This window comes from Zavarzinia compransoris (assembly GCF_003173055.1).
GTDB classification, from domain to species: domain Bacteria; phylum Pseudomonadota; class Alphaproteobacteria; order Zavarziniales; family Zavarziniaceae; genus Zavarzinia; species Zavarzinia compransoris.
Genome location: NZ_QGLF01000004.1, coordinates 386,115 through 589,574, shown reverse-complemented (window position 1 = coordinate 589,574; position 203,460 = coordinate 386,115). Strand labels below are relative to the sequence as shown.

The window sequence follows — 203,460 nt, the reverse complement described above, 5'->3', positions numbered from 1 at the left end:
CGTGGGGGTCGGCGTCGGCGTGGGGGTCGGCGTCGGCGTGGGGGTCGGCGTCGGCGTGGGGGTCGGCGTCGGCGTGGGGGTCGGCGTCGGCGTGGGGGTCGGCGTCGGCGTGGGGGTCGGCGTTGCCTTTTTCCCGTTGTTGTTTTCAGCAACGATGATCGCGGTGGTGACGGCGGCGGCGATGCCGACGCCGGCACCGATCAGGACGGCGGGGCTGACGGTCGCCGCTTCCGTTGCGCCCGAGGCGGTGCCGGAACCGGGGGACAGGTCCAGCCGCTGAGCCGCAGCGACATTCTGCAGGGCCCGCACGACCGAGATCAGTTCGCCCCCCTGAACCGCATCGGCGACCGCCGCGATATAGGCCTCGAGGTCGGCCGCATCGGGCGCGATGCCCAGCGTCGAGAGATTGCCCCGGATCAGCGACTTCACCTGGCCGGGATCGGTCAGCATCTGGCGCGCCAGCGAGGTCACGGCCGAAGGCGCCGCAACCGTCTCGAGCTGCGCGGCGCCGGCATTGGCGAAGGCCTGGCCCGTCATCGCGGTGATGATCGATGTCACCAGCGCAACCCGCACGGGGAGAAGGGACGTCGAGTTCAGCAGGGCATTTCTGCATTTCCGACGCTGCATGGGGTTTACCTCCGGCCGGGATTGCGGCGCACAAAAAATGGAGCGACGCCTGATGCCGCCCCTTTGCCTATATATTGATCACTGTTCCCGCCCTTGAATCCATCGCCGCATCACATTTCGGACATAGTTTTGCTGCCGATTTAGGCATTGTCTGCCCAAATTGGGTAAGCGGCCCAGGGCCAGACAGATGATTCAAATAGAAGATTCCCGGCAAGCGGGATCTCCGGCGCTTCGCCGGCCACCCATCGGGGCGGGGACTCAAGGCCGGTGTGCCGAAATCCTGGATCGAGGAGAAGTGGTGAGCCGGGCGGGAATCGAACCCGCGACCACATGATTAAAAGTCACGTGCTCTACCGACTGAGCTACCGGCTCACACTGCAAAGGCCTGCGTGAGTCGGTGGCTCACGCGGGGGGGCACCATAGAGGGGGGCTGGCCGAAAGGTCAATAGTCAGCGCCGCCGCCCTCGAAGGCTTCGACGAAGGCGTCGAGGCGGCCGCGGCGGATCGCCGTGCGCAGGCCCGCCGTCAAGTCCTGATAATGGCGCAGATTATGCGCGGTCATGAGCATGGCGCCCAGGATTTCCTCGGCCTTCACCAGATGGTGAAGATAGGCGCGGCTATAGGCGCGGCAGGCCGGGCAATGGCAGCGCTCGTCCAGCGGGCGCTTGTCCTCGGCGAATTTGGCGTTGCGGATATTGAGCGCGCCGCTGCGCGTGAAGGCCTGGCCGTTCCGGCCGGAACGGGTCGGGATCACGCAGTCGAACATGTCGATGCCGCGCGCCACGGCGCCGACGATATCGGCGGGCTTGCCCACGCCCATCAGGTAGCGCGGCTTGTCCCCGGGCAGATGGGGCGTGGTCGCGGCGATGGTCGCGAACATCTCCGCCTGCGGCTCGCCCACCGCAAGGCCGCCCAGGGCATAGCCCGGAAAGCCGATCTCGACCAGCCCTTCGGCCGAGGCCCGGCGCAGGTCCGCATCGGTGCCGCCCTGCACGATGCCGAAGATCGCCCGGCCCGGGGGCGGCTCGCTGGCGTAGAAGGCCGTCTTCGAGCGCCGGGCCCAGCGGAGCGAAAGCTCCATGGCCCGGGCCGCCTCGTCCCGCGTTGCCGGCAGGGCGACGCATTCGTCGAGCTGCATGGCAATATCGCTGTCGAGCAGGCGCTGGATCTCGATCGAACGCTCGGGCGACATGGCGTGCTTGCTGCCGTCGATATGGGACTGGAAGGTGACCCCCTCCTCCGTGATCTTGCGCAGCGACGACAGCGACATGACCTGGAAGCCGCCGCTGTCGGTCAGGATCGGGTGCGGCCAGTTCATGAAGGCATGCAGGCCGCCCAGCCGCGCCACCCGTTCCGCCCCCGGCCGCAGCATCAGGTGATAGGTATTGCCGAGAATGATGTCGGCCCCCGCCGCGCGCACGGTTTCGGGCATGCAGGCCTTCACCGTTGCCGCCGTGCCCACCGGCATGAAGGCGGGGGTACGGATCACGCCGCGGGCAGTGCGCACATGGCCGGCCCGGGCCATGCCGTCCCGCGCCTCCACCGTGAAGCCGAAATCAAGGGCGGTCATGCCGGAACCTCCAGGCGGTCGATCAGGCTGGCATCGCCATAGGAATAGAAGCGGTAGCCCGCCTCGACCGCATGGGCATAGGCGGCCTTCATGCGCTCCGTGCCGGCCAGCGCCGAAACCAGCATGAACAGCGTCGATTTCGGCAGGTGGAAATTGGTCATCAGGACATCGACCGCCCGGAAGCGATAGCCGGGGGTGATGAAGATATCGGTCCAGCCCGCATAGGGCGACAGGGTGCCGTCCGGCGCCGCCGCACTTTCGATCAGGCGCAGCGCAGTGGTGCCGACCGCGATCACCCGCCGCCCCTCGCGCCGGGCGCGGCCGATCGCCTCGGCCGCCGCCGCCGTCACTTCGCCCCATTCGGCATGCATGCGGTGGTCGCGGGTATCCTCCACCTTCACCGGCAGGAACGTGCCGGCGCCGACATGAAGGGTGACCATGGTCCGCTCCACCCCCATGGCCTCCAGCCGGGCGAGGAGATCGGGCGTCAGGTGCAGGCTCGCGGTCGGCGCCGCCACCGCGCCCTCCCGTGCCGCGAAGACCGGCTGGTAATCCGCCCGGTCCTGCGCGTCGGGCGTCCGTTTCCGGGCGATATAGGGCGGCAGGGGCATGGTCCCGACCGCATCCAGCGCGGCCATCAGATCGGCGCCCGCCCGGTCGAATTCGAGGGTGATGGTGCCTTCCGGATCCTTGGCCCGCACCGTCGCCGCCAGCCGGTCGCCGAAGCGGACCACGGCGCCGGGGCGGAAGCGCTTGCCCGGCCGGGCCAGGCAATCCCAGGTGCGGCCGTCGACGGCGCGGATCAGGTTCAGTTCGACCCGCCCCGCGCCGATCAGGCCCTCGAGCCGGGCCGGAATCACCTTGGTGTCGTTGAGGACGAGAAGATCGCCCCGGCGCAGCAGGGCCGGCAGGTCGCCGACCGTGAAATCGGCAAGGCCGTCGGCGGTGACGCGCAGCAGCCGGGCCGCCTCGCGCGGCACCGCGGGGCGAACCGCGATCCGGTCGGCAGGCAGAGCGAAATCGAAATCGGCGACCTTCATGTCCCGTCACCCGATGGCCAAAAACAGGATGGCCCAAAAACACGATGGCCGGGAAATCCCGGCCATCGCAGCACGCCTTGAGGGCGGGATTACTTCACGTCGGCCTGGACCTTCAGCGAAATGATCTTGTCCTGCGGCGCCGGCACCGAGCCGGACTGGCCGAGGCCGCGCTTGATCTTGTCGACGAATTCCATGCCCGAGATGACGCGGCCGAGCACGGTATACTGGCCGTCGAGGAAACGAGCCGGCTGGAAGCAGATGAAGAACTGGCTGTCCGCCGAATCCGGGCTCTGGGCCCGGGCCATGCCGAGCGTGCCGCGCACGAACGGCTCGTTGGTGAATTCGGCCTTCAGCTTCTTGCCCGAGCCGCCCATGCCGGTGCCGGTCGGATCGCCGGTCTGGGCCATGAAGCCCTCGATCACGCGATGGAAGAGGATGCCGTCATAGAACCCCTGGCGGGTCAGTTCCTTGATCCGCGCGACATGGTTCGGCGCCAGGTCCGGGCGCAGCTCGATGACGACGGTGCCGTCCTTCAGTTCGAGCAGAAGGGTGTTTTCAGGATCGGCGGCAGCCGCAGCAGTGGTCATGGCAAACATCGCAAGTAGAATGGCAAACAGGCGCTTCATACCCCAACTCCTCCCGCAGGTCTTGGGTAAAGGCTCCGCATCACGCGGATTTGAGTTTTTCGAGCTTCAGGCGCAGGCGTTCGGCGACGACGGGCGGCACGAAAGCCGCGTAGGGCCCGCCCAGTTTCGCCACATCCTTGACCAGGCTGGACGCGATCGCCTGATGGGCGAGATCGGCCATCAGGAACACGGTCTCGACCTCGGGCGCCATGGTCGCGTTCATGCCCGTCATCTGGAACTCATAGTCGAAATCGGTGCCGGAGCGAAGCCCGCGGAGGAGCACGGTCGCCCGATGCTCGCGGGCGAAATGGACGACGAGGCCCTTGAAGGGCACCACCGCGATCTCCCCCACCCCCGGCTCGTCGGCAAGGCCGGCGACCAGTTCGCGCATCATTTCCAGCCGCTCCTCGAAATCGAACAGGGGCGCCTTGCTGGAATTGACGCCGATGCCCAGCACCAGCCGGTCGACCAGCTTGGCGCCGCGCCGGATGATGTCGAAATGGCCGAGGGTCGGCGGATCGAACGTGCCGGGATAGACCCCGATGCGGCTCATGCCCCGGTCCCCTCTTCGGCGCCGGCCTCGGTCTCGCCGTCGGCGTCGCTCTCGTCCATGGCATCTTCGAGGCGGGTGACCGAGACCACCCGCTCCCCCTCCGCGGTGCGGAACAGGGTGACGCCCTGGGTATTGCGGCCGGCGGTGCGGATGTCGTGCACCGGGCAGCGGATCACCTGGCCGCCGTCGGTCACCAGCATCACCTGGTCCCGGTCGGTGACCGGGAAGGCGGCGACCAGGTTGCCGTTCCGGGCGCTGGTGGTGATGGCGATGATGCCCTTGCCGCCGCGCCGGGTGAGCCGGTACTCGTAGGCCGAGGTGCGCTTGCCGTAGCCGTTCGCGGTCACGGTCAGCAGGTGCTGCTCCTTGGCCTGCAATTCGGCGAAGCGCTCGTCGGTCAGGGTCACCTCGGCGCCGTCCTCGCCCTCGTCCTCATCGGCGGGCGGGGCGATCTCCGCCCCCTCCTCGTCGCCGGCCTTGGCGGCCTTCAGATAGGCGCGGAGTTCGGCCGGCGTCGCCTCGACATGGCCGAGCAGGGCAAGGTCGACCACCCGGTCGCCCTCGTCCAGGCGGATGCCGCGGACACCGGTCGAATGGCGGCTGGCGAATTCGCGCACCTCGTCCACCGGGAAGCGGATCGCCCGGCCGCTTTCGATCGCGAGCAGGATATCCTCGCTCTCGGCGTCGCAGGGGCTGACGGCGATCAATTCGTCGTCCGCATCCTCGCCCTCGAACTTCATGGCGATCTTGCCGTTGGCGCGCACGTCGATGAAATCGGACAGCGCGTTGCGGCGGATATTGCCCTTCTTCGTCGCGAAGACGACATGCAGGCGGGCCCAGCTTTCCTCATCCTCCGGCATCGGCATCACCGTCGCGATGCGCTCGCCCTGATCGAGCGGCAGGAGGTTGATCAGGGCCTTGCCGCGCGATTGCGGCAGGCCTTCCGGCAGGCGCCAGACCTTCATCTGATAGGCGATGCCGCGGGACGAGAAGAACAGCACCGGCGTATGGGTATTGGCGACGAAGACGCGGGAGACGAAATCCTCGTCCCGCGTCGCCATGCCGGTCTTGCCCTTGCCGCCGCGGCGCTGGGCGCGATAGGCGGTCAGCGGCACGCGCTTGATATAGCCGCTGTGGGAGACGGTGACGACCATGTCCTCGCGGGCGATCAGGTCCTCGTCCTCCAGGTCGCCGGAATAGGCGACCACTTCGGTCCGGCGCGGGTTGGCGAACTCGGCCTTCACCGCCAGCAGTTCTTCGCGCATCACGCCGTAGAGGATCTCGCGGCTGCGCAGCACGGAAAGCAGGTATTTGATCTGCTCGCCAAGCTGCTTCAACTCTTCCTCGATCTCGTCGCGGCCGAGCGCGGTCAGGCGCTGAAGGCGGAGGTCGAGGATCGCCCTCGCCTGCACTTCGGTCAGGCGATAGGTGCCGTCGACGGCGCCGGCCTGGCCCGTCTCCTCGACCAGCCTCAGCAGCGCGTCGACCTCGGCCACCGGCCAGTCGCGGCTCATCAGGGCTTCGCGGGCGCTGGCCGGATCGGGCGAGGTGCGGATGACCCGGATCACCTCGTCGATATTAGCGACGGCGACCGCAAGGCCGGCCAGGATATGGGCGCGGTCGCGGGCCTTGTTCAGTTCGAAGCGGGTGCGCCGGGTGATGACCTCTTCGCGGAATTCGACGAAGGCGCCGATCAGCTGCTTCAGGGTCATCGTCTGCGGCCGGCCGTGGTCGATGGCCAGCATCTGGATGCCGAAGCTCTGCTGCAGGGGCGTGTGCTTGAACAATTGGTTCAGCACCACGTCCGCGATCGCGTCGCGCTTCAGCTCGACGACGACGCGGACGCCGTCGCGGTCGGATTCGTCGCGCAGTTCGGCGATACCCTCGATCCGCTTCGAGCGCATCTCCTCGCCGATCTTCTCCAGCAGGGTCGACTTGTTGACCTGATAGGGGATCTCGGTCGCGACGATCGCCCAGCGGTCCTTGCGGATTTCCTCGACATGGGTGCGGGCGCGCATCAGCACCGAGCCGCGCCCGGTGAGATAGGCCTGGCGCGCCCCGCCGCCGCCGATGATCAGGCCGCCGGTCGGGAAATCGGGCGCCTGCACGATGTCGATCAGGGTCTCGATCGGCAGGTGCGGGTTGTCCATATAGGCAAGGCAGGCGTCGATCACATCGCCGAGATTATGCGGCGGGATATTCGTCGCCATGCCGACGGCGATGCCGCCGGCGCCATTGACCAGGAGATTGGGAAAGCGCGCCGGCAGGACCACCGGCTCGCGGGCGCTGTCGTCGTAGTTCGGCTGGAAATCGACCGTGTCCTTGTCGATGTCTTCCAGCAGGGCATGGGCCGGCTTGCCCAAGCGGATTTCGGTGTAACGCATGGCGGCGGGCATGTCGCCGTCCATCGAACCGTAATTGCCCTGGCCGTCGAGCAGCGGCAGGCGCATGGAGAAGGGCTGCACCAGCCGCACCATGGCCATATAGATCGCGCTGTCGCCATGGGGGTGATATTTACCCATGACGTCGCCGACGATGCGCGCCGACTTGCGATAGGGCTTGTTCCAGACATAGCCGCTTTCGTTCATCGCATGCAGGATGCGGCGATGCACCGGCTTCAGACCGTCGCGGGCGTCAGGCAGCGCCCGCGCCACGATCACGCTCATCGCGTAATCGAGGTAGGAGCGGCGCATCTCGTCTTCGATCGAGATCGGCGCGATATCCTGGCGGGGCGGCACGCCCCCGCCGGTCGGGGTGCCCGCGTCCTGCGGCTCCGGCTGGTCTGCGGTATTGGGTTCGCTCAAGAGAAATGCTTGCTGTTTGCGCCGGTGGTCGGCGTCTGGGAAGGCCGGGAGCGGGCCTCATCCGTGGCCGGACTGTAGCAAGTCCGACACATCCCTGGCCAGCCCTATCTGGCGCCCCATAAGCCATTGGAAAATATAGATATTCTATCCGTTTTCGGCATGCCGCGGCGCATTCGCCCGGGCCGGGTGGAGAATCGGGGCGCGACAGCGGGAAAGTTTGGGGGTTAGACTTCCCCTTTGTGCCGGGGCGTCCATGATCGAAACCTTCCTGATCGCCTTCACCACCTTCTTCGCCACCATCGGTCCAGCCGATGTCGCCGTGCTGTTCGCGGCGCTGACCAACAACAATACGCCGGCCGAACGGCGCCGGATCGCCCTGAAGGGGACCCTGTTCGCCGGCGGCATCATGCTGGTGTTCGGCCTGGCCGGCGACCCCCTGCTCCGCCTGTTCGGGATCTCGCTGCCGGCGCTTCGGGTCGCGGGCGGCATCCTCCTCCTGCTCATCTCGCTCGACATGGTCTTCGTCCGGGAATCCGGCAGCACGACGACGACCGACGAGGAAGAGGCGGAGGCCCTGAACCGGCCGGATATTTCCGTGGTGCCCCTGGCGACGCCCCTTCTCGCCGGGCCGGGCGCCATCGGCTCGATCATCCTGCTGACCTCGGCCAACAGCGGCGATCCGCTGAAGGAAACCATGGTCTTCCTCGGCCTCGCCGGGGTGCTGCTGGTCGGCTACCTGCTGATGCTGGTGGCGACCGGGGTGCAGCGGGTGCTGGGCGTCACCGGCGTCCATGTCATCAGCCGCATTTTCGGCGTGCTGCTGGCGGCGCTGGCCGTGCAATTCGTCTTCGACGGGCTGAAGACCAGCGGCCTGTTCGGTTAGGCCGCCCGGGCGCCCACGTCCAGCGCGAAGCGGACCGCCGCCTCGGCGTGGATGGCGGTGGTGTCGTAGCCCGGCAGCGCCAGCCCGTCCGGGTCCAGCAGCAGCGAGATTTCGGTGCAGCCCAGGATCACGGCATCGGCGCCCTGCGCCCGGGCCGCCTCGATGACCGCGAAGAAGCGCTGCCGCGACCGGGGCTCGATCACGCCCTGGCACAATTCCCGGAAGATCACGTCATGGACCAGGGCGCGGTCGTCGGCGGCCGGCACCTGGACCGCGATGCCGTGGCGGGCCATGCGCTCGGCATAGAAACCGTGTTCCATCGTATAGCGCGTGGCCAGCAGCAGGGGCGCCCGGCGCCCGTCCGCCTTGAGGGCGGCCGCCGTCGCATCGATGATGTCGATCAGGGGGATGCCGGCCATGCGCGCCACCGGTTCGGCCACCAGATGCATCGTATTGGTGCAGATCAGCACGCAATCCGCCCCGGCCCGGGCCAGCCCGGCGCCGGCGGCGCCCAGCAATTTGCCCGCCTCGTCCCAGCGGTCGGCCTGTTGGAGGGCCGCGACGCGGGAAAAATCCAGGGAATGCAGGATCAGGTCGGCGGAGGCCAGCCCGCCGCGCCGCGCCCGCACCGCCTGATTGATCAGCCGGTAATAGGTCGCCGTCGATTCCCAGCTCATGCCGCCGATCAGGCCGATGGTCTTCATGTCGCGCTCCGCCGTTTCACCGGGACATTTATCGCGCGGATCACCGGCAATCGGCGCGCTTTCGACAGGATTTCCGGCCATTACAACGCATGCCCGAAGCGTATAGTGGAAGAAACGCGCATTTCCATTGCATCCATCGGAATCCCGCCATGCTCGACGACCGCGACCGCCGTATCCTGACCCTGTTGCAGACCGATGCCGAGACCCCGGTGACCGAGATCGCGGCGGCGGTCGCCCTTTCCCCTTCCGCCTGCTCGCGCCGGATCGCGCGCTTGCGGGACGACGGCTACCTGCTCGGCACCAGTGCCCGGCTGGACCGCCGCAAGCTGAACCTGCCGACCACGATCTTCCTCCTGGTCCGCACCGGGCGCCACGCGGAAGAGTGGCTGGACCAGTTCCACGCCGCCGTCACCGCCATTCCGGAAATCGTCGAGGTTCATCGCCTGACCGGCAATTTCGACTATGTGCTGAAGCTGGTGCTGCCCAATGTCGAATATTACGACACGGTCTATAAGCAGTTGCTGCGCCGGATCGAGCTTTACGACATGTCGGCCCATATCTCGATGGAGACGGTGAAACTCTCCGCCGCCCTGCCGACCCATCACCTGTGACGGCGCTTGACGTCGACCGGTTATACTAACATATTTGTCAATATGACATGGAGGCGGTCATGGCCAGCCTGACGACGATCACCCCGCGCAACATCATGTTCAAGGTCGACGGCCCGCGCGGCCTGTGGTGCGGCGGCGACCCGGCCCGCACCGCCTTCTTCGACGGCATGTCGCTGATGTTCCCCGAGGGCGAGCGCTTCTTCATGGACGCGGTGCGCGACAATGCGGGCGCCGTCAGCGATCCCCAGCTTCAGGCGGAGATCAAGGGCTTCACCACCCAGGAGGCGATCCACAGCCGGGAGCATCTGCGCTACAACCGCATGGTGACCGAACGCGCCGGGCCCGCCGTCACCCGGCTGGAAGACGGGGTGAAAAAGCGGATCGCCTTCGTCAACCGCATCTTCGGGCCGAAGCGGCGCCTGGCCATGACCGTGGCGCTCGAACATTTCACCGCCATCCTGGCCTCTTCCCTGCTGAAGCGGACCGACCTCCTTGCCGATGCCGACCCGGAGATGGCCCGCCTCTGGCGCTGGCACGCGATCGAAGAGAGCGAGCACAAGGCCGTCGCCTTCGATGTCTATCGCACGGTCGCGCCGGGCATCCTCGGCTATCTGCTGCGGGCACAGGTCATGCTGACGGTGACCTTGACCTTCAGCTTCTTCCTCTTCGTTCATGTCGCGACCATCCTGAAGGCGGACGGGCACAGCAACCTGCGCAACTGGCTGCGCCTGCTCGGCCTGTTCTGGGGGCCGAAGGGCGTGATCACGCGCACGGCCCTGCCCTGGCTCGACTTCTTCCGCCCGGGCTTCCACCCCTGGGACCACGACAACCGCGAGGACCTGGACAGCCACCGCGCCCGGCTGACGCCGGCAGCCTGAGCCGGTATCGCCGGCAGCCGCAGGGTCGTATCCCGGCTGGCCCGGTGCCGGGGCGCGTGGCATGGTTTCATTTCGATCGCGCGCATCTTCAGCCGCCCGCGAAGAAAAGAAGGCCAGCCGTGTTCCGTGTCACCCGCCTCGCCGTCCCTGTCCTGGCCCTGATCATGGCGGCCGATCCCGCCGTTGCCCAGGATCCGCCGCTCTGCGCGGCCTCGTCCGACACGGCGCGCACGGCCGCCGAGGTCATCGCCGCCGTCGCCGAGCATCAATGCCCGCCCGGCAGCCGCCTGCGCGCGGCCATGACCGTTGCGGGGCAGGCCGTCGTTCTTCAGCGCAGCGGCATCTGCGCGCCGGAGAGCGTCCGCACCATGACCATTCGGCCGACCCCCGATACCCGTGCCCTCGATACCCGTGCCCTCGGCTTCACCTGCATCCTCGCGACGCGGTGAAGGGCATATCGGCGGCGATCGGGCCCCGGCCGTTCAGCCCCCGCCCGCGGGGAGGCGGCCCTTACTGGCGAACCAGTTCGACCCTTCGGTTCCGGCCGCGGCCTTCCTCGGTGTCGTTGGGCGCGACCGGCGAGGTGGAGCCGAGCCCGGCCGAGGTCAGGCGCGCCGCCTCGATGCCATAGGTGCCGACCAGGGCCGCGACCACCGAGGCCGCCCGGTCGGCCGACAGTTTCATGTTGTGGGCGAAATCGCCCGTGCTGTCGGTATGGCCGGTGACCAGCAGCTTCAGGGCGGGATCGCTCTTGAGAAGGGCCGCGACCTGATCCAGCTGGTCCTTCGATTCCGGCTTCACCACCGCGCTGTCGACATCGAAATAGACGCCGTAAAGGGCGATCTTGCCGTCCGCCACCAGGGCCTTGGACAGGGCGGCGGCATCGACGGTGACGAGGCCCCGGTCCATCGGCTTGGTCTCGACCACGGTGATCAGGATGCCGGCGACATCGCGGAACTTCAGGTCGCCGGCGGCGATGCCGAGATAGACGTCGCCTTCCGGGCGGCGCAGGCGGGCGAGCGTATAGCGCGGCTTGTCGAGGTCGGGGATGCCCTGGCCCGCCTCCATGCTGCCGCCGGGCACCGGGTTCACATTGTTGTAGGCATAGCCGAAATTCTTGCCGCAGCCGTCGTCGGTGTCGCCCTTGCAGGAATAGAGGGTCTCGAAGCCGGCCTTGGCCAGGGCCTCCTGGTAGTTGGCATAGACTTCGAGGCCGCTGCGCCCCTTCGGCCCGTGGTAGAACAGCTTGTCCACCCTGCCTTCGAGATCCTGGGTCTTCGAAAAGACGCGCTTGAAGTCCGGCGTCTCGATGGTCGGGCCGGCGGGCAGGCTCACCTCGTCGAAGGCGCGCTGCTCCTGGCCGACCAGGAAGGACCCGGGATAGCGCGACAGCAAGGGGATATCCTTGCACTTGCCGCAATCCGTGGTCTCCGCCAGCGCCGCACCACCGGCCGTCGCCACGACCCCAAGCGCCAGCACCCCTGCAAACCTGATCAAGCGAGACATTCTACCCCCCGAACGATGAACCGCACCCCGCCCATCAAGCCACAGGTGCCCGCCCCCACGCTGTGACGGCGCGCACGGGAAAGCAACCGGGTAAACAGGTCAAAGCGCCGGGTGCGAGCCTGCCTTCTCAAGATCCAAAATAGGCATCGACATCGCGATTTCCGTGAAGAATGTTCACCACTTCGAGCACGTCGCCACGGTAGCGAAAGAAGATCACATAACCTTTGAAGGGAAAGCTGCGGATATCGGGGCGCAATTCCGGCCGAGGCCGCCCCAATTCACCGGGCAATTGCGCCAGCCGGGCACATTTCCGACGCAACGCGTCGACGACGCGCCTGCCCTGGTCCGTACTCGCGGCTTCCCGGGCGATAAACTCGAAAATGGCAAGAAGATCGTCGCGGGCCGCCGAGCGGTAAACCAGGCGACGCACCTCAAAGACCGTCGTCGGCCAGTTTCGCGGCCCTGGCATCCAGTGCCGCTGCGACATCGGCATCGCTATGGTCGCCGCCATCGGCGATCGACGCATCGAGCGTGTCCCGCAATGCCTTCAATCGGGCCTCGCGTTCCTCGACCAGCCGCAGCCCCTCGCGCACGACCTCGCTCGCCGAGCCATAACGGCCTTCGGCCACGATCATGGCGACGAAATGCTCCCATCGCTCACCCAAGGAGACATTCATGTGAACCTCCGCCCCGCGGGCGATCCGCCATCGATGTCAAAATATGCGCTAATTTTGATAGCGATGAAGCCGCTTGTCAAAGCGCCGGGTGCGGGATCTGGAATTGCTTCTCGGCGGCCAGGGCTTCGGGTTTCAGGTCGCCGGTCATCAGGCCGGCCATGATGTCGTCGACCGCGGCGCCGTTCAGGATCGCCTCGACCCCGAGGCAGATCGGCATGGCGATGCCGAGCCTGCGGGCGAGGGCGACCACGGCGGCGGCATTCACCGCCCCCTCGACCACCGGCCCGTCGTCGGTCAGGGCCGCGCGCCGCCCCTCGCCCAGCGCCTTGCCGAAGGAGAAGTTGCGCGACTGCTCGCTCGAACAGGTCAGCACCAGGTCGCCCACCCCGGCCAGGCCGCCCAGGGTTTCCGACCGGGCCCCGACCGCGACGCCGAGACGGGTGAGTTCGGCCAGCCCCCTGGTGATCAGGGCGGCGCGGGCATTGCTGCCCAGGCCCTTGCCGGCAGCGATGCCGCAGGCGATGGCGATGACATTCTTCACCGCGCCGCCGATCTCGACCCCGATCAGGTCGTCCGACAGATAGGGCCGGAAGTGGCGGGTGGCGAAAGTGACGGCGACGCGCGCCGCCAGGTGATCGGGCCCAAAGCCATGGTCGCCCCGGGCGGCGACGGTCACCGCCGTCGGCAGGTCCAGGGCGACTTCGGTCGCGAAGGTGGGGCCGGAGAGGACGGCCAGCGGCCGGCCGGGCAAGGCGGCCGCGCCCACCGCGCTCATCAGGGCGCCGGTTTCCCCCTCGACGCCCTTGGCGCAGATGACCACCGGAACGGCCGGCCCGAGCAGGGGCGCGACCTCGCCCAGCATGCGGCGCAGGTGCTGGGACGGCGTCACCATCAGGACGAGATCGGCCCCCGCGACCACCGCCGGCAGGTCGCCGGTGACGGCGATCGCCGCCGGCAGGTCGACCGGGGCCGGCAGGAAAGGATTGCGCCGGTCGCGCGCCACCGCTTCGACCACCGAGGCTTCCCGCGCCCAGAGCGCGACCCCGCGCCCGGCGCGATGGGCGGTGAGCGCCAGCGCCGTGCCCCAGGCCCCGGCGCCGACGATGGCGATGCGCTCGAACGGGCGCGGTTCAGCCCCTGTTCCCGACCCGGCGCTCATGCCCTGCCCTCCCTTGACGGGCGAGGATCAGAAGGGAATTTCGTCGTCGAGATCCGGGCCGCCGCCGAAGCCGCCGCCCGACCGGCCGCCGCCGCCGCCGCCACCGCCCGAGGACCGGCCGCCGCCGCCGCCAAAGCCGCCGCCGCCGCCCGACCGGCCGCCGCCCGAGCCGCCGCCGAAATCGCCGCCCATGTCGTCAGGCCCGCCCATGCCGCCGCCCTCGCCCTTGCCGTCGAGCAGGGTCAGTTCGCCGCGGAATTTCTGCAGCACGACTTCGGTCGAGAAACGCTCCTGGCCCTGCTGGTCGGTCCATTTCCGGGTCTGGAGCGCGCCTTCGACATAGACCTTGCTGCCCTTCCGCAGGTACTGCTGGGCGATGCGGGCCAGGTTCTCATTGAAGATGACGACGCGATGCCACTCCGTGCGCTCCTTGCGCTCGCCGGACATGCGGTCCTTCCAGGATTCCGAGGTGGCGACCGACAGGTTCACCACCGGGCTGCCGTCCTGCAGGTTGCGGGATTCCGGATCGCGGCCCAGGTTGCCGACCAGAATGACCTTGTTGACACTGCCCGCCATGGCTCTCCCCTTGGTGCTTGCGACACCGACAGACTAGAACATAATAAGAACGATGATGCCGACTCGATCAAGTGGCATGTTGCGACGTTTCTACTCATAATCCGCCGCCGAGGCATAGACTGCGATGAACCTTCAGACCATATCATGCCGTGGTTCGGTTTTCCGTCGCGTCCGCGTCGTGCCGCATTGCTGAGGCCCCATGTCGTCCAAGTTCATCTGCGTCCGCGGTGCCCGCGAACATAACCTCAAGAACGTCGACGTCGACATCCCGCGCGACAAGCTGGTGGTGATCACCGGCCTGTCCGGCTCGGGCAAGTCGTCCCTCGCCTTCGACACGATCTATGCCGAGGGCCAGCGCCGCTATGTCGAATCGCTGTCGGCCTATGCCCGCCAGTTCCTCGAACTGATGCAGAAGCCGGACGTCGACCAGATCGAGGGCCTGTCGCCCGCGATCTCGATCGAACAGAAGACGACCTCGCGCAACCCGCGCTCGACGGTCGGCACGGTCACCGAGATCTACGACTACCTGCGCCTGCTCTATGCCCGGATCGGCGTGCCCTATTCGCCGGCGACCGGCCTGCCGATCGAAAGCCAGACCATCAGCCAGATGGTCGACCGCATCCTGGCCCTGCCGGAGGGGACCCGCCTGCTCCTGATCGCGCCCTTCGTGCGCGGGCGGAAGGGCGAGTACCGCAAGGAACTGGCCGACCTGCAGAAGCGCGGCTTCCAGCGGGTGAAGGTGGACGGCACGCTCTACGACATTGCCGAGGTGCCGGCCCTCAACAAGAAGCTGAAGCACGATATCGACGTCGTGGTCGACCGGGTGGTGGTGAAGCCCGAGATCGCCTCGCGCCTGGCCGACAGCCTGGAAACCGCGCTCGAACTGGCCGACGGCATCGCCGTCGCCGAGAACGCGGCGACCGGCGAGACCACCCTGTTCTCGCAGAAATTCGCCTGCCCGGTCTCGGGCTTCACCATTCCCGAGATCGAGCCCCGGCTCTTTTCCTTCAACAATCCCTTCGGCGCCTGCCCGTCCTGCGACGGGCTGGGGGTGAGACTCTATTTCGATCCGGCCCTGATCGTGCCGGACGACAATCTCAGCCTCGGCCAGGGCGCGATCGCGCCCTGGGCCAAGACGATTTCCGCCTTCTTCACCCAGACCCTGGAAAGCCTGGCGCGGGCCTATAAGTTCAGCCTGCACAAGCCCTGGCGCGACCTGCCGGACAATGTCCGCGACCTGCTGCTGAACGGTTCGGGCAAGACCGCCGTCACCATGACCTATGAGGACGGCACCCGCCGCTTCGAGACCACCAAGCCGTTCGAGGGCGTGATCCCCAACCTGCAACGGCGCTGGAAGGAAACCGAAAGCGACTGGATGCGCGAGGAGCTTTCGGCCTATCAGTCCGCCTCGGAATGCGAGGCGTGCCACGGCCACCGCCTGAAGCCCGAGGCGCTGGCGGTGAAGATCGGCGGTCTTCATGTCGGCGAGGTGACGGAGAAATCGATCGCCGAGGCGGCGCGCTGGTTCCTGGACCTCACCGACCGGCTGACCCCGAAGCAGGCCGAGATCGCCGCCCGCATCCTCAAGGAAATCAACGAGCGCCTGGGCTTCCTGGTCAATGTCGGGCTCGACTACCTGACCATGGCGCGGGCCTCCGGCACCCTGTCCGGCGGGGAAAGCCAGCGCATCCGCCTCGCCTCGCAGATCGGCTCGGGCCTGACCGGCGTACTCTACGTCCTCGACGAACCCTCGATCGGCCTGCACCAGCGCGACAATGACCGGCTGATCGAAACCCTGAAGCGCCTGCGCAATCTCGGCAATACGGTGATCGTGGTCGAGCACGACGAGGATGCGATCCGCACCGCCGACCATGTCATCGACATGGGCCCCGCCGCCGGCATCCACGGCGGCCAGGTGATCGCCGCCGGCACCCCGGCCGAGATCATGGCCAATCCCGCCAGCCTGACCGGGCAATATCTCTCGGGCGCGCGGTCGGTGCCGATCCCGGCACTCCGCCGGCCCTTCGACAGGAAGCGCATGCTGTCCATCGTCGGGGCGCGCGGCAACAACCTGAAGGCCGTGACGGCCCGCATCCCGCTCGGCACCTTCACCTGCGTGACCGGCGTTTCCGGCGGCGGCAAGTCGACCCTGATCATCGAAACCCTGTTCAAGGGCCTGTCGCGGCGCCTGAGCGGCAGCCGGGACCTGGCCGCCCCCCATGATGCGATCGAGGGCGTCGACCTGTTGGACAAGGTGATCGACATCGACCAGTCGCCGATCGGGCGCACGCCGCGCTCCAACCCGGCGACCTATACCGGCGCCTTCACCCCGATCCGCGACTGGTTCGCCGGCCTGCCCGAGGCCCAGGCCCGCGGCTACAAGGCCGGGCGCTTCTCCTTCAACGTGAAGGGCGGGCGCTGCGAGGCGTGCCAGGGCGACGGCGTCATCAAGATCGAGATGCACTTCCTGCCCGACGTCTACGTCCAATGCGACGTCTGCAAGGGCAGGCGCTACAACCGCGAAACCCTGGACGTCACCTTCAAGGACCGCTCGATCGCCGACGTGCTGGACATGACGATCGAGGAGGCGGCTGAATTCTTCAAGGCCGTGCCCGCCGTGCGCGACAAGATGGAAACCCTGAAGCGGGTCGGCCTCGGTTACATCAAGGTCGGCCAGCAGGCGACGACGCTGTCGGGCGGCGAGGCCCAGCGCGTGAAGCTGGCCAAGGAACTGTCGAAGCGCGCCACCGGCCGCACCCTCTATATCCTCGACGAGCCGACCACCGGCCTTCATTTCGAGGATGTGCGGAAACTGATGGAAGTGCTCCAGGCCCTGGTCGAGACCGGCAACACGGTCCTCGTCATCGAGCATAATCTCGAAGTGATCAAGACCGCCGACTGGATCATCGACATGGGCCCCGAGGGCGGCAACGGCGGCGGCGAAGTAGTCGCCGAAGGCACCCCGGAAGAGGTCGCCGCCGTCGCCCGGAGCTATACCGGCCATTACCTCGCCAAGATCCTGGAGGCCCGGCCGAAACCCGCCCGCGGCGAGAGGCGCGGCCGGACCAAGGGGTAACGGCGATCTTCACCCACCCTCGCCGCGCTTGCAGGGCGAGGGTGGGTGAAGAGGCGATGTCGCCAGCGTCTGCGCGATCGTTTCCAGCACGCCCTCGATATTGTCCGTCACCTCATGGTTCCAGAAACGAAGCACGCGCCAGCCGGCAGCGCGGAGACGGCGATCCCGGTCCCGGTCCGTCTCCGACCCCGCGTGCTGGCCGCCATCGACCTCGATGACCAGACGCGCCAGCACAAAGGCGAAATCGGCGATATACCCCTCCACCGGGTGCTGGCGCCGCGCGCGCAGCGGTAACGCCGCAGTGCGCAGACGGCACCAGAGCAGGGCTTCGGCATCGGTCGCATCGCGGCGAAGACGGCGGGCGCGCTGGATGGTGGAATTGGCCATGGTGAATTTTCCACCATGGCGGGAATTTTGGGAAGGTTTTTGTCGAGGCCCTGCCGTCTTTCCCCCTCACCCCAGCCCTCTCCCCCAAGGGGGCGAGGGAGTCGATGCCGCGCGTCGGCGGGCCCCCTCGCCCCCTTGGGGGAGAGGGCCGGGGTGAGGGGGTGACGCCCGCAAAGATCAGGACGCGGCCTGAAGCCCCTGCCCCGGCTGCGGCCAGGGGGTGAAGATCTCGGCGCCGGTCCCGGTCACGCCGATCGAATGTTCGAACTGGGCGGAGAGCGAGCGGTCGCGGGTGACCACGGTCCAGCCGTCCGACAGGCGCTTCACCTCGGGCCGGCCGGCGTTCAGCATCGGCTCGATGGTGAAGATCATGCCGGGTTCGAGCACGACGCCGGTGCCCGGCCGGCCCCAGTGCAGCACGCTGGGCGCATCGTGGAACACCTGGCCGACGCCATGGCCGCAATAGTCGCGGACGATGCCGTAGCGCTCGCGCCGGGCAATCACTTCGATGGCATGGCCGATGTCGCCCAGCGTCGCGCCGGGGCGGACCACGGCGATCGCCGCCAGCAGGCTTTCGAGGGTGGTGTCGATCAGGCGCCGGGCGCGGAGATTGGCCTCGCCGGCGACGAACATGCGGCTGGTATCGCCGAACCAGCCGTCGACCACCGGGGTGACGTCGATGTTCAGGATGTCGCCCTCGGCCAGCACCTTGTCGGCCGAGGGAATGCCATGGGTCACCACATGGTTGACCGAGATGCAACTGGCGTGCTGGTAGCCGTGATAGCCGATCGTCCCCGGCACGCCGCCGTGGTCGCGCATATAGGTCTCGCACAGGCGGTCCAGGGTGGCGGTCGAAACCCCGGGCTTCACATAGGGCGCGATGAAGTCGAGGGTGGCGGCGGCCAGCCGCCCGGCGCGGCGCATGCCCTCGAAACCTTCCTCGTCGTGCAGGGAGATGCGACGGCCCCCTTCCATCTGTTCTGAATAACGGATCATGCCACTTGTCCAAGCTGCGGGCGGGCGTCATGCAGCCCCGCCACGAGGTCGTCGACGAATTCGGGAACCGGCCCCTGGGCCAGGAGATGCGGGCGCAGCGCCGCGATCGGCGCATCGAACACCAGGAAGCGCAGGCGCGCCGCCGCCGCCGCCGGTACCTCGCCGCCGAGGAGGGCGCGGAAGGCGGTGTCCAGCGCCTCCTCCTGGCGGGCGATGGCGGCGCGCCATTCGTCCGGCACCGGGGCGCCGTCGACCAGCAGGGCGAAATCGTTCAGCAGCAGGAAGCGGGCAAGGCGCGGCTTCGCCCGCGCCCATTGCACCAGGGTGAGTGCTGCGGCCCCTGCCCGCCCCTCGGCCAGCGGCGGCACCATGGCGCGGGTGAAATCGCCATGCACCTCGGCCCAGGCGGCGGCCAGCACCGCCGCCTTCGACGGGAAGCGATGATAGAGGGAGCCGGTGGGCGCACCCACGCGGCGGGCGATCGCCGGGATCGAGGCGGCCGTCGGGCCATCCTCGGCGACCAGGGCGATGGCCGCGCCGATGAAGGCGTCGGCCGAAAATTGGGCTATCCGAACCATGATGGTAATTAGAATAGCGATTCTAGAATGAGCCGACTATTGCAACGGCGTCATGGCGCCCTGCGCCGCGCGATACCGTCGATCTCGATCTTCGCGCCGCCGAGCAGGGCGGCGACGCTGACACAGGTGCGCGCCGGCTGCCGGCCGGCGGGGAAATAGCGGGCATAGACCGCGTTCATGCGCGCGAAATCGCCGAGGTCGGTCATGAACACGCCGACGCGGACGAGATCGCCCAGGCCGAAGCCGGCGGCGGCCAGCGCCCGGGCCATCAGGTCCAGGGCGGCCGCGGTCTCTTCCTCGATGGTGCCGTGCCGGCCGGCCCAGGCGGGATCGTCCTGGGCGATGAAGCCGGCCAGATGGACCATGTCGCCCTCGGCCACCGCATGGGCGTAAGGGGCATCCGCCGTCGCCAGTTCCGGCAGGAAGAGATGCCGGCGGCCGGTCATCAGGCCCGGACCCCGCCCGGCGCCTGCGGCCCCGCCGCCAGCAGGGCGCGCCAGGCGGACGGGGTAACCCGGGCCACATAGTCGCGCTGCATGTCCGGGGTCAGCACTTCGACCATATAGCGGTCCTCGAGCCAAAGCTCGACGACGTGGAAGATATCGCCGCGGTTCGCCTCCTGGGCGCGCCAGCCGGCCTCGGCGGCGATCGCCAGCACTTCCCCGACCGAAAGCGGCGAAGCGATCGCGACATGATCGCCGACATAGCCGTGCCGCCCCTCGCCCCGGCCGATGGCGACCCCGGCCGGCGACGGCTCCAGCGTCCGGTCGTCCGGATAGACTTCGAGGGTAGTCGCGCGCTCGTCGCCGGCGAAAACCACATGGGCGCCGGGCACCGGCGGGAAAGCCATGGCTTCGCCGCGCCAGACCTTGGCCAGGACATCGGCCACCTTGGCCGCATCGCGCGCGGGGATGGAGGCATGGAACAGCATGATCGTGCTCACTCGCTTTCGCTGGTTTCGGGAATGGGAGGGCAATCGCCGGCCTCGACCGCGGCCAGCAGCCGGTCGATGGCCCAGGCCACGGTCTCGCCCGCGGCCTTGCCGTCCAGCGGCCAGCAATCGCGGAGCGTGGCCCAGGCGGTGGCGCTGTACAGCAATTGGACGACGGCGCAGATCCGGGTCGCCGCCGCCGGGTCGAGGTCCTTCAGGCGCTCGGCCAGGATGGTACGATAGGCGGCCTGCCGTTCCCCGTTCACGGCCAGGCGGAACTGGCGGCCGGCCTCGGAAAAGACCAGGGCCCGCATCATCCCCGCCCGCTCGTCGAAACGGGCGAAGACGGCGGGGGGCAGCCGGCGAAGCGCGGCCTCGCTGTCGGGAAAGCCGGCGATGCCGGCCTGATCGTTCACCCAGGTCCAGAAGGCGGCCAGAAGCTCGCCCCGGGTCGGGAAATGGCGATAGACCGTGCGTTCCTGGACCCCGGCCCGCTCGGCGACGGCGGCGAAGGACAGGGCGTCCAGCCCCCGTTCCTCGACCAGCAGGCCGGCGGCTTCCAGGATGGCGTCCCGGGTCGCGGCCTGCTGGCGGCGGCGCAGGGGACTGTCGTATGTCTTGGGCGGTGTATTCATGTCAGTTTTAATGACATGAATATACCGACCCTGTCAACGCCCTATCCCTCGATCGACAGGTCGCGGAGATAGAGGGCCACCAGATGCTTGAATTCCCGCACCATGGCCTGGCCGGTTTCCGCCCCTTCGAGGCTGACCGACCGCACCAGCCCTTCCGACATATGGACCATGGTCTCGGCGGCCAGGGTGAGGCGTGCGGCCGAGAGATGGGGGAACAGGGGCCGCAGCGCCTCGACGATGATGGCGGCGGAACGCCGTGCGGCGGCATGGTTCAGTTGCTGCAGGTCGCGGTCGGCCAGCAGGCCGAACCAGACGTCGCGAAAGGCGGGATCGGCCCAGGTCATCTCGAACGACAGGTCGACGGCCAGCCACAGCTTCCGCTTCGCATCCTCGACCGTCTTGATGTTGCGCAGCGTGCTTTCCAGCATGCGGCGGTTCTGTTCCATATAGCGCTCGGCAAGCGCCCGCAGGATGGCGCCCCGGTCGGCGAAGAACTGGTAGATCGAGCCGATGGGCACCGCCGCCGCGCTGGCGATCTCGCTCATCTTCAGGGCGTCGACCCCGTGCTCGCGGATCAGCGCCTCGGCCGAGGCCAGGATCAGTTCGACCCGTTTCCGCCCGCGCGCCTGCACCGGCCGCCGCCGCGGTTCGCCCGCCGCCGGCAGGGGCGGCACCGTCGCCGCCTCCGCTTTGCCCTTCGCCCTTGCCATCATGCCACCCGACCTGACCCTGTGCGTTTTCGTCTCATTGCGATGCCCGCCCCCCGATCCTAAGACGGCCCCGAAGACCCACCGGGGATTGCCGCGTGCCGACTGTGGAAGAGAGGGGAAGCCATCGCCGGCACCGCCATGCGGCGCTGCTGGCCTGCCTTGCCCTGCTGCTCCAGCTGGTCGCCCCCCTGTCGCCCATGCCGATGCGGGGCGAACGTCCCGGCCCGATCACGACCCCCGGCCCGATCACGACTCTGGGCAGCCTGGTCACCGCGCTTGCCGACCTGTGCATAGCCGACGGCGCGGAAGCGGACCAGCGCGGCAAGCCCGCGACTCCGGACCATGGCTGCCAGATCTGCATCAGCATCGACCTGAACGGCCATTATGTCACGCCTGCCGCGGGTGCCGCCGCCGCGGCCAGCCTCGCCGTCGCCGCCGCTTTCGCGCCGCCGCCGCCCGCGGGCCTGCGGATCGCCCGCGACGCGCCGGTCCAGGCCCGGGGTCCGCCCGCCGCCGTCTGAAGCCCCGCACCCGGCGCCCCCTTGGCACCGCGCCTGCCCTTTTCAGACTGGATCGACAGATGACCCTTTCCCTGCGCCGCGCAACCTCGGCGGTTGCGCTGATGACTGCCGTTGCCCCCGCCCTCTTCGCCGCCCCGGCCCGGGCCGACGGCGCCGAAACCCTGCCCACCGTCGTCGTCGAAGGCACGCCCGACGATGGCGGCGCCGTGCTTTCCGGCCAGCCGCTGGCCAGCAAGGCGGCGAATACCGGCGATACCGCCGCCCTCCTGTCCGGCTTGCCGGGGGTGACGCTGGCGGCCGGCGGTGCCTTTTCCAGCCTGCCGGCGCTGAACGGCTTCGCCGACGACCGGGTGCGCCTGCTGGTCGACGGCATGACCGTGACCGCCGCCTGCCCGAACCACATGAACCCGCCGCTGGTCTATATGGCGCCCGGCCGCGTCGCCCGGATCGAGGCGATCGCCGGCATCACGCCGGTCAGCCTGGGCGGCGACAGTATCGGCGGCACCATCGTGGTCGAGCCGGAAGCCCCGGCCTTCGCCGACCCGGGCGGTGAACTGGTGACGGGCCGGGTCTCCACCTTCTACCGCTCCAACGGCGATGCCCTGTCGGTCTTCGGCACGGCGACGGCGGCGAAGGACGACCTCAGCCTCACCTATGCCGGGTCGTGGTCGCGCACCGGCGACTACGACGGCGGCGGCCCCGGCCGCACCGTCCGCGCCACCGAGGGCGAGGCTTACGACCACAACCTCACCCTCGGCATCCGCCGGGGCGGCGACCGCCTGACCCTGCGCGGGGGCCTTCGCTATTCGCCTTATGAAGCCTTTCCCAACCAGTACATGGATCTCACCGACAACCAGAGCCAATATCTGAACGGCCGCTACCAGGGCGAATTCGCCTGGGGCAGGCTGGACCTCCGCGCCTATTGGCAGCATGTCGAGCACGAGATGGACATGCTGGCGGACAAGGGCGGCGCCATGCCCATGAACACGCGGACCACCGATCTCGGTTACAGCGTGACGGCCGAAGTCCCCTTGAGCGATGCCGATACCCTGCGCTTCGGCACCGAATTGCACAGCCTGGCCATGGACGACTGGTGGCCGCCGGTCGCGGGCTCGATGATGATGGGGCCCGGCACTTTCGAGAATATCGACGACGGCACCCGCACCAGGATCGGCGCCTTCGCCGAATGGGAAGCGCAGTGGAACAGCCGGTGGAGCACCCTGCTCGGCCTGCGCGGCGATCTCGTGCTGATGGACACGGGCGACGTCCGTCCCTATGGCAGCGGCATGATGCAGGCGGCCGATGTCGCCGCCGCCAATGCCTTCAATGCCCTCGACCGGGGGCGCAGCGACGTGAATGTCGATGCGACCGCCCTCCTCCGCTTCGAGCCGTCGGAAACCGCCGCCTACAGCTTCGGCTATGCCCGCAAGACCCGCTCGCCCAGCCTTTACGAGCGCTATAGCTGGGGCCGGGGCGACATGGCCATGAGCATGATCAACTGGTTCGGCGACGGCAACGGCTATGTCGGCAATCCGGACCTCGAGCCCGAGGTTGCCCATACCCTGGGCCTCAGCGGCGACTGGCACGCCGCCGATGGCGCCTGGCGGGTGAAGGTCACGCCCTATCTCTCCTATGTCGAGGATTTCATCGACGCCGATCCGGCGGGCAGCTTTGCCATGGCCAGCCCCTTCGCCAAGCTGCGCTTCGCCAACCATGACGCCCTGCTTTACGGCGCCGATGTTTCGGTGGCCGCGGCCCTCGTCCGGGGCGGCGCATTCGGCGATCTCGACCTCGGCCTCGGGGCCGGCTTCGTCAAGGGCGAGAACCGCGACACCGGCGACGATCTCTATCGCCTGGCCCCGCTGCACGGCAGGATCACCCTGGATCACCGCCTGGGCGAGTGGTCGAATGCCCTGGAACTCATCGCCTCGGCCCGCAAATCCGATGTCAGCGGCACCCGGCGCGAGCTGGAAACCCCGGGCTATGCCCTGGTCAACCTGCGCACCGCCTACCAATGGGACGGGCTCCGCATCGATGCCGGGATCGACAACCTGCTGGACCAGCGCTGGTATGATCCGCTGGGCGGCGTCGACCTCGTCGAATGGGGCAACAATCAGAATCTGAAGGCCGTGGAAGGCGAAGGCCGCTCGTTCAACATCGGGCTGACCGTCGCCTTCTGACCGGGGCAGGCCGCCCTGCCCTGCGTCCGGGGCGGCCTTTCCGCGGCTTGACTTCGGGGACCGGCAACATGAAGCTCCCTCACAAACAAGGCGAAGGGGAGGATCATGCAGGTTTCCGAATATCTGGCCGAGGACGGTGTCGGCCTGGGCAGGCTGGTGGCCCGGGGCGAGGTGACGGCGCTCGAACTGGCCGAGATCGCCATCGGCCTGATCGAGAAGCACAACCCGGCCCTGAACGGCGTGGTGCAGAAAGCCTACGACATGGCCCGCAAGGCCGCCGCCGCCGGCCTGCCCGCCGGGCCCTTCGCCGGCGTTCCCCTGCTTTTGAAGGACATCAACGCGCTTTGCGTCGGCCTGTCCACCCGCCAGGCGTCGCGCCTGTTCGACGGCGCCATGGACGACCACGACAGCGAATTGACCACCCGCTTCAAGGCGGCGGGCTTCAATATCCTGGCCAAGACCAATGCGCCGGAATTCGGCATCCTGCCGACCACCGAGTCGCTTTACTACGGCCCGGCGCGCAACCCCTGGAACACGGCCCATTCGACCGGGGGCTCGTCCGGCGGTTCTGCGGCCATGGTCGCGGCGGGCTGCGTGCCCGTCGGCCACGCCAATGACGGCGGCGGTTCCATCCGCATTCCCGCCTCCGCCTGCGGCCTGGTCGGCTTGAAGCCGACGCGGGCGCGCACCCCCCTCGGCCCCGATCTCGGCGATGCGCTGGGCGGCCTCGTCTGCGACCATGTGGTCAGCCGGACCGTGCGCGATACCGCCGTCGCCCTGGACGCCCTGGCCGGGCCCGACATCGGCGATCCCTATTGGGCGCCGCCGCCGAAGCGGCCCTTCGCCCAGGCCCTGGAAGGCGTGAAGCGGCCCCTGCGCGTTGCGCTCGGGACCACGGATTTCCTTGGCAACCCCTTGCACCCCGAATGCCTCGAAGCGGTGCAGAAGACCGGCAAGGCCCTGGAAGCCCTGGGCCATCATGTCGAGGACGGCGTGCCGGCGGCACCGGCCGAACTGGTCTCCCAGGCGTTCATGACGCTGTGGACCGCCGGCATGGCGGCGCTCGCCCAGGTCGCGCCGATGCAGGGCGGCGGCATCGCCGGCCCCGACACGCTGGAGCCGATGACCTGGGCCCTGGTCGAGAAGGCCAGCCGGACCACGGCGGCCGAATATGTCATCGCCCAGGTGACGCTGCAGCGGATCAGCCGCTTCATCGCCCAGTTCTTTGAAGGCATCGACGTGCTGGTCACCACCACCCTCACCCGTCCGCCGGTCGAGATCGGCTTTTTCGACGTCACCTCGCCGGATTTCGAGGGCACGTTGCACAAGGCCGCGGAATATGTGAACACCCCGGTGTTCAATTTCACCGGCCAGCCCGCCATCAGCCTGCCCCTGCACCAGAGCGCGGACGGCTTGCCGGTCGGGGTGCAGATCGTCGGCCGCTTCGGCGACGAGGATACGCTGATCGCCCTCGGCGCCGATCTCGAACGCGCCCTGCCCTGGGCCGGGCGCAAGCCGCCGATCTGGGGCTGACGGCGCCCGCCGCAACCGGTATAGGGAAGGGCATCATGACCGATACCCCTTCCCTTGCTCCCGTTCACGTCGTCGGCGGCGGCCTTGCCGGTTCCGAGGCCGCGTGGCAGATCAGCCGCCGGGGCGTGCCCGTCGTCCTGCACGAGATGCGCCCGGTGCGGGCGACCGACGCCCATTCGACCGACGGGCTGGCCGAACTCGTCTGCTCCAATTCCTTCCGCTCGGACGATCCGGTTTCCAATGCGGTCGGCCTGCTGCACGAGGAGATGCGCCGGGCCGGCAGCCTGATCATGCGCGCGGCCGATGCCCACCGGGTGCCGGCGGGCGGCGCCCTGGCGGTCGACCGCCACGGCTTTTCCGCCGCCGTCGAGGCCGCGCTGACCGCCGAGCCGCTGGTCGCCATCGTCCGCGAGGAAGTGCCGGACCTGCCGCCCGCCGATTGGGCGAATGTGGTGATCGCCACCGGTCCCCTGACCTCGCCGCCGCTGGCCGAGGCGATCCGCGCCTTCACCGGCGAGGATAGCCTGTCCTTCTTCGACGCGATCGCCCCCATCGTGCACAAGGACAGTATCGACATGTCCCGCGCCTGGTTCCAGTCGCGCTACGACAAGGGCGATGGCGCCGATTACATCAACTGCGCCCTGGACCGCGAGCAATATTACGCCTTCATCGAGGCGCTGCTCGCGGGCGAGAAGACCGATTTCAAGGAATGGGAAAAGAACACGCCCTATTTCGAGGGCTGCCTGCCGATCGAGGTGATGGCGGAACGCGGGCCCGATACGCTCGCCTTCGGCCCGATGAAGCCGGTCGGCCTGACCGATCCCCATACCGCCAGGCGGCCCTTCGCCGTGGTCCAGCTGCGCCAGGACAATGCGCTGGGCACGCTCTACAACATGGTCGGCTTCCAGACCAAGCTGAAGCACGGCGAACAGACCCGTGTCTTCCGCACCATCCCGGGGCTGGAGAATGCCGCCTTCGCCCGGCTCGGCGGGCTGCACCGCAACACCTTCATCAACAGCCCCCGCCTGCTCGACGCCACCCTGCGCCTGAAGGCGCGGCCGGCCCTGCGCTTCGCCGGCCAGGTCACGGGCGTCGAAGGTTACGTCGAGAGCGCGGCCATGGGCCTGATCGCCGGGCGTTTCGCCGCCGCGGACGCGCTGGCCGAAGTCCTGTCGCCGCCGCCGCCGACCACGGCGCTGGGCGCCCTGCTCAACCATGTCACCGGCGGCGCGGACGCGAAATCGTTCCAGCCGATGAATGTGAATTTCGGCCTGTTCCCGCCGCCGGACACAAGGACCCGCAAAGGCGACCGCAAGGCCGCCCAGTCGGCCCGGGCGCTCGCCGATCTCGACCGCTGGCTCGGCCGGGTCGAAGCCGCCTGAATCGAAGCCGCCTGAATCTTCAAGGGAGGAACCTCCATGTCAAACGGCCTTTTCGACATTCCCGTGACCCGGATCGACGGTGCCGAGGGCACCCTCGCCCCCTTCGCGGGCAAGGTGCTGCTGATCGTCAATGTCGCCTCGAAATGCGGGCTGACGCCGCAATATGCGGGGCTCGAAGCGCTTTATCAGGCGAAGAAGGACGCAGGGCTCGAAATCCTGGGCTTCCCGGCCAATAATTTCCTCGGGCAGGAACCGGGCACCGATGCGGAAATTCAGGATTTCTGCAGCACCAGCTTCGACGTCCATTTTCCCCTGTTCTCCAAGATCTCGGTCCTTGGCGACGACCAGCACCCGCTTTACGGCTTCCTGACCGCCGCCCAGCCGGCGGCGACCGGCGACGGCCCGTTCCGCGAGCGCCTGAAGGGCTTCGGCATCGAGCGCGACGCCCCGCCCGCCGTGCTGTGGAATTTCGAGAAATTCCTGATCGGCCGCGACGGCAAGGTGGCGGGCCGCTTCGCCCCCGATATCGCCGCCGACGACCCGCGCCTGACCGCCGCCATCGACGCGGCCCTGGCCAAGGCGGCGTAACGCCTATTTCGGCGGCAGGGCCAGGACGAAGGCCAGGGCCGCATCGAGCAGGCGGGCGCGCAGATCGTCGTCGCCATAGGTGTCGGGCCCGGCGGCGACCCAGCCCGGCATCTTGCGCGCCCCCGCCGCCAGCGTTTCGACATCGTCGAGCGCCAGGGCCCAGGCATCATTGCCCTTGCCGAGGCGGACCATCATCATGTCCTCGCGCGCGCCGCACAGCAGATGCCCGTGCAGCATCCAGGCGAGACCGCCGAACATCGGCTTGGCCGACAGGCCCGGCCGGTCGCCCAGATGATCCCAGACCAATTCCTCCAGACCGCGGTCGCGCGCCATGGCCGCCTCCTCAATTCGCCTTTTCGCGCAGTGCCCGCCAGCGCCGGACATTGGCGTTGTGCTGGTCCAGCGTCTCGGCGAAGGCATGGCCTCCGGTGCCGTCGGCGACGAAATACAAATCCTTGTGCTTCAGCGGGTTGACCGCGGCGCGGATCGAGTCCCGGCCGGGGCTGGCGATCGGCCCGGGCGGCAGGCCCGGGATCGTATAGGTATTGTAATCGGTCGGCGTGTCCAGGTCGCTGCGGGTGATCGCCCTGCCCAGCGGCCCCTGCCCCTTCATGATGCCGTAGATCACGGTCGGATCCGATTGCAGGCGCATGCCCTTGCGCAGCCTGTTGACGAAGACCCCGGCGATGCGCCGCCGCTCGCTGTCGCGCGCGGTTTCCTTCTCGATGATCGAGGCAAGCACCAGCGCCTCCTCCTTGCTCGAAAAGGGCAGGTCGTCGGCCCGCGCGGCCCAGGCGTCGTCCAGCGCCTCGGTCATCGCCCGGCGCATGCGGTCGACCATGGCGGAACGGTTCTCGCCCCGGGTGAAATTATAGGTTTCGGGCAGCAGGCTGCCCTCCGGCGGCATAGGCGGCAGGCTGCCGGACAGGGCCGCGGTATCGCCGACCAGCTTCATGATCTCGGGCACGGCCAGGCCTTCCGGCACGGTCAGGCGATGGACCACCACCTTGCCGTCGCGCAGCAGGCGGACGATGGCCAGGGCGCTGGCGCCCGGCGGCACTTCGTATTCGCCGGCCTGGAGCGGGCGGGTGTCGCCGGGGGCAAGGCCGGCCGCGACCAGCCAATAGCCCGAGCGGACGGCGCCCGCCTGCTCGAAGGCGGCGCCCATGCCCTCGATCCCCGTGCCCCGCTCGATGACGACGGTGACGGGTTCGAGCGCGGGCCCGGCCCGCTGGATTTCGTAATAGACGTAGAGGACCCCGGCGCCGGCCAGGAAGACGAGCGTGAAGAGGCCGAGAAGGAGCGCGCGCAGCATCGGACTGCCCGCGCCCCTTGTCCTCAGTCGGCCTGGGTCAGGACCAGCGAGGCGTTGGTGCCGCCGAACCCGAAGGAATTCGACAGGACCGCGCGGATTTCACGCGGCTTCGCCTTGTGGGGAACCAGATCGATACCGGTCACGCTGTCCGAGGGATTGTCCAGGTTCAGGGTGGGCGGTGCCACCTGATCGCGGATCGCCAGGGCGCAGAAGATCGCCTCGACCGAGCCGGCAGCGCCGAGCAGGTGGCCGATGGACGACTTGGTCGACGACATGGAGACCGATGCCCCGGCATTGCCGAACAGGCGCTTGACCGCGCCGAATTCGATTTCGTCGCCCATCGGCGTCGAGGTGCCGTGAGCATTGACGTAATCGATGTCGGAGGGCGTAAGCCCGGCCCGCTTCAGGGCCGCCTGCATGGCGCGGAAGCCGCCGTCGCCGTCTTCCGCCGGCGAGGTGATGTGATAGGCATCGCCCGACAGGCCATAGCCCTTCACTTCGGCATAGATCTTCGCGCCGCGCGCCTTGGCGTGCTCGTATTCCTCGAGGATGACGACGCCCGCGCCCTCGCCCATGACGAAACCGTCACGGTCGCGGTCCCAGGGCCGGGAGGCCTTGGTCGGATCGTCGTTGAAGCCGGAGGACAGCGCCCGGGCGGCCGCGAAGCCGGCAATGCCGAGACGGCACAGCGCGCCCTCGGTCCCGCCCGCCACCATCACGTCGGCATCGTCGAGCGCGATCAGGCGCGCGGCGTCACCGATGGCATGGGCGCCGGTCGAACAGGCGGTAACCACCGCATGGTTCGGGCCCTTGTAGCCGTATTTGATGGAAACATGGCCGGAGGCGAGGTTGATCAGCCGCCCCGGGATGAAGAACGGGCTGATCCGGCGCGGACCCTTTTCCTTGAGGAGAAGGGCGGCTTCCGCGATGCCGTTGAGGCCGCCGATGCCGGAGCCGATCAGGACGCCGGTACGCAGCGCCTCCTCGGCCGAGGGGGCTTCCCAGCCGGCGTCGCGCACGGCCTGGGTGGCGGCGGCGATCGCATAGACGATGAAATCATCGACCTTGCGCTGTTCCTTCGGCTCCATCCAGTCGTCCGGATTGAAGCTGCCGCCGGTCCCGTCGCCGCGCGGCACATTGGCCGCGTATTTGGTGCCGAGATCGGAGGTATCGAAGGAGGTGATGGTCCGGATGCCTGACTGGCCGTCGAGAAGACGCGTCCACGTCTCCTCGACCCCGCTGGCGAGCGGGGTGACCAGGCCGAGGCCGGTGATGACGACGCGCCTCATGGCTGGGGTGCGCGCAATGGGGCCGGATACGTCGCCCGGATCAGGCGACGTTCTCCTTGATGAAGTCGATGGCGTCTTTGACCGTCAGGATCTTCTCCGCGGCCGAATCCGGGATCTCGACGCCGAATTCTTCTTCGAAGGCCATGACCAGCTCGACCTGGTCGAGGGAGTCGGCGCCCAGATCGTCGATGAAGGAGGCGGTCTCGACCACCTTTTCCTCATCGACGCCGAGGTGTTCGACCACGATCTTCTTCACGCGCTCGGCAATGTCGCTCATTCCATATCCCCTGCTCTAAACACGGCGCCTTAACGCCAGACTGTTGATGCCCCGAAGCAGCCGGCTTCACGATGCCACCAGCCGCGGCGGAAGCGGTGCATACCGCGACCGGCGGGCCCCGTTCGGCAACCGATGGCTGGCTTCGTAACATAATCGAAGGACCAACGCCAGCACCGGAACCGGGCGGAAAACCGCGCCTTTCGACGTTAAATCATAGCCATCCCGCCATTCACGTGCAGGGTCTGGCCGGTGACATAGCCCGCCTCGCCCGAAGCGAGGAAGGTCACGGCCGCCGCCACGTCTTCCGCCTTGCCGAATCGGCCGGCCGGAATCTTGGCGAGCGTCGCGTCCTTGATCTTCTCGTTCAGCACGTCGGTCATCGCGGTCGCGATGAAACCGGGCGCCACGCAATTGACCGTCACGTTGCGCGAGGCGATTTCCTGCGCCAGCGACTTGGTCATGCCGACGACGCCCGCCTTGGACGCCGCGTAATTGGCCTGGCCGGCATTGCCCATGGCGCCGACCACCGAGGTGATCGAGATGATGCGGCCATAGCGCCGGCGCATCATGCCCTTGGAAACCGCGCGGGTGAGGCGGAAGGTGCCGGTGAGATTGACCGCGATCACCTCGTCCCACATCTCGTCGGAGAGGCGCAGCATCAGCATGTCGCGGGTGAGCCCGGCATTGTTCACCAGGATGTCGACGGCGCCGAGCGCGGCCTCGGCCTTTTCGGCCAGGGCCTCGATCGCCGCGGCATCGCCGAGTTCGCCGGGCACGACGTGGACCCGCGTACCGCCGAGTTCGGCCGCCAGCGATTCGAGCGCCTCGACCTTGCGGCCGGACAGGGCGACGGTCGCGCCATTGGCATGGAGGGCGCGGGCGATGGCCGCCCCGATTCCGCCCGAGGCCCCGGTGACGAGCGCGCCCTTGCCGGTAAGGTCGAACATGGGTTTTTCCCTCAAAGAGTCTTCAGGAAGGCGTCGACATCGGCGGGCGTGTTCACCGTCGCCGAGGCCAATTCCTTGTCGATCCGCTTCACGAGGCCGGTCAGGACCTTGCCGGCGCCGACCTCGACCAGGGTTTCCACCCCCTCCGCCTTCAGGCGCAGCACGGATTCGCGCCAGCGCACCACGCCGGTCACCTGTTTCACCAGGAGGTCGCGGATGGTATCCGGGTCGCTGACCGGGGCTGCGGTCACATTGGCGATGACCGGCACCACCGGCGGCAGGATCTCGATCCGCGCCAGCGCCTCCGCCATGGCATCGGCGGCGGGCTGCATCAGGGGGCAATGGAAGGGCGCCGACACCGGCAGCGGCAGCGCCCGCTTGGCGCCCCTTTCGAGGGCCAGGGCCGAAGCGCGCTCGACCGCCGCCTTATTGCCGGAAATCACCACCTGGCCGCCGCCGTTGTCGTTGGCGGCGGCGACCACCTCGCCCCCGGCGGAGGCTTCGCGGGCGACCGCCTCGGCGACGTCGAGTTCGACGCCGAGCAGCGCCGCCATGGCGCCGACGCCGACCGGCACCGCCTTCTGCATGGCCTGGCCGCGGATGCGCAGGGCCCGCGCCGCATCGGCGACGGAGATCGCCCCGGCCGCCGCCAGGGCCGAATATTCGCCGAGCGAATGGCCGGCGACGAAATCCGCGATCGCCGACAGTTTCCGCCCGGATTCGGCTTCGATCACCCGGGCCGCGGCAACGCTGACCGCCATCAGGGCCGGCTGGGTGTTCTGGGTCAGGGTCAGGTCTTCGACCGGGCCGTTGAAGATCAGGGCCGACAGCTTCTCGCCCAGCGCATCGTCCACTTCCTCGAAGACATGGCGCGCGGCGGCAAAGGCATCGTAAAGTTCACGCCCCATGCCGACGGCTTGCGACCCCTGGCCAGGGAAAGTGAAGGCACGACGCATGGTGTGGATCCGTCATCCGTTGACTGCTGGCCGGGGTGTTTGCCTGTCGTCGCCCCCGCTGTCAAGGAACTGTGCGGATTCCGCCCGCCCGATCCAGCGAAACTGCCACCGTTCGACGGTGAAAAAGCGGTTTGTCTACTGGGGGATAAAGCGGCATTTCGAAAATCTTTTCGATTCCGCTCCTTTCTCCACGGCAGGCTTGCCGCCGCCTCGCGAATATGTATAGTGCCGCGCTTCCAACGCTCCTTGCCGGCATGGTGCCGGCTAGGTCCGACCGGTTGTCCCTGGAGGTCCAGCGGCAACTCCGGGCCGCGAAAAGCCATAAGGAGACAGCGTATGGCACTGTACGAGCATATTCTGATTGCTCGCCAGGACGTTTCGAGCGCGCAGGTCGAAACCCTGGTCGAGGATCTGACCAAGATCGTCGCCGACAACGGCGGCTCGATCGTGAAGACCGAGTATTGGGGTCTCCGCAACCTCGCCTACCGCATCCAGAAGAACCGCAAGGGCCACTATGTGCTGATGCACATCGACGCCCCGCACGCCGCGGTCGCGGAAATGGAGCGCAACCTGCGCCTCAACGAAGACATCATCCGCACCCTGACGCTGCGCAAGGATGAGCTGCCGGAAAGCCCGTCGATCATGATGCAGGTGAAGGCCGCCCGCGAGGAGCGCGCCCGCCGCGAAGTGACCGAAGGCCGCCGCCGCGACCGTGACGGCTATGGCGACCGCGACGAATTCGGAGCAGAAGCATGAGCGAGCGTAGCACCCAGGGCAATGCCGGCGGCGCCGCCCGCCGTCCGTTCTTCCGCCGTCGCAAGTCGTGCCCCTTCTCGGGCCCGAACGCGCCGAAGATCGACTATATGGACGTCAAGCTCCTGCAGCGCTTCATTTCCGAGCGCGGCAAGATCGTTCCGTCCCGCATCACCGCGGTTTCGGCCAAGAAGCAGCGCGAACTGGCCCAGGCGGTCAAGCGCGCCCGCCATCTGGCCCTGCTGCCCTACATCGTGAAGTAAGGAGAGGCGGTCATGGAAATCGTTCTCCTGCAGCGCATCGAAAAGCTGGGCCAGATGGGTGACGTCGTCCGCGTTCGCGACGGCTATGCCCGCAACTTCCTGCTGCCCCAGAAGAAGGCCCTGCGCGCGACCAAGGAAAACCTGGCCCGTTTCGAGAAGGAACGCGTCCACCTTGAAGCCCGCAACCTCGAACTCCGCAAGGAAGCCGAGGCCGTGGCCGTCAAGATGGACGGCCTGCTGGTCGTCGTCGTCCGCCAGGCGGGCGACACCGGCCAGCTCTACGGCTCGGTGAACAACCGCGACGTGGCGGCCGCCATCATCGAGGCCGGCTATTCGATCGACCGCCGTCAGGTCGAGCTCGGCCAGCCGATCAAGGTTCTGGGCGTGACCCCGGTCCGCGTGATCCTGCATCCGGAAGTCGCGGTCACCGTCAACATCAACATCGCCCGCTCGGCCGCCGACGCCGCCCAGCAGGCGGCGACCGGCGAAGCCGTCTTCGAAAGCGAAGAGGAAGCCGTGGTGAACGACGAAGACCTGCTGCCCGCGGTCGAAGACGACGAACTCTGATCCGGACGGCCCGCGCGGCCGTCCATGATCCAGCCCGGCGCAGGCGACTGCGCCGGGCTTTTTCGTGTTATGCTCGGGCCACCGGGTCAGGGCACCGCCATGCGCGCTTTGCACCGGGCCTTACGCAACATCGCATATTGCAAGGCGTTATCGCCTCTCCTTAAACTCGTTCCAGAAAAGGCCCGGAGAACGCAGCAGCCTTAGACAACAAGCCCCCCGGGCCCCGGCGCCCCGCCAAAGGTCGCCGGCCGATTGTGCAGCCTTCCACATGTGCAGGGGGTGTACGATGATGCTCGACGCGTTGTTGAAGACGGTGATCCGCCACGGCCGCCTGACCGTGATCGGCCCGGACGGCACCAGCCGAACCTATGGCGCCGGGGACGGCAGCGTCTCCCACCCCGCCATCCGCATTCACCACCGGTCGGTCCTGCTGCGCGCGGCGATCGACCCCAGCCTCGGCTTTGCCGAAGCCTATATGGACGGCCGGATCACCATCGAGCGGGGCGACGTCTACGACGTCTGCATGGTCGTCGTCCGCAATTTCGAACTGGTCGGCCTGTCCGGCCTCGCCCGGCTGAAATCGGCGCTGCGCGGCTGGCTGCGCCCGTTCGAGCAGCGGAACCTGGCCAGGGCGTCGCGCCGGAACGTCGCCCATCACTACGATCTTTCGGGCGCGCTCTACGACCTTTTCCTCGATGCCGACCGGCAATATTCCTGCGCCTATTTCACCCGGCCGGACATGACCCTCGAACAGGCCCAGGCCGCGAAGAAAGCCCATATCGCCAGGAAGCTCCGCCTGGAGCCGGGCATGCGCGTGCTCGACATCGGGTCCGGCTGGGGCGGCCTTGCCCTGACATTGGCGCGGGACTACGGCGCCGACGTCACCGGCATCACCCTGTCGACCGAGCAACTGGCCCTGGCCCGCCAGCGGGCGGCGCAGGCCGGCCTTGCCGACCGGGTGAAATTCGAACTGATGGATTACCGCCATGTCGGCCAATCCTTCGACCGCATCGTTTCGGTCGGCATGTTCGAACACGTCGGCATCGGCTTCTACGACACCTATTTCAACAAGCTCCGCACCCTGCTGAAGCCGGACGGGGTCGCCATGGTCCACACCATCGGCCGCGCCGGCCCGCCGGGCCCGACCAATAGTTTCATCGCCAAATACATCTTCCCCGGCGGCTATACGCCCGCCCTGTCGGAGATGATGGCCGCGGTCGAGCGCTCGGGCCTGATCGCGGCCGATGTCGAGATCCTGCGCCTGCATTACGCCGAGACCCTGAAGGAATGGCGCCGCCGCTTCCTTGCCAATCGGGACCGGGCCGAGGCGCTCTACGACCGCCGCTTCTGCCGCATGTGGGAGCTTTATCTCGCCGCCTGCGAAGCCTCGTTCCGGGTCGGGGGACAGGTGGTGTTCCAGGTGCAGCTGGGCCACGAACTGGCCAGCCTGCCGGTGACGCGACACTATCTCTATCCGCAACCAGTGGAAATGCCCCCCCGGATGGCGGCACAATAGGGAACAAGGCGCGTCCGGCCCGGGGGCCGGAGAGAACGAGGAGAGACGGCAAAGGCATGCCCCACGGATCCCCGCTGATCAGCACCATCGTCATCGGCCTCGGCCTTGCCTTCATCCTGGGCGCGCTAGCCAACCGCCTGCGCATCTCGCCGCTGGTGGGCTATCTGCTGGCGGGGGTGATGGTCGGGCCGGCGACCCCGGGCTTCGTCGCCGACCAGGATCTGGCGGCGCAGCTGGCGGAAATCGGCGTCATCCTGCTGATGTTCGGCGTCGGGCTGCATTTCTCGCTGAAGGAATTGCTGTCGGTCCGCACCATCGCGATTCCGGGGGCGGTGGCCCAGATCGCCATCGCCACCGTGCTCGGCCTCGGGCTTGGGGTGGCGCTCGGCTGGCCGGTGGGCAGTGCGGTCGTCTTCGGCCTCGCGCTGTCCTGCGCCTCGACCGTCGTGCTGCTGCGCGCCATGCAGGAACGCCGCCTGATCGAGACCGAGCGGGGGCGCATCGCCGTCGGCTGGCTGATCGTCGAGGACCTGGTGATGGTCCTCACCCTCGTCCTGCTGCCGCCCCTGGCCGGCCTGCTGAAGGGCGACCATGCGGGGGCCGACAGCGTGCAGGTCCTGGAAATCATCGGCATCACGCTGGGCAAGGTCGTCGCCTTCATCGTCCTGATGCTGGTGGTCGGGCGGCGGGTGATTCCGTGGCTCCTGCACACCATCGCCCATATGGGCTCGCGCGAATTGTTCCGGCTGTGCGTGCTGGCGGTGGCGCTGGGGGTTGCCTATGGCGCCGCCCATCTGTTCGGCGTCTCTTTCGCCCTCGGGGCTTTTTTCGCCGGCATGATCCTCAGCGAATCCGAACTCAGCCAGCGCGCGACGCAGGAAACCCTGCCGCTGCGCGATGCCTTCGCGGTGCTGTTCTTCGTTTCCGTCGGCATGCTGTTCGACCCCTGGAAACTGATGGACAATCCCGCCTCGCTGGCGGGGACCGTGTTCATCATCGTCATCGGCAAGTCGGTCGCCGCCTTCGCCATCGTCCGCCTGTTCGGCAAGCCGGCCCATACCGCGCTGACGATTTCGGCCAGCCTCGCCCAGATCGGCGAATTCTCCTTCATCCTGGCGGCTCTCGGCCTCAGCCTCGGCCTGATGTCGGAACAGGCGCGCGACCTGATCCTGGCCGGCGCCATCCTTTCGATCATGATCAACCCCCTGCTCTTCGGCCTGCTCGACCGCTTCAAGCCGAAGCCCGAGGCCGCCCCCGCCGTCGCCGGCGCCCCGCCCGCGGAAGCCCGGCCCGACGAGGCCGAACTCGTGCCCACCAGCCTTGCCGACCATGCGGTGCTGGTCGGCTACGGCCGGGTCGGCGCCCCGATCGGCGATGCCCTGACCGCCGCCGGCATTCCCTTCGTCGCCATCGAGGAACGGGTGCCCCGGCTGGAATTGCTGCGCCAGCAGGGGATCGAAGCCTTCAACGGCAATGCCGTGACGGGGGAAGTGCTGGAGGCGGCGAATATCGCCGGCGCCCGCTGGCTCTTCGTCGCCATTCCCGAATCCTTCGAGGCCGGGCAGATCATCAAGCGGGCGCGGACCCGCAATCCCGGCCTGACCATCATCGCCCGCGCCCATGAGGATGCGGAGATCGAGCACCTGACCGCGCAAGGGGCCAATGCGGTCGTGAACGGCGAGCGCGAGATCGCCAACGGCATGATCGACCAGGCCCGCCTGCCGGGGCCGGAGCTTCAGCCCCTGCCGGCCTGAAACCGCGCCCTCCCCCCAAACTGCCCCCGACGTTCACAGCCTGTGGATAGATCATCGCTCGAATTGCCGGCCGATCCGGCTAGACTGCGGCCATGGACACGCTTCGCCCCCTCGCCGCCCCGGCCGTCGCCTCGAACGATGCTGGGACGGGCCCGCATTACCGCACGCCGCCCCATAATCTCGAGGCGGAACAGGCCCTGCTCGGCGCCATCCTGGTCAACAACGAAGCGGTGTCCCGGGTCAACGAATTCCTGCTGGCGGACCATTTCTACGAACCGCTGCACCAGCGGATCTATACCAATTCGGTGAAGCTGATCGAGAAGCAGCAGATCGCCAACCCGGTCACGCTCCGCCCCTTCTTCGAGCAGGACCCGGCGATCGCCGAGATCGGCGGCCCGTCCTATCTCGCCCGCCTCGCCGCCAATGCGGTCACCGTGATCAATGCCGGCGACTATGGCCGGGCCATCTACGATCTCGCCCTCAAGCGCGAATTGATCCAGGTCGGCGAGGATATCGTCAACGGCGCCTATGAGCCCGACATCGACAATACCGCCGAAGACCTGATCCAGGCCGCCGAGGGCAAGCTGTTCACCCTGGCCGAATCCGGCAGCCGCGAGGGCGGGCTGATGCCCTTCGCCCACGGCCTGACCGCGGCGATCCAGGCCGCCGAACGCGCCTTCAAGTCGGACGGCAAGCTGACCGGGGTCACCACCGGCCTGATCGACCTCGACCAGAAGCTGGGCGGGCTGCACCGTTCCGACCTGCTGATCCTGGCCGGGCGCCCGTCCATGGGCAAGACCGCGCTCGCCACCAATATCGCCTTCAACGCCGCCCGCGCCGCCCGTTTCGAGCGCGACGCGCAAGGCCGGATGCAGACGGCCGAAGGCGCCGTCGTCGCCTTCTTCAGCCTTGAAATGTCGGCCGAGCAATTGGCCATGCGCATGCTGTCGGAACAGTCGCGCATCGTCTCGGAAAAGATCCGGCGCGGCCAGATGAACACGGACGAGTTCCACCACCTGGTCCAGGCGGCGCAGGAAGTGCAGCGCCTGCCGCTCTATATCGACGATACGCCGGGCATCACCATCTCGGCGCTGCGCACCCGCTGCCGGCGCCTGAAGCGGCAATCCGGCCTCGGCCTCGTCATCGTCGACTATCTCCAGCTCCTGAACCCGTCGGGCAAGTCGCGCACCGACAACCGGGTGGGCGAACTCTCCGAAATCACCCGCGGCCTGAAGATGCTGGCCAAGGAACTGGACGTGCCGGTGGTCGCCCTGTCCCAGCTGTCCCGCCAGGTCGAGAACCGCGAGGACAAGCGCCCGCAGCTCGCCGACCTGCGCGAATCGGGCACGATCGAGCAGGACGCGGACGTCGTCATGTTCGTGTTCCGCGAGGAATACTACCTGATGCGCCGCGAGCCCCGGGAAGGCACGCCTGAGCATGCTGCATGGCAAGATGAGATGGAAAAGGTGCATAATCTGGCCGAGGTGATCATCGGCAAGCAGCGCCACGGCTCCATCGGCATCGTGAAGCTGCGATTCGACCCGTCCCTCACCCTGTTCCAGAACCTGGCGCGTGAGGAATACCTGTCAAATGCCGACGACTATTGAGCCTGCCTGTTCCGAAGCTCCGATCGGCGCCACCACCCGCCTTACCATCGATCTCGACGCCATCGCCGCCAACTGGCGCTTTCTGGCCGAAACCGCCGCCCCCGCCCTTGCCGGCGCCGCGGTCAAGGCCGATGCCTATGGCCTGGGCGCCGCGCGCGTCGCGCCTGCGCTCTATGCCGCCGGCTGCCGCCATTTCTTCGTCGCCCACCTGGGCGAAGCCCTGTCGCTGCGCCCCCGGCTCGCCCCCGATGCCGTGGTCTATGTCCTGCACGGGGTGCCGCCGGGCACGGCGGGCGAATTCGCCGCCGCCGGCATCACGCCGATCCTGAACAGCCTCGGCGACATGGCGGCATGGTCGGCCGCCGGCAAGGCCGCGGACCGGCGCCTGCCCGCCGCCCTGCATATCGACACCGGCATGTGCCGGACCGGCCTTTCCGATGCGGAAGTGGCAACCCTGATCGCGGAACCGGAGCGCCTGGACGGGATCGAGCTTCGCCTCGTCATCAGCCACCTGTCCTGCGCCGACGATCCGGCCAACCCGATGACGGCGCGCCAGCGCCAGCGTTTCCTGGACATCACCGCCCGCCTGCCGACCACCGGGCAAAAGTTCCGCCGGGCGCTGGCCAATTCGGCCGGGGTGCTGTGGGGCGCCGACTATCATTTCGACCTGGTCCGGCCGGGCATCGCGCTTTACGGCGGCAACCCGATCCCGGGCCGAACCGCGCCGCTGACGCCGGTGGTGCGGCTGGAGACCGACATCCTTCAGGTGCGCGAGATTGACCCGCCCGAGGCCGTTGGCTACGGTGCCGTCCACAAGGTCACGCGGCACACGCGCGTCGCGACCGTGGCGGTCGGCTATGCCGACGGCTATCTCCGCGCGGCCGGCAACCGGGGCATGGCCCTTGTCGCCGGCCAAGACATTCCGATCCTGGGACGCATCTCCATGGACCTGATGACCATCGACGTGACCGACGTGCCGCCGGCCCTGAGCCGGCCCGGCATGCCCATCACCCTGATCGGCGACCGCCTGACCATCGACCGCGTGGCCGCCGCCATGGATACCGTGTCCTACGAATTGCTCACCCGCCTCGGCCGGCGCTTCGCCCGCCATTACCGGGGGAGTGCGGCATGACCAATCCCTTCGCCCTGGTCGGGCGCGCGACGCTGGCCTTCCTCGCCTCGTCCGGGCGCCTCGCGCTCTTTGCCGGCAACGGCATGCAGCATGTCGTCCGCCCGCCGTTCTATTTCGGCCTGATCGGCCGGCAGATGATCACGATCGGCTATTTCTCCCTGCCGGTGGTCGGCCTGACTGCCCTTTTCACCGGCATGGTGCTGGCCTTGCAGATCTATATCGGCTCGTCGCGCTTCAATGCGGAAAGTGCGGTCGCCACCATCGTCGTCATCGGCATCACCCGCGAACTCGGCCCGGTCCTGACCGGGCTGATGGTGGCGGGGCGGGTTTCCGCGGCCATGGCGGCCGAACTCGGCACCATGCGCGTCACCGAGCAGATCGACGCCTTGACCACGCTGTCGACCAACCCGTTCAAATATCTGGTGGCGCCGCGCCTGATCGCCGCCACCCTGACCATGCCCCTCCTGGTCCTCATCGCCGACATCATCGGCGTCATGGGCGGCTATCTGGTGGGAACGGCCAAGCTCGGCTTCAATTACGGTTCCTACCTGAAATCGACCGTCGATTTCCTCGAACCGATCGACGTCATCTCGGGCCTCGTCAAGGCGGGGGCCTTCGGCTTCCTCCTCGCGCTGATGGGCTGCTACCATGGCTATCACAGCCGGGGCGGCGCCCAGGGCGTGGGGGCCGCCACCACCAATGCGGTGGTCTCCGCCTCGGTCCTGATCCTGGCCGCCAATTACCTCATCACCGAATTGTTCTTCGCCTCATGACGACGCCGAAACTGCAACTCCGGGGTGTCGCCAAGCACTTCGGCCCGAAGAAGGTGCTGGACGGCATCGACCTTGAGATCGGCCGGGGCGAGTCCCTCGTCGTCATCGGCGGCTCGGGCACCGGCAAGTCCGTGATGCTGAAATGCGTGCTGGGCCTGATCCGGCCCGACCGCGGCGAGATCCTGATCGACGGGCAGAATGTCGTCGGCCTGCGCGGCTCGGCCAAGGAAGACTATCTGTCCAAATTCGGCATGCTGTTCCAGGGCGGCGCCCTGTTCGACAGCCTGAAGGTCTGGCAGAACGTCGCCTTCGGCCTGATCCAGGGCCGCGGCATGAAGAAGGCCGCGGCGAAGGAGATCGCGATCGAGAAGCTGGGCCGGGTCGGCCTCAAGGCGGATGTGGGCGAGCTTTACCCCTCCGAACTCTCCGGCGGCATGCAGAAGCGCGTGGCGCTGGCCCGCGCCATCGCGACCGAGCCCGAGATCATCTTCTTCGACGAGCCGACCACCGGCCTCGACCCGATCATGGCCGACGTCATCAACGACCTGATCGTCGAATGCGTGAAGGACCTGGGCGCCTCCACCCTCACCATCACCCATGACATGGCGTCCGCCCGCAAGATCGCGGACAAGCTGGCCATGATCTACAAGGGCCATATCATCTGGTGCGGCCCGAAGAGCGAGATCGACCATTCCGGCAACCCCTATGTCGACCAGTTCATCCATGGCCGGGCCGACGGCCCGATCAGCATGGATGTCCTGAAGCCCTGATGGCGCGGGCCGGCGAGTCCTGGGTCTGCCAGGCCTGCGGCACCGCCGCGCGGAAATGGTCCGGGCGCTGCGAAGCCTGCGGCGCCTGGAATTCCATGGTCGAGGAAGCGGCCCCCGCCGCCCTGCCCGGCGGCCTGGACGCCAAATCCCGGAAGAAGGGCCGCGCCGCCGATTTCGCCGATCTCCGCGGCGGCGAGGCGCCGGCGCCGCGCCTGCCCTCAGGGATCGACGAATTCGACCGGGTCGCCGGCGGCGGGCTGGTGCCCGGCTCGGCGCTTCTGGTCGGCGGCGATCCGGGCATCGGCAAATCCACCATCCTGCTCCAGGTGGTCGCGGCGCTGGCGCTGGCCGGGCGCACTTGCGCCTATATCTCGGGCGAGGAGGCGGTCGATCAGGTGCGCCTGCGCGCCGGGCGCCTCGGCCTTGGCGCCGCGCCGGTGAAGCTCCTGGCCGAGACCAGCCTGGCCGATATCCTTTCCGCCCTCGACGGCGCGGGGCGGGTCGATGTCGTCGTCATCGATTCGATCCAGACCATGTTCGCCGACAATATCGAAAGCGCGCCGGGCACCGTCTCCCAGGTCCGCGCGGTCGCGGGCGAGTTGGTGCGCTATGCCAAGCGCCGGGGCGTCACCATGGTCCTGGTCGGCCATGTCACCAAAGACGGGCAGATCGCCGGCCCCCGGGTGGTCGAGCATATGGTCGACAGCGTGCTCTATTTCGAGGGCGAGCGCAGCCACCAGTTCCGCATCCTGCGCGCGGTGAAGAACCGCTTCGGCCCGACCGACGAGATCGGCGTCTTCGAGATGACCGACCGCGGCCTGGCCGAGGTGCCCAACCCTTCCGCCGTCTTCCTGGGCGAGCGGCGCGACGATGTCTCGGGCACCGTCGTCTATGCCGGGATCGAGGGTACCCGCCCCCTGCTGGTCGAGATCCAGGCCCTGGTCGCCCCGTCGGCCCTGGGCACGCCGCGCCGGGCGGTGATCGGCTGGGACAGCGGCCGCCTCGCCATGGTCATGGCGGTGCTGGAGGCGCGCTGCGGCATTGCCTTCGGGCCGCGCGACGTCTATCTCAACGTCGCCGGGGGCTTGCGCATCAACGAGCCGGGCGCCGATCTTGCGGTCGCCGCAGCGCTGGTATCCGCCATGGTCGATATTGCATTGCCGCAAAGCATGGTAGTCTTCGGCGAGATCGGCCTGACGGGTGAAGTCCGGCCGGTGACCCAGACCGAGGCCAGACTGAAGGAAGCCGCCAAATTGGGCTTCGATCGGGCGCTAGTGCCGGCCGGTGGGGCAAAACGTTCGACGTCCGCCGGTATTACGGAGATCTCCCGGCTTGCGGACATGGTCCATCGCCTAGTAGGAGATGGGGTGGGAACCGATGGTGGCCACCCTCCGAGGAATCGCTGATCATGTCCGATCTGCCCTTCAACATTGTCGACGGGGTGGTTATCGCGCTCGTCGTGCTTTCGGCGCTGTTCGCCTTTTTCCGCGGCTTCACCCGCGAAGTCCTGTCGATCGCCGCCTGGGTCGGCGCGGCCTTCACCGCGCTCTACCTCTATGACCAGATCCGGCCCTATGCCCTGCAGGCGACGGGGAGCGAGACCTTGGCGCTGGCGATCGCCGTGGGCGCGCCCTTCATCGTCTCGCTGCTGGTCTATTCGATCCTGACCCATATCATCGCCAGCCGCGTGCAGCAGAGCGCGGTCGGCCCCCTCGACCGCACGCTCGGCTTCGTCTTCGGCGTGGCGCGGGCCCTGGTCGTCGTCTCGGTGCTCTATCTCGCCGTCATCAACCTCGTGCAGGAACCGGAAGACCCGGCCTGGATGCGCGAGGCGAAGACCCTGCCGATCATCCGCGCCGGCGCCGAGATCGTCTTCGACCTGCTGCCACAGGACCTGCGCAGCGAGGAAGCCATGGGCCGGCTCCAGGCCCAGGGCGATGCGCTCCGCGACGGCGTCCGCGCCCTCGATACGCTGGCGCCCGCCGTCGTCCCCTCGCTCTCGCCCGGGACCACCGTGCCGGCCCCGGCCGCGCCGACGCTGGCCCCGCCGCCGCCCGCCGCCCCGCCGAAGCCCCAGGGCGCGCTGCCGGGAACAAGGCGCGAGACCAGCTATTCGACCGATCAGGTCAATGACATCAATCGCCTCATCGACCAGGTGGGTGCGACGACCTCGAACTGAAGGAGGAGGGTTCGTTGACGACCCCTTTCGACGACGATCATCTTCGTGAGGAATGCGGCGTTTTCGGCATCTACGGCCATGCCGAAGCCGCCCGCCACGTCGCCCTCGGCCTGCATGCGCTTCAGCATCGCGGCCAGGAAGCGGCGGGGATCGTCGCCTTCGACGGCGCCCGTTTCCAGGCCCACCGCGCCATGGGCCATGTCTCGGAAACCTTCGAATCCGACCGGGTGATGGCGGAACTGTCGGGCTATGCCGCCATCGGCCATGTCCGCTACGCCACTTTCGGCGCCACCATCCTGCGCAATGTCCAGCCGCTGTTCGCCGACCTGTCCTTCGGCGGCTTCGGCATCGCCCATAACGGCAACCTGACCAATGCCATGACCCTGCGGCGCAAGCTGGTGAAGCAGGGCTGCATCTTCCAGTCGACGTCGGACACGGAAACCATCCTGCACCTGGTCGCCACCTCGACCAAAAACAGCGAGATCGACCGCCTGATCGACGCCCTGCACCAGATCGAAGGCGCCTACAGCCTGGTCGCCCTGACCAGCAGCATGATGCTGGGCATGCGCGATCCCCTGGGGGTCCGGCCCCTGGTGCTCGGCAAGCTCGACGACGGCTCGATGGTCTTCGCCTCCGAGACCTGCGCCCTCGACATCATCGGCGCCGATTTCGTGCGCGACGTCGAACCGGGCGAGATCGTCATCATCAGCGACGACGGCATCCAGAGCCTGAAACCGTTCCAGTCCCCGCGCCCGCGCTTCTGCATCTTCGAGCACATCTATTTCGCCCGTCCCGACAGCGTGGTCGAGGGCCGCAGCGTCTATGACGTGCGCAAGCAGATCGGCGCCGAACTGGCGCGGGAAAGCGGCGTCGACGCGGATGTGGTCATCCCGGTGCCGGATTCGGGCGTGCCCGCCTCGATCGGCTATGCCGCCGAAGCCAGGATCCCGTTCGAACTGGGCATCATCCGCAACCACTACGTCGGCCGCACTTTCATCGAGCCGACCCAGCAGATCCGCAATCTCGGCGTCAAGCTGAAGCACAATGCCAACCGGCCGCAGATCGCCGGCCGGCGCGTGGTCCTGGTCGACGATTCGATCGTGCGCGGCACCACCTCCCTCAAGATCGTGCAGATGGTGCGCGACGCCGGCGCCCGCGAGGTGCACATGCGCATCGCCAGCCCGCCGACCACCCATTCCTGCTTCTACGGCGTCGACACGCCGGAACGCAGCCAGTTGCTGGCCGCGACCCACGATATCGAGGGCATGCGCAAGTTCATCCAGGCCGACAGCCTCGCCTTCATCTCGATGGACGGGCTTTACCGCGCCATGGGCGAAGCCGGCCGCAACCCGGCCGCGCCGCAATTCTGCGACGCCTGTTTCACCGGCGATTATCCGGTGTCGCTGACCGACCATTGGGGCGGCGACGAGGACCAGTCCCGCCGCTCGCGGGTGAAGATTGCAGGCTGAGAGATCTTGAGCACCGAACGACCGCTTGAAGGGCGCCTGGCCCTGATCACCGGGGCGTCGCGCGGCATCGGCTGGGCCGTCGCCCGCGCCTATGCCGAGGCCGGCGCCGACCTGATCCTGATCGCCCGCACCGTCGGCGCGCTCGAGGAACTGGACGACACCATCCGCGCCCACGGCGGCCGGCCCTCGACCCTGGTGCCCCTGGACCTCAAGGATTACGACGGCATCGACCGGTTGGGCGGCGCCATCGCCGAACGCTGGGGCAAGCTCGATATCCTGGTTTCCAATGCCGGCGTGCTGGGCACGCTGTCGCCGCTCGGCCACCTGAAGGTGAAGGACTGGGAGGCGCTGATGGCGATCAACGTCACCGCCAACTGGCGCCTGATCCGCTCGCTCGATCCCTTGCTGCGGGCCTCCGACGGCGGGCGCGCGATCTTCGTCACCTCGGGCGCCGCCGACAAGGGCGAAGCCTATTGGGGCGGCTATGCCACCTCCAAGGCGGCGCTGAACGCCCTGGTCAAGGCCTATGCCGCGGAAACCGCGACCACCGGCCTCCGGGTCAACCTGCTTTCGCCCGGGCCGGTCAATACCGGCATGCGGGCCAAGGCGTTCCCGGGCGAGGAGCGCGACCTGCTGCCGCGGCCGGCCGATGTCGCCCCCCTCTTCGTCGATCTGGCGCGCAAGGAAGAAACCCGCCACGGCCAGATTGTGCGCTATCATCGGAACTGATCGTTCACGGTGAGGGCCGGCCCATGCCCCAGCGTCAAACCCTGCCGACCCCGGTAACGGTCCTTTCGCGGGACCGGGGGCCGGGTGCGCCCGCCGATGTCTGGGCGGCGCTGGTCGACCATGCCGGGCGCATCGCCCGGGGCGAACCCCTGCTCGCCCCCCTCGCCCGGCGCTGGGTGCTGGGCAAGCCGGATTTCGCCGCAGCCCTCGGCGCCATGCTGGCGGACAAGGTCTCGGGCGATATGGCCCCGCGCGATACGGTCGCCGAGGTGATCGCGGAAACCCTGCTGGCCGATCCGGTCATCACCGCCGCCACCCTGACCGACCTCGCCGCCATCCTGGACCGCGACCCGGCGGTCAAGGGCGCCGCCCATCCCTTCCTGTTCTTCAAGGGCTTCCAGGCGCTTCAGGTGCACCGGATCGCCCATCACCTGTGGCAGGCCGGGCGCCACGACGCCGCCCTCTTCTTCCAGAGCCGCGCGGCCGAGGTTTTCGCCGTCGACATCCACCCGGCCGCGCCGCTCGGCACCGGGGTCATGCTCGACCATGGCACCGGCCTCGTCGTGGGCGAGACCGCCTCGATCGGCAACAATGTCTCGATCCTGCAGAAGGTGACCCTGGGCGGCACCGGCAAGACCGGCGGCGACCGCCACCCCAAGGTGCGCGACGGCGTGCTGCTCAGCGCCGGGGCCACCATCCTCGGCAATATCGAGATCGGCCGCAACGCCAAGGTCGGCGCCGGCAGCGTGGTGCTGCACGACGTCCCGGCCTATGCCACCGTTGCCGGCGTGCCGGCCAAGGTGGTCGGCTGGTGCAAGCAGGGCGCGCCCGCCCTCAGCATGGACCACGACCTGCCGGAAGAGTGACCCCGGCTTTTACTGGCTTTTACTCGTCGTCATAGGGGTTTTCGTTCTTCCGCAGCATGACCCGGACCGGCGAGCCTTCCATGTCGAAGACATCGCGGAGGCCGTTCACCAGATAGCGGATATAGGACTCGGGCAATTCGCCCGGCCGGTTCATGAACAGGGCGAAGGTCGGCGGCCGCGCCTTCACCTGGGTCATGTAGCGCGGGCGGAGACGCCGCCCGCCCACCGCCGGGGCGGGATGCCGTTCCGTCGCCTCGGCCAGCCAGCGGTTCAGCTTGGCGGTGGGCACGCGCCGGTTCCACTTGGCATAGGCCGTCAGCACCGCGGGCATCAGCTTGTCGACGCCCCGGCCGGTCCGCGCCGACAGGGTCACCACCGGCAGGCCGCGCACCTGCGGCAGGTGGATCTCCAGCTTTTCCTTAAGGTCGACCAGGGTCTTGTTGTGATCCTCGACCGCATCCCATTTGTTCAGTGCAACGATCAGGGCGCGGCCCTCGTAGATCACCCGGTCGGCGATGACGAGATCCTGGCGCTCGATGCCCTGGACGGCATCGATCAGCAGGATCACCACCTCGGCGAATTTCACCGCCCGGATGGTATCGCCGGCGGACAGTTTTTCGAGCTTGGTCTCGACCCGCGCCTTCTTGCGCAGGCCCGCGGTGTCGAACAATTTGATCTCGCGCCCCTGCCAGGTCCAGACCACCGAGATCGAATCGCGGGTCAGGCCCGCTTCCGGCCCGGTGATCAGCCGGTCCTCGCCGAGGATGCGGTTGACCAGGCTGGACTTGCCGACATTGGGCCGCCCGACCACGGCGACGCGCAGCGGCTTCAGGGGGTCCTCAATGACCTCGACATCCGGGTCGAAGGCTTCGCCGGCGTCATCCTCCGCGCCCTCGTCCTCATGGGCGAAGGGATCGATGCCGCGCGCTTCCAGGCGGTCGACGATGGTCTCATAGAGGTCGAGCATGCCCTCGCCGTGCTCGGCCGAGAGCAGCACCGCATCGCCGAGGCCGATTTCCCAGGCCCCGGCGGCGCCGATCTGGCCCTCCTTGCCCTCGGCCTTATTGGCGCAGAGGACGACGGGAACGTCGGATTTCCGCAGCAGGCGGGCGAAGGCGAGGTCGAGCGGGGTTACCCCGGCCCTGGCATCGAACAGGAACAGCACGAGGTCGGAATCGGTGATCGCACGCTCGGTCTGGCGGCGCATGCGGCCTTCCATCGAATCGTCGACCACGTCCTCGAAGCCCGCGGTATCGAAGACCGAGAACTGAAGCGACGCCAGCCGTCCCTCGCCCTCGCGGCGGTCGCGCGTGACGCCCGGGGTGTCATCGACCAGGGCCAGCTTCTTGCCGACCAGGCGGTTGAACAGGGTCGACTTGCCGACATTGGGGCGGCCGACGATGGCGAACCGCAATTTATGGTGTTCCGAGACCATGGGGCCTCCTCATCTCAAATGCAAAACGGCACGCGACGAGACGTCGGCGTGCCGTCCGGCAGAATGCGTATCCTCAGCGGATGGCGACGAGCGTACCGTTCGTCGTCAGGACATAGACCGTGGCATTGGCGACCACGGGGGCGATCACCGTCTTGCCCGGCAGTTCGATCGAGCCGAGGACATCGCCGGAATAGGGCGAGATCGCCGTCATCACGCCGGTGTTGGAGGCGAGCAGCAGCCGGTCGCCCGCGAGCACGGGGCCCGACCAGACGATGGCGCCGGTGGCCGAGCGGTCGTCCTGGTAGCGCGGCAGGGGGGTGACCCAGCGCACCTTGCCGTCGTTGCGGGTCAGGCAGATGACCTCGTTCTCGTCCGAGATCATGTAGATGAAATCGCCGCCGGCCCAGGGCGTATTGCTGGAGCCGATGGCGCGGTCCCACAGCCGGCTGCCGGTGCGCAGCTCGATGCCGACCGTGCTGCCGGCATGGCTGGAGGCGAAGACGTCGCCGCGATCGATCACGACCTGGCCGCGGATATCGTTGAGGGCGGCGATCGGCGTCGTCGCCCCGGTGCGGATCAGGTTGTCCGACCAGATGACGCGGCCGTTCTCGACCCGGAGGGCGAAGATTTCGCCCGAGGAGAAGGGCACGACCACCGCTTCGCCCGCCACCGCCGGGCTGGCGGCGCCGAGGAAGCCGGCGCTTTCCGAAATGCCGACATGGTTCCACAGCACTTCGCCGTCCTCGGTCGAGAGGGCGAAAAGCTGGTTGTCCTGGGTCACGCCGAAGACGCGGCCGCCGTTGACCGTCGGGCCGGAGCGGAAGGGAATGCCGATCGACTTCCGCCACACCACATTGCCGGTGGCGGCCTCGAGCACCACGACCTCGCCGTAACCGGTGGTGACATAGACCCGGCCGCCGTCGACCGCGACGCCGCCGAAGAAGCCGGTCGGCGAATCCTCGTCCTCGGGCTGAAGGCTGATGGTCCAGCGCGCCTTGCCGTCCGTCGACAGGGCATGGACGCGGGCGACGGTGTCAAGGATATAGACCGAATCTTCCGACACCACGGGCTGGGCGACCAGGCGGGTATCGGCACTGTCGCCGGCGCCGGCGGACGCGGTCCAGACCACGCGAAGCTCGGGCCCGGTCTGGAGGTGATACATGGCATGGGCGGGGAAGCCGCCCGGCTGCGGCCACTGGGTGTTCAGATAGGGCGGCGGCAGCTGCACGGAGAGACCCGCCACCGAGGCGTCGGGCGTCACCGTCAGGGCCTGGGTGCCGAGCACCGAGATACGCTCGCCCTCGACCCGCTGGGCGGGTTCGGAGGAAAACGGATTGAGCGACGAGCAGGCGCCGAGAAAGGCGGTCAGCAGCACCGCCGACAGCGGCTTCAAGGGGCGGCTGGTCGCGCCGGGGCGCAGGGAGGCACTTGCGATCATGGGCGTTGCCCCTCGCTCTCGGACGGTTGATCGGACGGCGGCGTGACCGGGGCAGCCGGCAGGCGGCCGCCCAGGGCATCCAGAACTTCCTTGGCGCGGCCCTTCACGCGGCCGGGGGCGGCGGCATCGTCCACCACCTCGGCCAGTAGCCTGCGCGCGTCGTCGGTCGCGCCGGCCTTGAGGCGGACATAGGCACGCAATTCGCGGACCGCGGGGACAAAGCCGGGCTGTGCCCCGACCGCATCGAGGCGGGCATCGAGATCGGCCACCGGCGCCGTGTCGAGCAGCACCTGGACGGCCAGGACCCGCGCCAGCGCCGCCAGCGACGGATCGGCCGAACCGGCGGCGACGCGGTCGTAGAGTGCGACGGCAGCGGCGGCATCGCCGGCGTCATAGGTGGCGGCGGCAGCATCGAGCAGGGCGATGTCGCCATAGGCGCCGCCGGCATCCGCGCCGAGATCGGCGAAGGCCTTCGCCGCCTCGGCATGCTTGCCCTCGCCGATCAGCTGAGCGGCGGCGGCAAGCGCATGGGCATTGTCGTTCAGCTTCGATTCGGAATAATTGCGCCAGCCGATGAAGGCGCCGACACCGACGACGAGCCCGATCCCCAGGGCAACAATGGCGGTCCCGTAACGGCGCCAGATGCCCATCAGTCGTTCGCGCCGCAGGTCCTCGTCGATTTCCTGAAAGATGTCGGACACTTCTACCCCACCGAAGGCAACGCAGGCCAAAAAAGGCGACGCCAAAAAAGGCGTCGAACGATAGCCAAAGCCCGGCGCCTTGGCAAACCCCGGTCGCGGCGGCGCAGGGCTGTTATCGCCATCTGACGGCGGCTCAGGGCTTCCGGTCGCCGTCCGACGGCCGATTGTCGCCCTTGAGCCTGTAGGTATATTGCTCGCTCGGGAACTGCCGGCTGCGCACCTCTTCGGCATAGCGGCCGGCGGCCTCGCCGATGGCGACGCCCAGCTCGGCATAACGCTTGACGAATTTGGGCGTGCGGCTGGACATGCCCAGCATGTCGTCGATGACCAGGACCTGGCCGTCGCAGGACGCCGAGGCCCCGATGCCGATCGTCGGCACGGCGATGCTTTCGGTGATGCGGACGGCCAGGGGCTCGCTCACCGCCTCGACCACGATCAGGAAGGCGCCGGCCTCCGCCACCGCCACCGCATCGGCGATGATCCGGTCCCAGCCCGAGGTATCGGCGGTGCCGAGCGCGGCATAGCCGCCGCTGGCATTGACCGACTGCGGCAGCAGGCCGACATGGCCCATCACCGGAATGCCGCGGCTGGTCAGGAAGGCGATGGTCTCGGCCATCACGGCCCCGCCCTCGAGCTTCACCGCCGAGGCGCCGCTCTCGCGCAGCACGCGGACCGCATTGCGATAGGCCTGCTGCGGGCTTTCCTCATAGGTGCCGAAGGGCATGTCGACGACGACCAGCGCCCTGGTCGCACCGCGGGCCACCGCAGCGCCATGGGCGATCATCATGTCGAGGGTGACCGGCACCGTGCTGGGCAGGCCGTAAAGCACCATGCCGAGAGAATCGCCGACCAGCAGCAGGTCCGCATGCGGATCGAGCAGCTGGGCCATGGGCGCCGTATAGGCCGTCAGACACACGATCGGCTCCGCGCCCTTGCGGGCACGGAGCTTCGGGACCGTATTCGGCCTGATGACGGTCGATTGGGCGGACATGATGCGCGAACCTCGATCGACCGCCAGGGGTCTATGACGTCAGGAGCCTGAAGCCGCTTACGCCACGCCGTCGCGCTGGGCGCGCTTGCGCGCCAGCTTGCGGGCGCGGCGGACAGCTTCGGCCTTTTCGCGGGCACGCTTCTCGGAGGGCTTCTCGTAGTGGCCGCGCAGGCGCATCTCGCGGAAAATGCCCTCGCGCTGCATGCGCTTCTTCAACGCGCGCAGCGCCTGGTCGATGTTGTTGTCCCGCACCAAAACCTGCATTCGACTGACCTCTTCCAGCCCCCCAAGGATCCGACTCGGAACCATGCGGAGGAGCACGATCAAAAACAAAATCCCGTTCGGTGAAGAATGGGCGCTTCACCGGAGGAGCGCTGTATATCACGCACCTACCGCCTTGGGAAGCGTCCCCGCAAACTAAACGAGTTTCGCCGCGATGGCGGAAAATCCTGGCGCAATTGGCGCAAGCCGCCACTTTCTTTCCGCAATTCGCATGATAGTGTGCCGCGCCAAGGGGGCCACGACGGTACCCCATTCTCGGGCGGGTGGCCGTGAACAAGGCACGCGAGCATTTCAGCGAACAGCAGCATTTCCGCACGCCATCGATGCTGATCAAATGGCTGCGGGCACCGTTCCGGATCGGCGCCGTGGCGCCGTCGAGCCGGCATCTGGCGGAGGAAATGGTGGCCCAGGCCGACCTGTCGCGCCCGGGCCCGGTGATCGAGCTTGGCGGCGGCACCGGGGCGATCACCCGCGTGCTGGCGGAAAAGGCCGGCTACGACCGCCTGATCACCATCGAATACGACCGCGAGATGGCGCAGACCCTGCGCCACCGCTTTCCCCGGCTGAACCTGATCGAGGGCGATGCCGGCGAATTGGTCGACCTGCTGGCCGCGCGCGGCATCGACCGGGCGGCGACCGTGGTCTCGGGCCTGCCCCTGCTCGGCATGCCGCCGGCGGTGCAGCGCCGGATCGCCGGGGCGGCGTTCGAAATGCTCGGGCCGGGCGGCCGGATGGTGCAGTTCACCTATGGCCCGGCCTCGCCGCTGCGGCCGTCCCTGATGGCGGAACTGGGCGTCACCGGGCGCCGCGCCGGCCATGTGTGGATCAATCTGCCCCCGGCGCGCGTTTGGTGCTACGAGAAGGCCGAGACCCGCTGACGCGCGCCGGTCGGCGCGCCCCGGTCGGGACATCGAGTTGAGAGGATTGGGCCGGCCCCCGCGGGCCGCCCGGCAAGGTTCGGAGACTACTATGCATAAGATCGTGAAAGGCCTGGCCCTCGGTGTCGGGCTTGCCTTTGCCGCGGGGGCCGTTGTCCTGCCGCAGGCGCCGGCCCGCGCCGCCGAGGCCGAGGCGGCCACCATCGCGTTCGTCGACGTGCCGCGCATCATGCGCGACAGCGCCGCCGCCAAGAGCGTGCGCACCCAGCTCGACCGCCAGGAAAAGGCTTACGAAGCCGAAATCAAGGCGCAGACCGAAAAGCTCCGCGCCGAGGAAGACCAGCTGAAGAAGCAGCGCGCCTCCATCGCCGCCGATGCCTTCGCGACCAAGCAGCGCGAATTCCAGGCCAAGGTCGACAGCCTGCGCCAGCAGGTCGAGCGCCGCCGCCAGCAGATGGCTTTCGCGCAGGACGACGCGATGAAGAAGCTGGAACCGGTGTTCAACCAGATCGTCGCCGAAGTGGCGAAGGAAGTGGGCGCCACCATCGTTCTCGACACGGCCCGCGTCCTCGTTTCGTCAAATAACCTTAACATTACCGACACGGTGATGCAGCGCCTGGACGCCAAACTCCCGTCGATCTCGGTGAACTTCAATGCCCCGGCGACGCCGGTCGGCGGCGGCAGCGGTGCCGGCGCCCCGCCCCCGCCGCCCGGGCGCAACAAGTAATCGCCGGAATTCGGGATTCGGCCGATAAAAACACGGGGCCGGTCGCCGCACAGCGACCGGCCCCGTTTCATTTTACCGGCGAAACCGTCATGCTTTTGCCCATATTCGGCGTGATCGTCGAGGCCCACGATGACCGTACCCGCTTATCCCCTTCCCCCCGCCGCAAGGCCGTGCGCCCGCCGCGCCCGGGCGCTGCCGTCCTCTATGCTCGCTTTGGCCCTGGTGCTCGGCCTCGGCAGTGCCGCCCTGGCTGCGGACGGCGACCGGCCGGTCGAAGTGGCGACGGCGGAAGCGGGCAGCCTGGGGCGCGCGGTCGAGGTCGTGGGCACCCTGCGCTCCAATGAATCGGTGGTGATCCGGCCCGAGGTCGCCGGCCGCGTCACCCGCATCCTGTTCGACGAGGGGCGCCCGGTCCAGGCGGGCAAGGCCCTGGTCGAACTCGATTCCTCGACCAACGAAGCGGAACTGGCGCTCGCCCGCGCCGAGCTGAAGCTGGCGGAGGCGGATGCGGAACGCGCCCGCACCCTGTTCGACCAGAAGGCGGGCACGGCCCGCGCCCGCGACGAGGCGGTGGCCCGCCTGGCCAGCGCCCGCGCCTCCCTGGCCCTGGCCGAGGCGCAATTCGCCAAGACCCGCATCATCGCCCCCTTCGCCGGTATCATCGGGCTGCGCCAGGTCAGCGTCGGCGATGTGGTACAGCCCGGCCAGGCGATCGTGAATCTCGAATCGATCGATCCCCTGAAGCTCGACTTCGCGGTGCCGGACCTCCTGCTGCCCCGGCTCCGCCCCGGCCAGAGGGTGACGGTGACCGTGGACGCCCTGCCCGGCCGCAGCTTCGAGGGCGAGGTCTATGCCATCAACCCCCTGATCGACGAGCGCGGCCGCTCGATCGCGCTGCGCGCCCTGGTGCCCAACGCCGACGGCGCCCTGATGCCCGGCCTCTTCGCCCGCGTCGGCCTCGGCCTCGGCAGCGGGTCGGCGGGCGTCGTCGTGCCCGAGCAGGCGGTGGTCACCCGCAACGGCCGCTTCTTCGTGTTCCGGGTGGCGGCGGGCACCGCCGAACAGGTTCCCGTGACGCTGGGCGAGCGCAGCGACGGCCGGGTCGAGATCACCGCGGGCATCGCCCCCGGGGAGACGATCGTGGTCGCCGGCCAGCAGCGCCTGAGCGCCAAGACCAAGGTCGAAATCGTCGGCCCGGACGGCGTTCCGGTCGGCACCCGCCCCAACGGCTGAGGCCCGGACATGAGCCTGCCCGAGATCTGCATCCGCCGGCCGGTCTTCGCGACGGTCCTGTCGCTGGTGATCTGCCTTGTCGGCCTCGTCGCCTATCAGCGCCTCGCGGTCCGCGAATATCCGAATATCGACGTCCCCGTGGTCAGCGTCCGCACCGACCTCGTCGGCGCCAGCGCCGCCGTGGTCGAGAATCAGATCACCCAGGTGCTGGAGGATTCGATCTCCGGCCTCGACGGGATCGACACGATCACCTCGAGCAGCCGCGACGGCCGCAGCGCGATCACCGTGCGCTTCGTGCTCGGCGTTTCGCCCGATGTCGCCGCCAGCGACGTCCGCGACCGGGTGTCGCGGGTGCGCCGGCAATTGCCGGACGAGGCGACCGAGCCCCAGATCTCCAAGGTCGAGGACGACGCCCAGCCGATCATCTATCTCTCGACCAATGCGGAAGGCGCCACCCGCCTCGAAGTGACCGAGGTCGCCGATACCTATGTCGTCGACCGCCTGCAGACGATCCCCGGCGTCTCGTCGGTCGAACTGCGGGGCGAACGGCGCTATTCGATGCGGGTGTGGCTGGACCGGGCGCGCATGGCCGCCTTCAACATCACCGCCCAGGATATCGAGGATGCGCTGCGGGCCCAGAACCTGACCGTGCCGGCCGGCCGGATCGAATCGAACCAGCGCGAATTCACCGTCGAATCCCGCACCAACCTGGCGACGCCGGAACAATTCTCGCAAGTGATCCTGCGCCAGGACGGCACCTATCTGGTCCGCCTCGGCGATGTCGCCAAGGTCGAGCTGGGCCCGGAAAACGAGCGCATCCTGGCGCGTTACAACAGCCGGGAATCGGTGACCGTCGCCATCGTGAAGCAGGCGACGGCCAATCCGCTCGACATTGCCGCCGAGTTGCGCAACCGCCTGCCCGAGATCCGCACCGCCCTGCCCGCCGGCTATGAGATCGAGATCAGCTACGACAGTTCGATCTTCATCGACCGCTCGATCCAGGCCGTCTACCACACCGTGGCCGAGGCGGTGGTGCTGGTCGTCATCGTCATCTTCCTGTTCCTGCGCAGCGGCCGCGCCACCCTGATCCCGCTGGTGACCATCCCGGTCTCGCTGGTCGGCGCCTGCGCCATCATGTTCGCGCTCGGCTTCACCTTGAACACGGTGACGCTGCTCGCCTTCGTGCTCGCCATCGGCCTCGTGGTCGACGATGCCATCGTCGTCCTCGAGAATATCTACCGCCATGTCGAGAACGGCATGCGGCCGCGGGAAGCGGCCATGCTGGGTGTCCGCGAGATCGCCTTCGCCGTCGTCGCCATGACCCTGACGCTGGCCGCGGTCTATGCCCCCGTCGCCTTCGCCGAGGGGCGGATCGGCCGGCTCTTCGCCGAATTCGCCCTGACGCTGGCGGGCGCCGTGCTCGTCTCCGGCTTCATCGCCCTGACGCTGACGCCCATGATGTGCGCCCAATTGCTGCACCATGGCGAGAACCACGGCCGCTTCTACCGCGCGATCGAAGCCGTGCTCGACCGCCTCGACCGGCTCTATGCCGGCGCGCTGGACGGGGCGCTACGGCGCTGGCCGGTGGTGGTGGTCGCGGGCCTTGCCGTCGGCATCGCCAACTGGTTCCTGTTCACCGGCCTGAAATCCGAACTGGCGCCGGTCGAGGACCGGGGCACCATCAATATCCGCGGCACCGCGCCCGAAGGGGCGACCCTGGATTTCACCGGCCGCTACGGCGCCATCGTCGAGAAGCTGGGCGCCGATCTTCCGGAAGTCGCGGGCATTCTCTTCATCGTCGGCTCGCCCGACGTGACCACGGTCACCGCCAGCCTCGTGCTCCGGAACTGGGAGGAGCGCGACCGCGCCCAGCAGGCGATCACCGCCGAAATCCAGCCGAAGCTGGCGCGCGTGCCCGGCATCAACATCTTCGCCAGCAATCCGCCCTCGCTCGGCCAGTCCGGGCGCGAGAAGACCGTGCAATTCGTGATCCAGTCGAGCGGCAGTTTCGACGAATTGGACCAGGCGGCGCAGAAGCTGATCGCCGCCATCGCCGGCAACCCGGGCCTCGTCAATGTCGAAAGCGACCTGACCTTGAACAAGCCGCAGCTCGAGGTCGCGATCGACCGCGAGAAGGCGGCCAGCCTCGGCATCGATGCCGCGGTCATCGCCCGCACCCTCGAAACCTTCTTCGGCGGGCGCAACGTCACCAAGTTCGAGCGGAACGACAAGCAATACGATGTGGTCGTGCAGGTCGCCGACAGCGACATGCGCCAGCCCTCGGACCTGACCTCGCTCTATGTCCGGGCGGCCTCGGGCGAGATGGTGCAGGTATCGAGCCTCGCCAGGGTGACCGAAAGGGTCGGGCCGAAGGAATTGCTGCGCTTCAACAAGGCGCGCTCGGCGACCATCGGCGCCAATCTGGCGCCGGGCTACAGTCTCGGCGAGGCGCTCCAGGCGATGGAGGCGGCGGCGCGCGAGACCCTGCCCCCCGGCTATCGCTACGACTATGCCGGCCAGAGCCGCGAGTTCCGCGAGGCGTCGGGCTCGCTCTACGTCACTTTCCTGCTTGCCGTCGCCTTCATCTTCCTGGTGCTGGCGGCGCAGTTCGAGAGTTTCGTCGCCCCCGTGGTCATCCTGCTGTCGGTGCCGCTGTCGATTGCCGGCGCGCTGGCCGCCCTGCTGCTGTCGGGGGGCACGCTCAACGTCTACAGCCAGATCGGCCTGATCACCCTGGTCGGCCTGATTTCCAAGCATGGCATCCTGATCGTCGAATTCGCCAACCAATTGCTCGAACAGGGGCGCAGCCGGCGCGATGCGGTGATCGAGGCGGCGCGCCTGCGCCTGCGCCCGATCCTGATGACCACCGGCGCCATGGTGCTGGGCGCCGTGCCGCTGGCGCTCGCCACCGGGCCGGGCGCGGAAAGCCGGCAGGATATCGGCTGGGTCATCGTCGGCGGCATGAGTTTCGGCACGCTGCTCACCCTTTTCGTCGTGCCGACGGTCTATCTCCTGGCCAACCGCCGGGGGCGGGGTGCCCCTGCAGATATAGCGCTTCCCGTGGCGACGGACCGGGGGTAGGGATAGCCCCCCTGCCCTGCGCCCGAAGGACTGCTCATGTCCGTCAGCCCCCGGCTGCTGTTCCTGCTGTCGCTGCCGCCCGCGCTTTGGGCCGGCAATGTCGTCTTTGCCCGGCTGGTGATCGGGGATATCGATCCCCTGTGGCTGAACGCCCTGCGCTGGGTCCTGGCCCTTGCCCTGCTGCTGCCGCTCGGCCACCGGGTGGTGCTGGACCGGGGGCGGCGGCAGGCCTGGCTTGCCCATTGGCGCTATTTCATCATCGTCGGCCCGCTCGGCATCGGCGCCTTCAACGGGCTGCAATATCTGGCGCTGCGCACCAGCACGCCGCTGAACGTCACCCTGATCGCCGCCAGCCTGCCGCTGTGGATGATGGCGGTCGGGGTGTTCCCGTTCCGCAGCCTGCCCCGCCGACCCGAGGTGGCGGGGGCCCTGCTGTCCCTGGTCGGGGTCGCGGTGGTGCTGTCGCGGGGCGATATCGGCGCCCTTGTCGCCATCCATTTCGTCGAGGGCGACCTCCTGATGATCCTGGCGGTGATCGGCTGGGCCTTCTACAGCTGGCTCCTGATCCGGCCGCCGGCGGCGCTGGCGCCCCAGGGCCGCCTGCCCTGGACCTGGGCCGAAAGCCTGCTGGTGCAATGCGTCTTCGGCGTTCCCCTGGCGCTCGCCGCCGCGACCGGGGCGAGCGCCGCCGGCCTGACGACGCCGCTGGTGCCCTCGGTCGGGCTCGCGCTCGTTCTCGTCTTCGTCGCGGTCGGGCCGTCGATCCTGGCCTATCGGGCCTGGGGCATGGCGGTCGCCACCGCCGGGCCGGGGCTGGCCGCCCTATTCTACAATTTCACGCCGCTGCTGGCCGGGGCCATGTCGGCCGTCCTGATCAACGAATGGCCGAAACCCTATCACGGTGTCGCCCTGGCCCTGCTGATCGGGGGCGTGCTGATCTCGATGCGGGGCCGGCGATAGCTGTTTAGTCCCGGCCGCGGCAGGCGGCGCAGGTGCCGGTCAGCTCGACCGAGACCGAATGCACGGTAAAACCCTGGGCACCGGCGTGGCGGACCAGGGTAGCGACGGTTTCCGGATCGCCCAGTTCCGCCACCTCGTGGCATTGGCTGCAGATCATGAACTGGCCGGCGTGGTCGACTTCCGGCCGGCTGCAACCGACGAAGGCATTGAGCGAGGCGATGCGGTGCACCAGCCCCTGCTCGATCAGGAAATCCAGCGCGCGATAGACGGTCTGGGGCGCCACCGGCTTGCCCCCCATCTCGCCCAGGCGGGCGACGAGATCATAGGCGCCGGCCGGGCGGTGACTGCCCAGCACGAGTTCGAAAACCTGGCGGCGCAGGTCGGTCAGGCGGGCGCCCCGTTCGGCGCACAGGCTCTCCGCCCGGCCGAGGGCATCGGCGATACAATGGCCGTGGTCGTGATCATGATCGTGCATCATCGATCACCACTATACCGACTTTGCGCCGGGATGCTAGAAACGGCGTGATATTATCACATCGGACCCGTTCGAAATGACTCCCGCCGCCATCGACGCCCTGCTCGCCACCGTGAAATTCGACCGGAACGGCCTCGTCCCCGCCATCGCCCAGGCCCGCACGGGCGGCGAGGTGCTGATGATGGCCTGGATGAACCGCGACTCGCTGGTCGAGACCCTGACCACCGGCCGGGTGACCTATTGGTCCCGCTCGCGCGGGGAACTATGGCGGAAGGGCGATACCTCGGGCCACGTCCAGGTCCTGCACGAATTGCGCGTCGATTGCGACGGCGACACCCTGCTCGCCATCGTCGACCAGACCGGCGCCGCCTGCCACACCGGCGCCCGCACCTGCTTCTACCGGAAAGCCGGCCCCGACGGCGTCGAGGAAGCGGCCACCTTCGCCCCCTGCGCCCACGATTGAAGGGGGCCGATCGGCAGCGCTGTCGGGCCCGCCGAATCCCAGCGGAATGAACGTTCATTCCGCTTGAGTATCTTCAGGCGAAAGGGAAACCGGTTCGTCGGTAGAAGATGCGTAAAATCAAAACAACAGAGCATGTTTGGAATGACGCTCATTCCGAGCATACCCTAACGTGGACCGAGGTGTTGGTTGGTGGGCCCGGCAGGACTCGAACCTGCAACCAGACCGTTATGAGCGGCCGGCTCTAACCATTGAGCTACAGGCCCCACCGGGATGCCGCGGCATGCGGGGCAAGACGTTTAGCAGGACCGGGCAGGCTTGCCAATCCATGGCACGCTGCCCGGCTGCACGCCGATATCGATCAGGACACGCGGTTGAACGCGCCCGCTGCCTTGTCCAGCCATTCCAGGCGGCCGTCGAAGACACGGAAGCGGGCGCCTTCGAGGGTCAGGCTGCCGGCCTCCACCGCCTTGGCGACGAAGGGGAAGGTCATCAGGCGTTCGAGCGACAGTTTGATCGATTCCTGTTCCAGCGCTTCCTTGGCCTCGGGCGTCTGGCGGTCGAGGTCGCCAAGGCGGGCCAGCGCCGGCTGGATCAGGCCGATCCAGTCGTCGAGATACTCGAAATCATCGAGCGGCATGCCGCGCAGCGCAGCGCCCACGCCGCCGCAATCGCCATGGCCGAGGACCAGGATCATGCCGACCTTGAGCACGCGCACGGCAAATTCGAGCGCGGCGGAAGTGCCGTGCTGCCCCTCGCCCTTCTCCGCCGGCGGGATCAGGTTGGCGACGTTGCGGACGACGAACATTTCGCCCGGCTGGGCATCGAAGATCACCGCCGGGTCGACCCGGCTGTCGGAACAGGCGATCACCAGGACCGGCGGCTTCTGCCCCTTCGACAGTTCCTTGTAGAGATCGCGATACTCCGGCCAATGTCCACCCCGGAAACGCCGGTAACCATCGATCAGCCGCTCCACCGCGCCCTCCTCAATCCCGTTCACAAACGGCGGGACGATGACGCGGCGCAGCAATCCTGTCCACCCTCCAATGATCGGTAGACGGGATTATGGACAAAATAAAAACCCCGGTGCCGGCAGCGGGCCGGCACCGGGGCTTGTCGGCCAGGCGCTGGTTCGCCCGGAATATCCGATCAATTGTCCAGGAAGCTGCGCAGCTTGCGGCTGCGGCTCGGGTGCTTCAGCTTGCGGAGCGCCTTCGCCTCGATCTGGCGGATGCGCTCGCGGGTGACCGAGAATTGCTGGCCGACCTCTTCGAGGGTGTGGTCGGTGTTCATGCCGATGCCGAAGCGCATGCGCAGCACGCGCTCCTCGCGCGGGGTCAGGCTGGCCAGCACCCGGGTGGTGGTCTCGCGCAGGTTCGACTGGATGGCGGCATCCAAGGGCAGGACCGCGTTCTTGTCCTCGATGAAGTCGCCGAGGTGGCTGTCCTCCTCGTCGCCGATCGGGGTTTCCAGGGAGATCGGCTCCTTGGCGATCTTGAGGACCTTGCGCACCTTCTCCAGCGGCATGCCCAGCTTTTCCGCCAGTTCTTCCGGCGTCGGCTCGCGGCCGATCTCGTGCAGCATCTGGCGCGAGGTGCGCACCAGCTTGTTGATCGTCTCGATCATATGCACCGGGATGCGGATGGTGCGTGCCTGGTCGGCGATCGAACGGGTGATCGCCTGGCGGATCCACCACGTCGCATAAGTCGAGAACTTGTAGCCGCGGCGGTACTCGAACTTGTCGACCGCCTTCATCAGGCCGATGTTGCCCTCCTGGATCAGGTCCAGGAATTGCAGGCCGCGGTTGGTGTATTTCTTGGCGATGGAGATGACGAGGCGGAGGTTGGCCTCGACCATTTCCTTCTTCGCCTGCCGGGCCTCGCGCTCGCCCTTCTGCACCGTGGTCACGATGCGGCGGAATTCCGGGATGGTCAGGCCCGCCTCGGTGGCGACATTGCCGATCTCGCCGCGCAGGCGCTCGATCTCCGGCACCTGGTCGCGGGCGAAATCCTTCCAGCCCCGGCCCGGCAGGCTGCCGACCTTGGCCAGCCAGTCCGGCACCAGTTCATGGGTGATGTAATGTTCGAGGAAGCTCTCGCGGCTGACCTTGTATTTCTCGGCAAGGCGCAGCAGCCGGCCCTCGAGCCCGATCAGGCGGCGGTTCATGCCGTAGAGCTGGTCGACCAGCGCCTCGATCCGGCCATTGTTCAGATGGACCGACTTCATCAGCTCGACGAGTTCGGCCTTCAGCTTCTGGAAGCGCTTCTCGGCGCCCGCGGCCTGGCTGTCCTCGGGCGCGCCCATGGCGACGGCAAGGCGGCTTTCCTGCAGCTTGGCGTATTTCTTGTGGGCGACGGCGATCTTGTCGAAGATTTCGAGCACGACCGGCTGCAGCGCCTGTTCCATCGCGGCCAGCGAAATGCCGCCCTCTTCGTCCTCGTCCTCCTCGCCGGGGGCGCCCATGCCCTCGGCGCCGGCTTCGCCGTCCTCCTCCTCGCCGGGGCCGGCCTCGCCGTTGCCCTCGGCGGCGGCAAGCTCGCCCTCCTCGGCCCCCGCCTCGCCGGGGCCGGCGCCATAGGTGGCGTCCAGATCGATGATGTCGCGCAGCAGGACCTTGCCGGCCAGCAGTTCATCGCGCCAGCCGATCATGGCCTGGAAGGTCAGCGGGCTTTCGCACAGCCCGTCGATCATGGTTTCGCGGCCGGCCTCGATCCGCTTGGCGATGGCGATTTCGCCCTCGCGCGAGAGCAGTTCGACCGAGCCCATCTCGCGCAGGTACATGCGCACCGGATCGTCGGTCCGATCCAGTTCCTCGGCGGCGGACGGGGTGAAGGTGCCGCCTTCGCCCTCCTCCTCGTCCTTGCCGGCGCCGGCGCGTTCCGGGTCCTCGCCCTCTTCGCCGTCGATGACGTTCACGCCCATTTCCGACAGCATGGCCATGATGTCCTCGATCTGTTCGGAGGACACCTGTTCCTGCGGCAGGACCGCGTTGATCTCGTCGTAGGTGACATAGCCGCGCTCCTTGGCGCGGGCGATCATGCGCTTGACCGCCTGCCCCGCGGTATCGAGCAGCGGGCCGTCGCCCGCTTCCTCGCGGGCCTCGTCGTTGCCGGTCGCTTCTGCGTTCTTGCTTGCCATGCCGTTAGCCCCTTGGGACGTCCTTGCTGCTCTCGGAAGTCCCCGTCAAGTCACGCCGAAAACCCGCCATCGGCCCCGGTGCCGGGCACCTGGGACTCAATGCGGGTCAATTCTTTCTCGATCGCCTGGATTCTTCGCAGACCGGCCTCCGTCGGCGAAGCCTCGTAATCCGCCTTCGCGTCGCTCAGATCCGCCCTCAATCCAGTTTGCCTGCTGTGGAAAGCCAAGACCTGCCGCCACTGTTCCTCGACCACATCCAGGGTCACGTCGTCCCTGGCTGCCTCGTGGAGCCGCAGGAACGCATCATTTTCGAGGCGGGCGATCGTCTCGGCCAAACCAACATCCGCTAAGTGGCCTTTGACCTTGTCACTGTCAAGGCCTTCAGCGTCGAAAGACATGCTTAAGAGTTCGGATCGCAGGCTGTCAAGGCCCGGCGCCGTGAATTCAAGCCTCGCCAGGTCATCTTCGACCCGGGGCAACAGACGCGGGTGACGGGCGAGAATCAGCAACAACAGCCCTTCGTTCGAGCCAGCGCCGGTATTCTGCCCCTGCGCCAGCGGATTTGCACGCAAGTGTTGCGAAGCCCCTTGGGGCGCGAAGGGCGGGAAACCGCGCCCCCCCGGCCCGCGGGGCGGCCGCGGGCTCCAGGCCGGGCGCTTGGGGCGCAACTCGTCCATCAGCAGGCGGACGCGGCCGCGGAATTCCTCGCGGTAGTGAAGTTGCAGGCGCTGGTCGGCGATCTCGCGCACCACGGCGCCAACCCTGGTCTCGAAGGCGGCGCGCCGTTCCGGGGTGGAGAAATCCGCTGCCGCGCGCTCGCGCTGCCACAGGAAATCGACCAGGGGCTGGGCCTTGTCGAGCTGGCCGCGCATGGCGGCGACGCCGTCGCGCCGGATCAGTTCGTCGGGATCGAGATTGTCCGGCAAGGTGAGGAAGCGGAGCGAATGGCCGGGCTTCAGCAGCGCCAAGGCGCGGTCCAGCGCCCGGCTGGCGGCGCGCTGCCCGGCCTTGTCGCCGTCGAAGCAGAGGATGGGCTCGGGGGCGAGGCGCCACAGCGCCTCCAATTGTCCCTCGGTCAGGGCGGTGCCGAGCGGCGCCACCGCCTCGGCGATGCCGGCCTGATCGAGGGCGATGACATCCATATAGCCTTCGCAGACCACGGCCCGGCCCTGGCGGTGCGCCGCCTCCCGCGCGAGGTTCAGGTTGAACAGGGTATCGCCCTTGTGAAACAGCGGGGTTTCCGGCGAGTTCAGGTATTTCGGTTCGGCATCGCCCATGGTGCGGGCGCCGAAGGCGATGACCCGGCCGCGGGCGTCGCGGATCGGGAAGGTCACCCGGTCGCGGAAATAATCGTAAGGCGCCCGGCCGTCGTCCGGCTGGCGCACGAGGCCGGCCTCGACCAGGAGATCGGGCGAAAACCCCCGGGCGATCATCGCATCCTTCAGTCCGGTGCTGCCCGCCGGCGCGAAGCCCAGGCGGAAGCGGGCGACGGTCTCGGCCGTCAGGCCCCGGCGGGTGAAATAGCCGCGGGCCGCCGCCCCTGCCCCGGTCCTCAGCTGCGCCTCGTACCAGGCGCACGCGGCCTCGAGGACATCGTGCAGGGTCTGGCGCCGCTCGGCCTGCTGCTTCGCCTCGGGGTTCGGGGCCGGCAGGGCGACGCCGGCTTCGGCCGCGAGTTTTTCCAAAGCCTCGCGGAAGCCCAGGTTCTCGGTCTTCTGGACGAAGGTGAAAATGTCGCCCTTCTCGCCGCAGCCGAAGCAATAATAGGCGCCCTTGTCGTCCATGACATGGAAGGACGGGGTCTTTTCGCCGTGGAACGGGCACAGCGCCATGAAATCCGCCCGCCCCTTGCGCATGATCTTGGTGCGGCGGCCCACGATGGTGGACAGCAAGAGGCGGGATTTGATCTCCTGAGTGACGTCGTCGGCCATCCGTGCCCCAAAAGCAACCCGGCGGCAGGCCGGGGACAAGGCGCGGCATCATGATAGCCCGCCCTGCCCCGATCAAGGATAGACCCGATCAAGGATAGAGGTGTTTACCCTTTCGGGCTGGCCGTCACCTCGAGGGTGATGGTGATCTCACGGCTGACCCATTCCGCCTTGGGATCGGACTTGGCGCCCAGGTTGAAGGCGAGACGGTCGAGGGTGAAGCTCGCCTTCGCCACCACCGGCGCCTGGCCGAGCGGGGTCAGGGTGAAGGGAAAGCTGATCTCCTTCGCCACGTCCCGGATGGTCAGGGTCCCGGTCGCGACATAGGCGCCGTCCGCCCCCGCCTCGATCCGGGTCGAGGTGAAGGTGGCGGCCGGGAATTCCTTGACGTTGAACCAGTCCGCCTGCGGCAGGGTGCCGTCATACATGGCATTGCCGGTCGAGGCGCTGGCCGGATCGAAGCTGACCTTCAGCGACGAGCCGGCGAGATCGGCGGGATCGAAGGCGATCTCCGCCTGCCAAGCGCCGAATGCCCCGGTGAAAGCCTCGCCCGCATGGGTGCCGGCGAAGGCGACCGTGCTTTTCGCCGGATCGACCGCATAGGTGGCGGCCGCAGCGGGCAGGACGAAGGCCGGCAGGGCGAGCGCAGCCAGCACGAGGCCGGCGAAAAACCTGTTTGTCATCGGGTCCACCATATCCGGGCCATGAAATTTTCCCGGTCGAACAGGTAATGCTTGATCACGGCAAGGACATGGCCGGCGATCGTCGCGGCGAACAGCAGGGCAAGCACGAGATGGGCGGTCTTGGCGCCGTCGCTCGCCCCCTCGTCGCCGGCAAGGCCGGGCAGATGAGGCCATTCGAACCAGCCGAAGACGATGGTCGGCAGGCCGTAGACCGAGGCCGAGACCATCACCCAGCCCGACAGCGGCAGCAGGATCATCAAGGCATAGAGGGCAAGATGGCCGCCCTTGGCCGCGGCCAGGGCCAGCCCCGTCACGCTGGCGGGAAAGGCCGGCGGGCGGTGGAACAGCCGCCAGCCCAGGCGCAGCACGAAGGCCAGCAGCAGCAGGACGCCCAGCGACTTGTGCCACTGGAACATCCGGAACTTCAGGCTCTGCGACAGGTCGCCATAGGCCATGACGAAACCGCTGGCCAGCATCAGCACGAAGGCCACCGCCATCACCCAGTGAAGGATGATGGCGACGCTCGAATAGCGCTCCGGACGAATGGCCATGACCGGCTCAGTTCGGCTTGGTGAATTCGGTTTCGATGAAGATCTGCACCTCGTCGCCGATCGCCGGGACGAAGGTGGTGAAGCCCCAATCGGACCGCTTAATCGTCGTCGTCGCCGAGAAGCCGAGCGCCGGAATGCCGGCCATCGGGTGCTTGGCATAGCCGGCGTTGAAAGTGACGTCGAGCACCACCGGCTTGGTGACGCCGAGCAGGGTGAGGTCGCCGGTGATCTTGCCGGTGTTCTCGCCCGTCACCTCGACCTTGGTCGACTTGAAGGTGATGGCCGGGAACTTGCCGGCATTGAGCCAGCGTGCATCGCTCGACAATTCCTTGTCGAAGTCCGTCTTGTCCGGGAAGGGATAGTCGGTCTTGATCGACAGCGGATCGATGGTCGCGGCGACCGTGCTCTTCGACGGGTCCTTGGGGTTGAAATCGAGGTCGATCTCGGCCTTGGCGAAACGGGCCGTATAGTTCGACAGGCCCATGTGCTTCACCTTGAAGGTGACGCTGGTGTGGGTCGGATCCAGCTTGTAGGCGCCGGCCGGCAGCTCGGCCACCGGGGTGGTCTGGGCCAGGGCCGCGATGGGTGTCGCCAGCGTGGTGAACAGCAGGGCGGCGGCAAGGCAGGCGGCTTTCTTCATCGATCTTCCCTTTGGTGACGCGGGGTCAGGCAGGAACAGGATGTCGACTTGTGCGCCGCGGAAAAACCCCAGGCCGGTGAAGAGATCGTTTCGATTTCGGAAACAGTGAGCCCGGCCACCCCGGCAGGACTCACAAAAAACGAAAATCTGATGGATTATTCAGGACAGCGCCGCCTTCACCAGGGGGCTGGCCTTGCCGAAATCGATGGTGCCGCCGTGGCGCTCGCGCAGCAGGGCGATCACCTTGCCCATGTCCTTCATGCCGGCGGCGCCCGTCTCGGCGATGGCGGCGGCGATCGCGGCCTTCACCGCGTCCTCGCCCAATTGCTGCGGCAGGTAGGAGTCGATGATGGCGATTTCCGCCTTTTCCTTGTCGGCGAGATCCTGGCGCCCGGCCTTCTCGTAAGCCTCGACCGAGTCCCGGCGCTGCTTGACCAGTTTCTGCAGGACGTTGACCAGGTCCGCCTCGCCGACGCCGGCATCGGGGCCGTCGGTGCGGGCGGCGATGTCGCGTTCCTTGAAGGCGGCCAGAATCAGGCGGATGGTGCTCACCTTGGCCGCTTCCTTGGCCTTCATGGCTTCCTTCAGCGCTTGGTTCAGCCGATCGCGCAGCATTTTTCTCGTCTCCAGGGTCAATCAGGCCGCGCAGATTAGCGCAACAGCCATGCACTGGCCATAAGCCGTTGACGAGCATGGCGAATTTCGCAAGCCCGCATGACTTGACTGTGAATACCCGCGCCTTTATGGTCCGCCCGATTTGACCGGCGGGTGCACCCGCCGCGGAGTTTCCCGATGACGACGCCAGATTCCGTGCCCCCGCTTCCCGTGCGGGGCAGCATTCCTGACGACGCGCGCCCAAATGCCGATCAGGCTGCGGGCGCCAAACCGACCGGCGTTCTCGTCCTTGCGGACGGGACGGTACTTTGGGGCCGAGGCCTGGGGGCCGAAGGCGACGCGGTCGGCGAGGTTTGCTTCAATACATCCATGACCGGCTACCAGGAGATCCTGACCGATCCCTCCTACAGCGGCCAGATCATCACCTTCACCTTCCCTCATGTCGGCAATGTCGGCACGAATTTCGAGGATATCGAATCGGTGGGCCCGGGCGCGTGCGGCCTGATCCTGCGCGCCGACATCACCGAGCCCTCGTCCTGGCGCGCCGCCAGCCACCTCGATGCCTGGGCGAAGCAGCGCGGCCTGATCGGCCTTGCCGGGGTCGACACCCGCCGCCTGACCCGGCTGATCCGCGCCGCCGGCGCGCCGAACGGCATCATCGCCCATAATGCCGCGGGCGTGTTCGACCTCGACGCCCTGAAGGCGAAGGCGAAGGCCTTCCCGGGCCTCGAGGGCCTCGATCTCGCCAAGCAGGTCTTCTGCCGCCAGACCTATACCTGGGACGAGACCCTGTGGTCCCTGGGCGGGGGCTATGGCCGCCAGGACAATGCCCAATTCCACATCGTCGCCATCGATTACGGCGTGAAGCGGAACATCCTGCGCTGCCTGGCGAATACCGGCGCCCGCGTCACCGTCGTTCCAGGCGATACCTCGGCCGAGGCGGTGCTGGCGCTCGGCCCCGACGGCGTGTTCCTGTCGAACGGCCCGGGCGATCCGGCCGCGACCGGCGAATATGCCGTGCCCGTGATCAAGGCGCTGATCGAGACCGGCAAGCCGGTGTTCGGCATCTGCCTCGGCCATCAGATGCTGGCCCTGGCCCTCGGCGCCAGGACTGTCAAGATGAAACAGGGCCACCGGGGCGCCAACCACCCGGTGAAGGACAAGACCACCGGCAAGGTGGAGATCACCAGCCAGAACCACGGCTTCGTCGTCCTGCCCGAAACCCTGCCGGCCAATGCGGAGGAGACCCATGTCTCCCTCTTCGACGGCACCAACGAGGGCCTGCGCATGCTCGACCGCCCGGTCTTCTCCGTCCAGTATCACCCGGAAGCCTCGCCCGGCCCGGAGGACAGCCATTATCTCTTCGACCGGTTCATCGCCCTGGTGAAGTCCCATGCCTAAGCGTACAGACATCACCTCGATCATGATCATCGGGGCCGGGCCGATCGTCATCGGCCAGGCCTGCGAATTCGACTATTCGGGCACCCAGGCCTGCAAGGCGCTGAAGGACGAGGGCTACCGGGTCGTCCTGGTCAATTCCAACCCCGCGACCATCATGACCGACCCCGGCCTGGCGGATGCGACCTATGTCGAGCCGATCACGCCCGAGATCGTCGCCAAGATCATCGAGAAGGAACGGCCGGACGCCCTGCTCCCCACCATGGGCGGGCAGACGGCGCTGAACACCGCCATGGCGCTGGCCGACGACGGCACGCTGGCGAAATTCAATGTCGAGCTGATCGGCGCCAATCGCGAGGCGATCGAAAAGGCCGAGGACCGGCTCCGCTTCCGCGACGCCATGGACAAGCTGGGCCTCGAGAGCCCGAAGTCCCGCGTGGCGCATTCGATGGCCGAGGCGCTGGACGCTTTCGCCGAGATTGGCCTGCCCGCCGTGATCCGCCCGTCCTTTACGCTTGGCGGCACCGGCGGCGGCATCGCCTACACGCGTGAGGAATTCGACCGCATCGTCACCTCGGGCCTCGACGCCTCGCCCACCACCGAAGTGCTGATCGAGGAATCGGTCGCCGGGTGGAAGGAGTATGAGATGGAGGTCGTCCGCGACAAGGCGGACAATGCCATCATCATCTGCTCGATCGAGAATATCGACCCGATGGGCATCCATACGGGCGACTCGATCACCGTCGCGCCGGCGCTGACGCTGACCGACAAGGAATATCAGATCATGCGCAACGCCTCGATCGCGGTGCTGCGCGAGATCGGGGTGGAGACCGGCGGTTCCAACGTCCAGTTCGCCATCAACCCGGCGGACGGCCGCATGGTCGTGATCGAGATGAACCCGCGCGTGTCGCGGTCCTCCGCGCTGGCCTCCAAGGCGACCGGCTTCCCGATCGCCAAGGTCGCGGCCAAGCTCGCCATCGGCTATACGCTGGACGAGCTGATGAACGACATCACCGGCGTGACGCCGGCCTCCTTCGAGCCGACCATCGATTATGTCGTCACGAAGATGCCGCGCTTCACCTTCGAGAAGTTCAAGGGCTCCGATCCCCTGCTCACCACCGCCATGAAGTCGGTGGGCGAAGCCATGTCGATCGGCCGCACCTTCCAGGAATCGGTGCAGAAGGCGCTGCGGTCGATGGAAACCGGGCTGACCGGCTTCGACCCGGTCGAGCGCCTGCACGGCGACCGCGACCTGATCGAGGTGGAACTGGGCAAGCCGGTCGCCGACCGCCTCGTCGTCGTCGCCGACGGTTTCCGTGTCGGGCTTTCGGTCGACGAGATCGCCGACATCACCAAGATGGACCCCTGGTTCCTGCGCCAGATCGAAGAGATCGTAACCGAGGAACAGCGGATCCTCGACAGCGGCCTGCCGGAAACCGCTGCCGGCTGGCGCCGCCTGAAGGCCATGGGCTTTTCCGACCAGCGCCTGGCAACCCTTGGCGACACCACGGAACAGGCGGTGCGCAAGGCCCGCCGGGCCCTTGGCGTCCGCCCGGTGTTCAAGCGGATCGACACTTGCGCGGCCGAATTCGACAGCCGCACGCCCTATATGTATTCGACCTATGAATCGCCCGATTTCGGCGCGCCCGACTGCGAGGCCCAGCCGACCGACGCGAAGAAGGTGGTGATTCTCGGCGGCGGCCCGAACCGGATCGGCCAGGGCATCGAATTCGACTATTGCTGCGTCCATGCCTGCTACGCCCTGACGGAAGCCGGCTATGAGACCATCATGGTCAACTGCAACCCGGAAACCGTCTCGACCGACTACGACACTTCGGACCGGCTCTATTTCGAGCCGCTGACCGCCGAGGACGTGCTCGAACTGATCGAGACCGAGAAGCAGAACGGCACGCTGCACGGCGTCATCGTGCAGTTCGGCGGCCAGACCCCGCTGAAACTGTCCAAGGCGCTGGAACAGGACGGCATTCCTATTCTCGGCACCTCGCCCGACGCCATCGACGTCGCCGAGGACCGCGAGCGGTTCCAGGCGCTGCTCCAGACGCTGGACCTGCGCCAGCCGAACAACGGCATCGCCACCTCGATCGAACAGGCCCGCGCGGTCGTCGAGCGCATCGGCTTTCCCGTGGTCATCCGCCCGTCCTATGTGCTGGGCGGCCGGGCCATGGAAATCGTCCGCGACGTCCCCGGTCTCAACCGCTATATGACCGAGGCGGTGGTGGTCTCGGGCGACAATCCGGTGCTGATCGACGGCTACCTGAACCAGGCGACCGAGGTCGACGTCGATGCGCTCGCCGACGGCGAGACCGTCTATGTCGCCGGCATCATGGAGCATATCGAGGAGGCGGGCATCCATTCGGGCGACAGCGCCTGTTCCCTGCCGCCCTATACGCTCTCGCCCGAGATCATCGAGGAATTGAAGCGCCAGACCGAGCTGATGGCCCGGGCGCTGGGCGTCGTCGGCCTGATGAACGTGCAGTTCGCCATCCAGGGCGACGATATCTATGTCCTCGAAGTGAACCCGCGCGCCTCGCGCACCGTGCCCTTCGTCGCCAAGGCGATCGGCGAGCCGGTGGCGAAGATCGCCTCCCGCGTCATGGCCGGCGAGAAGCTGGCGGGCTTTGGCCTCCGCTGGAAGAAGCTCGACCATGTCGCGGTGAAGGAATCGGTCTTCCCCTTCGCCCGCTTCCCCGGCGTCGACATCCTGCTCGGGCCCGAGATGAAGTCGACGGGCGAGGTCATGGGCCTCGACAAGACTTTCGAACTGGCCTTCGCCAAGTCGCAGCTCGCCTCCGGCACCCGCCTGCCGCAATCGGGCAAGGTGTTCATTTCGGTGCGCAAGGCCGACAAGGACGCGGTGCTGGAGCCGGCGCGCGAACTGGTCGCGCTGGGCTTCGAAATCGTCGCGACCAAGGGCACGGCCGATTTCCTCGGCGACAACGGCGTGCCGGCGAAGCGCGTGAACAAGGTGCTGGAAGGCCGTCCGCACATCGTCGATGCGATGAAGAACGGCGAGATCGCCCTGATGTTCAACACCACCGAGGGCTCGAAGTCGATCGCCGACAGCTTCGAGATCCGGCGCACCGCGCTGACCCTCAAGATTCCCTATTACACCACGACGGCGGGGATGGAGGCGGCGGTCAAGGCGATCGCGGCGCTTCGCCTCGGGCGCCTTGAAGTTGCCCCGCTGCAATCCTACACTTGATGTCCGCGCATGCCCGATCGGCTTTCCGGCCGGTCGGGCATTGCCAACTGTGGTGGTCTTCGCGTTCGGGCGGGCCTATTGATCGGGTAGAGGGGCGATGGAAAAAGTGCCCATGACGGCATCGGGGTACGAAGCCCTGGAAGCCGAATTGAAGCGGTTGAAGACGGTGGACCGGCCGGCGGTGATCCAGGCCATTTCCGCCGCGCGCGAGCATGGCGACCTGTCGGAAAACGCCGAGTACCATGCCGCCAAGGAAAAGCAGAGCTTCATCGAAACCCGCGTGATCGAGCTCGAGGACAAGATCTCCCGCGCCCAGGTGATCGACGTCTCGAAACTCAACGGCACCGTGATCAAGTTCGGCGCCACCATCACCCTGGTGGATGCGGATACGGACGAGGAAGTGGTCTATCAGATCGTCGGCGTCGACGAGGCGGACGTGAAGGCCGGCCGGCTTTCCGTCTCCTCCCCCGTCGCCCGCGCCCTGATCGGCAAGACGGTCGGCGACGAGATCGAGGTCACCGTCCCCGGCGGCCACAAATCCTATGAGATCCTGAAGGTCAAATTCGCCTGAGAGGCCGCCGCCTGCACGTTCGCGGCGCTTGCCACGGACGTGCAGGCCGTGGTCGGTCCCGGTCGGTAGGCCCCGGTCAGTGGGGCGATGTCGCCTGGGGCAGCGGGGCCGCCTGAAGCCAGTCCCTTATGATGATCAGAAAGTCCCGGTAGGGAACATTGTCATAGTGCCCGAGACGATCTCTGATCTTGGGGAAATCATCCGTGAATTTGCGATAGTGCTCGATCAGCATTCGGGCCCCGGGCAGGGACCTCCTCCCCAGTGCATTCGCCGCGAGCCAATCCCTTACTTTGATGGCGGCAATTTCCGGATCGTCCGCGTGATATTGAATATCGTTGCCTGCGAGATCCGAAGTCGTGTCGCGATGGCGGTCGCGCACGGTATCGAGAATCAGCGCGACCTTGGCCTTCTGGGCCCTGGCGCCGAATGCCTTGGCGCCAAGAAACAGCCCAAGCTCCAAAGGCATGTTGAAACGCGCGACCCCGGTATGGGGATCGAGCCCGACACGGCTGAGATCGTGGATTCCCAATGGCGCTTCCCGAATGATTTCGATGATCTTCGCCAAGCGGGACTGGCTGGAATCCTCGACTTCCTTGGCCACCCGTATCTGAAAACCAAGGGCCATGACCGTGAAGACGATCGCCTCGTACATCGGATGGTATTCAACGTCAAAAGGACAGTTCAGGAATACCTCGGGCCTGACCATCTGCTCATTTGAAATTGCGCCCCCTTCGATCCCTTTAGCCTTCTGACGCCGAACCATTCTCGACTACCACTTCCGGATCACCGTTCTCTTCTGCCAAGCGCTGCTCGATCACGGCCGCAACCGCCTCGGCGATCTTGAGCCTGCGTCTCCCGCGGACCGGCACTCTCGGCTCGACCACCAAGGGTTCGCGGCCCGTGAAGGCTGCGGCCTGCTCGAGAGAGACGACCTTGTAGCCGGCGCCCTTCCGCTTCCCCAGTTCATCGAGCCGCTCCACAGCCTTCTTGATGGCAAGGGCTTGCTCAGCGTTTCGCCGCCTCGAACCTGCGCCGAGTGCCCGCTTCTTCTTGTCGCGAGGGCCAGACCCCAACGACTCGGTCGTGGACTTATGCAGTCTGGAAGAGTTCCTAGACCGATCGAGCCTCATCATATCGCCTGTCCTGCCTCCTATCCGGCATCGATATGTGGTTGCCTGTACAAGCAAACAAGCCACATTTACGAGGGGTAGCATCGAACGCCGCAAGCGCAAACATAAATTGAAATCGATCAGCCGATTAAGCCGGCTCGACTCGGCGCCATGCGATGCAACGACAGTTTCTACACCCTCAGCGTGCGGATGATAGCGCTCCCGAAAGATTGCGCACCAGCGAGAAAATACTGAGCGGCCTTCTTCAGCAGAACAGGCGATTGGCCCGCATCAAGCCCCCCCCCCAGGGCCAGCATTCGATCGGCGACCGAGGCGCGAAGACTACTCCCGCACCCGGCCACGCACCAGATCGTCATAAGCCGTCATCAGGGTCTTGGTGATGGTGCCGACTTCGAAATTATAGGGGCCGATTTCGGACAGGGGGGTGACTTCCGCGGCCGTGCCGGTCAGGAAGGCCTGCTCGAAGCCCTCCAATTCGCCCGGCTGGATGGCGCGTTCGATGACGTCGATCCGGTGCTGGCGGGCGAGGTCGATCACCGTGCGGCGGGTGATGCCGTCGAGGAAGCAATCGGGCTTCGGGGTGTGAAGCTGGCCGTCCTTGACGAAGAAGATATTGGCGCCGGTCGCCTCGGCGACCTGGCCGCGGTAGTCGAACATCAGGGCGTCGTCATAGCCAGCCGCCTCGGCCTTGTGCTTCGACAGGGTGCAGATCATGTAGAGGCCGGCCGCCTTGGACGCCGTCGGCGCCGTGTCCGGGGCCGGGCGCTTCCAGTCGGCAATGGTCAGGCGCAGGCCCTTCAGCTTCGCTTCCGGCGAGAAATAGGACGGCCACAGCCAGCAGGCGATGGCGACATGGATCTTGTTGGCCTGGGCCGCCACGCCCATCATTTCCGAGCCGCGCCAGGCCAGCGGGCGGACATAGCCGTCGACGATGCCGTTGGCTTCCACCACCGCGCGGGTGGCGTCGTCGATCGCCTGCACGTCATAGGGCAGGTCGAAGCCGAGGATCTTGCCGGATTTTTCCAGCCGTTCCGAATGTTCGGTCAGCTTGAACACCGTGCCGCCATAGACGCGCTCGCCCTCGAACACGCAGGAGGCATAATGCAGGGCATGGGTCAGGACATGGACCCGTGCATCGCGCCAAGGCACCAACTGCCCGTCGAGCCAGATGAAACCGTCGCGATCGTCGAAAGGCGCGCCTGCCATGATCCTGTCCTGCCCGTCTGTTTCCTCGAAGGCCAGCAGGGTAACGCCAACCGGCGCCCCTTACTACGTCAATATTCCTGACATATTAAAGCCTGGCTCTTGCAGTTTGCCGGCGACAGGGCAGGATGCTGGGCGGGACCTTCGAGAAGAATATCGCCGATCATGAGCAGTTTGCCTCAGGGCGCACGCCCCAATCCCCTGTTCCTGCGTGACGAAGAGATTCGCCAGGGCATCGAACTGCTGTTCTTCGCCTATCGGGACTTCACGTCCGACGCCGACGCGGTTCTGGCCCGCCACGGCATGGGGCGGGCGCATCACCGGGTCATCCATTTCGTCGGCCGGCGCCCGGGCATGACGGTGAACGAACTGCTCGGCATCCTGAAGATCACCAAGCAGAGCCTGTCGCGCGTGCTGTCCCAATTGATCGGCGAAGGCCTGATCGCCCAGGTCCAGGGCACCCGCGACCGGCGCCAGCGCCTGCTGTCGCTGACCGACAAGGGGGTCGAACTGGAACGGCAATTGTCGGGCCTTCAGCGCAGCCGGGTGACCCGCGCCTACCGCGAGGCCGGGGCCGAGGCGGTGGCCGGTTTCCGCAGCGTGCTGATCGGCCTGATCAACGAGGCGGACCGGGATACGGTGCTCGCCGCCGTGGACAAGGATTGAGATGACCGACGCCCCCGCCCCCGCCCATCTGCTGGTGGTCGACGACGACGCCCGGCTGCGCGGCCTGCTGGCGAAATATCTGGGCGACCAGGGCTTCCGCGTCTCGACCGCCGGCGATGCCGCCGAGGCCGCCCGCCAATTGGAAGCGATCGCCTTCGATCTCGTCGTCCTCGACGTCATGATGCCGGGGGAGGACGGGGTGTCGTTCACCCGCCGCCTGCACGCCGGGGCCGGCCCGCCGGTCCTGCTGCTGACCGCGCGCGGCGGGCCGGACGACCGCATCGCCGGGCTCGAGGCCGGGGCCGAGGATTATCTGGCCAAGCCGTTCGAGCCGCGCGAACTGGTGCTGCGCATCCAGGGCATCCTGCGGCGGAAGACGGCCGAGCCCGCGCCCCCGGCGCCGGAGGGCGAGATCATCCACCTGGGCGCCTGGCGCCTGGACCTGCGGCGCGGCGAATTGCAGCGCGGGCCGGAAACGGTGCGGCTGACCTCCGGCGAACTCACCCTGATGCGCCTGCTGGCCGAACGCGCCGGCGAGCCGATCAGCCGCGAGGAACTGGCGGAGGCGACGGGCCAGGCCCAGGAACGCACCATCGACGTCCAGGTGACGCGGCTCCGGCGCAAGATCGAGGACGACCCCAAGGCCCCCCACCACCTCCAGACCGTGCGCGGCAAGGGCTATGTCCTGTGGCTGAACTGACCGGCAGCACGGCGCGGGGCGGCGCCCCGCTCGATCGCCTGGCGCTGGCGGTGAAGCGGGTGCTGCCCAAGAACCTCTTCGCCCGGGCGCTCATCATCATCGTCGCGCCGGTGCTGCTGTCCCAATCGATCCTGTCCTATATCTTCATCGACCGGCACTGGGAACTGGTGACCCGGCGCATCTGCTACATCGTCGCCGGCGACATCGCCTATATCGTCGCCGAACTGGACCTCAGCCCCGGCGGCGACAATTCGCGCATCTATCAGCTGGCGCGGAACGCGATGCAGCTGACCATCAGCTTCGAGCCCAAGGCCGACCTGCCGCCGCCGACCGAGATCCGCTTTCCGATCCTCGAACGGGTGCTGCGCACGGAATTGACCAAGGTGGTCGGCCTGCCCGTGGTCATCGACACGCTGTCCAGCCCCGACAATGTGCTGATGAGTTTCGACCTCGGCGACGGCGTGCTCCATGTCTCGGTGCCCTTGAAGCGGATCACGACCACCACCAACGAACTGCTGTTCTTCTGGATGGTCGGCCTGTCGGTCCTGCTGCTGACCGTCGCCATCCTGTTCCTGCGCAACCAGATCCGCCCCATCGTCCGCCTGACCGAGGCGGCGGAAGCCTTCGGCAAGGGCCAGAAGGCCGACGACTTCAAACCCTCCGGCGCGCGGGAGGTGCGGCGCGCCGCCGCCGCCTTCATCGCCATGCGCCAGCGCATCGAGCGCCACCTGCGCCAGCGCACGGAAATGCTGGCCGGCATCAGCCACGACCTGCGCACGCCGCTGACCCGGATGAAGCTGCGCCTCGCCATGATGGGCGACGGCGAGGACCAGGAGGAATTGACCCGCGACGTGGTCGAGGTCGAGCGGATGATCGAGGAATTCCTGGCCTTCGCCCGCGGCCAGGAAGGGGAACAGCCGGCCGAGACCGATATCGCCGCCCTGATCGCCGAAGTGGCCGAGGATGCCAATGCCGGCCACCGCACCACCCCGGTCGAGGCCCCGGCCCTCGCCCCTCTGGTGGTCACCCTGCGCCGGCAGGCGGTGAAGCGCTGCCTGGTCAACCTGATCGACAATGCCCAGCGCCATGCCGGCCATGTCCGGGTTTCGCTCGCCGCCTCGGCCCGCTGGGTCGAGATGATCGTCGACGACGACGGCCCCGGCATCCCGGACGACCGGCGCGAGGATGCCTTCCGCCCCTTCGTCCGCCTGGACGACGCGCGCAACCCGGTCGATGCCGGGGTCGGCCTCGGCCTTGCCATCGCCCGGGATGTCGCGCGCAGCCACGGCGGCGATATTTTCCTGGAGCAAAGCCCGCTGGGCGGGCTGCGCGCCCGCATCCGCCTGCCGGTCTGAGGGGGACGAGCGATGCGCGTCTGGCCCGTGCTGCTGTTCCTGTTCCTTGCCGCCGCCCCGGCCCAGGCCGAGGAGACGCTGGACGACTGGTTCGACAGCAAGCCGGTGGACGACAGCGCCCCGCCCTGGACGGTCGACTGCGCCGCCACCTCGGTGATCCGGGACGGCCGGGTGGTGCCGGGCGCGGCCTGCGCCGCCGTCTCGCCCCCCAGCCTGGAGGGCGGCGTGCTGCGCTTCTGGACCGAGGTGCGGGGCGCGGATCATGCCCCCTTGCGCGGCCCGGCGGTGGCACTCGAATTTCCCATCCCGGCCGAACGGCTGAACGAGCTTGCCGGCCGCTTCAGCGGCAATGCCGCCATCCTGGCCGCCGGGGCCAACTACCACCTGACCTTTCATCGGGCCGCACCGATGGCGGGACGCTGCGACCGCCTGGTCATGCCGGCCCGGCGCGGCCCGGCCGATGCCGCCGGCCCCAAGGCCCTGTCCTTCGACCGCATCGGCTGTCAGATCACCGATGCGGACGGCGCGCTTGGCCGTCTGTTGCTCGATGAAGGCGGGGTCGGCATCGCCCTGACCATCGGCGGCATCCGCCTTGCCGGCAGCATCGTCACCGGCCCCGGCGCCGAGGCCGGCATCGCCGCCGCCGAGGAACGCCTCCGGTCCCCCTCGCCCGCTGCCGGACCGGTGCCGGACGATCAAAGCCAAGAGGAGAGCGGCCCGTCCCGGACGTTCCGCTGAACGGCCTTCAGAACAGCCGGCCGCCGTCCGGCACGGCCTGGCCGGGGCCGATCAGCACGACCGCGCCCGTCTCGTCCGGCAGGCCGAGGACCAGGACTTCCGAGATGAAGGGGCCGATCTGGCGGGGCGGGAAATTGACGACGCCCAGGACCTGCCGGCCGACCAGCGCCTCGGGCGTGTAATGCACCGTGATCTGGGCCGAGGACCGGCGCAGCCCGATCTCGCCGCCGAAATCGACGGTCAGCTTGTAGGCAGGCTTCCGCGCTTTCGGGAACGGCTCGGCCGCGACGATCGTGCCGACGCGGATATCGAGCTTCAGGAAATCGTCGAATGTCGCCTGGGGCGCCGGCCCCGTGCCGTCCTCTGCCATCGCACCACCGCAAAAAAGACGGGCCGGCGACAGCCTGCCGCCGGCCCGCCCGGATTGGAGATTACTGGCCCTTGGCCTTGCCGGTCAGGGCCTTCAGTTCCTCGATCGAATCGGCGACGCGCTTCTGCACCACGTCGAAGGCGTCGGAATTGGCCTTGGAGGTCAGTTCGGCCAGTTCGCGCATGTTCGCGAGAGCCGCCTCGAACGCCTTCTTCAGCACTTCGGGCGCCACCTTCACGTCGCCCGGGTTGCCCGACATCACGCCGCGCAGCACGCTGGCCGCCTCGGTCATGGTTTCGCGCATGATTTCCACCTGGCGCCGGGCAACCGCCTGGAAGCCCTCGAAGGCGATCCGGTTCGCCTGGGTCAGGGCTTCGATGTTCTTCCGCGAGGAGGAAACGATCGAATCGAGATCGACATTGGGCATTTTCAGGTCACCGACGAATTTCTTCACGTCGAAATTGAAGAAGGGAAATTCAGGCTTATCGGAGGCCATAGCGAGTCCTTTCGGCAGGACGGCGCCCGCCCAGGCGCCAACGGGGGGAAGAGACATGCTCGCACACTGCCGTCGAATATGAACGGCGGTGCACAATATATCACCTACTCCTTCTTTCCGCGCATCCCCTTGAGTTCGGTCAAGGATGCCTTCATGCGGTCGTTGATCAGGGTCAGCGCCTCGCCGTTGGCCTTCGCCGCCGCCTCGGCCAGATCCTTCATGTTCTGGATCGCCATGTTCAGCGCCATGCGGGCGATCTCGGTCGAGGACGGGCCTTCGGCGCCTGCGTCCTCGCCGCCCTTCTTCGCCTCGCGCTTGGCCTTGATCGCGGCCTGGGCCATTTCCATGGTGTTCTGGAAGATCTCGACCTGGCGCTTGGCGAGGCCGGTGTAGCCGTCGGTGACCGAGCGCTGGGCGGCGATCAGGGCGTCCATGTTCTTGCGGTTGGTTTCGATGAGCTGGCCGACGTCGACCGCCGGCAGGCGGAAGCTGCCGAGAAGTTTGCCGACATCGAGACCGAGAAGATTGGGACCGGTTTTTTCGTCGCTCATCGGCGTTCATCCTCCAGCAGGCGTTCCCGTCGAATCGCGGGAACGGAGATCACTATATCGAAGGCTCAAGGCGCGTCGACGACCGAGCCGCCCCGGAACAGGCGCATCGGCAGGCGGCGCAGAATACGGTCGCCGCGGGTCAGCTGGCGGTCGAGGGCGGCCATGGTCCGGGCCAGATCCTCGCTCTCGTCGGCAAGGAAGACCGGCAGGACCGCAAGGAACACCGCCTCGGCGCCGCGCCGGTGGATGAAGCCGGCGATGCCGTCGCCGTCGAGCCCGGCGGCCGCCGTCATCCAGCGCATGGAGGCGAGGAAATCCGGCACCCGGCGCAGGGCTTCCAGGGGATCGCGCCGCTCCGCCGCCACGATCGAGCGCAGGCCCGCCCGCCAGGGCGCCAGCGCCTCGAAACGGCGCATCAGGACATCGAACAGGCGGTCGCGCGGCGGTTCCCGCAACAGGGACTCGTCTTCCCCGGCCAGCACCAGCCGGTCGATCCGGCGGGCGAAGGCGCGGAGAATCGCGGTCTTCGACTGAAGGTCGGGATAGAGGTCGACCAGCGGCAGGCCGGCGCGGGCGGCGATGGCGGCCAGGCCCACCCCGGACCACGGCTGTTCGGCGGCCAGGGCCAGGGCGGCCGCGATCACCGCCGCCGTCCGCGTATCCGTATCCGTGTCCCCCGTCGGCGCCATGGTCCCCTCCCTCGCCCGGGCTTCAGGATGCCGGTGAAGCCGCGGCTTGAAAAGCCTAACCGGCCAGTTCCCGCGAGCGGGCGGCGGCGGCGGCAATCGCCCGGTCGAACAGGGGCTGGAGCCCGTCCGCGGCCATCAGCACGTTCAGGGCGCGTTCGGTGGTGCCGGCGGGGCTGGTGACGTTGCGGCGCAATTGATCCGCCGGCTCGGGCGACAGGCGGGCCAGTTCGCCGGAGCCGATCACCGTCTCGCGGGCGAGGCGCATGGCGAGCGCCGGATCGAGGCCGGCCGCGGCCCCCGCCTTGGCCAGGGTTTCGATCAGCAGGAAGACATAGGCGGGCCCCCCGCCGGACAGGGCGGTGACGACATCGATCAGCCCTTCGTCGTCGACCCAGCCGGTGGCGCCGACCGCGGCGCACAGCCGCCCCGCGAGATCCCGCTCGGCGGGCCCGGCCGCAGCACCGGCGACGAGCACGGTCATGCCCCGGCCGACGGCGGCGGGCGTGTTCGGCATGGCGCGCACCACCGGCACGCCGGCGCCGAGCGCCGCCTCGAACAGGGCGATGCGCTTGCCGGCGGCGATCGACAGCACCAGGGTCCGCGCCCCCGCCAGGGGGGCGAGCGCGGGCAGGACCTTGTCCATGGTCTGGGGCTTCACGGCGACGATCACCGCCGCCGGGTCGAGATCGGCCGGAAGCTCGGCCAGGCCGGCGACGACATGGACGCCCCGGGCCGACAGGGCGGGCGCCCCCGCCGGCTCGACGACATAGGTCCGGGCCGGGACAAGGCCGCGTGCCAGCCAGCCGTCCAGCATGGCCCCGCCCATCTTGCCGCAACCGACCAGCAGCAGCGGCCGGTCCAGGGCCAGCGTCGTTTCACCCGTCATGTTCAAACCCCTGAGGATGGATGCCTGTCAGGCCTCGCCCACGGTTTCGAACATCGACGCGGCCAAGGCTTCGCCCGCGCTCTTACCGCCCCAGAGCACGAATTGGAAGGCCGGGTAGAAGCGCTCGCAGGTGCCGATGGCGATCTCGATCAATTCCTCGCATACCGAGACCGAGACGACGTCGCCCATCAGGGTCGCATGGCGGAACAGCACGACGCCGTCGTCCGACCAGAGATCGAAATGGCCGAGCCACAATTGCTCGTTGATCAGGCCGAGCAAGTGGTAGATCTCGGGGCGGCGCGCCGCCGGCACCCGCAGGTCGAAGGCCAGGGTCAGTTGCAGCGCCCGCTCCGCCTCGCGCCAGGAAAAGCCGAAGTGGTAGTCGCACCAGGACCCGGTCACGGCGACCGACAGTTCGCCATCGCTCGCCCGGTCGAAGGGCCAGTCATTGGCGGCGACGATCTGCTCGATCACGTCGATCGGATCGGCGATCGTGCTTTCCTGCTCGGTGTAAAGCGTAGCCATGACCCTACTCCTCGTGCTGGGCGGCCGGGCGGCGTGGCGTCCGGACACGCGGGAAAAACCAGATTGTGGGAGTGCCGGGACGCGAGCGCCGAAAACCCCGGGGGAACCGCCGCCTTGCCCGGCAGTGACCGTCATCGAGGGTCGGGGTGATCGCATCCACCATGTCTGGAACGGTGACAAAGCCGGCGATTCGCCGCAAGGCCGCATTCCCCGCCGCGGCGCGAAACCCGGCGCCGCACCGCCCGCACGCGGGGTCTTGCGGAAGCCGAGACAAGTCCATATGTTCCGCGCACCCGAACGACCGGCTAGGCAGCCGGTCCTGCTGGGGCGTCGCCAAGTGGTAAGGCAGCGGTTTTTGGTACCGCCATTCCCAGGTTCGAATCCTGGCGCCCCAGCCATTCTCCCCCTATCGCGGACCGGACATCGCGGATCAGGCCCGGGCGATCGCCTCGGACTCGACGACGGCGGCGCCGGGCCTTGCCGCCAGCACGGCCTCGATCAGGGCGGCGGCGATGGCGTCCGGGGTTACGGCGCGATAGCGGCGCGGGATCACCGGGGCCAGCAGGCGGAACACGGCGGCCCCCAGTTCCTCGCCCGGGCGCGGGCGCTCGCGCCGGCCGGCATCGATCATCGACGGGCGGACGATGGTGAGGGAGGGATAGGTCAAGGCGCGCAAGCCCGCCTCCACCGCCCCCTTGGTGCGCAGATAGAAGGACGGCGAGGCGGCGGACGCCCCGACCGAGGAAACGAAGCCCAATGCCGCCGCACCCCCGGCCCGGGCATGGCGGGCACTTTCCAGCACCAGATCGTGGTCGATGCGGTGAAAGGCGGCCCGGCCGCCGGCCTGTTTCTGGGTGGTGCCCAGCGCCGAGATCACAGCGTCGGCGGGCCAGAACGGCTCGGCCCCGGTGGCGGCGGTCAGTTCGATCAGCGGATTGGCCAGCCGGTCATGGGGCGGCAGGGCCCGGCGGGTGGGCGCCGTCACGATGGCGAAGCGGGGATCGGCCAGGGCCCTGGCCACCACCGCCCGGCCGACCGCCCCGGTCGCCCCGAGTACCAGCAAGCGAGTCATGCCCGGTCCCCCGTCGAAGAATATTTCGCCATTCCGGTTTTCTCTCCCCCCTCACCCCCGCCCTCTCCCCGCAAGCGGGGCGAGGGAGTCGATGCCGCCTCTCCCTCGCCCCTCCGGGGAGAGGGCCGGGGTGAGGGGGGGGATGCGCGAAAGAAAGCCCGCCGAGATTGCCGGCTCGGCGGGCTTAGTGTTCGAGTGGATGATGTCCTTGTCGAAACGGCAGGCCGGCATGTGATTGCTCCGGACCATCGGAGCGCCTTGAGGGCTGCCGACCCACAGGTTGAAATTAGTCGGGATTGCGGAGAGTCCGCAAGCCGGCTTGCTCCGAAACGGTGCAATTGCCGCCAAATTCAGCACCAGAATCGCGGACTCACGGGTGGCGTGGATCCGCGACGGCGCAGGCGGCCACCTTGCGTCGCAGCCGGTCGAGATAGCGATCCCGGATGCCGAGCATGTCGAGGGCGCGTATCGCTTCTTCGAGGTAGTCGCGGCAACTGCCGAGGTGGCCCTCGGCCCCGGCGATCGTGGCGGCGGTGCGCTCGTCGCACAGGCGCCCGGCATAGCGGGCGCCGTCCCGGTTGATGACGAAGGTGACGGCGCGAATCGGCCCCTCCGGGGTTTCGATCGACACCCAGCGCGGGCAATAGCCGCCGGTGAGCATTTCCCGGCGCCAGACCAGGCGCAGTTCCTCCTCCGCCCGGTCGCGCGCGATGCGGAAGGCGAGCCCGCGGCAGGCGCCGCCCCGCTCCAGGCCGAGGACGAGGCCCGGCGCCTCGATCGTGCCGCGCCCGAGATGGGTCCAGAGACAGAAGCGCCGGTGCCAGCCGCGCAGCAGGCCGGCGGCGCTGCCCTGGTGCTCGATCGCCGGCGCCCACATGAGGGAGCCATAGCCGAACAGCCACAGATCGCCCGGCGGGGCGGCGGCCAAAGTCGCCTGAAGCGATGCTTCCCGCGCTTCGGCGGGCACGAACTGGAAGCCGGCGCCGGGCTGGAGCTGGCGGAGAGCATCCTCGAAATCGTCGGCGGCCAGGTCGCCCCGGCGGAGCGACACGGCCGGCCTCAGCCCTGCGGGCCGAGCTTCGCCTCGAGGGCGGCCAGCCGTTCGGCCAGCGCCTCGTTCTCGGCCCGGGCCTTGGCGGCCATGGCTTTCACCGCCTCGAACTCCTCGCGCGGGACGAGCTGCATGTCGGCGACGAAGCGCTCGACCAGCTGGCGGACGACGCCGTCCGCCTCCTGCCGAACACCCTGGAGGGCGCCCATGGCACCGGTGGCCAGACGGGCGAGATCATCGAAGAAACGGTTGTCGGTCTGCATGGGGGCACTTTGCCCCGCCCGTGGCGCCAACGCAAGCGGCGCCGCGCCCGCTTGACACCGGAGGGACGGCGGCCGAAAACCGCCCTCGCCGACCCGCGGAGCCCGCCCATGCTGACCACGCTTCCCGCCATCGCCTTTCCGGCCATCGATCCCGTCGCCCTGCAGATCGGGCCGCTGGCCATCCGGTGGTATGCGCTTGCCTATGTCGCGGGCATCATTCTCGGCTGGCGGCTGGCGATGCGGATCGCGGCCCAGCCGAAGACGCCGGTCCAGCCCCGGGAAGTGGACGACCTGGTGGTCTGGCTGACCCTCGGCATCGTCCTGGGCGGGCGGGTCGGCTATGTCCTGTTCTATAATTTCCCGGTCTATATCGAGCATCCGCTGGCGGCCCTGCGCATCTGGGAGGGCGGCATGTCGTTCCACGGCGGCTTGCTCGGCGTCATTCTCGCCGTCGTCCTCTTCGCGCGGAACCGGGGCATTCCCCTGCTGGCGCTCGGCGATGTCGTCGCCGCGGTGGTGCCCATCGGCCTGTTCTTCGGGCGGGTGGCCAATTTCATCAACGGCGAACTCTGGGGCCGGGCGACCGACGTCTCCTGGGCCATGGTCTTCCCGGCCGATCCGAAGGGCCTGCTGCGCCACCCGAGCCAGCTTTACGAGGCGGCCCTCGAAGGCGTCGTTCTCTTCATCCTGCTGATGATCCTGAACGCCCGGGGCATCCGGCGGCACATGGGGGCGCTGACCGGGGTCTTCCTCATCGGCTACGGCGTGGCCCGGATCGTCGCCGAATTCTTCCGCGAGCCGGACGTCCAGCTCGGCTTCCTCGCCTTCGGCACCACCATGGGGCAGATCCTGTCCGTGCCCATGGTGCTGATCGGCCTCTGGCTGCTGGCGACGGCGAAGCGCCGCCCGGCCCCCGACCGCAGCGAGCCGGCGCCGGTGCCCGCCAAGGCATGACCCCGCTCGCGGCCAGTCTCGCCTCGCGCATCGCGCTGGACGGGCCCCTGCCCGTCTCGACCGTGATGGCGGAAGCCCTGTCGCACCCCCGCTTCGGCTATTACATGGTGCGCGAGCCTTTCGGCAGTGCCGGCGATTTCATCACGGCGCCCGAGATCAGCCAGATGTTCGGCGAATTGCTCGGCCTCTGGCTCGGCGCGGTGTGGATGGCCATGGGCGCGCCGGCCGCGGTCCATCTCGTCGAACTGGGGCCCGGGCGCGGCACCCTGATGGCGGATGCGCGGCGCAGCCTGGCCCGCGTGCCCGGCTTTCCCCTGGACCGGCCGGTGCATCTGGTCGAAACCTCGGCCCGGCTGCGGGCGATCCAGGCGGCGACGATCAAGGCCCCGGTTGTCCATCACGACCATGTCGACCAATTGCCGGGGGATGCCCCCCTGCTCGTCGTCGCCAATGAATTCTTCGATGCCCTGCCGATCCGGCAATTCGTCTTCACGCCGCGCGGCTTTCACGAGCGCGTGGTCGGTCTCGATGCGGCGGGCGCCCTGTGCTTCGGCCTTGCGCCCGCCGCGGCCGAGCCCGGCCTGCTGCCCGCGCACGACCGGCCGGCGCCCGGCGACCTGCTCGAATGGTGCCCGGCCGGGAGCGATATCGCCCGCACCCTGGGCGCCCGTCTCGCCCGCCAGGGCGGCGCCGCCCTGCTGATCGACTATGGCGCCGCCCATCGGGGCTTTGCCGATACCTTGCAGGCGCTGGCGGGCCATGCCTATGCCGATGTCCTGGCCACCCTGGGGCAGGCGGATGTCACCGCCCATGTCAATTTCACCCATCTGGCCGAGGCGGCCGCGGCCGGCGGCGCCCGCGCCCATGGCCCGGTGACCCAGGGCCAGCTGCTGGCGGCGCTCGGCATCGACGCGCGGGCGGCCCGCCTCGCCGCCGCCAACCCGGACAAGCGCGAGACCGTGGCCCGCGCCTGCGAGCGGTTGACCGCGCCCGGCCAGATGGGCAGCCTGTTCAAGGCCCTGGCCCTCACCCATCCGGCCCTGGCCGTGCCCCCAGCGTTCGAAAGCCCGCCATGACCCAGCCGCCCCGCCATTCGGCCGATGCCCTTGCCGGCCTGTCCCATGGGTTTTTCGGGCGCCGCGGCGGCGTTTCCGAAGGGCTCTATACCTCGCTCAACTGCGGGCTCGGCTCCGGCGACGCGCGGCCGGCCGTGATCGAGAATCGCGACCGCGTCGGGGCCGCGGTGGGCGCCCGCCAGCTGCTCTCCCTCCATCAGGTCCATAGCGCCGATGTGGTGACGGTCGAGGCGCCCTGGGCCCCGGGCGCAGGGCCGAAGGCCGATGCCATGGTGACGCGCGAACGCGGCCTCGGCCTCGGCATCCTGACCGCCGATTGCGCGCCGATCCTTTTCGCCGACCGCGAGGCCGGGGTGATCGGCGCCGCCCATGCCGGCTGGAAGGGCGCCCTGACCGGCATCGCCGAGGCGACCGTCGCCGCCATGGTGGCGCTCGGCGCCGCCCGCGAACGGATCGCCGCCGCCATCGGCCCCTGCATCGGCCAGAAATCCTATGAGGTCGGGCCGGAATTCGAGGCCCGCTTTCTCGAAGCGGACGGCCCGGGCGCCGCCCGCTTCTTCGCCCGGGCGACGCCGGACAGCCGGCCGCATTTCGATCTCGCCGGCTATGTCGCCGCCCGCCTGGCCCGGGCCGGCCTCGGCCTTGTCGAGGTGTCGGGGCTGGATACGGCGGGCGATGCCGGGCAATTCTTCTCGTTCCGCCGCACCACCCTGGCGGGCGAAGGCGACTATGGCCGCGAACTCGCCGCGATCGTGCTGGACTGAAGGGGAGGCGCCATGCCCCATCTCATGATCTTCCTCGGCTTTCTCCTGCTCGGGCTGTTGGCGTCCTGTGTCCTTATCTAGGCGTCACAGGGCGCTGATCGCGCTCACCGTCGCGGCCCTCGCGCTGGCCGGCTGCTCGGGCCGGACCCGGCTCGGCCGCCTGCTCGGCCATCCGCCGCCGGCCAAGGCCCTGGTGCCGCCCGCGGCCGCCGAAACGGGGGGGCGCATGCTGTCCGGCGTCCCGGTGCTGGTGACGCCGACCTCGGCGCTGTCGAGCGGGGCCGACGGCCGCCCCGCCCTGATGGCCGCCGCCATCGCCCGGGCCCTGGTCGAGAAGGACATCCTGGCGACGACCCGGAATGCCGCCAGCCAGAGCTATGTCCTGACCACCGCGGTCGAAGGTTCCGCCCTGGCGATCGCCCTGTCCCGGCCGGACGGGATCGCCGCCGGCCGCTGGCAGGTGCCCCTGCCGGGCCCGGCGGCAACCATCGACGGCGCGGTCCTGGACCGGGTGGCGGCGCAGGTCGCGGCAGCCGTCACCGGCACCGCCGCGACCGCCCCGGCCCCGCGCCCGGCCGCGCCGGCGGCGGCGCCGGCAGCGCTTGCCAGCGTCGTCGTCACCGGGGTCGGCGGCGCCCCGGGCGACGGCAATAGGTCGCTGGCCGCCGCCATGCGCCAGGCGCTGGCCATCGGCGGCCTCGCCGTGCTCGACAAGCCGGCCGAGGGCAGCCTTTCCGTGACCGGCACGGTGACGCTGACCCCGATCACCCCCAGGATCGAGAAAGTCACCCTGTCGTGGGAGGTCCGGCGCGGCGGCGAGGTAATCGCGACCATCGACCAGGAAAACCAGGTGCCCGCCGGCAGCCTGAACCATTCCTGGGGCCCGATCGCGGGCGCCGCGGCCCAGGGCGGGGCCGACGGCATCCTGCAACTGGTCCATGCCCTGCGTGGCCGGTAACACACAGTTGCGCCGATAAACGCCGTCGCGCGTTTACAGCCTTGTGACGGCTTGATAAAAAGCGCGCGAATTTCCGCCGGCGCCCGGGCAGGTCGCCGCGGTCCCATCCATATATCCTTACCGGATCCAACGAGCGGGTGCGCTTATGAAGGTGCTGGCCGGCAACAGCAACCGACCGCTGGCGGAGGCGATCGCCGCCTACCTCAACCTCCCCCTGACCAAGGCCAGCGTCCGCCGCTTCTCGGACCAGGAAGTCTTCGTCGAGATTCAGGAAAACGTGCGCGGCCAGGACGTCTTCGTCATCCAGTCGACTTCCTTTCCCGCCAACGACAACCTGATGGAACTGCTGGTCTGCATCGATGCCCTGCGCCGGGCCTCGGCCAAGCGGATCACCGCCGTCATCCCCTACTTCGGCTATGCCCGCCAGGACCGCAAGCCCGGCCCGCGCACGCCGATCTCGGCCAAGCTGGTCGCCAACCTGATCACCACCGCCGGGGCCCACCGGGTGCTGACTCTCGACCTGCACGCGGGCCAGATCCAGGGCTTCTTCGACATCCCGACCGACAACCTGTTCGCGGCCCCGGTCTTCGTCCAGGACATCCGGGAACAATACGGCACCGAAGAACGCCTGATGATCGTGTCGCCGGACGTGGGCGGCGTGGTCCGTGCCCGGGCCATCGCCAAGCGCATCGACGCCGATCTCGCCATCGTCGACAAGCGGCGCGAGCGCGCCGGCGAATCGGAAGTGATGAACATCATTGGCGAGGTCGCGGGCCGGCGCTGCATCCTGGTCGACGATATCGTCGATTCCGCCGGCACCCTGTGCAATGCCGCCGCGGCCCTGAAAGCCAAGGGGGCGAAAAGCGTCTCCGCCTATGTCAGCCACGGCGTGCTGTCGGGCGGCGCGGTCGCCCGGGTCTCGGCCTCGCAGCTCGAATCGCTGGTGATCTCGGACTCGATCCAGGCGACCGAAGCGGTCCGCCTGTGCCGCAACATCCGCCGGGTGCCGATCTCCCCCCTGATCGCGGAAGCCATGCGCCGCATCAACGACGAGACCTCGGTCTCCAGCCTGTTCGACTGAACGGGCCCGGCCGAAAAGCCCCCGGCGGAAACGATCCGCCCGGGGGCTCGGACGGCGGACCAGTCCCGGCCGAAGCGCAGGGCTTCGGCCAGACGGTCGCTCAACAAGAATGCGCGGGTGAAGCGGGGCTCCTCCAGCCAGCCATCGACCCCGGCGAGGCTTCGCTCACAAGGCGATCACATGCGTCAGGGGTGCCCTGCGAAAGCCTCACGCCTGCCGCAGGGTAGAATCGATCATTCGTATAGCATCCGTTCTATCGCTCAGAATTTCATGTCCGACGATCCGCACCGGGGCTCCGGTGCCCGCCCCGATCCCCGCGCTCCGCTGTGGCTGCTGGCGCTGCTGACCTTCAGCGGCACGCTGGCCATGCATATCTTCGTGCCCGCCCTGCCCCGGGCCGGGGCCGATCTCGCCGCCTCGCCGGCCGAGATGCAGTTGACCATCAGCCTCTATATTCTGGGCCTCGCCTTCGGGCAATTGATCTACGGCCCGGTCGCCGACCGCTTCGGCCGCCGGCCGGTGCTGATGGCCGGCCTTATCCTCTATACGCTGGCCGGGCTCGCCTCGGTCGTGGCATCGGGGGCGGAGGCGCTGATCGCGGCCCGGCTGTTCCAGGCGCTCGGCGGCTGCGCCGGACTGGTGCTCGGCCGGGCGATCGTGCGCGATCTTTCCGCGGGCAGTGATGCGGCGCGGCGCATGGCCCTGATGAACCTGATGGTGGTGATCGGCCCCGGGGTGGCGCCGCTGGCCGGCACGCTGCTGGCGGAAACGCTGGGCTGGCGGTCCATCCTCTGGGCCCTGGTCGGCCTCGGCGGGCTGAACCTGCTGCTGACCTGGCGCCTGCTGGCGGAACCGGCGCGCCCGGCTTCGGGCGGGGCGGCGGCGGTGCTGCGGAACTATGCCGGGCTGCTGCGTTCCCCCGCCTTCCTCGGCTATGCCCTGGGCGGGGCCTGCGCCACCACCTCCATGTATGGCTATGTCGCGGCCGCACCCTTCATCTATACCCATGAACTAGGCCGGCCCGACTATGAGGTCGGGATCTATCTCGCCGTGCTGATCCTCGGCATCTGGCTCGGCAGCGTGCTCGCGTCGTGGCTGGCGCCGCGGATCGAGACCGGGCGCATGCTGGCGCTCGGCAACGGCACCAGCGCGGCGGCGGGCATCGCCACCCTCGCCGTCGTCCTTGGCGGCTTGGTCACCGTGCCCCTGCTTGTCGGGCTGATGTTCGTCTTCACCTTCGGCATGGGGCTGGCCTCGCCCGCGGCGATGACCAAGGCGATCAGCGTCGATCCCCGGGCCGTCGCCTCCGCCTCCGGGCTTTACGGCTTCGTCCAGATGGCGGTCGGCGCCCTTTGCGCGGCGCTGGCCGGCGTCGGCGACAGTCCGATGCTGGCCGCCGCCGTGGTCCTGGCCGGGGCCGGGGTGATCGGCCAGGCGTCGTTCCGCCTGGCCGCCCGCAGCGAGCGGGCAAAGGCTTGAATCAGCCGTTTCAAATTGCGCTGCGCGGGGTTTTGCGTTATCTACCCGCGTTCACCGACGCCCGCACCCCTGGAGGCGGGCGTTTTCCTATGGAGAAGACCATGTCCAAGATTGCTACGCTCGCCGTCGAGGCGCGCGACCGGGCCGGTAAGGGGTCCGCCCGGGCCGCCCGTCGCGAAGGCCGAGTTCCCGCCGTGATCTACGGCAACAAGGAAGCCGCCGAAGTCGTCACCATCGGGGAGAAATTCCTCGAGCGTGAGCTGAACACCGGCAAGTTCCTGTCGACCGTGTTCGACCTGCAGATCGGCGACCGCACCGAGCGCGTCCTGCCGCGCGACGTGCAGTTCCACCCGGTCACCGACCGCGCCCTGCATGTCGACTTCATGCGCATCGCCAAGGACGGCCTGATCACCGTCGAAGTGCCGGTCGTCACCACCGACGCGATCGCCAGCCCGGGCATCAAGCGCGGCGGCGTGCTGAACATCGTCCGTCACTCGATCGAAGTGAAGGCCCCGGCCGAATCCGTGCCGGAAGCCATCACCGTCTCGCTCGCCGGCCTCGAAATCGGCGACTCGCTGCACATCAGCAAGGTCGCCCTGCCCGAAGGCGTGACCCCGACGATCAACTACCGCGACTTCACCGTGGTCACCATCGCCCCGCCGACCGGCGGTCCGGAAGCCCCCGCCGCCGCGGCTGCCGCCCCGGCCAAGAAGGGCAAGAAGTAATCAGTCCGGAAGGGCCCGGCCACCCCTTTCGGCCGGGCCCCTCCTCCCCCGAGGAGGGATTGTTTCGTGCTGCTCCTCGTCGGTCTCGGCAATCCCGGCAGCCAATATGCCGGCAACCGGCACAATATCGGCTTCATGGCGCTGGACGCCATCCACGGCCGCCATCGCTTTTCCCCGTGGAAACGCGCCTTTCAGGGCGAGGCGGCGGAGGGCCGGCTGACCGACGGCAGCGACAAGGTGCTGCTGCTGAAGCCCCTGACCTATATGAACGAAAGCGGCCGCGCCGTCGGCGAGGCGGCCCGTTTCTACAAGCTGGCGCTGAAGGATATCGTCGTCCTGCACGACGAACTCGATCTTGCGCCCGGCAAGACCAAGATGAAGGTGGGCGGCGGCCATGCCGGCCACAACGGCCTGCGTTCCATCGACGCCCATCTCGGCAAGGACTACCGCCGGCTTCGCCTCGGCATCGGTCACCCGGGCGACAAGGACGCGGTCACCCGCCATGTGCTCGGCGATTTCGCCAAGGCCGACCAGGCCTGGCTTACCCCCCTGCTGGATGCGGTCGCCGAGGCGGCGCCCCTGCTGGCCGAGGGTAACGACGCCGGTTTCCAGACCAAGGTCGCGCTGTTGACGGCGCCGCCGAAGCCGGCGAAACAAGCGCCGGCCAAATCTTCAGGAGAGTGAGATGGGCTTCAAGTGCGGCATCGTCGGTCTGCCCAACGTCGGCAAGTCGACCCTGTTCAACGCCCTGACCGAGACGGCCGCCGCGGCCGCCGCCAATTATCCCTTCTGCACGATCGAGCCGAACGTCGGCCTCGTGCCCGTGCCCGATCCGCGCCTGGACACGATCGCCAGGATCGGCGGCTCGGCACAGATCATCCCGACCCAGATCACCTTCGTCGACATCGCCGGCCTCGTGCGCGGCGCCTCGAAGGGTGAAGGCCTGGGCAACCAGTTCCTGTCCCACATCCGCGAGGTCGATGCGGTCTGCCATGTGCTGCGCTGCTTCGAGGACGGCGACATCACCCATGTCGAGGGCCGGGTCGATCCCCTGGCGGACGCCGAGATCATCGAGACCGAATTGATGCTCGCCGACCTCGAAAGCCTGGAGAAGCGCGTCCCCGCCCTGCAGAAGAAGTCGAAGGGCGGCGCGGACGAGGAAACCAAGGTCCGCCTCGCCCTGATGGAACGGGCCCTGGTCGTGCTGCGCGAGGGCAAGCCCGCCCGCGCGGTCGAGGTTTCGGCCGACGAGCGGGCGATCTTCGCCACCCTGGACCTGATCACGGCCAAGCCCGTGCTCTATGTCTGCAATGTCGAGGAAGCCTCCGCCGCGGCCGGCAACAAATACAGCGACCTCGTCGCCGCCAGGGCCAAGGCCGAAGGGGCGGCCTATGTCGTCATCTCCGCCGCGATCGAGGCGGAAGTGGCCCAGCTCGACGCCGAGGAGCGCAGCGCCTTCCTCGCCGACCTCGGGCTGGAGGAAACCGGCCTGTCGCGGCTGATCCGCGCCGGCTATGCCCTGCTCGGCCTGATCACCTATTTCACCGTCGGCCCCAAGGAAGCCCGCGCCTGGACCATCGTGAAGGGCACCAAGGGCCCGGGGGCCGCCGGCGTCATCCATTCCGATTTCGAGCGCGGCTTCATCCGCGCCGAAACCATGGCCTATGACGACTATGTGAAATACAACGGCGAAGCCGGCTGCAAGGATGCCGGCCGGCTGCGCCTGGAAGGCAAGGATTACACCGTCGTCGACGGCGACATCCTGCACTTCCGCTTCAACGCCTGACGCCGTTTCCCCGTCCGTGGCAGGGAACAGCCCTCAAGGCGAGCCGGTCGCGCCGTCCCTGGCCACGGCATCCCTGCCGCGCACCAGGGCAAGGCCGGCGACCACCGCGGCCAGCACCGCCAGCCACACCAGCCGGCTTTCGTAGCGGTCGTGGGGATTGGACAGGATCCCGCAGATCGCGGCATTGCCGGCCAGGGCGACCATGGTGAAGGCGGCCAGCCGTGCCGGTCCCGGCCGGCGCAGGACCATGAACAGCAGCGCGATCACCGGCAGCAGGGCCATGGCGGCATAGCCGACCGGCAGGTTCACCATGTCGAGACTGTCGAAGGGGATGGCGCCGCTGCGCTGGAACGCGGCTTCGAACGGCGCCAGTTCTTCAGGAAAATGCGTCTCGAACACCCATCTCGTGTGCCAATGAGTGTCGTTCAGCCCGTCGCCGGTGCCGATCAGGAACAATTGCCGGGTGAAACTGTCGAAGGCCGCCCGGGCGTGAAGCTCGGGATAGAGACGCACGGTATCCCAGGTGATGCGCGCCAGTTCCGGCCCCGCCCCGTCCCAGCCGCCCATCTTGTAAAGGGGACTGCCGCCCCACCAGAGGAAACTGTCGTTCGACATCTGGCGGCCGTCCGGCTCGTAAAGGGCGGCCTGGTAATCGCAGAGCTTCAGGGTCGGATCCGGGCAATGGTCGGCCAGATAGCGGCTGGCGATCCCGTCCTGGACCAGACGGCCGAACAGGAAGACGTCGCCCCCGGGCGTGAAGCGGAACTGGTCGAACATCACCTTGTTGGTGACCGGCACCGCCAGCACCCCGAGCACCAGGGCCAGGGCGCCGACGCCGAGGCCGCCGAGCCGGCGCCGGCCCCAGGCCCGGAACAGCCCCATGACCACCAGGGTCCCGAGCACGAGGCCGAGCAGCAGGGCGACCGTCCCCGTATGGCTGGCCGCACCGAGGGCGATGACCGCGACCAGCCCCGCCTGCCCGAGCCGGGAGCGGCCCGGCCGCCCCTCGATCAGCAGATAGAGGGCGAGCACGGCGGCGGGCGCCAGGATATCCGGCAACAATTGGGCGCTGTACCAGGCAAGCCCGGTGACCAGCACCAGAAGGACCGTAGTCAGCCCGGTGAAGACCGCAAGCCCGGGGCCGGTAAAGCGCAGCAGGCTGCGCCCGACCTCGGCGATCAGGGCGATGACGATCAGGGACTGGACGACCAGCGCCGGCCAGAAATGCAGCCCCCACTTGAACCCGAGCAGGAACAGGCCATAGGGCGCGGCGCGGCCATTGGCCGGGTCCGGTTCGCTGAACTGGGCGATATAGCCGCCGGTATCGTGGAAGGTGATGGGATAGCCGTTCCAGAGCGCCGGCGCCAGCAGCGCCCCGAGAGCGAGGGCCAGGGCCAGCGCGGCGAACAAGAAACGCATGTCGATCCCCTTGATGGTGCCGGCCGAAGCCGTCCCTGGCTCAGAAACACGCCCGGCGGGGACCTGTTCCGCCGTGCGGCCGTCAGTCGATGGTCAGCACCATGCCGTCATAGGCCGGCTCGACCCCCGGCGGCAGTTCGGCGCACAGCGTGTCGTAGTCCATTTCCCAGGTCATATGGGTCAGGATCGCGCGCTCGGGCTTCAGCCGCTCGATCCAGGTCAGGGTCTTGGCCAGATGGGCGTGGCTCGGGTGGGGTGTGCGGCGAAGCGCGTCGACGATCCAGACCTTGACCCCGGCCAGGGCCGCGAAGCCCTCTTCCGGCAGGTCGTTCAGGTCGGTCGAATAGGCGATCGGCCCGAAGCGGAAGCCCAGGGATTCGATATCGCCGTGGATCTGGCCGAAGGGCACGACATCGATCCCGCCGATGCGGAACGGGCCGCCGATCTCGATACTGTCGCAGATCGCGGGATAGCCGCCCCGCCCCTCGAAGACATAGCCGAAGCGCTTCACCACCGTGCGCATGGTCTGGGCCGAGCCGTGCACGGGCACGCGCTGGCGCATGGCCCCGGCAATGCCGCGCAGGTCGTCGATGCCGTGGCAATGGTCGGCATGGTCGTGGGTCAGCAGCACGGCATCCAGGCGCTGGACACCGGCGGAGATACATTGCTCGCGGAAATCGGGCGAGACGTCGACGACGATAGTGGTCGGCCCCTGTTCCACCAGGATGGAGACGCGGCGGCGCCGGTTCTTCGGGTTCAGCGGATCGCAGACGCCCCAATTGCCGGTGATCGAGGGAACGCCGCCCGACGTGCCGCAGCCGAGGATGGTGACCTTCATCGTCCCGCCCCGTTTCAGGCCGCGAGCGCGGCCGGGACATTCGCCTTGGTGAACAGGCGGGTGAAATTGGCCGTGGTCAGCGCCGCCAGCTCGTCGGTGCCGATGCCCCGGGCCGCCGCCACCACCTTGGCCGTATCGGCGACGAAGGCGGGTTCGTTCCGTTTGCCCCGGTGCGGGATGGGCGCCAGATAGGGGCTGTCGGTCTCGACCAGCAGGCGGCCGGCGGGCACCCGGGCGGCGATCTCGCGCAGGTTGGCCGCGGTCTTGAAGGTGACGATGCCGGAGAAGGAGATATAGAGGCCAAGCTCGACCGCCACCTCGGCCAGGGCCGCGCCGGAGGTGAAGCAATGGATCAGGCCCGGAAATTCCCCCTTCGCCACTTCATCGCGCAGGATGGCGGCGGTGTCGTCGTCGGCATCGCGGGTATGGATGATGATGGGCAGGCCGGTTTCCCGCGCCGCCTGGATATGGGCGCGGAAATTGGCCTTCTGCGCGTCCCGCGGGGCGTGCTCGTAGAAATAGTCGAGGCCGGTCTCGCCGATGGCGATCACCTTGGGGTGGCGGCTCAGCTCGACCAGGGTCCGGGCCTGGACGTCCGGTTCCGCCTCCGCCTCGTGGGGGTGGATGCCGACCGAGGCCCAGATGTTGGGAAAACGCTCGGCCACCGCGATCACCTGGGCGGATTTCGCCAGGGTGGTGCCGATCGTCAGCATGGCGCCGACCCCGGCGGCCCGGGCCCGCGCCACCACCTGGTCGAGATCCTCGGCGAAATTCGGGAAATCGAGATGGCAATGGCTGTCGATCAGCATGGCTTACCCCTTACGCTTCACTTTCGACATGGCGCGGGAACACGCCCTGGGGGGCGGGCAGCGCCGTGCCCGGCACCAGCCGCCCCGCCGCCCCAAGGGCCGCGAAGCTGCGCGCCTCCGCCGCGACGCCCAATTGGTCCAGCAGCCGGTTGGCGGCACCCGGCATCACCGGCTGGGCCAGGACGGCGATCTGGCGGATGACCTCGGCCGTTACATAGAGCACGGTTTCCATGCGCGCCGGATCGGTCTTCTTCAGGCCCCAGGGCGCCTCGCCCGCGAAATAGCGGTTGGCATTGGCGACGCAGGCCCAGATCGCCGACAGCGCGACATGGATTTCCTGCCGGCCGAAGGCCGCCCTGGCGATCTCGTAAAGCCCGTCCGCCTCGGCCAGGATCGCCTGGTCATTGTCCGACAGGGCGCCCAGCGCCGGCACCGCGGCGCCCGCATTCTTCGCGATCATCGACAGCGAGCGCTGGGCGAGATTGCCGAGGTCATTGGCGAGATCGGCATTGATGCGGTTGACGATCGCCTCGTGGCTGTAGTTGCCATCCTGGCCGAAGGGCACTTCGCGCAGGAAGAAATAGCGCAGCTGGTCGAGGCCGTAGGTCTCGATCAGCGAGAAGGGATCGATCACATTGCCGACCGATTTCGACATCTTCTCGCCCCTGTTGAACAGGAAGCCGTGGGCGAAGACGCGCTTCGGCACCGGCAGGCCGGCGGACATCAGGAAGGCGGGCCAATAGACCGCGTGGAAGCGGACAATATCCTTGCCGATGATATGCACGCTGGCCGGCCAGAACGGCCAGAGCGCGGCGTTTTCATCGGGGAAGCCGACGCCGGTGATGTAATTGGTCAGGGCATCGACCCAGACATACATCACATGCTTCGGATCGCCGGGCACCGGGATGCCCCAGTCGAAGGTGGTGCGCGAGACCGACAGGTCCTTGAGGCCGCGCTTCACGAAGCTGACCACCTCGTTGCGGCGCTCGTTCGGGCCGATGAAATCCGGGTTCGCCTCGTAAAGGGCCAGCAGCCTGTCCTGGTATTCGGACAGGCGGAAGAAATAGCTCTCCTCCTCCACCCATTCGACCGGGGTGCCCTGGGGGCCGTAACGCACCCCGTCCGGCCGGACCTCGGTCTCGTCCTCGGCGTAATAGGCTTCGTCGCGCACGGAATACCAGCCGGCATAGACATTCTTGTAGATGTCGCCGGCCTCGACCATGCGCTGCCAGATCGCCTGCGAGGCGGCATGGTGGCGGGGCTGGCTGGTGCGGATGAAATCGTCGTTGGAGCAGCCGAGGGCCGCCACCATGTCCTGGAACCGGGCCGAATTGCGGTCCGCCAGCGCCTGGGTGCTCAGGCCCTCGCGGCGCGCGGTCTGCAGCATCTTCTGGCCGTGCTCGTCGGTCCCGGTCAGGAAATAGACCGGGCGGCCGTCGAGCCGCTGGAACCGGGCGAGCGCATCGGTGGCGATCGCCTCATAGGCGTGGCCGATATGGGGCACGCCGTTCGGATAGGAAATCGCCGTCGTGATATAGAACGGTTCGGTCGAGGCCATGCAAAACTCCAGGACGGCCCGCGGCGCAGGGGACAGGTTCAGCGGGCGCAGCGCTCGATCATGCCGAGGGCGGCGACAAGAACCTGTCTGCGGTCAAGGTTGACCGCCTCGGCGCGCGCGGCCAAGGCGTTGATCTTCTCCCATACCTCGCCCCAGCGTTCAAGCCGCGCAGCACCCGCCAGCGCCCGCATGCCCGCGCCCTCGCCCATCATTGCCTCGTCGATCCGCCCGGTCGCCGCCAGCCGGACGAGGCGGACGAGATAGAGGCCGAGCAATTCGAAGGTCAGGCGGAACAGGTCGCCGCCCTCGCGGCCGGCGAAACGGTCGGCAAGCTCGTTCACCGCCTTGACGTCCAGCCCCTGGCGGCGCGCGACCGGGACCAGAAGATCGGCGATCGCCCGGTAATGCGACAGGCCGCCCGCCGCCGCCAGGGCCAGCGCCCGCCCGGGGCTGCCGTCCGCCAGCCGGCACAGGCCGCGGATATCCTCCTGCGGCACGGCGGGGGCGAGACGGGTCAGGATCGCGGCGACATCCGCCTCCCCCAGCGGCCGCAGCGCAAGGCGGCGGCAGCGCGAGCGGATGGTGGGCAACAGGCGCCCCGGGGCATGGGCGACCAGGATCAGGACGGACCGGGGCGGCGGCTCCTCCAGCAGCTTCAGGAGGGCGTTGGCCGCATTGCGGTTCATCTCGTCGATCGCATCGATGACGGCGACGCGGAAGCCGCCTTCCGCCGGGGTCATGGCGAAGAAACCGGCCAGGTCGCGCACCTGATCGATCACGATCTCGTCGCGCAGCACCTTGGTGCGGGGGTTCTCCTCCCGCTCCAGGGTGACGAGGTCCGGGTGGCCGCCGGCGGCGATCCGCTTGAACAGGGGATCGTCGGCGGCGATGTCCAGGCTGGAGGGGCCGGCGCCGAACATGTCGACCGGGCCGCCATCAAGGCCGTGGGCGAAGAGATAGCGCGCGAAGCGATAGGCCAAGGTCGCCTTGCCGATCCCGCGCGGCCCGGTCAGCAGCCAGGCGTGATGCAGCTTGCCGCCGGCGATGGCGTCCAGGATCGCGGCCTCCGCCTCGCCATGGCCGATCAGGTCGGCGGTGGCGCGGGGGTGCGGGATGACGAGGGGTTCGGTCTTGGCCATCGGCGTCAGGCGGCCCGCCCCCCCCTCACCCCGGCCCTCTCCCCAGGGGGGCGAGGGAGTCGATGCCATGTTCTCCCTCGCCCCCTTGGGGGAGAGGGTCGGGGTGAGGGGGAAAACACCGCCATCGCCGCCCTACCCCAGGACCCGCAGCACGGCGGCCAGCGCCGCCGCCTGCACCGCATCCGGCGGCAGGGTGGCGTCGATCACCGCGGCATGGCGGCCCATATGCGCCGCCTGGGCCAGGAACGACTGGCGGACCCGGCGGTGGAAGTCAAGGTCCAACCCTTCGAAGCGGCCCTCGTCGATGCCGCCGCCGGCCAGCCGGGCGCGGCTGCGGGCAAGGCCGACCTCGGGCGGGATATCGAGCACGATGGTCAGGTCCGGCCAGAAATCATGCTGGATCTCGCGGTGCAGGTCGATGACGCGCTCGACCCCCAGGCCCCGCCCCGCCCCCTGATAAGCGATGGTCGAGCCGGCGTAGCGGTCGCTGATCACGATCGCGCCCGCCTGCAATGCCGGCCGCACCACCCGCTCGAGATGCTGCACCCGGTCGGCGTTCATCAGCAGCAATTCGGCGTCCGGCGCCCAGTCCAGGCCGTTTTCGGACAGCAGCAGAGCGCGCAGGGCCTTGCCCTCGGGCGTGCCGCCGGGTTCGCGGGTCGGCACCACCCGGTGGCCCCGGGCCGTCAGCTCGGCAGCGAGAAAGGCGATGGCGCCGGTCTTGCCCGCGCCCTCGCCGCCCTCGAGAACGATGAAGCGGCCGGGCATGACCTCAGCTCGCGTCGCCGGCGACGAGATAGCGCAGCGAGGTGAAGATGCGGCCGACGAAGCCCTGGCGCTCGACATCGCGACCGGCGACCAGCGGCAGGGAAATCGCCGGCATGTCGGGGGCCGTGATCTCCAGCCGGGCGATCTGGTCGCCGGCCTTGATCGGCGCCGGCACCGGACCGTCGTAGACCACCTTGACCACCATGGTGGCCCGGGCGACCCGGCGCAGCGTCACCCGCGCGTCCTGGGCCACGGTCAGGGGCACCGTATCTTCGTCGCCCTGCCAGACCCGGGCCTCGGCCAGGGTCTCGCCCTTCTTCGCCATCGTATAGGTCTGGAATTCGCGGAAGCCCCATTCGAGGATGCGGGCGGATTCCTGGGCCCGCTCGCGCATGCTGGTCAGGCCGTTGACGACCAGCAGCAGGCGGCGCCCGTCGCGGATGGCGGAGCCGACGAGGCCATAGCCGCCCTCGTCGGTATGGCCGGTCTTCAGCCCGTCCGCCCCCGGCACGACGCCGAGCAGCGGATCGCGGTTCGCCTGTTCGATATTATTGTATTTGAACGAGCGCTCGGCAAAGAGCGGGTAATACTGCGGGAAGTCGAGGATCAGCCGCTCGCCGAGCAGCGCGAGGTCGCGGGCGGTCATGCGGTGCTGGGGATCGGGCCAGCCGCTGGCATTGCGGAAAGTGCTGCTCTTCAGGCCCATGTCCTTGCCCCGGGCCGTCATCTGGGCGGCGAAGGCTTCCTCGGTCGAGGACAGCCCCTCCGCCACCACGATGCAGGCGTCGTTGCCGGACTGGACGATGATGCCGCGCAGCAGGTCCGAGACCTTCACCCGGTCGCCGACATGGACGAACATCTTCGAGCCGCCCATGCGCCAGGCCCGCTCCGAGACGGGGAGTTCGTCCTCCATCTTGATGGCGCCCTTGGCCAGCTTGTCGAACAGCAGGTAGATCGTCATCAGCTTGGTCATGGACGACGGCACCATCGGCGCATCCGCATTCTTCTCGAAGAGTACGGTATCGGTCGACAGGTCGATCAGCACGGCCTCGCGCGCGGGGGTTTCCAGCGCCTCGGCACAGGCGGCGCGGAAAGGCGCGGCCAGCAGGGCGAGGCCGGCCAGCGCCATGACAAGGCGGCGGTTCAGGATATGCGGCATGGCTTGCTCTCCGCTTCCGTCAATACGACAACGATTATTCAACCACGATGCGGGCGCCGGTCTCGCCCGACGCGATGATCTGATCGAGCAGGATATCCGCCTCGTCCACATCCTTCAGGGGGCCGAGGCGGACGCGGTAGAATTGCTGGTTGCCGATCGTCGCCCGGGCGACGAAAGCCTTGCCGTAGCGGGCAAGGCGGGTGCGCAGCCGTTCCGCATTGCCGGGCTGGAGGAAGGCGCCGGCCTGGATATAGATGCCGGTCGGGCGCACCGCCGTCTGGGTCACCACGGGCGGCGGCGGACTGGCCGGCACGGCCGACGGCGGGAACGGCGAGCCGGTGGTGGGCGCCGGCCGGGCCGGCTGGGGCCCGGCGGTGCCGCGGGCGCCCGGCGGCGGCGCCAGGGGCGCGGAAGTCACGTCGCCGACCGGGGCGGCGGCGGCGGCGGTCCGCTCCTCCGGCGTGGTCTGGGCCGCCGGCAGGGTGGAGACGCCGGGGCGGCCGCTCTCGTCCACCACCTGGACCCGCACCCGGGCCGTGCCCTGCCCCTCGAAGCCGAGCAATTGGGCGGCGCGGCGCGACAGGTCGATGATGCGGCCGTTGACGAAGGGGCCGCGGTCGTTCACCCGCACCATGATCGAGCGGCCGTTCTCGAGGTTGGTCACCTTCACGTCGGCCGGCAGTTGCAGCGTCTTATGCGCGGCCGTCATCTGGTTCATGTCGTAGATTTCGCCGATCGCGGTCTTGCGGCCGTGGAAAGGCTCGCCGTACCACGAGGCGATGCCGGTCTCGTCGTAGCTCCAGTCGATCTTCGGATAATACCAGACGCCCTTGATCTGATAGGGCTTCAAGGTCGCCTGGACGACGCCGGGGCGCGTGGTCAGGTTCCGCTCGTCCTCGCGCGAGGCGCAGGCGCCGAGCGTCGCCGCCATCAGGGCAAGGCCGAGCGCGGTGGCGCGCCAGCGCGGGAACAGACGGGAATGGGGGGCGGGAATCACGGGCGCGCTCCGGCAAGCGTCACGATGTCGGCAATAGCCCACATGACTACAGCATTTTGCGTGCCATGTGCAGGCCGCCTCAACATATTACCGCTCACCGGCCGATTTCGTCGGCCAGCGACAGGACCGACATGGCAAAATAGGTCGAGCGGTTCCAGCGCATGATGACGCGGAAATTCTCATAGACCAGCCAATGGTTGCCCTCGTCGCCCGGGTTGATCAGCGAGGCGGTCATCTCCGCCGCCGGCAGGTCGGCGCCGCCGGGCAGGCGCACGCCCAGGGCCTGCCATTCCGCCAGGGTCTTCCTGGTTTCGAGGCCGGTCAGGCCGCGCGGCAGATTGGCCGGGATCGCCACCCGGCGGCCCCAGCCCTCGCCCGGGACCCAGCCGTTCTGCTTCAGGTAGTTGGCGGCGGAGGCGAAGACGTCGGCCCTGGTCGCCCAGATGTCGCGGTGGCCGTCGCCGTCGAAATCGACCGCCCATTTCAGGTAGGACGAGGGCATGAACTGGCACTGCCCCATGGCGCCGGCCCAGGAACCGACCATTTTTTCGCTGCTGAAGCCTTCCTGGTCCATGATGGTCAGGGCGTTCAGCAATTCGCCGCGGAAGAATTCGGCGCGCCGCCCCTCATAGGCGAGGGTCGCCAGCGAGCGGACGATGGAGAATTTGCCCTGGTTGACGCCGAAACTGGTCTCGACGCCCCAAAGCGCGACCACGACCCGGGACGGCACGCCGTAAGTGCCGGCGACCCGGCTCAGGACCTCGGCATTCTCCGCCAGCATGCGGCGGCCGCGCTCGATCCGGGGCGGCACCGTGTTCTCGTAATAGCGCGAGAAGGTGATGCGCCCTTCCGGCTGGCGCCGGTCCAGTTCGACGACGCGCGGATTGGGGGTGACGCCGGCGAAGGCGCCGTCAAGCGTGCGGCGGGCGATGCCCTTGGCCAGCGCCTCGGTCTTGAAGGCGCGCAGCCAGGTGTCGAAATCCTGGTCGGGGACCGCGGGCACGGCCGGGGCCGCGCCGGGCTGGGCCGCGGTCGCCCCGGCCGCCGGGCGGGCGGGGGCTTGGCCGGTCTGGGCGGCGCAGGCGGTCAGGCCCGCCAGCAAAAGAAGCATGACCGGGCGACGGTAGAACCGGCCCCGGCTGTCCGCATGTGTCATCTTGCTCTGGTTTGTTTCGAATCGCTGCTCCATCCTGTTTGCCATACCAAGGGCCCTGGGGCCATGGTGACGCCCGATGACGACCGAAAAGACTTCCCTCACCGCCGGGCTCGACGCCCTGATCCGGGCCAAGCCGATCACCGCCGGCGACCGGGCGGCCGCCGCCCTGTTCGCCCTCGACGCGCTGGCCAACGCCCTGGCCGGGCGGCAGAGCGCACCCGGGCGCATCCTCACCGACTGGGCGGGGGCCGAACCGCGCGACAGTGCCGGCCGCGCCTTCGTCTATGGTGCCCTCACCCATATTCTCGAGGTCGACGACCTGCATCGCGCCTCGGTCGTGCATCCGGGCTGCGTGGTGGTGCCGGCGGCGCTTGCCGTCGCCAACCGCATCGGGGCGGGCGGCCATGCGTTCCTCGATGCCGTGCTCTGGGGCTTCGAGGCGGCGTGCCGGATCGGCGCGGCGGTCGGGCCGGCGCATTACCGGATCTGGCACAATACCGCGACCTGCGGGCCCTATGGCGCCGCCGCCGCCGCCGGGCGCCTGCTCGGCCTCGACGGGGCGGGCATGGTCGCCGCCCTCGGCAATGCCGGCAGCCAGTCGGCCGGGCTGTGGCAATTCATCGAGACCGGGGCGATGACCAAGCATCTCCATGCCGGCCATGCCGCCGCCGCCGGGGTGAATGCCGCCGATCTGGCCGCGCGGGGCTTTTCCGGCCCGCCGCATATTCTCGAAGGCGACAAGGGTTTCTTCCGCGCCGCCTGCCCGGATGCGGTGCCCGCGGCCGTGCTCGCCGATCCGGACGGCCCCTGGGCGCTGACGCAGACCTCGATCAAGCCCTGGCCGTCGTGCCGCCACACCCATCCGGCGATCGACGCCGCCCTGGAACTTGCCCCCGGCGTCAATGGCCGCGCCATCCGCGCCATCGCCGTCGACACCTATCCGGCCGCCCTCGACGTCTGCGACCGGCCGGACCCGCAGAGCCCCTATGAGGCGAAATTCTCGCTGCACCATTGCGTCGCCGCGGCGCTCGGCGACGGCCGGGTGAATTTCGACAGTTTCGAAGCCGAGGCCCGCGCCCGCCTCGCCCCCCTTCGCGCCCTGGTCACCCCCGCGACCGGCAAGGCCTATGCCGCCGCCTATCCCCGGGCCTGGGGCAGCGCGGTCCGCGTGACCCTGGCCGACGGCACGACCCTGGCCGCCGCCCGCGACCACGCCCTGGGCGACCCGGAAAACCCGCTCGACCGCGCCGCCCTGACGGAAAAGGCAAAAATGCTGCTGGGCCACGCCAGGATCGGCCCCGCCCTCGCCGGCCGCCTGATCGTCGGCCTGCTCGCCTTCGCCGACAACGGCCCCCTGCCCGACCTCTCTCCCTTCGTCGGCCTCGCCTGACCCGGGCAGGCTTGCGAAACACGGCCAAGCAAGGCTAAAAGGTCCGCCACGGAAGTGTGGCCGAGTGGTTTAAGGCAGCGGTCTTGAAAGCTGGCGGAGGTTGCTCGCCACGCAGGCAGAACAAACGACAAACATATAGCAATTACAATAGGTTAAGGCGTGCTCGTCACCGCTTGCGAGCTTGCGCCGGGCGCAGCGTCTAGCGTATTTCTAGCTGCATCCGAGATTCGGTTAGGTTGGGTGGCCGAGCGGTTTAAGGCTCTAGTCTTGAAAACTAGCGACGGGGTAACCCGTCCGTGGGTTCGAATCCCACCCCAACCGCCAAAATTAAGTGCCGTGATATCTATCATCCAATCGACCACCGTATGCTGCTGTCAAAAGTGCCCAACGCTTGGCGGCATCAAGAGTTTGAAAGTGAATTGAAAAGTCGAAAATATCATTATTGTCGCTCTGGCTTTGGAAATGAGCCTGCCAGCGGCCATTTTGTTTAGGCTCAATTCTAATCGAATAACCAGCAATCTCTCTGACGAGACATCCAGACTGATTTTGGCACCAACCCGCTTCACCGTAAATTCTTGAAAGATAAATATGAGTTTCTAGCAAGAATTTTATTATAAACATAATTTCTGCTGACGGCTCCTCAGTTCTTGAAATTACAGAATTTATGGTTTTTTCTAGATCTTGATGAGAGCCGAATTTTGATATTTTTAAAATTATCTTAACAATCTCCGCGCTTGAATAACCAAGGAGAGTAAATTTTGATACAAATTCATCAATATTTGAATCTCTTCCCGCCCCAAAGATATCATTCTCGTCGCTCATTCCCGCCTCCCTAGCATTTTATCTTCCCACCATATCGGACGCAATTTCAGGAATTCAAGCGCCTCCGCACACAACGCTCCCCTCAAAGTAACAGCCCCGCCGTTAGGCGAGGCTGCGCACAGGGCACGGCTGGAGACTTCAGTCTATGACGGCCACTGCGCCCCATTGGTTTCCAAAGCCCTCAAGGCGATGACCACGACTGCCATGTCCCGGCTGCCCAGCCTGCCGGCCTCAATCTCGACCTGTACCGGAGCAGCGTAGGCGTCGAAGCTGCCGTATGCCAGCCCGATAGCCCGCCAAGAGCTCGCGCCCGGCGTGGACGACAGCTATCGACAACCGGCACATTGCGTCAACCTGCTGGGCGAGCGCCTCCACATCCCCTATCGCCTGCATTTCCTGACAGACTCCGATGCCGTCGGAGACATATATCAGCGGTCGCCATTTGCGCGCTGCTTGTTGTCGCGGAGCACCGATGGCTACCTGCGTCAGAAAGCGCTCAATTCGATCGTCGCCCAACGCGAGGCGTGGGCCATTCCGTTTGTCATGCTTCCGCTTGGCGAATATGTCGTTGAAATCATCCGAGATATTCAGTCGTCGCTTTCAGCGCTCGACCGCGCCAGCTACGCCGGCTTTGTACGTGAGAACCCCACCATGATGGGCTCCGCTTCTTACCCTTCATTCGAGAGTGATGCGGCTTCCGCAAGGACGGCGGCGCGTTCGACGATGCGCAGGATTAGGCCCGATTCAAAGGCGCCCATCAGTGCGCCTTCGGCAAAGCGATCCTGCCGGATGCAAGCGGTCAGCAAATGCGCAAGCTGCTCCGGCGTGGCGTTGCCGATGACGGCCTCGTCGTCCCGCAATGACCTTGCTTCGTCGGATTGCGTCCATGTCATCCAGTCGAAAACCTTTATCCAGCCATGCTCATAGACGGCCCTGCAGAACGCACCGACAACCGGAGCATAGGAAACATAAGGTATCTGAATGACGCCGGGTTTGGTCTCGTTGCCGCCCTTCCATTCCCCCGCCTTGAACTCCGGCTGTCGGAAGGCCGGCAGAAAGTCCGCCAGGGCCCGAAGGTCTGTCGTCAGGCACCGGTTCCCCCTTGCGCCGACACTCTCCCCGCTAGTCTTCATAGGCTCTGTTCCCTGTTATTGCTCACGTAACGGCCGGCGGCGTTTGCGTTACGTCCGATCATAGCGCAGGCAAAGGGCGGGACACCACGCATCGTCACCACCGGCATGGGGGATGACGGCAAGCCCGGCGCCGCCTGCAAGCCTCAGCGGCCCGACAGCCGGGTGTAACCCTCCCCGGCCAGGATGCCCAGGGCTTCGACGATGCCGGGACCGGCGCAGGTCCACAGGCGGTTGGGCACGCCGATCACCTCGAGGTCGAAGGGCAGGTCCTGGAGAACCGGGTGACGCAGGACGTCATAGGCAAGGGCCGGCGCCGGATAGGGATCGCTGTCCAGGATCAGGAGGTCCGGCTTCAGGCCGACCACCCGTTCGAGCGGCAGGCTGCTGTAGCCTTGCAACTCCTCGCCGGCGCCGAGATTGACGAGGCCGGCCCGGACCAGCAGCGTATCGACCAGGGAGCCCCGCCCCGCGGTGACGCCATTCGGCCGCAGCACCAGGGCGCGTAAGGGACGGGCGCGGGCCGGCACGGCGGCGAGGCCGGCGGTGATCGCGGCGATCAGGGCCTCGCCCCGGGCGGGTTGTTCCAGGGCCGCCGCCACTTCGCGGATCTGCTCCGCCACCGCATCGAAGGTCACCGGCACGTCGAGGTCGAGCACCGGCAGGCCGAAGCGGCGCAGCAGGGCGACGGTGGTCCGCGTGGTATATTTCCCGGCGATGACGAGATCGGGCCCGTGGCGCACCACTTCTTCCGCCAGGCCATGGTTCAGCGGCAGGCCGGCGGCGAGATCGGCAACGGTCGAGATCCGGCGATCGGCCGCGAGATAGGAAACGGAAGCGACCTGCCCCGGATCCGCGAGGCGCAGCACCAGTTCGTCGGCGCAGAGATTCATCGAGACGACCCGGGGCCCGGCCAGGGCCGCCGGCGCGAGCGCCAGCAACCCCAGCAGAGACAAGACTAGCCGGAACACGGAAAGCCCTTGGCGGTCCGGTCCAGGGGATCGGGCGCAAGGCCGAGGCAGCGCTCGCGCAGCTTGTCCCAAAGGGCGAGCCGGGCGAAATCCGGCGGCCGGGCCGGCTTCATCTCGGGCGTCAGCAGGGGATTGGGCAGAAACACGGTGATCTGCTGCTCGCCCCCGCCGTTGAACAGGCGCAGGCCCCAGGACCGCGGCGTGCCTTCGGGCGAAAGATTGCGATACAGTTCCGCCCGGGCGGTGCGGCGATGGGCGGCAAGCCCGGCCGGCGTCGGGTTGCGCGGGCCGCCTTTGTTCTCGCCGATGCAGACGTGGAAATGCCACTTGCCGAAATCGACGGTCAGGTAACCGTCGAAGATACTCACCTTCTTCGGTGCGGCATCGACGGCGATTTCGAAAACGGCGCCCTGCACGCAGGGGCCGAAGACGATTTCGTGCCAATGGTTCTCGAACAGCAGCCGGAACAGGCCGAACAGGAAATCGGGCTCGACGGCCAGGGGGAAGATCTCCACCCGGCCGCTGCCCGTCTCCTCGACGATGCGGGAGACGGCGTTCATCAGAACGTCGCCTTCACGCCGGCAAAGGCCGACCGGCCGAGGGAGCCGTAGGAATAGACTTCCTCGTAGTTCTCGTCGAACAGGTTCTCGACCCGGCCGAAGACCTCGACCGCATCGGTCAGCCGGTAGGAACCGGCGATATTGGCGACGACGTAACTGTCCATGTCATAGACGACGGACGACCAGGTCCTGGTATAGACCACGTCCTTGAAGTCGCCGGTATAGACGAGGCCGAGATTGGCGCTGGCCCTGCCGTCGAGGAAGCGGTAGCCGATGTCGAGGCTGCCCTGGTTGGCCGGGCGGCGGACCTCGGCCATCCGGGTCTTGCCGTCCCGGGCGTGGGTGTAACTATAGGAGAGACGGACGGTCAGGGCCTCGACCGGCTGGGCCAGAAGCTCGACTTCGACGCCGCGGTGGCGCGAGGTCGCGGGATCGTTGACCGGCGTGCCGACGAAGGTGCCGCTGCCGGCATCGAAGACATAGGCGGTGCCGATCTCGTCGGTGATCCGCTGGTCGAAATAGGTCAGGCCCAGGGTCAGGCGGTCGGCGAAGAAGGACTGGTCGATGCCGGCATCCCAGCCCTTGCCCTTTTCCGGCTTCAGGTCCGGGTTGCCCTTGTAGCTGCCGCCGAAGCCGTAGAGTTCGTTGATGGTCGGGTTCTTCACCCCGGTGCCATAGGAGGCGCGGAACTTGGTCCCCGTGCCGTCGAGGTAATAGGCCGAGGTCAGGCGGAAGGTGGTCGCATCCTCGAACAGGTCGTGGGTATCGCGGCGGACGGCGCCGGTCAGGCTCAGGTCCTCGAACAGGCGCAGCTGGTACTGGCCGACGTAGGAATCCTGCTCGACCTCCTTCTCGACATAGGAATCGATCTCGTCGCGCTTGTGCTCATAGGCGAAGGTGACGAGATGGGCGGCGGCGAGCGCCGGCGTGTCGAAGCTGTAATCGGTCTGGTAATCATAGGTCGTGCTCTCGCCCTTCGACGACGAGGTGACGGCGCCGTTGCCGAGGTAATCCATCTCGGTGCGGAAATGGGCGAGGCCGAGCTTGTGGCTCCACCGGCCGTCGAGCAGGGACAGGCGGGCCTGGCCGCGGGCGAAGGTCTCGTCCCCGCGCGAGCCGGAATTGGCGTCATAGGCATATTGGTAGACGCTGGTGGTATCGCCCGGGCGCAGGCCGAAATCGTCGTATTCGCCCTTGAAATGGCTGTCGCGGAAGACGACGTCGAAGCCGAGCATCTTCAGGGGATCGAAGCTGGCATTCACATAGGAGGTGATGCCGCGATAGGCGTCGTCCTCGCCGTTGCCGCGCCATTTGGCGGCCGAGGACGTGCCCTCGGTCGTGGTCGCGGTGGTGCCGGCGCGGATCGAGAACCCCTCCCCCGCGGCGGCGGCCGAGACATTGCCGATCACGGTCGCATTGCTGCCGCCCTCGAGGCTGGCCGTGACCGTGGGCGTGCCGCCGCCCTTCTTCGTGATGATATTGATCACGCCGCCGACCGCGTCCGAGCCGTAAAGCGCGCTTTGCGGCCCGCGCAGCACCTCGATCCGCTCGACATCCTGGGTCAGCAGGTGGCCGAAATCGAATTCGGAACTGGAGGCCGGATTGTTGACGACGACACCGTCGATCATCACCAGGGTCTGGTTCCCTTCGGAACCGCGGATGCGGACCTGGGTCTGGTTGCCGATGGTGCCGGTGCGGCTGACCGCGACGCCGGGAATGAGGCGCAGGGCGTCGGAGATCACGCGCACCTGCTTCGCTTCCAGTTCCGCGGCGGTGATGATGGTGACGGCGCTGCCGACCGCGGTCAGCGGCGTCGCTTCGCCGCGATTGGCGCTGACGGAAACTTCCGGCAGAAATTCCGCCTCCTCGGCGCGGGCGCCGGCGACGGCGGCCAGAGCGATGGTCGAGACGGTGGTGAACAAGACCCCAAGCCGCAGCATGATGACCCCCTGCATGCGGGCAGGCGCCGGCCGGAAAATGGGCGCAAGCATCCTGCCCCGTCCGCGGACGCGGACAGACGAACGACAAAGCGCCGCCCCCGGCCGGACGAAAGCCCGGCACGCACAGGATTACAAACGGTCATGGCGAGGCGGAAGGCCCGGCCGCGACGGCACCTATGGACGCATCACCGATACGGATTGGCCCGCCACCCCCGGTTCACCCGACCGGCGGTAAAGTGATGCCCTCGGTGGCAGGTCTCCTGGCTCGCGGATCATGGTGCCGTCCCGTCTTCCCAGCCGGCGCGAAGGCGCGGGGCCAGTGACATGGGGGACGCACTCACCGCTCACAGTTGCGGGGACAGCCACGGCCCGGCGGTTACTGCCGCCTTCCGTCGTTCCCTTTTAATCCGCGCCCCCGAAGGAGCCGCGGAACCACCGAAGCAGAGTTATGTTTATCAGGCGCTGCACCGCCGTCAATGGCGAAGTCGCACCGGAAAAGGCGCACCCCGCCCCGGCGCATGGCCGGGGCGGGGCGGGTCGCGATCACGCCAGATCGTAACGATCGGCGTTCATCACCTTGGTCCAGGCGGCGACGAAGTCGTGCACGAACTTCTCCCCGGCGTCGTCCTGGGCATAGACTTCGGCATAGGCGCGCAGGATCGAATTCGAGCCGAACACGAGGTCGACCCGGGTCGCCGTCCATTTCGCAGCACCGGTCTTGCGGTCGACCACCGCATAGACCCCCTGGCCCGCCGGCTTCCAGGCATAGGCCATGTCGGTCAGGGCGACGAAGAAGTCGGTGGTCAGGGCCCCTGCCCGCTCGGTGAAGACGCCGTGCCGGCTGCCGCCGTGATTGGCCCCGAGGACGCGCAGCCCGCCGACCAGCACGGTCACTTCCGGCGCCGTCAGGCCCATGAGCTGGGCCCGGTCGAGCAGCAGTTCCTCGGCCGCGGGGGCATAGTCCCGCTTCAGCCAGTTGCGGAAACCGTCGTGGATCGGCTCCAGCACCGCGAAGGAGGCGGCGTCGGTCCCGGCATCGGTGGCATCGCCGCGGCCGGGCGCGAAGGGCACGGCGACATCGACACCGGCAGCCTTGGCCGCCTGTTCGATGCCGACATTGCCGGCCAGGACGATGACGTCGGCGACACTCGCCCCCGCTGCCGCCGCGATCGGCTCCAGCACCGCCAGGACCTTGGCCAGGCGGGCCGGCTCGTTGCCTTCCCAATCCTTCTGGGGGGCGAGGCGGAGACGGGCGCCGTTGGCGCCGCCGCGCATGTCGGAACCGCGGAAGGTGCGGGCACTGTCCCAGGCGGTGGCGACGAGGTCGGCGACGGCAAGGCCGCCGGCCGCGATCTGCGCCTTCACGGCGGCGACGTCATAGTCCGTGCGGCCGGCGGGCACCGGATCCTGCCAGATCAGGTCTTCGGCCGGCACGTCGGGGCCGACGTAACGGACCTTCGGCCCCATGTCGCGGTGGGTCAGCTTGAACCAGGCGCGGGCGAAGACGTCCGAGAAATAGGCCTGGTCGTCCTTGAAGCGGAGCGAGATTTCCCGATAGACCGGATCGACCTTCATCGCCATGTCGGCATCGGTCATGATCGGGTTGTGGCGGATCGAGGGATCTTCCACATCCACCGGCCGGTCCGCGTCCTCGATCGCGACCGGTTCCCACTGCCAGGCGCCGGCCGGGCTCTTGCGCAGTTCCCAGTCGTGGTTGAACAGCATGTCGAAATAGCCGTTGTCCCAGCGGGTCGGGTGGGTGGTCCAGGCGCCTTCGATACCGCTGGTCACGGTGTAGCGGCCCTTGCCGGTCTGGTTCGGGTTGGCCCAGCCGAGGCCCTGCTGGTCGACGTCCGCCGCTTCCGGCGCGGGGCCGAGCAGGGCGGCATCGCCGTTGCCATGGGTCTTGCCGACGGTGTGGCCGCCGGCGGTCAGGGCCACGGTCTCCTCGTCGTCCATCGCCATGCGGGCGAAGGTCTCGCGCACCTGGGCCGCGGTCTTCAGGGGATCGGGCTTGCCGTTCACGCCTTCCGGGTTGACGTAGATCAGGCCCATCTGGACCGCGGCCAGCGGGTTTTCCATGGTCGCGGGCTGGTCGACGTTTTCATAGCGGCCGTCGCTGGGCGCCAGCCATTCCTTCTCGGCGCCCCAATAGACGTCCTTCTCGGGGTGCCAGATGTCGGCGCGGCCGAAGCCGAAGCCGAAAGTCTTCAGGCCCATCGATTCATAGGCGATGGTGCCGGCCAGCGCGATCAGGTCGGCCCAGCTCAGCTTGTTGCCGTATTTCTTCTTTACCGGCCACAGCAGGCGGCGGGCCTTGTCCAGGCTGACGTTATCGGGCCAGGAATTCAGGGGCGCGAAACGCTGGTTGCCGGTACCGGCGCCGCCCCGGCCGTCGGCGGTGCGGTAGGAACCGGCCGCGTGCCAGGTCATGCGGATCATCAACCCGCCGTAGTGGCCCCAGTCGGCCGGCCACCAATCCTGGCTTTCGGTCATCAGGGCGCGGACGTCGCGCTTCACCCCTTCAAAGTCCAGGGTCTTCACCGCCTCGCGGTAGTCGAAGCCCTGGCCCAGGGGATTGGTCTTGCTGTCGTGCTGGTGCAGGATGTCCAGGTTCAGCGCGTTCGGCCACCAGTCCGTGACCGATGCGCCGGTGGTCGTATTGCCGCCGTGCATCACCGGACATTTACCGGCCGACTTCCGATCATCTCCACCCATGTTGCCCTCCGAGTCTTGGCTTCAGGTCTTCGCGCAAGCACCGCAACACCTTGTGGCGGCGCATCCAAGCCGCGGGGCCGCCCGCTCGATCACCTCAGGCTGCGGCAGCTGCGACTTACCCTCAAGCAATTAGCATAGATGATCAATGAGAAAAAATTGTGTCTTCAAATGATTTCGATATGCTGCACTTATGAACCCGATCTCCATGAAGCATCTCCGCTATTTCGAGGCGCTGGCCCGCCTGCAGCATTTCGGGCGGGCCGCCGAAGCCTGCGCGATCTCGCAGCCGGCGCTTTCGCTGCAGATCAAGGAATTGGAAGAGATTCTCGGCTCGCCCCTGGTCGAGCGCGGCTCGAAGCAGATCCATCTGACCGGTTTCGGCGAGATCTTCGCGGCGCGGGCCCATGACATCCTGCGCGCGGTCGATGATCTCGAGGATCTGGCCCGGGCCTCGCGCCGGCCGCTTTCGGGCCGGCTGCGGCTGGGCGTAATCCCGACCGTGGCGCCCTATTACCTGCCGGCGGCGATCAAGACGCTGACGCTGCATTTTCCCCACCTCGACCTGCACCCGCGGGAAGCGGTGACCCAGACCCTGATCGCCGAACTGGCGGCCGGCCGCCTCGACACCGCGCTCGTCGCCCTGCCGGTCTCGGAACCGGGCCTGTTCGAAACGCCGCTGTTCGACGAGGATTTCCTCCTGGTCCGGCCGGCGGCCGATGCGGCGCTGCCGCCGCCGGGCCTGGATACCCTGCCCGATCTGCGCCTGCTGCTCCTTGAGGAAGGTCACTGTTTCCGCGATCAGGCGATTTCCTTCTGCCGGATTCCGGCCGCGCGCTCGAAGGACCTGATGGAGGGGAGTTCGCTCGGCACCCTGGTGCAGATGGTCGGGGCCGGGATCGGCGTCACCCTGATCCCGGAAATGGCGGTGCCGGTCGAGAGCCGCGCCGCGCCGGTCTCGATCGTCGCCCTGCCGGCGCCGCCGCCGTCGCGGACCATCGGCCTCGTCTGGCGGAAGACGCCCCCCCTCGCCCGCCACCTGAATGCGATCGCCGAGGCGTTGCGCACCGCCGGCCGGCCGGGCGGCTGAGGGCGGATCAGGGGTCGAGCGGCCCGATCAGGATCAGCCGGGCCTCGCCCGTTGCGCGGCCGCTGTGATAGACCCCGGCCGGCACCACCCGGTGGTCGCCGGGGCCGAGGGTGACGGCCGGCATCCCCGCCGCCTCGAAGACGATGCTCCCCTCGATGACCAAGGCGAATTCGTCCGCGGCGGCGGCATGGCCCGGGATTTCCCCGGTCACCCTTGCCTCGATCACCGCATTGTCGCCCAGCCAGCCGGTGATGCGGCCGGAAAAGCCGGGCAGGTCGAACCGCGTGCCGACGGGCGGGCGCGGCTTCATGCCGGCGCCCCCTTCCGCGCGACATGGAGGAAGCCGGCAGGGCCGACCGCATGCAGCCCGAGGCGGGCGAGACCGGCCGGCGCCCCCCAGCGGTCCAGGTCTTCCGGGGCATCGAAGCGCATGCGCCGGCCGATGGGGCCGAAGAACGCCCGCATCCGCGCCGCCTGTTCCGGCGGCGTGGTGATGATGGCCAGGGTGCCGCCGGGCTTCAGCACCCGGGCCATTTCCGCCGTCGCCCGCGCGGGATCGGGAAAGAAGAAGAAGGCGTTCAGGCAATAGACCCGGTCGAACCGGCCATCCGCATAGGGCAGCGCGCCGGCATCCCCCTGGTCGAGGTGCAGGCGCCCCGCCGCCACCGCCGCCGCATTCTGGTCCGCGGTGGTGGCCAGCATATCTGTGCTGTGATCGAAGCCGCAGGCGCTCGCCCCCGTCGCCAGGACCCGGGCGAGAAAGGCGCCGCCGCCGCAGCCGACATCGAGGATATGCTCGCCCGGGGCCGGCGGCACTTCGCGCAGCACCGCGTCGAAACCCGGCCGGTGGCCCAGCGCCTTGCGGTACAGCGCCCGGCCGAGCCAGCCCGCGGGGCGGCGGGCGATGCGGTCGGTCAGCCAATCGGCAATGGAGGCGGCCATTTCAGTGTTTTCCTTTCGCGGTCGCGCGGCGGGCGATGGCGACGACGACCAGGGCCCAGGCCAGCAGCACGAGAAGACCGTCGCGATAGCCGAGCGCCCCGGCCAGCGCCACGGCGAGGCTGCCCGCCGCGGTCTCGCCCAGGACCTGGGCCGATTGCAGCAGGGTGAAATCGGTGCCCGCCTGCCCGCCCCGGCCGGCGAAACCCATGAACAGGGTCGAGACGGCGACGGCGGCAAGGCCGGCCCCGGCCGACAGCACCACGATCGCCGCATGGGGCAGCCAGGTCCCGCCCCAGCCCTGGGCGACCGGCAGCCAGAGCCCGAGCCCGAGCCCGGCCAGCAGCAGGCCGGCCACGATCACGCCGCGCGGGCTGAACACGGTCAGCAGCCGGGCCGCGACGGGCGAGGCGGCGATCATGGCCAGCCCGCCGACGAGGGAAAGCGCGCCGATCGCCGCCATCGACCAGCCGTGATCGACCAGCAGCAGGCGGGACACCCCGCCCCCCGCGGTCTGCAGCGTGGCATAGACCGCCGCCAGCGCCAGCAGGCGGAGAACGCCCGGCCGGCGCAGCCCGGCGGCCAGCCGTGCCGGCGCAGCCGCCGCCGGCGCGCCTTCGGACCACAGCAGGACGGGGACCAGCGCCGCGGCGAGGGCCAGGGCGAGAACCAGCAGGCCGCCCGCCGTGCCGATCCCGTCGGCCAGGATCAGGAAGCCCGCGCCGCCGGCCATGAAGCCCGCCATCATGCCGCCGATCTGGAAGGCATTGGCCAGGGCGAGGCGCGATCCCCGCAGGCTCTCGGCGGCGAGGCCGTCGGTCGCCGTATCCTGGGTGGCGCCGGCCAGGGCCGCGACCAGGACCAGGGCGATGATCGCCGGGGCCGCCGCCGCCGTCATGGGCAGGGCCGCCAGCGCTGCCATGCACAGCACCATCAGCCCCTGCATGGTGACGATCCAGGTGCGCCGGCGGCCCAGCGCGCCGATCCAGCGGTTCTCGACCAGCGGCGCCCAGAACAGTTTCACGATCCAGGGCATGCCGGCCAGCGGCACCAGGGCGATCAGGTCGAGATCGGCCCCGCCCGCCCGCAGCAGCACGGGCAAGGCCTCGAAGGCGAAGCCGAGCGGAATGCCCTGGGTGACATAGAGCGCGCCGATCAGGCCGAGGCCGGGCGCGGCCGGCGGCCGGCTCACAGCCGCACCTTCAGCGTAACCCCGAGGGTGCGGCCCTCGGCGGCGACGCCGTAATCGGTGCCGCCCATGCTGAAATACTGGCTGAGATAGCTTTCGTCGGTCAGGTTCCGGCCCCAGACCGTGGCCGCCCAGCGCTCGCCCTCGAGGCCGAGGCGGGCGCCGACGATGTGGGTCTCGCCCTGGAGATAGGCATTGTCGGCCGAAAAGGCATAGGACGAGCGGAAGGCATAGTCCACCGCGCCGCTGAGGAAGAGGCCGCCGCCGATCTCCCGCCCGAAATGGGCGCCCGCCGAAACGCTGTGCCGCGGCGCATAGGGCAGCCGGTTGCCGGCGTGATCGGCGCCGAGGATAGCGTCCCTGAAGTCGTCGTAGGTGGCGTCGAGCCAGCCGTAGCCGGCGGAAAGGCCGAGCCCGGCGCCCAATTGCACCGCGCCCTCGATCTCGAAGCCCTGGGACGTGGCGGCCGCCGCATTGCGGATCACCCGGGTGACCGGGCTCGTATAGACGACGGCCTGCTGGTCCTGCCAGTCGATATGGAACAGGGCGGCGTTCAAGGTCAGGCGGTCGCCCCACCAGGTGGTCTTGGCGCCGACCTCATAGGTGACGGTCACTTCCGGGTCATAGCGGTTGGGCTGGCCGTTCACGTCGATGAAGGGGCTGATGCCGCCGGACTTGTAGCCCCGGCTGACCTTGGCATAGGCGACATCGCCGGGGGCGAAGCGCCAGTTGAGGGCCAGCTCGGGCGAGACATCGTCGAAGGCGGCATCGTCGACCGCCTTGCCCGGGGTGCCGAACATGAAGGTGCCGCTCGGGGTCGAGGTTTCGGCGACCGCCGATTTCTCCTCATGGGTGTAACGCAGGCCGCCCACCAGTTCGATCGCGGGGACGATCCGGTAGCCAAGCTCGCCGAAGACGGCATAGGTATCGGTCGTCTGGTCGTAGGTGGTGCGGCTCCACAGCGCGCGGGGCACGCTGGCGAGTTCGTAGAACTGGTCGCCGTCGAACATCTCGTGCATGTAATAGAGCCCACCGAGCCAGCGGAGGCGCCCCGCCCCGGTCGAGGCCAGGCGGATCTCCTGGCTGATCTGGCGCTGCCATTCGGTCTGCGCCTGGGCGAGGACGGGAAAGGCGGTGAAATCGCCGTCCAGCACCGCATCCATCTCGTGCCCGCGCAGGGCCGAGACGGCGGTCAGCGCCATGCCCTCGAAGGCATGGTCGAGGCGGATGGCAAGGCCGCCGATGTCGCGGCTGTTCGCCGCCGGGTAATCCTGCTCGGTGGCATGGTCGAAGGCGAGGCCGAGAGGGGCGTACCACAGGCCGCCGTCGTCGCGGATGCTGGTGTAATCCACCGAGACCTTGAGGTCGGTGGCAAGGCCGAGCGGGCCGGCCAGCACCGCGCGGCCGGCAAAGGCGCCGGTGTCCGACACGGTCTCGCCATCCGCCCGGTTGTCGATGAAACCGTCCCCGCCGGTCCACGACAGGCTGGCCCGCACCTCGAAATTGCTGCCCTCGAGCGGGGCATCGACCGTGGCCTTCACCCGCCCGGCCGGCCCCGTGCCCAGGCTGCCCTCCAGTTCGATGCCGGGATCGCCCGGCTCCCGCAGGATCAGGTTCACCGCGCCGCCGATGGTGTTCTTGCCGTAAAGCGTCGACTGCGAGCCGCGCACCACCTCGATCCGCGCCGCATCGTCGAGGAAGGCGGGATAGCCGAAGGGACGGGCGATATAGACATCGTCGAGGAAGACGCCCACCGCCGGCTGGCGATCGACCCCGCCCGAGATCCCGAGCGAGCCGATGCCGCGGATGGTCAGCGGCCCGCCCTGCGGGCTGAACACGGTGTTCAGGCTGCCGAAGGCCGCGTCCTCCAGGTCGTCGACGGCGCCCCGGCCGATGGCATCGGCCGTGATCACGGTCACCGCCACCGGGGCTTCCTGCGCCGCCTCCTCGCGCCGGCGGGCGGTAACCGTCACGGTTTCGAGCGTGATCGCCTGCCCCTCCTCCGCCTCCGCGAGGGCCGGACGGCCGGGCGTCGCCGCCAGGGTGACGGCGCTGCACGCCAGCGCGAAACGCAAGACCCGGTAAGCCATGTTCCCAACCCCGTCTGTTACAGACGCCCCTTATCGGCCGGGGCCGGGGGCGCGGACAACAACGGGGGCTTTCGGGTTTCGGACTCAGTCTTTCGGGATCGCGCGCCCGGCGAAGGCCGTGGGCGAGCGGCCGAAGCGGCGGCGGAATTCGGTGGCGAAATGGGCCGGCTGATAGCCGAGGCGATAGGCGACGGACGCGATCGAAGTCTCCCCCGCCTCGATCAGGCGCCGCGCCTCGTCCAGCCGGCGCCCCTTGACGAAGGCATAGACCGGCTGGCCGAAAAGATCGGCGAAGCCCTGGCCCAGCTTGCGGGCATTGAGCCCGACCCGGCGCGCCAGGTCCGGCACGGCGGGCGGATCGCTGAGTTCGCGGACGAGAATGTCCCGCGCCTCGTGGAAGCGTTCGATGTCGCGGGCGGACCAGCGGCGGCCGGCATCGGCGACCTGCCGCCGTTCCCCCGCGAGCGCCAGGGCGCCGGCCATCATTTCCATCGCCTTGCCGGTCATGTAGAGGCGCCGGGCCCCGCCGTCCAGCCGGCAGGCCAGCATCTGCCAGGCGATCGCCGAGGCGGTATCGACCGCCACCCCCTCGACGAGGCCGGTCAGCCAGCCGGGCATTTCCCCCAGCAGGTCCTCGATCCGGTCGTCGGCGATGCGCATGAAGACGCCGGACATGGGGCCGTCGCTCAAGGCCTCGTGGCGGCTCTCGAAACTGCGGTCGGCCAGGAACAGGGCGGACTTGCCCCGGCACCAGCGCCGTTCGCCCAGGGCCGACTGGTCGACCACGACATTGCCCTGCAGGACGACGCCGAACCAGAGGCCGGGCGCCATGGCGCTGGACCAGACCGCCCCCTTCGCCACCTGTGCGGTGTCGAGGAAGACTTCCACGCCCGTGCCCTGAATGACCTCCATCGCCGTGATCCCGCCTCGCCGACCGTCCGGCCAGCATGCGGTATACGCAAATCACTCTCAATCGCAGAAATGACGATCGCCATCGGCGGGGCGCGGCCTTCAGCAGATGTCGGGCGGCAGCATCCGGCGCACGGTGAGCGGCAGCAGCAGGCGCGACATCGACAGCGGGACGAGATGCGACTGCAGCCAGAGATCGAATTTCCGGCGCGGCACATAATGCCGTGCCCCCCGGCGCGCCATGCGCTGGAGATAGCCGACCCGGGCGCGCAGGCGGTCTTCATAGCGGGCCTGGGCCGCGGCCAGGGGTTGCCGGGCCAGTTCCTCGGCCAGGATCCAGGCGCCCGCCAGCGCCATGCCCGTGCCGACGGCCTGCTTCTGCCCGAAGGCCGGACGGTCACGGTCGGCCCCGCCGCCGCGCCCGCCGCCGGCCAGCCCGGGACCGAGGCCGGGGGCATCGCCGTGCTGATGCAGCGGGCGACCTTCTGGCGCCAGCGCCAGCGGCTGGACATGGCCCAGTCCATGCTCGACCAGGCCCTGGCGATCGACCCCAGCCATCCCGATGCCCTGTTCCAGTCCGGCCTGATCGCGGTCGAGACCGGCAAGCGCGCCGAAGCCGAGGCCTATCTCGCCCGGCTGGCGGCGGCGAAGCCCGGCGATGTCCGCATCGAGCGGCTGAAGATGGCCATGGACCGGGGGCAGATTTCCGCCGCGGTGATCGAACAGGCCCGCCAGGCCGCCCGCGACGGCGACAATGAGAATGCGGTCAAGTTCTACCGGCAGGCCTTCGCCGGCCTGCCGCCGCCGCTCGAATATGCGCTCGAATATTTCATGGCGCTGGCCGGCACGGTGGAAGGCTGGAGCGAGGCCCGCACCCGGCTCGGCGACATGCTGGCCCGCAGCCCGGCGGACGACGGGCTGAAACTCTCCTACGCCCGCGTCCTCACCTATCGCGAGGCCAGCCGGCGCGAGGGCATCGCCCTGCTCGCCGCCATGGCCCCCACCTCGCCCGAGGCCGACAGGTCCTGGGGCGAGGCCCTGGCCTGGCTGGATGCCGCCCGCGCGGACGAGGCTTTGTACAAAGCCTATCTCGCCGCCCATCCGGACGATCAGGCGGTGGCGGCGCGCTGGGCCCGGGCGATCAAGCCGCTCGAACCCGATACGCCGGACAATGCGGTCCAACTGGGCCATATCGCCGTCCAGGCCGGCAAGCTGGACGAAGCCCGGGCCCTGTTCGCCAAGGCCCTGGAGCTCGACCCGAACCACGCCAATGCCATGGCCGCCCTGGCCTCGCTCCTGGCCCACGACGGCAAAACCGACGAGGCCCGCGCACTGCTCGAACGCGCCTTCGCCCTCGATCCCGCGCTGCGGACGAGGGCCGCCGGCCTTTACGAGACCACCGTCTTCTACGGCGCCTATCAGCGGGCCAATGCCGCCTTCAAGGCCGGCCGCCCCGGGGAGGCGGAACGCCTGCTCCGCCCCCTGCTCGACGGCCGCCACCAGGACCGCCACCTCGCCGTGGCGCTGATGGCCCGGGCCATGGCGGCGCAGAAGAAATATGCCGAGGCCGAGAAATATTTCCGCGAAGCCCTGGCCCGCAGCCCGAAGGACCAGGGCCTGGTCGACGGCCTCTACGGCGTCCTGGTCGATGCCGGCAAGACGGCGGCGGCCGACGCCCTGGTCCCCCGGATCTCCCCCGCCCTTCGCGAGGGGGCGGGCAAAAGGGCCGCCCAGGCCGAGGCGGAAGCGGCGAAAGCCCGGGCGGAAACCCTGGCCCGCGCCGGCGACATCGACGGCGCCCTGGCCGCCTATCGCGGCGCGATCGGCAAATCGCCGGACGATCCCTGGCTGCGCCTCGCCTATGCCCGGCTGCTGCGCCGCCAGGGCCAGCAGCAGGCGGCGGCGGAGACCATGGGCCCGCCGCTGGCCCGGCCGGCCCCGATGCCCGCCGCCTTCCACGCCGGCGCCCTGTTCGCCCTCGACGCCGGCCGGCTGATCGAGGCCGGAACCCTGTTGAACGCCATTCCCGGGCCGGCGCGGACGCCGGAAATCGTGAAACTGGCCGACGACATCGGCCATCGGCTGCAAACCGCCCAGGCCCGCGCCGCCGTCGCCGCGGGCGACCGGGACCGCGGCCTCGCCTCGCTGCGCGCCCTGGCCCGGCGCGGCGATCTCACCCCCGCCCAATGGGGCGAGGTCGCCAGCGGCCTGGCCGAATTCGGCGATACCGCGGGCGCCCTGGCCATCGCGCGGCGGGAATTGGCGAAGCCGCCCGCCGCCTCGGCCAGCCTGTCAGATTATGCGGCGCTGATCGGCCTCGTCGGCCGCCACGGGACGCCGGCGGAAGGCGAAGCCCTGGTCGCGCGCTTCCGCTCCAAGGCCCGCACGCCCGAGGAAATCCGCCAGATCGCCGAGATGGAAGCCGGCCAGATCGCCGCCCGCGCCGACAGATTGCGCACCGGCGGGCAGATCGAACCGGCCTTCGCCCTTCTCGAACCCGCCCTCGGCCGGTCGCCCGACAACCCGGCCCTGCTCGGGGCGCTGGCCCGGATCTATGTCGATGCCGAGATGCCGGACGAGGCCGAAGCCCTCTACGACCGCCTGCTGGCGCAATCGCCCGAAGACGAAGGGGTGATCATGCAATTGGTCTGGCTGGCCATCGGCCGCCAGGATTTCCACAAGGCGCGCCGCCTGCTCGATCCCGTGCTGGAGCGGGGCACGGCGGATTACCAGGCCCATTACGCCGACGGGCTGCTGCTGCGCCAAGACGGCCTGAACGGCGCCGCGATCGAGGCTTTCGAGCGCGCCCAGAGCCTGCGCCAGCAAGAACTCGGCGGCGTGCCGGCGGGCATGAACGGGGCCGGCAGCACGCAGTTTCCCCAACCCCCCGCATTTCCCCAACCCCCTGTCCAGAATTTCCAGTAAAGGCGGAATGGTAACATGAGCAGTATCCTGGCCGGCCTCGTCGTGCTCGTCCTCGGCGACAGCCATCTGGTCCACCCCGGTGGCCTGATCGACACTTTGCCGGCCGAACTCGCGGCCCGCGGCGCCACCGTCTATGCCTATGGCGCCTGCGGTTCCACCCCCGTCGACTACCTGACCCCGAAAACCACCGACTGCGGCCGCGCCTCGCGCGAGGGGACGGGCGCGGTCAAGCGCGACTTCACCCAGGGCCTGCCGGTCTGGAACGCCCGCGACCTGATCGCCCAGAAGAAGCCCACCCTGGTGATCGTGGTCATGGGCGACACGCTCGGCGCCTACAAGAGCGCCACCCTGCCCAAGGCCTGGGTCTGGGATCAGGTGACGGCGCTGACCGGCGAACTGACCTCGGCCTCGCTGTCCTGCGACTGGATCGGCCCGCCCTGGGGCAAGCCGAGCGAAGCCTTCGGCAAGACCCCGGACCGGGTGCGGGAAATTTCGGGTTACCTCGGTCAGGTCGTCAGCCCGTGCCGCTATATCGATACCACCGCTTTCGCCGCGCCCGGCGCCTGGGGCAGCATCGACGGCCAGCATCTCGACGATGCCGGCTACAAGGCCTGGACCAAGGCCATCGTCGCCTCGATCGAACAGCAGACGACCGCGCCGGCCCCCGCCGCGGCCAAGCCCTCCAGCGGTGACCAGCCGTGGTGAGGGCGGTCCTGTTCTGCCTTGCCGCCGCCCTGCCGGCGACGGCCGCGGCGGAAGCCATGCTCTATGAAACCGGGCCGGGCGTCCCTTCCGGTTACGTCCGCTTCCTGAACGCGAGCGCGGCCCCGGTGGCGATCCGCGCCGGCGGCGCCGCGATCGAGCTTGGCGCCGGCAGCTTCAGCCGCTACCAGGCCATTCCCTCGGGCGCGGAGCAGCGGGCCAAAGCCGGCGTCGGCGGCACCGCGCAGGAAGTGCGGGTCACCGCCGCGACCGATGAATTCGTCACCGTCGCCATCGTCGCCGGCGCCGCCCCCCTGCTGATCCGCGACCTGCCGCAGGACTTCAACGCCCTGAAGGCCGACATCGCCTTCCTGAACGCCGATCCGGCCTGCGCCGATGCCGCCATGCGGGCGGGCGCCCGCAAGACCGTGGTCTTCGAGCGGATCGCCCCCGGGGCCATGGCGCGCCGGCTGGTCAATCCGGTCGAAGCCGTGATCGAGGCGGCCTGCGGCACCGATCCGGTTACGGGCAGCGTCGACCTCGGCATGCTCGCGGCGCGCGGGCGTTACAGCATCGCGGTGATCCCGGACGGCGCAGGTGGCCACAGGCTGGTCGGCGGCCGGGACGAACAGGCGAAATATGATTGACCCCTCGGGGTCGGAGTCCGCTTCATGGTTTTCGCCTCGGTCGAGTTCCTGACCCTGTTCCTGCCCCTCTTCCTGCTCTGCTACGCCCTGGTGCCGGCGGGCGGGCGGAACTGGGTGCTGCTGATCGCCAGCTGGGCCTTCTACGGCTGGTGGAAGCCGGTCTTCCTGCTGCTGCTGATCGGGGTCACGGTCTTCAGCTATTTTTGCGGCCTCGCGATCGAGGCCGCGCGCAGCGACGCGGAAAAGCAGCGCCGGCTGGCCCTGGGGGCGGCGGCCAATCTTCTCGTCCTCGGCTGGTTCAAATATGCCAACCTGCTGGTCGGCACGACGAACGAGGGACTGGCCCTGTTCCATCTGGGCGCCATTCCCTGGGAGACGGTGATCCTGCCGATCGGCGTCTCGTTCTACATCCTCCAGGCCATTTCCTATCTTTACGACATTCGGCGCGGGACCATAACGCCCGAGCGCGATTTCGTCGCCTTCGCCGTCTACAAGGCGTTCTTCACCCAATTGGTGGCGGGGCCCGTCATCCGCTACAGCTGGATCGACAAGGAACTCACCCGCCGCGACCTGCGCTTCGACAATTTCGCCAAGGGCAGCCGCCGCTTCATGCTCGGCTTCTGCATGAAGGTATTGATCGCGGATCAGCTGGCCGGGCTGGTCGATCTCGTCTTCGCGCTGCCGGCGCCGTCGCTGGCGGATGCCTGGCTGGGCGCGCTCGGCTATACGCTGCAGCTCTATTTCGATTTCGCCGGCTACAGCGCCATGGCGATCGGCCTTGCCCTCATGCTCGGCTTCCATTTCCCCGAGAATTTCAACGATCCCTATCTCTCGACCAGCATCCAGGAGTTCTGGCGGCGCTGGCACATCAGCCTGTCGGGCTGGCTGCGCGACTATCTCTATGTCGCCATGGGCGGAAACCGCCAGGGCGAGGCGCGCACCTATGCCAACCTGATCCTGACCATGGCGATCGGCGGGCTGTGGCATGGCGCGGCCTGGACCTTCATGGCCTGGGGCCTGGTGCATGGCATCGCCCTCGCCGTCGAGCGGGCCGGACGGCGGCGTGGCATCGCCCTGCCCACCGTCCTGGCCTGGCCGGCGACCATGGCCCTGGTCATGCTGGCCTGGACCCTGTTCCGGTCGACCAGCTGGCAGATGGCGGAAACCATGCTGCTGGGGCAGGTCGGCTGGTACGGCATCGGTCTCGGCGATGCGGTCCGGGTCGCGTTGCATCCGACCGTCACCCTGTGGCTGGCGGCGGGCGTCGCCGTCGCACTCTGGCCGGCGGTGCGGGGGCGGCTGGCCGGCGCTCTTGCCCTGGTTCCCGGCTGGTGGCACGGCCTCTGGCCCGTGCTCGCCTTCCTCTATGCGCTGGCCGCCCTGAAGGAACGTGAAACCGTGCCCTTCCTCTATTTCCAGTTCTAGGAGGGGCAGCGGATGGAACATGATCGCGGCCGTCTTGCCGGCATCGTCCTGATCCTCGTCCTCGCGGTCGGGCTGGTCTCCGGCGTGCTCGCCCTTGGCGGCGACGGGGGGCGGCAGATGCTGGCCCGCTTCACCCCGGGGGACGTGGCGGACGGCACGGCCACCGCGGCCCTGTCCCGCCACCTGAACGAGGACCTTCTCGGCGGCGCCGCCCTGGCGCGGACGGCGCGGGCCGCCAATTGGCTGGTGCTGGGCGACCTCGGCGAGCAGGTGCGGGCCGGCTGCGCCGGCTGGCTCTTCCTCCGCGAGGAGATGGACCTTCATCCCGGCGCGGCTTCGGCCCGCGACCGGCGGGCGGGTCTGGTCGCCGCCGCCGACCGCCTGCTGAAGGCCCGGAACATTCACCTGACCGTCGTGGTCGTCCCGGACAAGAGCCGGGTCCTGGCGGCGGCGCGCTGCGGCCTGCCCCGGCCCGCCGCCCTGGACGCCCGCCTCGACCGCTTCAACGCCGCGCTGGCGGCCGCCGGGGTCGATCACCTCGAGGCCCTGCCCGTGCTGGCGGGCACCGCGGAGCCCTATTTCCGCAGCGACACCCATTGGACCGAAGCGGGGGCGCAGGCGGTGGCCGCGGCCCTGGCCGAGCGGCTGCGCAGCGCAAATGCGGCGCCCGAACCCGGCCCGCCGGTCCCCGTCACCCCCGGCGACGACCACGAGCGCCTGGGGGACCTGATCCGTCTCGCCGGCCTCGACCGGCTTCCCACCCCCTTTCGCCCGGCGGGCGATTGGGTCGCGGAAAGCCGCATCGCCATGCCGGCGGTGGTCGCGGACGATCTTCTCGGCGAGATGGCGGGGCCGCCGGTCGTGGTGATCGGCAGTTCCTTTTCGCGGAACGGCAATTTCATCGGCTTCCTGGCCGCCGCCCTGGCCGCCCCGATCGGCGATCTGGCGCGGGACGGTGCGGGTTTCGCCGGCGCCGCCGAACCCTATTTCCGGGATGCCGCCTTCACCGGGACACCGCCCCGGGCGATCGTCTGGGAAATCCCGGAACGGGTGCTGGACGCCCCCTTCGGCACGGTCGAGGAAACCTGGGCGGCGCGGCTGGCCGCCGGCTCACTGTGACAGGCGGTTGCGGTCGCCCAGCCAGGACGACAGCAGCGGCTCGATCGCCTCGGCCAGGCGCGCCTGGGCGGCGGCATCCGGGTGCAGGGCGGGACCGGGCGGGTCGTTCCGGGGATCCATGTAGAGGCTGACATCGGTCGCCCCGTCCTTCAGGAAGCGATAGCCGGCATCCATGAAGGTCACCTGCCGGTCGGCGGCATAGCTGTTGGCCAGGGCGGTGTTGACCGCAAGGTCGGTGGCCGATTTCCAGTCGCTGATCCCGCTCGGCAGGATACCCAGGACCAGGATCCGGGCCTTGGGCACCCTGGCCCGCAGGCGGCCGACGATGGCATCGATCCCCGCCTTGGTCTCGGCCGCGCCGCGACCCTGGATGGTGTCGTTGGTGCCGATCAGGACCACCGCCGCCTTGGGCGAGATGCCGCCGATCTCGCCATTGTCGAGGCGCCACAGGACATTGCCGGTATTGTCGCCGTTGAAGCCGAGGTTGACCGCCTGCCGGCCGCCGTAGAACCGGTTCCACAGCCCGAGGAAATCATAATTCGGCGCCGTGCTGCCCAATTCGTAGTTATGGGTGATGGAATCGCCGATGAAGACAAGGTTGACCGGCCCCCGGCGCAATTCCGCCAGCTTGTCCCGATGCCGCTTTACCCACCAGTCATCCGGCCGGGGCGTCGGCGGCAGCGCCAGCCCCTCTGCGCCGGCCCCCCGCGCAAGGCCGACCGCACCGGCCGCCGCCGCCAGGGTTCCCAGTACGAACTGACGCCGGGTACCGGCAGCCGACATGGACATGGAAGGTTCCAACCTGCTCATCATGACGGCCATTCGGCCACGCGATACGCCGCGTGTCCAGCCGCCTGATCACTCCCACTCGATTCTCTCAAACCATCGTAACGGGCTGATTTTTAAGCGCAAAATCTTTCTTCTGACGGTCAAAACCCGACCGTCGAGCCGTCAAAATTCTTCGCTTTTGATTTCAAAGGAAAATTCGCGCGATTTGGATTTAGCGCGGTTTCATCGTCTATCGACAACGATCGGTCAATTTTTTCGCGCCATCAACCATTCAGGGCACTGCGCGCCGATGCGAGAAAAGACCGTCACCGTTCATAGCACAGGACGTTCGTACTCACCATGCACTCAACGTCTCGCCCCCTTCCGGATCTACTCCCCGGGTCGGGTGACTTGATGCAAAGCGAATGAGCGGATAGGCAAACGCCTCTGGCTGCGGCGATGTGGAAGGACACATGGCCAGCAAAGGTCCGAGATGGTGACGAGAAGGCAGCGGCGTAATGGCTCGGTGCGCTAAGCCCATCCACTAGCCGGTTTCGAGTCCGGTCCGCAGCAAATCGTCGGGATCGGCATCGATGCCGCGACGCTCTATGCCTGTTGTATCAAGCCGCCGCTCTCTACACGATCCTGCAATATTGCGATAAGACCAGCCATGACCAAGAGCATGAAATGGCTGCAGGCGAATGCGCCCGGATTCAATCATCTCGCCAAAGACGAGCAGGCCGCGATTACTGACTTCGCGCTACTCTGGAGCCTATTCGAGTCGCGGGTCCTCAACACCCAGGGCAATGTCAAGGCGATCTGCGACACGGTCGAGGCTTGGCAGAACGCCGGGATGCTCGACGCTGACGCCTTCGACGCCGAACTCGCCTATTTCCGGCAACGCTATTACGCCGATGGCGCCTTCACCTATCACTTCCACCATCTGCATTTCAGGAATCCCGACCGAGAGGCCTTGGTGCGCGCCGTGATCGACGGCGGCGACAACGACCCATGCAGCCGCGTCACGGCCGTCCTCATCATCGTCTTCCGCTACCGCAACAACCTCTTCCACGGGGTAAAGTGGCAGTACAAGCTGCAAGGCCAGCTCGGCAATTTCAGCACCGCGAACGATGTGCTCATGAAGGTGCTGGAACAGCACGGCGCGCTCGCTGACGGATAAGAGCGCCGACGCACGCCCCCGACGGCCGGAGTTGTCCATGCCTGACACCAACGACGACGCCATCCCGCCAAACCTCGCCAGCCTTCATGCTGGCGAAGAATTCCTGCGCGGCAAGGCGATCGGCCTCGTCGCCGGCGACGGGCGCCTGCGGCTGCACCTGGCCATCACCGAAGCGGCCATGGATCTCGCAGATGTCCTGCGCCAATTCGAAACCGCCGACGAGGACCTCAAGGTCATCCAATTGCTCGGGATGCGCACCTTCAATGCCTTCGGCGCGAGCGTGAAGCTTGCTCTATCGGGCTACGGCCAAAACAGCGCGCTCATCCTGCGTGACGTGTTGGAGACGGTCTTTCTGATCGACTATTTCGCCGGCGACCGGACCCTGATCGAGCGCTGGCGCTTCGCCGACAAAAAGCGCTTCGCGATGTACGAAATGTTCTCCGAGCTCGCCGGCCATCCCACCATGAAGTCTGCCTTCATGATGCGACCGCAGCGCGACGGCGACGCGGTCATCGGCCCGTTCATGGAGACGACGACCTTGGAAGCCGTCGTCTCCGAAATGGGCCGCCTCGCGATCCAGGTTGGCGAACAGCTCAACCTCTTCTTTCCGGCCGACTGGCCGCAGGGCCTTCCGAGCCGGCTCGCCTTCGCCAAGCTCAAGCAGCGCTGGGTCGCAACCTTCTACCCGAGCCCCAGCCCCGCAGCACCGAAGTCTGACGAGCCAGGCGGCGCGTGACCGCCGGGCTTGTCGTCTACGATCCGCCGGATATCCGGGCCCAGACACGGCGCCAGAAGCCCGGTTCCTCCCTGGGCGTAGCAGGCTGTTCCGAAGGTTCGACCTTCGGCGACTCCCCGTAGAAGCGCGCTTTGGCGGTGCGATCCCGACGGCGCTCGGCTTCGACCTGCTCGTCGCTCCAAGGGCCGGCTTCGACCACCTTGCCGCGGTCGATCACATAATGTGACCGGCACTTCAGCGTCCAATTGCCGATCGACGGGCGCAGCGAGATGGTCTCACCGTCGAAGGTCATCTTCCAGTCCGTCGGCGTGAAGGGCGCCACGACCTCCTCGCCGCAACCGCAGCAGCAGCTGTGGGCCGATGTCGCATATTCCATTGAGACATAGAGAATGCCTGGCTCAAGGCGCTCCGGGATGTGCTCGACGAAACGATGCTCGAGTCGCTTGTGCCGTATCACCCGAGGTCTCCGTTGATCAGCATGTTGCCGTCAGTCGTATAGGTGCAGTGATGCTCGCCCTCGAGATCACGGTAGAAGCCGCGGATCTTCTTCCACTTGACGACCGCGAGGACCGCATTCAGGGCGTTGAGGTCCGCGACCTGGATGTTGGAGGCGTAGATGTCCTTGGCGCCGCCGCCGACGAAGGAGATGCGCTGGCGAGCATGATCCCGCTTCTCCGGCGTGCTGGCGGTCACCCGCAGGATACCGCCGAGCGACCCCTCGTCGAGCTCGAGGCCCATGCCGACATCGACGAACGCGGCGCCGATCGCCTCAAGCTTCTCGACGATCAACCGCTTCGCTTCGCCGGCGTCGAGCGACAGGAACGCGAAGGTGACGCCGTCGAGAAGGTGCACGTTGTCGGCTCCGAGCTCGACATCGTGCGCCACGATGTTGCGGTGCATCCGGCTGTAGATGCGCTTCAGATAGTCGACCTTCTTCGGTGCCTCGCGCAGTTCCTCCAGGGTCGGCGCGCCCGGCGCCCGAAAAGCGTTGTGGGTCAGGAACTCGTCGCTGTCGAAGAGCCGAATCTCGCGGACCGGCGTCTTGGCGACGAAGTCCAGGATGTAGCCGCCGGTGCCGCCGCCGCCGATGATGGCGACCCGCTCGTTGACGAGCCGCTCGGTCAGGATGCCGATACCGACACGGTCGGAGGCGGTCTCGACATAGTTGAAGACGCTGTCCTCCTCCTCTTCCGGCTCGCGGAAGGTGCGGGGGGTCATGCCGGGCTTCAGCACCGCGGCCGGGCCCGCGATGATGTTCGCGTAGCTCGTCATCTTGTGGTGGTAGTCCGTGTAGCCGCCATCCGGCTTGCTCGAGAAGCTGTGCGTGGCTTTCAGACCGTGGCCGAGGTCGAAGGCCCCGGCCTGATGCGAGATCCCCTGGATAGGCGTCCCATCGGCGCGGCACGGAAAGTCGCCGTCCCAATGGACGACATGGGTGTCGGGTCTGCGCGTCGCATCGCCGGCCAGCGTGAGGCTCGAGATGAGGGTGCCGATGCGCACCTCGCGACGCGCATCGACATAGGGCACCTCCCGCATGACGAGATGCCCGCCCTGCCGCAGGACGAAGTAGCCTTCGTCCCGCAGCCGCTTGAGGTCGGGATTACGACTGAACAGTTCGCGTGACATTGAACACCGTGCCTTTCTTCTTGACGTCGACCGAGCCGCCAGCCCCGAGTTCGCCCGCGTGCGGCGTCGACGCCGCGTGCCGGTAGGTCATCGAGAAGACGACGTTCGGCTCGTGCTGGCCCGGGAAAGCGAGCTGGACGATCTGCTCGAACGTGACCGTGCGGGCGCTCACCGTGCGCGGCCGCGAATTGACGATGATCTCGAACGTCAGCCGCGCGGTGATGAACCGCTCGATGCCGGGCTCGGCCAGATCGATCAGCTCGCCATGCTCGATCAGGCGATCTTCGCCGCCGGGGACCTCGAGGAAAACGCCTTCCCCCTCGCCCGGCTTGGCGAGCCCGTAGAGCACCGTGCCGCTGATGACCGGCTTGCCCCAGCGCAACTCGTCGTCGTTCAAGGTGAGCTTGAAGTCGCGATCCGTCAGGAAGGCGACGAACCGCTCGGCGCCGTGCTCGCGCAGGTCGAAGGGCTCGTTCAGCCGCACGTCCTCGAAGTCGCCCGAGGGCAGGATCGCGAACAGGCTGTAGCCGTCCCGCGGGTCCAGGGCGCCGGCCTCGAGCAACTGACGGCCGAGCGGCACGGGGTCGCTCACCTGACGGGACTGGAAGTTGAGGTCGCCCTGCGCGAGGAGGAAGCGATACCCCTGCGCCGGACGCAGCGCCCGGCCTTCGCGCAGGGCGTCGCCGAGGTCGTCGTATTCAAGAAGCTCTTCGGTGTTCATAAGATTGGGTCCTTAGGTTCTGCCGCGGCGATGCAGCGGCTCTAAGGGTCCAATCGGGGCGAGATCCGCCGACCGGTAAGGTCAGGCGAACTTTTTTCGCAGAGGGCCGTCGGGGGTCTGCCCGCAGATGAAGAAGGCCGGGCAATTCGGGCAGGTGCGCGACGACACCTCTGCCGGAAACCGCCCAGCGCGGATGTCGCCGAGAAACTTGGCGAGCTTGTCCTTGCGCCCCTTCAACTCCCGATCCGACAAGGCCAGCGCATGCGTCTCGCCATCGGAAAGATGGACGAGCTCCGCGACGGCGCCGGGAAAGGCCTGCTGGACCGCCAGCATTAGCGCCGCCGCGCCGACATCCTTGCTCTCGGCCGACCGCCTATGGCCCGTGCGGATACGGCGGACGGTCCGGACCCCGTCCGGCCGCACCAGCACCTCGTCCGGCCGAACGATGATCTCTTCGCCGCCGAAATTGAGGCTGAGCGCGACCGGCGCCTCGGCGACCGCGTCGGCGCGATTGGCCAGGAGGAAGCGCAGCATCGCCAGTGCCAGGTCGCGGAATTCTGCGCGATAGCCATGGTCGCCGAGGCCCTGACCGGCAAGCGCCGCGTCGGTGCGATCCTCCAGGTCCCGCTCGGTTATAGGGCTATCCGACGTGATCACCCCCTCGACCACCACGCGCACCGCCTCGTGAAGGTGCATGAAGGCGGTGGCGGTCCGCCGCCCGCCGACCTGCAAGACATGCGTGTAGAAGAAGCGGCGCGGGCAGGACTCATAAAGGGCTATTTGCGCGGCCCCGAACTGCAGCCGTCCATCGACGATCAACTCGATGCCCTGAGCTTCCGCCGCCATGGGAAGCGGCCGCGCCGGCACGACCGAACGGCGCGTCAAGTTGGTCCCGAGACGGTCGAGGAATGGCGATAGCGGTCGATTGTGGCCGTTGCTCTTCTCGGTCGGCGCATAAAGGACCAGGCGGTCGCGGGCGCGCGACTGCGCCACGTAGAATAGGCACTCCTGCTCCTCGGCCTGGTCCGCGCGGAACGCCTCCAGCGCGCTGCCCTGGGCGCCCGCGATCATGCCGTCGGGCGCCGGACAGGGCGGCGCCGGCGGCGTGCGCGGGATGGTGTCGCTGTTGAGCCCCGGAATATGGACGCCGCCGAACTCCAGGCCCTTTGCGCCGTGGATCGTCATCAGCCGCACGGCGTCGAGATGCTGGGCGGCCGCCGGCAACTGGCGCAGGTCGCGATCGTCGCCGAGACGGACAAGCCTGCGCACCCGATCGAGCACGCGCGTGATCCGCAGTCCGCGGCCGGCCGGCTGGACCCGCAGGAAGTTGAGGAACTGCCAAATCGCGATGCCGCGCGTGCGATCGGCTAGGTCCGCCGACCCGCCAAGGCGCGCGGCGATGCGGGTGCGATCGAGCAGCAGCGTCGCGAGCACGGTCCAGGGCGCAGCCGTTTGGTCGAAACCGCTGAGCGCGGCCGCGAGCTTGGCGAGCGCCTCGCGGCCGGCATCGCTGACGCCGGGGATCGCATCCACCTGCTGGAGCCAGCTGCCCGGGGCGTGGTCGGCCGCCCGCAGATGCTCGAAGATCGCCGCCACGTCCGCAAAGGACATGGTGAAGTCGGGCCAGCAGGCGATGCGCACCAGGCCCATGGCGCGCCGATCGACAAGGACGGAGAGCAAGGCCAGGAGATCCTTGACCTCGGCCCGCTCGAACAGGCTGCCCAGAAACAGCACGGGCACACCAAGCCGCTCGAGGTCCTGCCCGATCGTCGACAGCTTCTCATTACCGGTGCAGAGGACCGCCTGGTCACGATAGGCATAGCCCTCGCCGCGAAGCGCCTCGATCGCGTCGGCCAGGGCCACTTGCTGCTGCTCGGCGCGCTGCACGGTGCGCAGTTCGGGCTTCTGACCATTGCCGTCGCGCTCCGCGTCGAGACCGCTGTCGGCGTCGCCCGCGCGCATCGTGATCGCGAAGCCGGAGAAGCTGGCGACGATCTCCGGTACTGAGCGATAGTTGCGCTTCAAGCGGCCGTGCTTGCCGCCGGGAAAGTCCTCCTTCCCAAACCGGGTCATGTTGAAGGACGACGCACCCCGAAACCGATAGATCGACTGCTTGGCGTCGCCGACCATCCAAAGATTGCGACCGTCTGGCCGCAGCGCGCTCAGCAAGCGCACGCTGCTGCGGTTCACGTCCTGATACTCATCGACCAGGACGTGGTCATATTGCGCCTGCAGCGTTGCGCGGATGGCCGCGTCGGTCTCGAGCAGCCTGACCGGCAGGGCGACAAGGTCCCCGAAGTCGACGCAATGCGCGTTGCGCTTGAGCTGTTCATAGGCGGCGTAGACACGGGCCACCTCGCCGGCGCGTTCGGCGGCCTCGCGTCCATCAGGGTCGCGAGCTTTGGCAAGCATGGCGTCGGCGAGCGCGGCATAGGTTTCGGCGTCGACCACCTCGTCCTTTGCCCGCGACACGGCGGCCAGCATGTCGGCGATGATCTGGGTCGGATCGTAGAGATTGCGGTAATGCGCGAGCCTCAGCCGCGGGAACTCCTCCTCGAGGAGCTCGACCGCCTCGGTCCGATCCATCATCCGCGGGTCTTTCGGCAGCCCGAGTTCGGCATGGAAACGACGGATGATGTCCAGACCGAAGGCGTGGAACGTGCCGATCCACATCGCGGCCGCAGCCTCGGGCCGCTTGCGCGCAATGCGCTCCGCCATCTCGCCCGCCGCCTTGTTCGAGAAGGTGAGCAGCAAGATGCGCCGCGGATCGACACCTTCCTCCAGAAGGCCCTCGACACGCGCGATCAGCGTCTGCGTCTTGCCGGTGCCGGGGCCCGCCTCGAGCAGATAGGCTTCGCCGCGATGCGCTGCGGCCTCGGCCTGCAGGGGATTGAGTGGCCGCTCGACATGCATCGCGGCCGCGACAGGCGGCACCGCTGGCAGGAGCAAAGCGTCGAACAGTTGCTGCGCGACGACCTCGAACGGCGCGCCGAGCTTCGCTGCGATCGCCGAGGCGGAGAGCCCTTGGTCGAGATGGAGCGCTCGCGCGATAGTGCGCGGAAACAGCAGCTCGCGCGCAAACAGGTCCATCTGAACCTCGCGGCGCTGCCGGCGTCCATAATCGACAACCCGATCCATGCCGACCGGCGACGGCTCGGCCGCGCGCGCCGGATCGATCGTCGGCGCCGGCTCGCCATCGAGATCGTCGCCGAGCTCGACATGACCGATCTCGTGCGCCACGAGGAAGGCCTGCTCGAACGCAGAGCCCGCGCTCTCGTGAAGGATCAGATCGTCGGCGGCGACGAAGGTCGCGCGGCCGCCGTTGAGGACGGCCGCGCCGACGGCCGTTGATTCGACATCGAGACCCCGCCGCTTGGCCTCGGCGACGGCAAAGTCATAGGGCGACCATGGATCGGCGCCGGAGGCGACGAGGCGAGCATGAAGCTCGGCGGCGACTTGCCTGGCGAGCTCCACGCCGTCCATCTCAGTCGGTCTCCGCCAACAGTTGGGCGCGCTTCTCGGCCGGGACGCCAGCGTCGATCAGCACTTGCTCGAAGCTGACCTGCTCGCCGGCCGTCGGCTTACTGTCGGCCTTGTAGCTGCGCGCCTCAGCCAGCTGACCCGGCCCCCAAGACGCTTCCAACTGCGCCACGGAGCTTCTCGCCGCCTCGGCGAATCGCTGGAGAAACCGCCGCGGGATGCTCACGAGGGATACCCGCCGTTCGCGTAATGCGGTCACGACCTGTCGAGGCACATCCAGACCTCGGGCCACCGCGCGCCAGTCATCGACCGTCAGCGCCGCAAAAGGGTCGGCGGCCGCCGCCGGAGAAGCCGCGGCGTATTGCGACCATGCCGTGTCGATCAAGGCCTGGTCGGCACCGGGAAGTGGTGCGGCATCGTCACAGGCTTCGCGACTGAGTTCGCGCGAGAGGTCGATCAGCTCCCCGGCATATTCCGGGTAGAGCCGGAGATAGCGCTCCAAGGTCGACCGACCAGGCTCGCTCTCGACCGCAAACGCGTCGAGCACAGATTCGCGGGAGGGACGTGCGCCAGCGGGACTCACCGCTCATCTCCGTCGGCCATGGCCGTCCGTAGCGCGGCGAAGGCCTTGTCGCGATAGGTTCGAACAGTCTTTTCGGAGCGGCCCAGGGCTTTTGCGATGGTCATGACGTCCGGCTCCTTGGAGTCGATGGGAAAGCCTTGCCTCAGCATGTGAATGATCCTGCTTTGTTCTGTCGGTAGAGCCTCAATCGCCGCATCCAGGCGCAACCGGTAAGCCGGATCGTCGAAATCCGACGCGGCGAACGGGTCGTAGACCCCCGCGGCCGCCTCGACCTCCGGCGACAGCTCGCCGCTCTCCTCGTCAAATTCGAGGGGCTGGGAACGGTTCTCGTCGCGCCAGGCCTGCTCCTGCGCGTCGCGACGCAGGCTCGCCAGCGCGCCGTCGAACCGCACCTCGAAATAGTCGACCTTGTCGACATAGGCGGCGCGATCCGCCGAAAGCAGCTCAACGAACCGGCCGAACACCTTGTCGCGTATGATCCCGCGCGTCAGCGACTCCGTCTCGCCGTCGAAGCTTTCCGCCCTGGGCAGACTGCGCAGCACCCGTTCGGTCAGTATCCGATAGACGCGCTCGAACCCCGCCTCATTATTGTCATGGCGGCTCGCGCGGAGGAAATAGACGAGACATTCGCTGGGGATATAGCCTGGGTCGGCGCGCTTCGTGATCGCGGCCCTGGCGATCAACGCGTCACGCGGCAGGACCACCAGTTCGGCGATGAGCGCTTCTATCTTCGGGTCGCGCGCATAGAGCTCTCCGGTGAGGCGCCGTTTTCGCAGCGGCGTCACCACCGCCTCGTCCGCACGGTGCGCATCAGCCTCCAGCTTCATGCCAGCACCCTCCCCAGCCTCGCCCGATCGTTCCCATAAGAAGATCGACCTTCGTTTCGTTGTCGGTCAGCATCACCTTCAGTTCCCCCCAGCCGACGCTCTCGCAGTCTCGCGACGACAATATTTCTTCACAACCGACGCTGCCGTAACGCAGGACTTTCCGATAGGTATGTGCTCGCAATGCTACCTGTTCTGAAAAACTTCCGCGGCCCAGCTTCTTGAGGTCGCGCCGACAATCTCCAAACTACGAAAGCGCGCCGCGGAGCGATTGCAACAACGCCTCCGCTTCGTCGATCTTCTTCAAGATATCCGCATCCCCTTTGAGTTCCTGCAGGGTCGAGAAAGGGACCTTTTTCATCGCGTCTACCGCAGCTTCGAGATCGCCGGATAGGCCGCCCTTGACTGGCTTCGGCGCGGGCCCAAGGCGCAGCATTGCCGACTCCAAATCTCCCGCATCGGTCAGAAATTGCGAACGCGCGACTGGATCGGGCAAGATTGTGCGGAGCTTCCGAAGGTCTTTCGAATTGGTAATGCGCTTCTGGTTGACCTTCTTGACCACCGCCTCGATAACAGTCGGCGTCAGTAGTTTCTTGCTCACCCCCATCAACTCACGTGACCAGGTGATTGCGGCACTGGGATCACGAAGACTGGTGAATTTTTCTGAGAGCTCGAACACATCGACCAGCTTGTCGAGCTCACGCACTGTGATGCCGAGGATGTTGGCAGCGCTCGACCGGCCCATCATGTCGACCAGGCGATAGGCCACCATTTCCTTTTCCTTGGCGTCCCATTCCTTCCGCTGGCGATGGATATAAATCCAGACCCGAAGCCGGTCCTCCTCGCTCAAGGTTCGGTCGGTAACCTCGATTGGAATCTGCCGATAATCTTCCTTCCCCTGTTCCACCAGAACCTGCGAATTGGTCCACCGGCGGTCGCCGTCGATGATCCGAAACTTTCCCGGTAAGTCAGGGTGGGGCTCGACAAGTAGGGGTTCGAAGAGGCCGCCATTCGCTTCGATCTGCCGTTGCAGCTCTTCATCGATCTTCGGACCCATGCGGGGCTGCTTTTCGTTCGGCACGATGTCGTCGATATCGGCCCTGGTCCGGTATGTGCGCAGGACGGTACGATCGAGCCGACGCTCCTGAAGATTGATGACATTGTTGCGGTCAGGAATGACCTTCGGGTTCGTCATTGAGGGCTCTCCGGCGCGGACGCCGTACCGATGATGGAGTCGATCTGATTGCGCAGTTCAGCCTGCACTTTCATGGCCGCGCGGATGGCAAGGCCCTGCTGCTTCCAGACGTTTTCGTGGGCTTTAACCTCCTTCGTCTGAATATCCAGCAGCGACTCCGCCAGTTCGTCCAACCGCGCGAATGAGTCGGCGCACTGCTGGGAAGTGATAAAGCTGTACAGGGCCGCGGTTTTCTGAGTCCGTTCGGCGTTGCTCGTGCGCAGGGTGTGAGATTGAACGAGATGGGCGCGAACGAGCTGGATGAGGGCGACAACCCGCGCCGGGCACGCGATCACGACGCCGTCCTGGATATGCAGCTGCCGGGCGCCGGCCGGGAACTTGCTGGACGACAAGACCGCATGGTCGGCCTGCGCACTTAACTGGTCCGACCGCAGTTTGGTCACGAAATCATTCCGCCACGCGTTGTGGTTCTTCGAATCGTAGATGATCGTGCCGCACTCCTGTCCGCTGTGAATAACGGTGTGCAGGATGTCTGCGCCTTGCTGGCCCTTGGTTACGCGCACGATGCGATCACCATCGAACTCAGCCTTCAGCGCTTCAAACAGATTGATTTCGGCGCCTTCGCCGAGCTCTTCGGCGGTCTTCTTCTCAAGGGCGCGCTGCAGTTCTTCCACCTTGTTGGCCAACTTCTGGCGGTCTTCAAACGTGGCGGACTTCTCGGCGTTGACGGCCGCTACCTTGTCGGCCTCGAGGGCCTCACGCTGTTCTTGCAGCCGCTCATTGAGTTGGGCTTCATGGGATTCTTGGAGGCTTTTCGCCGTCGTCTCCGCAGCGGCCGCCCTGGCTTCGGCGTCAGCTTTGGCCTGTTCGGCGGCGCCAATCTGCAGCTGGGCCGCGGCCTCAGCGGCCGCACTGACTTCAGCACGGACTTCCACTTCGCGTGCGGCCGCTTTTGCCTGGGCGTCCGCCAGGGCTTGTTCGCTGGTCAGTCTGGCCTGCGCCAGTTCGGCCTTCAGTGTCTCGCCGGCATTTTCGGCGATCACTTTCTGAGCCTCCACTTCCGCCAGCCGACTCGCAGCCGCTTCCGTGGCGACGCGCGCCGCCTCTGAGCGGATCGCGTCTTCCTGCGCCGCCGCGTCCGCCTTCACCTTCTCGATCGCGGCGGCGGATTCACGCTGGACCTGTTCGAGTTGGCCCTGAAGCGCGACCTTCGCCGCGTCAGCGTCGGCCTTCTCGGTCGCGGCCTCGACGGTCTTGGCCTGAAGCGCGTCTTGGGCTGCGACACGCGCCGCTTCCGCCGCGTCCACCAGCGCCTTCGACTGGAGCTCAGCAGCCAGGCGGGCCTGTTCTCTGGCCTCGGTGATTTTTTGGTCAGCTTCTAACCGTGCACGCTCGAGCGCCTCGGTCTTCTCGGTGTCGAACTTCTCCTGCAGCCGCGCGGTGATAGTGGCGGACTGCGCCTGCTCACGCGCCTGCAGCCGCTCAGCGACCTCGTCGGCGCGATCGTGTGGGATGGCCTGCTCGCAAACCGGACAGACGTCGTCGACGGGATGAAGGTGGTGAACGGGACTGGAACGCACGGTCGACGCTACTGAGGTCTGCGGATTCGCCATCATGGCCTCCAAATATTTCTAGGACCTATTTTCTCCTAATTTATCCGAGAGTCAACCCTCCACGCTCGTCGAGCGGGTCCACAAGCCGGACCAGCAGCCCTATCCTTGGGCGGTTTTCGGCGCAGCATGTGCGCGTCCATGCCGAGCGAGCATGGCAAGCAATCCGCTCGCAGTGACGAGATCTTCGAAGTCCAAATCCCCCCTCCCCGATTCCAGCGTCGGAGCGCGCATTCGCCAGCAGCATTGACAGGCAGTTATAACCGGGCATATTTGCCCGGTAAAGGAGGCCCACTCATGCTGACCTACAGCCCCGAAAAATTCGCATCGCTCTATGCGTCCGATCTCGGTCAGCGCATCTGGGCCTTTCTCACCCGGCCCGAAAGCGTCGCCCGCCTGGAGACCGCCTCGGAGCTGGGCAAGCCCGCGGTCGAGGGCATCGAGGAGCAGCTCCTGGCGGAATTCCGTGAGGACGTGCTGGCCGACCGCGTCAAGCAGATGGTCGGCCACATGGTGCGCCAGATCCTGGAGCAGCGGGATTGGGTACTGGACCAGAGCGACGTGAAGGTGCAGTCGGTGCCCTTCAGCAAGGCCACGCGCTATCGGCGGCCGGACTGGATCACGTTCCACGCCTTCCGCAACAGCAGCGATCCGCGCGATGTCGCGATAACCGACCGCCGGCAGAACGCGCCGTTGCCCGCTGACGTGCGCTGGACCTATTACGCGACCTTCGCCAGCCCGCTGAAGGCGGCCGTGGCCTTCGGCGTCCGCGACATCCGGCAACTCCGGCAGCAGGTGCATGCGCACGGCTATCACCGCGTCCGGATCGAACGGATGCTGCGCACCGCCTGAAAGGAGCCGGACGATGGCCCGCCTTTTCGACGTCGATGGCAACAATCTCGATCGCGGGTTCGAGAACCTGAAGGCTGCGGAATCGCCCTTCGAGCGGCAGCTTCACGATCGGATCGAAGCGATGTGGTCAATCTATGAGCCCTATGCCGACCCTGATTTTCCGCAGGGCTTCGCCCGCGACGTCGATGGCCGTTTCTGGGAGATGTATCTCGGCTGCACCTTGCTCGAGGCGGGTCGCACGTTGTTGCCGGTCGTCGATCGCCAGCGCCAGGGCGGCCAGCCTGACCTTTGCGTCCTCGAAGATGACCGGCGCATCTGGATCGAAGCCATCACACCCGACGAAGGCGCGCCGGGTCCCGACCAGATCGTGCGGCCCGTGCCCCTCAACGAGGGTGGCGGTCTCGTCGCCGCGCCCATCCGCCAGGCCCAGTTGCGGACGTCGAGCGCTTTCTGGACCAAGGCGCAAAAGATCGCCCGCTATATCCAGCTGGGCGTGATCGCGCCCGAAGACACGCGGATCATCGCCATCAGCGCAAGCCGGTTCGGGGTCTATGTCGCCGAGCGGCCCCTGCCACTGATCATGACCACCCTCTTCCCGATCGGCGATGCCTATATCACCATCGATCGCGCGACCGGGGACGTCGTCGAGGAAGGATTCCACCCGGCTCCCCTGATCGAGCGCGCACGCAATCCCATCCCGCGCACGGCGTTTCTCGACGAGCGCTTCGCCGACATCTCAGGGGTGATCTGGTCGCGCGTCGGGCTCGGCAACCTGTCACGCCAAGTCCGGCCGATCACCTATGTCCATAACCCGCTCGCGCAGGTTTCCCTGCCGACGAATTGGGGCATTTGGGATCGCGAGTTCGTCACCACCGCGCACGGCGATGCATGGGAGAGCAACGACATCCTCGCGCCCGCGACCGTATCAGAGGCGCAATGACGGCGCTGCTGCGTGTACAGCACGGGTCAGACCCGCCGATCATGCGCCCTCCACGCCGCGAGGGTGACGATGGCCGCCGATGACCCACACCTGATTGCGCCGATCAGCGAACGGCAGTTCGAGCTCTACGCGCTGTCGCTCGAGCGCGGGCCGAACTTCGACCAGTCGCACATCTTCAGCGCCTACCGGGTCGGCCGCGGCAGCGCCTGCGGCTGCATCCTCCTCGATCCCGAGCGCGGAGCGTTCACCACCTTGGCCATGCGCCGGCGAGTCGATCATCTCTGGGTGCGCATCGACGAAGGCGGCCCGTTCTCTACCCCTGAAACAGCGCTCGACCATCTCAGCATCAGCATGCGCGGCGGTGATCCGCCCGAACCGCTTTCGCCTGGCACGCGGCGCCGTCCACCCCTGATGCAGCCAGGCGAGCGCGGCATCTCGCCCGAGTTCGAGCTTCTTGCCAGCACCGTGAGCCATCTGCCCGCACTCATGGCGGTCGGCGAATGCTATCTCGCGCTTCCCAATCCGGACGCCAATTTCGTCAGCGACCTGCAGACCAACAACTTCGCCTCGCGGCTTTTCGAGCTCTATCTGCTCGCTTGCTTCCGCGAGCAGGGCCTGATCGTCCGGCAGGACCATGTCTCGCCCGACTTCCGGATCGAGAAGGGCGGCGCCGACTGCTGGATCGAGGCCGTCACCGCCAATTCCGAAACCCCGCGGGCGGGCGGGATCGGCGACTGGGTGCACGCGCCGCAGGATCGAAACGAGCGGCTGACCGGCGCGCCTGCCGAGCGCTTCGCTAAGACGTTGCGCGGCAAGCTCCAGCGTAACTATCACGCGATGGACCACGTCAGGGGCCGATCCTTCGCCATCGCCATCGCGGACTTCCACGCGTCCGGCTCGATGGTGTGGAGCCGTGAGGCACTCCCCTCTTATCTGTATGGCCTGCGCGCCGATGTCGAAGGCGAAGGCGCGCATCGCCGCGCGATCGGCACGTCGATTGCCAACCTCACCGGCAAACATGGCATTCCGGCGGGCCTGTTCCGCGACCCGGACTTCGCGCACCTGTCCGCAGTCATCTTCAGCAATGCCGGCACATTGGCCAAGTTCAACCGCATGGGCTTCCTCGCCGGCTGGCGGCCGCCCGGTCTCGAGATGATCCGGCGCGGCATCCTGTTTGACCGAACACCGGGCGCGCTCGAACCAATCGACTTCGAGCTGGCGGTCGGTAGCGAAGAATACCAATCCCTCTGGCCGTGGGGTGAAGCCTGGTGCCAGGAGCTGGAGGTCTTCCATAATCCGCAGGCCGCCCACCCCATTCCCTTCGATCTCATCCCGGGCGCTACCCATTGGTTCGAGCGCGAGGGCGATATCGAGTGCAGCACCATCTGGGCGAACTCGGTTCTGGCCTCGATCACCCATCTGCACCTGTCCGGCGAGCCCGAGAACCCGCAGGAGACCGAACACGTATGACGACCGACCCAGCCGACCGCACGATCGTCCTTCACCTCCTGCGCGGCGCTGTCCCCGAACGCGCCGACGAGATCAGCGGTCTCTGGAGCCGATACGGCCACGCCGTCGAAGTCGCCCCCAGCACCAAGGGCGTCACAATGAATGCGGATGCCAGCCGCATCAGGTTCGACACCAAGACGATCGACGTCTTCTGGCTGCTCGGCTTCAGCGCCTGGCGCGCGATCGAGGTCTATTCGCCCGCCCTGGTGCTCGCGACGGTGACCGGGATGCCGCTCGACCAAGCGCTGAGCGTAGACGCCGAACGGGGGCAATACGAATTCGACTACAAGCAGCGCGTCGCCAGCGCCCAATCGCTCATTGCCGCCGAGCAGACGGCGGACATTTCCTGGCCGGCGGACGATCCCGAGCCGACCGCCGACCGCGACGGCCTGAGAGACGATCAGCACAAGGCCGTCTTCGATCTCGTCGCACTCGCCCTTGCCTTCGCCCTTCTGCACGAATTCCGGCACGTCATGTTCTACGCCGACAACAGCGCGCCTTCGACATTGCCCGAAGAGGAAATCGCCTGCGACACCTGGGCCCGCGAGTTCATGACGACTGGCCTCGCCGCCTACGCGACGGCGCACGGACATAGCTACGCGCAGGTCCAGCAAAAGCGTGCGATGGGAATAGCGCTCGCCGCCGTGATCATCCATGCGATGACGCCGACCCACGCGCATTGGGGCAGTCGGCAATATCCGCCGATCGTCGAACGGCTGACGGCGATGATCAGCGGCTACAGCCTGCCGGCCGGCTCGTCCTTTTGGCCGTTCACGGCCTGCCTGTTGATCGCGCTCATGCGGCAGGAGAACCGGCCGCTCGACATCGTCGCGAACTCAAATCAGGAGATGGTCGAGATCCTGCTCGACCGGCTCCGGTAACCCCGCAGGGAGCGCGCCGTGCCGGTCTATTTCCTTGGCGAAGACGAAAATGGATGTACCCCGGTCAAGATCGGGGTTGCGAAGAATATCGAAGCGCGCAAGCGCGACCTCCAGACCGGCAACCCTCTCGAACTGCGGCTGCTCGGGTGGATCGAGACGGCCGACGCCTTCCAGCTTGAGCGACACCTGCACCAGCATTTTGGCGCGACTCATGTCCGCGGAGAGTGGTTCGCCATCGAGCCGGCGGACGTCCTGCCCATTCTCATGCGCGCCGGCCGCGATGGATTTGTAGCCAAGAACGCCAACGCCTTTCAGATCACCGGCTATGATCGCGATGCTGTTCCAGAATATCTCGGCGTGTGGGAATGGGCCGATCTTGAGATTGACGAATGCTGCCCCTTTTGTGGATGCCTCTGCGGCATGCATTTCCAGGACACATCGCAAATGTACTACTGCATCCGCTGCGACACGCTGACCGGCTTCTCGGAGCTCGATCCCCGCCGCGAAGAACCGGACTATTGAGCCATCGCGGTCTGGACGATGAGACAGCGGAGCGCGGCGTGAGCGAGCAGTGGCTCGAGGCGCGCGCGCCTGGCCTCAGGGATCTTCCCGATGCGGACCGCCGCGCCATCTTCGACTTCGCCTTCCTGTGGAGCCTCTTTGAAGCCCAAGTCATGGGCAATTTCGCCCGCGCCGATCGTATCCGCCAAAGGGTGGACGCTTGGTCGCAGGCGGGAATGCTCGAGGCTGAATTCTACGACGCCGAACTCGGCTATTTCCGGAACCGCTATTTCGCCGATAGCGCGCTGACCCACCATTTTCCGTTTCTTGCGCTTCGGCCATCGGATCACCCCGACCTCGTCCAGGCCGTGATCGAGGGCGCCAACGACGATCCTCGCGACCGAATGCTCGCGCTGCTGATGATCGTCTGGCGCTTGCGCAACAACCTCTTCCACGGCGCCAAATGTGCTTACGGGCTTCACGACCAGCGCGAGAATTTCACCCACGCGAACAGCGTCCTGATGCGGCTGCTCGAACGGCACGCCGATCCCGGTTCTCGCAAAAGCGGATCTACTATTTTGGGGACAGTCTTTCCCCGGCTTCACGAACGCGAGCGTCGGCGCGCTCAACGGAATGCCTGCTGCATCAGCGCTGGAATCAAATGATCAAGTTCAGCCGCAACCTCAACCTGACCGGACTGAACAGCGCCGGCCTTTTGTTGAAGCCCGTCGAACCAGAGCTGCGCGTCCAATGATGGCAATGGGACCCGGATAGCCGCCAGCTTCTTCTGATTGAGTGTCCTGTTTCGATCTGCACTGCCCGGCGACGCGGCTTGAACTTGGGCGAGTCCTTGCTCGCTCTGGAGGAAGTACCACAGGTAGTTTGGGGTCGCCCTTTTAGTATCAACCACGCAAGTGAGGTAACGGTGAGAACCAACCTTGCCGTGGTGCTCCGGTTTCGCAACGGCGAAAGCCCCCTCCCACGCCTTGATATTGCTGAAGACAATATCTCCGCAGTGAATTCGGAAGAGTTTTTGCCATGTTAATTCGCCGCCGATTAGGTCGGGCTTTTTGAACAGTCCTTTGCCGAAGGATCGAACGCCAAGTTCTGCGTAAACACCATTCGATTCAAGCTCGACAGGTCGACGGAGTATGGGCGCGACGTCCCCGATCGCGATGCGGGAAACGCCACCGATCACCCTCCGAAAAGCTGCCTCCATGGCTGCATTGAGCTCCGCGCGCGCGGCGTCGGCGGCCCGCCGCATCGTCTTCAGTTGCAACGCCACGCCGTCGAGCTTCGCAATGATCCGACGTTGCTGCTCGATCGGAGGAAGGGGGATTGCATGATCGAGAAGACGCCTGGGATGCAGCCTCTCTCGGCGGGCGCCGATTCCCTTCCCGTCTGAGGCCAGCTGGCGCCAGACGCGATCCTGCTTGAAGTACCAGCCAAGGAACCCGGGCTCGAGTTGTTCACAATGCAGATCGAACGTCGGGAATTCGTTCGAAACGAAATACCCGTCAACCTCTGGCGAAACGATCGCATAGGCGCCTTCAAAAGATTTCAGGCGGCTATATACGAACTGGCCAGCCCGGATTCGAAACAACTGCGTGGCGGCAATCTCCCGTCCAGCGACCGCCGCACGCTGAATCATCCCGCGACCGAATCCATAGATGCCGGCGATTGGATATTCGCCGTCGGGCTCCACCCCGTGAGGGTCCGGTGCGTAGGTAAGGAGTTCACCCAATGGGATAAGCGGAAAGCTCGGCATGAACTACGCGCGCTCCGCCACAAGCGCCTTGATCTCGTCCAAGACGGTCAGCACCTGCTGCTCTTTGGCAATGGCGCTATCGACAATTTCCGCCGGCAAGCGGTGATCAATCGCAGCCTTCGCGTGGGGATTTCTCAGATCGAGATCGACCGTGACGACGCGCCCCTGTTCATCGCGCTTGATCAAATCGGGGCCAAATACCTTCCATGCCTGCGATCCTTCCTTGCGGTCAGACCACCAAGCTCGGCAATCGGCGAACTCCTCATACTGCAGCGGCTGCGTCTTGGAGTATTTCCGTCGGCCTTCCGGTAGCGGTTGCTCCCAGTACCAGATGTCGCTCGTCGGACCGGACGTGTCGAAAAAGATGATATTGGTCGGAATGTCTGTGTATGGCGCAAAGGTGCCCTCGGGCAGCCGGACGACGGTGTGAACATTGAACTGTTCGAGAAGGTCGGCTTTGATCCGCGCAGCAATGCCGTCGCCGAAAAGGATTCCATGCGGCACGACGACGCCGGCACGTCCGAGTCCACCGCGTTTGAGCCGCCGCATGATGAGCTGCAGAAACAGCAGCGCAGTTTCGGCGGTCCGGCGATCATCCGGAAAATTCGCGAGGATGCCGGCTTCTTCCTCACCGCCGAACGGCGGATTGGTCAGGATGACTTCGACCCGGTCCCGCTCGCCAATCTCCGTCAGTTTGAATCGCAGTGCGTTGCCGAATTCGATGTCGGGCGCCTCGATCCCGTGCAGCAGCAGGTTCATCTGCGCAAGCAGGAACGGAAGTGAGGAATCTTCGCCGCCACGCAAAGTCTTGCGCTGAAGGATTTCGCGTCTCTCGACCGTGCTGGCTTGCGGCTTCATATGGTCGAAGGCAGCAGCCAGAAACCCGCCCGTGCCGCAAGAGGGGTCGAGCACGACTTCGCCAAGTTTGGGATCCATCACCTCGACCATGAGACGCACGACGGGACGCGGCGTATAGAACTCTCCGTTCTGACCAGCGGCGTCGCGCATCTCGCGTAACAACGTCTCGTACATCCGGCCGAGGGTCTGAATGTCCTCGGTGCTGTCGAAGTGGATGCCGTTGATCAGGTTGATGACGTCCCGCAGCACATAGCCGCTGGTCGCGTAATTCCGGAGGTCACGAAACACCGCGGAGACCACGTCGCGCCGCTGGCGGCCAGCGCCATTGCCGCGCAGACCTCGTAGAAAAGCGAACAGGCCCGGACCCTGGGTGCCGTCCGCACGAACGGACTGCTCGCCGTTGATGAACGAAAGCAGGTCCGGCCCGGTGATGCCCGCCGGATCGGCCGCCCAGTCTCGCCAGCGATAAGGCGCATCGATCAGATGCTGGTACGGTTCGTCAGCGAGCACCGCCTCATCCTCGTGGACGCGTTCCATGTCGTCGACGAATTTCAGGAACATCAGCCAGGTAAGGGTGGGCAGCCGTGTGAGGTCCGTCTTCAGCTCGCGGTCCTTGCGCATCTTATTGCGCGCGGACTTGATGAGGCTGTCGAGCCGCTGCGCCGTTGTTTTCGGCGTATTGATCTTCTTCTCACGGGACATTCGTGGGTCTTCCTTAAGCGGCGTACAACAGGCCGGACATTTCGTTGACGGCGTCGCGAAGCTTATCCGGACCACCGAAGCGGCGGGCGATTTCGCTCGGATTGCCGAACCCGGCCAGCGGCGGCACCTTCAAAATGCCCGGCAGGACGAACTGCGCGGCGCCGTGCTCGGCGTACTTCTCGAGCAGCGCCTCCAATACGATCCGCGCATCGGCGCCATACCGTTCGAAAAAATCGGTGCGATCTTGCTTGAGACGTTCCGCACGCTCACGTCGCGTACGGAGCGGCGCATTCCATGCGAGGTAGCAAAGCAGATCGAACGGATCGTCCCCGGGGCGGCCGGATTCTTCAGCTAGGGTCTCCAGATCGATACCCCGTTCAGCGAGCGCCTCGACGATCGCGTGGCGTTTGTCGGCGAGCATCCAGTCGGCGCGGAAACTTGCGGCAGTCGGATAGAGCGTTCGGACCTTCTCGCCGGTCCAGTCCGTCAGTTTCTTGCAGGTCAGCCGTTTGCCGTCCGTATCGAGTTCGTAGACCAGATGCGCAACCACTTCGACCGTGCCGCCATCGACGTACAGTTTGCGCGGTTCCCCGGACACCTCGTCGGCGGGAAGACCACCTTCGAGTTCCGCCCCGACGTCGTCCGGGGCCTCGGGCACAGGATTTTCTTCTTCCAGGGTGGTGATGATCTCACCGTCGGCATCGATCTCTGTGATCGTCTCCGTTGTCGGCTCGCCGTCGAAGTCCGGATCGGCGAATTTTTCGGTCGCGGTGCCGGTGTAGTCGAGGATGTTGAAGAACAATTTGCCGTAGTCTTCGCGCAGCCGGGTCCCGCGGCCGATGATCTGCTTGAACTCCGTCATCGATCCGACCACGCGCGCCAGCACGACGTTCTTGCAGGTCGGCGCGTCGACACCTGTGGTGAGAAGCTGAGACGTCGTCAGAATCACCGGGACCTTCGTCTCGACGTCCTGGAAACGGCTGAGTTTGCCCTTGCCGATGTCGCCCTCGTCGGCCGTCACGCGGCAGGCATAATCCGGATATCCCGCAATGAGATCGGCGTTGAGATTGGCGAGCGCCCGACGCATCTCGCTCGCATGTTCCTGGTCCACGCAGAAGACGATTGTCTTCGCGAAGCGATCGGTCTGCGCAAGGAAATGCGTGAGGTGGCGCGCGATCGCCTCGGTGCGAGCTCGCAGGGCCACGACCCGTTCGAAATCCTTGGTGTGATACTCATCATCGGGAATCTCGCGCCCGAAGCGGTCGAGTTCGCCCTTGGTCGGCCTCCACCCCGCCGCGTCATAGTCCGTGACGATGCGGTGCACGCGATAGGGCGCCAGGAATCCGTCCGCGATACCTTGCGCTAGAGAGTAGGTGTAGAGCGGCGCGCCGAAATAGTTGTAGGTGTCCCGGTTGTCTTCCCTCAGTGGCGTCGCCGTCATGCCGAGCTGATAGGCCGGCTCGAAATAGTTCAGAATGTCTCGCCAGTTACTGTCGTCGCGCGCGCTGCCGCGGTGGCACTCATCGATTATGATCAGGTCGAAAAAGTCTGGCGCATATTCCCGATACAAACCCGGCCGTCGTTCGTCGCTGGCGATAGCCTGGTAGATCGCGAAATAGATGTCGCGGCCGTGGCTGATTTCGCCATTCTCAATCTTGAACCGCGCGTCACCGAATGGCGCAAAGGTCTTGGCCATCGGGTCGTCGACGAGAATGTTACGATCGGCGAGGAATAGGATTTTGGGTTTGCGGAAGTCGCCGCGCTTGTTCCATCCGGCGGTCCACAGCCGCCAGGCGATCTGGAATGCCACCGCAGTCTTGCCGGCGCCCGTGCAGAGGGTGAGGAGCGCCCGCCGCTGGCCCGTCAGAACCACCTGAAGCGCCCGGTTGACGGCGATCTCCTGATAGTAGCGCAGCGGCTTGGCGGGATCGGGGAACCCCGGCGCGAGCAGGCGCTCGGCGGCTGCGTCATCGGTCAGACCGAGACCGGCCCGTTGCCGACCCCACAGCTCGGCAGGCGTGGGAAAATCGTGTCGTAGGGTTTCCAGTCCGGTGAGAAAGTCGAATTCGAGAATCTCCGCGCCATTGGTAGCGTAAGCGAATTTCAGGCCGAGAATTTCGGCGTAGTCCTTGGCCTGCTGCAGGCCATCGGCGGCGGATTTATACGCAGCCTTTGCTTCGACGACAGCGATCGGGTAGTCGGCGCGGTAGCGCAGGATGTAGTCGGCACGCTTTTGCCGGCCGCGCTTCGCCTTGCCACCGATGAAGATCACGCGACCATCGGTGAAGGTCCGTTGCTCGTTGATTGCGTGGGGCGCGCCTTCCCAACCTGCCGTCTGCAGGCGGGGAACAACGAATTTTCGACAGGTGTCCGCTTCAGTATTCACCTAGTCTCTCCACGTGGCCGCCCTGCTCGTCTGGTACGTGGCGCCAGCGACTTGTCGCCCGATTTCCAAGCTTTGACGTTCTGTGCTTTCCACCGCAGTGCCGGACTGGCTTCCATCGAGGCGCGCACGTTCTCCGGCACGTCCAGAGAAGACACATCGATCTCACCCCGATCGAGCACGCCGTCCAGAAATGCCCTCTCCCCCGCCGTGAACTGAAACAGCGGCGTGAGCTTCTCCCGGCACTCTGCCGTGACGTTCTCGATCCAGGCCGCCGGACCGCCAAAAGCATCGAAATACCGGTCGTGCAGGCACATAGTCAGCTTGCCGGTGATGTCGCCGACCTCGCATCCGATCTCGTCTGGCGAGGCCGTGCGCCAATCGAAGCTCTTGGCGCTCGCACCGATCATCAAGGTGCCCGCCTTGATCTTCGCCCAGTCAAGACCCGGCATGGCGACGATCCGGTGCGCATCGAACAGATCACGCGCCGTGCGTCGCGTGACGAGCGCGACCATCTTGCCGGCGACGATCTCATGGATGTCGAGAACCGGCACGTTCGTGGCTCGGTAGGATCCGATTGTCGCCGAGGACATGCGATCCACACCGTAGAGAGGGCCGCGGTAGAGATAGTTGATATCGATCTCGATCGTTCCCGCCCCACCGAGCGCGGAGGCATAACGGTAGATCCATTTGCCGCCGGCGTGTTCGGACGGCTCACGCCGCGCGGCATAGCCCTTTGATTCCATCAGCCGCTCGATCCGGTCCTCCAGTCCCGGCCGATCCACATCCATCTGCTCTTTCTCGATCGCGCCGACATAGTTGACGTCGATATCGACCGAGAGGCGGTCCAGATCGGAATGGAAGACGTTGAGCGCCGTGCCGCCCTTCAAGGCGATCCGTGACCCGATCAGCGTGTCGGCGCCGAAGGCATCGAGAATGTCGATCAGTCGGATCACACGCTCCAGTGTTGCGGGCTGGAGCTGCCGCTCGGCCGCGATGTCCTGAAGTGTTTCTCGGGACGCGACCATCAGACGCCTTCAAAGGTGGCGTCGACCGCCTGCGCTGGGAGAAGCACGCGCCATGGCTCGACGAGCACCGCATGACCGGGTTCGGCGCCCAGCGCATAATGCTTTGATCGCGGAAGCCGTGTTCGCAGGCGCGCCAGGACGTGGTCGGCGACCCCGAGCGCGACGCGCCGCCTCTCGAGCCACCAGCCGGAAACGGAGGCGAGCGAGCGGTTGTCCAGCAATTCGACATAGTCGGCAACCTTCGCCGGATCGAGATAGCGCACCAGGTCCAGCGACTTCAGGACTTCCTCGGTGCCGCCGGCGAGTTCCGGCCGGTGCAGAACATCGACGACCGTGCGTTCGACCGCCGTCACACGGACCGTCACGCCCTGCCGGTCCATAGTCGCGGTCAGGTAGTCGGCCTTGCCTGTTGCCGCCAACGCCTTCGGCGGGGTGACGAAGCGGCAGGCGCCAAATGGCAAGTCCACGCGTTCTGTGCGTCCGGCGCTGATGAGCTGAACCTCGTTGAACTCGGAATAGGCCATGCCATGCAGCTCGAGCGCGGAGTGAAACCCGAGAACGCCATCGGGGCGGAGCTTGCTCGCCGCAGCGAAGCGGTCGATTACCATTCGCTCGACCGCCAGGTGGGCCGGCACCGCGGCAAACACCTCGCGACTGACGCGCTTGATGTTGCCGGCCCGCAGATGATGCCGGAGCAGGCTCGTAACATTGGCCCCGCCCGCCGGGTGGCCGAAGGCCGCCGCGAACTCAGCCCGGGTGAACACCGGATGAGCCGACAGGAAACTGGCCGTTTTGTGCTGGCGAGGTTGCATAGTTGGTCTGTGATTCTGCGTCAAAGTGGGTAGTAAATAGCCATTTTGACGCATATTTGTCAACAGACTCCTTTCTGCCGACGAAAGCCGTGCCGTCCTATCAGTCGTTAAAAATGTACTGTATAGGGTATAAAATGCCCCTTCCAGCGCATTTTCAAGAACAAAACGACCCTACGCGTCATCGAACCCGTGGCCTCGACATAGCCACGAATACGCAAGTCTGAGGGGAAGGCCTTCCCCTGCGGCCGAGCCAAGGTCTCGGCCGACCCCTGCTGCGGGGACACCCCGCAACGCCCCGAGAGTCAGAGTGCGGACGGGGTTTCCGTGACGGGTTGTGGGTCGAGAGAGAGGCTCCCGGCCGGCCCGTCATGGAGAATCCGCCATGACCCAGACAAGCATCCTCACCGAGCAAGACGCCTTCGGCGCCCCGCCGGTTTCAGCCGGTTATAAAGTCGACGTCTCGCGCGGCGAACGGATCGGGCGGGTGTCGTCCGAATGGTTCTCGCGGCCCGACGACGAGCGTTATCTGTCGCTGAGCGCCCTCTACGCCGCCGTTCGCGCGCGCGCCGACCGCGCCACCGCCCGCACGGTTGAGACCCGGACACTTCGTGTCGAAGCCAGTCGCGATAACGCCGAACGCCTGGCGTTGATCGTACCCGGCCGCGAGGAGCCCATCGCTCCCACGCACTGGTCGTTCGGCCAGATGTGCAGCCTGGTCGGCGCGCCCGCCGGGTATATGCGGCAGCTCCCTGCGCCGCTTGCCGGCATCAACATGCAGCACGGCTTGCTCGCGCACCGCGCCGAGCTGGTGAAGACGCTGGAGGCGGATGACGGGCGGATCGAACTGCGCGCCGTCACCGGCCCGGATTATGGCCGCATCTGGGACCATGAGCTGGTCGCCGCGGTCATGAAGATCGCCGGCGACGGCACGGGCGATACGCGCTGGAAAGTGCCGGGCCTGCTCGACTGGTCGACCATGACGCACAACCCGTTCGTCGAGGTGACCAAGGATACGACCACCCTCTACGCCTCCGATCGCGATGTCTTCCTCTTCCTGGTCGACGACACCCATCCGATCGAAGCCGGCCGCCTCCCCAATGGCGACCCCGACCTCTACTTCCGCGGCTTCTATTGCTGGAACAGCGAGGTGGGCTCCAAGACTCTCGGCATGGCGTCCTTCTACCTCCGCGCCGTTTGCATGAATCGCAATATCTGGGGCGCCGAGGGCTTCGAGGAGATCTCGATCCGCCACAGCAAGTTCGCCAGCCATCGGTTCGCGCACCAGGCGGCGCCCGCGCTGGAACGGTTCGCCACGTCGTCGCCCGCGCCGTTTCTGGCGGGCATCAGGGCGGCTCGCGAGCAGATCGTCGCCCGCAAGGACGAGGATCGCGAGAGCTTCTTGCGCAAGCGCGGCTTCTCGCGTCCCGAGACCGAGAAGATCATCGCCACCGTGCTGGAGGAGGAAGGACGGCCGCCGGAGTCGATCTTCGACTTCGTCCAGGGCATCACGGCGCTCGCCCGCGCCAAGCCGCATCAGGATGCGCGGCTGGAGCTGGAGGGCAAAGCCGCGAAGCTCCTTTCCAGCGTCCGGTAATTCCGGGAGGCGTGGAGCCGGGTCCGCGGCTCCACGCCTTTACGATTCCGCGCAGCCCCAGCCTCCCAGAGGAAGAGGGCTGCGCTCGCTTCGTGACGGGTTGAGGTCGAGAGAGAGTCTCACGGCCGCCCGCCATGGAGAATGACCATGACCCGAGTTCAGAAGATCGTCCTGTCCTCATCGCGGGACATCCCGTTCAACAAGCTGGTGCTGAGCCAGTCCAATGTCCGCCGGATCAAGGCCGGCGTCTCGATCGACGAACTGGCCGAGGACATCGCCCGGCGCACGCTCCTGCAGAGCATCACCGTGCGGCCGGTTCGCGATGCCGAAGGCGTCGAGACCGGCATGTTCGAGGTTCCGGCCGGCGGCCGCCGCTTCCGCGCGCTCGAACTTCTGGTCAAGCAGAAGCGCTTGGCCAAGATCGCGCCCGTGCCCTGCGTCGTGCGCGAGGACGGCATTCCCGAGGAAGACAGTCTCGCCGAGAACGTTCAGCGCGCGCCGTTGCATCCGCTCGATCAGTTCCGAGCCTTTCTGGCGCTGCGTGAGAAGGGCCAATCCGAGGAGGACATCGCCGCGGCCTTCTTCGTCGCCGTGTCGGTCGTCAAGCAGCGCCTCCGCCTTGCGTCCGTCTCGCCCAAGCTGCTCGACGTCTATGCCGACGACGGCATGACGCTGGACCAGCTCATGGCGTTCACCGTCAACGGCGATCATGAGCGTCAGGAGCAGGTGTTCGAGCGCCTGAGTCAGTCCTATTCCAAGGAGCCGCATGTCATCCGCCGGATGCTCACCGAGGGCGCCGTGCGGGCGTCTGACAAGCGAGCGCAATTCATCGGCCTCGACGCCTACACCGAGGCGGGTGGCGTGATTCTGCGCGACCTGTTCCAGGGCGACGACGGCGGCTGGCTGCAGGATGTCGGTCTCCTCGACATGCTGGTGGCCGAGAAGCTGCGGGAGCAGTCCGAGGCGATCCGCGCCGAGGGCTGGAAGTGGATCGATATTGCGCCCGACTTTGCCTACGGCCACACCTATGGCCTGCGGCAATTGCGCGGCGAGCAGATTCCGCTCACCGACGATGAGCAGGCGACGCGCGATGCGTTGCAAGCCGAGATGGACGGCCTGGAGGAGACCTACGCCGAAGCCGAGGAACTGCCCGACGAGGTCGATCAGCGGCTCGGCGAGATCGAGACGGCGCTTGCCGCCTTCGATGATCGCCCCCAGGCCTTCGATACCGAGGAGGTCGCGCGAGCTGGCGCCTTCGTCAGCATCGACGGTTCGGGCGCCCTGCGCATCGAGCGCGGCTATGTCCGCCCCGAGGACGAACTTCCGATCGCCCCGGAGAACGACGCCGAGACCGATCCGGCCGACGAGCCGACGATCGCGGCGCGGACCGAGCATGACGGTGCGAGCGTGCCCGCAGGCACGGAGCCTCCTGCGGATGAGCCCGAGGAAGACGATGGTATCAAGCCGATCCCCGACCGGCTGATGACCGAGCTGACGTCCCATCGGACCCTCGCGCTTCGCCACGCGCTGGGCGAGAATCCTGACATCGCCTTCGTCGCCGCGCTTCACGCCCTGTGCCTCAAGGTGTTCTATCGCTATGCGCAGGACACCTGTCTGGAGCTCGATCTAAAGAGCGCCGGTTTCAGCGCTCAGGCACCGGGCCTCGCGGACAGCACGCTCGCTGTCGCTTTCGACGCCCGGCATCGGGCTTGGCTCGCTGCCCTGCCCAAGGAACCGGTCGAACTTTGGGACGGGCTTATGACGTTCGACGGCGACAGCCGTCAGGCGCTCTTCGCTCATTGCGTCTCGCTGTCGGTCAACGCGATCTATGAGGCGTACAATCGCAAGCCTCGCGCGCTGGCCCATGCGGACCGGATCGCCCAGGCCGTCGATCTCGACATGGTCGCAGCCGGTTGGACCCCGACGATCGACACCTATTTCGGTCGGGTGACCAAGGCCCGCATCCTCGCAGCCGTGCGGGAGGCGAAAGGTGCGCGCGCGGGCGACCGCATCGAGCACCTGAAGAAAGCCGAGATGGCCGAACAGGCCCAGACGCTGTTGGCGAAGTCCGGATGGCTTCCGGAGCCGCTGCGCACGCCCGGTCGCGATGTGCCGAACGGCGTTGAGACCGACGCCATCGACGCCGCGGAAGCAGACGCCGATGCAGCGAGCGTAGAAATGGCGGCGGACGGCGGCGAAACGGCCGTGGTGGAAGATGAGGAACTGGCCGAGGATGACTCGGTCGCGCTCGAAGCCCACGCGACCGCGGCCGAATAACGAAGGAGCCAACCGCACTGCCAGGGGCCCGCCAGCGATGGCGGGCCCTTTTTCGTTTCGGAGGACACGATGTCGGACAATGCATCCGATCTGGCGCGCCGTATGGCCGGACAGGCTGAGGCGGTCTGTCGTCATTATCTTTCCAACGGCCGCCGTGAAGGACGCTACTGGCTGGTCGGCGACGCTCGCAACACGCCGGGCCGCTCGATGTTCGTCCGGCTGAAGGGCGGCGACAGCGGCAAGGGTGCGGCCGGCAAATGGACCGATGCCGCCACGGGCGAACATGGCGATCTCCTCGACGTCATCCGCGAGAGCTGCGGTCTGGTCGACTTCAAGGACATCGCCAAAGAGGCCCGGACCTTCCTTAGCCTTCCGCATCCCGAGCCTGAGCCGCAACCACGGCCGCGACAGGCGCCAGCTCCGATCGGATCGCCGGAGGCGGCACGCCGGCTCTTCGCCATGTCGCAACCGATACCGGGCACGATCGTGGAAACGTACATACGCCAACGCGGCATCACGGCTTTGCACGGCACCGGATCGCTGCGCTTCCACCCGCGATGCTATTACCGGCCGGACGAGCATAGTCCGACCGAGAGCTGGCCGGCGATGATCGCATCCGTCACCGATCTCGGCGGGCGGATCACCGGCGCGCATCGCACCTGGATTGCACCCGACGGCAGCGGCAAGGCGCCGATCGACACGCCCAGGCGAGCGATGGGCGACCTCCTCGGCCACGCAGTCCGGTTCGGCGTGGCACACAACGTGATGGCGGCCGGCGAAGGCATCGAAACCATCCTGTCGTTGCGCATGGCAGCGCCCCGTATGCCGATGGTCGCCGCGCTCTCGGCCGCGCACCTCGCAGCCATCCTGTTCCCGGCAAGACTCCGCCGACTCTACATCGTGCGCGACGACGATCCGGCCGGCGACGGCGCGCGCGATAGCCTGATCGACCGGGCGAACGCTGCCGGCATCGAGGCAATTGTCCTGTCGCCGACGCTCGGGGACTTCAACGAGGATCTCAGGCTGATCGGCATCGTCGCACTCTGGGCCAACATCCGCGTCCAGCTCGCCCCGGAAGATGTCGCACGCTTCATGGCGGTCGAAGCGGTGTAGTCCGGACGGCGACCGCAGTGTTGCCAGCGGCGCGCCGTCACACGATCGCTCTGGCTGCTTCCCATCTCGTCGGAAGAGACCGCGCCCCGGCCTTCGAGAGGGCGATCGGCCGTCAAACGGTCCGGCCCGGCAATGGCTGCGCCCGGTTCTTTTCCGCCGGCCCTTCGGGCCTTTGCATCGCGAAGCAAAACAACCGGGCTTCGCCATCCTCCGCTGACGCTTCGGCCCTGCGCTTCGCTTCGGGTGCAGGCCCGGCCCGCCCGACGGCTTTCGTCGCCAGAAGGCCGCGAGGGTCGCGGTCAGACCGACGAAGGAGCATCCCATGACGAGCGATCGCGACGACTTCGAGCCCCATCACGCTTCATCGCCTACCGACCACGTTCTCACCGAACTTCAGCTTTATGGCTTCCGCCCCTTCCAGGACGAACTCGACCCGAGGCCGCTGCCCGAGGGAAACGCCGTCGCCGGCGCCATCGCCGACATCTTCGATGCGCTGATCGTCACCTTGCAGGACACCCGCCTCGAGCCCGACCTCGACGATCTGCTCTGGTCGACGGTCAATCTCTTCCACCGCGCCACCGGCCGGATCGAGCGCGAGCTCGACGACAACGAGCAGGCGCAGCGGCGGAGCCAGCGAGAACAGGACGGCTCCGAGGTGAAGTCCGTCGAGCTGGAGCGGCTCACCGCTGAGGGTCAGACGCTGATCGAACGCCGTGACGCTTTCGAATTGATGCGCGACCAGGCCGCCGAGCACTTCGAGCGAGATACCGGATCATCCTGGCGACCGCACAGCGGATCGATGGTCAACCACCGCACCATGACCTCGGCCATGATCGACAGTCGCGATTTTCTCGCCGCCAAGCGGCGTGCCGAAACCGAAGTGATGCTACCGGCAGGTCCGAAGATCGCCCTCACTGGCGGTCTCGACTTCAACGATCACCGGCTCATCTGGGCCAAGCTCGACCAGGCCCACGCCAAGCATCCCGACATGGTGCTACTGCATGGCGGGTCGCCGAAGGGCGCCGAGCGCATCGCTGCCCGCTGGGCCGACCATCGAAAAGTGCCACAGGTCGCTTTTAAGCCCGACTGGACGAAACACGCCAAAGCAGCGCCTTTCAAACGCAACGATCAATTACTGCAGATCCTGCCGATCGGCGTCATGCACTTCCCGGGCACCGGCATTCAGGACAACCTCGCCGACAAGGCTCGCAAGCTCGGCATTCCGGTCTGGAAATTCGGCAAAGGCGGCGCGTGAGCGCCGCCTAGCTCAATTCGATCTTCCAGAATCTCAGCACTTCCTCCACATCGTCCTTTGGATAGTGCAGAAAGGCCGCGTTCGCGATGTCGGCCTTGATCCTCTGCTTGCGCTTGGCGATCTCCCGCTCGATCCGCGCGCTGAACGGAGCCGTGCCTGGCGGCAGTACACCCCGGCGATCAGGGCTCGGCCAGCTCTTCGGATAGCCTTCTTGAATCCAGCCAGCTCTCACCTTGTTGGCTTGGTCGGCGACCGAAGGATGCTCGCAAGCCCATCCGTAGAGGTGAAAGGCGCAAACCCTTAGCATGGCCTTGACCTCGGGCAGCGTGTCGGTGAAGCCCTTCAGCGATGTCGGCAGCCACACCATGTTGGCTACACAGGAGAAGTAGCGAGGATCCTGGACGACGTTGCTCCGTTGCGCGAAGGACGGATCGTCGTAACCCCAGATATGGCACACAGTCCAATTCTTCGGCTTGGGCGACGCGACGTCGAGGGCCGCGACCAGCGCGTTAAGCGCGGCAACATTGCCTTCGAACTTCTCGCCCGTGACGCCAGTCGCCTTGCGCGTATTCGTGTATCGGCGCGTCCATCCCGCGTCGTAGAGCGGCCGCCCCCGCGCGGTGTGCGGAGCCCAAATCGGCAAGGCACGGAAGGTGTCCGGATGGACCCACCGCGCCGTGCGCTCGATTAATTCCACCACGGCCGGGATGTCGTCCCGAAGCGCCTCGTTACCGTCAGGTATGAAGAATCCGCCAGCCACGCTCCACCGCCATTCTCCCCTTATCGCCCCTGCGCGGTGTGCCCCGGATTGAGTCCCGCGCTGGGGAACTGGAAGTCGTCCCTCTACCAGCTTGGCAACGCATAGCACCGGAAATCATGCCTGATTCCCGCTCCCGCGACTGCACAAGTTAGACTATAGTTGGTTTGCGCCGTGGTGGTGGTGGAAGGCGCGACCGTCAGACATTTTCTCACGGGAGACCTTCGCCATGATCTTCATCGGCATCCTCGCCAGCATCGCGGCCATCGGCACGCTCTGCTGGCTCTTGTTCACGCTCGCCGTGTTCGCGCTGCCGCTCTTTGCAGGCGTTACCGTCGGCGTATGGGCCTATCAGACTGGCGCCGGGTGGGCTGGCGCCATCGTCATCGGCCTTGTCACCGCCGCACTGACGTTCGGCATCGGCCAGTTCCTGCTCGCCTTTGTGCGACCCCTGTGGCTACGGTTCGCGATCGCAGTCGCCTTCGTCGCGCCCGCTGCGCTCGCCGGCTATCACGCCACCCATGGCATCGTGAAGCACACCATGCCGTCCGACACTTGGCAGATCGTCTTTTCCGTCGTTGGTGCGATTGCTGTCGGCGTCACGGCGTTCGTGCGGGTTACGGCCATGGCTGCGCCCGGACCAGCCGCCGGGAACGTCGCGCACGGCTGACACCGTAGAGCTGCGGAGCGTGCCTAGTCGCCGGAGCGGACCGAGTGAACGGAACATATCTTGCCATCGCTATGGCGCTGATCAGACCCGGCATTGTGGCGCTTATTTCCGTGGCAATTGCTTCGGAGACTGAAACGCTCACGCCACGTTGGCCTGGATCGTGGAATGGCGACTCACGACTGATGCGCGCCGCGGCCTGCACGCCGAGCGGGTCATCGATCGCGTGAATCGTTCCTGTGATCTCGACGGTTGCAGCGAGGTCGCCACGTTCTCCGTTGCTCGGTCTCTGTCTGGTCGACCGCTCCAAACGGCCTCTTCAATGGGCTGATCTGGCCGAAGGTCGGCTACGCCTCGATCGCCTATGCGGCAATGGCGCCGATCGCCTTTCTTCCCCTGCCGGCTGCGCCGTCATTCCTCGCGAAACAAGAAAGTTGCCTGGCTGCCATCCTCCGCTCCGCTTCGGCCTGCGAGCAGGTGCCGCGTCGATCGCCTCCGGCCTGTCGATCGCCATCGAGGCCGCAATGGTGCGGGCTCGGAACAGAGTGCAAGGAGAACTATCATGGCGACCATCGGCACCTTCAAGAAGTCCGGCTCCAACGAGTTCACCGGTCAAATTGTCACCCTCAGCGTCCAGGCCAAGAACGTTCGCATCGTCCCCGAGGCCAACCGCTCCGGCGAGAACGCCCCCAGCCACCGCGTCTTCGCTGGCCGCGTCGAGATCGGCGCCGCCTGGTCCAAGCGCAGCAACGAGGGCCGCGATTATCTGGGCCTCAAGCTCGACGATCCGAGCTTCACCGCCCCGATCTACGCCAACCTCTTCGACGACGAGGAGGGCGAGGGTTACAGCCTCATCTGGTCACGCCCCAACGGCCGCCGCTCCGACTAGCCGGCCCGCGACTCCCCGCCCGATCCTCGGGCGGGGCAAGTCGTTTAAGATCCGCGGTTTCGGCTTCGTGCAATGTCGGCTTTACGCCTCGGCGGTTTATCGGCTTTGTGCCTTTCCGCCGATCAGAAGTGCGACTCGGGCAGACTCACTTCTCACCCTTCTTTACCGTCTCGTCGAGCAGATCGACCGGCCTGACATCCAACGCTTCCGCCAAATGCCACATCGTCAACAGCGTGACATTCTGCTGGCCCCGCTCCATGCCGCTCACATAAGCGCGGTCCACACCCATTTTCACGGCGACCGCCTCCTGGCTCAGACCGGCCGCGATGCGATACCTCCTGACGTTGGCTCCAAAGATCCTGCGAATGTCCATCCGCAGGATAGGAAACAAATGTGCATTATATCGCTACGTGTTATAATACACGGCCATGCCGCCTGCGCGTGATGCCGCCAGTGGGCTGCCGCGATGCGTGAAAAGCATCAGGAAATTTCACTTGTTGGTCTGGCGTGCCTTGGCGGAGCCGATACGATCAATTAACCAAGACAGATGGACGCGCCGATGATCACGATGGCCTTCCTGGATCGTCCGCCCGAGAGCGACCGTCTCACGGCCTACGATGAAAGCCATCTCGCCGCCTATATCCGGTTGCTCGACGCCGACGCGGAAGGGGCCGATTGGCGTGAGGCGGTGCAAATCATATTCGGATTCGACTCCGACGATGACCCCGAACGCGCTCGCGTTATTCATCAAAGCCATCTCGCCCGCGCCCGCTGGATGACGACCACCGGCTATCGCGAACTCCTCCGTCCCCGCGTGTCCTAAAGCAAGACACTCTTCGGTTGTGGGAGGCATCGCGCCGCCCAGATTCGGGGACTTCCGTCACATCTCGTCGGCGGCAACTCTTCGCACGCAAGGGGTCACTCTGAGCGCGAACGAGGAGACGCGTATGGCCGAGCCGCCCGATTGGCGATTGCAACAAACCGAACGCGCCCTGAACCGGCTGGAGCGGCAAGGCTTCGCGTGGGAATTTCTGCGCCGCAATCCCGAGTATCGCAGCGAGTACGACCGCTTGCGCAGCGTGCTGGCGAGCGGACCAGACGCTTCGCATAGGAGCGCCGCCCCGCAATGGGGGTTACGCTTTCCTGATCGATCCCGACCGCTCCCCTCATGAGACCGCGATTTTTTGGCGACCCGAACTCGTCGCCAGCGTACTCCTGCTTGAAGCCGCGCCGACGGTGTTTCGGATGGCGCGACGGCTCGAACAACTCGACCTCGCCCACGCGACGCCGCACGCGCAAGGCGCTGGCGCCATCGTGCTGGCCGACGCCGGCGGTGACCACCACTTAGTCGTCGGCGCCATCAACCCGACTCAACCGCTCGCCGTGCTGCTGCCGCTCGACGACAGCTTCCACATCCGCGCTGAAGCGGCGCTGCGATTCCAACGCCGTCTGTTCGGACGCCCCGCCGGTCCGCTACCGCGCGCGCTCACGCTCACGCCGCGTCACCGCTTGCGGCTGGTGCGCATGGTGCGCGCCCTGGACGGCCGATTATCAGGTGCCACTTATCGCGAAATCGCCGGCGTCCTGTTCGATACGCCGGGCCAGTCCGCCACCGAATGGAAAACGTCGCCCATCCGTGCGCAAACGATCCGCCTGGTCAAGGACGCCCAGACAATGATGCGCGGCGGCTATCTCCGCTTGCTCGCCGGCCGCTGACCCACGCGCCAGCTCCTCTCCACCTCGCCGAGGGGGTACGCGCTCGCAGGGGTCTCACTCCGTCATCCACCCTGACGCCGGTGGTTCGCCATCGTGGTCGCCGCTTCGCCACTGCACGCCGGCGGGGCAGCCGATGCCCCGGAGGCCCCAATGTCAGCAGCGCGACTCGACTCCCCGCCACGCTATCTCCGCACACCTGAGGCCGCGCGCTTCCTCGGTCTGTCTGGTCGCACGCTGGAGAAGCACCGCACCTACGGCACGGGACCGGTTTATCGCAAGCTGGGTGGCCGCATTGTCTATGCGCTCGACGATCTGCAAGCTTGGGCCGATCGCGGCACACGGCAGTCGACGTCGGATCCGGGCCACGGTGTTGTCCACCCTGCGAAGCGACAGGCGACGCCCGCCGGGGGAATGCCCGTGCGCCGCGGCGGCGCGTCATGATCGTCGCGCTCCTCAATCAGAAGGGTGGCGTCGGCAAGACGACGCTCGCGCTGCATCTAGCCGGCGAATGGGCTCGGCGAGGAAAGCGCGTCGTGCTCATCGACGCCGATCCCCAAGGCTCGGCGCTCGACTGGTCGCAGCAGCGAGCGCGCGAAGGCCTCGGACGCCTGTTTGGTGTCGTCGGTCTGGCGCGAGATACGCTTTATAGCGAAGCGCCGGAACTGGCGCGAAGCGCCGACCATGTGGTGATCGACGGGCCACCGCGTGTCGCTAGCTTGATGCGGTCCGCGCTGCTTGCCGCCGACCTGGTGCTGATCCCCGTGCAGCCATCGCCTTTCGATGGCTGGGCGTCCGCGGAGATGCTCTCGCTGCTCGGCGAGGCGCGTATCTACCGCCCCCAGCTCGCCGCCCGCTTTGTGCTGAATCGGTGTGGAGCACGCACGGTCATTGCCCGCGAAACGGCCGAGACGCTCGCCGATCACGATCCGCCGGTACTCACCAGCACCGTCGGCCAGCGCGTCACCTTCGCCGACGCGGCGCGCTCCGGCCGCCTCGTCTCGGAGATCAACGAACGCAGCCCCGCCGCGCGCGAGATCACCGCACTTTGCACCGAGATCGGGAGGATCGCGCCATGACGGACCGATCCCACAAACGTACCTTCACTGCACGCCCAGCCGATCCTGAGAGCTGGGTCAAAGCCCCCGATCCGCGCCCCGCGCGCGGCGGCGACGCCGCCAGTTTCACCGCACGCCTCACCATCGACGTCACGCCCGACATGCGCGGCCAGATCAAGATCGTCGCGTTCCAGCGCGGTGTAACTGTCGCCGACATGCTGCGCGAACTGCTCGCCCGCGAATTTCCCCCAACTGAAGGAGGCACGCCATGAATGGCGCTCCTGACCTACGTCGCGTTGCGACGCCGACCGTGGTTGGTCTGACCCACGTCGAGCTGACTTGGATTGAGAAGAAGATCGAATACTGGGTCAGGTTCGGCCAGGACGTCCACGAACAGATTCTCGATCGCCGCCGCCGCGTCGTCAGCTTCCCGCCCCATAGCGTCTTCGCGTTTGTCCGTTGGGCGGCCAATGACTTCGGGACGATCATCTCACGCATCGACATCGTGCGCGCGATCTCGCCGGGCGAGCCCTATCAGACGCTGCCCTTCGTGCGCCCCGGCGGCGATATTCTGCTGAGGATGGACGGCTGGCCGAAGGTTGAACGCGTTCTGCAGATCGTCGACGCCATCGAGTCGATCGGCATCAATCCCGCCGAGGTCTCGCCGCATCATTGGCGACACGTTCACAATCGTCTTGCTGCCGGCCAAGAGCCGCGCGGCTACACGGCCGAGCAGCATCGCGCCATCCTTCTGCGCCGAAGGGTGGAGCCATGACCCGCTTCGGCTACGTCATGACGACGTACTTCACCGTGATGCTGATCGGTGGGCTGTCCTTTGTCCACATCACGCCCAGGCTGATCTGGAACGCGTCCGCCAGCACCCCGATCGGACTCTATTCACTCGATCGGCCGCCGCAGCTCGAAGTTACGAACCTCGTCGCCGTCGACGCCCCGGAGCCGCTCGCATCGTTCCTCGCCGAGCGTGGCTACGTGCCGCGTAGCGTCCCCCTCATGAAACGCGTCGCCGCTCTTCCCGGGCAGCAGGTCTGCCGCACCGGCGAACACGTCACAGTTGACGGCATCGCCATGGGCGAAGCGCTGACGCGCGACCGTCTCGGTCGCGATCTGCCCGTCTGGCAGGGCTGCCGGCGCATCGCCGACGGCGAAATCTTCCTCATGAACTGGTCCGTCGAGGACAGCCTCGACGGTCGCTACTTCGGTCCGATTTCCACCCGCTCGATCATCGGTCGCGCAACGCCCGTGTGGACCGATGAAGACGGGAGCGGCCGCTTCCAGTGGCGCGCCGCGACGCGGTGAACGACGCGCCTATCCGACCTCACCGCACAGCAAAGGAGTCTTCCCATGCCGCAGATCGGCGAATTCACCCGCACCAAGAATGGCTACGCCGGCCACATCCGCACGCTCTCGCTCGACGCCGAGATCGTGCTCATCCCCGCCGAGCACACCGACGCCGAGAATGCGCCGGACTATCGTGTTCACCACGGCGATGATGACGGCCCCGAGATCGGCGCCGGATGGAAGCGGACCGGCGAAAAGGCCGGCGATTACGTGTCGTTGCAGATCGACGATCCCACGTTGGCCCAGCCGATCCGCGCGAACCTGTTCCAATCGACCGAGGACAAATCCGCCTGGAACCTGCACTGGAATCGTCCGCCCAAGCGCGGCGAGCGAGACTGAACGATGTGCGGCCCGCGCTCTCAAACTGTCGTCGGGCGGCCAAACGCCGTCCGACTGACAGCCTTACTTCTCCTTTCCGGCCTGCTCCTCGCCGTGCCGTTCAGCGCCACAGCGAACGCTCAGAATGCGCCGGCCACGCGCACGGCGCCAGCCCATCCGTTCGCGGCGTACATTGAAGAGGCCCAACGGCGTTTCGGCATCCCGGCTGCGTGGATTCGCGCCGTCATGCGCGCAGAAAGCGCTGGCGATGTGCGCGCACGCTCCTCTGCCGGCGCGATGGGCTTGATGCAGCTCATGCCAGACACCTGGGCGGAGCTGCGCATTCGTCATGGGCTCGGGCGTGACCCGTTTGATCCGCGGGACAATATTCTGGCCGGCGCCGCGTACTTGCGCGAGATGTATGATCGCTACGGCTCACCTGGCTTTCTCGCCGCCTATAACGCGGGACCGGGGCGCTACGAAGAGTATCTCGCGGGCCGCCCGTTGCCGGCCGAAACCCGCGCTTATGTCGCCGCCTTGATCCCTTCCTTCGGCGGCGGTGAACTGCCCGGTGCGATCACTGTCGCCGCAACCGATCCTCAAACATGGACCCGCGCACCGCTCTTCATCACGCGCGTTGGCGGCGTGACTGGCGTCGATCGAGCGCAGACCGAAAACCCTCCGAACCACGCCCCGGCTGCAGATCCGGTGCGTGAGACTTCCGCAGTCACGCCGCAGTCTGCCAGCCTGTTCGTCGCGCGAACCGGCAGTGGAGACCCACGATGATGAGCCTGGGCCTCTTTCGCAGTCTGGCGTGCCCCGTCGCATCATGGAGGGCGCAGACGGGGAAGCAGGGCAACACGACCGCACGATGGCAGGATAAAGGGGCGCGATGTGCGCCTCGGTTCGGTTGTGCTTTTTCAAGGGCTTACGCAGAGAATTCGCGAGGTGCGCCTGACCGGCGCAGCCTGCGGCTTCCGCGATTCTCCAAGATTCTCCGCGCGATGGCGCGATGTGCGACTGCGCGCCCATGAGCAGCGAGGACGATTTCCGTATCCGGCCAGGCCGTATTCGCTCAACGAGCGCGCAACGCGCCCGACCGTTCATCGCCCAGGCACTCGCTGCCGCCCAACGCGCCGGCGGCTCCGTCTCGCGCAAGGGCACGATCGGGCCGGGCCACCGTTCTCGGTTCGGCAAGGGTCAGCGCGCGTCGGTGCAGGCCAACCGGCTCATCAACTCCCACTCACGCGGCGTCGTTGTCAAAGCGCGTGTTGTCCGCCACGGCGGACGCAACGCGCCGCTCGGGACGCACCTCAATTATCTGCGCCGCGAGGGCGTCACCCGGGATGGAGAGAAGGCCCGGCTGTTCGGGTCGGGCGTCGATGACGCTGACCCTAAGGGGTTCGCGGAGCGGTGCGAGAACGACCGGCATCATTTCCGGTTCATCGTCTCGCCCGACGATGCCGTGGAGATGTCCGACCTCAAGGGCTTCACTCGCGAGCTGGTCGGTCAGATGGAGAAGGACCTCGGCACCAAGCTCGATTGGGTCGCCGTCGATCACTGGAACACGGAGCATCCACACGTCCACCTGATCGTCCGCGGCGTGCGCGAGGATGGCGAAAACCTCGTCATCTCCCGCGACTATATCAAGGAAGGCATGCGGGATCGGGCGCGGGATCTGATCACCCGAGAACTCGGACCGCGCACCGACCATGAAATCCGCCGCACGCTCGAACGTCAGATCGAGACCGAGCGCTGGACCAATCTTGATCGGCAGCTCGCCCGAGACAGCTACCGCACCGGTATCGTCGACGTCGCACCGCGGCCCGACCGCCAGCCCGACGAATTTCATGCGCTCAAAGTCGGACGCCTGCGAAAGCTTGAGTCCCTCGGCCTCGCTGATCAGATCGGTCCCGGCCAGTGGGCGATCTCGGAGAACGCCGAAACGACGCTGCGCCAACTCGGTGAACGCGGCGACATCATCAAGCGCATCCATCGCAGCCTGATCGAACACGGCATCGAACGCGGTGCGTCCAACTATGTGCTCGCCGGGGAAAGCCTGGACGATCCTGTGGTCGGTCGGCTGGTCGCCCGCGGTCTCGACGATGAGCTGAAGGGTACAGCCTATGCCGTGGTCGACGGCACGGACGGTCGCACCCATCACATCAAGCTGCCGGACCTCGACGCCGCCGGCGACAGCGCGCCCGGCTCGATCGTCGAGCTGCGCAGGTTCGATGACGCGAAGGGACAGCGTCGCGTCGCGATGGCAGTCCGGTCAGACCTCACCATCGAGCAGCAGGTCACGGCGACAGGTGCGACCTGGCTTGATCGACAGGCGATTGCCCGCGAGCCGGCTGCGCTCGGCGGCGGAGGCTTCGGCGCGGAGGTGCGCGAAGCCCTGGACCGGCGCGCCGAACACCTGATTGCGCAAGGTCTGGCCGAACGTCAGAACCGTGGCGTCAGCTTCAGCCGCAACCTGATCGAGACGCTGCGCCGGCGCGAGCTGGACGCCGTGGGCGCCAAGCTCGCCGCAGAGAGCGGCCGCCCATTCAATAAGGCCGCTGCGGGGGAATACGTCGCTGGCGCCTACCAGCGGCGCATGGCACTCGCCTCCGGCCGCTTCGCGATGATCAATGACGGCCTTGGCTTCCAGCTCGTGCCCTGGTCCCCCTCACTCGAAATGCAGCTCGGCCGTGATGTCTCCGGCCTCGCCCGAGGCGACGGCGGCATCGATTGGAGCTTCGGCCGCAAGCGGGGGCTGGGCCTGTGAACCGCGGCCATCAAGAAAGGACTCCGCTATGTCGGCCACCAAAATCCTCTGGGGCCAAGTCCTTGTCGTCTCCCTCATTGTGCTTGCGACCACCTGGGCCGCGACGCAGTGGACGGCATGGCAACTCGGCTTCCAGCCGCAGCTCGGCCGGCCATGGTTCGAACTCTTCGGCTGGCCGATCTACCATCCGCCGGCCTTCTTCTGGTGGTGGTACTTCTACGATGCCTATGCACCGCACGTTTTCGTCGAGGGCGCCTATATCGCGGCATCGGGTGGCTTTATCGCCATCGCGGTCGCCATCGGCATGTCGGTCTGGCGAGCGCGCGAGGCCAAGAATGTCGAGACCTACGGCTCAGCGCGGTGGGCGCGAGCCGATGAGGTGCGGGCCGCCGGTCTGCTTGGGCCCGACGGCGTCGTGCTCGGCAAGTTCGACCGCGCCTATCTTCGCCATGACGGGCCAGAGCATGTGCTGTGTTTCGCGCCGACCCGCTCTGGCAAGGGCGTCGGCCTGGTGGTGCCATCGCTGCTGACCTGGCCCGGCTCCGCCATCGTTCACGACATCAAGGGCGAGAACTGGCAGCTCACCGCCGGCTTCCGCGCCCGACATGGACGCGTGCTGCTGTTCGATCCCACCAACGCGAAGTCGTCGGCCTACAACCCGCTACTCGAGGTCCGCCGCGGCGAATGGGAGGTCCGCGACGTCCAGAATATTGCTGACATCCTGGTCGACCCGGAAGGCTCGCTGGAGAAGCGGAACCACTGGGAGAAAACGAGCCACTCGCTTCTCGTTGGGACGATCCTTCATGTCCTCTACGCGGAGGCGGACAAGACGCTCGCGGGCGTCGCCGCCTTCTTGTCCGATCCGAAGCGGCCGATCGAGTCCACACTCGCCGCCATGATGAAGACCGCGCATCTCGGCGACGCGGGGCCGCATCCCGTCATCGCCTCTGCCGCGCGCGAGCTGCTGAACAAATCCGACAACGAGCGCTCAGGCGTCTTGTCGACCGCCATGTCGTTTCTCGGGCTCTATCGCGATCCGGTCGTCGCCGAGGTAACCCGCCGCTGCGATTGGCGGATTACCGACATTGTCGGCGGGCCACAGCCATCGACGCTCTATCTCGTGGTGCCACCCTCTGACATCGCCCGCACCAAGCCGTTGATCCGCCTGATCCTCAATCAGATCGGACGTCGGTTGACGGAGGATCTCAATGCTAAGGGGCGGCGGCATCGGCTGCTGCTCATGCTCGACGAGTTTCCCGCGCTGGGGCGGCTCGACTTCTTCGAAAGCGCCTTGGCGTTCATGGCGGGCTACGGACTCAAGAGCTTCCTGATCGCCCAATCACTCAATCAGATTGAGAAGGCTTACGGGCCGAACAATTCCATCCTCGACAACTGCCATGTGCGTGTCAGCTTCGCCACCAATGACGAGCGGACGGCAAAACGCGTCTCAGATGCCTTGGGGACGGCGACCGAGATGCGCGCGATGCGCAACTATGCCGGACATCGGCTCAGCCCCTGGCTCGGGCATCTGATGGTATCGCGATCGGAGACGGCGCGCCCGCTGCTGACGGCCGGCGAGGTGATGCAGCTCCCGCCCGCCGACGAGATCGTGATGGTGGCCGGCACACATCCGATCCGAGCGAAGAAGGCGCGCTACTTCGAGGATCGCCGCTTTCAGGAGCGCATCGCGCCACCGCCAGCGCTCGCAAAGCTGGCCACCGGAAAGCCGGACGATTGGAGCGCGATGCCGTTGCCGTCGCGGCCGCAGCTCGATCCCGTCGCTCCACAGGACGGCACAGGTGACGACGACCCGACCGGCTCGGAGCGTCGTCGGCAACCCGAGCTGACGACGGCGCGGACTGTCGAGAAGAAGGCTCCGATCGACAATGAGTTCGACCTCGATGGCGCCGACGATGCCGATGACGACACCGCCCGTGCGGGCCGGCTGAACCAGGTCATGCGGGGGGTCGCGCGGCAGGTCTCGCTCGACCCCAATGACGGCATGGATCTCTGAGCGCACCGATGACGAAAATTCGGAAGAAGCAGCGGCTCTCGATCTATCTTGATCCGGACGTCACGAAGGCGCTGGCCGCCTATGCTGCGCGGCGCGACCAATCGCGATCTCTGGTCGCTGAAGCGGCCATCGCGTCGTTCCTGTCGCCGGATGCAGCCGAGCGCCAGGAGGCAGCAACCACCAAGCGGTTGGATCAGCTCGACCGGCGCATGACGCGGATGGAACGCGATCTCGGTATTTCCGTCGAAATGCTTGCGGTGTTTGTCCGCTTCTGGCTCACCACCAATCCGCCGTTGCCAGAGCCCGCTCAGGCAGCCGCACGCGCGCAGGCCGGCGAGCGGTACGACGCCTTCGTCGCCGCACTCGGGCGGCGACTCGCGAAGGGACCCAAGGTGCGTGAGGAGATTTCCGAAGACATCGCAGGCATCGCGAGCGCGGAATAACCATCGCGTAGCGCGTCGCAAGAGTCCGGCAGTTCCGCCGTCTCCCTGTCTTTCTACGCCAGAGCACTACGACCCCGTTCTGCTTGTTGTCATGCCCTGATTTCTGCCTCTTCTACTGATCCCCGATCCAGGGCCGCGTGTTTGCGGCTCCGCGCAGAACGGGGACGACATGGCGGTTTCTCACCAGCAATCAGAGGCGATCCTTCGAGGCGCGCGCATGTTGCGCACGGCCCTCGGCCCCGCCATCGCCGGATTCCTGGAAGACCCGTCGATCGTCGAGGTGATGCTCAATCCCGACGGGCGGCTCTGGGTCGACCGGCTGTCCGAGGGCCTTTCCGACACCGGAGCGCGCCTGTCGCCCGCGGACGGCGAGCGCATCGTTCGCCTCGTCGCGCATCATGTCGGCGCCGAGGTCCATTCCGGTTCACCGCGCGTGTCGGCGGAGCTTCCCGAAACGGGAGAGCGGTTCGAAGGCCTGCTGCCTCCGGTCGTGGCAGCCCCGGCGTTCGCGATCCGCAAACCTGCCGTCGCCGTCTTCACGCTCGCTGACTACATCGCTGCGGAGATCATGTCGGCCGAACAGGCTGAGATCCTGCGCCGCGCCGTCGCGGACCGCCGCAACATCCTCGTCGCCGGCGGCACCTCGACCGGCAAGACCACGCTCACCAACGCCTTGCTCGCCGAAGTGTCGAAGACCTTCGACCGCGTGGTGCTGATCGAGGACACGCGCGAGCTGCAATGCGCCGCGCCCAACCTGGTCGCCATGCGGACGAAGGATGGCGTCGCATCGCTCTCCGATCTCGTCCGCTCCTCGCTTCGCTTGCGCCCCGACCGCATTCCGATCGGAGAGGTACGCGGCGCTGAGGCGCTGGATTTGCTCAAGGCCTGGGGGACAGGCCACCCGGGCGGCATTGGCACGATCCACGCCGGCACCGCGCTCGGCGCGCTGCGCCGCCTCGAGCAGCTCATTCAGGAAGCCGTCATCACCGTCCCGCGCGCGCTGATCGCCGAGACCATCGATCTCGTCGCTGTGCTCAGCGGCCGCGGCTCGACCCGTCGCCTCGCCGAACTCGCCTGCGTCGAGGGCCTTCAGCCCGACGGCGACTACCGCGTCATCCCCGCAACCCAGTCCGCCCAAGGAGATTCCGCATGATCCGCCATGCCCTGCGCACATGCCGTCATATCGCGACGGCCGTGTCCGTCACCGTCGTCAGCATGATGCTGGCCCCAGCCGCTTACGCTTCCGGCTCCTCCATGCCGTGGGAAGCGCCGCTGCAATCGATCCTCGAATCCATCGAGGGGCCGGTCGCCAAGATCATCGCCGTGATGATTATCATCATCACCGGCCTGACACTGGCCTTCGGCGACACGTCGGGCGGAGCCCGAAAATTAATCCAGATCGTGTTCGGCCTCTCCATCGCCTTCGCCGCGTCGAGCTTCTTCCTGTCGTTCTTCTCCTTCGGCGGCGGAGCGCTCGTCTGATGGCGAGCCTGATCGACAGCGCCGGCGACGTGCCGGGCTATGCCGTCCCGGTCCATCGGGCGCTCACCGAGCACATCCTGCTCGGCGGCGCGCCGCGCTCCATCGCGATCCTCAATGGCACACTGGCGGCGGCGCTTGGCCTCGGCTTGCGCCTCTGGCTCGTCGGTCTCGGGCTCTGGGCGATCGGGCATTTCGCCGCTGTGTGGGCGGCCAAACGCGATCCGCAATTCGTCGACGTGGTGCGCCGTCACCTGCGCATCCCCGGCCATCTGAGCGCGTGAGGCCCCCAATGATGAACCTCGCCGAATATCGCCGGACCTCAACGCGCCTCGCGGATTTCCTGCCCTGGGCCGCGCTCGCGGGCGAGGGCATCGTCCTCAACAAGGACGGCAGCTTCCAACGCACCGCCCGCTTTCGCGGTCCCGACCTCGACTCCGCAGTGCCGGCCGAACTCGTCGCCGTCGCCGGTCGCCTCAATAACGCCTTCCGCCGCCTCGGCTCGGGTTGGGCGATATTCGTCGAAGCGCAGCGCCATGGCGCCGGCGCCTATCCGGCGAGCCGCTTTCCCGAGGCGGCGTCCGCCCTGGTCGACGCCGAGCGTAAGGCCGATTTCGAGGAAGACGCCTCGCATTTCGAGTCCAGCTACTTCCTGACCTTCGTCTATCTACCGCCCGCCGAGGACGCCGCCCGCGCCGAGAACTGGCTCTATGAAGGCAAGGCTGACAACGGCCTTGACCCTCATGAGGCGTTGCGCGGCTTCGCTGATCGCACCGACCGCGTGCTCCAGCTCATCGAGAACTTCATGCCGGAATGCGCATGGCTCAATGACGGCGAGACGCTGACCTATCTGCATTCGACCGTCTCGACCAAGCGCCATCGCGTGCGCGTGCCCGAGACGCCGATGTATCTCGACGCGTTGCTGGCCGATCAACCGCTCATCGGCGGACTGGAGCCGCGGCTGGGCGAGACGCATCTCCGCATCCTCACCATTGTCGGTTTTCCGACCGCGACCACGCCCGGGCTGCTCGACGACCTCAACCGGCTGGCCTTTCCCTATCGCTGGTCGACGCGCGCCGTCCTTCTCGACAAGACCGACGCCACCAGGCTGCTCACCAAGATCCGGCGGCAATGGTTCGCCAAGCGCAAGAGCATCATGGCGATCCTCAAGGAGGTGATGACCAACGAGGCTTCGGTGCTCGTCGATACCGATGCGGCGAACAAGGCGGCTGATGCCGACCTCGCGCTCCAGGAACTCGGCGCCGACTATGCCGGTCAGGCCTATGTCACCGCGACGGTCGCCGTCTGGGACGCCGATCCACGCATCGCAGCCGAGAAGCTGCGCCTGGTGGAGAAGATCGTTCAGGGCCGCGACTTCACCGCGATGGCCGAGACGATCAACGCCGTCGATGCCTGGCTTGGCTCGCTGCCGGGCCATGTCTACGCCAACGTCCGGCAACCGCCGATCTCGACGCTCAATCTCGCCCATATGATTCCGCTGTCGGCGGTGTGGGCGGGGCCGGAACGGGACGAGCATTTCGGGCAACCCCCCTTGCTCTACGGCAGGACCGAAGGATCGACCCCGTTCCGGTTTTCCCTTCATGTCGGCGATGTCGGTCACACGCTCGTTGTCGGGCCGACCGGCGCCGGCAAATCGGTGCTGCTGGCGCTGATGGCGCTGCAGTTCCCGCGCTACCCCAACTCACAGGTCTTCGCCTTCGACTTCGGCGGAAGCATCCGAGCCGCGGCGCTCGCGATGGGCGGTGACTGGCACGATCTCGGCGGCGGCCTGACCGAAGGCGCCGCTGACAGCGTCTCGCTGCAACCGCTCGCCGGCATCCACCACGTGCCGGAACGAGCGTGGGCGGCGGACTGGATCGTCGCGATCCTGCAGCGCGAGGGCGTGACGATCGCGCCAGAGGTGAAGGAATACATCTGGACGGCGCTGACCTCGCTGGCCAGTGCGCCTGTCAGCGAGCGCACCATCACCGGGCTTGCCGTCCTCCTTCAATCGAACGACCTGAAACAGGCGCTCCGGCCCTACTGCATCGGCGGCGCCTATGGCCGGCTGCTCGACGGCGAGAGCGAGCATCTTGGCGAAGCCTTTGTGCAGGCGTTCGAGACCGAGGGCCTGATCGGCACGGGCGCCGCGCCCGCCGTGCTCGCCTATCTCTTCCACCGCATCGAAGATCGCCTCGATGGCAGCCCAACGCTGCTCATCATCGATGAAGGCTGGCTCGCGCTCGATGACGAGGATTTCGCCGGTCAGCTCCGCGAGTGGCTGAAGACGCTGCGAAAGAAGAACGCCTCCGTCGTGTTCGCTACGCAATCGCTTTCGGACATCGACAGCTCAACGATCGCGCCCGCCATCGTCGAGAGCTGCCAGACCCGTCTGCTGTTGCCGAACGAGCGCGCGATCGAGCCGCAGATCACCGCGATCTACCGTCGCTTCGGACTCAACGACCGCCAGATCGAGATCCTCTCCCGCGCGATGCCGAAGCGCGACTACTACTGCCAATCCCGGCGGGGCAACCGGCTCTTCGAGCTCGGTCTGTCCGACGTGGCGCTGGCGCTCTGCGCCGCCTCCTCGAAGACCGATCAGGCCGCGATCGAGCGCGTCGTGTCGGAGCACGGCCGCGAAGGATTCCTGCCGGCCTGGCTGCGTCTGCGCGGCGTCGCCTGGGCCGCTGACCTCATCCCCAACCTCAATAACCTGGAGACCCAGTCATGATCTTCCGTCGCTCACGCGCGGCGCTTCTTGCCGCGTCGATCCTTTCCGTCCCCGTGGCGATGTCGCCCGTGATGGTCCAGCCGGCGTCCGCGCAATGGGTCGTCTACGACCCGACGAACTACGTGCAGAATGTTCTCTCCGCCGCTCGGGCGCTGGAGCAGATCAACAATCAGATCACCTCGCTTCAGAACGAAGCGACGATGCTGATCAACCAGGCGCGCAATCTCGCGAGCCTGCCTTACTCCTCGCTTCAGCGCTTGCAGCAGTCCGTGCAGCGGACGCAACAACTGCTCGGTCAGGCGCAGCGCATCGCCTACGACGTCCAGCAGATCGACCAGGCCTTCACCTCCACCTACGGCAATGCGTCGATCTCCGCCTCCGACCAGCAGCTCGTGGCGCAGGCGCGCGAGCGCTGGCAGAACACCGTCGGCGGCCTGCAGGACGCCATGCGGGTGCAGGCCGGCGTCGTCGGCAACATCGACACCAATCGCGCCGAGATGTCGGCGCTCATCGGCCAAAGCCAGGGCGCGACCGGCGCCCTGCAGGCGTCACAGGCCGGAAATCAGCTCCTCGCGCTCCAGGCCCAGCAGCTCGCCGATCTCACGGCCGTCGTCGCCGCGAACGGGCGGGCTCAAGCGCTGACCGAAGCGGAGCGCGCGGCGGCCGCCGAGCAGGGTCGCGAGCAGCGCCGCCGCTTCCTGACGCCCGGCGACGGCTATCAGCCCGGCAACGCCCGCATGTTCCCCAATGGCAACTAAGGAACACCAAGAGGATCATGTCATGGACGGCAAGCTTTTGGCGCGCCTCGGCGCCGTCGTCTTCGTCGCCGTCGCCGTCACCGCGACGGCGATCGAGATGACCCGGAAAGAGGAAGAGCCGGCCGGCCAGGTGGTGCGGCCAGTTGAGGTCACCCCGGCCGATCCGCTGCGCCAGGCGCAGCGGCGGTGCCAACTGCTCGGCGAGGCCGCCGCCCGCGATGCCGAATGCCTGCGCACCTGGGCCGAAACCCGCGACCGATTCCTCGGCATTACGCCGGCGCCGACGTCGCCGCAGCATGACGACGGGCGGTGATCCATGGGCGGCACCGGCGTCATCGACCAGTTCCTGGAGGTCTTCACCCGCTATATCGATAGCGGCTTCGGACTGCTCGGCGGCGAGGTGGCGTTCATCGCCACGACGCTGATCGTCATCGACGTGACCTTGGCCGCACTGTTTTGGAGTTGGGGCGCCGACGACGACATCATGGCGCGCCTGGTCAAGAAGACGCTGTTCGTCGGCGTCTTCGCCTACATCATCGGCAACTGGAATAGCCTCGCGCGCATCGTGTTCGAGAGCTTCGCGGGGCTGGGCCTGAAGGCGTCAGGCACCGGATTCACCATCGAAGATCTCATGCGGCCCGGCCGCGTTGCGCAGACCGGCCTCGACGCCGGCCGCCCGCTACTCGATTCCATCTCCAACCTGATGGGCTGGATCGCCTTCTTCGAGAACTTCATCCAGATCGCCTGCCTGTTGTTCGCCTGGGCGCTGGTGCTGCTCGCCTTCTTCATTCTCGCCGTCCAGCTCTTCGTCACCTTGATCGAGTTCAAGCTGACGACGCTGGCGGGCTTCGTGCTGATTCCCTTCGGCCTGTTCGGCAAATCCGCGTTCATGGCCGAACGCGTTCTCGGCAACGTCATCTCGAGCGGCATCAAGGTGCTGGTGCTCGCCGTCATCATCGGCATCGGCTCAACCTTGTTTTCCCAGTTCACCGCCGGCTTCGCTGGCCAGACGCCGACGATCGACCAGGCCATGGCGATCGTGCTCGCTGCGTTGTCGCTGCTCGGTCTCGGAATCTTCGGTCCGGGCATCGCCAACGGCCTCGTCTCCGGCGGCCCGCAGCTCGGCGCAGGCGCTGCCGTCGGAACCGGGCTCGCGGCGGGAGGGGCGCTGCTGGCGGCTGGCGCAGCGGGTGGAATGGCCCTGCGCGGCGGCGGCGCCGCTCTTTCCGGAACTGCTGCCGCCGCGCGCGGTGGTGCGGCGATGGCCGGAGGTGCTTCGACTGCCTACAGCCTCGGCGCCGCTGGTCAGTCGGGCGCATCCGCCGTTGGTGCGGGAGTCGGCGGCGTTGCTCGCGCCGCTGGCGCGGCCGCCACCTCACCGCTACGGCGCGCGGCCGCCCGCGCGGCTGACAGCATGAAATCGAGCTTCTCCGGTGGCGCCAAATCCGCGTTCGCCGCAACGGGCGGCACGTCGACCATGGGCACGATCGGCGGAAGCGCGGCGGAGGCTGCGCCACCCGCGGCGGCTGACGGGCCGCCGGCCTGGGCCCAGCGCATGAAGCGCTCTCAGGCCTTGAGCCACGGTGTGACGGCCGCCGCCCACGCCGTTCGCAGCGGCGACAGCCATGGCGGCGGCTCCTCCATCAACCTCTCCCAAGGCGATCGCTGATGTTCAAACGACCTTCCACTCACTACGGCAAAGCACCCGAGCCCGAGACACCTTATCAGCGCGCCTCCCAGGTCTGGGACGAGCGCATCGGCGCCGCGCGCGTCCAGGCGAAGAACTGGCGCTTCATGGCGTTTGGTTCGCTGCTCCTCTCTGCCAGCTTTGCGGCGGCGCTCGTCTGGCAGTCAGCCCGCGGCACGATCGTGCCTTGGGTGGTGCAGGTCGACAGATTCGGCCAGGCCCAGGCGGTCGCACCGGCAGTCGCAGACTATCGTCCCACCGATCCGCAGATCGCTTTTCATCTCGCGCGCTTCATCGAGCAGGTCCGCTCGATTCCGTCCGACGCCATCATCGTCCGACAGAACTGGCTTCGCGCCTACGACTTCACGACGGACCGCGGCGCGATGGCGCTGAACGACTACGCGCGCTCGAACGACCCTTTCACCAAGGTCGGCCGGCAGCAGATCGCGGTCGACGTCTCCAGCGTCATCCGGGCCTCGCCGGACAGTTTCCGCGTCGCCTGGGTCGAGCGCCGGTACGAGAACGGCCAGCTCGCCGAGACGACCCGCTGGACCGCCATCCTCACCATCGTCGTGCAGGTGCCGCGCAACGCCGACCGGCTGCGCGCCAACCCGCTCGGAATCTACGTCAACGCCATCAACTGGTCACGGGAGCTTGGGCAATGAAGCCGTCTTTCCGTAACGCCGGCAACCCGGCTTCTCGCACGTCCACATTTACGATTCTCCTGCTGTGCACGTCGGCGCTCGCTGGCTGCGCCACGGCCAACAGGCCGCCCGAGATATCCTACGACAACGCCGTGCCGGCGGCGCTGGGTGCCGATCCTCCCGCTCCCGTGCGTGTGGTCGAAATTCCGAGGCCGCTCCCGCTGCCCGGGCAATTGCAGCCCGTTGAACCATCGCGCCGAACGCCGGAGCCGACCGACCCAACGGCGCGCGTCAACCAGGCCAATGCCGCCGCACGCGTTCAGCCCGTTCGAGACGGCTTCATCAACGCCATGCAGGTCTATCCCTACACGGGCGGCGCGCTCTATCAGGTCTATACGGCCGTCGGCCAGATCACCGACATCGCGCTTCAGCCTGGCGAACAACTGGTTGGCTCCGGCCCGGTCGCCGCCGGCGACACGGTGCGGTGGATTATCGGCGACACGGTGAGCGGTTCGGGCGCGACCCAACAAGTCCACATCCTGGTCAAGCCGACCCGCGCCGACCTGATGACGAATCTCATCATCAACACCAATCTGCGCACGTATCACATGGAGCTGCGCTCCACCGAGCGCACCTATATGGCGTCGGTGTCCTGGCAGTATCCGCAGGACCAGCTCATCGCGCTGCGGCGCCAGAACGCGCAAGCCGAGGCCAGCAGTCCCGTCGCAACCGGCGTCGACCTCACCAACATCAATTTCCGCTACGCCATTGAAGGCGATCGTGCGCCGTGGCGACCGCTACGCGCTTATGACGATGGGCGCCAGGTCTTCATCGAGTTTCCCCGCGGCATCGGCCAGGGCGAAATGCCGCCGCTGTTCGTCGTCGGTCCGGAGGGTAACACCTCCGAACTCGTCAACTACCGCGTCCGCGCCAACTACATGATCGTCGACCGCCTGTTCGCGGCCGCCGAACTGCGCTTCGGCGCCGGCGACCGGCAGAAGCGCGTCCGCATCGTCCGCACCGATGGGAGGCCGGCGTCGTGAGCGAGCCAGAACCCCGGAAAGAAGAAGACGAGGCGCCGCTGACCGGGCCGGCCGGAGACACGGCCGCCCCGATGCGGCTCCGTGCGGACACGCCGCGCGTCACGCGGCTCTCGCGCAAGGTGCTTGCCGGCATCGGACTCGTGGCGAGCGTCGGCATAGGCGGTGCGCTCATTTATGCGCTCCAGACCGGCGACGCGGGGAGGCCGGCGGACGAACTTTACTCGACCGATAATCGGTCGACCGCCGATGGCCTGGCCGGATTGCCCCGCGACTACAGCGGCGTTCCCCAGCTCGGACCGCCGCTCCCGGGCGACCTCGGGCGCCCCATCCTGGGCGCGCAAAATCGTGGCCAGCCATTGCCGAACCAGCCCAATCCCGGCCTCAGCGCGGAGGAGCAGCGACGGCTGCAGGAGATCGAAACCGCCCGCGTCAGCAGGCTCTTCAGCGGCACCGAGAATCGGCCCATGGCCTCGACGGGCCCCGGCGCCGCGACGATCGCGCCGCCGGTGCCGGACCTCACCGGCCTCGGCCTCGCGCCGCCACCCGCCACCCCATCGGCCCAGGATCGGCAGCTCGCATTTCTCAATGCGGCGGCCGATCGGCGCACCGTCGCACCCGATCGCGTCGCTGCACCGGCGTCGCCTTACATCCTGCAGGCAGGCGCCGTGATCGCGGCGGCGCTCATCACCGGCATCCGCTCCGATCTACCCGGCCAGATCACCGCGCAGGTGACGGAAAATATCTATGACAGCCCAACGGGACGTATCCTCCTGGTGCCGCAAGGCACGCGGATCATTGGCCAGTATGACAACAATGTTCAGTTCGGCCAAAGCCGCGTCCTCTTGGTCTGGAATCGTCTGATCTTCCCGAACGGACGCTCGATCGTTCTCGAGCGTCAGCCCGGCGCCGATGCCGAGGGCTACGCCGGCCTTCAGGATGGCGTCGACTATCATTGGTGGGAGCTGGCCAAGGCGGAGGGACTGTCCACGTTGTTAAGCATCGGGACCGAGCTCGCCACCAACGACGACGACCGACTGATCCAGGCGCTCCGCAACGGCGGGCAGGACACCATCAACGATGCCGGCCAGCAGATCGTGCGCCGTCAGCTTAACGTCGCGCCGACGCTGACGATCCGGCCGGGCTTTCCCGTGCGCGTGATTGTCACCCGGGATTTGGTGCTCGAACCCTACGGAGGCTAGCCGATGGCCAAGCTTAAGCTCGGGCCGCTCGAAGACGACAAGCCGGTGAAGATCTCGGTGGAACTGCCCGCCGCCCTTCACCGCGATCTCATCGCGTATGCAGAAATCCTTGGCCGAGAAAGCGGCCAAGCTGTGGATCCGGCCAAGCTGGTCGCACCAATGATCGCGCGGTTCATGGCGACGGATCGGGGTTTCGCGAAGATGCGCCACGCGGCCCGTTCCCGTTTGCAACCGGCGGGCAGCGCTCCTCCAAGAGGCGAATGAAGTTCCGAAGCGCTGGATTGTCGTTGCCGTCCCGCCAATGGGCGCGATAGCCGATCCGAGTAGAGCCGTTGCCGTCACGGGCCTCGCGATAGACGACACCGGCATAGCTAGCGCCCAGGGCCGCTTCGCACATGACGCTCACACCGCGACCCGCGCCAACCAAACTCTTGATATTCTCTGGACTGACATCGTGCCGGACGATGTCAAGCAGATCGCCGGGCGAGGAGAGCTTGGCCACAAGAATGTCCTGGATCTCGGGACCGGGATCGCGCTCGCTCAGCAAGAAACGTTCACGCTTCAGGTCCATCCAGTAGATGATCTCGTTCGCGGCAAGCGGATGATTCTCAGGCAAGGCGACGAGTATACGCTCGCTCCACAAGGCCATTGAGTGATTGAAATCCGAAGCCGGCTCCCCCGTAACGACGGCGATGTCGACAGAGCCATTCTGAATTCCATCGAACAAGCGCGAGCGCGATCCTTCGACCGTGCTGATCTCCACCTCCGGAAAGCGATGGCCATACTCGACGAGACTTGCCCTGAGGTTGCCGGTCGAGAGAGAGGTGTAAAAGCCGATGGTTAGGTATCCTGCCTCGCCGCGCCCAACAGCCTTCGTCCCATCAATGACGATCTGCAGTTCGCTTAGAACGCCTCGAACGCCATGGACAAAGTCACGACCTGCGGCGGTCGCCCTGACACCGCAGCTCGTGCGTTCGAATAGCGTGACGCCAAGCGCATCTTCGAGGTATCTGATCCTCCGGCTCAGATTGGATTGCTTGAGTGCCAGAGAATCCGCCGCCTTGCGGAAACTGCCACAACGTTCCGCCGCCTCGGCATATCGGAGATGCTTGAGATCAATAGTCATGGATCTCGCGCCGGTAAAAGCTGCTTACCGCAGCGGGCGGCCTCGGTTGGCGGGATGGTCCGCAGCGAAGGTTTACTCGTATCGCCTCGGGCGATTGCTGCGGACATTTGTAAGCTCTCAGCGATCATTTCGGCCTTCTGGCGGAAGAGGTCGGCCGCTGCAGCAGGGCATGTCTCACCGGCAGTCTCAACGAAAAGACAAAGCCACTTCGCGAAGTGGGCCGCGTGTAGGTCGAGCGCGCTGTGTTTGGCAACGGGATTGCCTTTGTATCGGCCGCTCATGAGAAGTACCGACGACCAGAAATCGATCATTCTAAGAAGATGGGGTTCCCAGTCGTCGACCACGCTTGCGAAGATAGGACCGAGGTTGGGATCGATGCGGACCTTGGCATAAAATGCGCGGACCTGGGCATCGATCATATCTTCGGTAATGCCGACTGCCGCACCGGGGGCCAGTCGACAGCGACGCTCTCCGGCACTCTCGCTCATAGACGGCTTGCCAGATTCATCAGTCAAACCCTCTACCGTCAAGCAACTGGGGAATTGCGCATCCCGACTCGTCACAGCGGCCATCTCGGGCGGTTTGATTGTCACCTGCCACGATGGATTCGGACAATAACGTGCCGATAATGCTACCGAGGCTCAGGTCGTCGACGTGCCCGAATTTCTGAAAGCGACGGATGCCGGCGCGGTCGATTACGGCCAGCGTCGGTGTACCCTGCATGTTGTAGGCCGTCATGGTTGCCGGGAGGCGGCCTTCCTGCTGATCGATCCCGATCGGGAACGACAAGCGGTATTCGTGAGCAAAGGCTGCGAGCGCCTCGCGAGTACCTTGCGCTTCGTGATGTTCGAATACCGTGTGTAGACCGATCACCGCGACTTGACTGTTAGGGAACGCTTGGCTGATGCGTTGCGCCTGCGGCAGGCCATGCGAGACGCAGCCTGGGCAGAGCATCTGGAATGCTTCGATTATCAGGATGCGTCCGCGGAAGTCAGGGATATCAAGGTGCTTATCGCTATTTAGCCACCCGCTTGTCTTGATCGGAGGGGCAGGCTGAGGGTTCATTAGGGGAAACTCCTTGAGAACTTTTGGCCGAGCCCCCTCTCCGAGAGCCCGGCCGAAGTTGAGTCAGGCAACGCGCTTCAACTGGACGCCGGGAAAATCCACTGGGACCTTCAGCGTGACGTTGATGTAGTTCGTGAAGAGATTGAGCGCGACGTGAGCGATGATCTCCACCATGCCTTCGTCGTCGAAGCCGGCGGCCTTGAGCGCGGCAACGTCGGCATCGGTGACGGCAGCGCGATCGCGAACGACCTTGAGCGCGAACGTCAGGGCCGCCTGGGTGCGCGGATCGGAAGACTTGCCGACCTGGGCGGCCGCCATATCTTCTCCGGACGCGCCGGCCTTGCGACCGAGCGCCGTGTGTGCAGCGAGGCAGTATTCGCAGTTGTTGGCATTGGCGACCGCCACTGCAATTTCCTCGCCCAAACGTGCGCCGAGCGTGCCGCCGCCCAGGGCCCCGAACGACCCCCACATGCTATTCAACGCGGCGGGCGAGTTGGCCACGGCCTTGAACATGTTCGGGACGACGCCGAAGGCGCCATTGATCTGGTCGAGGGTCGGCTTGACCGACGACGAGGACGAGGCTGGATCAACGAGATTGACGTGTGCCATAGTAGAACTCCTTCTCTGTTGCTTGGAGGGGGATTTTCAGAGCGGTCCGGCGATGGCAGTCGCCGGGCCGCTTTCGTGTTCCGACGTTACTTGCCGGGAACCACTTTGCCCGGCAGCGACAGATTGCCGGATGCAACTTTGTAGACATTCGCGACGCACAGAAGCGGCGTATGGAGATTGGCGTTCACTCGCAGGCCGGCGGTCACACCGTCGAATGACGCGGTGGCGATGGCGCCAATCTTCTCGAGCGGGATGTGGACTTCGACCGCATCGCCAGTGAGTTCGGTCTTGTATTCCGGGCTGTCGATGAGGATCGGCGCGCCCGGCCAAGTTTCGGGCAGTCTCGGCTTCGTGCCTTCGGGGATATCTCTGACCTTAAGGCCGCCAGGGCAGGCGTTGTCCTCGCTCAGCACGACCCAATGCGGATGCCAGCGGTCGCGGTTCTTGCCGCCATAGGCCGCGTCGTCGAAGTCTGGGTGGAAAGTCACTGCGAGCGCGACGATGCCCTGGTCCCTCTCAAAGCCCACGTCCCAGGAGTTGAGCGTGGTCGGCCAGACATAGGCGTAAACTTCGGAACCCTCGAACTTCCCGGTGGCCTGCGGCGTCACCTTTCCGGCATCAGCGCGCACACGTGTGCGAAAGATGGCGTGGCCATGATCGGTGACGATGCTTGTTTCGATGATGTCGAACGAGGCCATAACCGCCTGATTGCTGGCCGTCGTAATCTCGTGTGCCGATGCGTTGACCGAGACGCAGCACAGCGCCGCAGCCACGAGGCCAAAGCCGCATGAACTCTTGATCTTCATGATGGTGTATTCTCCTTCTCAGATTGATGGTTCGGCTTGGAGGGTCGGCGATCCCTTGGCGAAGGTCGTCCAGGTGGCAGCCTGAACGACGGGATCAGCCGCATCGTGCTCACCGCAATCGAGCCGGAGATCCCGGCCACCGATGGCGGCATTCACGAAAGCACAGTGATGCGGTGAAGCCTCGCCCGGGTGGGCGTGTGGCCGAAAATGACGGCAGGAGACGCACATCCTTTGAACCGGGATTGCGCCTGCAAGTTGGAGCTGCCGGATCAGAGTGATCTGCGTCAACAGCAATTCCTCTTGGGCTGCCGGCGAGAGGCTTGCCAGCGCTCTGGCAACCTGAGGTGACGCGCGGAACGCTGTGGCTCCGAGGTGCCGGCCTTCAGGTGTTACCCGCACGATTGCGGCTCGCGCATCACTCGGGTCGGGTTCCCGACGGACGAGCCCTTTGCGCGAAAGCGCACCCAAAGTGTCTGCGATGCTCGCCGCGGAAACTGCGAGATGGGCAGCGATCTCTTTTGGCCTCAATCCGGCTGGTCGACCCGCAAGGAGGCTAAGCACCTGCGCTTGGCTCGGATTTAAGCCCGCATCACCGGCAGTGGCCCATAGTTCCGCGCGGAGAACGAGCGCGATTCTATCGAAGCCTTCACGAAGGCGAATGACAATCGGGTCTGAGTCGGATGCATGATCCATAAATCCATCATTTAGGACTCCTAATTAAATGTCAACAGGCTCTTCTCGATCAGTCTGCAATTTTCCGATCGCTGATCTGTGTCGGCTCCGACGCCGACGGATGGACCAGTCCGTCGTACTAGCTTTGGCGTGCTTCGGTCCCAGCCCCGCCCTTTGACCGCAGGCCGGAGTTAATGGCGGTCCAGCGGAAACGCATTTATCCGTTTCATCAACGCTGGGGCATTTCTGCTGCCATCCACGGAACGGTTCACATCGGTGAGCCGACAATCATCATCTCGTCGGCACCGGCCGCATATGTGCGCTTCAGTACCGCAAATACTTCAGACGTTGCCCACGCGCATGCGTCAGCGAATTGACGGCCTTCACATACAGCCGTCACGAACAAGGCGGTGAAAAGATCGCCGGTGCCGCAGGGCCGGATCGGGTAGCCGGGAAACGCTTGTACGATGCAAATCCGGGGACGAGCAAAGGATCGTCTCGACCTCGCCGACCGCTGTGTCGTCGAGCACACATCCCGTCACAACAATGCCGCCAGTTCCACGGCCGATCAACGCGGCGGCGGCTTCTGCGACCATCTCGGCCGAGCGCCCCTTGCATCGGGCGAGCAGCTCCAGTTCATATTGATTGGGCGTGATGAGCGAGGCCATCGGCACGAGCCGGTCGCGGAAGTTCTCGACCAGGCCAACCGCCGCAAACACGCCGAGGTCGTCGTCGCCCATGACGGGATCGCAGACATAGAGTAGCTCCGGATTGCGCTGCCTTGCGCGTTCCACGAAATCAGCAACGACGGCCGCGATCTCCACCGACCCGAGATAGCCGCTCAGGATCACCGTGGCGGTCTCGACCAGTCCACGATCCTCGACGCCGCGCAGCAAGTCCGCCACCAGTTCAGGTTCCAGTATCCGGCCACGCATTGTTGGATAATGCGGATGGTTGGAAAGCAGCGCCGTCGGCACGGCGGCGACCTGCAGTCCTCGCGCCTGCATGGGAAAGACGGCGGCGCTATTACCGACATGACCGTGGACCACTTGGCTCTGGATCGAGATCACCTGCATCAGCCGACCCCCGCCGCGCCTGGCCAGTAGTGAGAATCGGGCAACGGGCGCGGCCCGAACACCGCCTGACCGACGCGCACAATGGTCGCGCCTTCCTCTATGGCAATCTCGTAGTCGCCCGACATGCCCATTGAGAGATGCCGGAGCGCCTCGCCTTGGGGCGCGTCATCCATAGCCCGGTCGCGGATGTCGCGGAGCACACGGAAACAGCGTCGGACTTCGGCGATATTCGGCGTGAACCGTGCCAGCGTCATGAAACCCCGCGGCCGCAGACTGTTGAACGCTGCCAGTTCCTTGAGGAAGGCCGCCACCTCGTCAGGGTGGAGGCCATATTTGCTGGCCTCGTCCGATGTGTTGACTTGCACTAGCACGTCCAGGCCACGCCCGAGATGCTGGAGCCGCTTGTCCAGGGTGGCCGTAAGCGAAAGCCGGTCGAGCGACTGCACCTCTTCGGCGAAGCGCAGCACGTCCTTGACTTTGTTGCTCTGAAGATGCCCGATCATAGTCCATCGAACAGCATCGCCCGCCAGCGCCTCGGCTTTCCCGCGACCTTCCTGCACCTTATTCTCGCCAAGGTCTCGCTGACCAGCCGCGACCGCCTCACGGACACGTTCGGGCTCGATCGTCTTTGTGACGAGCACGAGGCGCACGTCCCGAGCCTCGCGCCCCGAACGCACCGCCGCATCTCGGATGCGCGCGCTCACCCGAGCAAGATTATCAGCAACACTGGCCATTATCTTCCACCGGATAGCAGGCTGTCAGTCGCGCCACCTCCTGCCGGACGACCGCCGCGTCAAGCCAGACGCCGATGTCGTCGGCAACGGCCCGTATTCGCGCGAAGTCGATATTGCGGGGATAGGCTGACCCACCCGCGAAGATGAGGCAGGGCTGGCACTCGCGCGCGAGCCGTTCCAGATCGTCATAGTCGATCCGTTCGTCATCGCGATTCACAACGTAAGCGGACACCGCAAACCACCGGCCTGACAGGCTGACCGGCGAGCCGGTTGGAGTGCGACTATAGGACAAATCGTTATTAGACCCATGGGCCACATTTGATTGTACACGGGTGTTTAGAGTCCTCTGACTGGGAGGAACCCCTCCGACTTCAGTCGGATACTGGCTTCAGCCACAGACTCGGTGCTATGGCGTATCGCTCCGGTTGTCACACAACATTTCATCATCGCTACCATCTCGTCTGGGCACCGAAGTACCGGTACAAGGTGCTCATCGGTGATGTGCGCTTGCGTGTTCGCGAGATCATCAAGCAGGTGTGCGATGAAATGGGCGTGACCATCGTCAACGGCGCATTGTCGCGCGATCACGTGCATATGTTCGTCGAGATTCCGCCGCACGTCTCGGTCAGCGATTTCGTGCGCCGGGCGAGGGGCCGGTCATCGCGCAAGATCCAGCAGGAGTTCGAACACATCCGCAAACGCTACTGGGGCCAACGCTTCTGGCAGCGTGGCTACTTCTCGACCACATCCGGCAACATCACCGGTGACATCATCATGCGTTATCTGGACCGACATACCCACAAGGATGGCTTCAGCCCCTCCGCATGATCCTACCGGCGTCAGCCGGTCAGTCATTCAGATATCCTCGGCCCGAAAGAACTCAACAAACATGCGGACGGGTCCGAGTGGCTGAACCTCATGCACCTGCTCGGGTCGAACAATGCCCGGCTCTCCTCGCTCAAGTACCGTCTCACTCGAAGGTTCATGAATCCGATAGAGCAGTTTCCCATCGAGGACGTGGATCAACGCCCATGTGCCGGCTTTGGTGCTATGGTCGCGCTGCAGGCCAGCCGGAAGCGTGTCCTGGTCGAATTCGGGGGATCGGCTGTAGGCGACGAGGCCAGGCGGGAGTTCGCTCATGCTGGCGCCGATCCGGCGGGCCCTGACTCTTGCCTGGGCAGGACGTGGTGGTTCAAGTTGTCCTCCTCGGGCGACGAGACGCCTTTCGACTGACTCAAGCGGGAATTGGCGAGGTTGTAGGTATCTGCAACGCCTTGGGTCCGATGTTGAGGCCGATCTGCAAGCTGTCGGCGATTCGATGCGCCCGGTCGATGAAGAACGCAGCCGCCGGTCCCGTACAGACGGTCGCGACCGTCTCCTCGAAGAGCCCGAGCCATCGCTCGAAATGCTCCGGCGCAAGACCGAGACTCTGATGAGCGACATGTGGCTGACCGACATAGCGGCCGCTTTTCAGCGCGATTGACGACCAGAAATCCACCATTTTGCCGAGGTGAGCATCCCACCGGCCTGCCAGGCGCGCCTCGAAAATCGGGCCGAGGGCCGCATCGGCGCGGACGCGCGCATAAAAGGCGTGAACGAGCTGCTCGACCAGCGGCTCGGAGAGTTCGTGCGGTAGACTGGCTTCCATAATACGCACCGGAGACGGAGCCGTTTCGATCGCTCTTTCAATAGTTTGAAAAACAGGTATTGTAAATGCATCTTTTAGGGAGCCTGCCATGCGGCTGACCTCACATACCGATTATGGACTTCGCGTCCTGATGTCGTTGGCCGTGATGAATGACCGGCTGGTGACGATCGAGGAACTGGCCGACCGTCACCGGATCTCCCGCAATCATCTGATGAAAGTTGCGCAGTCGCTCGTGGGTCATGGCCTGGTGAAGGGCGTGCGCGGCCGGCGAGGTGGGCTGGCGCTTGCCAAGGCTCCAGCAGAAATCCGTATGGGGCAGGTCGTGCGCACGCTCGAAGCGGATGTCGAACTCGTCGCCTGTCTCGGCGATGGTGCGGCCACCTGCGTATTCACCGGCATCTGCCGTCTGACCGGCGCGCTGCGCAGCGCGATGGAGGCATTCTTCACGGAGCTGGATCGCCTGACCCTCGCGGACCTTGTCGCGAACCGCGCCGGTGTCGGCCAACGTCTGGCGTTGGCGTCATGATCCGCCATGCCCATCAGCAGGCATCGGCTCGGCGATCGTTGGACATTGAGATCGGCCAAGACGGATTCGTGCTCGACGCAAGCGCGCTCGCCGAGCGGTTCGGTCTATCGGCGGAAACGATGCGTTCGCTCATGGGCCGGCAACTGATGCGTGGCATGGTGGAGAAGGGCGAGGGAGTGGATGGGGGAACTTGGCGTCTGAGCCTCAGGTACGGCAACCGCATGTGGCGCGCTGTCTTGTTGGAAAGCGGGGAACTGCGCGACGAAACGTTCGGCGTCGCCTCGACGAGGCAACATGCGAAGAAGGCGTCCGATGCAGTCCGCTGATTACAAATCGGGACCACTGATCGCCGTCCTGATCCTTGTATCGGCATGGACCGGACTTCTAGTCGGCGTCTCATTCCTCGCCACCCCGGTGAAGTTCCTGGCACCGAGTCTCACTCTCCCCGTGGCACTCGACGTCGGGCGTCAGACCTTCTTCGTTTTCAATCGCAGCGAAATCGTACTCGCGATGTCGATGCTATTTCTCTTGCTCTGGAGCCTACGGTCGAAAACCATGATAGGCCTTGGAGCATCCCTCGCTCTCTTCGTTCTGGCTCAGACAGTCTGGATGCTCCCGGAACTCGACGCACGAGTAGAAACAATTCTGCAAGACGGTGCGCTGACGCCATCTTCGTTGCACACGCTCTATGTGATCGCTGAATGCATGAAGCTCGTGCTGCTTCTCGCCATTGCGAGCATCGCCACAAGGGCGCTCTTACGGCCTATCGTTCGTTGACGTGCGGGTGGCAGAACTTGCGACCGGGTCGACACCGCAGGGGGCACATGATCTACCGCCGCGACCAAGAGCCGGCGTAGTAGCTTTGGCCCGTTTCGGATGCTCGCGGTCACGCTCGCGTGCCGCTGGTTGTAATATCAGAGTGCCCCAGCGAAAACGTAGTTATCAGTTTCATCCAGGCTGGTGCGGCGCTTCGTGGGAGGACGATCGGATGCACTTGCGTACGGTATCGTATCGTCGGTTAGCGGTCGCAGTCTAGCGTAGGTGGCGCGCCCAACAGGATTCGAACTAGTGACCTTGCCTTCAGCGCGATGGGTGCATCGATCGCCAGGCCAGACAGCTTTCTATTTGTACGCCACAGTATCCTGCTGTCCGACATCTAAATTTCCTCCCTTCCCTTTCGGGGCCTATCGCGCTCATTTCCTCCAGAGGACGAGTTGAGGAGACGATGATGGCTCGCCGAAATGACATTCCAATCAAGCGGACCATCCGTCGACAGCAACTCCGTGAAATGGTGCCGCTTGCCGACAGCACCATCTACGAAATGGAACAGCGAGGAGAGTTCCCTCGACGCTTCGCTCTCTCACCGCGCTGCGTCGTGTGGGATCTGGCGGAGGTCGAAGCCTGGTTAACCTCCCGCCGATCGATACCCATCATGCGCGCTCAATCTCCTGATGTCAGGCAGCGGCGGTCGCGCCCTGTTCGAGAGCCGGGTCTGGCTCAAACAGCGGCATCGAAGGCGGGATGAGTACCGGCATGCGCTTCTTGCCTTCGGCCCAGGCGTCGATGATGTCCGACCATTCCTGCATCATGTGGCGACGCTGCACCTCGTACTCCGCCTTGTTGTAAACGCCGCGTGACGACCGGCCATCCTCGTGCGCCAAGCACTTCTCGATCCAGTCGCTGTTGAAGCCCAGCTCGTTGAGTAGTGTCGAGCCCGTCCTCCGTAGATCGTGAACTGTGAATGGCTCCAGAGGCAGGCCATCCTTCTTCGCCTGCTCGACAACCGCGTAGGTGACGCGATTGAACGTCGCACGAGACATGGGCGCATCCGCGTCGTAGCGCGACGGCAGAAGATACTTCGAATTCCCAGCGCAGGTCTTCAACGCGATCATGATGTCGAGGACTTGGCGCGACAGGTAGACATTGTGCGCCTTCGAGCGCTTCATCCGCTCCTTCGGGATCGTCCAGACAGCATTCTCGAAATCGACCTCGTCCCATGTGGCGTCCTGGAGCTCGCTCTTGCGCACCATGGTCTGCAGGTAGAGGCGCATGCCCAGCCTGATGGTCGGCAGCGTCGCCACCTTCTCAAGCAGCTTAAGCATGATCCTGATCTCGGTTGGCGAGAGCGATCGATCCTTCGGTACGAAGGTCGCGATCGAAGCCGGTCCGACATCGTCAGCGGGGTTGGCGACCTTCTCGCCGTGCAGGATCGCGAAGCCGTAGATCTGCTTGAGAATGTCGCGGACGTGGATCGCCGTCGCCGGCGCACCGCGATCGACGATGGCGCCGCAATGGGCCCGCAAGTCGTCCGGCGTGATCTCTTTCAGAAGCCTGTTCCGCCATACGGGTAGCAGCTCACGCTCGAAGATCGATCGGCGCATCGCGCGCGTGCTGTCCGCCATCGGCGCCGTGGTCAGCCATTTCTCGCCGAACTCGCCAAAGCTCTTCGCTTCCAAGAGACGGCGCTTGTCCCGCTGCTTTTCAATCGCCGGCGACCGCCCCTCGGCAATGGCCCGCTTGGCGTCGATGCACAGCTCTCGAGCCCGAGCAAGTGACAGGCCCGCCGGACCGTATTTGCCGAACGTCACGGTCTCGCGCCGCCCGTTCAACCGGTAATCCAGCCGGAACGTGAGGGTCCCGGAAGGCTTTACGAGCACGTACATGCCGTCCCGGTCCGTCACCTTATAGATTTTCTCTTTTGGTTTCAGATGCTTAAGGGCCGCATCAGTAAGCATTTCCGCGCCTCCACGAAAAAAGACCGTCAGGCCATTCTTGGGCGCCATTTGAGCAAAATCTCTTTTCTTACAACCTATTAGACGTAAAAAAAGACCGTCAATGGCGCTCAGACCTTGACGGTATCGGACGAAATCCACTTTCGCAAGAGAGAAGCACACCGTCAGCAAGTACGTCAGCCGGCATCTCTGCCGGCCGATAGCTCTCGAACGGTAGTGAACGACTTTCTTTTTTATTTCAGTGTGTTATGTCGCATTTCTGGATACCGCTGGATACCCTGGGATGGGCAAAAATCATTCCCACTCGATGGTGCCGGGCGGCTTCGAGGTGATGTCGTAGACGACGCGGTTGATGCCCTTGACTTCGTTGATGATGCGGGTGGCGACGCGGGACAGGAAGGCGTGCTCGAAGGGGTAGCTGTCCGCGGTCATGCCGTCGACCGAGGTGACGGCGCGCAGGCCGCAGACCTGGTCGTAGGTGCGGCCGTCGCCCATCACGCCGACGGTGCGCACGGGCAGCAGCACGGCGAAGGCCTGCCAGATCTCGTCGTAGAGGCCGGCGTTGCGGATCTCTTCGAGATAGATCCTGTCTGCCTTGCGCAGGATTTCCAGCTTCTCGAAGGTGATGTCGCCGGGGATGCGGATGGCGAGGCCGGGCCCCGGGAACGGGTGGCGACCGACGAAGGCCGCCGGCAGGCCGAGTTCGCGGCCAAGGGCGCGGACCTCGTCCTTGAACAGTTCCCGCAAGGGTTCGACCAGCTTCATGCGCATGCGCGCCGGCAGGCCGCCGACATTGTGGTGCGACTTGATGGTGACGCTGGGCCCGCCCGAGAAGGAAACGCTTTCGATCACATCCGGATAGAGCGTGCCCTGGGCCAGGAAGTCGGCGCCGCCGATCGCCTTCGCTTCCGTCTCGAAGACGTCGATGAAGGTGGCGCCGATGATCTTCCGCTTCTGCTCGGGATCGGTCACGCCCGCCAGCTTGCCGAGGAAGAGGTCGCCGGCGTCCGAATGCACCAGGCGGATGTTGTAATGGTCGCGGAACAGGGTCACCACCTCTTCCGCCTCGCCCGCCCGCATCAGGCCGGTGTCGACGAAGACGCAGGTGAGCTGGTCGCCGATCGCCTCGTGCAGGAGGACCGCGACCACCGAGGAATCGACCCCGCCGGACAGGCCGCAGATCACCCGCCCGCTGCCGACCTGGGCGCGGATGCGGGCGATTTCCGCCTCGCGGAAGGCATGCATGGTCCAATCGGCCTGGCAGCCGGCCACATCGTGGACGAAGCGGGAAATCAGCCGGGCGCCGTCGGGCGTATGCACCACCTCGGGGTGGAACTGCACGGCGTAGATGCGCTTGTCGTCATTGGCGATGGCCGCGAAGGGCGCCCCCGGCGAGGTGGCGACGACGCGGAAGCCGGGCGGGATCGCGGTCACGCGGTCGCCATGGCTCATCCACACCTGGGGCTTGTCGCCCTTGGCCCAGAGACCGTCGAACAGGCGGCAGCCGTCGGTCACATCGAGCTGGGCGCGGCCGAATTCGCGGTCGTGGCCTGGCTCCACCGTGCCGCCCATCTGGTGGCAGATCACCTGTTCGCCATAGCAGATGCCGAAGATCGGCCGGCCCGAATTCAGGATCGCCTCCGGCGCCCGGGGGCCGTTCTCCTCGGTCACCGAGGCGGGGCTGCCGGACAGGATCACCGCCTTCGGGTTCAGGCGGTCGTAGCCTTCCTGCGCCTTGGCGAAGGGCACGATCTCGCAATAGACCCCGGCCTCGCGGACGCGGCGGGCGATGAGCTGGGTCACCTGCGAGCCGAAGTCGACGATCAGGATGGTGTCGGCGGCGGAATGAAGGGGGGGAAGGGCGATGTCGGACATGGCGCGGACGCTACTGATAAGCCCGGCCTTAGTAAACGGGCAATTTCAGCCCCGCCCCCCCTGAAAGCCGCAATGGTCAGCCGCCGGGGTTTGCCTTCTTATAGGCGTCGATGGCCTGCTGCAACTCGGTCCGCTCTTCGCAGCCGGCGGGGCAGATACGGGCGAGTTCGGCCAATTGCTCCTCGGCCTTGGCGAGGTTCTTCTGTTCGAGGAATGCCTCGCCCAGATATTCCCGCGCCCCCCGGTGATCCGGGTCCAGCTTCAGCGCCTGCCAGTAGTGGCGCTTGGCCGCTTCGTAATTCCCCGATTTCCGGTAGCTGTAGCCGAGCAGATTCTCGGCATCGGCATTGTCCGGATCGGCATCGACCACCGCAGTCAGATGCTTGATCGCCGTGGCCCAATCCTTGGCCGCGACCGCCGCCTTGCCGGCGGCATAATCGGCGAAGGTTTCAGCCGAGGCTGGCCCTGTCTCGGTCCCCGCCCCGAAGGCAGGCGCGAAGGCCCCGCCCAGGGACAGCGCCAGGGCGAGCATGGAGGCCGTCAGAATCCTGTTCATCGTCTTCCCCTTGGTGAACCCAGGCCCCGCGAGGATGAGCCGCCGGCCGCCCCGCGGCAACCCGCCGCGATCAGGCCGCGCGCATCATCACGGCAAGGAAGAAACCGTCTGTCCCCTGCGCCGCCGGATCGAGGGCGAGGCCGAGCGGGCCGCCGGCAAGGCCGGGGAACAGGGCGGCGTGATCGGCCGCGGCGAAATCCCCGCGGCGGCCGAGGAAACCCGCGACCACATCCTCGTCCTCCTCGACGAAGACCGAACAGGTGGCATAGACGAGGCGGCCGCCCGGCTTCACCAGCCCCGCCGCCTGATCGAGGATGCGGCCCTGAAGGGCGGCCAGTTCCGCCACCCGTTCCGGCGTCGCCTGCTGCCGGGCCAGCGGGTTGCGGCGCCAGGTGCCGGACAGGCTGCACGGCGCATCGACCAGGACGGCGTCGAAGGCCCCCGCCTCCCGCGCCAGGAGATCCGGGTCGAGGGCGGCGCGCTCGACGAATTGATCGATCCCGGCGCGGGTCAGGCGCGGTTCCATCCGCTTCAGGCGGAACGCGTCGATATCGAGGGCGAGAAGACGGCCCCTGCCCTGCATCTCGGCGGCCAGGGCCAGGGTCTTGCCGCCGGCCCCGGCGCAGAAATCGGCCACCGCCTGCCCGGGCGCCGCGGCACAGGCGAGCGCCACCAGTTGCGAGCCCTCGTCCTGCACCTCCACTCGTCCTTCGGCGAAGGGGGCGAGCGGGCCCAGGCGCTCCCGCCCCGCGACCCGGATCCCGACCGGGGACAGGGCGCAGCCCTCGACCTGAAGGCCGAGGCCGCGCAATTCGTCGAGCACGGCCTCCCGGCCGGCCTTCAGCCTGTTGACCCGGAGATCCAGGGGGGCACGGCCGGCCATCGCCGCCATGACCGTGGGCAGGCGCGCGCCGAAGCGGCGCAGCAGCAGGGGCCCCAGGCTTTCGGGATAATCGCCCTGCACCCAGTCGGGCGGGACCCGGTCCTCGCCGAGGCGGGCCAGAGCCGCTCTTTCCTCGTAGCTCAGGGGCGCCGGGGCATGGCCCTGGCCGTCGCACCAGCGATCGACGGTGGCGGCATCGGCAAAGCCCGAGAGCACCGCGGCGGCCAGCCCGGCCAGCCGGGGTGCGGGATGAGCGCCCGTCCCGGTCAGCCAGGGCAGCGAGGTCGCGCGCCGGATGGCATGCCAGACGATGCCGGCGATCGCGGCACGGTCCTGCTTGCCGGCATAGCGCCGGTGGCGGAAATAGCGGTCGACGACACGGTCCGCCGCCTCGCCGCCGGCGCCAATCTCGGCCAGCAGTTCGATGGCGGCGGCCAGCCGGGCGGCGGGCTGCACGGGAAGGCCGCGGTTACCGGCCGCCCTGGGGGTAGTTCGGGCTTTCGCGGGTGATGGTCACGTCGTGGACATGGCTTTCGCGCAGGCCCGCATTGGTGATGCGGACGAATTCCGCGCGGTCCTGGAAATCCGTCACCGTGGCCGAGCCGGTATAGCCCATGGCCGCGCGCAGCCCGCCCACCAGCTGGTGGACGACGGTATGGACCGAGCCCTTGTAGGGCACCTGGCCCTCGATGCCTTCCGGCACCAGCTTCAGCGTGTCCTTCACTTCCTCCTGGAAGTAGCGGTCGGCGGAGCCGCGCGCCATGGCCCCCACCGAGCCCATGCCGCGATAGGCCTTGTAGCTGCGGCCCTGGTAGAGGAAGACCTCGCCCGGGGCTTCGTCGGTGCCGGCGAGCAGGGAACCGACCATGGCGACCGAGGCGCCGGCGGCGATCGCCTTGGCGAAATCGCCCGACAGCTTGATGCCGCCGTCGGCGATCACCGGGATGCCTTCCTTGCGGCAGACTTCGGCGGTATCCATGACCGCCGTCAGTTGGGGCACGCCGACGCCGGCGACCATGCGGGTGGTGCAGATCGAGCCCGGGCCGATGCCGACCTTGATGGCATCGGCGCCGGCGCCCATCAGGGCCTTGGCCGCCTCGGCGGTGGCGACATTGCCGGCCACCACCTGCACCTCGTTGGACAGTTTCTTGATCCGGGCGACCGCCTCGACCACGCGCTGGGAATGGCCATGGGCGGTATCGACCACGATCAGGTCGCAGCCGGCGGAAACCAGCGCCTCGGCCCGGGCGAAACCGTCGTCGCCGACCGTGGTGGCGGCGGCGACGCGCAGGCGCCCGGCGGCATCCTTGGCCGCGTTCGGGTGCTTCTGCGACTTCTCGATATCCTTCACCGTGATCAGGCCGACGCAGCGGAAGACGTCGTCGACCACCAGCAGTTTCTCGATCCGGTGCTTATGCAGCAGGCGCTTGGCTTCGCCCCGGTCGATGTTGTCGTTGACCGTGACCAGGTTTTCCTTGGTCATCAGTTCCGAGATCAGCTGGCTCTGGTCGGTGGCGAAGCGGACGTCGCGGTTGGTGAGAATGCCGACCAGCCGCCCCGAGACCGGCTCGACCACCGGAATCCCGGAAATGGCATATTTCCGCATCAGGAACAGGGCATCGGCCAGGGTCCGGTCGGGAGAGATGGTGACCGGGTTCACCACCATGCCCGACTCGAATTTCTTCACCTGGCGGACCTGGTCGGCCTGCTGGTCGATATCCATGTTGCGGTGGATAACGCCGATGCCGCCGGCCTGGGCCATGGCGATCGCCATATTGGCCTCGGTCACCGTGTCCATGGCGGCGGAAATCAGGGGAATATTGAGTTCGATCGACTTGGTGACCCGGGTTCTGGTGTCGACCTGGGCCGGCAGGACGCTGGAGGCGGCGGGTGTCAGCAGGACATCGTCGAAGGTAAGAGCTTCGCGGATCTGCATCGTGTCCTCCGTTGCAGCAGGGAGCGGTTCCTGAAATGGGGTCGCGCTCTATACCACAAGCCCCTCGCCCGGCCTAGCGGCCTCGCGCAGGCCCGCCATGCGCCGCATGGCGGGCCCGGGGACGGATGCCGATCAGTGCAGGATCTGCGACAGGAAGAGCCTGGTGCGGTCGCTCTTCGGGTTGGAGAAGAATTCGTTCGGCTCGTTCTGTTCGACGATTTCGCCCCGGTCCATGAAGATCACCCGATTGGCGACCTGGCGGGCGAAACCCATTTCATGGGTGACGCAGAGCATGGTCATGCCCTCTTCCGCCAGCGAGACCATGGTATCGAGCACTTCCTTGACCATTTCGGGGTCGAGGGCCGAGGTCGGCTCGTCGAACAGCATGATCTTCGGGCTCATGCACAGCGAGCGCGCGATGGCCACGCGCTGCTGCTGCCCGCCGGACAATTGGCCCGGGTATTTGTTCGCCTGCTCGGGAATGCGCACCCGCTTCAGGTATTTCATCGCGATTTCTTCCGCGTCCCTTTTCGGCATGCCGCGGACGTAGATCGGCGCCAGGGTGCAGTTCTGCAGCACGGTCAGATGCGGGAAGAGGTTGAAATGCTGGAACACCATGCCGACCTCGCGGCGGATCTCGTCGATCCGCTTGAGGTCGGAGGTCAGTTCGATGCCGTCGACGACGATCCGGCCCTTCTGGTGTTCCTCCAGCCGGTTGATGCAGCGGATCATGGTCGACTTGCCCGAACCCGACGGGCCGCAGATCACGATGCGCTCGCCCTTGTAGACGCTGAGGTTCACGTTCCGCAGCACGTGAAACTCGCCGTACCACTTGTTCACGTCCGAGAGTTCGACGGCGAGCTTGTCCGAAATGGCGGGGGTTGCAGCGGTCATGGTCAATGGCACTCCGTCACTTGCGGTGGCTGGTGTCGAGGCGCTTCTCGATGCGGAGCGAGACGCGCGACATGGTAAAGCAGAAGACCCAGAACATCAGGGCGGCGAAGGCATAGCCTTCCTTCTCGAAGCCGATCCAGTTGGCGTCCTTGGTCGAGACGCGGATGATCTCGAGAACGTCGAACAGGCCGACGATGTAGACGAGGGTCGTATCCTTGAACAGGGAGATGAAGCTGTTCACGATCGAGGGGATCACCAGCTTCAGCGCCTGGGGCAGGATGATCAGGATCATCATCTTCCAATAGCCGAGGCCGAGCGCCGCCGCGCCCTCGTACTGGCCCTTCGGCACCGCCTGGAGGCCGCCGCGCACCACTTCCGCCATATAGGCGGCGGTGAACAGGGTGACGCCGACCAGGGCCCGGAGCAGCTTGTTGAAGGTCACCCCCTCGGGCAGGAACAGCGGCAGCATGACCGAGGCCATGAACAGCACCGAGATCAGCGGCACGCCGCGCACCACTTCGATGAAGACGACGCAGGCCGATTTCACGATCGGCATCTTCGAGCGCCGGCCGAGCGCCAGCGCGATGCCGATCGGGAAGGAGGCGACGATGCCGGTGACCGAAACCACCAGGGTCACGGTCAGGCCGCCCCATTTCGCCGTCTCGACCTCCGCCAGGCCAAGGACCCCGCCCGAGAGCAGGATGAAGGCGAGGATCGGGTAGAGGGTGAGCAGGAACAGCACCAGCCAGCGCTTGCCGGCAAAGCGGAAGGCGGTGGCGGCGATGCCGGCGAAACCGATCAGGAAGGTGACGACCGGCCGCCACTGCTCGCCTTCGGGATAGAAGCCGAACAGGATCTGGTTGAAGCGGACCTTGATGAAGGTCCAGCAGGCGCCGCCGGCGCCCGCCGCTTCCGCCGCCTCGCATTGCGTGCGGTCGGTGCCGGAAATCGTGGCGCTGACGATCGCCCAGTCGATCAGCGGCGGCAGCACCAGATAGAGCAGGAACAGCGAGACGACGGTCAGGATCGTGTTGAACACGCCGTTGAACAGATTGTTGCGCAGCCAGCCGACGACGCCCACCGTATTGGCCGGCGGCGGCTGGGGCGGGGTCGGGGTGAAGACGAAGCCCTGGGATTGGTCGGTCATGATCGTTCCCCCTCCCTCAGCGTTCGACCAACGCCTTGCGGGCGTTGTACCAGTTCATGAACAGGGAGATCAGCAGGCTGAAGGTGAGATAGACCGCCATGGTCAGGGTGATCACCTCGATCGCCTGGCCGGTCTGGTTCAGCACCGTGCCGGCGACCACCGCGACCAATTCCGGATAGCCGACGGCGGCGCCGAGCGAGGAATTCTTCAGGAGGTTCAGGTACTGGCTGGTCATCGGCGGGATCATGACCCGCAGCGCCTGGGGAATGACCACGAGGCGCAGCGTCAGCCCCTGGCGGATGCCGAGGGCATGGGCCGCCTCGGTCTGGCCCTTCGAGACCGCGAGGATGCCGGAGCGCACCACTTCGGCGATGAAGGACGCGGTATAGAGCGACAGGGCGAAAAGCACTGCCATGAATTCCGGAATGAGGACGAGGCCGCCCTGGAAGTTGAACCCCTTCAGTTCCGGCAGCTCGAAAGTGAAGGGCACGCCGGTGACCAGCGCCGCCAGCACGGGCAGCAGCACGATGGCGGCAAGCCCGGCCCAGAAGGCGGGGAATTGCTGGCCGGTCGCCATCAGGCGCCGGCGCGCCCAGACGGAAATCCCGACGGCGGCGGCGATGCCGAGAATGAAGGCGACGGGAATGGTCCAGAACCCGGGCTCGGTGACCGGCACCGGCATGTAGAGGCCGCGCTGGTTCAGATAGATCCCGTCCACCGGGCTGATCGACTGGCGCGGCCCCGGCAGGGCGCGCAGCACCGCGAAATACCAGAAGAAGATCTGCAGCAGCAGCGGCGTGTTGCGCAGCACCTCGACATAGATCGTGGCGAGACGGGCCACGATCCAATTGTTGGACAGGCGCGAGATGCCGACGATGAAGCCGATGACGGTGGCAAGCACGATGCCGATCAGCGAGATCAGCAGCGTGTTCAGCAGGGCGACGACGAAGGCTTCGCCATAGGTCGCGTTCGAGCCATAGGGGATCATGGCCTGGATGATGTCGAAGCCCGCCGGCTGCGACAGGAAGCCGAAGCCGGACGCGATGTTCCGCTGCGCCAGATTCTGGGTCGTGTTGTGGTACAGATACCAGCCGACGAAAAGCACGACCGCCAGCAGGACGACCTGGAACGCGATGCCGCGGAAAGCCGGATCATAGAGGAGCGATGCCCGTCGGGCGCCGCCCCCGGCACCATCTTGTTTCGCCATGTGTGTCCCCTGCACGCCCCAGAACCCGGGCCTTTACAAACGTCGAGCGTCAAATGCGAAGCGGCGCATCGCGGGGGAAACCGTGATGCGCCGCTCGTCTGTCCCTGTTGCCTTGGCCGATCAGCGGAACGGCGGGGCGTACTGCAGGCCGCCCTTGCTCCAGAGCGCATTGATGCCGCGGTCGATCTTCAGCGGCGAGCCGGCGCCGACGTTGCGGTCGAAGACTTCGCCGTAATTGCCGAGCTGCTTCACGATCTGATAGGCCCAGTCGTTCGGCAGGCCCATGGGGGTGCCGAATTCGCCTTCGGCCCCGAGCAGGCGCTTCACTTCCGGATTGGCGGAGGACGCCTTGGACTCGTCGACATTGGCGGCGGTCACGCCGTATTCCTCGGCGGCGACGAGCGCGAACAGCGACCACTTCACCACGCCGAACCACTGGCTGTCGCCCTGGCGGACCACCGGGCCCAGCGGCTCCTTCGAGATGATTTCGGGCAGCACGATGTGATCGTCCGGCTTGGCCAGGGCGATACGGGTGGCATAGAGGCCCGAGGCATCGGTCGTATAGGCGTCGCAACGGCCCGAGTCATAGGCGGCGACCGCCTCCGAATTGGAACCGAGGGCGACCACGGTGTACTTCAGCCCGTTCGACTTGAAGTAGTCGGACAGGTTCAGTTCGGTGGTGGTGCCGGTTTCGGTGCAGACCGAGGCGCCGTCCAGCTCCTTGGCGCTCTTCACCCCCAGCGACTTGCGGACCATGAAGCCCTGGCCGCCGTAATAGGTGACGCCGGTGAACGACAGGCCCTGGGCCGTGTCGCGGTTCAGCGTCCAGGTGGTGTTGCGCGACAGGAGGTCCACTTCGCCCGACTGCAGGGCCGTGAAACGTTCCTTCGCGGTCAGCGGCGTGAACTTGACCTTGGTCGCGTCGCCGAAGACGGCGGCGGCGACGGCCTTGCAGATGTCGACGTCGATGCCGGAGTAATTGCCCTTGTCGTCCGGCGCGGAGAAGCCAGCGAGGCCCGCGCTGACGCCACACTGCACGAAGCCCTTCTTCTTGACGTCGTCGAGCGTGCCGGCCTGCGCTGCGCTCACCGTACCGAGCGCGAGCAGCGCGCCGATCGTGATCTGGCTCAGCTTATTCATGTCAGAAAGCCCCCTTTGGCTGTGATGGATCTTGCGTTCTTGTCACGATGCAATCGATCCAGGCAGCACACGCTAACAGCCAATCGTTTGCCTTGCCAAGCCGTAACGATCAAATTTTGTGCGCTGCACTGCGGACTTTACCGATAGCGCCCGTTCTTTAGGCGATGCGACAAAAGCGACAGATGCCGCGGGCTGCGCTATCACATCGAGATTGCCCGAAGGAGCACGCCTTGTCTCGCAAACATCGACCGGAAACCGATATCGTTCACCTGGGCCGCCGGCCGCAGGACCAGGGCGGCGCCGTCAACCCGCCGGTCTATCACGCCTCGACCATCCTGTTTCCGACCCTCGACGCCCTCGAAGCGGCGCAGAAGCCCTCGGCCGATCCGCATCGGGTGACCTATGGCCGGCGCGGCACGCCGACCAGCTTCGTGCTCAGCGATGCGATCGCCGCCCTCGAAGGCGCTGCCGGCTGCGTGCTCACCCCGTCCGGCCTGTCGGCGGTGGGCGTTGCGCTGCTCGGCCTGCTGTCGGCCGGGGATCACCTGCTGATGGTCGATACCGCCTATGGCCCGACGCGGACGATCTGCAACGGCATCCTGAAGCGCCTCGGCATCGAGACGACCTATTACGATCCCCTCGCCGGCGCCGGCATCGCCGGCCTGATCCGGCCGAACACCAGGGTGATCTTCCTCGAAAGCCCGGGCTCCCTCACCTTCGAGGTGCAGGACGTGCCGGCCATCGTCGCCGCGGCCAAGGCGGCGGACCGCGGGATCGTCACCGTGATCGACAATACCTGGGCCTCGCCGCATTTCTTCAAGCCGATCCTGCTCGGCGTCGATGTCTCGGTGCAGGCGGCGACGAAATATATCGTCGGCCATTCGGATGCCCTGCTCGGCACCATCGCCGCCAATGCCGCGACTTTTCCGAAGGTCGCCAAGGCGGCGGGCGACCTCGGCATCTGGACCGGGCCGGACGACATGTATCTGGCCCAGCGGGGCTTGCGCACCCTGGCCGTCCGCCTCGACCGGCACCAGGAGACGGGGCTGGCGCTCGCCCGCTATCTCCAGGCCCGGCCCGAGGTCAGGCGCGTGCTGCACCCGGCCCTGCCCGACGACCCGGGCCATGCCCTGTGGCGGCGCGATTTCACCGGCGCCAGCGGCCTGTTCGGCGCCGTGCTGCACCCGGTCCCGCGTGAAAAGCTGGCGGCCTTCCTCGACGGCCTCGAATTCTTCGGCATGGGCTGGTCCTGGGGCGGCTATGAAAGCCTGTGCGTGCCCCAGCACCCGGAGGGCGTCCGCACCGCCCGCCCCTGGACCGAGGAGGGCCCCCTGCTCCGCTTCCATGCCGGGCTCGAAGCCATCGAAGACCTGATCGCCGACCTCGACGCCGGCTTCGCCCGGATGGCCGCGGCTTAAGGCGGGGCGGACCAGGGATCCGGCCAGCCGCTGCCGAAAAGGCCGGCATCCGCATCGTCGACGGCGCGGTTGAGCGCCAGTTCCGAGCCGCCGTCGACGGCGAAGCTCTGCCCGGTCACCCAGGCGCTGCCGGCGAGATAGCGCACCGCCTCGGCCACCGCCCGGGGATCGCCCGGGCCGCCCAGGGGGATCAGTTCCCGCGCCCGCTCGCGCATGATCCGTTCGCCGAACATGGTGGCAACGCCGGCCGCCCGGGTCATGCCGGGGCGGACCGCATTCACCCGGATATTCAGGCGGGCGCATTCCTTGGCCGCGCCCTTGACCATCGCCTCCAGCCCCGCCTTGGCGGCGCAATAGGGAATGAGAAACGTCGAGGGCAGCGAGGCGCAGACCGAGGAAATAAACACCATGCTGCCGCCCCGGGCCATCAGGGGCACGGCCGCCCTGAAGGCGATGAAGGCGCTGGTCAGGTTGCGGTCCAGCACCGCGCGGAAACTCTCCTCGTCGTGCAGCGCCAGCGGCCGGTGGCCCATGCTGCCGCCGACCGTCGCCACCACGATGTCCAGCCCGCCGCCCAGGGCCGCCGCCGCGGCCATGGCACGCTCCACCTCCCCCGGGACCAGGGCATCGCCGGGTGCGATCTCGACCGTCGCCGCCGGGATGTCCGTCAGCAGGCGCTGGCGCGCTGCCGCCAGTTCCGCCTCGCGCCGCGCCATCAGGACGACGGCGGCGCCATCCGCCGCCAGCCGCGCCGCGCAGGCCAGGCCGATACCGCCGCTGCCCCCGGTGACCAGGGCCGTCCTGCCCGCCAGCGATGCCGTCATCGATGCCTCCCCCGTTCGCTTTCCGGCAAGGTGCAGGGCCTTCCCGCCGCCGGCATCCCCCCACTGGACTATCAGCATGGGCACCGGCGTGAAATGCCCCCTCCGTTTGCAGGGAAACCGCGCTAGTCTGCCGCCACCATGACCGATGCCGTTCCGACCCTCACGCTCCAGGCCGGGCACGACCGCCGCATTTCCGGCGGTCACCCCTGGGCCTATTCCAATGAATTGCGCCTCGATGCCGCCGCCAAGGCCTTGCCGCCGGGGACGCTGGTGCGCCTTGCCCGCGCCGACGGCAAGTCGCTGGGCATCGCCAGCTTCAACCGCAACACGCTGATCGCGGCCCGGCTTCTGCTGCGCGACGGCGCGGCACAGCCGGCGGCGATCGACGGCGCCTTCATGGAAGCCCGGATCCGCGCCGCCCTGCGCCTGCGCGAATATTTCTTTGCCGGGCCCTATTACCGCCTCGTCCATGCCGAGGGCGACGGCCTGCCCGGCTTCATCATCGACCGTTTCGCCGAGACCCTGGTGGTCCAGGCCAATACGGCGGGGGCGGAGGCGCTCACCCCCCTGCTGCTCGACACGCTCGACCGGGTGCTGGCGCCGCAGGCCTTGGTGCTGCGCAACGACAGCGCCTATCGCGAACTCGAAGGCCTGCCGCGCGCGATCACGCTCGCCCGCGGCAGCCTGCCCGCCCGCGTCGAGGTGGTGGAACATGGCGTGACCCATGGCGTCGAGCCGCTGGACGGCCAGAAGACCGGCTGGTTCTTCGATCTTCACGGTGCCCGCGGCCTCGTCGCCGGTCTCGCCCCGGGCGGCCGCGTGCTCGATCTCTGCTGCAACGGCGGCGCCTTCGGCCTCGCCGCCCTGAAGGCGGGCGCGGAAAGCGCGGTCCTGGTCGACCGGGCGCAGCAAGCGCTCGGCGCGGCGGAGGCGAGTGCCGCCGCCAACGGCCTTGCCGACCGGGCCCGCTTCATCCGCGCCGACCTGTTCGAGGAGGCGGAACGCCAGCGCGACGCCGGCAACCGCTACGAGGTCGTGGTCGCCGATCCGCCCAGTTTCGCCAAGTCGCGGAAGGATGTGCCCCAGGCGCTGCGCGCCTATCGCAAGCTGGCGCGCGATGCGGCGGTGCTGGTCGCCCCCGGCGGCTTCCTCTTCATCGCGTCGTGCAGCCATAATATCGAGCACGATGCCTTCGTTACCGAGGTGGCGCGCGGCATCGCCAATGCCGGGCGCGAATCGCGCATCATCGCCGACGGCGGCGCCGGCCCCGATCACCCGGTGCATCCGCAACTGCCCGAGACCGGCTATCTGAAATGGCTCGTCCTCGCGCTCGACTGATCGTCGCCGCGCTGCTGGCCGCCGTTGCCGCGACGGCGACGGCGGCGCGGGCGGAGACGGTCGACGTCGCCCTGGTGCTGGCGCTCGATTCCTCGTCGTCGGTCAACCGCGACGAATTCTTCCTGCAAAGCCAGGGCATCGCCGCCGCCTTCGCCGATCCGGCGGTGCAGGCGGCGATCGCCGGCGGGCCCAACCGCAGGATCGCAGTCGCCGTCCTCGAATGGTCCAGCCCGGGGCGCCAGCATCTCGACATCGGCTGGCAGGTGGTGACGGCGGAAACGGCCGCCGCCTTCGGCGAGACCCTGGGCAACAGCCCGCGCTATATCGAGGGCGGCGGCACCGCCATCGGCGCGGCGCTGGGCCGGGCCGGACTGGTCATGGACAATCTGCCGTTCCAGGCGCTCCGCCGGGTGATCGACCTTTCGGGCGACGGCAAGACCAGCGCCGGCCCGCCCGCCCGCCTCGCCCGCGATGCCCTGGTCGCCCGGGGCATCACGGTGAACGGCCTTGCCGTCGTCAACGAGGAGGCGGATGTCGACAGTTTCTATGCCGCCGAAGTGATCGGCGGCCCCGGCGCCTTCGTCGAGGTCGCGACGGACTACGAGGATTTCACCCGCGCGATCAAGCGGAAGCTCCTGCGCGAGCTGACCACCGAACCCATGGTGGCCGCCCTCACAGACCCCCGGCCCGTTACAGAACCTCGACCTTGAGGCGGGTGCCCTCGGCGGCAACGACGCGCACCCGCGTGCCCACCGGCGCCTCCGGCCCCGCCACCAGCCAGCTGGTATCGCCGAGGCGGACCCGGCCGCTGCCGTTGGCGATCGGCTCGATCAGGACCGCCTCGGCGCCGATCAGGGCCTGATCGCGCTGGTTCAGCGCCGCCTGCGCCGGCGGTTCGCTCAACAGCCGGCGCATCATATTGTGCCCGAACAGCAGGGACAGGCCGCTGGCCAGCGCAAAAGCCAGCACCTGATAGAGGAGGTCGAGGCCGGGGATGAAGAACACCAGCGACCCCGCGACCACCGCCCCGATCGCCAGCCAGAGGAAGAGCACGCCCGGCACCACGACCTCGAGCACGACGAGGGCGGCGGCCAGGGCGTACCAGTGCCAGAACACGATCTCGGGCATCGGCATCGCCCCCGTCAGCCCTGGCCCCAGGGCTTGACCGGTTTCGCCGCGCCGTCGCCGCCCACATGCTTGGTCAGCTCGGCAATGCCCGAAATCGCCCCCATGACGCCCGAGGCATCGAGCGGCAGGAAGGTGACCTTGCTGTTCGGCGCCATGCCGATGCCGGCCAG

Annotated in this window: 209 protein-coding genes, 4 tRNA genes and 1 riboswitch (1 of these 214 cut by a window edge); of the genes, 101 read left to right on the top strand and 112 right to left on the bottom strand. The window is 67.0% G+C overall.

From position 1 onward, the window contains the following. The 7 genes from DKG75_RS23270 to gyrA all read right to left on the bottom strand — a co-directional run. Positions 1-627, bottom strand: a 627-nt coding sequence (locus DKG75_RS23270; RefSeq protein WP_211315712.1) for a hypothetical protein, incomplete at its 3' end; no start/stop codon positions are given. Between the two features lie 296 nt (positions 628-923). Beyond that, positions 924-999 (bottom strand) — tRNA-Lys (locus DKG75_RS16790). Positions 1,000-1,069: 70 nt separating this feature from the next. Next, a complete protein-coding gene (tgt, locus tag DKG75_RS16785) occupies positions 1,070-2,197 on the bottom strand; it encodes a tRNA guanosine(34) transglycosylase Tgt (protein ID WP_109922303.1) in 1,128 nt (375 codons plus the stop codon). Next, on the bottom strand, positions 2,194-3,237 hold the full coding sequence (queA, locus tag DKG75_RS16780) for a tRNA preQ1(34) S-adenosylmethionine ribosyltransferase-isomerase QueA (RefSeq protein WP_109922302.1): 1,044 nt from the start codon (positions 3,235-3,237) through the stop codon (positions 2,194-2,196). Before queA ends, tgt begins: the two co-directional genes overlap by 4 nt. Positions 3,238-3,326: 89 nt before the next feature. Next, positions 3,327-3,824, bottom strand: coding sequence for a peptidylprolyl isomerase (locus tag DKG75_RS16775; protein WP_243746536.1), 498 nt, complete (start codon positions 3,822-3,824; stop codon positions 3,327-3,329). Between the two features lie 79 nt (positions 3,825-3,903). After that, on the bottom strand, positions 3,904-4,416 hold the full coding sequence (gene coaD, locus DKG75_RS16770; protein WP_109922300.1) for a pantetheine-phosphate adenylyltransferase: 513 nt from the start codon (positions 4,414-4,416) through the stop codon (positions 3,904-3,906). After that, positions 4,413-7,154 (bottom strand): DNA gyrase subunit A, encoded by a 2,742-nt coding sequence (gene gyrA / locus DKG75_RS16765; RefSeq protein WP_279573938.1) that lies wholly within the window; start codon positions 7,152-7,154, stop codon positions 4,413-4,415. Before gyrA ends, coaD begins: the two co-directional genes overlap by 4 nt. Before the next feature lie 319 nt (positions 7,155-7,473). Between gyrA and DKG75_RS16760 the strand changes: the two genes are divergently transcribed. After that, the gene (locus DKG75_RS16760) at positions 7,474-8,103 is read left to right on the top strand and encodes a MarC family protein (RefSeq protein WP_109922299.1); all 630 of its coding nucleotides are present in this window, start codon (positions 7,474-7,476) and stop codon (positions 8,101-8,103) included. Here the strand turns inward: DKG75_RS16760 and DKG75_RS16755 are convergent. Beyond that, on the bottom strand, positions 8,100-8,807 hold the full coding sequence (locus DKG75_RS16755; protein ID WP_109922298.1) for an aspartate/glutamate racemase family protein: 708 nt from the start codon (positions 8,805-8,807) through the stop codon (positions 8,100-8,102). The two genes, DKG75_RS16760 and DKG75_RS16755, sit on opposite strands and share 4 nt — an antisense overlap. Before the next feature lie 149 nt (positions 8,808-8,956). On the opposite strand from DKG75_RS16755, the gene DKG75_RS16750 reads away from it, so the two are divergent. From DKG75_RS16750 to DKG75_RS16740, 3 genes are all read left to right on the top strand, one after another. Next, positions 8,957-9,418, top strand: a complete 462-nt coding sequence (locus DKG75_RS16750) for an Lrp/AsnC family transcriptional regulator (protein ID WP_109922297.1) — start codon at positions 8,957-8,959, stop codon at positions 9,416-9,418. A gap of 59 nt (positions 9,419-9,477) precedes the next feature. Next, positions 9,478-10,296: a metal-dependent hydrolase gene (locus DKG75_RS16745; RefSeq protein ID WP_166646487.1), complete on the top strand. Its 819-nt coding sequence runs from the start codon at positions 9,478-9,480 to the stop codon at positions 10,294-10,296. A gap of 119 nt (positions 10,297-10,415) precedes the next feature. Next, entirely contained in the window at positions 10,416-10,745 is a 330-nt protein-coding gene (locus tag DKG75_RS16740; protein ID WP_109922295.1) for a hypothetical protein, read from the top strand. A gap of 61 nt (positions 10,746-10,806) precedes the next feature. Here DKG75_RS16740 and DKG75_RS16735 read toward each other — a convergent pair whose 3' ends face one another. The 5 genes from DKG75_RS16735 to ssb all read right to left on the bottom strand — a co-directional run bounded on the left by DKG75_RS16735 (position 10,807) and on the right by ssb (position 14,214). Beyond that, the gene (locus tag DKG75_RS16735; protein ID WP_133636965.1) at positions 10,807-11,802 is read right to left on the bottom strand and encodes an OmpA family protein; all 996 of its coding nucleotides are present in this window, start codon (positions 11,800-11,802) and stop codon (positions 10,807-10,809) included. A 127-nt stretch (positions 11,803-11,929) separates the two neighbouring features. Continuing rightward, positions 11,930-12,232 carry a type II toxin-antitoxin system RelE/ParE family toxin gene (locus DKG75_RS16730; RefSeq protein WP_109922293.1) on the bottom strand — a complete coding sequence of 101 codons (303 nt, stop codon included), beginning with the start codon at positions 12,230-12,232 and terminating at the stop codon, positions 11,930-11,932. A 1-nt stretch (position 12,233) separates the two neighbouring features. Further along, positions 12,234-12,479, bottom strand: coding sequence for a type II toxin-antitoxin system ParD family antitoxin (locus DKG75_RS16725; RefSeq protein ID WP_109922292.1), 246 nt, complete (start codon positions 12,477-12,479; stop codon positions 12,234-12,236). A 76-nt stretch (positions 12,480-12,555) separates the two neighbouring features. Further along, positions 12,556-13,638 carry an NAD(P)H-dependent glycerol-3-phosphate dehydrogenase gene (locus DKG75_RS16720; RefSeq protein WP_109922291.1) on the bottom strand — a complete coding sequence of 361 codons (1,083 nt, stop codon included), beginning with the start codon at positions 13,636-13,638 and terminating at the stop codon, positions 12,556-12,558. A 27-nt stretch (positions 13,639-13,665) separates the two neighbouring features. Further along, positions 13,666-14,214 (bottom strand): single-stranded DNA-binding protein, encoded by a 549-nt coding sequence (gene ssb / locus DKG75_RS16715; protein ID WP_109922290.1) that lies wholly within the window; start codon positions 14,212-14,214, stop codon positions 13,666-13,668. 199 nt (positions 14,215-14,413) lie between these two features. Here ssb and uvrA point away from each other — a divergent pair, with 199 nt between their 5' ends. After that, a complete protein-coding gene (uvrA, locus tag DKG75_RS16710) occupies positions 14,414-17,290 on the top strand; it encodes an excinuclease ABC subunit UvrA (RefSeq protein WP_109922289.1) in 2,877 nt (958 codons plus the stop codon). 9 nt (positions 17,291-17,299) lie between these two features. Here the strand turns inward: uvrA and DKG75_RS16705 are convergent, their stop codons facing one another. From DKG75_RS16705 to DKG75_RS16675, 7 genes are all read right to left on the bottom strand, one after another. Beyond that, on the bottom strand, positions 17,300-17,677 hold the full coding sequence (locus tag DKG75_RS16705) for an endonuclease domain-containing protein (protein ID WP_109922288.1): 378 nt from the start codon (positions 17,675-17,677) through the stop codon (positions 17,300-17,302). 177 nt (positions 17,678-17,854) lie between these two features. Then, positions 17,855-18,673 (bottom strand): type I methionyl aminopeptidase, encoded by an 819-nt coding sequence (map, locus tag DKG75_RS16700; protein WP_133636967.1) that lies wholly within the window; start codon positions 18,671-18,673, stop codon positions 17,855-17,857. Then, positions 18,670-19,251 (bottom strand): TetR/AcrR family transcriptional regulator, encoded by a 582-nt coding sequence (locus DKG75_RS16695; protein WP_109922287.1) that lies wholly within the window; start codon positions 19,249-19,251, stop codon positions 18,670-18,672. The genes map and DKG75_RS16695 overlap by 4 nt, the downstream gene beginning before the upstream one ends. A 50-nt stretch (positions 19,252-19,301) precedes the next feature. Beyond that, on the bottom strand, positions 19,302-19,697 hold the full coding sequence (locus tag DKG75_RS16690; RefSeq protein WP_109922286.1) for a RidA family protein: 396 nt from the start codon (positions 19,695-19,697) through the stop codon (positions 19,302-19,304). Continuing rightward, positions 19,697-20,194 carry a hypothetical protein gene (locus DKG75_RS16685; protein WP_208112079.1) on the bottom strand — a complete coding sequence of 166 codons (498 nt, stop codon included), beginning with the start codon at positions 20,192-20,194 and terminating at the stop codon, positions 19,697-19,699. Before DKG75_RS16685 ends, DKG75_RS16690 begins: the two co-directional genes overlap by 1 nt. Continuing rightward, positions 20,191-20,817, bottom strand: coding sequence for a TetR/AcrR family transcriptional regulator (locus DKG75_RS16680; RefSeq protein WP_109922285.1), 627 nt, complete (start codon positions 20,815-20,817; stop codon positions 20,191-20,193). The genes DKG75_RS16685 and DKG75_RS16680 overlap by 4 nt, the downstream gene beginning before the upstream one ends. A gap of 41 nt (positions 20,818-20,858) precedes the next feature. Beyond that, on the bottom strand, positions 20,859-21,530 hold the full coding sequence (locus DKG75_RS16675) for a TetR/AcrR family transcriptional regulator (protein WP_109922284.1): 672 nt from the start codon (positions 21,528-21,530) through the stop codon (positions 20,859-20,861). Positions 21,531-21,622: 92 nt separating this feature from the next. On the opposite strand from DKG75_RS16675, the gene DKG75_RS16670 reads away from it, so the two are divergent. The 5 genes from DKG75_RS16670 (at position 21,623) to DKG75_RS16650 (ending at position 27,731) form a co-directional block, all read left to right on the top strand. Next, positions 21,623-22,048 carry a hypothetical protein gene (locus DKG75_RS16670; protein WP_133636969.1) on the top strand — a complete coding sequence of 142 codons (426 nt, stop codon included), beginning with the start codon at positions 21,623-21,625 and terminating at the stop codon, positions 22,046-22,048. 59 nt (positions 22,049-22,107) lie between these two features. Continuing rightward, complete coding sequence (locus DKG75_RS16665; RefSeq protein WP_109922282.1) at positions 22,108-24,228, top strand: TonB-dependent receptor plug domain-containing protein; 2,121 nt, start codon at positions 22,108-22,110, stop codon at positions 24,226-24,228. Positions 24,229-24,333: 105 nt separating this feature from the next. Next, a complete protein-coding gene (locus tag DKG75_RS16660) occupies positions 24,334-25,761 on the top strand; it encodes an amidase (RefSeq protein WP_109922281.1) in 1,428 nt (475 codons plus the stop codon). 35 nt (positions 25,762-25,796) lie between these two features. Further along, positions 25,797-27,143 carry a methylenetetrahydrofolate--tRNA-(uracil(54)-C(5))-methyltransferase (FADH(2)-oxidizing) TrmFO gene (gene trmFO / locus DKG75_RS16655; protein ID WP_109922280.1) on the top strand — a complete coding sequence of 449 codons (1,347 nt, stop codon included), beginning with the start codon at positions 25,797-25,799 and terminating at the stop codon, positions 27,141-27,143. A gap of 36 nt (positions 27,144-27,179) precedes the next feature. Further along, the gene (locus DKG75_RS16650; RefSeq protein ID WP_109922279.1) at positions 27,180-27,731 is read left to right on the top strand and encodes a glutathione peroxidase; all 552 of its coding nucleotides are present in this window, start codon (positions 27,180-27,182) and stop codon (positions 27,729-27,731) included. Positions 27,732-27,734: 3 nt separating this feature from the next. Here the strand turns inward: DKG75_RS16650 and DKG75_RS16645 are convergent, their stop codons facing one another. From DKG75_RS16645 to fabD, 6 genes are all read right to left on the bottom strand, one after another. Beyond that, positions 27,735-28,064 (bottom strand): TfoX/Sxy family protein, encoded by a 330-nt coding sequence (locus tag DKG75_RS16645; RefSeq protein ID WP_109922278.1) that lies wholly within the window; start codon positions 28,062-28,064, stop codon positions 27,735-27,737. A gap of 10 nt (positions 28,065-28,074) precedes the next feature. Next, positions 28,075-29,046 (bottom strand): endolytic transglycosylase MltG, encoded by a 972-nt coding sequence (gene mltG, locus DKG75_RS16640; RefSeq protein WP_243746537.1) that lies wholly within the window; start codon positions 29,044-29,046, stop codon positions 28,075-28,077. 23 nt (positions 29,047-29,069) lie between these two features. Further along, entirely contained in the window at positions 29,070-30,335 is a 1,266-nt protein-coding gene (fabF, locus tag DKG75_RS16635) for a beta-ketoacyl-ACP synthase II (RefSeq protein WP_109922277.1), read from the bottom strand. A gap of 40 nt (positions 30,336-30,375) precedes the next feature. Further along, entirely contained in the window at positions 30,376-30,612 is a 237-nt protein-coding gene (locus DKG75_RS16630; protein WP_109922276.1) for an acyl carrier protein, read from the bottom strand. Between the two features lie 206 nt (positions 30,613-30,818). Then, positions 30,819-31,559 carry a 3-oxoacyl-[acyl-carrier-protein] reductase gene (fabG, locus tag DKG75_RS16625; protein ID WP_109922275.1) on the bottom strand — a complete coding sequence of 247 codons (741 nt, stop codon included), beginning with the start codon at positions 31,557-31,559 and terminating at the stop codon, positions 30,819-30,821. An 11-nt stretch (positions 31,560-31,570) separates the two neighbouring features. Then, positions 31,571-32,515, bottom strand: coding sequence for an ACP S-malonyltransferase (fabD, locus tag DKG75_RS16620; RefSeq protein ID WP_109922274.1), 945 nt, complete (start codon positions 32,513-32,515; stop codon positions 31,571-31,573). A gap of 336 nt (positions 32,516-32,851) precedes the next feature. Here fabD and rpsF point away from each other — a divergent pair, with 336 nt between their 5' ends. From rpsF to cysE, 14 genes are all read left to right on the top strand, one after another. Further along, entirely contained in the window at positions 32,852-33,271 is a 420-nt protein-coding gene (rpsF, locus tag DKG75_RS16615) for a 30S ribosomal protein S6 (RefSeq protein WP_109922273.1), read from the top strand. Beyond that, the gene (rpsR, locus tag DKG75_RS16610; RefSeq protein WP_109922272.1) at positions 33,268-33,531 is read left to right on the top strand and encodes a 30S ribosomal protein S18; all 264 of its coding nucleotides are present in this window, start codon (positions 33,268-33,270) and stop codon (positions 33,529-33,531) included. Before rpsF ends, rpsR begins: the two co-directional genes overlap by 4 nt. A gap of 12 nt (positions 33,532-33,543) precedes the next feature. Further along, complete coding sequence (rplI, locus tag DKG75_RS16605) at positions 33,544-34,098, top strand: 50S ribosomal protein L9 (protein WP_109922271.1); 555 nt, start codon at positions 33,544-33,546, stop codon at positions 34,096-34,098. A gap of 286 nt (positions 34,099-34,384) precedes the next feature. Next, entirely contained in the window at positions 34,385-35,614 is a 1,230-nt protein-coding gene (locus tag DKG75_RS16600; RefSeq protein WP_109922270.1) for an SAM-dependent methyltransferase, read from the top strand. A gap of 56 nt (positions 35,615-35,670) precedes the next feature. Continuing rightward, entirely contained in the window at positions 35,671-37,368 is a 1,698-nt protein-coding gene (gene ybaL / locus DKG75_RS16595; RefSeq protein ID WP_109922269.1) for a YbaL family putative K(+) efflux transporter, read from the top strand. Between the two features lie 92 nt (positions 37,369-37,460). After that, positions 37,461-38,975 carry a replicative DNA helicase gene (locus tag DKG75_RS16590; protein WP_109922268.1) on the top strand — a complete coding sequence of 505 codons (1,515 nt, stop codon included), beginning with the start codon at positions 37,461-37,463 and terminating at the stop codon, positions 38,973-38,975. Next, complete coding sequence (gene alr / locus DKG75_RS16585; protein WP_109922267.1) at positions 38,959-40,107, top strand: alanine racemase; 1,149 nt, start codon at positions 38,959-38,961, stop codon at positions 40,105-40,107. Before DKG75_RS16590 ends, alr begins: the two co-directional genes overlap by 17 nt. Continuing rightward, a complete protein-coding gene (locus tag DKG75_RS16580) occupies positions 40,104-40,880 on the top strand; it encodes an MlaE family ABC transporter permease (RefSeq protein ID WP_109922266.1) in 777 nt (258 codons plus the stop codon). The genes alr and DKG75_RS16580 overlap by 4 nt, the downstream gene beginning before the upstream one ends. After that, positions 40,877-41,650 carry an ABC transporter ATP-binding protein gene (locus DKG75_RS16575; protein ID WP_109922265.1) on the top strand — a complete coding sequence of 258 codons (774 nt, stop codon included), beginning with the start codon at positions 40,877-40,879 and terminating at the stop codon, positions 41,648-41,650. The genes DKG75_RS16580 and DKG75_RS16575 overlap by 4 nt, the downstream gene beginning before the upstream one ends. Further along, positions 41,650-43,056, top strand: coding sequence for a DNA repair protein RadA (radA, locus tag DKG75_RS16570; RefSeq protein WP_109922264.1), 1,407 nt, complete (start codon positions 41,650-41,652; stop codon positions 43,054-43,056). Before DKG75_RS16575 ends, radA begins: the two co-directional genes overlap by 1 nt. 2 nt (positions 43,057-43,058) lie before the next feature. After that, a complete protein-coding gene (locus DKG75_RS16565; protein WP_109922263.1) occupies positions 43,059-43,829 on the top strand; it encodes a CvpA family protein in 771 nt (256 codons plus the stop codon). Between the two features lie 14 nt (positions 43,830-43,843). Next, positions 43,844-45,298 (top strand): amidophosphoribosyltransferase, encoded by a 1,455-nt coding sequence (gene purF / locus DKG75_RS16560; RefSeq protein ID WP_109922262.1) that lies wholly within the window; start codon positions 43,844-43,846, stop codon positions 45,296-45,298. 6 nt (positions 45,299-45,304) lie between these two features. Then, positions 45,305-46,027: an SDR family NAD(P)-dependent oxidoreductase gene (locus tag DKG75_RS16555; protein ID WP_208112080.1), complete on the top strand. Its 723-nt coding sequence runs from the start codon at positions 45,305-45,307 to the stop codon at positions 46,025-46,027. 23 nt (positions 46,028-46,050) lie between these two features. Further along, positions 46,051-46,893 (top strand): serine O-acetyltransferase, encoded by an 843-nt coding sequence (gene cysE, locus DKG75_RS16550; protein ID WP_109922260.1) that lies wholly within the window; start codon positions 46,051-46,053, stop codon positions 46,891-46,893. A gap of 19 nt (positions 46,894-46,912) precedes the next feature. Here cysE and der read toward each other — a convergent pair whose 3' ends face one another. The 5 genes from der to rpsU form a co-directional block, all read right to left on the bottom strand. Beyond that, positions 46,913-48,328 (bottom strand): ribosome biogenesis GTPase Der, encoded by a 1,416-nt coding sequence (gene der / locus DKG75_RS16545; protein WP_109922259.1) that lies wholly within the window; start codon positions 48,326-48,328, stop codon positions 46,913-46,915. Between the two features lie 73 nt (positions 48,329-48,401). Then, positions 48,402-49,766 (bottom strand): PQQ-like beta-propeller repeat protein, encoded by a 1,365-nt coding sequence (locus DKG75_RS16540; RefSeq protein ID WP_109922258.1) that lies wholly within the window; start codon positions 49,764-49,766, stop codon positions 48,402-48,404. After that, positions 49,763-50,467 (bottom strand): tetratricopeptide repeat protein, encoded by a 705-nt coding sequence (locus DKG75_RS16535; RefSeq protein ID WP_166646488.1) that lies wholly within the window; start codon positions 50,465-50,467, stop codon positions 49,763-49,765. Before DKG75_RS16535 ends, DKG75_RS16540 begins: the two co-directional genes overlap by 4 nt. Before the next feature lie 133 nt (positions 50,468-50,600). Further along, a complete protein-coding gene (panB, locus tag DKG75_RS16530) occupies positions 50,601-51,458 on the bottom strand; it encodes a 3-methyl-2-oxobutanoate hydroxymethyltransferase (RefSeq protein WP_109922256.1) in 858 nt (285 codons plus the stop codon). A gap of 57 nt (positions 51,459-51,515) precedes the next feature. After that, positions 51,516-51,722 (bottom strand): 30S ribosomal protein S21, encoded by a 207-nt coding sequence (rpsU, locus tag DKG75_RS16525; protein WP_109902776.1) that lies wholly within the window; start codon positions 51,720-51,722, stop codon positions 51,516-51,518. A 287-nt stretch (positions 51,723-52,009) separates the two neighbouring features. Here rpsU and DKG75_RS16520 point away from each other — a divergent pair, with 287 nt between their 5' ends. The 5 genes from DKG75_RS16520 (at position 52,010) to DKG75_RS16500 (ending at position 58,619) form a co-directional block, all read left to right on the top strand. Beyond that, complete coding sequence (locus tag DKG75_RS16520; RefSeq protein WP_133636971.1) at positions 52,010-52,618, top strand: class I SAM-dependent methyltransferase; 609 nt, start codon at positions 52,010-52,012, stop codon at positions 52,616-52,618. Between the two features lie 91 nt (positions 52,619-52,709). Next, entirely contained in the window at positions 52,710-53,345 is a 636-nt protein-coding gene (locus DKG75_RS16515) for an OmpH/Skp family outer membrane protein (protein ID WP_166646489.1), read from the top strand. A gap of 204 nt (positions 53,346-53,549) precedes the next feature. Then, the gene (locus DKG75_RS16510; RefSeq protein ID WP_166646490.1) at positions 53,550-54,578 is read left to right on the top strand and encodes an efflux RND transporter periplasmic adaptor subunit; all 1,029 of its coding nucleotides are present in this window, start codon (positions 53,550-53,552) and stop codon (positions 54,576-54,578) included. Positions 54,579-54,587: 9 nt separating this feature from the next. Continuing rightward, entirely contained in the window at positions 54,588-57,659 is a 3,072-nt protein-coding gene (locus tag DKG75_RS16505) for an efflux RND transporter permease subunit (RefSeq protein ID WP_109922252.1), read from the top strand. Between the two features lie 36 nt (positions 57,660-57,695). Further along, on the top strand, positions 57,696-58,619 hold the full coding sequence (locus tag DKG75_RS16500; RefSeq protein WP_109922251.1) for a DMT family transporter: 924 nt from the start codon (positions 57,696-57,698) through the stop codon (positions 58,617-58,619). Between the two features lie 4 nt (positions 58,620-58,623). Here the strand turns inward: DKG75_RS16500 and DKG75_RS16495 are convergent, their stop codons facing one another. Beyond that, positions 58,624-59,097 carry a Fur family transcriptional regulator gene (locus DKG75_RS16495; protein ID WP_109922250.1) on the bottom strand — a complete coding sequence of 158 codons (474 nt, stop codon included), beginning with the start codon at positions 59,095-59,097 and terminating at the stop codon, positions 58,624-58,626. Positions 59,098-59,170: 73 nt separating this feature from the next. On the opposite strand from DKG75_RS16495, the gene hisI reads away from it, so the two are divergent. Further along, a complete protein-coding gene (gene hisI, locus DKG75_RS16490) occupies positions 59,171-59,557 on the top strand; it encodes a phosphoribosyl-AMP cyclohydrolase (RefSeq protein ID WP_109922249.1) in 387 nt (128 codons plus the stop codon). A 187-nt stretch (positions 59,558-59,744) separates the two neighbouring features. Here the strand turns inward: hisI and DKG75_RS16485 are convergent. From DKG75_RS16485 to DKG75_RS16450, 8 genes are all read right to left on the bottom strand, one after another. Further along, positions 59,745-59,820: transfer RNA gene (locus tag DKG75_RS16485), tRNA-Ile, on the bottom strand. A 95-nt stretch (positions 59,821-59,915) separates the two neighbouring features. Continuing rightward, positions 59,916-60,530 (bottom strand): carbonic anhydrase, encoded by a 615-nt coding sequence (locus DKG75_RS16480; protein WP_109922340.1) that lies wholly within the window; start codon positions 60,528-60,530, stop codon positions 59,916-59,918. 173 nt (positions 60,531-60,703) lie between these two features. After that, positions 60,704-62,692, bottom strand: a complete 1,989-nt coding sequence (rpoD, locus tag DKG75_RS16475; protein ID WP_109922248.1) for an RNA polymerase sigma factor RpoD — start codon at positions 62,690-62,692, stop codon at positions 60,704-60,706. A gap of 50 nt (positions 62,693-62,742) precedes the next feature. Further along, positions 62,743-64,623, bottom strand: a complete 1,881-nt coding sequence (gene dnaG / locus DKG75_RS16470) for a DNA primase (protein ID WP_109922247.1) — start codon at positions 64,621-64,623, stop codon at positions 62,743-62,745. 104 nt (positions 64,624-64,727) lie between these two features. Then, positions 64,728-65,303, bottom strand: a complete 576-nt coding sequence (locus DKG75_RS16465; protein WP_166646491.1) for a YceI family protein — start codon at positions 65,301-65,303, stop codon at positions 64,728-64,730. Then, a complete protein-coding gene (locus DKG75_RS16460; RefSeq protein WP_109922245.1) occupies positions 65,300-65,854 on the bottom strand; it encodes a cytochrome b in 555 nt (184 codons plus the stop codon). The genes DKG75_RS16465 and DKG75_RS16460 overlap by 4 nt, the downstream gene beginning before the upstream one ends. A gap of 7 nt (positions 65,855-65,861) precedes the next feature. Next, the gene (locus tag DKG75_RS16455) at positions 65,862-66,494 is read right to left on the bottom strand and encodes a YceI family protein (RefSeq protein ID WP_109922244.1); all 633 of its coding nucleotides are present in this window, start codon (positions 66,492-66,494) and stop codon (positions 65,862-65,864) included. A gap of 159 nt (positions 66,495-66,653) precedes the next feature. Continuing rightward, positions 66,654-67,109 (bottom strand): GatB/YqeY domain-containing protein, encoded by a 456-nt coding sequence (locus DKG75_RS16450; RefSeq protein ID WP_109922243.1) that lies wholly within the window; start codon positions 67,107-67,109, stop codon positions 66,654-66,656. Positions 67,110-67,286: 177 nt separating this feature from the next. On the opposite strand from DKG75_RS16450, the gene carA reads away from it, so the two are divergent. From carA to greA, 3 genes are all read left to right on the top strand, one after another. After that, positions 67,287-68,510, top strand: coding sequence for a glutamine-hydrolyzing carbamoyl-phosphate synthase small subunit (gene carA, locus DKG75_RS16445; protein ID WP_109922242.1), 1,224 nt, complete (start codon positions 67,287-67,289; stop codon positions 68,508-68,510). Beyond that, positions 68,503-71,730, top strand: a complete 3,228-nt coding sequence (gene carB / locus DKG75_RS16440; RefSeq protein ID WP_109922241.1) for a carbamoyl-phosphate synthase large subunit — start codon at positions 68,503-68,505, stop codon at positions 71,728-71,730. Before carA ends, carB begins: the two co-directional genes overlap by 8 nt. A gap of 97 nt (positions 71,731-71,827) precedes the next feature. Next, positions 71,828-72,301 (top strand): transcription elongation factor GreA, encoded by a 474-nt coding sequence (gene greA / locus DKG75_RS16435; RefSeq protein WP_109922240.1) that lies wholly within the window; start codon positions 71,828-71,830, stop codon positions 72,299-72,301. 76 nt (positions 72,302-72,377) lie between these two features. Here the strand turns inward: greA and DKG75_RS16430 are convergent, their stop codons facing one another. From DKG75_RS16430 to DKG75_RS16420, 3 genes are all read right to left on the bottom strand, one after another. Beyond that, positions 72,378-73,064, bottom strand: a complete 687-nt coding sequence (locus DKG75_RS16430) for a hypothetical protein (RefSeq protein WP_133636973.1) — start codon at positions 73,062-73,064, stop codon at positions 72,378-72,380. After that, positions 73,042-73,434, bottom strand: coding sequence for a hypothetical protein (locus tag DKG75_RS22765; protein WP_133636975.1), 393 nt, complete (start codon positions 73,432-73,434; stop codon positions 73,042-73,044). The genes DKG75_RS16430 and DKG75_RS22765 overlap by 23 nt, the downstream gene beginning before the upstream one ends. A 318-nt stretch (positions 73,435-73,752) precedes the next feature. Beyond that, positions 73,753-74,637, bottom strand: a complete 885-nt coding sequence (locus DKG75_RS16420) for a branched-chain amino acid aminotransferase (protein WP_109922237.1) — start codon at positions 74,635-74,637, stop codon at positions 73,753-73,755. Positions 74,638-74,799: 162 nt separating this feature from the next. On the opposite strand from DKG75_RS16420, the gene DKG75_RS16415 reads away from it, so the two are divergent. Genes DKG75_RS16415 through DKG75_RS16400 form a run of 4 tightly spaced genes read left to right on the top strand, consistent with a single transcriptional unit; the run spans position 74,800 to position 78,093 of the window. Further along, entirely contained in the window at positions 74,800-75,300 is a 501-nt protein-coding gene (locus DKG75_RS16415) for a MarR family winged helix-turn-helix transcriptional regulator (RefSeq protein ID WP_109922236.1), read from the top strand. A 1-nt stretch (position 75,301) separates the two neighbouring features. Next, complete coding sequence (locus tag DKG75_RS16410) at positions 75,302-76,000, top strand: response regulator (protein WP_109922235.1); 699 nt, start codon at positions 75,302-75,304, stop codon at positions 75,998-76,000. Then, the gene (locus DKG75_RS16405) at positions 75,988-77,355 is read left to right on the top strand and encodes an ATP-binding protein (protein ID WP_243746538.1); all 1,368 of its coding nucleotides are present in this window, start codon (positions 75,988-75,990) and stop codon (positions 77,353-77,355) included. The genes DKG75_RS16410 and DKG75_RS16405 overlap by 13 nt, the downstream gene beginning before the upstream one ends. A 12-nt stretch (positions 77,356-77,367) precedes the next feature. Beyond that, on the top strand, positions 77,368-78,093 hold the full coding sequence (locus DKG75_RS16400; protein WP_109922234.1) for a hypothetical protein: 726 nt from the start codon (positions 77,368-77,370) through the stop codon (positions 78,091-78,093). 7 nt (positions 78,094-78,100) lie between these two features. Here DKG75_RS16400 and DKG75_RS16395 read toward each other — a convergent pair whose 3' ends face one another. From DKG75_RS16395 to DKG75_RS16370, 6 genes are all read right to left on the bottom strand, one after another. Further along, entirely contained in the window at positions 78,101-78,463 is a 363-nt protein-coding gene (locus tag DKG75_RS16395) for a tRNA-binding protein (RefSeq protein WP_109922233.1), read from the bottom strand. 61 nt (positions 78,464-78,524) lie between these two features. Further along, positions 78,525-78,959, bottom strand: coding sequence for a phasin family protein (locus DKG75_RS16390; RefSeq protein ID WP_109922232.1), 435 nt, complete (start codon positions 78,957-78,959; stop codon positions 78,525-78,527). A gap of 104 nt (positions 78,960-79,063) precedes the next feature. Continuing rightward, complete coding sequence (locus tag DKG75_RS16385) at positions 79,064-79,510, bottom strand: phasin family protein (protein WP_109922231.1); 447 nt, start codon at positions 79,508-79,510, stop codon at positions 79,064-79,066. Between the two features lie 65 nt (positions 79,511-79,575). Next, complete coding sequence (locus tag DKG75_RS16380) at positions 79,576-80,199, bottom strand: TetR family transcriptional regulator (RefSeq protein WP_109922230.1); 624 nt, start codon at positions 80,197-80,199, stop codon at positions 79,576-79,578. A 55-nt stretch (positions 80,200-80,254) separates the two neighbouring features. Beyond that, on the bottom strand, positions 80,255-81,085 hold the full coding sequence (proC, locus tag DKG75_RS16375; RefSeq protein ID WP_109922229.1) for a pyrroline-5-carboxylate reductase: 831 nt from the start codon (positions 81,083-81,085) through the stop codon (positions 80,255-80,257). Between the two features lie 27 nt (positions 81,086-81,112). Next, a complete protein-coding gene (locus DKG75_RS16370; protein ID WP_109922228.1) occupies positions 81,113-81,610 on the bottom strand; it encodes a type III secretion system chaperone family protein in 498 nt (165 codons plus the stop codon). A 323-nt stretch (positions 81,611-81,933) separates the two neighbouring features. Between DKG75_RS16370 and DKG75_RS16365 the strand changes: the two genes are divergently transcribed. After that, positions 81,934-82,008 (top strand) — tRNA-Gln (locus DKG75_RS16365). A 32-nt stretch (positions 82,009-82,040) separates the two neighbouring features. Here DKG75_RS16365 and DKG75_RS16360 read toward each other — a convergent pair. The 3 genes from DKG75_RS16360 to DKG75_RS16350 form a co-directional block, all read right to left on the bottom strand. Continuing rightward, positions 82,041-82,682: an NAD(P)H-binding protein gene (locus DKG75_RS16360; protein ID WP_109922227.1), complete on the bottom strand. Its 642-nt coding sequence runs from the start codon at positions 82,680-82,682 to the stop codon at positions 82,041-82,043. 370 nt (positions 82,683-83,052) lie between these two features. Then, on the bottom strand, positions 83,053-83,733 hold the full coding sequence (locus tag DKG75_RS16355; RefSeq protein ID WP_109922226.1) for a gamma-glutamylcyclotransferase: 681 nt from the start codon (positions 83,731-83,733) through the stop codon (positions 83,053-83,055). Positions 83,734-83,741: 8 nt separating this feature from the next. Continuing rightward, a complete protein-coding gene (locus DKG75_RS16350) occupies positions 83,742-83,996 on the bottom strand; it encodes an accessory factor UbiK family protein (protein ID WP_109922225.1) in 255 nt (84 codons plus the stop codon). Between the two features lie 108 nt (positions 83,997-84,104). Between DKG75_RS16350 and lgt the strand changes: the two genes are divergently transcribed. The 9 genes from lgt to ychF all read left to right on the top strand — a co-directional run bounded on the left by lgt (position 84,105) and on the right by ychF (position 92,819). Continuing rightward, on the top strand, positions 84,105-84,950 hold the full coding sequence (lgt, locus tag DKG75_RS16345; RefSeq protein ID WP_109922224.1) for a prolipoprotein diacylglyceryl transferase: 846 nt from the start codon (positions 84,105-84,107) through the stop codon (positions 84,948-84,950). Further along, positions 84,947-86,026 carry a class I SAM-dependent methyltransferase gene (locus tag DKG75_RS16340; protein ID WP_109922223.1) on the top strand — a complete coding sequence of 360 codons (1,080 nt, stop codon included), beginning with the start codon at positions 84,947-84,949 and terminating at the stop codon, positions 86,024-86,026. The genes lgt and DKG75_RS16340 overlap by 4 nt, the downstream gene beginning before the upstream one ends. Then, a complete protein-coding gene (gene pgeF, locus DKG75_RS16335) occupies positions 86,023-86,790 on the top strand; it encodes a peptidoglycan editing factor PgeF (protein ID WP_109922222.1) in 768 nt (255 codons plus the stop codon). Before DKG75_RS16340 ends, pgeF begins: the two co-directional genes overlap by 4 nt. A 67-nt stretch (positions 86,791-86,857) precedes the next feature. Next, complete coding sequence (locus tag DKG75_RS16330) at positions 86,858-87,748, top strand: hypothetical protein (RefSeq protein WP_109922221.1); 891 nt, start codon at positions 86,858-86,860, stop codon at positions 87,746-87,748. Positions 87,749-87,893: 145 nt separating this feature from the next. Beyond that, complete coding sequence (locus tag DKG75_RS16325) at positions 87,894-88,829, top strand: ribose-phosphate pyrophosphokinase (protein ID WP_109922220.1); 936 nt, start codon at positions 87,894-87,896, stop codon at positions 88,827-88,829. Between the two features lie 270 nt (positions 88,830-89,099). After that, positions 89,100-90,308: a multidrug effflux MFS transporter gene (locus tag DKG75_RS16320; protein ID WP_109922219.1), complete on the top strand. Its 1,209-nt coding sequence runs from the start codon at positions 89,100-89,102 to the stop codon at positions 90,306-90,308. 101 nt (positions 90,309-90,409) lie between these two features. Beyond that, positions 90,410-91,033 (top strand): 50S ribosomal protein L25/general stress protein Ctc, encoded by a 624-nt coding sequence (locus DKG75_RS16315; RefSeq protein WP_109922338.1) that lies wholly within the window; start codon positions 90,410-90,412, stop codon positions 91,031-91,033. Between the two features lie 66 nt (positions 91,034-91,099). Further along, on the top strand, positions 91,100-91,717 hold the full coding sequence (pth, locus tag DKG75_RS16310) for an aminoacyl-tRNA hydrolase (protein ID WP_109922218.1): 618 nt from the start codon (positions 91,100-91,102) through the stop codon (positions 91,715-91,717). A gap of 1 nt (position 91,718) precedes the next feature. Beyond that, entirely contained in the window at positions 91,719-92,819 is a 1,101-nt protein-coding gene (gene ychF / locus DKG75_RS16305; protein ID WP_109922217.1) for a redox-regulated ATPase YchF, read from the top strand. 33 nt (positions 92,820-92,852) lie between these two features. Here ychF and DKG75_RS16300 read toward each other — a convergent pair whose 3' ends face one another. The 9 genes from DKG75_RS16300 to DKG75_RS16260 all read right to left on the bottom strand — a co-directional run bounded on the left by DKG75_RS16300 (position 92,853) and on the right by DKG75_RS16260 (position 102,662). Next, on the bottom strand, positions 92,853-94,238 hold the full coding sequence (locus DKG75_RS16300) for a hypothetical protein (RefSeq protein WP_109922216.1): 1,386 nt from the start codon (positions 94,236-94,238) through the stop codon (positions 92,853-92,855). Positions 94,239-94,320: 82 nt separating this feature from the next. Next, on the bottom strand, positions 94,321-95,076 hold the full coding sequence (locus DKG75_RS16295; RefSeq protein WP_109922215.1) for an MBL fold metallo-hydrolase: 756 nt from the start codon (positions 95,074-95,076) through the stop codon (positions 94,321-94,323). A gap of 14 nt (positions 95,077-95,090) precedes the next feature. Beyond that, entirely contained in the window at positions 95,091-95,885 is a 795-nt protein-coding gene (locus DKG75_RS16290) for a TatD family hydrolase (protein WP_109922214.1), read from the bottom strand. Positions 95,886-95,895: 10 nt separating this feature from the next. Beyond that, the gene (metG, locus tag DKG75_RS16285; RefSeq protein ID WP_109922213.1) at positions 95,896-97,443 is read right to left on the bottom strand and encodes a methionine--tRNA ligase; all 1,548 of its coding nucleotides are present in this window, start codon (positions 97,441-97,443) and stop codon (positions 95,896-95,898) included. Between the two features lie 38 nt (positions 97,444-97,481). Beyond that, positions 97,482-98,651: a DNA polymerase III subunit delta' gene (locus DKG75_RS16280; RefSeq protein ID WP_243746539.1), complete on the bottom strand. Its 1,170-nt coding sequence runs from the start codon at positions 98,649-98,651 to the stop codon at positions 97,482-97,484. A 63-nt stretch (positions 98,652-98,714) separates the two neighbouring features. Next, positions 98,715-99,350, bottom strand: a complete 636-nt coding sequence (gene tmk / locus DKG75_RS16275) for a dTMP kinase (RefSeq protein WP_109922211.1) — start codon at positions 99,348-99,350, stop codon at positions 98,715-98,717. Between the two features lie 4 nt (positions 99,351-99,354). After that, the gene (locus tag DKG75_RS16270) at positions 99,355-100,509 is read right to left on the bottom strand and encodes a D-alanyl-D-alanine carboxypeptidase family protein (RefSeq protein ID WP_208112082.1); all 1,155 of its coding nucleotides are present in this window, start codon (positions 100,507-100,509) and stop codon (positions 99,355-99,357) included. Between the two features lie 34 nt (positions 100,510-100,543). After that, positions 100,544-101,506: a septal ring lytic transglycosylase RlpA family protein gene (locus DKG75_RS23805; protein ID WP_279573936.1), complete on the bottom strand. Its 963-nt coding sequence runs from the start codon at positions 101,504-101,506 to the stop codon at positions 100,544-100,546. A gap of 94 nt (positions 101,507-101,600) precedes the next feature. After that, positions 101,601-102,662: a lytic murein transglycosylase gene (locus tag DKG75_RS16260; RefSeq protein ID WP_166646492.1), complete on the bottom strand. Its 1,062-nt coding sequence runs from the start codon at positions 102,660-102,662 to the stop codon at positions 101,601-101,603. Between the two features lie 76 nt (positions 102,663-102,738). On the opposite strand from DKG75_RS16260, the gene DKG75_RS16255 reads away from it, so the two are divergent. Next, on the top strand, positions 102,739-104,052 hold the full coding sequence (locus DKG75_RS16255; protein WP_109922209.1) for an MmgE/PrpD family protein: 1,314 nt from the start codon (positions 102,739-102,741) through the stop codon (positions 104,050-104,052). Positions 104,053-104,286: 234 nt separating this feature from the next. Beyond that, positions 104,287-104,376, top strand: a tRNA-Ser gene (locus DKG75_RS16250). A 3-nt stretch (positions 104,377-104,379) separates the two neighbouring features. Here DKG75_RS16250 and DKG75_RS22760 read toward each other — a convergent pair. The 6 genes from DKG75_RS22760 to katG all read right to left on the bottom strand — a co-directional run bounded on the left by DKG75_RS22760 (position 104,380) and on the right by katG (position 112,193). Continuing rightward, positions 104,380-104,874 carry a hypothetical protein gene (locus DKG75_RS22760; protein ID WP_133636977.1) on the bottom strand — a complete coding sequence of 165 codons (495 nt, stop codon included), beginning with the start codon at positions 104,872-104,874 and terminating at the stop codon, positions 104,380-104,382. Positions 104,875-105,542: 668 nt separating this feature from the next. Then, positions 105,543-106,007, bottom strand: coding sequence for a DUF6508 domain-containing protein (locus tag DKG75_RS16245; RefSeq protein ID WP_109922208.1), 465 nt, complete (start codon positions 106,005-106,007; stop codon positions 105,543-105,545). 143 nt (positions 106,008-106,150) lie between these two features. Beyond that, the gene (locus DKG75_RS16240) at positions 106,151-106,975 is read right to left on the bottom strand and encodes an ABC transporter substrate-binding protein (protein ID WP_208112083.1); all 825 of its coding nucleotides are present in this window, start codon (positions 106,973-106,975) and stop codon (positions 106,151-106,153) included. Next, positions 106,963-107,535, bottom strand: a complete 573-nt coding sequence (locus DKG75_RS16235; protein WP_109922207.1) for a DUF7676 family protein — start codon at positions 107,533-107,535, stop codon at positions 106,963-106,965. The genes DKG75_RS16240 and DKG75_RS16235 overlap by 13 nt, the downstream gene beginning before the upstream one ends. Next, entirely contained in the window at positions 107,535-109,475 is a 1,941-nt protein-coding gene (locus DKG75_RS16230; protein ID WP_166646493.1) for a TonB-dependent receptor plug domain-containing protein, read from the bottom strand. The genes DKG75_RS16235 and DKG75_RS16230 overlap by 1 nt, the downstream gene beginning before the upstream one ends. Before the next feature lie 233 nt (positions 109,476-109,708). Further along, positions 109,709-109,927, bottom strand: a riboswitch (cobalamin riboswitch). Between the two features lie 91 nt (positions 109,928-110,018). Next, positions 110,019-112,193 carry a catalase/peroxidase HPI gene (katG, locus tag DKG75_RS16225; RefSeq protein WP_109922205.1) on the bottom strand — a complete coding sequence of 725 codons (2,175 nt, stop codon included), beginning with the start codon at positions 112,191-112,193 and terminating at the stop codon, positions 110,019-110,021. A gap of 205 nt (positions 112,194-112,398) precedes the next feature. Here katG and DKG75_RS16220 point away from each other — a divergent pair, with 205 nt between their 5' ends. Further along, entirely contained in the window at positions 112,399-113,280 is an 882-nt protein-coding gene (locus DKG75_RS16220; protein ID WP_244913135.1) for a hydrogen peroxide-inducible genes activator, read from the top strand. A 7-nt stretch (positions 113,281-113,287) separates the two neighbouring features. Here the strand turns inward: DKG75_RS16220 and DKG75_RS16215 are convergent, their stop codons facing one another. From DKG75_RS16215 to DKG75_RS23050, 6 genes are all read right to left on the bottom strand, one after another. Beyond that, positions 113,288-113,590 (bottom strand): cupin domain-containing protein, encoded by a 303-nt coding sequence (locus tag DKG75_RS16215; protein WP_109922203.1) that lies wholly within the window; start codon positions 113,588-113,590, stop codon positions 113,288-113,290. Beyond that, on the bottom strand, positions 113,587-114,222 hold the full coding sequence (locus tag DKG75_RS16210; RefSeq protein WP_166646494.1) for a class I SAM-dependent methyltransferase: 636 nt from the start codon (positions 114,220-114,222) through the stop codon (positions 113,587-113,589). Before DKG75_RS16210 ends, DKG75_RS16215 begins: the two co-directional genes overlap by 4 nt. A gap of 1 nt (position 114,223) precedes the next feature. Further along, positions 114,224-115,411 carry an MFS transporter gene (locus DKG75_RS16205; protein ID WP_109922201.1) on the bottom strand — a complete coding sequence of 396 codons (1,188 nt, stop codon included), beginning with the start codon at positions 115,409-115,411 and terminating at the stop codon, positions 114,224-114,226. After that, positions 115,408-117,498, bottom strand: coding sequence for a TonB-dependent receptor (locus DKG75_RS16200; protein WP_109922200.1), 2,091 nt, complete (start codon positions 117,496-117,498; stop codon positions 115,408-115,410). The genes DKG75_RS16205 and DKG75_RS16200 overlap by 4 nt, the downstream gene beginning before the upstream one ends. An 84-nt stretch (positions 117,499-117,582) precedes the next feature. Beyond that, on the bottom strand, positions 117,583-118,410 hold the full coding sequence (locus DKG75_RS16195) for a helix-turn-helix transcriptional regulator (RefSeq protein ID WP_109922199.1): 828 nt from the start codon (positions 118,408-118,410) through the stop codon (positions 117,583-117,585). Between the two features lie 99 nt (positions 118,411-118,509). Further along, entirely contained in the window at positions 118,510-118,965 is a 456-nt protein-coding gene (locus DKG75_RS23050) for a hypothetical protein (protein WP_166646495.1), read from the bottom strand. Between DKG75_RS23050 and DKG75_RS16190 the strand changes: the two genes are divergently transcribed. Genes DKG75_RS16190 through DKG75_RS16170 form a run of 5 tightly spaced genes read left to right on the top strand, consistent with a single transcriptional unit; the run spans position 118,918 to position 125,225 of the window. Then, entirely contained in the window at positions 118,918-121,332 is a 2,415-nt protein-coding gene (locus DKG75_RS16190; RefSeq protein WP_166646496.1) for a tetratricopeptide repeat protein, read from the top strand. The genes DKG75_RS23050 and DKG75_RS16190 overlap by 48 nt on opposite strands. A gap of 15 nt (positions 121,333-121,347) precedes the next feature. Next, a complete protein-coding gene (locus DKG75_RS16185) occupies positions 121,348-122,037 on the top strand; it encodes an SGNH/GDSL hydrolase family protein (protein WP_109922197.1) in 690 nt (229 codons plus the stop codon). Then, positions 122,031-122,681 carry an alginate O-acetyltransferase AlgF gene (locus tag DKG75_RS16180; protein WP_109922196.1) on the top strand — a complete coding sequence of 217 codons (651 nt, stop codon included), beginning with the start codon at positions 122,031-122,033 and terminating at the stop codon, positions 122,679-122,681. Before DKG75_RS16185 ends, DKG75_RS16180 begins: the two co-directional genes overlap by 7 nt. Before the next feature lie 24 nt (positions 122,682-122,705). Then, complete coding sequence (locus DKG75_RS16175; RefSeq protein ID WP_109922195.1) at positions 122,706-124,106, top strand: MBOAT family O-acyltransferase; 1,401 nt, start codon at positions 122,706-122,708, stop codon at positions 124,104-124,106. Between the two features lie 12 nt (positions 124,107-124,118). Then, positions 124,119-125,225, top strand: a complete 1,107-nt coding sequence (locus tag DKG75_RS16170; RefSeq protein ID WP_109922194.1) for an alginate O-acetyltransferase AlgX-related protein — start codon at positions 124,119-124,121, stop codon at positions 125,223-125,225. Here DKG75_RS16170 and DKG75_RS16165 read toward each other — a convergent pair. Continuing rightward, positions 125,217-126,014 (bottom strand): GDSL-type esterase/lipase family protein, encoded by a 798-nt coding sequence (locus tag DKG75_RS16165; RefSeq protein ID WP_166646497.1) that lies wholly within the window; start codon positions 126,012-126,014, stop codon positions 125,217-125,219. The two genes, DKG75_RS16170 and DKG75_RS16165, sit on opposite strands and share 9 nt — an antisense overlap. A gap of 649 nt (positions 126,015-126,663) precedes the next feature. Here DKG75_RS16165 and DKG75_RS16160 point away from each other — a divergent pair. Beyond that, complete coding sequence (locus tag DKG75_RS16160; RefSeq protein ID WP_208112084.1) at positions 126,664-127,173, top strand: hypothetical protein; 510 nt, start codon at positions 126,664-126,666, stop codon at positions 127,171-127,173. 37 nt (positions 127,174-127,210) lie between these two features. Further along, positions 127,211-127,909, top strand: a complete 699-nt coding sequence (locus tag DKG75_RS16155) for a hypothetical protein (RefSeq protein WP_109922192.1) — start codon at positions 127,211-127,213, stop codon at positions 127,907-127,909. A gap of 16 nt (positions 127,910-127,925) precedes the next feature. Here the strand turns inward: DKG75_RS16155 and DKG75_RS16150 are convergent, their stop codons facing one another. The 8 genes from DKG75_RS16150 to DKG75_RS16115 form a co-directional block, all read right to left on the bottom strand. Next, positions 127,926-128,366, bottom strand: coding sequence for a ubiquitination-like system serine protease family protein (locus tag DKG75_RS16150; RefSeq protein ID WP_109922191.1), 441 nt, complete (start codon positions 128,364-128,366; stop codon positions 127,926-127,928). Beyond that, positions 128,363-129,535 (bottom strand): ThiF family adenylyltransferase, encoded by a 1,173-nt coding sequence (locus DKG75_RS16145; protein WP_024924735.1) that lies wholly within the window; start codon positions 129,533-129,535, stop codon positions 128,363-128,365. The genes DKG75_RS16150 and DKG75_RS16145 overlap by 4 nt, the downstream gene beginning before the upstream one ends. Further along, positions 129,510-130,256 carry a multiubiquitin domain-containing protein gene (locus DKG75_RS16140; protein WP_109922190.1) on the bottom strand — a complete coding sequence of 249 codons (747 nt, stop codon included), beginning with the start codon at positions 130,254-130,256 and terminating at the stop codon, positions 129,510-129,512. The genes DKG75_RS16145 and DKG75_RS16140 overlap by 26 nt, the downstream gene beginning before the upstream one ends. 81 nt (positions 130,257-130,337) lie before the next feature. Then, a complete protein-coding gene (locus DKG75_RS16135) occupies positions 130,338-133,739 on the bottom strand; it encodes a UvrD-helicase domain-containing protein (RefSeq protein WP_109922189.1) in 3,402 nt (1,133 codons plus the stop codon). A gap of 1 nt (position 133,740) precedes the next feature. Continuing rightward, positions 133,741-134,238, bottom strand: coding sequence for a hypothetical protein (locus DKG75_RS16130; RefSeq protein WP_243746541.1), 498 nt, complete (start codon positions 134,236-134,238; stop codon positions 133,741-133,743). Between the two features lie 77 nt (positions 134,239-134,315). After that, positions 134,316-135,146: an RNA polymerase sigma factor gene (locus DKG75_RS16125; protein ID WP_109922187.1), complete on the bottom strand. Its 831-nt coding sequence runs from the start codon at positions 135,144-135,146 to the stop codon at positions 134,316-134,318. 244 nt (positions 135,147-135,390) lie between these two features. Further along, on the bottom strand, positions 135,391-136,338 hold the full coding sequence (locus tag DKG75_RS16120; RefSeq protein ID WP_109922186.1) for a ParB/RepB/Spo0J family partition protein: 948 nt from the start codon (positions 136,336-136,338) through the stop codon (positions 135,391-135,393). Beyond that, positions 136,335-137,954, bottom strand: coding sequence for a DUF2130 domain-containing protein (locus DKG75_RS16115; RefSeq protein ID WP_109922185.1), 1,620 nt, complete (start codon positions 137,952-137,954; stop codon positions 136,335-136,337). The genes DKG75_RS16120 and DKG75_RS16115 overlap by 4 nt, the downstream gene beginning before the upstream one ends. 291 nt (positions 137,955-138,245) lie before the next feature. Here DKG75_RS16115 and DKG75_RS16110 point away from each other — a divergent pair, with 291 nt between their 5' ends. The 6 genes from DKG75_RS16110 to DKG75_RS16085 all read left to right on the top strand — a co-directional run bounded on the left by DKG75_RS16110 (position 138,246) and on the right by DKG75_RS16085 (position 143,296). Then, a complete protein-coding gene (locus DKG75_RS16110) occupies positions 138,246-138,800 on the top strand; it encodes a hypothetical protein (protein ID WP_024924728.1) in 555 nt (184 codons plus the stop codon). A 13-nt stretch (positions 138,801-138,813) separates the two neighbouring features. Beyond that, positions 138,814-139,740 (top strand): hypothetical protein, encoded by a 927-nt coding sequence (locus tag DKG75_RS16105; protein ID WP_024924727.1) that lies wholly within the window; start codon positions 138,814-138,816, stop codon positions 139,738-139,740. Between the two features lie 69 nt (positions 139,741-139,809). Beyond that, entirely contained in the window at positions 139,810-141,210 is a 1,401-nt protein-coding gene (locus DKG75_RS16100) for a hypothetical protein (RefSeq protein ID WP_109922184.1), read from the top strand. Next, complete coding sequence (locus DKG75_RS16095) at positions 141,207-142,130, top strand: phage exclusion protein Lit family protein (protein ID WP_109922183.1); 924 nt, start codon at positions 141,207-141,209, stop codon at positions 142,128-142,130. Before DKG75_RS16100 ends, DKG75_RS16095 begins: the two co-directional genes overlap by 4 nt. An 18-nt stretch (positions 142,131-142,148) precedes the next feature. Beyond that, positions 142,149-142,652 (top strand): GIY-YIG nuclease family protein, encoded by a 504-nt coding sequence (locus tag DKG75_RS16090; protein ID WP_109922182.1) that lies wholly within the window; start codon positions 142,149-142,151, stop codon positions 142,650-142,652. 38 nt (positions 142,653-142,690) lie between these two features. Next, entirely contained in the window at positions 142,691-143,296 is a 606-nt protein-coding gene (locus DKG75_RS16085; RefSeq protein ID WP_208112085.1) for a hypothetical protein, read from the top strand. Here the strand turns inward: DKG75_RS16085 and DKG75_RS16080 are convergent. The 5 genes from DKG75_RS16080 to DKG75_RS16060 are packed head-to-tail and all read right to left on the bottom strand — an operon-like array spanning position 143,257 to position 150,182. Then, positions 143,257-144,399: a restriction endonuclease subunit S domain-containing protein gene (locus DKG75_RS16080; RefSeq protein WP_109922181.1), complete on the bottom strand. Its 1,143-nt coding sequence runs from the start codon at positions 144,397-144,399 to the stop codon at positions 143,257-143,259. The two genes, DKG75_RS16085 and DKG75_RS16080, sit on opposite strands and share 40 nt — an antisense overlap. Before the next feature lie 3 nt (positions 144,400-144,402). Then, on the bottom strand, positions 144,403-145,959 hold the full coding sequence (locus tag DKG75_RS16075) for a class I SAM-dependent DNA methyltransferase (RefSeq protein WP_109922180.1): 1,557 nt from the start codon (positions 145,957-145,959) through the stop codon (positions 144,403-144,405). A 13-nt stretch (positions 145,960-145,972) separates the two neighbouring features. Further along, positions 145,973-148,345, bottom strand: coding sequence for an EcoAI/FtnUII family type I restriction enzme subunit R (hsdR, locus tag DKG75_RS16070; protein ID WP_109922179.1), 2,373 nt, complete (start codon positions 148,343-148,345; stop codon positions 145,973-145,975). Next, the gene (locus DKG75_RS16065; protein ID WP_109922178.1) at positions 148,342-149,370 is read right to left on the bottom strand and encodes a nucleotidyl transferase AbiEii/AbiGii toxin family protein; all 1,029 of its coding nucleotides are present in this window, start codon (positions 149,368-149,370) and stop codon (positions 148,342-148,344) included. The genes hsdR and DKG75_RS16065 overlap by 4 nt, the downstream gene beginning before the upstream one ends. Beyond that, positions 149,370-150,182: a type IV toxin-antitoxin system AbiEi family antitoxin domain-containing protein gene (locus tag DKG75_RS16060; protein ID WP_166646498.1), complete on the bottom strand. Its 813-nt coding sequence runs from the start codon at positions 150,180-150,182 to the stop codon at positions 149,370-149,372. The genes DKG75_RS16065 and DKG75_RS16060 overlap by 1 nt, the downstream gene beginning before the upstream one ends. Before the next feature lie 382 nt (positions 150,183-150,564). On the opposite strand from DKG75_RS16060, the gene DKG75_RS16055 reads away from it, so the two are divergent. From DKG75_RS16055 to DKG75_RS16040, 4 genes are all read left to right on the top strand, one after another. Beyond that, complete coding sequence (locus DKG75_RS16055; protein WP_109922176.1) at positions 150,565-151,776, top strand: DUF932 domain-containing protein; 1,212 nt, start codon at positions 150,565-150,567, stop codon at positions 151,774-151,776. 147 nt (positions 151,777-151,923) lie between these two features. Further along, a complete protein-coding gene (locus tag DKG75_RS16050) occupies positions 151,924-154,053 on the top strand; it encodes a ParB/RepB/Spo0J family partition protein (RefSeq protein WP_109922175.1) in 2,130 nt (709 codons plus the stop codon). Between the two features lie 69 nt (positions 154,054-154,122). Next, positions 154,123-155,166 carry a DUF7146 domain-containing protein gene (locus tag DKG75_RS16045; protein WP_109922174.1) on the top strand — a complete coding sequence of 348 codons (1,044 nt, stop codon included), beginning with the start codon at positions 154,123-154,125 and terminating at the stop codon, positions 155,164-155,166. 322 nt (positions 155,167-155,488) lie between these two features. Next, complete coding sequence (locus tag DKG75_RS16040; protein WP_109922173.1) at positions 155,489-156,421, top strand: DUF2493 domain-containing protein; 933 nt, start codon at positions 155,489-155,491, stop codon at positions 156,419-156,421. A gap of 7 nt (positions 156,422-156,428) precedes the next feature. Here DKG75_RS16040 and DKG75_RS16035 read toward each other — a convergent pair whose 3' ends face one another. Next, complete coding sequence (locus DKG75_RS16035) at positions 156,429-157,181, bottom strand: hypothetical protein (RefSeq protein ID WP_243746542.1); 753 nt, start codon at positions 157,179-157,181, stop codon at positions 156,429-156,431. A gap of 226 nt (positions 157,182-157,407) precedes the next feature. Here DKG75_RS16035 and DKG75_RS16030 point away from each other — a divergent pair, with 226 nt between their 5' ends. Then, on the top strand, positions 157,408-157,848 hold the full coding sequence (locus DKG75_RS16030; RefSeq protein WP_109922172.1) for a hypothetical protein: 441 nt from the start codon (positions 157,408-157,410) through the stop codon (positions 157,846-157,848). 559 nt (positions 157,849-158,407) lie between these two features. Beyond that, the gene (locus DKG75_RS16020) at positions 158,408-158,734 is read left to right on the top strand and encodes a DUF736 domain-containing protein (RefSeq protein WP_109922170.1); all 327 of its coding nucleotides are present in this window, start codon (positions 158,408-158,410) and stop codon (positions 158,732-158,734) included. A gap of 145 nt (positions 158,735-158,879) precedes the next feature. Here DKG75_RS16020 and DKG75_RS16015 read toward each other — a convergent pair whose 3' ends face one another. Next, on the bottom strand, positions 158,880-159,125 hold the full coding sequence (locus DKG75_RS16015) for a helix-turn-helix domain-containing protein (protein ID WP_425319014.1): 246 nt from the start codon (positions 159,123-159,125) through the stop codon (positions 158,880-158,882). Between the two features lie 168 nt (positions 159,126-159,293). Here DKG75_RS16015 and DKG75_RS16010 point away from each other — a divergent pair, with 168 nt between their 5' ends. The 24 genes from DKG75_RS16010 to DKG75_RS15895 all read left to right on the top strand — a co-directional run bounded on the left by DKG75_RS16010 (position 159,294) and on the right by DKG75_RS15895 (position 178,214). Next, entirely contained in the window at positions 159,294-159,557 is a 264-nt protein-coding gene (locus DKG75_RS16010; protein ID WP_109922332.1) for a DNA -binding domain-containing protein, read from the top strand. A 124-nt stretch (positions 159,558-159,681) separates the two neighbouring features. Continuing rightward, positions 159,682-159,906, top strand: a complete 225-nt coding sequence (locus DKG75_RS16005; RefSeq protein ID WP_109922168.1) for a transcriptional regulator domain-containing protein — start codon at positions 159,682-159,684, stop codon at positions 159,904-159,906. Between the two features lie 73 nt (positions 159,907-159,979). Further along, positions 159,980-160,450, top strand: coding sequence for a DUF2285 domain-containing protein (locus tag DKG75_RS16000; protein ID WP_109922167.1), 471 nt, complete (start codon positions 159,980-159,982; stop codon positions 160,448-160,450). A gap of 150 nt (positions 160,451-160,600) precedes the next feature. Next, on the top strand, positions 160,601-160,891 hold the full coding sequence (locus tag DKG75_RS15995) for a helix-turn-helix transcriptional regulator (protein ID WP_109922165.1): 291 nt from the start codon (positions 160,601-160,603) through the stop codon (positions 160,889-160,891). Then, a complete protein-coding gene (gene parA, locus DKG75_RS15990; protein ID WP_109922163.1) occupies positions 160,888-161,526 on the top strand; it encodes a ParA family partition ATPase in 639 nt (212 codons plus the stop codon). Before DKG75_RS15995 ends, parA begins: the two co-directional genes overlap by 4 nt. After that, entirely contained in the window at positions 161,523-161,777 is a 255-nt protein-coding gene (locus DKG75_RS15985; protein ID WP_109922162.1) for a hypothetical protein, read from the top strand. The genes parA and DKG75_RS15985 overlap by 4 nt, the downstream gene beginning before the upstream one ends. Next, a complete protein-coding gene (locus DKG75_RS15980) occupies positions 161,774-162,280 on the top strand; it encodes a DUF2840 domain-containing protein (protein ID WP_109922160.1) in 507 nt (168 codons plus the stop codon). The genes DKG75_RS15985 and DKG75_RS15980 overlap by 4 nt, the downstream gene beginning before the upstream one ends. Further along, positions 162,277-162,822, top strand: coding sequence for a S26 family signal peptidase (locus DKG75_RS15975; protein WP_109922158.1), 546 nt, complete (start codon positions 162,277-162,279; stop codon positions 162,820-162,822). The genes DKG75_RS15980 and DKG75_RS15975 overlap by 4 nt, the downstream gene beginning before the upstream one ends. 45 nt (positions 162,823-162,867) lie before the next feature. After that, positions 162,868-163,203, top strand: a complete 336-nt coding sequence (locus DKG75_RS15970; protein ID WP_109922156.1) for a DUF736 domain-containing protein — start codon at positions 162,868-162,870, stop codon at positions 163,201-163,203. Positions 163,204-163,206: 3 nt separating this feature from the next. Beyond that, positions 163,207-163,968, top strand: coding sequence for a lytic transglycosylase domain-containing protein (locus DKG75_RS15965; protein ID WP_109922154.1), 762 nt, complete (start codon positions 163,207-163,209; stop codon positions 163,966-163,968). A 244-nt stretch (positions 163,969-164,212) separates the two neighbouring features. Next, positions 164,213-165,952 (top strand): relaxase/mobilization nuclease domain-containing protein, encoded by a 1,740-nt coding sequence (locus tag DKG75_RS15960; protein WP_109922152.1) that lies wholly within the window; start codon positions 164,213-164,215, stop codon positions 165,950-165,952. Positions 165,953-165,980: 28 nt separating this feature from the next. After that, positions 165,981-167,966 (top strand): conjugal transfer protein TraG, encoded by a 1,986-nt coding sequence (locus DKG75_RS15955; RefSeq protein WP_109922150.1) that lies wholly within the window; start codon positions 165,981-165,983, stop codon positions 167,964-167,966. A gap of 8 nt (positions 167,967-167,974) precedes the next feature. Continuing rightward, entirely contained in the window at positions 167,975-168,409 is a 435-nt protein-coding gene (locus tag DKG75_RS15950; protein ID WP_109922148.1) for a ribbon-helix-helix protein, CopG family, read from the top strand. A 169-nt stretch (positions 168,410-168,578) separates the two neighbouring features. After that, a complete protein-coding gene (gene trbB, locus DKG75_RS15945) occupies positions 168,579-169,562 on the top strand; it encodes a P-type conjugative transfer ATPase TrbB (RefSeq protein ID WP_109922146.1) in 984 nt (327 codons plus the stop codon). Then, the gene (locus tag DKG75_RS15940) at positions 169,559-169,891 is read left to right on the top strand and encodes a TrbC/VirB2 family type IV secretion system protein (protein WP_109922144.1); all 333 of its coding nucleotides are present in this window, start codon (positions 169,559-169,561) and stop codon (positions 169,889-169,891) included. Before trbB ends, DKG75_RS15940 begins: the two co-directional genes overlap by 4 nt. Next, complete coding sequence (locus DKG75_RS15935) at positions 169,891-170,172, top strand: VirB3 family type IV secretion system protein (protein WP_109922142.1); 282 nt, start codon at positions 169,891-169,893, stop codon at positions 170,170-170,172. Before DKG75_RS15940 ends, DKG75_RS15935 begins: the two co-directional genes overlap by 1 nt. Before the next feature lie 8 nt (positions 170,173-170,180). Beyond that, positions 170,181-172,619, top strand: coding sequence for a conjugal transfer protein TrbE (gene trbE / locus DKG75_RS15930; RefSeq protein WP_109922140.1), 2,439 nt, complete (start codon positions 170,181-170,183; stop codon positions 172,617-172,619). Further along, complete coding sequence (trbJ, locus tag DKG75_RS15925; protein ID WP_109922138.1) at positions 172,616-173,377, top strand: P-type conjugative transfer protein TrbJ; 762 nt, start codon at positions 172,616-172,618, stop codon at positions 173,375-173,377. Before trbE ends, trbJ begins: the two co-directional genes overlap by 4 nt. 22 nt (positions 173,378-173,399) lie before the next feature. Beyond that, positions 173,400-173,690, top strand: coding sequence for a putative entry exclusion protein TrbK-alt (gene trbK-alt, locus DKG75_RS15920; RefSeq protein ID WP_109922136.1), 291 nt, complete (start codon positions 173,400-173,402; stop codon positions 173,688-173,690). Between the two features lie 3 nt (positions 173,691-173,693). Then, complete coding sequence (trbL, locus tag DKG75_RS15915; RefSeq protein WP_109922134.1) at positions 173,694-175,046, top strand: P-type conjugative transfer protein TrbL; 1,353 nt, start codon at positions 173,694-173,696, stop codon at positions 175,044-175,046. Continuing rightward, complete coding sequence (gene trbF, locus DKG75_RS15910; RefSeq protein WP_109922132.1) at positions 175,046-175,729, top strand: conjugal transfer protein TrbF; 684 nt, start codon at positions 175,046-175,048, stop codon at positions 175,727-175,729. The genes trbL and trbF overlap by 1 nt, the downstream gene beginning before the upstream one ends. Beyond that, positions 175,726-176,751, top strand: coding sequence for a P-type conjugative transfer protein TrbG (gene trbG, locus DKG75_RS15905; protein WP_109922130.1), 1,026 nt, complete (start codon positions 175,726-175,728; stop codon positions 176,749-176,751). The genes trbF and trbG overlap by 4 nt, the downstream gene beginning before the upstream one ends. Then, complete coding sequence (locus tag DKG75_RS15900) at positions 176,748-177,950, top strand: TraB/TrbI/VirB10 family type IV secretion system protein (RefSeq protein WP_109922129.1); 1,203 nt, start codon at positions 176,748-176,750, stop codon at positions 177,948-177,950. The genes trbG and DKG75_RS15900 overlap by 4 nt, the downstream gene beginning before the upstream one ends. Before the next feature lie 3 nt (positions 177,951-177,953). Further along, positions 177,954-178,214, top strand: coding sequence for a DUF2274 domain-containing protein (locus tag DKG75_RS15895; RefSeq protein ID WP_109922128.1), 261 nt, complete (start codon positions 177,954-177,956; stop codon positions 178,212-178,214). Here the strand turns inward: DKG75_RS15895 and DKG75_RS15890 are convergent. The 9 genes from DKG75_RS15890 to DKG75_RS15850 all read right to left on the bottom strand — a co-directional run bounded on the left by DKG75_RS15890 (position 178,123) and on the right by DKG75_RS15850 (position 184,354). Further along, on the bottom strand, positions 178,123-179,076 hold the full coding sequence (locus DKG75_RS15890; protein ID WP_109922126.1) for a LysR family transcriptional regulator: 954 nt from the start codon (positions 179,074-179,076) through the stop codon (positions 178,123-178,125). The two genes, DKG75_RS15895 and DKG75_RS15890, sit on opposite strands and share 92 nt — an antisense overlap. Further along, positions 179,073-179,564: a group III truncated hemoglobin gene (locus tag DKG75_RS15885; protein WP_208112086.1), complete on the bottom strand. Its 492-nt coding sequence runs from the start codon at positions 179,562-179,564 to the stop codon at positions 179,073-179,075. The genes DKG75_RS15890 and DKG75_RS15885 overlap by 4 nt, the downstream gene beginning before the upstream one ends. A 19-nt stretch (positions 179,565-179,583) precedes the next feature. After that, the gene (locus tag DKG75_RS15880; protein ID WP_109922124.1) at positions 179,584-180,141 is read right to left on the bottom strand and encodes a redoxin domain-containing protein; all 558 of its coding nucleotides are present in this window, start codon (positions 180,139-180,141) and stop codon (positions 179,584-179,586) included. 63 nt (positions 180,142-180,204) lie between these two features. Continuing rightward, positions 180,205-180,750, bottom strand: a complete 546-nt coding sequence (locus DKG75_RS15875) for a carboxymuconolactone decarboxylase family protein (protein WP_109922122.1) — start codon at positions 180,748-180,750, stop codon at positions 180,205-180,207. An 86-nt stretch (positions 180,751-180,836) separates the two neighbouring features. Then, entirely contained in the window at positions 180,837-181,556 is a 720-nt protein-coding gene (locus DKG75_RS15870) for a hypothetical protein (RefSeq protein WP_109922121.1), read from the bottom strand. 18 nt (positions 181,557-181,574) lie between these two features. Beyond that, the gene (locus DKG75_RS23865; protein WP_109922119.1) at positions 181,575-182,249 is read right to left on the bottom strand and encodes a MarR family winged helix-turn-helix transcriptional regulator; all 675 of its coding nucleotides are present in this window, start codon (positions 182,247-182,249) and stop codon (positions 181,575-181,577) included. Positions 182,250-182,611: 362 nt separating this feature from the next. After that, positions 182,612-183,304 (bottom strand): pyridoxal kinase, encoded by a 693-nt coding sequence (pdxY, locus tag DKG75_RS15860; RefSeq protein WP_243746543.1) that lies wholly within the window; start codon positions 183,302-183,304, stop codon positions 182,612-182,614. Next, the gene (locus DKG75_RS15855; protein ID WP_109922118.1) at positions 183,304-184,038 is read right to left on the bottom strand and encodes a YggS family pyridoxal phosphate-dependent enzyme; all 735 of its coding nucleotides are present in this window, start codon (positions 184,036-184,038) and stop codon (positions 183,304-183,306) included. The genes pdxY and DKG75_RS15855 overlap by 1 nt, the downstream gene beginning before the upstream one ends. After that, positions 184,022-184,354 carry a hypothetical protein gene (locus DKG75_RS15850; RefSeq protein ID WP_109922116.1) on the bottom strand — a complete coding sequence of 111 codons (333 nt, stop codon included), beginning with the start codon at positions 184,352-184,354 and terminating at the stop codon, positions 184,022-184,024. Before DKG75_RS15850 ends, DKG75_RS15855 begins: the two co-directional genes overlap by 17 nt. A 92-nt stretch (positions 184,355-184,446) precedes the next feature. Here DKG75_RS15850 and tnpA point away from each other — a divergent pair, with 92 nt between their 5' ends. Next, on the top strand, positions 184,447-184,866 hold the full coding sequence (tnpA, locus tag DKG75_RS15845; protein WP_109922331.1) for an IS200/IS605 family transposase: 420 nt from the start codon (positions 184,447-184,449) through the stop codon (positions 184,864-184,866). A gap of 27 nt (positions 184,867-184,893) precedes the next feature. Here the strand turns inward: tnpA and DKG75_RS15840 are convergent, their stop codons facing one another. Then, positions 184,894-185,178, bottom strand: coding sequence for a TehB family protein (locus tag DKG75_RS15840; RefSeq protein WP_109922114.1), 285 nt, complete (start codon positions 185,176-185,178; stop codon positions 184,894-184,896). Positions 185,179-185,272: 94 nt separating this feature from the next. After that, positions 185,273-185,776 (bottom strand): group III truncated hemoglobin, encoded by a 504-nt coding sequence (locus DKG75_RS15835; protein WP_243746545.1) that lies wholly within the window; start codon positions 185,774-185,776, stop codon positions 185,273-185,275. Between DKG75_RS15835 and DKG75_RS15830 the strand changes: the two genes are divergently transcribed. The 4 genes from DKG75_RS15830 to DKG75_RS15815 all read left to right on the top strand — a co-directional run bounded on the left by DKG75_RS15830 (position 185,775) and on the right by DKG75_RS15815 (position 187,737). Next, positions 185,775-186,212 carry an RrF2 family transcriptional regulator gene (locus DKG75_RS15830; protein ID WP_109922111.1) on the top strand — a complete coding sequence of 146 codons (438 nt, stop codon included), beginning with the start codon at positions 185,775-185,777 and terminating at the stop codon, positions 186,210-186,212. The two genes, DKG75_RS15835 and DKG75_RS15830, sit on opposite strands and share 2 nt — an antisense overlap. Beyond that, positions 186,209-186,538 carry a DUF6522 family protein gene (locus DKG75_RS15825; RefSeq protein ID WP_208112087.1) on the top strand — a complete coding sequence of 110 codons (330 nt, stop codon included), beginning with the start codon at positions 186,209-186,211 and terminating at the stop codon, positions 186,536-186,538. Before DKG75_RS15830 ends, DKG75_RS15825 begins: the two co-directional genes overlap by 4 nt. Continuing rightward, positions 186,525-186,989 carry a hypothetical protein gene (locus DKG75_RS15820; RefSeq protein ID WP_109922109.1) on the top strand — a complete coding sequence of 155 codons (465 nt, stop codon included), beginning with the start codon at positions 186,525-186,527 and terminating at the stop codon, positions 186,987-186,989. The genes DKG75_RS15825 and DKG75_RS15820 overlap by 14 nt, the downstream gene beginning before the upstream one ends. Before the next feature lie 448 nt (positions 186,990-187,437). Then, positions 187,438-187,737 carry a helix-turn-helix transcriptional regulator gene (locus DKG75_RS15815; RefSeq protein ID WP_425319013.1) on the top strand — a complete coding sequence of 100 codons (300 nt, stop codon included), beginning with the start codon at positions 187,438-187,440 and terminating at the stop codon, positions 187,735-187,737. On the opposite strand, the gene DKG75_RS15810 is transcribed toward DKG75_RS15815, so the two are convergent. The 9 genes from DKG75_RS15810 to DKG75_RS15770 all read right to left on the bottom strand — a co-directional run bounded on the left by DKG75_RS15810 (position 187,667) and on the right by DKG75_RS15770 (position 198,582). Continuing rightward, positions 187,667-188,995 (bottom strand): tyrosine-type recombinase/integrase, encoded by a 1,329-nt coding sequence (locus DKG75_RS15810; RefSeq protein ID WP_425319012.1) that lies wholly within the window; start codon positions 188,993-188,995, stop codon positions 187,667-187,669. The genes DKG75_RS15815 and DKG75_RS15810 overlap by 71 nt on opposite strands. Positions 188,996-189,238: 243 nt before the next feature. Continuing rightward, positions 189,239-190,819 (bottom strand): glutamine-hydrolyzing GMP synthase, encoded by a 1,581-nt coding sequence (guaA, locus tag DKG75_RS15805; protein ID WP_109922106.1) that lies wholly within the window; start codon positions 190,817-190,819, stop codon positions 189,239-189,241. Positions 190,820-190,895: 76 nt separating this feature from the next. After that, positions 190,896-191,375, bottom strand: a complete 480-nt coding sequence (locus tag DKG75_RS15800; protein ID WP_109922105.1) for a tetratricopeptide repeat protein — start codon at positions 191,373-191,375, stop codon at positions 190,896-190,898. A 70-nt stretch (positions 191,376-191,445) separates the two neighbouring features. Then, positions 191,446-192,714, bottom strand: a complete 1,269-nt coding sequence (locus DKG75_RS15795) for an RsmB/NOP family class I SAM-dependent RNA methyltransferase (protein ID WP_109922103.1) — start codon at positions 192,712-192,714, stop codon at positions 191,446-191,448. Between the two features lie 13 nt (positions 192,715-192,727). Further along, positions 192,728-194,194, bottom strand: coding sequence for an IMP dehydrogenase (guaB, locus tag DKG75_RS15790; RefSeq protein ID WP_109922101.1), 1,467 nt, complete (start codon positions 194,192-194,194; stop codon positions 192,728-192,730). A 132-nt stretch (positions 194,195-194,326) separates the two neighbouring features. Continuing rightward, entirely contained in the window at positions 194,327-195,088 is a 762-nt protein-coding gene (locus DKG75_RS15785) for an amino acid ABC transporter ATP-binding protein (RefSeq protein ID WP_109922328.1), read from the bottom strand. 16 nt (positions 195,089-195,104) lie between these two features. Then, the gene (locus DKG75_RS15780; RefSeq protein WP_109922100.1) at positions 195,105-196,235 is read right to left on the bottom strand and encodes an amino acid ABC transporter permease; all 1,131 of its coding nucleotides are present in this window, start codon (positions 196,233-196,235) and stop codon (positions 195,105-195,107) included. A 16-nt stretch (positions 196,236-196,251) separates the two neighbouring features. Continuing rightward, a complete protein-coding gene (locus DKG75_RS15775; protein ID WP_109922098.1) occupies positions 196,252-197,442 on the bottom strand; it encodes an amino acid ABC transporter permease in 1,191 nt (396 codons plus the stop codon). 120 nt (positions 197,443-197,562) lie between these two features. Then, the gene (locus tag DKG75_RS15770) at positions 197,563-198,582 is read right to left on the bottom strand and encodes an amino acid ABC transporter substrate-binding protein (RefSeq protein ID WP_109922097.1); all 1,020 of its coding nucleotides are present in this window, start codon (positions 198,580-198,582) and stop codon (positions 197,563-197,565) included. Positions 198,583-198,812: 230 nt separating this feature from the next. Between DKG75_RS15770 and metC the strand changes: the two genes are divergently transcribed. Further along, complete coding sequence (gene metC, locus DKG75_RS15765; protein WP_243746546.1) at positions 198,813-200,000, top strand: cystathionine beta-lyase; 1,188 nt, start codon at positions 198,813-198,815, stop codon at positions 199,998-200,000. On the opposite strand, the gene DKG75_RS15760 is transcribed toward metC, so the two are convergent. After that, entirely contained in the window at positions 199,997-200,824 is an 828-nt protein-coding gene (locus DKG75_RS15760; RefSeq protein WP_109922093.1) for an SDR family NAD(P)-dependent oxidoreductase, read from the bottom strand. The genes metC and DKG75_RS15760 overlap by 4 nt on opposite strands. Before the next feature lie 138 nt (positions 200,825-200,962). On the opposite strand from DKG75_RS15760, the gene DKG75_RS15755 reads away from it, so the two are divergent. Both DKG75_RS15755 and DKG75_RS15750 read left to right on the top strand, forming a co-directional pair. Beyond that, positions 200,963-202,162 (top strand): class I SAM-dependent rRNA methyltransferase, encoded by a 1,200-nt coding sequence (locus DKG75_RS15755; RefSeq protein ID WP_109922091.1) that lies wholly within the window; start codon positions 200,963-200,965, stop codon positions 202,160-202,162. Then, a complete protein-coding gene (locus tag DKG75_RS15750; protein WP_109922090.1) occupies positions 202,138-202,872 on the top strand; it encodes a DUF1194 domain-containing protein in 735 nt (244 codons plus the stop codon). The genes DKG75_RS15755 and DKG75_RS15750 overlap by 25 nt, the downstream gene beginning before the upstream one ends. Here DKG75_RS15750 and DKG75_RS15745 read toward each other — a convergent pair. Further along, a complete protein-coding gene (locus DKG75_RS15745; RefSeq protein WP_166646499.1) occupies positions 202,853-203,290 on the bottom strand; it encodes an NfeD family protein in 438 nt (145 codons plus the stop codon). The genes DKG75_RS15750 and DKG75_RS15745 overlap by 20 nt on opposite strands. Positions 203,291-203,304: 14 nt before the next feature. Beyond that, positions 203,305-203,460, bottom strand: the 3' end of a protein-coding gene (locus tag DKG75_RS15740; RefSeq protein ID WP_243746547.1) for an SPFH domain-containing protein. 795 nt of this gene lie beyond the right edge of the window; the window shows 156 of its 951 coding nt (coding positions 796-951); its start codon lies off the right edge, out of view; the stop codon is at positions 203,305-203,307.

What these genes read in the sequence shown, in the direction of transcription:
- tgt (WP_109922303.1), bottom strand. Translation starts at nt 2,197, where the DNA reads ATGACCGCCCTTGATTTCGGCTTCACGGTGGAGGCGCGGGACGGCATG.
- queA (WP_109922302.1), bottom strand. Translation starts at nt 3,237, where the DNA reads ATGAAGGTCGCCGATTTCGATTTCGCTCTGCCTGCCGACCGGATCGCG.
- DKG75_RS16775 (WP_243746536.1), bottom strand. Translation starts at nt 3,824, where the DNA reads ATGACCACTGCTGCGGCTGCCGCCGATCCTGAAAACACCCTTCTGCTC.
- coaD (WP_109922300.1), bottom strand. Translation starts at nt 4,416, where the DNA reads ATGAGCCGCATCGGGGTCTATCCCGGCACGTTCGATCCGCCGACCCTC.
- DKG75_RS16760 (WP_109922299.1), top strand. Translation starts at nt 7,474, where the DNA reads ATGATCGAAACCTTCCTGATCGCCTTCACCACCTTCTTCGCCACCATC.
- DKG75_RS16755 (WP_109922298.1), bottom strand. Translation starts at nt 8,807, where the DNA reads ATGAAGACCATCGGCCTGATCGGCGGCATGAGCTGGGAATCGACGGCG.
- DKG75_RS16750 (WP_109922297.1), top strand. Translation starts at nt 8,957, where the DNA reads ATGCTCGACGACCGCGACCGCCGTATCCTGACCCTGTTGCAGACCGAT.
- DKG75_RS16745 (WP_166646487.1), top strand. Translation starts at nt 9,478, where the DNA reads ATGGCCAGCCTGACGACGATCACCCCGCGCAACATCATGTTCAAGGTC.
- DKG75_RS16735 (WP_133636965.1), bottom strand. Translation starts at nt 11,802, where the DNA reads ATGTCTCGCTTGATCAGGTTTGCAGGGGTGCTGGCGCTTGGGGTCGTG.
- DKG75_RS16725 (WP_109922292.1), bottom strand. Translation starts at nt 12,479, where the DNA reads ATGAATGTCTCCTTGGGTGAGCGATGGGAGCATTTCGTCGCCATGATC.
- DKG75_RS16720 (WP_109922291.1), bottom strand. Translation starts at nt 13,638, where the DNA reads ATGAGCGCCGGGTCGGGAACAGGGGCTGAACCGCGCCCGTTCGAGCGC.
- ssb (WP_109922290.1), bottom strand. Translation starts at nt 14,214, where the DNA reads ATGGCGGGCAGTGTCAACAAGGTCATTCTGGTCGGCAACCTGGGCCGC.
- uvrA (WP_109922289.1), top strand. Translation starts at nt 14,414, where the DNA reads ATGTCGTCCAAGTTCATCTGCGTCCGCGGTGCCCGCGAACATAACCTC.
- DKG75_RS16705 (WP_109922288.1), bottom strand. Translation starts at nt 17,677, where the DNA reads ATGGCCAATTCCACCATCCAGCGCGCCCGCCGTCTTCGCCGCGATGCG.
- map (WP_133636967.1), bottom strand. Translation starts at nt 18,673, where the DNA reads ATGATCCGTTATTCAGAACAGATGGAAGGGGGCCGTCGCATCTCCCTG.
- DKG75_RS16695 (WP_109922287.1), bottom strand. Translation starts at nt 19,251, where the DNA reads ATGGTTCGGATAGCCCAATTTTCGGCCGACGCCTTCATCGGCGCGGCC.
- DKG75_RS16690 (WP_109922286.1), bottom strand. Translation starts at nt 19,697, where the DNA reads ATGACCGGCCGCCGGCATCTCTTCCTGCCGGAACTGGCGACGGCGGAT.
- DKG75_RS16680 (WP_109922285.1), bottom strand. Translation starts at nt 20,817, where the DNA reads ATGAATACACCGCCCAAGACATACGACAGTCCCCTGCGCCGCCGCCAG.
- DKG75_RS16675 (WP_109922284.1), bottom strand. Translation starts at nt 21,530, where the DNA reads ATGATGGCAAGGGCGAAGGGCAAAGCGGAGGCGGCGACGGTGCCGCCC.
- DKG75_RS16665 (WP_109922282.1), top strand. Translation starts at nt 22,108, where the DNA reads ATGACCCTTTCCCTGCGCCGCGCAACCTCGGCGGTTGCGCTGATGACT.
- DKG75_RS16660 (WP_109922281.1), top strand. Translation starts at nt 24,334, where the DNA reads ATGCAGGTTTCCGAATATCTGGCCGAGGACGGTGTCGGCCTGGGCAGG.
- trmFO (WP_109922280.1), top strand. Translation starts at nt 25,797, where the DNA reads ATGACCGATACCCCTTCCCTTGCTCCCGTTCACGTCGTCGGCGGCGGC.
- DKG75_RS16650 (WP_109922279.1), top strand. Translation starts at nt 27,180, where the DNA reads ATGTCAAACGGCCTTTTCGACATTCCCGTGACCCGGATCGACGGTGCC.
- DKG75_RS16645 (WP_109922278.1), bottom strand. Translation starts at nt 28,064, where the DNA reads ATGGCGCGCGACCGCGGTCTGGAGGAATTGGTCTGGGATCATCTGGGC.
- mltG (WP_243746537.1), bottom strand. Translation starts at nt 29,046, where the DNA reads ATGCTGCGCGCGCTCCTTCTCGGCCTCTTCACGCTCGTCTTCCTGGCC.
- fabF (WP_109922277.1), bottom strand. Translation starts at nt 30,335, where the DNA reads ATGAGGCGCGTCGTCATCACCGGCCTCGGCCTGGTCACCCCGCTCGCC.
- DKG75_RS16630 (WP_109922276.1), bottom strand. Translation starts at nt 30,612, where the DNA reads ATGAGCGACATTGCCGAGCGCGTGAAGAAGATCGTGGTCGAACACCTC.
- fabG (WP_109922275.1), bottom strand. Translation starts at nt 31,559, where the DNA reads ATGTTCGACCTTACCGGCAAGGGCGCGCTCGTCACCGGGGCCTCGGGC.
- fabD (WP_109922274.1), bottom strand. Translation starts at nt 32,515, where the DNA reads ATGCGTCGTGCCTTCACTTTCCCTGGCCAGGGGTCGCAAGCCGTCGGC.
- rpsF (WP_109922273.1), top strand. Translation starts at nt 32,852, where the DNA reads ATGGCACTGTACGAGCATATTCTGATTGCTCGCCAGGACGTTTCGAGC.
- rpsR (WP_109922272.1), top strand. Translation starts at nt 33,268, where the DNA reads ATGAGCGAGCGTAGCACCCAGGGCAATGCCGGCGGCGCCGCCCGCCGT.
- rplI (WP_109922271.1), top strand. Translation starts at nt 33,544, where the DNA reads ATGGAAATCGTTCTCCTGCAGCGCATCGAAAAGCTGGGCCAGATGGGT.
- DKG75_RS16600 (WP_109922270.1), top strand. Translation starts at nt 34,385, where the DNA reads ATGATGCTCGACGCGTTGTTGAAGACGGTGATCCGCCACGGCCGCCTG.
- ybaL (WP_109922269.1), top strand. Translation starts at nt 35,671, where the DNA reads ATGCCCCACGGATCCCCGCTGATCAGCACCATCGTCATCGGCCTCGGC.
- DKG75_RS16590 (WP_109922268.1), top strand. Translation starts at nt 37,461, where the DNA reads ATGGACACGCTTCGCCCCCTCGCCGCCCCGGCCGTCGCCTCGAACGAT.
- alr (WP_109922267.1), top strand. Translation starts at nt 38,959, where the DNA reads ATGCCGACGACTATTGAGCCTGCCTGTTCCGAAGCTCCGATCGGCGCC.
- DKG75_RS16580 (WP_109922266.1), top strand. Translation starts at nt 40,104, where the DNA reads ATGACCAATCCCTTCGCCCTGGTCGGGCGCGCGACGCTGGCCTTCCTC.
- DKG75_RS16575 (WP_109922265.1), top strand. Translation starts at nt 40,877, where the DNA reads ATGACGACGCCGAAACTGCAACTCCGGGGTGTCGCCAAGCACTTCGGC.
- radA (WP_109922264.1), top strand. Translation starts at nt 41,650, where the DNA reads ATGGCGCGGGCCGGCGAGTCCTGGGTCTGCCAGGCCTGCGGCACCGCC.
- DKG75_RS16565 (WP_109922263.1), top strand. Translation starts at nt 43,059, where the DNA reads ATGTCCGATCTGCCCTTCAACATTGTCGACGGGGTGGTTATCGCGCTC.
- cysE (WP_109922260.1), top strand. Translation starts at nt 46,051, where the DNA reads ATGCCCCAGCGTCAAACCCTGCCGACCCCGGTAACGGTCCTTTCGCGG.
- der (WP_109922259.1), bottom strand. Translation starts at nt 48,328, where the DNA reads ATGGTCTCGGAACACCATAAATTGCGGTTCGCCATCGTCGGCCGCCCC.
- DKG75_RS16540 (WP_109922258.1), bottom strand. Translation starts at nt 49,766, where the DNA reads ATGATCGCAAGTGCCTCCCTGCGCCCCGGCGCGACCAGCCGCCCCTTG.
- panB (WP_109922256.1), bottom strand. Translation starts at nt 51,458, where the DNA reads ATGTCCGCCCAATCGACCGTCATCAGGCCGAATACGGTCCCGAAGCTC.
- rpsU (WP_109902776.1), bottom strand. Translation starts at nt 51,722, where the DNA reads ATGCAGGTTTTGGTGCGGGACAACAACATCGACCAGGCGCTGCGCGCG.
- DKG75_RS16515 (WP_166646489.1), top strand. Translation starts at nt 52,710, where the DNA reads ATGCATAAGATCGTGAAAGGCCTGGCCCTCGGTGTCGGGCTTGCCTTT.
- DKG75_RS16510 (WP_166646490.1), top strand. Translation starts at nt 53,550, where the DNA reads ATGCTCGCTTTGGCCCTGGTGCTCGGCCTCGGCAGTGCCGCCCTGGCT.
- DKG75_RS16505 (WP_109922252.1), top strand. Translation starts at nt 54,588, where the DNA reads ATGAGCCTGCCCGAGATCTGCATCCGCCGGCCGGTCTTCGCGACGGTC.
- DKG75_RS16500 (WP_109922251.1), top strand. Translation starts at nt 57,696, where the DNA reads ATGTCCGTCAGCCCCCGGCTGCTGTTCCTGCTGTCGCTGCCGCCCGCG.
- DKG75_RS16495 (WP_109922250.1), bottom strand. Translation starts at nt 59,097, where the DNA reads ATGATGCACGATCATGATCACGACCACGGCCATTGTATCGCCGATGCC.
- hisI (WP_109922249.1), top strand. Translation starts at nt 59,171, where the DNA reads ATGACTCCCGCCGCCATCGACGCCCTGCTCGCCACCGTGAAATTCGAC.
- rpoD (WP_109922248.1), bottom strand. Translation starts at nt 62,692, where the DNA reads ATGGCAAGCAAGAACGCAGAAGCGACCGGCAACGACGAGGCCCGCGAG.
- dnaG (WP_109922247.1), bottom strand. Translation starts at nt 64,623, where the DNA reads ATGGCCGACGACGTCACTCAGGAGATCAAATCCCGCCTCTTGCTGTCC.
- DKG75_RS16465 (WP_166646491.1), bottom strand. Translation starts at nt 65,303, where the DNA reads ATGACAAACAGGTTTTTCGCCGGCCTCGTGCTGGCTGCGCTCGCCCTG.
- DKG75_RS16460 (WP_109922245.1), bottom strand. Translation starts at nt 65,854, where the DNA reads ATGGCCATTCGTCCGGAGCGCTATTCGAGCGTCGCCATCATCCTTCAC.
- DKG75_RS16455 (WP_109922244.1), bottom strand. Translation starts at nt 66,494, where the DNA reads ATGAAGAAAGCCGCCTGCCTTGCCGCCGCCCTGCTGTTCACCACGCTG.
- DKG75_RS16450 (WP_109922243.1), bottom strand. Translation starts at nt 67,109, where the DNA reads ATGCTGCGCGATCGGCTGAACCAAGCGCTGAAGGAAGCCATGAAGGCC.
- carA (WP_109922242.1), top strand. Translation starts at nt 67,287, where the DNA reads ATGACGACGCCAGATTCCGTGCCCCCGCTTCCCGTGCGGGGCAGCATT.
- carB (WP_109922241.1), top strand. Translation starts at nt 68,503, where the DNA reads ATGCCTAAGCGTACAGACATCACCTCGATCATGATCATCGGGGCCGGG.
- greA (WP_109922240.1), top strand. Translation starts at nt 71,828, where the DNA reads ATGGAAAAAGTGCCCATGACGGCATCGGGGTACGAAGCCCTGGAAGCC.
- DKG75_RS16430 (WP_133636973.1), bottom strand. Translation starts at nt 73,064, where the DNA reads ATGGTTCGGCGTCAGAAGGCTAAAGGGATCGAAGGGGGCGCAATTTCA.
- DKG75_RS22765 (WP_133636975.1), bottom strand. Translation starts at nt 73,434, where the DNA reads ATGATGAGGCTCGATCGGTCTAGGAACTCTTCCAGACTGCATAAGTCC.
- DKG75_RS16420 (WP_109922237.1), bottom strand. Translation starts at nt 74,637, where the DNA reads ATGGCAGGCGCGCCTTTCGACGATCGCGACGGTTTCATCTGGCTCGAC.
- DKG75_RS16415 (WP_109922236.1), top strand. Translation starts at nt 74,800, where the DNA reads ATGAGCAGTTTGCCTCAGGGCGCACGCCCCAATCCCCTGTTCCTGCGT.
- DKG75_RS16410 (WP_109922235.1), top strand. Translation starts at nt 75,302, where the DNA reads ATGACCGACGCCCCCGCCCCCGCCCATCTGCTGGTGGTCGACGACGAC.
- DKG75_RS16400 (WP_109922234.1), top strand. Translation starts at nt 77,368, where the DNA reads ATGCGCGTCTGGCCCGTGCTGCTGTTCCTGTTCCTTGCCGCCGCCCCG.
- DKG75_RS16395 (WP_109922233.1), bottom strand. Translation starts at nt 78,463, where the DNA reads ATGGCAGAGGACGGCACGGGGCCGGCGCCCCAGGCGACATTCGACGAT.
- DKG75_RS16390 (WP_109922232.1), bottom strand. Translation starts at nt 78,959, where the DNA reads ATGGCCTCCGATAAGCCTGAATTTCCCTTCTTCAATTTCGACGTGAAG.
- DKG75_RS16385 (WP_109922231.1), bottom strand. Translation starts at nt 79,510, where the DNA reads ATGAGCGACGAAAAAACCGGTCCCAATCTTCTCGGTCTCGATGTCGGC.
- DKG75_RS16380 (WP_109922230.1), bottom strand. Translation starts at nt 80,199, where the DNA reads ATGGCGCCGACGGGGGACACGGATACGGATACGCGGACGGCGGCGGTG.
- proC (WP_109922229.1), bottom strand. Translation starts at nt 81,085, where the DNA reads ATGACGGGTGAAACGACGCTGGCCCTGGACCGGCCGCTGCTGCTGGTC.
- DKG75_RS16370 (WP_109922228.1), bottom strand. Translation starts at nt 81,610, where the DNA reads ATGGCTACGCTTTACACCGAGCAGGAAAGCACGATCGCCGATCCGATC.
- DKG75_RS16360 (WP_109922227.1), bottom strand. Translation starts at nt 82,682, where the DNA reads ATGACTCGCTTGCTGGTACTCGGGGCGACCGGGGCGGTCGGCCGGGCG.
- DKG75_RS16350 (WP_109922225.1), bottom strand. Translation starts at nt 83,996, where the DNA reads ATGCAGACCGACAACCGTTTCTTCGATGATCTCGCCCGTCTGGCCACC.
- lgt (WP_109922224.1), top strand. Translation starts at nt 84,105, where the DNA reads ATGCTGACCACGCTTCCCGCCATCGCCTTTCCGGCCATCGATCCCGTC.
- DKG75_RS16340 (WP_109922223.1), top strand. Translation starts at nt 84,947, where the DNA reads ATGACCCCGCTCGCGGCCAGTCTCGCCTCGCGCATCGCGCTGGACGGG.
- pgeF (WP_109922222.1), top strand. Translation starts at nt 86,023, where the DNA reads ATGACCCAGCCGCCCCGCCATTCGGCCGATGCCCTTGCCGGCCTGTCC.
- DKG75_RS16325 (WP_109922220.1), top strand. Translation starts at nt 87,894, where the DNA reads ATGAAGGTGCTGGCCGGCAACAGCAACCGACCGCTGGCGGAGGCGATC.
- DKG75_RS16320 (WP_109922219.1), top strand. Translation starts at nt 89,100, where the DNA reads ATGTCCGACGATCCGCACCGGGGCTCCGGTGCCCGCCCCGATCCCCGC.
- DKG75_RS16315 (WP_109922338.1), top strand. Translation starts at nt 90,410, where the DNA reads ATGTCCAAGATTGCTACGCTCGCCGTCGAGGCGCGCGACCGGGCCGGT.
- ychF (WP_109922217.1), top strand. Translation starts at nt 91,719, where the DNA reads ATGGGCTTCAAGTGCGGCATCGTCGGTCTGCCCAACGTCGGCAAGTCG.
- DKG75_RS16300 (WP_109922216.1), bottom strand. Translation starts at nt 94,238, where the DNA reads ATGCGTTTCTTGTTCGCCGCGCTGGCCCTGGCCCTCGCTCTCGGGGCG.
- DKG75_RS16295 (WP_109922215.1), bottom strand. Translation starts at nt 95,076, where the DNA reads ATGAAGGTCACCATCCTCGGCTGCGGCACGTCGGGCGGCGTTCCCTCG.
- DKG75_RS16290 (WP_109922214.1), bottom strand. Translation starts at nt 95,885, where the DNA reads ATGCTGATCGACAGCCATTGCCATCTCGATTTCCCGAATTTCGCCGAG.
- metG (WP_109922213.1), bottom strand. Translation starts at nt 97,443, where the DNA reads ATGGCCTCGACCGAACCGTTCTATATCACGACGGCGATTTCCTATCCG.
- DKG75_RS16280 (WP_243746539.1), bottom strand. Translation starts at nt 98,651, where the DNA reads ATGGCATCGACTCCCTCGCCCCCCTGGGGAGAGGGCCGGGGTGAGGGG.
- tmk (WP_109922211.1), bottom strand. Translation starts at nt 99,350, where the DNA reads ATGCCCGGCCGCTTCATCGTTCTCGAGGGCGGCGAGGGCGCGGGCAAG.
- DKG75_RS16270 (WP_208112082.1), bottom strand. Translation starts at nt 100,509, where the DNA reads ATGCCGCATATCCTGAACCGCCGCCTTGTCATGGCGCTGGCCGGCCTC.
- DKG75_RS16260 (WP_166646492.1), bottom strand. Translation starts at nt 102,662, where the DNA reads ATGACACATGCGGACAGCCGGGGCCGGTTCTACCGTCGCCCGGTCATG.
- DKG75_RS16255 (WP_109922209.1), top strand. Translation starts at nt 102,739, where the DNA reads ATGACGACCGAAAAGACTTCCCTCACCGCCGGGCTCGACGCCCTGATC.
- DKG75_RS22760 (WP_133636977.1), bottom strand. Translation starts at nt 104,874, where the DNA reads ATGAGCGACGAGAATGATATCTTTGGGGCGGGAAGAGATTCAAATATT.
- DKG75_RS16245 (WP_109922208.1), bottom strand. Translation starts at nt 106,007, where the DNA reads ATGAAGACTAGCGGGGAGAGTGTCGGCGCAAGGGGGAACCGGTGCCTG.
- DKG75_RS16235 (WP_109922207.1), bottom strand. Translation starts at nt 107,535, where the DNA reads ATGAACGCCGTCTCCCGCATCGTCGAGGAGACGGGCAGCGGCCGGGTG.
- DKG75_RS16230 (WP_166646493.1), bottom strand. Translation starts at nt 109,475, where the DNA reads ATGCTGCGGCTTGGGGTCTTGTTCACCACCGTCTCGACCATCGCTCTG.
- katG (WP_109922205.1), bottom strand. Translation starts at nt 112,193, where the DNA reads ATGGGTGGAGATGATCGGAAGTCGGCCGGTAAATGTCCGGTGATGCAC.
- DKG75_RS16220 (WP_244913135.1), top strand. Translation starts at nt 112,399, where the DNA reads ATGAAGCATCTCCGCTATTTCGAGGCGCTGGCCCGCCTGCAGCATTTC.
- DKG75_RS16215 (WP_109922203.1), bottom strand. Translation starts at nt 113,590, where the DNA reads ATGAAGCCGCGCCCGCCCGTCGGCACGCGGTTCGACCTGCCCGGCTTT.
- DKG75_RS16210 (WP_166646494.1), bottom strand. Translation starts at nt 114,222, where the DNA reads ATGGCCGCCTCCATTGCCGATTGGCTGACCGACCGCATCGCCCGCCGC.
- DKG75_RS16200 (WP_109922200.1), bottom strand. Translation starts at nt 117,498, where the DNA reads ATGGCTTACCGGGTCTTGCGTTTCGCGCTGGCGTGCAGCGCCGTCACC.
- DKG75_RS16195 (WP_109922199.1), bottom strand. Translation starts at nt 118,410, where the DNA reads ATGGAGGTCATTCAGGGCACGGGCGTGGAAGTCTTCCTCGACACCGCA.
- DKG75_RS16190 (WP_166646496.1), top strand. Translation starts at nt 118,918, where the DNA reads ATGGCCCAGTCCATGCTCGACCAGGCCCTGGCGATCGACCCCAGCCAT.
- DKG75_RS23050 (WP_166646495.1), bottom strand. Translation starts at nt 118,965, where the DNA reads ATGGCTGGGGTCGATCGCCAGGGCCTGGTCGAGCATGGACTGGGCCAT.
- DKG75_RS16185 (WP_109922197.1), top strand. Translation starts at nt 121,348, where the DNA reads ATGAGCAGTATCCTGGCCGGCCTCGTCGTGCTCGTCCTCGGCGACAGC.
- DKG75_RS16175 (WP_109922195.1), top strand. Translation starts at nt 122,706, where the DNA reads ATGGTTTTCGCCTCGGTCGAGTTCCTGACCCTGTTCCTGCCCCTCTTC.
- DKG75_RS16170 (WP_109922194.1), top strand. Translation starts at nt 124,119, where the DNA reads ATGGAACATGATCGCGGCCGTCTTGCCGGCATCGTCCTGATCCTCGTC.
- DKG75_RS16165 (WP_166646497.1), bottom strand. Translation starts at nt 126,014, where the DNA reads ATGTCCATGTCGGCTGCCGGTACCCGGCGTCAGTTCGTACTGGGAACC.
- DKG75_RS16160 (WP_208112084.1), top strand. Translation starts at nt 126,664, where the DNA reads ATGACCAAGAGCATGAAATGGCTGCAGGCGAATGCGCCCGGATTCAAT.
- DKG75_RS16155 (WP_109922192.1), top strand. Translation starts at nt 127,211, where the DNA reads ATGCCTGACACCAACGACGACGCCATCCCGCCAAACCTCGCCAGCCTT.
- DKG75_RS16145 (WP_024924735.1), bottom strand. Translation starts at nt 129,535, where the DNA reads ATGTCACGCGAACTGTTCAGTCGTAATCCCGACCTCAAGCGGCTGCGG.
- DKG75_RS16140 (WP_109922190.1), bottom strand. Translation starts at nt 130,256, where the DNA reads ATGAACACCGAAGAGCTTCTTGAATACGACGACCTCGGCGACGCCCTG.
- DKG75_RS16135 (WP_109922189.1), bottom strand. Translation starts at nt 133,739, where the DNA reads ATGGACGGCGTGGAGCTCGCCAGGCAAGTCGCCGCCGAGCTTCATGCT.
- DKG75_RS16125 (WP_109922187.1), bottom strand. Translation starts at nt 135,146, where the DNA reads ATGAAGCTGGAGGCTGATGCGCACCGTGCGGACGAGGCGGTGGTGACG.
- DKG75_RS16120 (WP_109922186.1), bottom strand. Translation starts at nt 136,338, where the DNA reads ATGACGAACCCGAAGGTCATTCCTGACCGCAACAATGTCATCAATCTT.
- DKG75_RS16115 (WP_109922185.1), bottom strand. Translation starts at nt 137,954, where the DNA reads ATGATGGCGAATCCGCAGACCTCAGTAGCGTCGACCGTGCGTTCCAGT.
- DKG75_RS16110 (WP_024924728.1), top strand. Translation starts at nt 138,246, where the DNA reads ATGCTGACCTACAGCCCCGAAAAATTCGCATCGCTCTATGCGTCCGAT.
- DKG75_RS16105 (WP_024924727.1), top strand. Translation starts at nt 138,814, where the DNA reads ATGGCCCGCCTTTTCGACGTCGATGGCAACAATCTCGATCGCGGGTTC.
- DKG75_RS16100 (WP_109922184.1), top strand. Translation starts at nt 139,810, where the DNA reads ATGGCCGCCGATGACCCACACCTGATTGCGCCGATCAGCGAACGGCAG.
- DKG75_RS16095 (WP_109922183.1), top strand. Translation starts at nt 141,207, where the DNA reads ATGACGACCGACCCAGCCGACCGCACGATCGTCCTTCACCTCCTGCGC.
- DKG75_RS16080 (WP_109922181.1), bottom strand. Translation starts at nt 144,399, where the DNA reads ATGCCGAGCTTTCCGCTTATCCCATTGGGTGAACTCCTTACCTACGCA.
- DKG75_RS16075 (WP_109922180.1), bottom strand. Translation starts at nt 145,959, where the DNA reads ATGTCCCGTGAGAAGAAGATCAATACGCCGAAAACAACGGCGCAGCGG.
- DKG75_RS16065 (WP_109922178.1), bottom strand. Translation starts at nt 149,370, where the DNA reads ATGGTCGCGTCCCGAGAAACACTTCAGGACATCGCGGCCGAGCGGCAG.
- DKG75_RS16060 (WP_166646498.1), bottom strand. Translation starts at nt 150,182, where the DNA reads ATGCAACCTCGCCAGCACAAAACGGCCAGTTTCCTGTCGGCTCATCCG.
- DKG75_RS16055 (WP_109922176.1), top strand. Translation starts at nt 150,565, where the DNA reads ATGACCCAGACAAGCATCCTCACCGAGCAAGACGCCTTCGGCGCCCCG.
- DKG75_RS16050 (WP_109922175.1), top strand. Translation starts at nt 151,924, where the DNA reads ATGACCCGAGTTCAGAAGATCGTCCTGTCCTCATCGCGGGACATCCCG.
- DKG75_RS16045 (WP_109922174.1), top strand. Translation starts at nt 154,123, where the DNA reads ATGTCGGACAATGCATCCGATCTGGCGCGCCGTATGGCCGGACAGGCT.
- DKG75_RS16040 (WP_109922173.1), top strand. Translation starts at nt 155,489, where the DNA reads ATGACGAGCGATCGCGACGACTTCGAGCCCCATCACGCTTCATCGCCT.
- DKG75_RS16030 (WP_109922172.1), top strand. Translation starts at nt 157,408, where the DNA reads ATGATCTTCATCGGCATCCTCGCCAGCATCGCGGCCATCGGCACGCTC.
- DKG75_RS16020 (WP_109922170.1), top strand. Translation starts at nt 158,408, where the DNA reads ATGGCGACCATCGGCACCTTCAAGAAGTCCGGCTCCAACGAGTTCACC.
- DKG75_RS16010 (WP_109922332.1), top strand. Translation starts at nt 159,294, where the DNA reads ATGATCACGATGGCCTTCCTGGATCGTCCGCCCGAGAGCGACCGTCTC.
- DKG75_RS16005 (WP_109922168.1), top strand. Translation starts at nt 159,682, where the DNA reads ATGGCCGAGCCGCCCGATTGGCGATTGCAACAAACCGAACGCGCCCTG.
- DKG75_RS16000 (WP_109922167.1), top strand. Translation starts at nt 159,980, where the DNA reads ATGGCGCGACGGCTCGAACAACTCGACCTCGCCCACGCGACGCCGCAC.
- DKG75_RS15995 (WP_109922165.1), top strand. Translation starts at nt 160,601, where the DNA reads ATGTCAGCAGCGCGACTCGACTCCCCGCCACGCTATCTCCGCACACCT.
- parA (WP_109922163.1), top strand. Translation starts at nt 160,888, where the DNA reads ATGATCGTCGCGCTCCTCAATCAGAAGGGTGGCGTCGGCAAGACGACG.
- DKG75_RS15985 (WP_109922162.1), top strand. Translation starts at nt 161,523, where the DNA reads ATGACGGACCGATCCCACAAACGTACCTTCACTGCACGCCCAGCCGAT.
- DKG75_RS15980 (WP_109922160.1), top strand. Translation starts at nt 161,774, where the DNA reads ATGAATGGCGCTCCTGACCTACGTCGCGTTGCGACGCCGACCGTGGTT.
- DKG75_RS15975 (WP_109922158.1), top strand. Translation starts at nt 162,277, where the DNA reads ATGACCCGCTTCGGCTACGTCATGACGACGTACTTCACCGTGATGCTG.
- DKG75_RS15970 (WP_109922156.1), top strand. Translation starts at nt 162,868, where the DNA reads ATGCCGCAGATCGGCGAATTCACCCGCACCAAGAATGGCTACGCCGGC.
- DKG75_RS15965 (WP_109922154.1), top strand. Translation starts at nt 163,207, where the DNA reads ATGTGCGGCCCGCGCTCTCAAACTGTCGTCGGGCGGCCAAACGCCGTC.
- DKG75_RS15960 (WP_109922152.1), top strand. Translation starts at nt 164,213, where the DNA reads ATGAGCAGCGAGGACGATTTCCGTATCCGGCCAGGCCGTATTCGCTCA.
- DKG75_RS15955 (WP_109922150.1), top strand. Translation starts at nt 165,981, where the DNA reads ATGTCGGCCACCAAAATCCTCTGGGGCCAAGTCCTTGTCGTCTCCCTC.
- DKG75_RS15950 (WP_109922148.1), top strand. Translation starts at nt 167,975, where the DNA reads ATGACGAAAATTCGGAAGAAGCAGCGGCTCTCGATCTATCTTGATCCG.
- trbB (WP_109922146.1), top strand. Translation starts at nt 168,579, where the DNA reads ATGGCGGTTTCTCACCAGCAATCAGAGGCGATCCTTCGAGGCGCGCGC.
- DKG75_RS15940 (WP_109922144.1), top strand. Translation starts at nt 169,559, where the DNA reads ATGATCCGCCATGCCCTGCGCACATGCCGTCATATCGCGACGGCCGTG.
- DKG75_RS15935 (WP_109922142.1), top strand. Translation starts at nt 169,891, where the DNA reads ATGGCGAGCCTGATCGACAGCGCCGGCGACGTGCCGGGCTATGCCGTC.
- trbE (WP_109922140.1), top strand. Translation starts at nt 170,181, where the DNA reads ATGATGAACCTCGCCGAATATCGCCGGACCTCAACGCGCCTCGCGGAT.
- trbJ (WP_109922138.1), top strand. Translation starts at nt 172,616, where the DNA reads ATGATCTTCCGTCGCTCACGCGCGGCGCTTCTTGCCGCGTCGATCCTT.
- trbK-alt (WP_109922136.1), top strand. Translation starts at nt 173,400, where the DNA reads ATGGACGGCAAGCTTTTGGCGCGCCTCGGCGCCGTCGTCTTCGTCGCC.
- trbL (WP_109922134.1), top strand. Translation starts at nt 173,694, where the DNA reads ATGGGCGGCACCGGCGTCATCGACCAGTTCCTGGAGGTCTTCACCCGC.
- trbF (WP_109922132.1), top strand. Translation starts at nt 175,046, where the DNA reads ATGTTCAAACGACCTTCCACTCACTACGGCAAAGCACCCGAGCCCGAG.
- trbG (WP_109922130.1), top strand. Translation starts at nt 175,726, where the DNA reads ATGAAGCCGTCTTTCCGTAACGCCGGCAACCCGGCTTCTCGCACGTCC.
- DKG75_RS15895 (WP_109922128.1), top strand. Translation starts at nt 177,954, where the DNA reads ATGGCCAAGCTTAAGCTCGGGCCGCTCGAAGACGACAAGCCGGTGAAG.
- DKG75_RS15890 (WP_109922126.1), bottom strand. Translation starts at nt 179,076, where the DNA reads ATGACTATTGATCTCAAGCATCTCCGATATGCCGAGGCGGCGGAACGT.
- DKG75_RS15885 (WP_208112086.1), bottom strand. Translation starts at nt 179,564, where the DNA reads ATGAGCGAGAGTGCCGGAGAGCGTCGCTGTCGACTGGCCCCCGGTGCG.
- DKG75_RS15880 (WP_109922124.1), bottom strand. Translation starts at nt 180,141, where the DNA reads ATGAACCCTCAGCCTGCCCCTCCGATCAAGACAAGCGGGTGGCTAAAT.
- DKG75_RS15875 (WP_109922122.1), bottom strand. Translation starts at nt 180,750, where the DNA reads ATGGCACACGTCAATCTCGTTGATCCAGCCTCGTCCTCGTCGTCGGTC.
- DKG75_RS15870 (WP_109922121.1), bottom strand. Translation starts at nt 181,556, where the DNA reads ATGAAGATCAAGAGTTCATGCGGCTTTGGCCTCGTGGCTGCGGCGCTG.
- DKG75_RS23865 (WP_109922119.1), bottom strand. Translation starts at nt 182,249, where the DNA reads ATGGATCATGCATCCGACTCAGACCCGATTGTCATTCGCCTTCGTGAA.
- pdxY (WP_243746543.1), bottom strand. Translation starts at nt 183,304, where the DNA reads ATGCAGGTGATCTCGATCCAGAGCCAAGTGGTCCACGGTCATGTCGGT.
- DKG75_RS15855 (WP_109922118.1), bottom strand. Translation starts at nt 184,038, where the DNA reads ATGGCCAGTGTTGCTGATAATCTTGCTCGGGTGAGCGCGCGCATCCGA.
- tnpA (WP_109922331.1), top strand. Translation starts at nt 184,447, where the DNA reads ATGGCGTATCGCTCCGGTTGTCACACAACATTTCATCATCGCTACCAT.
- DKG75_RS15840 (WP_109922114.1), bottom strand. Translation starts at nt 185,178, where the DNA reads ATGAGCGAACTCCCGCCTGGCCTCGTCGCCTACAGCCGATCCCCCGAA.
- DKG75_RS15830 (WP_109922111.1), top strand. Translation starts at nt 185,775, where the DNA reads ATGCGGCTGACCTCACATACCGATTATGGACTTCGCGTCCTGATGTCG.
- DKG75_RS15835 (WP_243746545.1), bottom strand. Translation starts at nt 185,776, where the DNA reads ATGGCAGGCTCCCTAAAAGATGCATTTACAATACCTGTTTTTCAAACT.
- DKG75_RS15825 (WP_208112087.1), top strand. Translation starts at nt 186,209, where the DNA reads ATGATCCGCCATGCCCATCAGCAGGCATCGGCTCGGCGATCGTTGGAC.
- DKG75_RS15820 (WP_109922109.1), top strand. Translation starts at nt 186,525, where the DNA reads ATGCAGTCCGCTGATTACAAATCGGGACCACTGATCGCCGTCCTGATC.
- DKG75_RS15815 (WP_425319013.1), top strand. Translation starts at nt 187,438, where the DNA reads ATGATGGCTCGCCGAAATGACATTCCAATCAAGCGGACCATCCGTCGA.
- DKG75_RS15810 (WP_425319012.1), bottom strand. Translation starts at nt 188,995, where the DNA reads ATGGCGCCCAAGAATGGCCTGACGGTCTTTTTTCGTGGAGGCGCGGAA.
- guaA (WP_109922106.1), bottom strand. Translation starts at nt 190,819, where the DNA reads ATGTCCGACATCGCCCTTCCCCCCCTTCATTCCGCCGCCGACACCATC.
- DKG75_RS15800 (WP_109922105.1), bottom strand. Translation starts at nt 191,375, where the DNA reads ATGAACAGGATTCTGACGGCCTCCATGCTCGCCCTGGCGCTGTCCCTG.
- guaB (WP_109922101.1), bottom strand. Translation starts at nt 194,194, where the DNA reads ATGCAGATCCGCGAAGCTCTTACCTTCGACGATGTCCTGCTGACACCC.
- DKG75_RS15785 (WP_109922328.1), bottom strand. Translation starts at nt 195,088, where the DNA reads ATGACCGCTGCAACCCCCGCCATTTCGGACAAGCTCGCCGTCGAACTC.
- DKG75_RS15780 (WP_109922100.1), bottom strand. Translation starts at nt 196,235, where the DNA reads ATGACCGACCAATCCCAGGGCTTCGTCTTCACCCCGACCCCGCCCCAG.
- DKG75_RS15775 (WP_109922098.1), bottom strand. Translation starts at nt 197,442, where the DNA reads ATGGCGAAACAAGATGGTGCCGGGGGCGGCGCCCGACGGGCATCGCTC.
- DKG75_RS15770 (WP_109922097.1), bottom strand. Translation starts at nt 198,582, where the DNA reads ATGAATAAGCTGAGCCAGATCACGATCGGCGCGCTGCTCGCGCTCGGT.
- DKG75_RS15760 (WP_109922093.1), bottom strand. Translation starts at nt 200,824, where the DNA reads ATGACGGCATCGCTGGCGGGCAGGACGGCCCTGGTCACCGGGGGCAGC.
- DKG75_RS15755 (WP_109922091.1), top strand. Translation starts at nt 200,963, where the DNA reads ATGACCGATGCCGTTCCGACCCTCACGCTCCAGGCCGGGCACGACCGC.
- DKG75_RS15750 (WP_109922090.1), top strand. Translation starts at nt 202,138, where the DNA reads ATGGCTCGTCCTCGCGCTCGACTGATCGTCGCCGCGCTGCTGGCCGCC.
- DKG75_RS15745 (WP_166646499.1), bottom strand. Translation starts at nt 203,290, where the DNA reads ATGCCCGAGATCGTGTTCTGGCACTGGTACGCCCTGGCCGCCGCCCTC.